The following is a 222,612-nucleotide window of genomic DNA, read 5'->3' as shown; positions in this document are numbered from 1 at the left end:
GACGGTGATGGCGACGGCGGTGGCGGCGGGCCTGGTGGGTCTGTTCGGGCAGCTGATCGCCCGGTACCACCACACGTCGTCCCTGCCCTATGTGACGGCGGCGATCGGGCCGCTGCTGCCGGGTTCGGCGACGTACTTCGGTGTGCTCGCGATCGCCCAGAACAACCTGGACCAGGGCTTCGCCTCCTTGGCGAAGGCGGCGGCCCTGGCCCTGGCGATCGCGATCGGCGTGAACCTGGGTGGCGAGCTGGCCCGGCTCTTCATGCAGGCCCCGGGCGCGGCGGCGGCCCGCCGCGCGGCGAAGCGGACCCGGGGCTTCTAGGGGGCGCCCCCTGGCGGGACTTTCCGGACACGGTCTAGCGCTTGGCGTGGCGGCCGCGCTCGGTGGGGGTGTCGGGGCTGTCGTGGTCGGCCTGGGCGCGGGCCTTCTTGGACTGGGAGCGGGCGCGGAGGTACTCGATCACGATCGGGACCACGGAGATCGCCACGATCAGGATGAGGATGGCCTCGATGTGCCGGTGCACGAAATCGATCTTGCCCAGGGAGGCGCCGAGCAGGGTCACGCCCGCGCCCCACAGCACGCCGCCGATGACGTTGAACGTGATGAACGAGCGGTAGTTCATCCGGCTCACGCCGGCGATGATCGGCGTGAACGTCCGGACGATCGGGACGAAGCGGGCCAGGATCAGCGACTTCGGGCCGTGCTTCTCGAAGAACTCGTGCGCCTTCTCCACGTTCTCCTGCTTGAACAGCTTGGAGTCGGGGCGCTTGAAGAGGGCCGGGCCGACCTTGCGGCCGAAGAGGTAGCCGACCTGGTCGCCGATGATCGCGGCGAGCACGATCAGGGTGCAGACGAGCCAGAGCGGGGTGTCCAGCTTGCCGGTGGTGACCAGCAGGCCGGTGGTGAAGAGCAGCGAGTCGCCGGGCAGGAAGAACCCGATGAGCAGGCCGGACTCGGCGAAGACGATGACGAGGACGCCGATCAGACCGAAGGTCTGGATCAGATAGTCCGGGTCGAGCCAGCTCGGTCCGAGGGCAAGCGTATTCACGGGTTCCGGGCTCCTGCGGTTGAGGGGGGCATGGGACGGCTGCCCCAAAGTATCAACGCTTTCTCGCGGCCCGGGGTTCCACCGGGGGCTCCCTCCGGACCCCTCCGGGATGCGGGCGGGGGCGGGCGGCCCGAGGCTGGGGGCCAGGAGGTGGATGCGTATGGGCATCGAAGAGTACGGAGGCGGTCAGGGACCGGAATCCGACGTGCTGGTCGTCACGACGAACGACATTCCCGGCTACGAGGTCCGGCAGGTGATCGGTGAGGTCTTCGGGCTGACGGTGCGCTCGCGGCATCTGGGCAGCCAGATCGGCGCGGGGCTGAAGTCGATGATCGGCGGGGAGCTGAAGGGTCTGACGAAGACCCTGGTGGAGACCCGCAACCAGGCGATGGAGCGGCTCGTGGAGCAGGCGCGGGCGCGGGGCGCGAACGCGGTCCTGATGTTCCGGTTCGACGTGACCGAGGCGGCGGACGTGGGGACGGAGGTCTGCGCGTACGGCACGGCGGCGGTGGTCGCTCGCCGGAGTTGAGCCCCCTCGGCGGCGGCGGGTGGTGCCGGATCCGGGTCCGTCCCGGGTGCGGGGGCGGTGGCCCGCCCCCCGGGGCCCGCATCCCCGCCCCGGGACCCGCATCCCCGTCGGCGGCGAGGCGCGCGTCGCCGGACCGTGGAGCGTTATGCGGCTTTTGTGCCCTTATGGTGAGGTCCGTGGCTCCTGATACGCCCTCAGCTCCGCCCGCCCCGCCCACATCCGTCCCGCCCACACCCGTCCACGTCCTGCTTCCCCAGGTCCTGCCCGCCCTCGCGATCGGCGTGGGGGCGAGCCTGCTCTACGTCGGGATCAGCAAGGCCGCCGACCAGCTCCGGGACGTGCTGTGGACGACCCTGCCGGACGCGCTCGGCGTCGGCCGGTACTCCTCGCTCTGGGTGATCCTGATGCTCACGGCGGCCGGCGTCGCCGTCGGGCTCGTGGTCTGGAAGGTGTACGGGCACGCCGGCCCGGATCCGGCCTCCATGGGGCTCGGCGGCTCCCCGCTCCCGCCCGGGGTGGTGCCCGGACTGCTGGTGGCGAGCATGCTCACGCTGGCCGGCGGGGTCAGCCTCGGCCCGGAGAACCCGATCATCGCCGCCAACATCGCGCTCGCCTACTGGCTCGGCCGCAAGGCCGCCCCCCAGGCGCCGGCGGCGGCCTGGGTGGCGCTCGCGTCCTCCGCCACCATCGGCGCCCTGTTCGGCACGCCCGTGGCCGCCGCCCTGGTCATCTCCGAGGCCCTGGTGCAGCGCCCGGGACAGGGCTCGCTGTGGGACCGGCTGTTCGCTCCGCTGACGGCCGCCGGGGCCGGGGCGCTGACCACCAGGCTGCTCGACCACCCGAGCTTCGACACGTCGCTGCCGCCGGTGACCCACCCGGGGTGGGGCGACCTCCTCGCCGCGCTGGTGATCGCCACCCTCGCCGCGCTCTTCGGCCTCCTCGGCTGCTACGCCTTCCCCCACGCCCACCGCGCCTTCGGCCGGCTGCGCCACCCGATGGTGATGCTCCCGCTGGGGGGCCTCGTCCTCGGTCTGCTCGGCGCCCTCGGGGGGCCGCTCACCCTCTTCAAGGGCCTGGAGGAGGTCAAGCAGCTCACCTCGAACGTCGGCGGCTGGTCCTCCGGCGACCTGGCGAAGATGGCCGCGGTCAAGCTGGTCGCGCTGGTTGTCGCCGCCTCGTGCGGTTTCCGGGGCGGCCGGATCTTCCCCGCCGTCTTCATCGGCGTCGCGTTCGGCCTGATGGCCCAGGCCCTGGTCCCCGAGATCCCCCCGGCGGTCGCCGTCTCGGCGGGCGTGCTCGGCATCCTGCTCGCGACCACCCGGCAGGGCTGGGTGAGCCTCTTCGTCGCCGCCGTCCTCGCCTCCTCGACGTCGATCATCGCCCTGCTCTGTCTCGCCTCCCTGCCCGCCTGGCTGGTCGTCACCGGCCGCCCCCAGCTCGAACTGGAGCCGTCCGGCGCCTCCCTGCGCTGAGACGACCCGCCCGGAAGGAGTCCCCATGCCGCTGCACAAGGGTCCCGACGACCCCGAGCCCGACCGGCGCCTCGCCCTCAACCCGTTCTACGGCGCGGCCGACCCCGTCGGCGGGATGGCGGAAGCACCGCCGCGCCACCGCCTGCCCGACGGACCGCTGCCGCCCATGAGCGCCTATCAGCTCGTCCACGACGAGCTGATGCTCGACGGAAACTCACGGCTGAACCTGGCCACGTTCGTCACCACGTGGATGGAGCCCCAGGCCCGCGTCCTGATGGCGGAGTGCCGCGACAAGAACATGATCGACAAGGACGAGTACCCGCGCACCGCCGAGCTGGAGCGGCGGTGCGTGGCGATGCTCGCCGACCTGTGGAACGCCCCGGACCCCTCGGCCGCCGTCGGGTGCTCCACCACCGGCTCCAGCGAGGCGTGCATGCTGGCCGGCATGGCCCTCAAGCGCCGCTGGGCCCGGCGGAACGCCGACCGGTACCCGGGCGGGGCGCGGCCGAACCTGGTGATGGGGGTCAACGTCCAGGTCTGCTGGGAGAAGTTCTGCAACTTCTGGGAGGTCGAGGCCCGGCTCGTGCCCATGGAGGGCGAGCGCTTCCACCTGGACCCGCAGGCGGCGGCCGACCTGTGCGACGAGAACACCATCGGCGTGGTCGCCGTCCTCGGCTCGACGTTCGACGGTTCCTACGAGCCCGTCGCCGAGGTCTGCGCCGCCCTCGACGCCCTGCAGGAGCGCACCGGCCTCGACATCCCGCTGCACGTGGACGGGGCCTCCGGCGCGATGGTCGCCCCCTTCGTGGACGAGGACCTGGTGTGGGACTTCCGGCTGCCCCGCGTCTCCTCGATCAACACCTCGGGCCACAAGTACGGGCTGGTCTACCCGGGGGTCGGCTGGGCCCTGTGGCGCTCACCCGCCGAGCTCCCCGAGGAGCTGGTCTTCCGGGTCAACTACCTGGGCGGCGACATGCCGACGTTCGCCCTCAACTTCTCCCGGCCCGGCGCCCAGGTCGTGGCGCAGTACTACACCTTCCTGCGGCTGGGCCGTGAGGGCTACCGGGCGGTCCAACAGACCGCCCGGGACGTCGCCCGCGGCATCGCCGAGCGGATCGAGGCGATGGGCGACTTCCGACTGATCACCCGCGGCGACCAGCTGCCCGTCTTCGCCTTCACCACCGCGCAGGACGTCACCCACTTCGACGTCTTCGACGTCTCGCGTCGGCTGCGCGAGCGGGGCTGGCTCGTCCCCGCCTACACCTTCCCCGCCAACCGGGAGGACCTCTCCGTGCTGCGGGTGGTCTGCCGCAACGGCTTCTCGGCCGATCTCGCGGACCTGCTGATCGAGGACCTGGGCCAGCTCCTTCCCGAACTGCGCCGCCAGTCCGCCCCGTCGACCCGTGACAAGGCGGCCGCCACCGCCTTCCACCACTGACCGGTGTGGGGCGCCCCGGCCGGGGCGCCCCACATCCTCAGGAGCTGAGGCGCCTGAACCTGCGCACCGCCAGGGGGAAGAAGACCGCGAGGAGCACCAGCGGCCACACCACCGCCGCCGTCACGTGACCCGGTTCGCCTCCCGGGTTGCCGAAGAGGTCCCGTACCGCCGTCGCCGTCGCCGACATCGGGTTCCACTCCACGACCGTGCCCAGCCACCCCGGCATGGAATCGGGCGAGGCGAACGCGTTGGAGAGGAAGCCGATCGGCCAGACCAGGATCTGTACGGCCTGCACCAGCTCCGCCCGGCCCGCGACGAGCGCCAGGAAGATGCCGATCCAGAGCATCGCGAAGCGCAGCAGGAGCAGCAGCCCCACGGCCCCGAGGAAGGCGCCGAAGCCGCCGTGCACCCGCCAGCCGATCGCGTACCCCACGCCGATCATCAGCAGCAGTCCGGCCGCGGACTGGAGCATGTCGGCGACCGAACGCCCCACGAGCACCGCGCCGTCGGCCATCGGCATCGAGCGGAAGCGGTCGATCACGCCCTTGTTGAGGTCCTGGGTGACGGCCGTCATGGTGCCTTCGAGGCCGAAGACCATCGTGAGCGTGAGCATGCCGGGTACGAGGAAGTCGACGTACGCGCCCTCGATGCCCCGGCCTCCGCCGACGAGGTAGCCGAACATCAGCAGCATCATGATCGGGAAGACGAGTCCGACGACCACCTGGACCGGCTGCCGTGCCCAGTGCGCCAGCTCCCGCCGGGTCATGGTCCAGCAGTCGCTCATCACGTACGCCGCGCTCATGCCGCCACCTCCTTCTCACGGTCGGTCAGGTGCAGGAACGCCTCGTCGAGGGTCGGGCGGCGCAGGGCGATGTCCTCCGCCTCGATCCCGGCCGCCTCCAGGGCCCGTACGGTCTCGGCGAGCGCCGCCATCCGGTCCGCCACGGGTGCGCTGATCCGCCGCCGGTCGCGGTCGACACTCACCTCGCTCCCGGGCAGCAGCTTCGTCGCCTCGTCCAGCCGCCGCCCGTCCCGCAGGACGACGTCGATGCGGTCCCCGCCGACCTTCGCCTTGAGTTCGTCGGCCGTGCCTTCGGCGACGACCCGGCCGCGGTCGACGACCGAGATCCGGTCGGCGAGCTGGTCGGCCTCCTCCAGGTACTGCGTGGTCAGCAGGACGGTCGTCCCGCCGCCGACCAGCGAGCGCACCGACTCCCACACCTCGCCCCGGCCACGCGGGTCGAGCCCGGTCGTGGGTTCGTCGAGGAACAGCACGTCCGGCTCGGTGACCAGCGAGGCCGCGAGGTCGAGCCGGCGTCGCATCCCGCCGCTGTACTGCTTGACGGGCTTGCGGCCGGTGTCCGCGAGCCCGAAGCGCTCCAGGAGTTCGTCCGCCCGCGCGCCGGCCCGCCGGGCGCCCAGGTGGTGGAGCCGGCCGAACATCTCCAGGTTCTGCCGGCCGCCGAGCTCCTCGTCGACGGCCGCGTGCTGACCGAGCAACCCGATCCTGCGCCGCACGTCGGCGGCCCGGGTGCGGACGTCGAAGCCCGCCACCCGCACCACGCCCTCGTCGTGCCGCAGCAGCGTGGCCAGGATCCGCACCGTCGTGGTCTTGCCCGCGCCGTTGGGGCCGAGCACCCCGTGCACCGTGCCGGCGGCGACGGCCAGGTCGAGACCGTCGAGCGCCGGTTTGTCCCCGTACCGCTTCCGCGCGCCTTCGACGACGATCGCGTCAGTCATCCCTCTCCTCCCGTCGGGCCCCGCAGGACGAAGCCCAGTAGTCAAATTTGACCACTGGGGAACGTATGCCCCTCGTCTCGATTAGTCAAACTTGATTAATCGCGGCCCTCGTCCGGCGTCCCCGTCGCGAAGGGGTTCTCCTCCCCCTCGGCGAGCACGCCCACGAAGGGCTCCCCGCCCTCACCCGCGAAGGAGTACGCCCCGGCCTCGATGCGCTCGACGAGACCGAGCGTCCACTCCTTGCCCGCGTCGGCCGAGTGCACCCAGAGATGCATGATCTCGCCGATGTGCCCGAGCTGCTGCGGGCCGCCCTCGGGGGTGTAGTACTCGGTGACGGACGTCCGCCACTCCTCCAGCGCCCGCACCCGTCGCCGCAGCAGCTCCACGACCTCCGCCCGCGGGAGGTCCACGATGAACCCGATCCCGGCCGACAGGACGTCCATCTTCTGGTCGTACGTGGTCAGCGCCTCGCGCAGCAGCGCGAAGTACTCCTCCGTACCCTTCCCGGTCAGTTCGTACTCGGTGCGCGGCGGGCCGCCGGCCGTGCTCGGCGCGATCTCGTACGCGCGCAGCAGACCTTGCTTGGCCATCTGCTTGAGCGCGTGGTAGATCGAGCCGGGCTTGGCGTTGGACCACTCGTGCGCGCCCCAGAACTCCAGGTCGTTGCGGACCTGGTAGCCGTGGGCGCGGCCGTGCTGCTTCACCGCGCCCAGGACGAGGAGCCGGATCGCCGACATCCCCACCACCTCCCTAATCAATTTTGACTAGGGTACGAGGCGCGCGGGGCACACGTGGCGCCCCGGGGTCAAGCCTGCTGCTCCTGGGCGATCAGCTCGAAGGAGGTCCGGCCGTCCAGGGACTCCCGGACGATGTCCGCGTGCCCGGCGTGCCGGCCCATCTCCTGGACGAGATGGAGCAGCATCCACCGCATCGAGACCCGGCCGTCCTTGGGGAACCAGGGCGCCGGCGGCAGCGGGAAGGTGTCGTCCAGGCTCGGCACCTCCCGTACGAACGCCTCGGTCTCCTTCTGGACGCTCTCCCAGAAGGACAGCACCTCCGGGATCGTCTCCTCCCCCGTCAGCCGGAACGCCTCGTCCCAGGTCTCCTGGGTGCGCTGCCGCTCGTTCGGCCGCTGCTGCGCCAGGCGCAGCCAGTTCAGTTCGACCTCGGCGACGTGCTTGATCAGACCGGACAGGCTGAGCTCGCTGGCGCTGGGGCGGCTCGCCGCCTGCTCCTCGGTCAGCCCGAGGGCCGCGCGCCGGAGCGCCGCCCGCTGGGCCTCGACGAAGTTGAGGAACGCTCCGCGCTCGTCACCCTGGGCCTCCGCGGGAACAAGAGCAACCATGGTCGTCCGCCTTTCATGCCTGAACGAGGGGATGGGTGCCGGAGGGTCCGCGCCCTTTCCGACACCCACCACGTTACGAACCCTTGAGGACAGGGACTGTCCTAAAAGGGGAAGCGGCTGCGGCCGTGCTGAATCGAGATCCACTTCTGGGTCGTGAAGGCGTCGATCATCGCGTCGCCGTTCAGCCGGCCGATGCCGGAGTGCTTCTCGCCGCCGAACGGCACGATCGGCTCGTCGGCCACCGTGCCGTCGTTGATGTGGATCATGCCGGTGTGGATGCGCTGGGCGACCCGTACACCGCGCTCGATGTCAGCGGTGTGGACGGCGCCGCTCAGGCCGTACGGCGTGTCGTTGGCGATCCGCACGGCCTCCTCCTCGCCGTCGAAGGGCACGATGAGCGCCACCGGGCCGAAGATCTCCTGGCTCAGCACGGGCGCGTCGGCCGCGAGGCCGGTCAGGACCGACGGGGAGACGACGTTGCCGTCCGCCGAGCCGTGCAGCAGGGCCGTCGCGCCCCCCGCCACCGCCTGCTCGACGACCGCCGACACCGACTCCGCCTGCTGGGAGTTGATGAGCGGACCGATGTGCGTGGCGGGGTCGGCCGGGTCGCCGACGCGCAGTGTCTTCACCTTGGCGACGAACTTCTCGGTGAACTCCGCCTCCAGCGTGCGGTCCACCAGGATCCTGTTGGCGGCCATGCACACCTGGCCCTGGTGCACGAAGCGGCTGAAGACGGCCGCGTCCACCGCGTAGTCGACGTCGGCGTCCTCGAGGACGATCAGCGCGCTGTTGCCGCCGAGTTCGAGGACGGCGTGCTTGAAGTTCTGCGCGCAGACCGTGGCCACGTGGCGGCCGACCTTGTCCGAGCCGGTGAAGGAGATCACCTTCGGGACCGGGTGGGTCAGCAGCGCGTCGCCGATCTCGGCGATGTCGGTGACGACGACGTTCAGGAGTCCGGCCGGCAGGCCGGCGTCCTCGAGCACCTTCGCGACGAGCGTGCCGCCGCAGATCGGAGTGTTCTGGTGCGGCTTGAGGACGACGGCGTTGCCCAGCGCGAGCGCCGGGGCGACCGACTTGATCGACAGGAGGAAGGGGAAGTTGAAGGGGGAGATGACGCCGACGACCCCGACCGGGAGGCGGTAGACCCGGTTCTCCTTGCCGTCGACCGGGGAGGGCAGGATCCGGCCCTCGGGGCGCAGCGCCAGCTGGATGGCCTCACGCAGGAACTCCTTGGCGAGGTGCAGCTCGAAGGCCGCCTTCAGGCGGGTGCCGCCGAGCTCCGCGACGATCGTGTCGCCGATCTCCTGCTCGCGCTCCTCGACGATCCGCAGCGCGCGCTCGAAGACGAGCCGGCGGGTGTACGGGTTGGTCTCGGCCCACGCGCGCTGGGCCCGCTCGGCGGACCGGTAGGCGCGGTCGACCTCGTCGGCGGTGGCGACCGTGATCGAGGCGAGCTTCTCCCCGGTGTAGGGGTTGAAGTCGATGATGTCCCACGAGCCGCTGCCGGGCTTCCACTCGCCGTCGATGTACTGGTGGGCCAGGTCGGTGAAGTAGGACATGTACGAGACCCCTTAACCCGCGGTGGCGGACTCTGTGGCGACGGTGACGAGGGTGACGCCTGGCGTTCCTGGCGCCTGATGCCACGTCATCGTACTGATGTCCTAGGAGAGTTGAAGGAGACCCCGGAGAAGATCGCGACTTTCGGCCGGATCGGGACTGTCCTCGCGCAGCCGCTCCATCACGCGTGCGTACTGGGCGACCTCCTCGCGCTTGTCGACGTAGAGAGCGCTGGTGAGCTGCTCCAGGTAGACGACGTCGGAGAGGTCGGACTCGGGGAAGCTCAGCATCGTGAAGGCGCCGCTCTCACCGGCGTGGCCGCCGAAGCTGAACGGCATGACCTGGAGCGTCACGTGGGGATGCTCGGAGATCTCGATCAGGTGGCGCAACTGCCCCCGCATCACGGCCCGGTCGCCGTACGGGCGGCGCAGGGCGGCCTCGTCCAGGACGGCGTGGAGCTGAGGGGAGCGCTCGGAGACGAGCACCTTCTGGCGCTCCAGGCGCAGCGCGACGCGGCGCTCGATCTCGGCGCGCGGGGCGTCGGGCATGCCGCGGGTGACGACGGCGTGCGCGTACGCCTCGGTCTGCAGCAGGCCGTGGACGAACTGGACCTCGTAGACGCGGATCAGGGAGGCGGCGCCCTCCAGGCCGATGTACGTCTGGAACCAGCCGGGCAGCACGTCGCCGAAACTGTGCCACCACCCGGCCACGTTGGCCTCGCGGGCGAGCCCGAGGAGCGAGCCGCGCTCGGTCTCGTCACTGACGCCGTAGAGCGTGAGCAGGTCCTCGACGTCCCTGGCCTTGAAGCTCACCCGTCCCAACTCCATGCGGCTGATCTTGGATTCGGAGGCGCGGATCGAGTAGCCGGCCGCCTCGCGGGTGATGCCGCGCGATTCGCGCAACCGCCTCAGCTGCGAACCCAGCAGGATGCGCCGCACCACGCTCCCGCTCGCTCCGCTCGATTCGACTGCGGTCACGGCTCCAGCCTCTCCTTCGCGGTCTCGGGCCCCCGGATTCTGCCACTAAACGCTTCAGCGCGTACACATTCGATTACGCAAAGGCGGCAAGTTCAGGGCGACTTGCTGATCAGAACGAAATCATTCGGCAGAAGATATGCACAGAATCGGCGCGGGGAGGGACAGGTCCGGCGCGTGCACGTGCATCTGCCCTTGCATCCCTTGGTCGCATTCGGAACCATGGACCCCGCGCAGCCGCGTACTCGTTCGTGTTGTCGCACCACAGTCGCGATTCCCGGGAGTGCCTCGCATGGGGACGAATGGATCGACCGTGCTCGAGCCGTTACGGCAGGGGCTTCCACCGATCGATCCCGCCGCCGTCTCCACCTCCGCCTCCTGCGCCCTGCCCCCGCGTCACGAAGCGGTGCGCGGCGCACGGAAGTTCACGCAGTCGACGCTCGCGCAGTGGGAGCTGAACGAACGCTTCGACGACGTGGCCCTGGTCGTCTCCGAACTCGTCACCAACGCTCTTCGGCACGCGCTGCCGTCGGGCGCCGCGCAGGAGGAGGACGGCCGGCACGCCTCCCCGGTCCGTCTGCACCTGATGCGCTGGACGGGCCGCCTGGTGTGCGCGGTGCGCGACCCGAGCCACCGGAGCCCGGAGGCGCGCGAGGGGAACGAGGACTTCGCCGCGGAGTCCGGTCGCGGGCTGTTCCTGGTCGACTCGTTCAGCGACGGCTGGGGATGGCACCCGCTGGCCGGGACGCTCCGGGGCAAGGTGGTCTGGGCGCTGTTCCGGCTCGGGCCGGAGTGAGACGGGGACGTACGAAGGGCCCCGGCGCCGATGCCGGGGCCCTTCGTGCGTCCCCGTCTCCCGGGTCCCGCCTCACACGAGGTGGTCGAACTCCCCGTCCTTGACCCCGAGCAGCAGCGCCTCTATCTCGGCGGGCGTGTAGACGAGAGCGGGGCCGTCGGGGTGGCGCGAGTTGCGCACGGCAACGTTGCCACCCGGCAGCTTGGCGAACTCGACGCAGGACCCCTGGGAGTTGCTGTGCCGACTCTTCTGCCACACGACACCGCGAAGCTCCGTGGCCGCCATGCCGTTGTACGCGTGATGCGCATGATGCACTGGTAGCTCCCCGAGATGCCTGGTGCAGGTGTCAACTTCCTCGGATCATAGCTGTGTTCATATGCCCATGCATGAGCAGATGCACGTGCACGCGGCGTGGCGTAGCGACTACGCGACTGCCTGCACTCAGCGCGCTACCGACGAGTAAGGCAAGAGTGCCATCTCCCGGGCGTTCTTGACGGCCCGGGCGATCTGGCGCTGCTGCCGCGCGCTCACCCGGGTCACCCTACGGCCGCGGATCTTCCCCCGGTCGGAGATGAACTTCCGCAGCAGATCGGTGTCCTTGTAGTCGATGTACGTGATGCCGTCGCGGTCCAGGGGGTTCGGGCGCGGCTTGGCGGGCTTGCGGGGGGACTTGGGGGGCACGGGTCAGACCTCCAGGAGGTTGTCGAAGGCGGGTGGGAGCCGTTTCCACGCCTCGCGCCCGGCGGCGTACTCGGCGTCGGTGAGCAGGCAGGAGTCGAGGACCTCGGCCAGGCCCTCGCGGTCCAGGCCGGGCGAGGTGAAGACAAGGTGCTGGCAGCGGTCGCCGTGCTCCGGGTGCCAGTCCAGGGCGGCGGCGGCCCGGCGGATCGGCGGGACCATGTCCCAGGCGGCGTCGGGCAGCGAGGCCAGCCACGGACCGGCGCTCTCGACGCAGAGCGCGCCGCCCGCCGCGTCCCAGTGGAGCAGGGTGTCGGGCTTGTCGGCGAGCCAGAACCGGCCGCGGCTGCGGGCCGCGGCGCAGGTCAGGTCTTCCAGGGCCGCGTAGAGCCGCTCGGGGTGGAAGGGGCGCGTGTGGTGCCAGACGTAGGTGGTGACCCCACTCTGGTCGGCCTCCTGGGGCAGCAGCGCGCAGGCGGGGTGCTGGGCGGCCGCGGCGGCCTCGACGTCGAAGCCGGCGAGCGCGGCGGAGGCCAGCTCCGTACCGGACCCGACGGGGACCTGGCGGGCGGTCGGGTGGAGCTGGGCGAGGAGCGCGCGGTCCTCGTCGTCGGCGTCGGGGCTGTCCACGACGGCCAGCACGGGCGCGTATTCGAGCTGGCGCGCCCAGGTGTCGGCGACGGTCCGCTGGTCGGTGGCCGCCGCGGCGAGCCCCGCGTCCGCGAGGTCGTCGCCGTTGCCCAGGTAGGGCAGGACGAGGGCCGGGTCGACGGCGGTCATCACGGCGGTGAGCCGGAGCCCGGCCGCGGCGACGACCTCGGCCATCGCCTTGGGTTCGACCGAGTCCCAGAGCTCGACGACGGCGAGCCGGGGCGGCCCTCCGGAGGCGCTGTCGGCGAGCCGTTCCAGCTCGGGGACGAGGTCCTCGCGCAGGGCGCAGCAGGCACAGTCGTTGACCAGCGGGGTCTCGTCGCGGGACAGGACACCGGTGGCGTCGCGGACGGTACGGGCGACCGTTCCGGTCGCCGGGGCCGTCGCGAGGTCGTGATGGAGCGCGACGCTGCCGGGGACGGTGGCGAGGAGCCGGTCCACGGCGGCGCGGCGGGCGTCGGAGTGGAGCCCTCCGACCAGGGCGACGGAGAGGCCTGCGGACATCAGCGAGCCTCGCGCCGTCCGTAACGCTTCTCGAAGCGCTCCACCCGGCCGGCGGTGTCGAGGACGCGCGCGGTGCCGGTGTAGAAGGGGTGGCTCGCGGAGGAGATCTCGACGTCGACGACGGGGTAGCTGTTGCCGTCCTCCCACTCGACCGTCTTCTCGCTGGTCAGCGTGGAGCGGGTGAGGAAGGCGAAGCCGCCGGCCTTGTCGCGGAAGACGATCGGGCCGTACGGGGGGTGGATGTCGTGCTGCATCGGGTGCTCAGCGCTCCTCTCGGAAGTCGACGTGACGGCCGGCGACCGGGTCGTACTTGCGCAGGGTGAGGCGGTCGGGGTCGTTCCGGCGGTTCTTGCGGGTGACGTAGGTGTAGCCGGTGCCGGCGGTGGACCTGAGTTTGATGATCGGGCGGAGTTCGTTGCGGGCCATGGTGTGTAGAGTAAATGAACATGGTTCCCATTACCAACAAGCGCTCGGAGAGGTAGATCACCCTTGTCCGCCCACTGCCAGCTGACCGGCACACAGCCCGGATTCGGCAACCGCGTCTCGCACTCGCACCGCCGAACGTCACGGCGCTTCGACCCGAACATCCAGAAGAAGCGCTACTGGCTGCCCGGCGAGGGCCGGTACGTCCGGCTGACGCTGAGCGCCCGCGCGATCAAGACCGTCGACACGATCGGGATCGAGGCCGCGGTGGCCCGGATCCGCGCGCGGGGGGTCAAGGTCTGATGGCGAAGAAGAGCAAGATCGCGCGCAACGAACGGCGGAAGAACGTCGTGGAGCGGTACGCCGAACGGCGGGCCGAGCTGAAGGAGATCATCCGCAGGCCCTCCACTCCGGACGCCGAACGCGAGGCGGCGATGCGGGAGTTGCGGCGTCAGCCGCGGGACGCGAGCGCCACGCGGGTACGCAACCGCGACGCGGTGGACGGCCGGCCGCGCGGGTACCTGCGCACGTTCGGCATCTCGCGCGTACGCCTGCGGGAGCAGGCGCACGCGGGGTTCCTGCCGGGGGTGCGCAAGGCGTCCTGGTAGCGGCCCCTCGCGTGAGGTTCAGCCCTTCCGCCGCGGGGGCTGGTCCACGGAGAGGGCCCGGGAGAAGGCGTCCAGGGCTTCCAGGAGGAGGGGCGCGCTGGTGCGCAGGAGAGGGTCCTGGGGCGGCTGCCAGGTGGCGAGCGTGGTCCGTACCTCGTCCCAGTCAGGCACCTTCCGCTCCCGTACCGCCTTCGCGCCCCGCTCCGTCGCCCGGCGCAGCGCCTCGGCGAGCGTCGCGGCGGCGGGCTCGCGCGGGGCGCCTCGCTCGGGGAGGTGCGCCTCCACGAGCATCGCGACCCTGCCGAACTGGGCGAGGGCGTGCCCGGCCTCGTCCGCCGCCTCCCGCGAGAGACCGCGGTGGCGCACCGGCTCGTGGGTCGCCCGGTCCAGCGCCTCCTGCCAGGCGATCCGTGCCTCGCGGGCCTCCAGGAGCGCCGCGCGGACATCGGGGCCGGCCGCGCCGGACGGGTTCGCGTGGCGCGCGACGGCGGAGGCGGCGTAGCGGCCGCCCGCCGCCAGCCAGTCGGCGAGCCGGCCTCGTAGCCGGGGCGTCTCCCAGGCCGGGTAGACGGCGTACGCGAGCATGGCGAGCATCCCGCCCAGGAGGGTCAGGACCACGCGCTCGAAGACGGTCTGCGTCCACTCCGAACCGCCCACGCCGAGCAGGAAGACGACGTACGCGGCGACGCAGACCTGGCTGACGGCGTATCCCGTGCGCATCAGCAGGTACATCCCGAAGGCGCACAGGACGGAGAGTGCCGCGGAGAAGTACATGTCCGGATGCGCGCCCTGGACGATGGCGGTGGCGAGGGCCACGCCGACGAGGGTGCCCCCGAAGCGGGCGACGGAACGCGCGTACGTCTGCGAGAAGTCCGGGCGCATGACCATCACGGAGGCCATCGGGGCCCAGTAGCCGTGGCCCAGGGGGAGCGCGGAGCCGAGGACGTACCCGGCGGTCGTGACCGTGGTGACGCGGACGGCGTGGCGCAGGATCGGCGAGTCGCGGCGCAGTGCGGCGCGCATGCGGGCCGCGACCTCGGGCGTGAGGCTGAGGAGGGTGGGGCGGGAGCGGGCGTCGGCGGCGGTCTCGGCGCGGGGCTCGGCGGTCTCCACGACGTCGCCGAGGAGCGCGGCGAGGCGGACGGCGGCGCGGCGGGGAGGACCGCTGAGGATCGCGCCGGTGTCGGGGGTGCGGAGGGCGGCGACGGCGGCGGGCGGCAGGTCGACGGGTTCACCGTGCCGGATGGCGTGGGCGGCGGCGTCGAGTACGGCTCCGGCGGCGGCGAGCAGCTCGCGGACCCGGTCGCGCTCGGGTCCCTCGGCGGAGGCGCCGACGGCCGGGTCGGCGAGGGAGGCCAGAACGGGACGGATCCGCTCGGCGAGACCGCGGGCGCCGTGCAGCTCGGCGGGGCGGCGGCGGGCCTGCCGGGCGGTGACGGCGGCGGCGCTGCGGGCGGTCATGAGCGGGACGGGGTCGAAGGCGGCGATCGGGTCCCGGCGCAGGCGCCGGGCGTAGTCCGCCTCGGCGGCGAGCGCGTCGGCGAGGGCGTCGCGCTGGGCACCCCAGCGGCGGACCGGGAGCAGGACGACGAGGGCGGCCTGGACGAGTCCGCCGACGGCGATCATGGCGGCGTGGCCGGCGGCTTCGGCGACGGAGGTGGGGAGGGTGACGGTGATCAGCATCATCGCGACGTTGGAGGACGCGATGATGCCGACGGTCGGGCCCGCGGCCCAGGCGAGGCCGGCGAGGAAGGTCCAGAGGGCGAGCAGACCGGTGAAGAGGGCGGGTTGGGCGCCGGCGTTCGTGACGTAGCCGAGGAAGGTGGAGACGGCGAGACTGGCGCCGGAGGCGAGGGCGAGGGTGGGACGGGGGCGCCAGGACCGCTGGAAGGTGGCGATGGCGGCCTGGAACGCGCCGAACGCGGAGGAGACGGCGACGCCGGGCCCGAAGAGTGCGAGGGCGGTGCCGACGACGAGGGCGAGGCCGAGGGCGGCGCGGGCGGCGACGAGGGGTTGGAGCCGCCGCCGCTCGACGGAGAGGCCCGCGCGGGCGGTGTCCTTCAGGGCGCGGAGCCAGCTCATGGCCCGAGCGTATCGACGGACTCGGACAAATCCACCGCAACCACACAGGCCGGCCCGGGGCGGCCGCGAGCAGGGGGGTGCGGTGGAGGGGCCGGGACGGAGGGGGCCGGGAGGGGGGTGGGGCCGGGGGCCGGGAGGGGGCGGGGGCCGGGAGGGGGCGGGGGCCGGGATGGAGCGGGCCGGGAGCGTTCGGGTGCCGCCCTCCGGCAACCGGGCACGTCTGCCCCTCTTTGCGGTGTGTTCAGCGAATTTGTCGCAGATCCTCCGGACATAGTGCGGGCATGAGACGCATCCTCTTCGCCACGCGCCCGCGCCCGCGCGGTCGTGCGGGCGCCCGCACGGCCCTCCTCTGCGCCGCCCTCCTCGCCGTCACGGCCCAGACCACCGCCTCCGCACCCGCTTTCGCCGGAGGCCCCGACGGCCCCGGCGGTCGTGGCGGACGCGACTGCGTGCGGACCGAGGGCCGCCTCGGCGACCAGGCCCGCCGGATCCTCGACATCACCCGCGAGGCCAAGGCCGACCTCCGTCTGAAGTCCGTGGAGCTGCGGGTCACCGTCGACGGGCAGGAGGTCGTCACCGACGCGCTCGGCGAGTCCATGACCAACGTCCCGGCCGAGCCGAACATGCACTTCCGCGCCGGCTCCGTGGCCTTCGCCCACATCGCCACCGCCCTCCTCCAGCTGGTCGAGGAGGGGAAGGTCCGCCTCGACGACACCGTCGAGCGCTGGCTGCCGCGCCTGCCCGACGCGGACAAGATCACCCTGCGGATGCTGGCCAACAACACCACCGGCCTCCACGACTACGTCACCGACCCCGCCTTCGGGGCGCAGCTGGAGGCGGACCCGTTCCGCCAGTGGACCCCGCGGGAGTTGGTCGCCTTCCCCCTGAGCCACCCCTTCTGGTACGCGCCGGGCACCAACTGGAGCTACTCGCACGCCAACTACGTGTTCCTGATCCAGGCGCTGGAGAAGATCACGGGCACGCGGATCGACGTCCTCCTGAAGCAGCGGGTCTGGGGTCCGCTGGGTCTCCACGACACCCGGAACAACTTCACTTCCGAGATCCCGCGTCCGGTCCTGCACGCCTTCACGTCCGAGCGCGGCCTGTACGAGGAGTCCACCTTCTGGAACCCGTCGTGGACCACCGCTCCCGGCGCGGTCATCACCACCCACATCTGTGACCTCGCCCGCTCGGCGCAGGCCATCGGCAGCGGTGAACTCCTCTCGCCCCGCTCCTACCGCACCCTGCTCGACCCGGGCACGGTCGGCCTCGGCGGCGCGACCGCCACCTGCCCCGCCTCGATCTGTCTGAAGCAGACCGAGGCCAAGCACTTCGGTCTCGGTGTCATCGTGATCAACGGGTGGGTGCTCCAGAACCCGTCGTTCTCGGGCTACGCGGCGATCCAGGCGTATCTCCCGTCCAAGCGCCTCGCGATCGCGGTCTCCGCCACCAAGACGGCGAACACACCCGAGGGCAACATGGCCCAGGAGGTCGCCGAGCGCATCGCGGCGAAGCTCGCACCGGAAGCCCCGCTGGCGATCGGCTGAACCTCACGACCGACCCGGGCGGCCGGCCCTTACGACCGACCAGACGTGACGGCCGGCCCTCGCGGCCCTGCCTCCCGCCGTTCGCGCCGCTCGGGAACGGGCGGGGGCGCGGGGGGCGCGGGCGGTCACCGCCTCGCGCCGCTCCGGGCGGGCGGGGGCGCGGGGGCCGCGTCGGCCGCCGCCCGGGTCGGCCGGTGCGGGCCGCCGCGTCACTGGCGGTCCTCCACCGCCCGGTGGGGGCCCGACAGGCCCGCCCGGTCGGCGGCTGTCGTGCCGTGGGTCCAGCCCGCCTCGTCCCACATCGCGCGGACGCGCGTGGTGCGCGTCCGAGGGAACAGTTCGTCCGTGCGCGACGTGACCGCGACCTCGCGCGAAGCCAGCGCCGGAAGCAGCGTCGGCGTCTCGGACGCCACCCGCCGGGAGGTCGAGGCCAGCCGGGCGCCCAGGCGGTTGGCGTAGGCCAGCAGGAACGACTGCCGGAAGGACTTCGTACGCTTCCGGCCGCCCGCCCGCTGTTCCGCCTCCGCCCGCGTCATCGCCGCCGTGCCCTGGACCAGGAGCGAGGTGTACAGCAGCTCCACCGGGTCCAGGTCCGCCTCGAAACCGACGACCGTCGAGAAGGCGTACGCCTCGTTCCACACGGCCCGGCAGTGGTTCGCCGCCGCCACCGCGTCCAGCAGGATCGCCTTGGCCTGCTCGTACGGCGGCTCCACCCCGATCCGGATCGCCCCCGGCGTGTCTCGCGTCTCCCCCCGTGCCGCGAGGGCCGCCTCGTCCAGGCTGTGGCGGGCCATCAGCTCCTGCGCCTTGGCCGTCAGCGCCTCCGCCTCCTCCGGATAACCCGTCGCCTCCGCCTTCGCCAGCAGGGCCCGCACCCGGGTCAGCATCCGGGGCTCCCCCGCCACCGCGGCGGGCAGCGCGTCGCCCGGGACCGCGCCCACGGGTTCCAGGGACGGCAGCCTGACCAGCAGGCGGTACAGCTCCAGGCAGGTCGTCGCCGAGGAGAAGCGGTCCGCGCGGACGGGGGTGGTGTCCAGGTCGGCGAGCTGCGCCGCCCAGCGCGACGGCAGGCGGGCGTAGCGCCGGGTCTCCGAGGTCATCAGAGCGCCCGCGAGCCTGACGTGCTCCTCCGCCAGATCCCGCCGCACCAGCCGTACGACATCGGCCGGCTGCCAGCCCCGCTCCCACGCCCGCCGCACGAACTCCTCGCCGCGGCGCGTCAGTTCCGCGTCCGCCGCCCGGTCCGAGGCGAGCAGGGACGCCGCCGTGTCCAGGGCCGTGTCGTCGTCCGTGTACAGGGCCTCGAAGGCCCTCTCGACCGTCGTGCTCACGACTGCCTCGCGTCCCATTCCTCACGCGCCCGACCGATCACCGCGCGGTGGTCGAGCGACCAGTCGATCAGCTGCTTGATCAGGTGGGTCATGCTGTGGCCGGTCGCCGTCAGCGCGTACTCCACCTGCGGCGGCGTCGTCGGGTGCACCGTCCGCGTCACCAGCCCGTCCCGCTCCAGGCGGCGCAGGGTGAGCGTCAGCATCCGCTGCGAGATGCCGGTGACGAGCCGCTGCAGCTCCCGGAAGCGACGCGGCCCCGCGGCCAGTTCGACCACCACATGGACCGTCCACTTGTCGCCGAGCCGGTCCTGCACGTCCCGTACTCCGCACTCCTCCGCGCAGCTCACCACCGGCTCGGTGGTTACCTCCGTGTGCCCCGCTGACATGAATGTGCCTCCTTACGGGATCCGCGCGCCCCGACCAGAATGATCCTCACCGCACACGATCACGAAATCAGGGGGAATCATGCTGCTCGTCACCGGTGTCTCGGGGGGTCTCGGCCGACTCGTCGCGGAACGCCTCACCGGCCGTGACGACGTCGTCCTCGGAACCCGTGCCGGGCTGCCCGGCACCCGCCTCGTCGACTTCGACGACCCGGCCACTCTGCCGGGGGCCTTCGCCGGGGTGGACACCCTGCTGCTGATCTCCGCCGGTTACGGGGAGGACGACACCGTCATCGCCCGTCACGAGGCCGCCATCTCCGCCGCCGAGCGGGCCGGGATCGGCCACATCGTCTACACCAGTCTCTCCGGCGACGGCGACCACCTCCCGTACGCCCTCGCCCACCGCTGGACCGAGCGGCGGCTCCAGCGGTCGTCCGTCGACTGGACCGTCCTGCGCAACGGCCTCTACGCCGAGTTCCTCACCTGGATCGCCACGCCCGACGCCGACAACCGCATCACCGGGCCCCTCGGCGAGGGCCGGCTCGCCGCCGTCGCCCGCGCGGATCTCGCCGCGACAGCGGTCACCGTCGCCACCGACCCGGCCCGGCACGTCGGCCGCACCTACGAACTCGTCGGCGAACGCCCCCTCGGCGGCCCCGACCTGGCGGCCGCGCTCGGAGCCGAGTACGCCCCGGGCACGCTTGCCGAGGCGCGCGCCGCGACGGCCGCCTCCGGGGCCGTGGCCTTCCAGGTGCCGATGCTGACGGGGACGTACTCGGCGATCGCGCACGGCTTCATGGACGGCACGGGGGTGAAGAGCGACCTGCGGGAACTGCTGGGACGCGAACCGCTGGACGCGCTCGAGGTGTTCGTGGCGGCCGTACGGCAGGGATAGCCGTACGGCGGGGGCGAGCGTACGGCGGGGGTGAGCGTACGACGGGGGCGGCCGGACTCCGGGCGGTGCCCTCCGAGGGGGCGGCCGTACGCCGGGGGTAGGGCCAGGCATACCGCCTGGACGCCCTCCAGTGGTCGTGAGACCCGGCCGCGGAAACGGTTCGCTTGAGCCATGACCTCAACCGCCGTACGCCTCACCGACCTTCGCCGTCACCATCGCGACGTCCGCGCCCTGGACGGCGTCGACCTCGACTTCCGTACCGGGACCTTCACCGCCGTCATGGGGCCCTCGGGTTCCGGCAAGTCCACGCTGCTGCGGTGCGCGGCGGGCCTCGACCGGCCGACCGGCGGGTCGGTCGAGGTGGGCGGGGTGGCCCTGGAGGGGCTGAGCGAGCGGCGGCTGACCCTGCTGCGGCGGGACCGGATCGGCTTCGTCTTCCAGTCGTTCAACCTGCTGCCCTCGCTCACCGCCGCGCAGAACGTGGCCCTGCCGTTGCGGCTCGCCGGGCGCCGCCCGTCGCGCGGCGAGGTGCGGGAGGCGCTGGAGCGGGTCGGGCTCGGCGGACGGGAGAAGCACCGCCCCGGGGAGCTGTCCGGCGGACAGCAGCAACGCGTGGCGATCGCCCGGGCGCTGATCACCCGGCCCGCGGTGCTCTTCGGGGACGAACCGACCGGTGCGCTGGACTCCACCACCAGCCGCGAGGTGCTGACGATGCTGCGGGAGCTGGTGGACCGGGACGGCCAGACGATCGTCATGGTGACGCACGATCCGGTGGCGGCGGCGCGGGCGGACCGGGTGGTCTTCCTGGTCGACGGACGGGTGGAGGGGGAGCTGTACGCGCCCACGGCGGAGGCGGTCGCGGCTCGGACGGCCGGACTGGAGACGTCCACGACCACGGTGGTGGCGGAAGGGACGGCGACGGCGGCGGCAGCGACGACGGCGGGAACGGCGGCATCGCCGGGGACGGGGGCCTTCGCGTGCTGACCGTCGTCCTCTCCGGGCTGCGCGCCCGCTGGGCCGCCTTCCTCGGCAGCTTCCTCGCCCTGGCCCTCGGCGTCGGGCTGCTCACCACCATGGGCCTCGGGCTCGCCTCGACCTTCGACGCCCCCGAGCGGGCTCCGCAGCGGTTCGCGTCCGTGCCGGTGGTCGTGAAGGGGAAGGACGCGGTCACCGTCGACGTCCGGCGGGGGCCGGACACCGCCTCCGTCTCCCGCCCGCTCGACCGTCCACAGCCTGTGGACACCGAACTCCTGGGTGAGCTGAGGGCCCGCTGGACCGTCACCGGCGCCGGCGGCCCCGACGCCGTCGGCGTCCACGGCCCCGCCGCCGAGATCCGTACCCTCGTCGGCGACCGCGCCCGGGTCCTCACCGGCGACGAACGACGGCTCGCCGACCCCGAACCCGAACGGGACGCCGAGGCGCTCGTCGCCCTCAACTCCCTCCTCGGCACCGCCGGGGGCGTCACCACCTTCGTCTCCGTCTTCGTCGTCGCCTCCACCTTCGCCTTCGCGGTCGCCCTCCGGAGAAGGGAGTTCGGCCTGCTGCGCACCGCCGGCGCCACCCCCGGGCAGGTGCGCCGGATGCTGCTCGCCGAGGCCGCGGGCGTCGGGGTCCTCGCCTCGGCCACCGGCTGCGCGCTCGGCGCGTGGGCTGCGCCTGGGCTGGCGCGGGTGCTCGTCGACGGCGCTCTCGCCCCCGACTGGTTCACGATCGGTGCCGCGACCTGGCCGCTGCACACCGCTTTCTGGACGGGGGTGGCCGTCGCCCTCGCCGGGGCCGCGGCCGCCTCCCGCCGGGCCGGGAAGGTCGGCCCGACGGCCGCGCTGCGCGAGGCGGACGTCGACACCGACGTCCTGCCGCTCGGCCGGGCCATGCTCGGCACGGGACTGCTCCTGACCGGCGCCGGTCTGCTCGTGTGGACGTGCGCCACCGAGCCCTCGGAACTGCTCAAGCGGAAGACGTACACGACCGTTCCGATGCTGCTGATCACCGGCGTCGCGCTGCTGGCCCCACTGCTGGTCCGGCCGGTGGCGCGCGCCCTGCGGCTGCCGGGAGCGACGGGGATGCTCGTACGGGAGAACAGCGCGGCGGCCGTGCGCCGTACCGCCGCCGTCGCCGCGCCCGTCCTCGTCACGGTCGCGCTGGCCGGTTCGCTGCTGGGCGCGGCGACGACGGTGACGAGCGCGAAGGCGGCGGAGGCGCGGGAACGGACGGCGGCCCGGTGGGTGGTGAGCGGTGCGGACCTGCGGCCGGTGCCCGGTGCGTCGGCGACGGGCGCCACGTCCGTCTTCGTACGCGACGGGGCCGAGGCGCTCGTGAAGTACGGGGCCCGGGCGGTCTCGGACCCGGCGGCGTTCGCCGACCTGGCCCGGCTGCCGGTGGTGGCGGGGGACGTACGGGACCTCGACGACCGCTCCATCGTGGTCGACGAGGAGTGGGAACGGCGGACGGTCGGCGAGCGGGTCGACGTCTGGCTCGCGGACGGCAGCGGGCCGGTACGGCTGCGGGTCGTGGCCGTCCTCGCGCGCGGGACGGGCGACAACGGGCCGTACGTGACCCGGGCGAACGCCCCGGGCGCTGCGGTGGACCGGATCGAGGCGGCCGACGCGGGGACCCTCGCGGCGGCGGGCGGCACGGTGCGCACGGTGGAGGAGTGGGCCGCCGCCACCCACCCCACGACCAGCCGCGAGACCCGTCTGGGGCTGCTCCTGGTCCTCGGCATCGCGCTCGTCTACACCGTGATCGCGCTCGCCAACACGCTGCTGATGGCGACGTCGGTACGGGGCGGGGAGCTGGCCTCGCTCCGGCTGGCCGGCGCCACGCGCGCGCAGATCCTGCGCGTCGTCACGGGCGAGGCGGCCCTGGCCGTGGCGATAGGGGCGGTCCTCGGCCTCGCGGTGACGGCGGTCGGTCTGGCGGTGCTGGGGGCGGGACTCGCGGCGCTGTCCGCGCCGGTGGCCCTGTCCGTGCCCTGGGCCGCGGTCGGGACCGCGGCGGGTACGTGCGCGGTGGTCGCCGTCGCGGCCTCGGCGCTCCCCGCGTGGCGCGCGACGCGCTGAGCGGGGAAGGTGGATGAACGGGGCGGTGACCGGGGTCGGAGCCGGGTCACCGCCCCGCCCCCGGCTCCGTGCTTCCGTGCCGGTCGGCTCTCGCCCCCCCACCTACGGCAGCAGGATCAGCTTGCCGCGCGCATGACCCGACTCGCTGAGTTCCTGGGCACGGGCCGCCTCCTTCAGAGGGAGGGTCTGCGCCAGGCGGATCGACAGGCGGCCCTCCGTCATGAGTCCGGCCTGCGCGGTCAGTCGCTCGCGGACCACGTCCGGGGCCGCGGAGAGCCCCGTGAAGACGATGCCGTGCTCCCCCGCGTCCATCGCCGCGATCGTGACGATGCGGTCCTTGCGCCCCGCCATCAGCTCGATCGAGACCGGCAGCGTGTCGTGGCCCGCCGCGTCGAAGACCGCGTCCACGCCCGCCGGCGCCGCCGCCCGGACCCGGTCCGCCAGGCCCTCGCCATACGTCACCGGTATCGCGCCCAGCTCGCGCAGGTAGGCGTGGTTGGCCTCCGACGCCGTGCCGATCACCGTGACGCCCGCCGCGACCGCCAGCTGGACGCCGACCGAGCCGACCACTCCCGCCGCCCCGTGCAGGAGCAGCGTCTCGCCCTCCTCGACCCCGAGCAGGTCCAGCACCCGCGCGGCGGTCTCGCCCGCCACCGGAAGGCTCGCCGCCTGCTCCCAGGACAGGCCGGCCGGCCTGGGCACGAACAGCTCCGCCAGGGCGTACTCGGCGTACGCGCCGGTCGTCGTCCAGCCGAGCACCTCGTCACCGACCTCGACACCGGTCACGTCCGGACCCAGCGCCTCCACCGTTCCCGCGAACTCCAGGCCGGGCACGGCCGGGAACGTCGTCGGGTAGAACTCCTCCACCCAGCCGTAACGGCGCTTGTGGTCCACGGGGTTGACGCCGGCCGCGGCCACCTTCACCCGGACCTGGCCGCGCCCCGGCTCGGGCACCGCGACGCCGGTCTCGTGGCGCAGCACGTCCGGGCCGCCGAACTCGTCGTGAACGATCGCTTCCATGACATCTCCTCAGGTCCTCGTCCGGCCTCCAGCTTCGGTCGACGACCCCCTCCTCCCGGCCCGCCGAACGGCCAGTCCCACCTGTCCGAAAGACCGGCCGCGGGCAGGGGCGGGATCACTACGCTGATCCGCATGGACGCGACGACGCTGACCACCGCGTACGAGATCATCCGGCAGCCGCTCGGCGGGATCCTGCCCCGGCTGTCGGCCGCGCTCGCGCCGCTGATCCCGCACCGGACGGCCGCCGAACTCTCCACGCACTGCGCGCACTCGCCCTTCAAGACGGTCGGCGAGACCGGGCTGCTCACCGCCGCCGAGCTCTCCCCGCTGCTGGCCTCCGGCGTCCCCGGCGAGCCCTGGCAGGGCCGGGCGACGATCGGCGGCGCGGAGCGCGAGGTCGTCGCCGTCACCAGTGACGCGACCGCGCGCCGCTCGGTCCTCGTGCTCGTACGGGAGGACGGCGCCGGACCGGTCACGGACGAGACCCTGGCCGTCGCACAGGCTCTCTGGGACCTGGTGACCAGCCACTTCGACCGGTTCGCGGTGGAAGCCCTGCCGGGCGCCCTGGCCCGTTCGCGGGCGGCGGCCGACACCCGGGCGCGGGTGATCGCGGAGCTGACGACGGAGCACGCGGCCGCCGTCTCCGGGATCCTCGGGGTGCTCCGCAGCAGAGCTCTGGAGGACGGAGCGGCCAGGGCGACCGCCACCGACCTCGCCGTCAGCGCGCTCATCGAGATGCGGGCGGAGTCGAAGCGGGACCGCGCGGTCGCAGAGGAGCCGGCCCGGGAGGCCTTCGACCGGCTCGCGGACGGGCTGCGGACGATGCTGCGGCACAGCACCGTACGGCTGGAACTCGGGCCGCCGGACAGCCCGCGCTCGCTGGCGGCGGACGTGGCGCACGGCGCGCGGGCGATCGTCCGCGCGCTGCTTCTCGTGGTCCTCGAGCAGGACTCGGTGAGCCGCGTCCGCGTCGGCTGGCAGATCACGGAGCAGGAGCTGCGGGCCACGCTGCGGGACGACGGCGCGGGCGCCCTGGACGCCTGCCCGCTCGGCGCGGGGAGCGTCACCGACCGGCTGGAGGTGCTGGGCGGCCGGCTGGAGATGGACGCCGTTCCCGGCTGGGGCACGACGATCACGGCGACCCTCCCGCTGGCCACCCCGGACGCCCCGGTGACGGCGGTGGACCCGCTCACCGGCCTCGGCGGGCGCGAGCTGGAGGTCCTGACGCGGCTCGCGCTCGGCCACCGCAACCGTCAGATCGCGCAGGAGCTGCACATCAGCGAGTCCACGGTGAAGTTCCACGTCGCCAACATCCTGACGAAGCTCGGCGTGGGCTCCAGGGGCGAGGCCGCGGCGCTGTTCCACAAGGCCGCGTGACCGGGCGGCCGGGCCGCCGATGCCGGGACCGGCCGAGGGTAGGACCGGCCGAGGGTGGGACCGGCCTTCGGCGCGACCGGCCCACGGTGGGACCAGCCCACGGCAGGACCGGCCCACGGTGGGACCAGCCGACGGTGGGACCGGCCCACGGTGGGACCAGCCGACGGTGGGACCGGCCGACCGGGCGGCCGGTGGCCGGCCGGGTGAGCGGCCGCCCGGGTGAGCGGCCGCCCGGCGGCGGGGCCGGACGGGCCTGTCCGCGAGGGCGTGGCGTCGGTGCGGTGACCGGGCGCTGTCAGTGGCAGGTGCCAGACTCGCGCCCATGAGCGAGAGGTGGGCGCTGGCCTGCGAGGCGGAGGGGGACGGAGCGCTGCTCGTCCCGCTCGGCCCCGACGGGCTGCCCGCCGGGCCCGTGGTCCGCGAGCCGGACCTCGTCGAGGCCGTCCGCTCCCGGCCCGGCGTCGCCCGCTGGGTATGGCGCTCGACCGCCGAGGTCCTTCCGCGGCTCCTCGCCGCCGGCGTGCGGGTCGAGCGGTGCTACGACATCGAGGTGGCCGAGCAGCTGCTCCTCGGCCACGAGGGGCGTCTCGGGGAGCCCCGGTCCGCGGCCGCCGCCCTCGCGCGCCTGCGGAACGCGCCCGTACCGCCCGATCCACCGCAGAGGGCCGCCGAGCCCGGCTCGCAGGACTCGCTCTTCGAGCCGGTGCCGTCGTCCGGCATCTCCTTCGCGGGCTTGTTGGAGGTGTACGCCGAGCAGCAGCGGCGGCACGAGCACGCCGAGCACCCGGGACGCATGCGACTGCTCACGGCGGCCGAATCGGCGGGAATGCTCGTGGCCGCCGAGATGCACCGGGCCGGGCTCCCCTGGCGGGCCGACGTGCACCGGGACCTGCTGCACGAGCTGCTGGGCGAGCGGTACGCGGGCGGCGGCGAGCCGCGCCGGCTGGCCGAGCTCGCCGACGAGGTCTCGGCCGCCTTCGGCCGCCGTGTCCGGCCCGATCTGCCCGCCGACGTGGTCAGGGCTTTCGCCCAGGCCGGTATCCGCGTGCGGTCCACCCGCCGCTGGGAGCTGGAGGGGCTCGACCACCCGGCGGTGAAGCCGCTCCTCGCCTACAAGAAGCTGTACCGGATCTGGACGGCCCACGGCTGGTCCTGGCTCCAGGACTGGGTGCGCGACGGGCGCTTCCGCCCCGAATACCTCCCCGGCGGAACGGTCAGCGGCCGCTGGACCACCAACGGCGGCGGGGCCCTGCAGATCCCCAAGGTCATCCGGCGGGCCGTCGTCGCCGACGAGGGCTGGCGGCTGGTCGTCGCCGACGCCGACCAGATGGAGCCGCGGGTGCTGGCGGCGATCTCGCGCGACCCCGGGCTGATGGAGGTCGCCGGGCACCCCGACGACCTGTACACCCGGCTCTCGGACCGCGCGTTCTCCGGCGACCGCGAGCACGCCAAGCTCGCACTGCTCGGCGCCGTCTACGGCCAGACCAGCGGCGACGGCCTGAAGAACCTGGCCGCGCTGCGCCGCCGCTTCCCCCGGGCCGTGGCCTATGTCGACGACGCGGCGAAGGCCGGCGAGGAGGGCCGGCTCGTACGGACCTGGCTCGGCCGGACCAGTCCGCGCGCGGTCGGCGCGGGTGAGGACGAGGAGGCGGGCATCCCGCAGGAGGGCGGCGACCCACCGGCGCCGGACGCCGAGTTCACCCCCGGCCACTCCTCCAGCAACGCGCGGGCGCGCGGCCGGTTCACCCGTAACTTCGTGGTGCAGGGCAGTGCCGCGGACTGGGCGCTCCTGATGCTCGCCGCGCTGCGCCGCGCCACCGCGGGGATGCGGGCCGAGCTGGTCTTCTTCCAGCACGACGAGGTGATCGTGCACTGCCCGGCCGAGGAGGCGGAGGCGGTCACGGAGGCGATCCGCGCGGCCGGGGACGAGGCCGGGCGGATCGCGTTCGGACAGACGCCGGTGCGTTTCCCGTTCACGGTGGCGACGGTGGAGCGGTACGCGGACGCGAAGTGACGCGCGAGGACGGAGAGTGACGGAGGTGAACGGCCACTCCTCCGGGGATGGCCCGCGCGACGATGTTTCACACGACTGCAGCAAGCAAAATGTCCCATACCCACCCAGAGTGGGTACCCGTAGGACATGAACGCTTTCCTCATCGATTCCGCAGGGGTCACCACGGCAGCCGGAATCTGGCAGTCGGGGCTGGCCCAGGTCCTCGGCGGCCTGGTCGTGGTCGCCGTACTGATCGGCGCGTTCGTGCTCGGCATGCGGGTCAGGGACAAGGAGTCCCCGACACCCAAACCCGAGGAGCATCCGCACCGGCCCGAGGGCGGGCTGCCCGGCGAGACGTCCGAATACCGCAGGCCCGCCGAGATGCCGCAGACCGACGGTGAGCACCGGCTCATGCCGTACCAGCTGAAGGACGGCGGCACGGCGGGCACCGAGACCTCGCCGGAGCCTCCGAGCGAGGAGAAGCGCAAGTGGGGTGGTATCTCCAGCGGCGGCTTCGGCAGCGGTGGAACAGGGCACGGCGACTGACCGCCGCCCCAGGGTGGTCGATCACACGGTGAACCGCTTCGACGAGCCCGGGCCCGAGCCGCGGGCGGTCGCGTACCGGATGCTCGGCTCGTTCGCCGAGGCGGACGAGGCCGTCCGCGAGGCGCGGCTACGGCTGAGCCGCTCCGGCTCCCTGGACCTCGGCGTCGGTCCGGCGGACCCGGCGATCACGGCGGTCGCCGAGGTCTGTCTGGACATGCTCCGCTCGGGCGAGGCACGGCCCGAGGACGAGCCCGGGCGGCCGCACCGGCCCGAGCACGTCACCGATGCCGGGGAGCGGGCGCTGCTCGCCGACCCCGCCGGAGCGGCGCCGCTCGCGGCCCTGGACACGCTGACGCCGGCCGAGCGGCTGGCCTACGTGCTCCACGACCTGTTCGCGATCCCCTTCGAGGAGATCGCGCCGCTCGTGGAGCGCACGCCCGCCGGCGCCCGGCAGCTGGCGACCCGGGCGAGGCGGCGCGTGGAGGGCACGGAGGAGATGCCGGAACCGGACCTGCCGCGCCAGCGCGAGGTCGTCGCCGCCTTCCTCGCCGCCGCGCGGAGCGGCGACATCGGCGCACTGCTCCCGCTCCTCGACACCGATGTGGTGCTGCGGGCGGACACGCAGACGGTACGGAACGGGTCGCGCACCGCGCACGGCGCACCGGCGGTGGCGGAGCACTTCGCCGGCCGGGCCGGCACGGCGCGGATGGCACTGGTGGACGGAGCGGCCGGCCTGGTGTGGGCGCCGGCGGGCACGCCCGGGTCGGTGGTCGCCTTCACGGTTCTCGACGGCCGCGTCACGTCTCTCGACCTCCTGACGGACCCGGCCCGCCTCGACCGCTTGGACGTCCGGATCCTGCCGGAGTGAGGCCGCCCCGCCCACCACGGGCGGCCCAGGTGGCCGAGGGCCGGTCAGGTGGCCGAGGGCCGGTCAGGAAGAGGCCGCGCCCGCGACCTTCACCTTCTCGTCCACCGGCGGCCGAGCGGCCGAGCCGCCGAGGAGACCGGGCCCGTCTTCACCGACGCTGAAGCAACACGACAACGACAGCCTCCGAATCACCGCGTCTCCGCGTCAGCGACCTCCAGCGCCTCGTCCAGGATCGCCAGCCCCTCCTTCGCCTCCGCCTCCGTCAGGTTGCAGGGCGGGGCGACATGGATGCGGTTCATGTGGACGAAGGGCCACAGGCCGCGCGCCTTGCACGCCGCGGCGACCCGGGCCATCGGCGCGGCCGCCTCGCCGGTGGCCGCGTAGGGGACGAGCGGCTCGCGCGTGGTGCGGTCGGCGACCAGCTCCAGGGCCCAGAAGGCGCCCAGCCCCCGGACCTCGCCCACGCTGCGGTGCCGGGCGGCGAGTTCGCGCAGCCCGGGGCCGAGAACCCGCGCCCCGAGGTCGGCGGCGTGCTCGACGACCCGCTCGGCGCGCATCGTCTCGATGGTGGCCACCGCCGCAGCGCAGGCCAGCGGATGCCCGGAGTAGGTGAGGCCGCCGGGGTACGGACGGTCGGCGAAGGTCGCGGCGATCTTCTCGCCGATCGCGACCCCACCCAGCGGTACGTAGCCGGAGTTGACCCCCTTGGCGAAGGTGAGGAGGTCCGGGACCACGCCCCAGTGGTCGGCCGCGAACCAGCGCCCCGTACGCCCGAAGCCGGCCATCACCTCGTCCAGGACGAAGACGATGCCGTACCGGTCGCACAGCTCCCTCACCCCGGCGAGATAGCCGTCGGGCGGCACGAGCACCCCCGCCGTACCGACCACCGACTCGAGCAGGACCGCCGCGATCGTGCCGGGCCCCTCGCCGACGATCGTCTCCTCCAGGTGGCGCAGGGCCCGCTCGCACTCCTGCCGCTCGTCCGCGGCGTGGAAGGAGGACCGGTAGGCGTACGGGCCCCAGAAGTGGACCACCCCGGCGGCCCCCGTGTCCGAGGGCCAGCGGCGCGGGTCACCGGTCAGATGCATCGCGGTGGAGGTGGCGCCGTGGTACGAGCGGTACGCGGAGAGGACCTTGGGGCGGCCGGTGTGCAGCCGGGCCATCCGTACCGCGTGCTCGATGGCCTCCGCGCCGCCCGTGGTGAAGAAGATCCGGTCCAGATCACCGGGCGTGTGCTCGGCGATCAGCCGGGCCGCCTCCGAGCGGACGTCGACGGCGAAGCTCGGGGCGACGGTGCACAACCGCCCCGCCTGCTCCTGGATCGCGGCGACGACGCGTGGGTGCTGGTGGCCGATGTTGGTGTAGACGAGCTGGGAGGAGAAGTCGAGGTAGCGGTTGCCCTCGTGGTCCCAGAAGTACGCGCCGGAGGCCCCGGCCACGGGCAGCGGATCGATCTGCGCCTGCGCGGACCACGAGTGGAAGACATGGGCACGGTCGGCGGCCCGGGCGGAGGCGTTGGTGCGCGCGCCGGCGCCGGCGCCCCCGGTCCCGCCGGTGCTCGCCGCGGCGTCGGTGGTACGCGTCATGCCCGCACCTGTTCCCCGGTCAGGACGCGGCCCGCGCGCGAGGTGATGTGCGCGGGCGGCTCGATCCCGGCCGGCAGAACGGGGTCGGCGACCGGCTCCCCGAACGTCGTGACGACCGGCAGCACCCCGGCCCACAGCCCCAGTTCCGCGTCCGGCCCGTCACCGTCGTCCGGCGGACCGACGGCGATCTTCACCGATGCCTCGACGAGGTCGAGCGCCACCACCGCGGTCGCCGCGAGCTCCTTGCGGCTGGGCTGCCGGGCGTACTCCCACTGCCCCGGCGCGCACTGCTCCGTGAGCGCCCGCAGCCCCCGCAGCTTCTCCTCCGGGTCGGTCACCGCACGCGGCACGCCGTAGATCATCGCGCACCGGTAGTTGACGCCGTGCTCGAAGACGGAGCGGGCGAGCACCAGGCCGTCGACGTGCGTGACCGTGACGCAGACGGTCGCGTCGGGAGCCTGGACCAGGCTGCGGCTGGCGACCGAGCCGTGCAGATAGAGCTGGTCGCCGTCGGTGCCGTACGCGGTGGGCACCACCATCGTGGTGCCGTCGACGGTGACACCGAGGTGGCAGAGGAAGCCGGCGGCGAGCACCGCCTCCAGATCGGCGCGCCGGTGGCTGCCCTTGTGGCGCATCCGGCGCAGCCGGGTGCGCTCGGTGGGGGCCAGTTCGTCCGGTGCGGGTACCTGTTCGGCGGCGGTGCTCATGGTGTCCTCTTCTGGGGGTCGTACGTACCGACGTGCTGCCGTGCTGCCGTGCTGCCGTGCTGCCGTGGGCTGCCGTGCTTCTGGGGTTCTACGGGCTTCAGCCGCGCGCCGCCACCGGTGCCCGCCTGTCGGAACGGCGACGGGCCGCCAGCGAGTCGCAGATCTCGCCCGCCCGCACGGCGGCCATCGACAGCAGGTTCGCCGTGATGCCGTGGCTGTGCTCGGTGCCGCCCATCAGGTAGACGGCGGCCTCCACTTCCGGTGCGGTGTGCACCCGGTAGTCGCGGTGCACCCGCAGCCGGCCGTCCTCGTCGCGCTCGCAGGCCGCGTCGAGTTCGCCGAGCAGGCGGGCCGGGTCGGGTTCGGTGTAACCGGTCGCGTAGACGACCGCGTCGGCGGTGAGCGCCTCGGTCTCACCGGTCGCCAGGTTGCGTACCCGCACCCGGACCTCGTCGGCGTCCGCCTCGACCGACGTGAGCTGCGAGGCGCCCATGATGCGCAGCCGCCGCTCGCCGCGGACCTTCTCCTGGTAGGAGCGGCGGTAGAGCTCCTCGATCAGGTCCATGTCCACCACGCCGTAGTTGGTGTTGCGGTGGTAGGCCATCAGCTTGCGGCGGACCTCCGGGTCGGCGCCGTGGTAGAGGTCGACGGCCTCCGGGTCGAAGATGCGGTTCGCGTACGGGCTGTCGTCGGCCGGGCTGTAGCCGTAGCGCGTGTGGATGGCGACGACCTCGGCGTTCTCGTACGTACGGTGCAGATGGTCGGCGATCTCGGCGGCGCTCTGGCCGGCGCCGGCGACGACGAAGCGGCGCGGGGTCCGCGTGGGCAGCGCGGCGAGCCGGTGCAGGAACTCGCTGCTGTGCCAGAGGCGTTCGGAGGACTCGACGCCCTCGGGCAGCCGGGGGACGAGGCCGGTGCCGAGGACGAGGTTACGGGCCCGGTAGGTGACCGCCTCGGCGTCCCCGAGCGCGGTGACGTCGACCTCGACGACCGGGCCGGCCTGGGCGGTGGAGCGGATGGCGGTGACCTCGAGGCCGTACCGGACCATGTGGTCCACGCCGTTGGCGGCCCACTGCAGATAGTCGTGGAACTCCTCGCGGGTCGGGAACAGCACCTTGTGGTTGATGAAGTCGACCAGTCGGCCGCGGTCGTGGAGGTACGGCACGAAGCCGAAGCGACTGCGCGGATTGCGCATCGTGGCCAGGTCCTTGAGGAACGAGACCTGCATGGTGGCGTCAGGGATCAGCATGCCGCGGTGCCAGCCGAAGGACGGCTGCTTCTCCAGGAAGACGGCGGTGAGCTTCTCGTCGGGCGCGGCCTGCTCGTTGTACTCCTCGATGGCGATGGCGAGGGCGAGGTTGGCGGGGCCGAAACCGACGCCGACGACGTCGTAGACGGGAGTGGTCTCGTTCATGGCAGAACCTTTCGGTCGGCGGGTCTGGTGGAGCGGGTCGGGCGGTACGTCAGACGGGGCGGGAGGCGGAACGGGTGGCGGTGACGGCGGCGCAGCCGGCGGCGAGGAGCAGGGCGAACAGCAGGCCGGTACCGGCGAAGGAGAGGAAGACGGCGGCGATCACCAGGGTCACGACGGCGGTGGTGCGCAGGGCGCGCCCGGTGCCGCGGGCCCGGAGGGCGGCGGCGGCAGCCGCCACGTACAGCAGCAGGAACGCGCTGCTGGTGACGATGAGGACGAGCTCCTCACCGGTGCCGGTGAGGGTCAGGCCGCCGAGGACGGCCGTGTAGGCGAGCGTCAGGACGACGGTGGCGGGCACCGGGCGGTCGGCCAGCGCGTGCGGCAGGATGCGGTCGCGGGCGGCGGCCCGGACGACGCGGGTGGCGCCGAGGACCCAGGCGTTCGTGGCGACGACCGCGAGGCCGAGGGCGAGCAGATCGCCGACGACGGCGCCGGTCTCGCCGAGGGAGGCGCCCAGCAGCGCGGTGATGACCACGGGTTCGTCGCCGGGCACGGCCAGGTAGGCGGCGGTGACGGCGGCGTAGAGCAGCCCCACGATGGGGACGGCCCAGCGGATGGCGCGACGGTAGCTGCGGGCCGGGTCGTCGACCTGCTCGGCGAGGGTGGAGACGTTCTCCCAGCCGAGGAAGGAGAAGAACGCGGTGACGACGGCGATGCCGACGCCGCCCCAGCCCTGGGTGAGGAAGGGGGTGTACTCCCCCGCGTCGAACCGCGGCGCGGCGAGCGCCACGGCCCCGCCGAGCCCGAGCAGCAGCACGACCAGGGAGGCTGCCTGGACCCGGGCGCCGGCGGTGAGGCCGAGCAGGGTGAACGCGGCGGAGAGGGCCATGAAGCCCATGGCGATCGGGTAGACGGGTCCGTCGGGCTGCCCGATCAGTCCGAGCAGGCAGCGGGCGGAGACGATGCCCATGACGGGGTTGCCGATGACGTACGTGGCGACGAGCAGCAGCGCGGCGGCCCGTCCGGGTCGCCGCCCGAGCCCGGCGGTCACCATCGCGGCGAGACCGGCGGCGTCGGGCCGCCAGGCGGACATCTCCGCGAAGAACCGGGCGAACGGGTAGGAGCAGACGGCGAGCGCCAGCCACGCCAGCACGGAGGCCGGACCGGCCTGCCGCTCGGTCAGCCCGGGCACCAGCAGGATGCCGGTCCCGACGAGACTGCTGACGTAGAACACGACCAGCGCCCGGACTCCGAGTCGTACGGGCACCTTCGCGTCGTCGGACGCGGGGCGGGACATGAGATCCGTCATGGGTGTCACCTCCGGTGGGGGTTGAGGGGGGCGGGTGGGGGCGGGGGGCGGGAGGGCTGGCGAGGGGCGGTGGCCCGACGAGCCGGCGGGGCCGGCGAGGGACCGGCGGGCCAAGCTGCCGACCCACAGGCCCAGCCGCCCAACAGGCCCAGCCCGCCCGGGCGAGAAGCGCCCGGGCGAGAGGCCGCCCGCCGCCCCCCGATGTCAGGCGCCCGTCAGGACGTCCAGGGCTTCCGCCGCCGCCAGTTCGGCGGCCGCCGGGGCCGTCTTGAAGCCGGCGCCCGACCAGCCGGTGGCGAGCACGATGCGGCTGCCGGACCGCTCCCTCCCGAGGTGGGGCAGGGAGTGCGGGGTGTACAGGTCCACTCCCTGCCGGCCGCCCAGAAAGCGGGTCGCCGGGTCAGCGAGCCAGGGCCAGCGCTCGGCCGCGCCTTGGCGGATGTACGCCACGTGCTCGTCGGTGAGCGTGTCGTCGCCGCCGGCGGGTACGTCCCACTCGTCGACCGGTCGCCCCGCCATGTAGCCGCCGGCCGCCTCCCCGGTGACCTGGGGCCGCCCCCAGACGCCGGTCACCATGTCGACGACGGTCGGCAGCCCGGCCGTGTCGGGATGGTGGAAGAAGCCGTACCGAATGCTCTTCGTCCGCCCGGCGTCCGCGCCGCTCAAGCGGTGTCCGGCGATCGCCCCGCTGCCACTGCCGGCCGCCAGGACGACGGCCAGGGCCTCCACGGGCCCGCCGGGCTCCAGCAGGACGCGCACCCGGTCCGCCCCGGGCGGCGCGACCAGCTCCCGCACCCGGGCGGGCAGCAGCCGGGCGCCGTGGGCCAGCGCCCGGTCACGGTAGACGCGGGCCGTGCGCGGCGGATCGGCGTAGCCGCCCTCCGGCTCCCACACGGCCGCGGTCACCCCGTCGACCGACAGCCCGGGGAACCGCTCCCGGATCACCCCCGGCGCCAGCAACTCCGCCGGCACCCCCGAGCCGTTGAGCTCGGCGACTCCCTTCTCGGCCTGCTCCAGGTCCGCGTCGCCGCACAGCACGAGCGACCCGGTCGGCACGAAGCCGTACGGTCCGGGCACATGGGCGGCGGGACCCCAGGCCAGTTGGTGGCTGCGGAGGGCGAGCCCCCGCAGATACGGGTCGGCCTCGAAGGCCCGTACGAGCCCACCGGACCAGGCGGTCGCGTGGTCCCGGCGTCCGTCCATCGGCGCGACGAGCGCCACCCGCGCGCCCTGCCGGGCGAGTACGGCGGCGGTCGCGGCCCCGACGACTCCGGCCCCGACGACGATCACGTCGTAGGCCCGCCCGCGGTGACCGCCGCCCGTCGACGGCGCGGCCGACGGAACCGGGGCGGCCGCAGGCGTCGGGACGGGCTCCGGTACGGGCTCCGGGACGGGCTCCGGGACGGGGACGAAGTCCCAGCCCACGCTGCCCTTCTCCGGCTCGCCGACCGCGGTGAACCCCCGGTCGGCATGGGCGCGTACGGCGGCGAGCAGGATCCGCCCCGTCCGCTCCGGGTCCTCCGTGAGGGCCTGGGTGGCCGCGGCGAAGGCGGCCGTGACGTGGGCCTCCGGCCCTCCGCGCATCCGGGCCACCCGGGCGGCGCCCCGGTGCGCGTCCCCGAGGAGCTCGGAGAACTCGTCCACCGCGCAGTCGTCGGTGAAGTACAACTCCCCGTCGAAGCCGGCCTTCCGCCATTCCCGCGCGGCCCGCGCCGCCCCGCCGTGCGTTCCGCACACGACGAGCGCGGTCAGGGACGCCAGGGCTGCGGCGTCGCTTCCCGGACCGGAGAGGATGTCCGGGCCGCTGCCCGCCGCCGAGGCTCTCTCGGGACCGCCCCCGGAGCGCAGGCCGGCCGACGGGCCCACGCCCGGCAGGGCGCCCGTCGCCGGACCGCTGCCGTCCGAGACCACCGGCCCGGCCGGCAACCGACCGCCGTGGGAAGCGGCAGGCGGACCGGCGGCGGGCCCCGGCTGACGCGCCACGGGCCAGGCGTCCCGTACGAGGCGGGCCAGGCCCTCCCCGTACACCGTCCCGTCGTGCGTGACGGCGATCCGGGTGTGGCCCGCCGCGCCGACGGCGGCGAGCAGGTCAGCCGCCTGGGCCCGGTCGTCCGGGCACCAGCGCAGCACCGTGCCCGCGCTGTCGGCGAGCAGGTCCGGTGTCGTGGCCAGCGGAAGCAGGACGGGGAGACCGCCCGCCCGGTAGACGGGGAGCGCGGCTCGCGCGCCGGCGCTGTTGAAGTGGCCGATCGCCAGCGTGTGCCGGCCCTCGGCGACGACGGCCTCGGCGATCTGCCGGGCCGTCTCCGCCTCCCCCCGGTCGTCGTACAGCTCCCAGTTGACGGCCCCGTGCAGGGCAGCGGCCCGTTCCAGGTGCTCGCCCCAGGCGGCCCGGGGCCCGGAGAAGGGCCCCACGACGGCACCACGCGGCAACTCGGCAACCTCGGCGTCCACGGACCCGACACGCACCGACTCGGGACTCACGGACCCGACATGCTCGGACTCGGCATCCACGGACCCGACACGCGCGGTCTCGGCAGGAACGGCCCTGGCGCCCGCGGTCTCGGCGCCCCTGTGCCTCTCGGCCGACGCGCCCACCGTGGTCCCGGCCGCCCCACCCCCCGTGGACTCAGCCACTGAAGACCGTCCCCGGCCAGGCGGCCATCGGCGCCCCCGGGACCAGCGGCGTCAGGGCCACCGCGTCCACCGGCCGTACCGGCGGAAGGCCGAGGAGTTCGGCCAGCCGGGCCGAGCCGTACGGCAGAACCGGCGCGGCCCATGCCGACAGCGCGGCGGCCACCGCGAGCTGCGCGGCGAGCGCGGCGCGGTACGCCGGGGCGCCGCCCGGGCGCTCCGCCTCGAAGCCGTGGACGTATCCGAAGTCCTCGGCGAGCGAGACGACTTCGTCGAGCAGCACGACCGCGCGCCGGGCGTCGTACCCCTCGACCCCGTACGCCTCCCGCAGCTGGCCGACGGTCTCCGTCAGCCGGGCGCGCAGCCGCTCCCAGGCCGCTCCCCGCGGCGCCTCCTCCGGGACCACGCCCCCGCCCTCGGCGACGGCGGTGAACAGCCGGCCGAGCCAGCCGTCCCACCGGTCGGCGAGGCGGGCGCGGGTGATCTCCAGGGCGGCCGGACTGAAGCTGGTCTGGCGGCCGTTGGGCCGGTCGGCCAGCACGTGGTAGCGCAGGACGTCCGCGCTCGTCCGGGCCAGTTCCTCGTGCGCCCAGATGGCGTGGCGCCGGCTGGTGGAGAACTTCAGCCCTTCGAGCCGGTAGAACTCGTTGACCACGAAGGCCCTCGGCAGCGCGATGCCGGCGTCGTACGCGCGGAACGCGGCGGGGAACAGCAGGGCGTGGAAGTAGCCGTTGTCGAAGCCGAAGAACTGCACGGGCGCGGGCGCGGGGCCGGTCTCCCCGGCGCCGGTCCACTCCAGCAGATAGCCGGGGGCCATCTCGAACCACACGTAGATCCGCTGGTCGGTGAAGCCCGCCACCGGTACCGGCACGCCCCACTCGGAGGGGTGGCTGACGGCGATCTCCGGCAGTCCCTCGGCCCGCATCCGCTCACAGAGCGCCCGCAGGTGCGGCGGCATGTCGACCTCCGCCCAGAAGGCGGTGAGCTGGTCCTCGAAGGGGGCGAGAGGGAAGTAGAGCCGTTCGCAGTCGCGGAGTTCGGGGGTGGCGCCGCAGGCGGTGCAGACCGGGTCGGTCAGGTCGGCGCAGTCGTTGGGGCGGCCGCATGGCTCGCAGGCGTTGCCGTTGGAGCCGGAGCCGCAGTGCGGGCAGTCGCCCTTGAGGTACGCCTCGTACAGCCAGCGCTCGCACCCGGTGCAGTACGGCAGCGGCCGCGTACGGGCGACGATGTGCCCGGCGTCGTACAGCCGCTGGAAGAACTCCTGCACGGCCACCGTGTATCCGACGTCACGGCGCGGGCGGACGATCGCGTCGAAGTCGGCGCCGGCCTGCCGCCAGACGGATTCGATGGAGGCGCCGTAGCCGTCGGCGACCTCCTCGCCCTTGCGCCCGCCGTCGTTGAGGCCGCGGACGGGGACGTAGCTCTGGTGGTCGTCGAGACCGGTGGTGTAGCGGACGGTGCCGGTCCCTTCGGCCACCAGGTAGCGCCGCAGGACGTCACCGGCGAGGTAGGGGCCGGCCAGGTGACCGATGTGCAGGTCGCCGTTGGGCGTGGGCGGGGTGGCGGTGATCCAGTGCGTCGCGCTCACGCGGCGACCTCCTCGTTCTCGGTTGCGGTACGGACGGCGGGCTCGCGCAGCGGCCAGTAGAGGGAGACCCAGCTGAGCTCCTCGTCGCCCGTGTTGTGGACGACGTGCTCCTGGTTGAGGGGCAGGACGACGATGTCGCCCGCCCGGAAGGGCGGTTCGAGCGTGCCGTCGAGGGTCACGCTGCCGGTCCCGGCGAGGATGATCATGACCTCGTCCTGGTTGTGGCAGTCGGGGTCGGAGTCACCGCCCGGCTTCAGGAAGCAGGCCATGGCGCCGACCGGCGGCTCCTTGTCCCCGCCGGGCCACGGGATCAGCCGCTGGCAGGCGAGACCGAACTCCTCCTCGGCGGAACTCCGGTCGATACGGAAGCGGTTCGGGCTGCGGTCTGCCATGGCCTCTCCTTGGCGGTGGACCCGCCGTGCCGGCGGGGTGGTGGGGGCGGCACTGCCGTACGGGGTGACGGCGGCGGCCGGCTCTCCCGGGGGCAGGATGGGTGCGGTGAAGGGCATACGGGGCTCCTGAGGCGGTCGGCGACGGCGGAGGGCGCACGGGACGAAGCGCGCGACGAAGCGCGCCACGGACGGACCACGTGACGGACTGCGGACAGGCCACGGACGGACCACGTGACGGACTGCGTGACGGACTGCGGACGGGCCTCGGACGGGCGGCGGAACGCCCGCCCGCGGGAAGGCCGAGGGAAGGACCGGGCGGGTACGGAAGCGCTCGGCAGGAGGGGCGCCGGACGGGAGCCGGCCGCTCGGGCGGCGGCCCCCTCTCCTCAGCCCGTGCCGAGCCCTCGTACCGCCGCCACCGGGATCCGGGCCAGGCCGGCCATGACCTGGCGCGGCCCGGCGTCCCAGCCGTACCGCCGCTTGAGGGGGGCGAAGTGGGTGGCGATCAGTTCGAGGAGCGGTCCGAGATCGCTGGGTGCGGCCCCGAGCAGGGCGAGCAGTTGCTCGGTGCGGGTGACTCCCGCTCCCGGACCGATCCCGTGCACGGCGGCGTCCTGCCAGGTGGCACCGGCGCTGCGGGCCACCACGGTGTTGTGCAGGGCGAAGCCCTGGTTGTCGTGGGCGTGGATGCCGACGGGCGCGGGCACGGCGGCACGAATGGACTGGACGAGTTCGATGACCCGCTCCGGGCGGAGCGAGCCGAGCGAGTCGACGAGGAAGACGGCGTCGAGCGGGCCGAGCGCCGCCGTCTCGGCGAGACAGCGGTCGAGCTCCGGGTAGGAGGCGAGGTCGATGTCGGTGAGGAGGAGACAGACGCCGAACCCGGCTTCCCGCAACCGGCCCAGCGGAGCGGCCGTGCGGGCCACCTCGTCGTAGCGGACGGCGACGCGCACCAGGCCGACGGGGACGGGGACGGCGGCGATCCGGTCGGTGATCCGGTCGACCGCCGCAGCGGCGGGACCGTCCCCCAGGGGCAGTTCCGCGGCGTCCAGCAGGACGGCGAACCGCGGCCCGTACCTCTGGGTGGGAGCGACGAGAAGGAGATCGGGAAAGTGATCGGGAGCGAGGCCGGGGGGGAGGGCTTCGAGCAGCGGACCTTCTGCCGGACCACCCGCCGGACCACCCGTCAGGCCACCCGCCGGACCACCTGCCGGGCGGCCCGTCGGACTCCCTGACCGGCGGGCCGGATCGTGCACGGACCCCAGCTCGACCACGTCGATGCCGATCCGCGCGCAGACCGCGAGGTAGTCGGCGACCAGCTGCGGGGACGGCGTACCGCCGGTGAGCTGCCCGCTGGTGCGCAGGGTGCAGTCGAGCAGCGTCATACGGTCATCCCCAGCCGGTGTCGTTGGTGCCCGGGCCGGGGGCCGGAGCGCCCCAGCCGGTGTCGTAGGTTCCGCTGACGACCGACGCACCCCACCCCGTGTCGTCGGTGCCGGCGCCGCTGCCGGCGAGCTGCGTTCCGGTGACGGTGGCCAGGCCCGCGAGGGCGGTGATCAGGGTGGCGTGGACGGTGGTGCGGATCCGCCGCTTCATGGCGTCTGCTCTCTCTTCCGATGAGTAAGTCCGGTGATTTTCAAGGGATGTGCGTGGCTCGCGTGCTTCACGAGCTCTGTGAGCTTTGACCTTGTGGGCGGTGAGATGAACGTATCCGGGATTGCATGACTATCGGGCGGACCGCATGGCTCATTAGGCTGCATGGCAGCAACAGGAAGCTGTCACAAGCGGGGGTAAAGGTGGCGATAGCAGACAGAAGCGAGCGGCCCGAGGGGCTCACGGGCGGCCCTGGAGGTGGCTTCGCGGTCGGACTCGGCGGTGCGTCCCCAGGGGAGGGTCTGCCGGACGGGCGCGCGCCGGACGATCCGACGACCCGGGTGTACGCGACGGTCCTGGGGCGCGATCCGGACGTCCCGGCACACCCCGCGGACCTGGCCGAGGAGCTGGAACTCCCGCTGGCCCGGGTGGAGTCCGCCGTGTCGGCCCTGCTCGACATGGGCCTGCTGCGCCGCACACCGGAGCGCGGCGTCCTGCCGGTGCCGCCGGACGAGGCGGTGCAGCGCACTCTGGGCCCGCTGGAGCGGGAGATGCGGGCCCGGCGCCTGCACATGGAGCGCACCCGCGAACAGTTGATGGCGTTCATGCCGCTGTACGAGACGCACCTGGCGCGGCTGACCCATCTGCGGCAGGCGGAGTACGTCGAGGTCCTCACCGACCTCCGGGCGGTCCGGGAGGCCATCACCGAACTGGGCCGCACGTGCGAGAGCGAGGTCATGACGGCCCAGCCGGGCGGCGGCCGGCGGGCCGAGGTCCTGGAGGAGGCGGTCGCCCGCGACGAGGAGCTCCTGCGCCGCGGCGTCCGGATGCGGATCCTCTACCAGCACACCGCCCGCTTCTCCTCGGGCACCTGCGCCTACGTCGAACGGGTCGGCAAGCTCGGCGCCCAGGTGCGCACCCTGGACGACGAGTTCATGCGGATGCTGGTCTTCGACCGCGCGACGGCGGTCATCCCCGTCCCGGACGACCCGAACGCGGCGGTCCTGATCCGCGAACCCCACGTGGTCTCGTTCATGGTCGGCGCGTACGAACGACTCTGGCTGGAGGCGCTCCCGTTCGAGACGGAATGGGACCGCCAGACGATCATGGACATCTCCGACGAACTGAAGCAGACGATCGTCCGCCTCCTCACGGAGGGCCTGACCGACGCCGCGATCGCACGCCGCCTCGGCCTCTCGGTCCGCAGCTGCCGCCGTCATGTCGCGGACGTGATGGCGGCCCTGGGCGCCGAAAGCCGCTTCCAGGCGGGCTACCTCCTGGCCCAGCAGGAACGCGACCAGCCGGCCACCTGACGCCGCGCCCGCGAACCGGCAGATGACGCCCTGGCAGCGGCGACCGCCCGCCGCCAGGGCACCCCGCCCACGGAGGCGTTGAGACCGAGGTCACACCGCACGGATGGGCACGCAAGGGGCACGCAAGGGGCACGCGGAACGGCGCGAAGATCGTCGCGCTCCGCCCGCGCCGCGTCCGGGCATGAAAAAGCCCCAGGTCACGGCGAGTGAGTCCTGGGGCTGATCCGAGCCGCCTTCGGGATTCGAACCCGAGACCTACGCATTACGAGTGCGTTGCTCTGGCCAACTGAGCTAAGGCGGCATGCCGTGCGTTCCCATGGTGGGTGCAGCGGCCTCGCCAAGTCTACACAGTTTCCGGGGGTGCTCCCGACCACCCTCCGCGTGGCCCGCGCCACCCCTCACGTGCAGCGCTTGCCGTCCTTCGGGACCGTGCCCTCCAGGAGGTACGCGTTGATCGCGGTGTCGACGCAGTCGCTGCCGCGGCCGTACGCCGTGTGGCCGTCGCCCTCGTAGGTCAGCAGGTTTCCGGAGGACAGCTGGTCCGCGAGGGACTCGGCCCACTTGTAGGGGGTCGCCGGGTCGCGGGTGGTGCCGACCACGACGATCGGGGCGGCGCCCTCGGCGGTGATGCGGTGCGGGCGGCCGGTCGCCGGGGTCGGCCAGTAGGTGCAGTTCAGGGCCGCCCACGCCAGGCCCTCGCCGAAGACGGGGGACGCCTTCTCGAAGGACGGCACCGCCTTCTCGGCGTCCGCCGGGCCGCCGAAGGCGGCCGGGAGGTCCAGGCAGTTCACGGCCGCGTTGGCGAACATCAGGTTCGCGTAGGAGCCGTCCGGCTCCCGCTCGTAGTAGCTGTCCGCCAGGGCGAGCAGGCCCGAGCCCTCGCCGCCGATCGCCCGGGTAAGCGCCTCGCGCAGCTGCGGCCAGGCCCCCTCGTCGTACATCGCGGCGATCACGCCGGTCGTCGCCAGGGACTCCCCCAGCGCACGGCTCTCGCCCGTCGGGACGGGCCGGGCGTCGACGTCACGGAAGAAGCGCTTCAGGTTGTCCCCGGCCGCGGCGACGGACTCGGTGCCGAGCGGGCAGTCCGGCTTCTCGACGCAGTCGGCGGCGAACGCCCGGAAGGCGGTCTCGAAGCCGGCGGTCTGGTCGCGGTTGAGGTCGATCGCGGGCAGCGACGGGTCCATCGCCCCGTCCAGGACCAGCCGGCCGACGCGGGAGGGGAACAGCTCGGCGTAGGTGGCGCCGAGGAAGGTGCCGTACGAGGCGCCGACGTAGTGCAGCTTCTCGTCGCCGAGCACCGCCCGCAGGATGTCCATGTCCCGGGCCGTCTCGACCGTGGAGACGTGCGGCAGGACCTTGCCGGAGCGCTGCTCGCACCCCGTCGCGAACCCCTTGAAGGACGCTTCCAGGCCGCGGATCTCGGTGGCGTCGTCGGGGGTCTGGTCGACCTGCGTGTGCGCGTCCATCTGCGGGCCCGTCAGGCACTGCACGGACTCGCTGCGGGCCACCCCGCGCGGGTCGACGGCGATCATGTCGTAGCGGGCGCGGACGGGTGCGGGGTAGCCGATGCCCGCGTACCCCTGGAGGTAGCCGACGGCGGAGCCGCCGGGGCCGCCCGGGTTGACCAGCAGCGAGCCGATGCGCCTGCCGGGGCCGGTGGCCGCGACCCGGGAGACGGCCAGTGAGATGTCCCCGGCCGCCGGGCGCGCGTAGTCGAGCGGTACGCGGAGGGTGGCGCACTGGAACTTCGGCACGCCGCAGTCGCGCCAGGCGAGCTTCTGCCCGTAGTGGCTTCGCAGGGCGGGATCGGGCGTCGCGGGCGAGTGCGCGGAGGACGGCCCGGCGGGGGCGGCGGCGTCGCTTCCGCCCGTGCAGCCGGAGAGGATCAGTCCGGCGGCCGCGAGGGCCGTGGCGGACATGCGGAGCAAACGCCTGGAATCCATTCCCGGAGCGTATCCGTACGAGTACGGACGGTGTCCAATCGGCCGTTCCTCTCGCACCCGCCGACCCGCCTCAGTCGCGCAGCGCCATCGTCATGGCCTCGACCGCCAGCAGCGGCGCCACGTTGCGGTCCAGCGCCTCCCGGCAGGCGAGCACCGCCTCTATCCGGCGCAGCGTCCGCTCCGGCGCGGTGTCGCGGGCGATCCGCTCCACGGCGTCCCGCACGTCCTCGTTGGCGATCGGCGTGCGCGCGCCGAGCTGGAGGGTCAGCACATCGCGGTAGAAGCCGGTGAGGTCGGTGAGTGCGAGGTCCAGGCTGTCGCGCTGCGTACGGGTCTTCCGGCGCTTCTGCCGCTCCTCCAGCTCCTTCATCGCCCCCGCCGTGCCGCGCGGCATCCGCCCGCCCTGGCCGCCGCCGAGCGCGGTCTTCAGCTCCTCGGTCTCCTTGGTGTCGACCTCCTCGGCGACCTGCTTGGCGTCCTCGCCGGCCGCGTCGACCAGCTCCTGGGCCGCCTTGAGGCAGCCGCCGATGTCCGCGACCCGCAGCGGGAGCTTCATGACGACGGCCCGGCGGGCCCTGGCCCGCTCGTCGGTCGCCAGCCGTCGGGCGTGGTCGATGTGTCCCTGGGTGGCCCGGGCGGCCGCCGCGGCCACCTGGGGCTCGATGCCGTCGCGGCGCACGAGCACGTCGGCGACCGCGTCCACCGAGGGCGTCCGCAGGGTGAGGTGGCGGCAGCGGGAGCGGATGGTGGGCAGCACGTCCTCCAGGGACGGCGCGCAGAGCAGCCACACCGTGCGCGGCGCGGGCTCCTCGACGGCCTTCAGGATCACGTTCCCCGCGCCCTCGGTGAGCCGGTCGGCGTCCTCCAGGACGATCACCTGCCAGCGTCCGCCGGCGGGCGAGAGCTGGGCCCGCCGGACGAGCTCGCGGGTCTCCTTCACACCGATGGAGAGCAGGTCCGTGCGGACGACCTCCACGTCGGCGTGCGTCCCGACCAGCGCCGTGTGGCAACCGTCGCAGAAGCCGCATCCCGGCGCCCCGCCCAGCGCCCGGTCCGGGCTCACGCACTGCAGCGCCGCCGCGAAGGCGCGCGCCGCGGTCGCCCGGCCGGATCCCGGGGGGCCGGTGAACAGCCAGGCGTGGGTCATCTTGGACGTGTCGGGGTCGGGCCCGCCGGCCGCGTGGGAGGTCACGAGCGCGTCGGCGTCCCGCGCCGCGGCGGCGAGCTGCTCCTCGACCCGCGCCTGTCCGACGAGGTCGTCCCATACGGCCATGTCTGCCCCTCCTCAGGTACGCCCTCCATTGTGGGGGGCACCTCCGACAACCGACGACAACGGGCCGCGGGCAGAGGCCCGCGACCCGTTGTCGTGGTGGTGAGGGATCAGCGCCGGCGGCGCCGGCCGTCGTCCTCGTCGTCGTGTGGGCCGAGCAGTTCGTCCGCCAGCGTCGGCAGGTCGTCGAGCGGGGTCTCCTCGGCCCAGTCGGATCGTCGCTTGGGACGGCCCTGCTCGTCGAGCTGGGGCAGCTCACGCGTGCGGTCGTTGGAGTTCGCGGCCTCGGCCCCGGTGCTGGGCCGCTCGTCCCGGAAGATGCCCGGCGGCACCCGGTCGGCCGGGCTGGCGTCCCGTACGGGCGGCAGCACCGCGGTCTCGTCGCCGGCCTGCACGCGGCGCAGCACCGTGGTCTCCTCGGCGTCGCGCACCGGGGGAAGGACCGAGGTCTCCTCCTCGGGACGGGCTCCCGGCCGCTCGTCCGGCTGATCGCCGGGCCGGACGATGGGGGTGGGGACCGTGACCTCGTTCGGCGACACGATCGGAACGACCTGCGTCACCTCGTCGGACGCCGCACCGGACTCCGAGCGAGACTCCGCGCCGGCGGCCGAACCGGACGTCGGCCCGGACGCCGAACCGGCCTGCGACCCGGACGTCGGCCCCGACGCCGGACCAGCCTGCGCACCCGACGCCGGACCAGCCTGCGCACCGGACGCCGAACCGGCCTCCGGCGCGGGCCTGACGATCGGCGTCGGGACGGTGATCTCGTTCGCCGCCATCTCCGTCGTGGCCGTCCTCGCGGCCCGGGCAGCCGCCTCGGCCTTCTCCGCCTCGGCGGCCCGCCTGGCCTCGGCGGCCTTCGCCGCGGCCGCGGCCTGCGCGGCGGCCTTCGCCTCCGCGGCCTCCCTGGCCGTCTTCTCCGCGGCTTCCGCCGCGGCCTTGCGCGCCGATTCCTCGGCGGCCCTCGCCGCGGCGGCCTCGGCCAGACGCCGGGCCTCCTCCGCCCGCAGCAGGGCCTCCTCGGCCTTGCGCTGCTTCTCGCGGCGGCGCTCTTCCGCCTCCGCGCGCAGCCGGGCCTCTTCCTCGGCCTGCTTGCGGAGCCGTTCCTGCTCCGCGCGGCGGGCCTTCTCCTCGGCCTCGCGCCGCTTGCGCTCCTCCTCGGCGGCCAGCCGGGCCTCCTCGGCCCGCCGGCGCGCCTCCTCCGCCTGCCGTTCGGCCTCGCGGCGCCGCGCCTCTTCCTCCTCCTGGCGCTTGCGCTCCTCCTCCTCGGCACGGAGCTTGGCGAGCTGCTCCTGGCGCTCGCGCTCCAGCCGCTCCTCCTCCGCCTTGCGGGCGGCCTCCTCCTCGGCCCGGCGCCTGGCCTCCTCCTCGGCCTTGCGGCGCGCCTCCTCCTGGGCCTTCACCTCGGCCTCGGACAGCGGCAGCATCCGGTCGAGCCGGTGGCGTACGACGGTGGTGACGGCCTCCGGCTCCTGGCCGGCGTCGACGACGAGGTAGCGGCCGGGGTCACCGGCGGCCAGGGCCAGGAAACCGGCCCGCACGCGCGCGTGGAACTCCGGCGGCTCCGACTCCAGCCGGTCCGGCGCCTCGGTGAAGCGTTCCCGCGCGGTCTCCGGCGCGACGTCGAGCAGCACGGTCAGATGCGGGACGAGCCCGCCCGTGGCCCAGCGGTTGATCCGGGCGATCTCGGTCGGCGAGAGGTCGCGTCCGGCGCCCTGGTAGGCCACGGACGAGTCGATGTACCGGTCGGAGATCACCACCGCGCCCCGCTCCAGAGCGGGCTTGACCAGCGAGTCCACGTGCTCGGCGCGGTCGGCGGCGTACAGCAGCGCCTCGGCGCGGTTCGACAGCCCGGCAGAGGAGACGTCGAGCAGGATCGAGCGCAGCCGCTTGCCGATCGGTGTCGCGCCCGGCTCGCGGGTGACGACGACCTCGTGGCCCTTGGCGCGGATCCACTCCGCGAGGGCTTCGGCCTGGGTGGACTTGCCGGCGCCGTCGCCGCCCTCCAGGGCGATGAAGAAGCCGGTCGGCGCGGGCGCCTGGGCGGGATCGGCGCCGCGCAGCGCGTCGCGCAGATCGCGGCGCAGCGGTACGCCGGCCCGGTCGTCGGTCTTGGCGAGGACGAGCGCGGCGACGGGCAGCAGCAGCGCGCCGACCAGCATGAGCGTGAAGGCGGCGCCGCCGTGCGCGAAGACGAAGCGGCCGGAGGCGAGGTGGTGCTCCCCGATGGCCGCGGCGAGCAGCGGGGCGCCGAGCGCGCCGACGGCCATCGCGACCCGGGCGACGGCCTGGAGGTGGGCGGTGACGCGGGGGCGCCGCGCCTCCTCGGTCTCCTGGTCGATGAGGGTGTGGCCGGTGTTGGCGGCGACACCTGCCGCGTACCCGGCGAGTACGGCGAGGAGGAGGACGGTGGCCGTGTCCGGCACGAGGCCCATCGCGAGCAGCGCGATACCGGTGACGGTGATCGCGAGGGCGAGGAGCCGGCGGCGGGAGAAGGCGGGAAGGACGGACCCGGCCGTCCGGATGCCGACCCCGGTGGCCCCGCTCAGGGCGAGGACCAGCAGCGCGAAGGCGACCGGGCCGCCGCCGAGGTCGTACGCGTGCAGGACGGCGACCGCCGCGGCGGCGGCGATGGCTCCGGCGACGGTGGCGCAGGCGAGGACGAGCAGCGGGACGGCGCCCGTGCGGCCCTTCTCCGCGGCCGGCCTGCGCAGGCCCTCCAGCGGCGAGCGGGGCCTGGGCGTCTGCCCGCCCGGCAGCTCGACGGCGTACAGCACGGAGAGCGAGGCGGCGAACAGTCCGGCGGCGACGTACGCGCCGAGGGCCGCCTGGTGCGCGGTGAACCAGTCGACGCCCGTGCCGAGCAGGTTGCCGACGAGGGTGGCGACGAGAAGCGCGGCGGCGGCGGCCGGGACCGCGAGGAATCCCGTCCGCAGCGACAGCCTGCGCAGCGCGTCGAGGTGGTCCGGCAGGGGCCGCACGGAGGCGCCCTCCGGCGGCGGGGCGGGCAGCAGCGCGGGGGCCGCGCCGTCCTTGGCGACGGTCCACAGCCGCTCGGCGGCGCCGGTGAGGAAGACGGTGCCGAGCAGGAATCCCAGGGCCTTGTTCGGCACCCAGTCGATCCACAGGGGCGCGATCACGAGGAGCGTGATCCGCAGCCCGTCGGCGCCGATCATGGTCCAGCGCCGGTCGAGCGCGCCGCCCGGCCCGGTCAGCGTGGTGAGGGGGCCGAGGAGGACGGCGCCGAAGAGCACCGAGGCGAGGAGCCGGACGCCGATCACGGCGGCGACGGCGAACGCGGCCCCCCGGTATCCGCCCCCGAGCGCTCCCTCGGAGACGGCCGCCTGCAGTCCGAGGAGCACGAGGACGAGCAGGGCGAGAGCGTCTCCCGTGCCGCCGACGACCTGCGCGCTCCACAGTCGTCGCAACGGTTGGTGGCGCAAAAGCGCCCGTACGGCACGCTCCTTGGAGTCTGCGACAAGCGCGACGTCGGAGTCTGGCTGCTCTGCTCGCGTCATCCGTCCACCCTATCCGGACCCTTTCACTCCCTGTGGCCTCGCCCGAACAAACGTCGGGGGCGGAGGCCATCGGCCTCCGCCCCGTCTGCCCTGGCTGCCAGGGACTACTCCCGCTACTCCGGCTTCGCCGCGGCGGCCTTCTTCGTGGCGGTCTTCTTCGCCGTGGCGGTCTTGGCCGTCGTCGTCTTCTTGGCGGCGGTCTTCTTGGCCGCCGTCTTCTTCGCCGGCGTCGCCTTCTTGGCGGCCGCCTTCTTCGCGGGCGCCTTCTTGGCCGTCTTCTTCGCCGGCGCCTTGGCCCGCTTCTCGGCGAGCAGCTCGAAGCCGCGCTCCGGCGTGATGTCCTCGACGCTGTCGCCGGTCCGCAGGGTCGCGTTCGTCTCGCCGTCGGTCACGTACGGGCCGAAGCGGCCGTCCTTGACGACCACCGGCTTCTCGCTGACCGGGTCGACGCCGAGCTCCTTCAGCGGCGGCTTGGCCGCCGCCCGGCCACGCTGCTTGGGCTGCGCGTAGATCGCGAGCGCCTCCTCCAGCGTGATCGTGAAGAGCTGCTCCTCGTCCGTCAGCGAGCGCGAGTCCGTGCCCTTCTTCAGGTACGGACCGTAGCGGCCGTTCTGCGCCGTGATCTCGACGCCCTCGGCGTCGGTGCCCACCACGCGCGGCAGGGACATCAGCTTGAGCGCGTCCTCCAGCGTCACCGTGTCCAGCGCCATGGACTTGAAGAGCGAGGCGGTCCGCGGCTTCACCGCGTTCTTGCCGGTCTTCGGGGTGTCCTCGGGCAGGATCTCGGTGACGTACGGGCCGTACCGGCCGTCCTTGGCGACGATCTGGTTGCCGCTGACCGGGTCGACGCCCAGCTCGAAGTCGCCGCTGGGCTTGGCCAGCAGCTCCTCGGCGTACGCGACGGTCAGCTCGTCCGGGGCGAGGTCCTCGGGGACGTCGGCGCGCTGGTGCCCCTCGGCGTCCTTCTCACCGCGCTCGACGTACGGGCCGTAGCGGCCGACGCGCAGCATGATGCCGTCGCCGACCGGGAAGGAGGAGATCTCCCGGGCGTCGATCGCGCCGAGGTCGGTCACCAGCTCCTTCAGACCGCCGAGGTGGTCGCCGTCGCCGTTCCCGGCGTCGGCGGCGCCGCCGGAGGTGCCCTCCGCGCCGCCCTCGCCGAAGTAGAACCGCTTCAGCCACGGCACGGCCTGGGCCTCGCCCCGCGCGATGCGGTCGAGGTCGTCCTCCATCTTGGCGGTGAAGGAGTAGTCGACGAGCCGGCCGAAGTGCTTCTCGAGCAGGTTGACCACGGCGAAGCTGAGGAACGACGGTACGAGCGCCGTCCCCTTCTTGAAGACGTAGCCGCGGTCCAGGATCGTGCCGATGATCGACGCGTACGTCGAGGGGCGGCCGATCTCGCGCTCTTCCAGCTCCTTGACGAGGCTGGCCTCGGTGTAGCGGGCCGGCGGCTTGGTGGCGTGGCCGTCGACCGTGATCTCCTCGGCGGACAGCGCGTCGCCCTCGGCGACCTGCGGCAGTCGGCGCTCACGGTCGTCCAGCTCGGCGTTCGGGTCGTCGGCCCCCTCCACGTACGCCTTCATGAAGCCGTGGAAGGTGATCGTCTTGCCGGAGGCGCTGAACTCGGCGTCCCGTCCGTCGGCCGCCCGGCCGCCGATCTTCACCGTGACCGAGTTCCCGGTCGCGTCCTTCATCTGGGAGGCGACGGTCCGCTTCCAGATCAGTTCGTAGAGCCGGAACTGGTCGCCGGTCAGACCGGTTTCCGCGGGGGTGCGGAAACGATCACCCGAGGGGCGAATCGCCTCGTGCGCCTCCTGCGCGTTCTTGACCTTGCCCGCGTAGACCCGCGGCTTCTCCGGCAGGTAGTCGGCGCCGTAGAGCTGCGTGACCTGGGCGCGGGCCGCCGAGACGGCGGTGTCGGAGAGGACCGTGGAGTCCGTACGCATGTAGGTGATGAAGCCGTTCTCGTACAGCTTCTGCGCGACCTGCATGGTCGCCTTCGCCCCGAAGCCGAGCTTGCGCGAGGCCTCCTGCTGGAGCGTGGTCGTACGGAACGGGGCGTACGGGGAACGGCGGTACGGCTTCGACTCGACCGACCGGACGCTGAACGAGGTGTCGGTGAGCGAGGCGGCCAGCGCCCGCGCCTTCTCCTCGTCGAGGTGGAGGATGTTCGCGGTCTTCAGCTGCCCGTCGGAGCCGAAGTCACGGCCCTGGGCGACGCGCTTGCCGTCGACCGTGTTCAGGCGGGCGACCAGCGCCGACGGGTCGGAGGGGTCCCCGGCCCGGCCGGTCGAGAAGGTGCCGGTCAGGTCCCAGTACTCGGCGGAGCGGAAGGCGATGCGCTCGCGCTCGCGCTCCACGACGAGGCGGGTGGCGACGGACTGGACGCGGCCCGCGGACAGGCCGCGCATGACCTTCTTCCACAGGACCGGCGAGACCTCGTAGCCGTACAGCCGGTCGAGGATGCGGCGCGTCTCCTGGGCGTCCACCATGCGCTTGTTCAGCTCGCGCGGGTTGCGCACGGCCTCCTGGATGGCGTCCTTGGTGATCTCGTGGAAGACCATCCGGTGGACCGGGACCTTGGGCTTCAGGACTTCGAGGAGGTGCCACGCGATGGCCTCGCCCTCGCGGTCCTCATCGGTGGCGAGGAAGAGTTCGTCGACTCCGGCCAGCTGCTCCTTGAGCTTCCTGACCTGCGCCTTCTTGTCGGCATTGACGACATAGATGGGCTGGAAGTCGTGCTCGACGTCGACGCCGAGGCGGCGCACCTCGCCGGTGTACTTCTCCGGCACCTCCGCGGCGCCGCTGGGAAGGTCGCGGATGTGTCCGACGCTCGCTTCGACGACGTAGCCGGGGCCGAGGTAGCCCTTGATCGTCTTCGCCTTGGCAGGCGACTCGACGATGACGAGTCGGCGGCCGCCCTGTGCGGTCTCGCTGGTCGGGGACAACTTCGCTCTTCTCTCCGGTCGACGCTCGGTGGCACGTACGGCGCTGGTACTCCATGGGTACGTACGGCGGCGGCACGTGCGGTGACGCTGCCGTCGCTGCGGAGTGTGACGGTACAACCCGCCCCCGTGTCAAACGGCAAAAGCCCGCAACGGCCACTCGAACGGTAACCCGAGTCCTGGCATTCCTGCCGCCCGGACTCCCGGTCCGGTGCGGCGGGGCCGCACGGATCGACCTCGTCACACTCGTCCGAAGCACCACACCCCGAGGAGCAGGAAGACGCATCCGAAGATCGTCGTCAGCGTGGCGGCCACCGGCGTGGCGACCCCCTGCGCGACCGGCTCGCCGTGCGCCACGCGCGTCCCCGTCCACAGCAGCAGCGCGGCTCCGAACAGCGCGAACGCCGTCCCCGCGAAGATCGCCGGCCCGCTCTCCATGTCCGTACCCCGTTCCGTCCCCAGAGGCCCCCGTGGTCCCCTGGAGGCCGAGGCTGGCACCTCCCGGCGTCCTCGGCGCGAATTCCGGGTGAACGACGCGGACGCTCCCGCACGGGTTCACGAATATGGCCGGTAGTGCCCCACTCCTCTCTTCCGGTTCGTCACCTCGCCTCGAGTGTGGCCCGTCGTCTGCCGCCCCGTTCGAAGAGCCCCGTTCGAAGAGGGCGAGCAACGTCACGGCCGGGACCGCGTGCCCGGCTCCCACCGCGAGGCTCGTCGCCGAGCGGCGCGGTGGTGGGGACCGGTGGCTCGTGCCGCCGTCCGCGCGGGAGGCGGAAGCCGGGGGACGGTGACACGAGCCTGGGGAAGCGGTCGCCGGCGCCCTCGGGTCCTTCGTCCGGGAGGACGGGGAGGAAGAGCTGGATCAGCGGTCCGACCAGCGGTGTTCCGAGGGGCATGGGCAGGGCCGTCCCCTCGAACAGGGCGCGGTGTACGAGGGATGGGCCGACGGCGACGAGCCGCGCCAGGCGGGGAAGCGGAACAGCGCACCGACGCCCTCGGGTCGTGCCCGACCTGGGAAGGGCCGCGGGAAGTCGTCGACCTCACACGACGGTTACCTCACACGGCTGAGGGGCCTGCGGCCGCCTCAAGCGCCGGGCCCGTCCATGCGATCCGCACTCAACCGCGCCGGTCCTCCGGGGCCGGGACGAGGAAACCCTCCTCGACCAGGAGCCGGATCGCCTGCGGGGTGCGGTCCCGCAGCAGTACCGGGTCCTCGCCCATGAGCTGTCCGATCGCGTCGAGGATCCGGCCGGCGCTGAGCGAGCCGTCGCACACGCCCGCGAAGCCGGCGCCGACGTGGTCCACCTTCGTGGCGCGCCGCATCCCGCGGTTCTGGCGCAGCACGACGTGTTCGGGGTCCTCGGCGCCCGGCAGCCCGACTTGCTCCTGCACGACCTCGGGGGCGAGGACGAAGTGTTCGGCGAGGAGGGCCGCGTCGTCGTGCGTGCGCAGATAGTCCTGGCGCTCGAAGTGGGCCCGCACGGTGTCGCCCAGCGGCTGCTCGACCGGATGCGGCCACTCCTCGATCACGATCGAGGGCTCGACGGCGCCGGAGGCCACGGCGGCGTTCTTGCGCAGGGTGATCCAGCCGAAGCCGACGGCCTTGGTCTTGCGGGCCTCGAACTCGTCCAGCCAGGCCGCGTACCGTCGCTCGTACTCCGCCGGGTCCTCGCGGTGGTCGCCGCTGTCGCGCAGCCACAGTTCGGCGTACTGGGTGATGTCCTGGATCTCGCGCTGCACGATCCAGGCGTCACAGCCGCGCGGCACCCAGGAGCGCAGCCGGTCCTGCCAGTCCTCGCCCTCGACGTGCTGCCAGTTGGCGAGGAACTGGGCGTAGCCGCCGTCGTTGAGCCGCTCGCCGGCCTCCCGTACGAGCGTGCGGCACAGGTCGTCGCCGCCCATTCCGCCGTCGCGGTAGGTGAGCCGGGCGCCGGGGGAGATGACGAACGGCGGGTTGGAGACGATCAGGTCGTACGTGTCGCCGTCGACGGGCTCGAAGAGGGAGCCCTGCAGCAACTCGGCCTCGCGCGCCCCGGAGAGCGCGAGGGTGAGCCGGGTGAAGTCCAGGGCGCGCGGGTTCAGGTCGGTGGCGGTGACGAGCGTGGCGTGCTGGGCGGCGTGCAGGGCCTGGATGCCGGAGCCGGTGCCGAGGTCGAGCGCGGAGGCCACGGGCGTACGGACGGTGATGCCGGCGAGCGTGGTGGAGGCGCCGCCTACGCCGAGGACGACGCCTTCGTCCTTCTTGCCGATACCGCCGGCCCCGCCGACGGCGCAGCCCAGGTCGGAGATGATGAACCAGTCCTGGCCCTCGAGGCCGCTGTAGGGCCGGATGTCGACGGCGGCGCGGATCTCGTCGCCGGCGCGCTCCACCCAGCCGTCCGTGAGGCACTCCTCCAGCGGGAGGGCGGCCTCGGCCCGCTCGGCGGGGACGGCGCCCTGGAGCAGGAAGAGCCGGACGAGGGTCTCCAGCGGGGAGTTGCCCCGGGTGGCCCGCAGCGCGGGCACGGTCTCACTGCGGGCGAGCGCGGCATAGGCGGGGGCGCCGAGCAGTTCGAGCAGGCCGTCGGCGGTGAAGTCGGCGGCGAGCAGCGCTTCGCGCAGCCGGGCGGCGTGCGCGGGCACGGGGAGGCGGGAGGTCAGGCTGGTCGTACTCACGCCACCATTGTGACGGCCACCACCGCCCTCGCGGCAGCTGCCCCGCCCGGGCGCCGGGATCCGGGCCGTGCGGACGGCCGCCGGGAGCGAGGGAACGCCGGTATCGGCGTCCGGGCGGCCTGCGGGGCAGCGGCGCCGGGCCCTGCGAGGGCCGCTCGTCGGGAGGGGGCTCGTACCTGGGGGGAGGGCGAGGTCGCTTCGGTCGCACGAGGGCACGAGCCGTCAAGTAGCGCGGCCGGTCGAGCTCGTCGCGGGCCGTCCGGCCAGGGCCGCCTGGCCGCCCGGGCCGGTCGCGCGGGCCGCGCCGGGAAGGGGCCGGCGGCGAGGCGTGGCGTCACCGGGCCCCTCCCGGGCGGGGGTCGTGTCTCCGCCCCCGCTACTCCGCCTTCTTGCTCGGCGCGCTCGACGGCGTGGCCGACGCGCTGCCCGAAGCCGTGGAGCCCGCCTTCGGCGAGGGTGTCGCCTTCTGGCAGCCCGGCTGCTTCGCCATCGCCGTGCCCAGCTCACCGGACTGCAGCTTCGCCAGCGCGTCCTGGTCCATCTTCTCGATCTTCTTCAGACCGTCGGCGACGTCCTGCAGACCGTCCGCGAACTTCTGCTGGTTGCTCGGGTCGAGCCCGTCGACCTGCTTCTTCAGCCCCTCGTACGCGACCGCCGTGGCGTTGAGCTCCTTGACCGCGTCCTGCTGGAGCTTCTCCCCGTTGTCCACCGGCGGCGCCCCGGCGCCCTCGATGGCCTTGGCGAGCGCCCGGTCGGCGTCGGCGATGTCCTGGAACGCCTTCGAGTCCGCCGCCTGGATGTCGGCCGGCTTTCCGTCCGCCGCCGTCGAGATGATGAGCTGCTGGGCGTCGGCCCGCTTCTGGATCTGGGGCTTCGCCTGGTCGCAGACCGTCTTGGCCCAGTCGTTGACCTTGTCGCCGTCGTCGCCGCAACCGGACAGTGCGAGCACCAGTACCGCGCCGCCGGACAACACGGCCGCAAGTTTCTTGTTCACCGGATCGGTCCCTTCCAAGGCTCTCGGCCCCGGAACATACACGCCGAGCGGGCACCATCCACCTTTCGTACGACCGATTCATCCCATATTGCAGCCGTTCGCACCAAGAGAGACACGCCTCACGTCCGCGGACGCGACGGGCGGACGGCACGTCAGCACGCGCCGCCCGCCCACTCTCTGACCTGGTGTTACGAAATCACCGGCGCGTCCGGCGCCTCCGGCGAGACCGCCACCGGCCGCGCGGCGTTGCCTTTGTCACCCGATCCACCGCCCGACGCACCTCCCGATCCGCCTCCCGACTCGTCGCCGACGGCCACCGAACGCCGCTTGGAGACATAGACGGCGCCGATGATGACGACGATCGCGAGGGTCGCGATCAGTGCCCGCAGTCCGCCGCTCGCGTCGGCTCCGAAGCTGAACTGCACGACCGCGGGCGCGATCAGCAGCGCGACCAGGTTCATCACCTTCAGCAGCGGGTTGATGGCCGGACCGGCGGTGTCCTTGAACGGGTCGCCGACGGTGTCGCCGATGACGGTCGCGGCATGGGCGTCGCTGCCCTTGCCGCCGTGATGGCCGTCCTCGACGAGTTTCTTGGCGTTGTCCCAGGCGCCGCCGGAGTTGGCGAGGAAGACCGCCATCAGAGCGCCCGTCCCGATCGCCCCGGCGAGGTACGAACCGAGCGCGCCCACGCCGAGCGCGAAGCCCACCGCGATCGGCGCCATCACGGCGAGCAGCCCGGGCGTGGCGAGTTCACGCAGCGCGTCCTTGGTGCAGATGTCGACCACGCGCCCGTACTCGGGCTTCTCGGTGTAGTCCATGATCCCGGGGTGCTCGCGGAACTGCCGCCGCACCTCGTAGACCACCGCGCCCGCCGAGCGGGAGACCGCGTTGATCGCGAGACCCGAGAACAGGAAGACCACGGCGGAGCCGAGGACCATGCCGAAGAGGTTGTTGGGCTGCGAGATGTCCAGCGAGAGGTTCATCTCGGTGGCCTTGGCCCCCACCTCGGCGACCGACGTGGCGATCGCGTCGCGGTACGAACCGAACAGTGCCGCCGCCGCCAGGACGGCGGTCGCGATGGCGATGCCCTTGGTGATGGCCTTGGTGGTGTTGCCGACGGCGTCGAGGTCGGTGAGGACCTGCGCGCCCGCGCCCTGGACGTCGCCGGACATCTCGGCGATGCCCTGGGCGTTGTCGGAGACGGGCCCGAAGGTGTCCATGGCGACGATCACGCCGACGGTGGTGAGCAGACCGGTGCCGGCGAGGGCGACCGCGAACAGCGCCAGCATGATCGACGTACCGCCGAGCAGGAACGCGCCGTACACCCCCAGGCCGATGAGCAGCGCCGTGTAGACGGCGGACTCCAGCCCGATGGAGATGCCGGCGAGGACGACGGTGGCGGCGCCGGTGAGCGAGGACTTGCCGATGTCCCTGACCGGACGCCGGCTCGTCTCGGTGAAGTAGCCGGTGAGCTGCTGGATCAGCGCCGCCAGGACGATGCCGATGGCGACGGCGACCAGGGCGAGGATCCGCGGGTCTCCGGGGTGGCCCTGGATGCCGGGCTCGGTGACGCCCTTGAGGTCGGCGTAGGAGGGCGGGAGGTAGACGAAGACGGCGACGGCGACCAGGGCGAGCGAGATCACGGCGGAGATGAAGAAGCCGCGGTTGATGGCGGTCATTCCGCTGCGGTCGGCGCGCCGCGGGGCGACCGCGAAGATGCCGATCATCGCGGTGACCACGCCGATCGCCGGGACGATCAGCGGAAAGGCGAGGCCGAGGTCGCCGAAGGCCGCCTTGCCCAGGATGAGCGCGGCGACGAGCGTGACGGCGTACGACTCGAAGAGGTCGGCGGCCATGCCCGCGCAGTCACCGACGTTGTCGCCCACGTTGTCGGCGATGGTGGCGGCGTTGCGCGGGTCGTCCTCGGGGATGCCCTGCTCGACCTTGCCGACCAGGTCGGCGCCGACGTCCGCGGCCTTGGTGAAGATGCCGCCGCCGACACGCATGAACATCGCGATGAGCGCGGCACCCAGGCCGAAGCCCTCCAGGACCTTGGGCGCGTCGGCCGCGTAGACGAGGACGACGCAGGCCGCCCCGAGCAGGCCGAGGCCGACGGTGGTCATGCCGACCACTCCGCCCGTACGGAAAGCGATCTTCATCGCCTTGTGCGCGACGGACGTCAGATCCTTTTCCGGTTCGCCCGGGGCGGGAGTGGCTTCGCGCGCAGCCGCGGCCACTCGCACATTCGCCCGAACGGCGAGCCTCATGCCGATGTATCCGGTGGCCGCCGAGAAAAGCGCACCCACCAGGAAGAACAGGGAACGCCCGGCGCGCTGCGACCAGTTGTCGGCGGGAAGGAGCAGGAGCAGGAAGAACACGACGACGGCGAAGATCGAGAGGGTCCTCAACTGCCGCGCCAGATAGGCGTTCGCGCCCTCCTGCACGGCGGCGGCGATCTCCTTCATCGATTCGGTGCCCTCACCGGCCGCGAGCACCTGACGCGTCAGCAGCTGGGCGACGACGAGCGCGGCCAGTGCGACGACCGCGATGACGATCACGATGGTTCGGTTCTCGTCGGTGAGTACCGCCGCGGCGAGAGAAGTGGGGTGTCCGGTCAGTTCTGGGTTGAAGAGCCCCGCCATTCGTCCTCCTTGACGTTGCGAGCTCAAGATGTGGACGGATTGTAGGGAGCGGAACCTGATCAAAACAGGGCGCCGCTGACGGAATTCCCCATTGCCTCGATCTTCCCACCGAAAGCGGTAATGGGGCAAAAGCATTTACACATGATCCATGATCTAGTCAAATGAAAAGAGGCCCTGCTCAGCAGGGCCTCTTTTCCTGATCTCGATGGATCGGCGTGCGCCATTCGGGGGAATGGTGTTTCAGAAGCGAATCGAGAAGCTGTCCGACGAACGCTCCGAAGAAGCGATCTCCGCGCACGGCCGTCCGGGCGGTCCCGGTGGTCCGATCCCGACGCTCGGCCGTCCGGGCGGTCCCGGCGCTCCGGTCCCGACACTCGGCCGTCCGGGCGGTCCCGGCGCTCCGGTCCCGACGCCACGCCCTGGGGAGGGCGTAACCGTGGGGAGGCTCAGGGAAGGGCGATCGCCGGCGTGGTCGGCCAGGTCATCCTGATGATCCCGCCCTCCTCGCCCGCCCGTACCTCGACGTCGTCGACGAGCCCGCGGATCACCGCGAGACCCATCTCGTCCTCGGGGTCGGCGTCGCCCGGCCCCTCGGCCGGAGCCTCGCCCCGCGCGCCGGGCACACCGGCGGCCTCGGCCGCCGCCCCGATGCCTGGGGCCCCGTCGCCGACCTCAATGGAGAACGTCTTCTCCTCCTCGGTCAGGACGACCTGGATGGGCGTGGTGACACCGCTGCTGCGGTGCAGCCCGACGGCACGGGAACACGCCTCGCCGACGGCGAGTCTGACCTCGTCGAGAACCGCCTCGTCGACTCCGGCCCGGCGCGCCACCGCGGCCGCCACGAGGCGAGCCGTGCGGACGTGCTCGGGCTGGGCGCTGAAGCGGAGTTCAACGGTGGCCATGCGGTCCCCCTAGGAACGTATGGGCGGGCAACTCGGAGGACCGGGCCTGTCGGCCCGGCTCTCCCTTCCTTCTTCCGACGCCCCGACGGCCGTCAGTCAGTGGCGTTGACGGCCTCGTCGACCGTGGTGTGAATGGGGAACACCTTGGTCAGGCTGGTGATCCGGAAAATCTTCAGAATGCGCTCCTGGTTGCAGACGAGGCGCAGCGAGCCCTCGTGCGCGCGCACGCGCTTCAGGCCACCCACCAGCACGCCGAGGCCGGTCGAGTCGAGGAAGTCCACGCCCTCCATGTCGACAACCAGGTGGTAGCTGCCGTCGTTCACCAACTCGACCAACTGCTCGCGCAGCTTGGGCGCGGTATACACATCAATCTCGCCACCGACCTCGACGACCGTACGGTCGCCACTCGGGCCGGACACATTGCGAGTCGACAGGGACAGGTCCACGGATCCTCCAGCACCTTGCTATCGAGCGGTCGCCCCTCGGGTCTCCCCGTCGGAGTCGGGGGACGGATCGCCAGCCGCGATGGCATTCAATCACTTACCAGCAGCCATGCACGACGCCTTGGGAGCATTGTCCGTCATGCCAGTGACACACTCGGTGCCGATGGCCAAGAATCAGCGCCCCAGTCGACCTGCCGGGGACATGGGCAGCCGCCCCTCTCCCGGCATGGTCCTCGACCGGCTCTCCTCGGGCGGGAGCCGGGCCGCGCGCATCACTCATACGGAGCACTTGCCCGCCCGGGAGGGTCGTCATGCGGTCTGGCCGCATCGCATCCGGCCGGAAGTGATCGGCGCGATCCAGGCGGCGGGAATCGAGCACCCCTGGGCCCATCAGGCGGAGGCCGCGGAGCACGCTCTGGACGGCGCGTCCGTGGTGATCGCGACCGGCACCGCCTCGGGCAAGTCGCTGGCCTATCTCGCCCCGGTCCTGTCCACCCTCCTGGACGGCTCGGAGGCCGCCAACGGCCGGGGCGCCACCGCCCTGTACCTTGCCCCCACCAAGGCCCTGGCCGCCGACCAGCGGCGCGCCGTGCGTGAGCTGGCCGCCCCGCTCGGCAACCGGGTCCGGCCGGCCGTCTACGACGGCGACACGCCGGTCGAGGAGCGCGAGTGGGTCCGCCAGTACGCGAACTACGTGCTCACCAACCCCGACATGCTCCACCGGGGCATACTGCCCGCCCACCCCAGGTGGTCCTCCTTCCTGCGCTCGCTGCGCTTCGTCGTGATCGACGAGTGCCACACCTACCGTGGCGTCTTCGGTTCCCACGTCGCCCAGGTGCTGCGTCGCCTGCGCCGCGTCTGCGCCCGGTACGGCGCGGATCCCGTCTTCCTGCTGGCCTCCGCCACCTCGGCCGAGCCCGCCCTCGCCGCCGGCCGGCTGACCGGCCTGCCGATCACGGAGGTCTCCGACGACGCCTCCCCGCGCGGCGAGCTGGTCTTCGCCCTCTGGGAGCCGCCGCTGACCGAGCTCCACGGCGAGCAGGGCGCCCCGGTGCGCCGCACGGCCACCGCCGAGACCGCCGATCTGCTGACCGACCTGACCGTCCAGGGCGTCCGCTCGGTCGCCTTCGTACGCTCCCGGCGCGGCGCCGAGCTGATCTCGGTCATCGCCCAGGAACGCCTCGCCGAGGTCGACCGCTCCCTCGCCCGGCGGGTCGCCGCCTACCGCGGCGGCTACCTTCCCGAGGAGCGCCGGGCCCTGGAGCGTGCCCTGCACTCGGGCGAGCTGCTCGGCCTGGCCGCCACGACCGCCCTGGAGCTGGGCGTGGACGTCTCGGGCCTGGACGCCGTGCTGATCGCCGGCTACCCGGGCACGCGGGCCTCCCTGTGGCAGCAGGCGGGCCGCGCGGGCCGCTCCGGCGAGGGCGCCCTGGCGATCCTGATCGCCCGCGACGACCCCCTGGACACCTTCCTCGTCCATCACCCCGAGGCGCTGTTCCAGCAGCCGGTCGAGTCGACCGTGCTGGATCCCGACAACCCGTACGTCCTCGCCCCCCACCTGTGCGCCGCCGCCGCGGAGCTTCCGCTCACCGAACCGGACCTGGCCCTCTTCGGCCCGGCCGTCCCCGAGCTGCTGCCCCAGCTGGAGGCCGCCGGCCTTCTGCGCAAGCGGTCCACCGGCTGGTACTGGACCCGCCGCGAGCGGGCCGCCGACCTGACCGACATCCGTGGCGGGGGCGGCAGCCCCGTCCAGATCGTGGAGGCCGCCACCGGCCGCCTCCTCGGCACGGTCGACGAGGCCGCCTCCCACACCGCCGTCCACGAGGGCGCCGTCCACCTGCACCAGGGCCGCACCTACCTGGTGAAGACCCTCGACCTGAAGGACTCCGTGGCCCTGGTCGAGGAGGCCGCCCCGCCGTACTCCACCACCGCCCGGGACACCACCTCCATCTCCGTCCTCGAGACCGACACCGAGATCCCCTGGGGAGCCGGCCGCCTCTGCTACGGCTCCGTCGAGGTCACCAACCAGGTCGTCTCCTTCCTGCGCCGCCGTCTGATCACCGGCGAGGTCCTCGGCGAGACCAAGCTCGACCTGCCGCCCCGCACCCTGCGCACCCGGGCCGTGTGGTGGACGGTCACCGAGGACCAGCTGGACGCCGCCCGGATCAACCCGGAGATCCTCGGAGGCGCCCTGCACGCCGCCGAACACGCCTCGATCGGCATGCTCCCGCTCTTCGCCACCTGCGACCGCTGGGACATCGGCGGGGTGTCGATCCCGCTCCACCCGGACACCCTGCTGCCCACCGTCTTCGTCTACGACGGCCACCCGGGCGGCGCGGGCTTCGCCGAGCGCGCCTTCCACACCGCCCGCGCGTGGCTGACGGCCACCCGCGAGGCGATCGCCTCGTGCGAGTGCGAGGCGGGCTGCCCCTCCTGCATCCAGTCGCCCAAGTGCGGCAACGGCAACGACCCGCTCCACAAGCGCGGCGCCGTGCGCCTCCTCACGGAACTGCTGCGGGAAGCCCCGGAAGAGCCTCAGCAGGCCCGGCCCGCGCCCTGACAGCGGGCGTGTAGGGCCCCTGCCGCACCGCCGCGGTCACGTCCGCGACGTCACCGCGCACCGAGCACCGCAGCACGGACGCCCCCTGCGCGCCCGCCACCCGGGTCGCCGCCGCGCAGGCGACCTCCTCACCCCACAGGGCCCGGTCGGCGGCGGCGAGCGCCGCCAGGTCCGCGGCGCCGCCCGCACGGTGCCGGGCCGCCACCGCCTGCCCCAGCGCGAGCACCGCCCCGAACACCACGCACAGGACACAGGCCGCGAACGCCGTCCACACCGTCGCCGCCCCGCGGTCTCCGCGCAGCCGGGCCACCACGGCCCTCTCGGCCGTCCCGTCCCTGGTCACGGTGCCGTCACCCCCACCGTGTCCTCGGCGAGCGCCGCCGCCCCGGCGCGCAGCGTGAGACCCATCCCGCCCGGCCCCGGCGCCGCCACCTCCACCGTCACCCGCCACAGCTCGCCCGACCGGGTGACGCCGACCCGAGCACCCTCGGGCGCGGCCGCCCGGGCGGCCGCCTCCGCCCCTGCCGCCGGCTCCGAACGGGCCACCGCCCGCGCCCCGGCGCGTGCCGCGTCCACGCACTGGATCTGCGCCGCCGCGGCGGCGAGCGCCCAGACCATGGCCATGGTGAACACCACCAGGGCCGGCAGGGCCATCGCGGCCTCCACGGTCACGGCGCCCCGGTCCTCAGAACGGCGCATCGAGCGCCTTCCCGACCAGGGATTCCAACGCTCCTGAGACCGAACCACCGGTCACGATCTTGTACAGCACGGTCGCGAAGGCCGCGGCCGCGATCGTTCCCATCGCGTACTCCGACGTGGTCATCCCGGCATCGCTCCGGGCCGCCCACCGGGCCCGCCACCACGCGTTCATCCGCTTCATGCCAACCCCCATGTGATGCCGTCCGCCTTGCGGCGTCGGCGTGTTCGTCCTCGGTGTTCCGTGTTCTGTGTTCTGTGTTCTGTGTTCTGTGTTCTGTGTTCTGTCTGCCGCGTCGCGCGTTCCGCCCGCCGCCGCGTGCCCCGCGCCCGTCAGTGCCGCAGCAGGCCGCTCGCGAGGCCGATCACCACCGGAGCGACCCCCACCGCCAGAAAAGCGGGCAGGAAGCAGAGCCCCACGGGCGCGGTGATCAGCACCTGCGCCCGCTGCGCCCGGGCCGCCGTCTTCCGCGCGTGGTCCGCCCGCAGGTCGGCCGCGTGCTTCGACACGGCCTCCGCGGCGGGCGCCCCGGAGGAGCCGGCCCGTTCCAGGCAGCGGGCCAAGCCCTCGGCGCCGGGTATCGCGCCGAACCTCCGCCAGACATCGGCCGGTTCACCGCCCAGGCGGAGCTCCGCCGCCGTCCGGGACAGCCGCTCGCCGACCGGGCCTCCCAGCGATCGGCCCACCGCCTCCGCCGCCTCTCCGGGCCCCGCCCCCGCCGACACACAGGCCGCCAGCAGATCGGCGGCGAGCGGGAGTTGCCGTACGGCCGCACCGTCGTCACCCGTCGCCGGGGCCCGGCGTTCACGGAAGCGGCGTGCGCCCCAACCCGCCGCGGCACCTGCCAGGAGGCCGGTCGCGCCACCGATCAGCGCCCACCCGGCGGCGGCTCCCGCGAGCGGCTCCGCCCAACTCCGCAGCCAGGACGGAAACTCCGGCCCGCGCCTCCCCCGGCGCTCGAACCCGGCACCCAGCAAGGCCGCCAGGCGCGTGCGCGTCCGCCGCTCACGCCGCCGGTCCACCAGGGTCCAACCGGCCCAGGCGAGCGCCCCGGCCGGCGCGAGCACCACCCCCAGCCGAGGGGTGAACTCGCCCAGGAGCCACATCGATCCGCTCACGCCCGCTCACCTCCCCGGACGATCCGCGCGGCCCACCACAGGCCGGCCGCTTCCAGGGCGCCGCCGACGGCGAGGCACCCCCACCCCACCGGCGTGTGCAACAGCACGTGCAACGGTCGTGCGCCCAACGCCGAACCGAGCACGAGCCCCACGGCCGGGAGCACAGCGAGCACGGTCACCGTCGCCCAGGCCCCGGCCAGTTGGGCCCTCAACCGCTCCCTCTGGTCCCGGTGCTCCCTGAGGGCGGCCTCCAACCGGTCGATCCCCGCGGCGAGCCCCGCGCCCCCGTCCACCGCGACCTGCCAGCAGGCCGCCAGGCCGGCCAGGCCGTCGGCACCGTCCTGCCGGGCAGCCCGCCGCAGCGCTCCCGGCACGTCCCCACCGAACCGGGCCGCCGCGAGCACCTCCGCCTCCTCCCGCGGGCCCAGCGCACCGGTCGCCCCGACCGCGAAGAGCAGCGCCTGTGCGGGCTGCCGGCCGGCTCTCAGCTCGCCCGCGACCGTGCCGCACAGGGCCACGACCGCGTCGGACCGCGCCTCCCGCTCCTTGCGGAGCGCCGCCGCGCGCAGCCTGCGCCCGGCCAGCGGTACCGCGAGGGCCCCCGCCGCCAGCGGGAGCGGCGACTCCCCGAGGAGGGCGAGCACTCCCGCCACCGGCAGGCACCACCAGGCGCGCCGTCCCCGCACCACACCCCACCACCGTTCGCCGGCCGCCCGCAGCGTCGGGCGGCCTCGTCCTGGGCCATTCGGGGCTCCCACGGCCCCCACCCCGGCCAGCACCACCCGCGCCCTGCGCAGTCCCCGCTCCCGCTCGGCCAGCCGCCAGATCGCCGCCCCGGCGCACACCACCGCCGCGCTCTGGGCCGGCGCCCACTGCTCCACCCTCACCACTCACCCCCGATCAGCGACCGCAGCCGCTCCCATCCCCGGTCCCGCACGAACCCGGCCGCTCCCCAGCGCAGCGCGGGCACGGTCACCACCAGCCCCTCACGGTCCCTTTCTAGGACGTGGATCTCGGCGATCCGCCGGCACCCCGCCCGGTCCCGTACGAGATGCAGCACCACCGAGAGTCCGGCCCCCAACTGGCTGTGCAGCGCCGCCCGGTCGAGACCGGCGGCCGTGCCGAGCGCTTCGAGCCGGGCCGGTACGTCCGCCGCCGTGTTGGCATGGACCGTTCCGGAGCCGCCCTCGTGGCCCGTATTGAGAGCGGCCAGCAGATCGACGGCCTCGCCGCCCCGGACCTCGCCGACCACCAGACGGTCGGGCCGCATCCGCAGTGCCTGCCGGACCAGGTCCCGCAGGGTCACCAGACCGGCACCCTCCTGGTTCGCCGGGCGCGCCTCCAGGCGCACCACGTGCGGATGGTCGGGCCGCAGTTCGGACGAGTCCTCGGCCAGGACGATCCGCTCCCGCTCGCCGACCAGACCGAGCAGGGTGGACAGCAGGGTCGTCTTTCCCGATCCCGTACCACCGGAGATCAGATAGGAGACCCGGGCGTCGATCAGTGCCCGCAGGATCCGCTCCCCGCCCGGCGGGACCGTACCCGCCGCGGTCAGCTCCCCCACGGAGAAGGCCCGCGGCCGCACCACCCGCAGCGACAGGCAGGTCGAGCCGACCGCCACGGGCGGCAGCACGGCGTGCATACGGGTCCCGTCCGGCAGCCGGGCGTCCACCCAGGGACGGGCGTCGTCCAGACGGCGGCCGGCCGCCGCCGCGAGCCGCTGCGCCAGCCGGCGTACGGCGGGCGCGTCCGCGAAGCGGACGTCGGTGAGTTCGAGACCGGCTCCCCGGTCGACCCAGACCCGATCGGGCGCGGAGACCAGTACGTCGGTGACGGCGGGATCGGCGAGGAGTGGTTCCAGCGGGCCCGTGCCGACCAGCTCGCACCGCAACGCCTCCGCCGCGCCCAGGACTTCCGTGTCCCCGAGCAGCCGTCCCTGCGCCCGCAGCGCCGCCGCGACCCGTGCCGGTGTGGGGTCGGCGCCGCTCTCCGCGAGCCGCTGCCGCACGGCCTCCAGCAGTCCCGCGCCTCCCCCGCCGTCACCGCCACCGACGCCGCCACCGACGCTGGTGAGGGTCACCGGGCTGCTCACGACGCCCCTTCCGGGGTCAGCGCGCGCTCCCAGAACTCCGCGCAGAACCGGCCGAGCGGTCCCCGCGCCTCACCACCCGGGGGCGCGCCGCTGTCGAGGGCGTCCAGGAGGCCGGGGTCGTGCGGCAGTTCTCCGGCGAGTGGCAGCCGCAGCGCGTTCGCCACCCACTGATCGTCGAGTCCCGGTGCGTACGGCCCGCGTACCACCGCACGCAGATCGCTCAGCACCAGGCCCACGAGGGAGGCGACACGGTGGGCCGCCGCGACGGCCCGCAGCTCCCCGGGGACGACGAGGAGTCCGAGGTCCAGCTGCGCCAGCGCCTCGGTCACCGCCGCGTCGATCCGGCGGGGCAGGTCCACGACGACGATCCCGCCCCGCCTGCGCGCCGCGGCGAGCACCGAGCGCATGGCCTGGGGCGGCACGAGAACCGAGTCGCCACGGTCCCAGCTGAGCACTCGCAGCCCGCGCAGCGAGGGCAGCGACTCCTCCAGGGCGCCGCCGGCGACCCTTCCCTTCGAGGCGGCGAAGTCCGGCCACCGTCTGCCTTCGGTCCGTTCCCCGCCGAGGAGGACGTCGAGTCCGCCGCCGAGCGGGTCGCCGTCCACCAGCAGGGTTCGCCGCCCCGTCCTCGCTCCGGCCAGCGCGAGGGCGCAGGCCAGCGTGGAGGCGCCGGCACCGCCGCGTCCGCCGATGACGCCGACCGTCAGCGCCTGCTTTCCGGCGCCCTCGACGGCGTCGGCGATCCGGTCGACGAGCCAGCTCTCGGCGTCGGGCAGCCGCAGTACGCAGTCGGCGCCGATCTCGACGGCCCGCCGCCACACGTCGGGGTCCTCCCGGCCCTCGGCGCCCCGGCCGACGAGGATCACCCCGGGCCGGCGTGCGGCCCCCCGGCACCGCGTCGCGGCGTCCTCGCCGACCAGGACGAGCGGGGCATCGGCCCAGCTCGCACGGTGTTCCGGCACCGTGTGGTGCACCTCCGGATCGGCTCCCGCGGCGGCGCACAGCCTCAGCAGGTCGTCGAGCAGGGCCAGGTCCTCGGTCAGGATCAGCGGCCCGGTCCGGCGTCCCCCGCCGGCCGTCTCCCCCTCGGGTGCTCCCGCGGAGCCGGCCGACCGCGAGGCCGCGCGGCCTCGCGACGCTCTGAATGTCATGGTTCCCGCCACAGCACACGCCCCCTGTCGGTGCGATCCCGCCGGCGCCCGTCGCGCCGCCGAGATCGGTGATTCCTTGCGTCCGCGGAGTTCGCGGCGGGAATCACCGTGCCGCCCTACAGAAAATCGTGGGGATCTTGCTCAAAAACTGTGGATAACTCGCCCCTTGTGAATATCTCCGTGCCCCATACCGGGGATGCCCGGAGAGCATCACTTCCGCTACGCTGAGTGACGAATCGAGGGCGGGGCGCCGCCTCGGCCACACAGCCGCGGGAAGGGGGAGCGATGGGGTTCAAGAGGACGAAAACGCGTCCGGACATGCGACGACCCCCGCCGGGGGGGAGAGCGGGGGTCGTCTCTCCGGCCGACTCGGGGGGGGAGGAGCCGGACCGGGTTAGCACGGTCGCGAACGATCCGTGACTTCCATGGTGTACCCGAGAGCCCTCTCAGGCAAACCCACACGCCCGAGCGTACGCCGAATGGCGGGCACCTATGCTCGGCTCGTGGAAAACCACTCGTTGCCGCGCACAGCCGCCTTCTTTGACCTGGACAAGACGGTCATTGCGAAGTCGTCGACGCTGACCTTCAGCAAGTCCTTCTACCAAGGCGGGCTGATCAACCGCCGCGCCGTCCTGCGGACGGCCTACATCCAGTTCGTCTACCTCGTGGGCGGCGCCGACCACGATCAGATGGAGCGGATGCGCGAATATCTTTCCGCGCTCTGCAAAGGCTGGAACGTCTCGCAGGTCAAGGAGCTCGTCGCCGAGACCCTGCACGATCTGATCGACCCGCTCATCTACGACGAGGCGGCCTCCCTCATCGAGGAGCACCACGCCGCCGGCCGCGACGTGGTGATCGTCTCGACCTCCGGCGCCGAGGTGGTGGAGCCGATCGGCGAGATGCTGGGCGCCGACCGGGTCGTCGCCACGCGGATGGTCGTCGGGGACGACGGCTGCTTCACCGGGGAGGTGGAGTACTACGCCTACGGGCCCACGAAGGCCGAGGCGATCCGCGAGCTCGCGGAGTCGGAGGGCTACGACCTCGCGCGCTGCTACGCGTACAGCGACTCGGCGACCGACGTGCCGATGCTGGAGGCCGTGGGCCACCCGTACGCCGTCAACCCCGACCGGACGCTCCGCCGCGAGGCGCTCGCCCGGGACTGGCCGATCCTGGCTTTCGAGCGGCCGGTCCGGCTCAAGCAGCGTCTGCCGGCCTTCCGCATGCCTCCGCGTCCCGCCCTCGTGGCCGTGGCCGCCGTGGGCGCCGCCGCCGCGACCGCCGGACTGGTCTGGTACGCCAACCGCCGGCGACAGAGCGCTCTTGCCGATCACTTTGCCCGGATTTGAGCTGAAAGCAAAGAAGTGTGGTCAGGACTTTCGCATCCCACTCGACAGGAGTAGAAAGGAATCAGGCCCGCGAGACCTAGGACATCCGAGAGGATCACCTGTTGAGCAAGAAGGCCCCACGGACCACGCACAGAAGCTGAGCACCCACGCGACGTCGACCCGTCGATTACGGGCCAGCCGCACCAGGCGACGGGCAAAGTTCCCCGCCTGATGGGCACATATCGAGGACGCTTGGTAACTCGGCAGACGTGCCAGCGGCGGTACCAGCACTGGTACCGCCGCAACCCTTTTCGGGCGACTCCCGCCGCGGCCCCCTGCGGCCCTCCGCGATGTTTTAGGCGGCGCCGCGCTGGAGCGCCTCGCAGACCGCCGTCGACTCCCGGACACCCAGCTCCACGGCCCGCCCGCAGTGGGCGATCCAGGCGGCCATGCCCTCCGGCGTCCCCGACAGGTACCCGTCGAACGCCGCGACGTACGCGGCACGCCCCTGCTCGGCGTGCCCGACCTCGGCCGGGCAGATCGACTTCGGGTCGAGCCCGCTGCCGATCAGCACGATCCGCTCGGCGGCCCGGGCGATCAACCCGTTGTACGAGGTGAACGGCCGCAGCGCGAGCAGTTCACCGTGCACCACGGCCGCGGTCACCAGCGCCGGAGCCGTACCGCCCGCGATGATCAGCTCCGAGAGCCCGTCGAGCCGACCCGCGACCTCGGCCGGGTCCGGCAGCGGCGCCTCGATCAGCGGCTCGTCGACCGCCTCACCGGCCTGCCGGGGCCTGCCGACGGAGTCCGCGAGGTCGCCGCTGTCGCCCACCGCGACCAGGTGCAGGCGGGCCAGCACGCGCAGCGGCGACTGGCGCCAGATGGAGAGCAGCTGACCGGCCTCGGCACCGAGCCGCAGGGCCGCGCCCACCGTGCGCGCCTCGGCGTCCCCGCCGAAGTCGGTCCGCCGGCGGACCTCCTCCAGCGCCCAGTCGGCGCCGGAGAGCGCGGCCGAACCGCGCGCCCCGCGCAGGGCCGCCTCGGAGGTGATCTCGTTGCTGCGGCGCCGCATCACGCGGTGTCCGTAGACCCGGTCGACGGCCTTGCGTACGGAGTCCACCGATTCGGCGACGCCCGGCAGGGAGCCGAGGGCGGCCAGGGGGTCAGAGGCGTGCGTACTCATAAGTAGGGAGGCTACGCGCCCCGGGGCCACCGCCCCACGTCGGAGTGGCGTTCTTCACGCACTTCGACCACGCCCAGCAGTCATGCCGCTACCCTAGGTGAACATGAAGATCGCTTTCGTAGGGAAGGGCGGCAGCGGGAAGACCACGCTGTCCTCGCTCTTCATCCGCCACCTCGCCGCCAACGAAGCCCACGTCGTCGCGGTGGACGCCGACATCAACCAGCATCTCGGGACCGCGCTGGGTCTCGACGAGACCGAGGCGGCGGCGCTGCCCGCGATGGGGGCGCACCTGCCACTGATCAAGGAGTATCTGCGGGGCTCGAACCCGCGGATCGCCTCCGCCGACACGATGATCAAGACGACCCCGCCCGGTGAGGGTTCACGGCTGCTGCGGGTCCGCGAGGACAACCCGGTGTACGAGGCGTGCGCGCGGACCGTGCGCCTCGACGACGGGGACATCCGGCTGATGGCGACGGGGCCGTTCACCGAGTCGGATCTCGGGGTGGCCTGCTACCACTCCAAGGTCGGCGCGGTGGAGCTGTGCCTGAACCACCTGGTCGACGGGGAGGACGAGTACGTCGTCGTCGACATGACGGCGGGCTCGGACTCGTTCGCGTCCGGGATGTTCACCCGCTTCGACATGACGTTCCTGGTCGCCGAGCCGACCCGCAAGGGCGTCTCGGTCTACCGCCAGTACAAGGAGTACGCGCGGGACTTCGGTGTCGCGCTCAAGGTCGTCGGCAACAAGGTGCAGGGCCAGGACGACATCGACTTCCTGCGCGCCGAGGTGGGCGACGACCTGCTGGTGACGGTCGGCCACTCGGACTGGGTGCGGTCGATGGAGAAGGGCCGACCGGCCCGCTTCGAACTTCTGGAGGCGGACAACCGCATGGCGCTCCAGGCCCTCCAGAACGCGGCGGACGACTCGTACGCGCACCGCGACTGGGAGCGGTACACGCGCCAGATGGTGCACTTCCATCTGAAGAACGCGGAGAGCTGGGGGAACGCGAAGACCGGGGCCGACCTGGCCGCGCAGGTCGACCCCGACTTCGTGCTCGACGAGGCGCGTGCGGTGCCCCAGCCCAGCTGACGTCGCCCGCGACCGGCGCGGGCCGCACACCGGATCCGAGGCCGGGGGTCGCCCCTGGCCGTACACCGCATGCGAGACCAGAGGTCGCCCCTGGCCGCACACCGGATCCGAGACCAGGGGCCGACCCGATCGCTCGGGCCGGCCCCGGCTTCGTGCCGAGCGAGGGCTCAGCGGCGCTCGTCCCGCGCTCCGGCGGGCTGCGCGCCGGCCTGCGCGGGCTGGGCGGGGGCCTGCGGGGCCAGGAAGGCCGCCCAGCCGCCCTTCGGAGCCTCGCCCACCTTGAGGGTCCGCATCTTCTCGATCACCGCGGGGTCCTGGGCGTCCAGCCAGTCCGCGAGCTGCCGGAAGGACACGCACTTCACGTCCTTCTGGACGCAGACCGTGGCGATGGTCTCCTCGATGGCGCGCATGTACGTGCCGCCGTTCCAGGACTCGAAGTGGTTGCCGATGATCAGCGGCGCGCGGTTGCCGTGGTACGACCGGTTGAAGGCCTGCACCAGGCCGTCGCGCATCTGGTTGCCCCAGAAGGTGTGCATGGCCGGGTCGCCCTTGGTCGTACCGGACTGGTTGACCAGGAAGTTGTAGTCCATGGCGAGGGTCTGGAAGGCGCGGCCCGGGACCGGGACGAGTTGCATCGACAGGTCCCAGAGACCGTGGTCCTTCTTGGGCCAGATCTGGTCGTTGACGCCACTGGTGTCGTAGCGGAAGCCCATCTGGGACGCCGCCTGGACGAAGTTCTTGCGCCCCTCGAGGCACGGGGTGCGGGCGCCGACGAGCTCCTTGTCGTAGTCGAACGGGAGGGGCTGCTCGGCGGTGAGACCGGAGTTCGTCTTCCAGTTCTTCACGAAGGACTTGGCCTGGAGGATCTCGCTCTTCCAGTCCTCGACCGACCAGTTGCCGACGCCGCTCTCCTTGCCGCAGAAGTGGCCGTTGAAGTGCGTGCCGACCTCGTTGCCCTCCTGCCAGGCCCCGCGGAGCTCGCGGACGGTGGCGCGGATGCCCTCGGTGTCGTTGAAGCCGATGTCCGAGCGGCCGGGCGCGTGCTGGGGCGGGTTGTAGAGCTTCCGCTTCTCCTCGGGGAGCAGATACACACCGCTGAGGAAGTACGTCATGGTCGCGTCGTACTTCTTGCCCACCTTGCGGAAGTGGGAGAAGAGCTTTTGGCTGTCCTCGCCCGCGCCGTCCCAGGAGAAGACCACGAACTGCGGCGGCTGTTCGCCCGGCTTCAGCTTCTGCCAGACCGGCTGGTGGGGCTGGGCGCCGGTGAAGGCGGTGGAGCCGTCGCCGATCAGCCGTACCGGGCTCTCCGGGGCCGCGGCCGGGTCCTTCTTCGTGCCCGGCGCGCCCTGGTCGCCACCCGGTCCGCCGGAGCCCGAGCAGCCGGCGAGGCCGGTGATCAGGGCGACGGCGAGAGCGCCGACGGCGAGCATCCTGGTGCGGGCAGTGGTCCTTCTCCCGGCGGTTGTCATCCGCCCACCTCTCCTCGGTTCCGTGCGAGCGGCGTCAACGTCGCACCACGGCGGCCGAAGAGATGAAACGACAAGCGGAACTCTGCACACCATTCACCGGAACCGGTGAATCATTGCCCTGTTTGCCCCGAAAATAATGCCGCAGACTTTACTCTGCATTACGATCCATTTACTGAGCGTTGATACTCGCGATGAGGATCCACGCTCGGAATCCCGCCGCTGCACGCCGTGACCCACGGCCGCGACCCCCACGTTCGTCCCGCACGAGCCGCGACCGCGCTGCCCCGGAGGAGACGGGAACCAATGACTGTCTGCATGCCCATCCGCCGTACCCCGACCCAGCGGCCCCACAGCCCGCCCGGCCGCCGCCCACGCCTCCGTATCGCGGGCGCCGACGTGTCCGCGTCGATCGCCGTCTTCCTGATCGCGCTGCCGCTCTCCCTCGGCATCGCACTCGCCACCGGAGCCCCGCTCCAGGCCGGCCTCGTGGCCGCCGCCGTCGGCGGCATCGTGGTCGGCCGGCTCGGCGGGGCGCCGCTCCAGGTCAGCGGCCCCGCCGCGGGACTCACGGTGGTCACCGCCGAGCTGATCCAGCGGTACGGCTGGCGCACCACCTGCGCCATCACCGTCCTCGCCGGACTCGCCCAACTCGGCCTGGCCGCCCTCCGGGTGGCCCGTTCCGCCCTCGCCGTCTCCCCCGCGATCGTGCACGGCATGGTCGCCGGAATCGGCGTGACCATCGCGTTCGCCCAGCTCCACATCGTCCTCGGCGGCACACCGCAGAGCTCCGTGGTCGCCAATGTCATCGCGCTTCCGGCCCAGTTGGGCGACCCGCACCTCACCGGACTGGCCGTCAGCGTGCTCACGATCGCCGTCCTGCTCCTGTGGCCGCGCCTGCCCGGCCGCGCTGGCCGGTTCGTACGGAAGGCACCGGCCGCCCTCGCCTCCGTGGCCCTGGCCACCCTCGTGGCCGTCGTCGCGGGGCTGCGCGTACCGCGCGTCGACCTCCCCTCCTGGAGCAGCCACGCCCTCGTCGGGCTGCCCGAGGGTCCGGCACTCGGCATCGCGGCGGGCGTGCTCACGATCACCCTCGTCACCAGCGTGCAGTCGCTGCTCTCCGCCGTCGCCGTCGACAAGCTGGTGTCCGCCCGGCCCGACCGCGGCGTCGGGGTCCCCCGCTCCCGGCTCGACCGCGAGCTGGCGGGCCAGGGCGCGGCGAACATGGTGTCCGGCGCGCTCGGCGGCCTGCCCGTCGCCGGTGTCGCGGTCCGCAGCGTCGCCAACGTCTCCGCGGGCGCCGTCAGCCGCAACTCCACGATGCTGCACGGCCTGTGGGTGATCCTGGCCGCGTTCCTGCTGGTGCCGGTCCTGGACCTGATCCCGCTGCCGGCCCTCGCCGCGCTCGTGATGGTCGTCGGCATCCAGATGGTGAGCATCACCCACATCCGTACGGTCACCCGGCACCGCGAAGCCCTCGTCTACGCGGCCACGGTCACCGGTGTGGTCCTGTTCGGGATCCTGGAGGGCGTCGCCCTCGGGATCGCGGTCGCCACCGCCGTCGCCCTGCACCGGCTCGCCCGCACCCGCATCACCCACGAGGAGAAGGACGGCCGCTGGCGGGTCCGGATCCGCGGCCAGCTGACCTTCCTCGCCGTGCCACGGCTGAGCCGGATCCTGCACACGATTCCCGACGCCTCCGAGGTCGTGATCGAGCTGGACGGGTCGTTCATGGACCACGCGGCGTACGAGGCGCTGCACGACTGGCAGGCGGCGCACGGGGCCACGGTCGAGATGACCGGCCCCACCGGCGCCCGGATCACCGAGCCGAACTCGGAGTCGGACGTCTGCTGCCGCCCCTGGACGCCCTGGCGCAACCACTGCGGCGAGCACCACCCGGCCGGCCGGGCGCGCCGCGCGACCGGGCACCAACTGGCCAGCGGCATCGGTACCTTCCAGCGCAATACGGCCCCGCTGGTGCGTGACGAGCTCGCCCGCCTCGCGCGCGAGGGCCAGAACCCGTCGCAGCTGTTCCTCACCTGCGCCGACTCCCGCCTCGTCACGAGCATGATCACCGCCAGCGGGCCCGGTGACCTCTTCACCGTACGGAACGTGGGCAATCTGGTCCCGCTGCCCGGCGAGGAGGCCGGGGACGACTCGGTGGCGGCGGCGATCGAGTACGCGGTGGAGGTGCTGGGCGTGCAGTCGATCACCGTCTGCGGACACTCGGGCTGCGGGGCGATGCAGGCCCTGCTCGGCAGCACGGCGGACGATCCGCCGACGCCGCTGCGGCGCTGGCTGCGGCACGGTCTGCCCAGCCTGGAGCGTATGAAGAGCCGCAGACACGCCTGGGCCCGGATCTCCGGGAGGCTGCCGGCCGACGCGGTCGAGCAGCTCTGCCTGACCAACGTGGTCCAGCAGCTCGACCACCTGCGGGCGTACGACGCGGTGGCCCGGCGGCTCGCCGACGGGACGCTCACGCTGCACGGGATGTACTTCCACGTCGGCGAGGCCCAGGCGTATCTGCTCGCGGAGTCCGACGAGCCGCACGGGTACGACGACGTCTTCGATCTGGTCCCGCCTTCGGCCCGACAGGAAGCCCGCGCGTCCTGAACCTTCGCGTCCGAGCGCCCGTGAGACTGTATGGCCCCTTCTTCCCACCGCTCGGGAGGGAGGGGCCACCGCACGCCCGCCACCCCATAGGTCTAAACCAATTTCCTGGAGACTCTTGTCACCCGGGCATCTGACTGATGAGCTATGACGCGGGACACATAGGCACATAGGACGCCCTGGGAAAGGGAGATGTCGTGAGCAACGAAAGCCTGGCCAACCTGCTCAAGGAAGAGCGGCGGTTCGCGCCGCCGGCCGAGCTGGCCGCGGGCGCCAACGTGACGGCGGAGGCGTACGAGCAGGCCGAGGCGGACAGGCTGGGCTTCTGGGCCGAGCAGGCCAAGCGGCTCGCCTGGGCCACCGAGCCCACCGAGACCCTCGACTGGTCGAACCCGCCCTTCGCCAAGTGGTTCGCCGACGGCGAACTCAACGTGGCGTACAACTGCGTCGACCGGCACGTCGAGGCCGGCAACGGCGAGCGCGTCGCCATCCACTTCGAGGGCGAGCCCGGCGACAGCCGCTCCCTCACCTACGCCGAGCTCAAGGACGAGGTCTCCCGGGCCGCCAACGCCCTGACCGAGCTGGGCGTCACCAAGGGCGACCGGGTGGCGATCTACCTCCCGATGATCCCCGAGGCCGTCGTCTCGATGCTGGCCTGCGCCCGCGTCGGCGCCGCGCACTCCGTGGTCTTCGGCGGCTTCTCCGCCGACGCCATCGCCACGCGCATCGAGGACGCCGACGCCAAGCTCGTCATCACGGCGGACGGCGGCTACCGCCGCGGCAAGCCGAGCGCCCTCAAGCCCGCCGTCGACGAGGCCCTCGGCCGGGTCGACAACATCCAGCACGTGCTCGTCGTGCGCCGCACCGGCCAGGACGTCGCGTGGACCGAGGGCCGGGACGTGTGGTGGCACGACATCGTCGCCCGCCAGTCCGCCGAGCACACCCCCGAGGCGTTCGAGGCCGAGCACCCGCTCTTCATCCTCTACACCTCCGGCACGACGGGTAAGCCGAAGGGCATCCTGCACACCTCCGGCGGGTACCTCACCCAGGCCGCGTACACCCACCACGCCGTCTTCGACCTCAAGCCGGAGACCGACGTCTACTGGTGCACCGCCGACATCGGCTGGGTGACCGGCCACTCGTACATCACGTACGGGCCGCTGGCCAACGGCGCGACGCAGGTCATGTACGAGGGCACTCCGGACACCCCGCACCAGGGCCGGTTCTGGGAGATCGTCCAGAAGTACGGGGTCACGATCCTCTACACCGCGCCGACCGCGATCCGTACGTTCATGAAGTGGGGCGACGACATCCCCGCGAAGTTCGACCTGTCGAGCCTGCGCGTTCTCGGCTCGGTCGGCGAGCCGATCAACCCCGAGGCGTGGATCTGGTACCGCGAGCACATCGGCGCCGGCAAGACCCCGATCGTGGACACCTGGTGGCAGACCGAGACCGGCGCGATGATGATCTCGCCGCTGCCGGGCGTCACCGAGACCAAGCCGGGCTCGGCCCAGCGCCCGCTCCCCGGCATCTCCGCCACCGTCGTCGACGACGAGGCCCACGAGGTGCCGAACGGAGGCGGCGGCTACCTGGTCCTCACCGAGCCGTGGCCGTCGATGCTCCGCACGATCTGGGGCGACGACCAGCGGTTCATCGACACCTACTGGTCGCGCTTCGAGGGCAAGTACTTCGCCGGCGACGGCGCGAAGAAGGACGAGGACGGCGACATCTGGCTGCTCGGCCGGGTCGACGACGTCATGCTCGTCTCCGGGCACAACATCTCCACCACCGAGGTCGAGTCCGCGCTCGTCTCGCACCCGTCCGTCGCCGAGGCGGCGGTGGTCGGCGCGGCCGACGAGACCACCGGGCAGGCGATCGTCGCCTTCGTCATCCTGCGCGGCACGGCGAGCGTGAACGACGGCCTCGTCGCTGAGCTGCGTAACCACGTGGGTGCGACCCTCGGCCCGATCGCGAAGCCGAAGCGGGTGCTGCCGGTGGCGGAGCTGCCGAAGACGCGCTCCGGGAAGATCATGCGGCGGCTGCTGCGGGACGTCGCCGAGAACCGGGAGCTGGGGGACGTCACGACCCTCACCGACTCCTCGGTCATGGCCCTCATCCAGACGCAGCTGCCGAGCGCGTCCTCGGAGGACTGACCGGCCCGAACGTCTCATGTGCGCCCGCCCCGGGACCCCCGGGGCGGGCGCCCTCGTTTCCCGAGCCCTCGTTTCCCCGAACCCGCGTCCCCCGCGCCGTCATGTCCGGACGCCTTCGTCTCCCGGACACTCCTTTCCGGACGCCCCGTTTCCGGGCGGCCGGCCGGGGCAGAACGGGCCGGAAGGCGGTTCTGTCCCTAAAGTGACGCTCACCGGACACATCCCCGGCTCGTTGGGTAACGTAATGATCGCGTCAGGGACGCGACAGAAACACCTAAGTGCGCCGGGAAGTCTGGTCGGCATGTGCTTCGCCTTGCCCAAACCGACCGGAGGTCGCCCACCGTGCCCGCGCCCACCCCCACCGATCGCACCTTCCTCGGCCGTCTGCCGTTGCCGGAACGGCGGTTCCTGGCCGACGCGCTGCGCGCCGAGACCGTCGGTGGCGTACTCCTCCTCGCGGCCGCCATCGCCGCACTCGTCTGGGCGAACACCCTCGGTGCCAGTTACGAGTCCGTACGGAGCTTCCACCTGGGCCCCGCGGCCCTCGGGCTCGACCTCTCCCTCCAGCACTGGGCGGCCGACGGCCTCCTCGCGATCTTCTTCTTCGTCGCCGGCATCGAGCTCAAGCGCGAGCTCGTCGCGGGCGAGCTGCGCGACCCGCGGGCCGCCGCGCTCCCCGTCGTCGCCGCCCTCTGCGGCATGATCGCACCCGCGCTCGTCTACGTCCTGACCAATGCCGTCGGCGGCGGCTCGATGGACGGCTGGGCCGTGCCCACCGCCACCGACATCGCCTTCGCGCTCGCCGTGCTCGCCGTCATCGGCACCTCTCTGCCGTCCGCGCTGCGCGCCTTCCTGCTGACCCTCGCCGTCGTCGACGACCTCTTCGCGATCCTGATCATCGCGGTCTTCTTCACCAGCGACCTGAACTTCGCCGCCCTCGGCGGCGCCATCGCCGCGCTCGGCGTCTTCTGGCTGCTGCTGCGCAAGGGCGTCCGCGGCTGGTACGTGTACGTCCCGCTCGCCCTGGTCGTCTGGGGCCTGATGTACAACAGCGGCGTCCACGCCACCATCGCAGGTGTCGCCATGGGCCTGATGCTGCGCTGCACGCGGCACGAGACGGAGGCGCACTCCCCCGGCGAGCACATCGAGCACCTGGTCCGCCCCCTTTCGGCCGGGCTCGCCGTCCCGCTCTTCGCGCTGCTCTCGGCCGGCGTCGCGGTCAACGGAAAGTCGCTGGCCGACGTCTTCACCCAGCCCGTCACCCTCGGTGTCGTCCTCGGCCTGGTGGTCGGCAAGACGGTCGGCATCTTCGGCGGCACCTGGCTGGCCGCGCGCTTCACCAGTGCGACGCTCAACCGGGATCTGGCCTGGGGCGACGTCTTCGCCGTGGCCTCCCTCGCCGGCATCGGCTTCACCGTCTCGCTGCTCATCGGCGAGCTGGCCTTCGAGGGCGACACGGCCCTGACCGAGGAGGTCAAGGCGGCCGTCCTGATCGGCTCGCTGATCGCGGCCGTGCTCGCCACGGTCCTGCTCAAGCTGCGGGTACGGAGGTACCAGGCGCTGTGCGCCGAGGAGGACCGCGACGACGACCAGGACGGCATCCCCGACATGTACGAGCAGGACGACCCGGCGTACCACCTGCGGATGGCCGAGATCTACGAGAAGAAGGCCGCCGAGCACCGCGAGCGCGCCCAACTGGCGGGGGCATCGCGCGATGACGGCGACAGTCCGGCATGATCTGAGGTCGGACCGTAGAGGAAAAGAGGGAGCAGCGATGAGCGACCCGATCAACGGAACCGAGCGCAGCCTCGGTCAGCTGGTCGCCTCGGCGACCGCCGAGATGTCCGCGCTGGTGCACGACGAGATCGCCCTGGCGAAGGCCGAGATCCGACAGGACGTCAAGCGCGGGGCCATCGGCGGCGCCGCCGGCGGAGCGGCCGCCACCGTGCTCCTGTTCTCGCTGCCGATGCTGAGCTTCGCCCTCGCGTACGGCATCAACGCCTGGACCGGCGGGCACAACGGCGAGGGCGGCTGGAACCTCGCCTGGTGCTTCCTGCTCTCCTTCGCGGCCAACGTCCTGCTCGCGGGGCTGCTCGGGCTGATCTCCTACGCCAAGTTCAAGAAGGTCAAGCCGCCGGAGAAGTCCATCAACTCGGCCAAGCAGACCGCCGCGATCCTGCAGAACGCCAAGCCGCACCCGCGCCCCGAGCGGGTGGCGCTGCCCGGCACGGTCCAGGACAAGGCCGTTGTTGTGGGACGCTCGTCTGCATGACCGTCCCCGAGAGCAGCAACGGCAGCGGCAGCCCCGTACGGATCGAAGGCCCCTGGACCCACCGTGACGTGGCCGCCAACGGTGCGCGCTTCCACATCGCCGAGATGGGCGATGGGCCGCTCGTGCTGCTGTTGCACGGCTTCCCGCAGTTCTGGTGGACCTGGCGCCACCAGCTGCCGGCTCTCGCCGACGCGGGCTTCCGGGCCGTGGCGATGGACCTGCGGGGCGTGGGCGGCAGCGACCGTACGCCCCGGGGCTACGACCCCGCCAACCTGGCGCTCGACATCACCGGCGTCGTCCGCTCCCTCGGCGAGCCGGACGCGGCGCTGGTCGGACACGACCTCGGCGGCTATCTGGCCTGGACCGCTGCCGTCATGCGGCCGAAGCTCGTCCGCCGGCTCGCGGTCTCCTCGATGCCGCACCCCCGCCGCTGGCGTTCGGCGATGCTCTCCGACTTCTCGCAGTCGCGTGCCGGTTCGTACGTATGGGGCTTCCAGCGCCCCTGGCTGCCGGAGCGTCAGCTCGTCGCGGACGAGGCGGCCCTGGTGGGGAAGCTGATCGAGGACTGGTCGGGACCTGGGCTGCCGGACGAGGAGGCGCTCGCGGTGTACCGGCGGGCGATGTGCATCCCGTCGACCGCGCACTGCTCGATCGAGCCGTACCGGTGGATGGTGCGGTCCCTGGCACGGCCGGACGGAATCCAGTTCAACCGGCGTATGAAGCGCCCTGTGCGGGTACCCACCCTGCACCTGCACGGCTCGATGGACCCGGCGATGCGCACGCGCAGCGCGGCCGGCTCGGGCGAGTACGTGGAGGCGCCGTACCGCTGGCGACTCTTCGACGGGCTGGGGCACTTCCCCCACGAGGAGGACCCGGTGGCGTTCTCCACGGAGCTCATCAACTGGCTCAAGGACCCCGAGCCCGACCGCTGACCGGACTCCCGTTCGACGAACGGCCATGTGCCCGGCGCATACTCCAATTGGCGGGCCCCGGGGCGGTTACGGACCATGGGCCCCGGGCAGACGTCGGGGTATGGGCTGGACGCACGACTACGGTGACACAGCACGCAACCGCCGCTCGACCGCTGGGCCGAGCTCCCACGAGAGAGGTGGTCCGCAGGAGCAGGGCCGCTCTCATCCCGCGGAGGGAATCGGCATTCCGCGCATTCTGCGCCGCCGGGCCCGCTGGGTCTCCGCGCGGCTCAGGCACACCCGTGACTGACCTCCGGGACTGACCGTACGCGTCCGTTCGGCCAAGCCGCACCCTCACTTACAACGCGCATCCCTGGCTGTCGACCTGCTGGTCGGCCGCACGGCCCAGGGCGATGTCCTCGCGGATCTCGTCGGCCGTGAGCGCGTAACCGGTGTTCGGGTCGTCGAGGGAGCGGGCGAAGATCACGCCGTAGACCTTGCCGTCGGCGGTGAGCAGCGGGCCGCCGGAGTTCCCCTGACGGACCGTCGTGAACAGGGAGTAGACGTCCCTGCGCACCTCGCCGCGGTGGTAGATGTCCGGACCGGGGGCGTTGATACGGCCCCGGACGCGCGCCGAGCGGACGTCGTACGCGCCGTTCTCGGGGAAGCCCGCGACGATCGCGTCGTCGCCGCTGCGGGCGTCCTCGTCGGTGAACTGCAGGGGCTCGGCGTCCAGGTTCGGCACGTCCAGGACGGCGATGTCGCGCCGCCAGTCGTAGAGGACGACCTTGGCGTCGTACAGCTTGCCCTCGCCGCCGATCTGGACGGTCGGCTCGTCGACGCCTCCAACGACATGGGCGTTGGTCATGACGCGGCGGTTCGAGAAGACGAAGCCGGTGCCTTCGAGGACCTTGCCGCAGCTCGGCGCCGTACCGACGACCTTGACGATGGAGCGCTGCGCCCGGGCGGCGACCGGGCTGCCGGCGAGCGCCGGGTCGGGGGGCCGGACCGCGGTGATGGGCTCGTTGGCGAACGGGCTGAAGACCTGCGGGAAGCCGTTCTGCGCGAGCGTCGAGGTGAAGTTCGAGAACCAGGCGGACGCCTGATCGGGCATCACCTGCTCGACACCGAGGAGCACCTTGGAGTTGCGGACCTCCTTGCCCAGGGTGGGCATGGAGGTGCGGGCGAGGGCGGAGCCGAGCAGCCAGGCGACCAGCAGCATCGCGACGACGTTGACCAGCGCGCCGCCGGTGGCGTCCAGGGCGCGCGCGGGTGACCAGGTGATGTGCCGGCGCAGCTTGTTCCCGAGGTGGGTGGTGAACGCCTGGCCGACCGAGGCGCAGACGATGACCACGATCACGAAGACGACCGTCGCCGTGGTGGAGACCTGCGAGTTGTTCGTCAGCCAGTCCCAGACGACCGGGAGCAGCAGGACGGCGACGAGGCCGCCGCCGAGGAAGCCGACGACCGACAGGATGCCGACCACGAAACCCTGGCGATACCCGATGATCGCGAACCACACGGCGGCGAGCAGCAACAAGATGTCCAGCACGTTCACCGTCAATAGCCTCGCAGATTCGTCTTCGGTCGCCCCGGCCTCGCAGGTCAGCCTGTCATGACCGCCAGTCCAGCGGGACCTGCCTGGCCCGGTCCCAGGGCTTCTCCCAGCCCGCGAAGTGGAGCAGTCGGTCGATCACGCCGGCCGTAAAACCCCAGACCAGAGCGGATGCGACGAGGAATGCCGGGCCCTTGTGACCGCTGGGGTGGACGGCGGTCGCTCGGTTCGCGGGGTCCGTGAGATCCGCCACGGGGACGGTGAAGACACGGGCGGTCTCGGCGGGGTCGACGACCCCGACCGGGGTGGGGGTGCGCCACCAGCCGAGGACGGGGGTGACGACGAACCCGCTGACCGGGATGTAGAGCTGGGGCAGCACGCCGAAGAGCTGGACGCCGGAGGGATCGAGGCCGGTCTCCTCCTCGGCCTCGCGCAGCGCGGCCCGCAGCAGGCCGCCGTCGGCCGGGGCGCCGTCCTCGGGGTCGAGGGCGCCGCCGGGGAACGAGGGCTGTCCGGCGTGCGAGCGCAGGGAGCCAGCGCGCTCCATGAGCAGCAGCTCGGGTCCGCGCTCGCCCTCGCCGAAGAGGATGAGGACGGCGGACTGGCGGCCGGCGCCGCTCGCGGGCGGCAGGAAGCGGCTGAGCTGCTCGGGCGCGACGACGCGGGCGGCACGGTCGACCGGGACGAGCCACTCGGGCAGGCCGTTCCGGCTCAGCAGGCCGCCGGTGCCGACGCCGTTCGTCGCGGCCCGGGTGTCCGTCTCGGTCTCTTCGGTCTCTTCAGTGCGCGTCATAGGCACCCCCGTGATGCACAACGCCGTCGGTGGCCGGGTTCGTTCCCTCTCGGAAGGCTCCCCGGCTCACGGGGCGGCCTCCCCGGCTCCGGGCGCCACACCGGGCGCGGGCGGGGCCGGACGGCCGGGATAGTCCGGGGGCGGGTTCAGGCGCTGGCCGGGGAAGCCGCCCTTCTCGTACTTCAGGAGCTTCTTCGCCTTCTCCGGGTCGGTCTCGCCCTCCCCGTACGCGGGGCAGAGCGGGGCGATCGGGCAGGCGCCGCAGGCGGGCTTGCGGGCATGGCAGATCCGGCGGCCGTGGAAGATCACCCGGTGCGAGAGCATCGTCCACTCCGCCTTCGGGAAGATCTCGGCGATCTCCGCCTCGATCTTGACCGGGTCGTCGCTCGCGGTCCACTTCCAGCGGCGGGCGAGGCGCATGAAGTGGGTGTCGACGGTGATGCCCGGCACGCCGAAGGCGTTGCCGAGGACGACGAACGCGGTCTTGCGGCCCACTCCGGGCAGTTTCACCAGATCGTCGAGGCGGCCGGGGACCTCGCCCCCGAATTCGTCCCGGAGGGCCGTCGCGAGCCCCATGATCGACTTGGTCTTGGCGCGGAAGAAGCCGGTGGGCCGGATCAGCTCCTCGACCTCCTCGGGGACGGCGGCGGCCAGGTCCTCGGGGGTCGGATACTTCGCGAAGAGCGCGGGGGTGGTCTGGTTGACCCGCAGGTCGGTGGTCTGGGCGGAGAGGACCGTGGCGACGAGCAGCTCGAAGGGGTTCCGGAAGTCCAGCTCGGGGTGGGCGTACGGATAGACCTCGGCCAGCTCGCGGTTGATCTTCCGGGCCCGGCGGACCATTCCGAGCCGGGATTCCGGCTTCCCGGACGCCGGAGCGGGCTTCGCGGTTTTGGCGGCCGGTTTCGCTGCTTTGGCGGCCGGTTTCGCGGTTCCGGCGGCAGGCGTCGCGGCTTTCGTGGCAGGCTTCGCGCTCTTCGCCTTCTTCACTGCGGGCTGCGAAGTCTTCGGCGCCTTCGGGGCCTCCGACGCCTCGGGCGCCGCCCCGGACGGAGCCTTCGAGGCAGCCTTCACCGGGCGTTTTGCGGCATTCGCCCGTTTCGGCGCACCCTGTTCGCCCACAGCGGAATAACCCTTGGCCGACACTCTTCCAGCCCCCTTGGCCTGCGCTCTCACCGGCGAGTTGGACACCCGGCCAGCCTAAGGGCCACCACCGACATCCGCCCCGGGCACGGCCGATCACGACCCAATCGGGCCCCTGACGTACGGAGGAGTGGTTCGGTACGTCAAACTTGTTGTGATTGATCGCACTGTTTTGTGCGTCCGGCATCATGGGATCAAGGTCCCCTGAGCAGGTCGACATAGGAGAGAACTCGTGGACGACGTTCTGCGGCGCGCCCCGCTCTTCGCGGCGCTCGATGACGAGCAGGCCGCGGAGCTGCGCGCCTCGATGAGTGAAGCGACGCTCGCCCGTGGCGACGCGCTCTTCCACGAGGGCGACCCCGGAGACCGCCTGTACGTGGTGACCGAGGGCAAGGTGAAGCTGCACCGCACCTCGCCCGACGGCCGGGAGAACATGCTGGCCGTCCTCGGCCCCGGTGAGCTCATCGGTGAGCTGTCGCTCTTCGACCCGGGCCCGCGCACCGCCACCGCGACCGCGCTGACCGAGGTCAAGCTGCTGGGCCTGGGCCACGGCGACCTCCAGCCCTGGCTGAACGCCCGCCCCGAGGTGGCCACCGCCCTGCTGCGCGCGGTCGCCCGCCGGCTGCGCAAGACCAACGACCAGATGTCCGACCTGGTCTTCTCGGACGTTCCGGGCCGTGTCGCCCGCGCGCTCCTCGACCTGTCGCGCCGCTTCGGCGTGCAGTCCGAGGAGGGCATCCACGTCGTCCACGACCTCACCCAGGAGGAGCTCGCCCAGCTGGTCGGCGCCTCCCGCGAGACGGTCAACAAGGCCCTGGCGGACTTCGCCCAGCGCGGCTGGCTGCGTCTGGAGGCCCGCGCCGTGATCCTGCTGGACGTGGAGCGCCTCGCGAAGCGCTCGCGGTAGCACGTAGGCGCCACAGGCACGCTCGTACGAGAAGGGCCGCCCCGGTCGAACCGGGGCGGCCCTTCTCGTACGTTCCGGCCGGACTAGCGCTTCGTGCCGTCCACGATCAGCGGGTTACCGCTGCCGCTGCCGCAGGGCACCGCGTACACCGGGTTCTTCGCCGCGGCCTCCTTGTACGCGTCGATGCACTGGTTCATCAGGACCTTGTCGGTCAGCGACTCGTTGAGGATCTTGTTGGCGCGGGCGATCCCCTCGGCCTCGATGCGGCGCCGGTCGGCCTCGGCCTTGGCCGTGCGGGACGCCTCGGTGGCACGCTCGGTCGCCTGCTGCTGCTGGATCTTGCGGTCGATCTGGTCCTGCAGGGCCGCCGAGGGCTTCACGTTGCGCAGGTTGACGGCGGTGACGTCGATCCCGCGCGGGGCCAGCCGCTCCTTGATGAGCGTGCCGATCTCGGCGTTGATCTTCTCGCGGTCCGTGGCGTAGCCCTGCTCGCTCGTGTAGCGCGCGAAGACGTTGCGGACGATCTCCCGGCTGTCCGGGTAGACCAGGCGCTGCTGGATGGCCTCCTCGCTGCCCGCGAGCCGGTACAGCTCGACCGACTTGGCCGGCGTGACCGCCCACTTCACGGTCACCTCGACCTCCATCACACCGCCCTGCGAGGAGCGGACCTCGACCACGTCCTTGTCGGAGAGGTTGAGGTCGACCGGGCGGGTGGAGAACGTCGTGACGTTCGTGAACGGCGACTTGACGTGCATGCCCGAGGTCATGGGCGAGCCGACCTTGCCGAAGGCGACCGGGACACCGACCTCGTACGCGCTGACCACGTAGAGGGTGGAGCCGAGCATCGCGAAGGCGCCGGCGATGAGCGCGCCGAGGGCACCGAGCTTCAGCCCGCGGGTGTCCTGGGCGCGACCGACGAAGAAGAGCACCGCCGCGGCGATGAGCAACAGGATGGATATGACGAACACAGGCGTTCCCCCCGAGAACTACGGCCAGAAGTAAACGGAGCGTAAAGCACAGAGGAGGCCCGAGGGGAGGCAGGGTCGGAGGCCGGCGGAAGGCGAGTCGGAGACGGGCCGGAGACGGGCCGGAGACGGGCCAAAGGCGAAGGGGAGACGGGCGGGGACGTCAGATCAGGCCGCGCTCCCGCAGGTACTCCAACTGCGCCCGCACCGACAGCTCGGCGGCCGGCCAGAGCGAGCGGTCCACGTCCGCGTACACGTGCGCGACGACCTCCGGGGCGGTCCGACGGCCGCTCTCGACGGCCGTCTCCACCTGGGCGAGCCGGTTCGCGCGATGGGCCAGGTAGAACTCCACGGCGCCCTGCGCGTCCTCCAGGACCGGGCCGTGACCCGGGAGCACCGTGTGGACCCCGTCGTCGACCGTGAGCGAGCGCAACCGCCGCAGCGAGTCCAGGTAGTCACCGAGCCGCCCGTCGGGGTGGGCGACGATCGTCGTCCCCCGCCCCAGGATCGTGTCGCCCGTCAGGACGGCCCGGTCGGCGGGGAGATGGAAGGAGAGCGAGTCCGAGGTGTGGCCGGGGGTCGGCACCACGCGCAGCTCCAGGCCGCCGACCGTGATGACGTCCCCGTCGGCGAGTCCCTCGTCCCCGAGCCGCAGGGCCGGGTCCAGGGCCCGTACGCGCGTCCCCGTCAGCGCGGCGAACCGGCCCGCGCCCTCGGCGTGGTCGGGATGTCCGTGCGTCAGCAGGGTGAGCGCGACCCGCTTGCCCAGCTCGGCCGCGGTCTCGACGACCCGCCTGAGATGGCCGTCGTCGAGGGGGCCCGGGTCGATGACGACGGCGAGGTCGGAGTCCGGCTCGGAGACGATCCAGGTGTTGGTGCCGTCGAGGGTCATCGCGGACGGGTTCGGCGCGAGGACGTTGACGGCGCGGTCGGTCGCGGGCCCCGAGAGCACCCCGCCCCGGGGCTGCCCGGGCAGCGCGGCGGCGTCGCTCATCGCGCCCCTCCGGCCGGCCCCGCCGGGATGTGCTTGGTGAACTCGTCGTGCCCCGGCCAGCTCAGGATGACCGCGTCACCGTCCAGCCGCGCCTGCGCGAGTACGGGAGTCAGGTCCTGCTCCCCCGCCGCGGCCAGCGCCTCGGCGGCCGTGCCGAAGCGTTCGATGCCCCGCAGCGTGGAGATCGTCGGCGGCATCATCAGCAGCTCGCCCCGGTCGTAGCCGGCCGCCGCCTCCGCCGGGCGGATCCAGACCGTGCGGTCCGCCTCGGTCGAGGCGTTACGGGTGCGCTGTCCGGCCGGAAGGACGGCCACGAAGAACCAGGTGTCGTACCGCCGGGGCTCGAACTCCGGCGTGATCCACCGCGCCCACGCGCCCAGCAGGTCCGAACGCAGCACCAGGCCGCGCCGGTCGAGGAAGTCCGCGAAGGACAGCTCGCGGGCGACCAGCGCCTCCCGGTCCTTCTCCCACGCGTCACCCGTCGTGTCACCGACCACGGAATCGGCGGTCTCCCCCGCGAGGAGGACGCCCGCCTCCTCGTACGTCTCCCGCACGGCCGCGCAGACGATCGCCTGTGCCTCCCGCGTGTCCGTGACGCCGAGGCGCTCGGCCCAGGTCTCCAGGGACGGGCCGGACCAGCGCACGAGGTGCTCGTCCCGCGGGTCGACCCCGCCGCCGGGATAGGCGTACGCACCGCCCGCGAAGGCCATGGAGGCGCGCCGGCGCAGCATGTGGACGCTCGGCCCCTCGGCGCCGTCCCGCAGCAGCAGGACGGTGGCCGCGCGCCTGGGTGTCGCGGCGGTGAGCTCGCCCGCGGCCAGAGCGCGGATGCGGTCGGGCCATTCCGGTGGGTACCACTGACCATTCGGCATGGCCGGATGGTATGCGCAACGACCCGCACGCACGAGAGCCGATTCCCCCTGGACGGGAGAACCGGCTCTGCGGACACGGAGTCGAACGATGTCGGAAGACGGGTACGGGACCTCAGTCCTGGACGAGCTCCACCTGGACCTCGACCTCGACCGGGGCGTCCAGCGGGAGCACCGTGACACCCACCGCGCTGCGCGCGTGCACGCCCTTGTCACCGAGGACGGCGCCGAGCAGCTCACTGGCGCCGTTGACGACGCCCGGCTGCCCGGTGAAGTCGGGGGCCGAGGCGACGAAGCCGACGACCTTCACCACCCGCTTGATCCGGTCCAGGTCACCGGCGACGGACTTCACGGCCGCGAGGGCGTTGAGCGCGCAGGTGGCCGCGAGCTCCTTGGCCTCCTCGGCGGTGACCTCGCCACCGACCTTGCCGGTCAGCTGCAGCTTGCCCGCCACCATCGGGAGCTGGCCCGAGGTGTAGACGTACGCGCCGGACCGCACGGCCGGCTGGTAGGCGGCCAGCGGGGGCACGACCTCCGGCAGGGTCAGGCCCAGCTCGGCCAGCTTGGCCTCGACGGCGCCGCTCATGGCTTCTCCCGCTTCAGGTAGGCCACGAGCTGCTCGGGGTTGTTCGGCCCGGGAACGACCTGGACGAGCTCCCACCCGTCCTCGCCCCAGGTGTCCAGAATCTGCTTCGTCGCGTGCACGAGAAGGGGCACGGTCGCGTATTCCCACTTGGTCATGGAGCCGACTGTATCCGCTACCACAGGCAGCCTCCTGCTTAGCCTTCGCCGCCAGTGGTTAGGCTCGAAGGCGTGAGCAGGCTCCAGGTCGTCAGCGGCAAGGGCGGTACCGGTAAGACGACGGTCGCCGCCGCCCTCGCGCTCGCCCTCGCGACGGAGGGCAAGCGGACCCTCCTCGTCGAGGTCGAAGGCAGACAGGGCATCGCACAACTCTTCGAGACGGAGACCCTTCCGTACGAGGAGCGCAAGATCGCCGTCGCGCCGGGCGGCGGGGAGGTGTTCGCGCTGGCCATCGACGCCGAGCGCGCGCTCCTCGACTACCTCCAGATGTTCTACAAGCTGGGGGGCGCCGGCCGGGCCCTGAAGAAGCTCGGCGCGATCGACTTCGCGACGACGATAGCGCCGGGCGTACGGGACGTGTTGCTGACCGGCAAGGCGTGCGAGGCGGTCCGCCGGCGCGAGAAGCACGGCGGCTACACCTACGACCACGTGGTCATGGACGCGCCCCCGACCGGCCGGATCACCCGCTTCCTCAACGTCAACGACGAGGTGGCGGGGCTCGCCCGGATCGGCCCGATACACAATCAGGCGCAGGCCGTGATGCGGGTGCTGAAGTCCCCGGAGACGGCGGTCCACCTGGTGACCCTCCTGGAGGAGATGCCGGTCCAGGAGACCGCGGACGGCATCGCGGAGCTGCGTGCGGCCGAACTCCCGGTGGGCGAGGTCATCGTGAACATGGTGCGGCCGCACGTCCTCGACGAGGCGGCGGTCCGCGCCGTCTCCGGCGACCACCGCGAGGCGGTCGCGAGGACGCTGGCCGCCGCGGGGATCACGGGCGGCGCGAAGCTGGTCGAGCCGCTCCTGGAGCAGGCGGGCGAGCACGCGCAGCGGGTGGAGCTGGAGCGCGAGCAGCGGGCGGTGCTCGGCGGACTCGGCGTACCGACGTACGAACTCCCGTTCCTCGGGGACGGGGCGGACATCGCGGGCCTGTACCGGCTGGCGAAGGACCTGCGGAAGCAAGGGGTGGGCGCGTGACGGAGAAGGATGCCGCGGTGGACGGTCTCGGCTCCGCACCGGCCGCGCACGGGCCGGACTCCCCGCTCGGCCCGGACGGCCCGGACGGCCACGACACCCCGGTCACCGCGAACGGGCTCGATTCCGCGCCCGTCCTGCACCTGGATCCGCTCATCGACGACCTGGGCACACGGATCGTCGTCTGCTGCGGCGCGGGCGGCGTCGGCAAGACGACGACCGCGGCGGCGCTCGGCGTACGGGCGGCCGAGCGCGGCCGCAGGGTCGTCGTGCTGACGATCGATCCGGCGCGCCGGCTGGCCCAGTCGATGGGGATCGACTCCCTCGACAACATCCCCCGGAAGGTGGAGGGCATCAAGGGGTCGGGCGGCGGTGAACTGCACGCCATGATGCTCGACATGAAGCGGACCTTCGACGAGATCGTCGAGGCGCACGCGGACCCCGAGCGGGCCCGGGCGATCCTGGAGAACCCCTTCTACCAGTCCCTGTCGGCCGGTTTCGCCGGTACGCAGGAGTACATGGCGATGGAGAAGCTCGGCCAGCTGCGGGCCCGCGAGGAGTGGGACCTGATCGTGGTCGACACTCCCCCGTCCCGTTCGGCGCTCGACTTCCTGGACGCGCCGAAGCGGCTCGGTTCCTTCCTGGACGGGAAGTTCATCAAGCTGCTGATGGCCCCGGCGAAGATGGGCGGCCGCGCGGGCATGAAGTTCCTCAACGTCGGCATGTCGATGATGACGGGGACGCTGGGAAAGCTGCTGGGGGGTCAGTTCCTCAAGGACGTGCAGACCTTCGTGGCCGCGATGGACACGATGTTCGGCGGCTTCAGGACCCGGGCGGACGCGACGTACAAGCTGCTCCAGGCGCCGGGCACGGCGTTCCTCGTGGTGGCCACCCCGGAGCGGGACGCGCTGCGGGAGGCCGCGTACTTCGTGGAGCGGCTGGCCGCCGAGGAGATGCCGCTGGCCGGTCTCGTCCTCAATCGCGTCCACGGCAGTGGCGCCGCAGGGCTGTCGGCCGAGCGGGCGCGGGCCGCCGCGGAAAATCTTGACGAGGGCCGCATTGTGGATCAGGCGGACGGGAAGACTGGTGTTCGTGGCCCTCGAGCCACACCCGCCGAGCCGTCAGACATCGCCACCGCCGCCGCACGTTCTTCGCACGACGAGGCTGCCCCCACAGCCGACGACGCACCGTACGACCCGTACGACATTCAGCAGGTGACCGCGGGACTGCTCCGTCTCCATGCCGAGCGGATGCAGGTGCTCGCGCGCGAACGGCACACGCGTGACCGCTTCACAGCACTCCAACCGGAGGTGGCGGTGGCCGAAGTGGCCGCCCTGCCCGGAGACGTACACGATCTCGCGGGGCTGCGGGCCATCGGCGATCGACTCACGGCCGGACGGATGCCGTCGGCCTGAGCAGCCGTGCGAACGCCGGCGGGGGCGTCACCCACCGCCGCGCAGGCCGGCCGCTCGCGCGTCGTACGCAGCCCGCGCCGCGTCCGACCCGCCTGTCGTACGGAGGTGGGTCAGCCCACCGCCGCGTACGCCTCGTACGTCGCGTCGTCCTCCATCGCCACGGGCAGCAGGCCCGCTCCCCGCTCGTACTCCGTGCGCGCGGTCTCGAGCAGTCGCCGCCACGAGGTGACGGTCGGCCGCCTGCGCAGCAGGGCACGGCGCTCGCGCTCCGTCATGCCGCCCCACACGCCGAACTCCACGCGGTTGTCGAGGGCGTCGGCCAGGCACTCGGTCCGCACCGGGCATCCGGTGCACACCGCCTTCGCCCTGTTCTGCGCCGCTCCCTGCACGAAAAGTTCATCCGGATCGGTAGTGCGGCAGGCCGCCTGCGCACTCCAGTCAGCTACCCAGCCCATACCGGCGCCGTCCTCTCCCGAATCGAGGCTCCCCCACGGCGGTAGCGGCATATTCACCGCTGCCAGTTGGTGACGTTACGGAAGGTGGGCACAGCGCAACACCCCCTTCGGGCCCAATCTTGAATGGCCCGAACGGACTATGCGTACGCGGCAGATCACCCAGGGGAGTGACCGGAGGACATGCGTGTCGAAACCGGCGAACCGGTACAGTTCGCCCGACTGTGACGCAGTCACTTGGGGCGTCGAGTGACGCATGGGGCGGAATCGGGCAGGGCTTCCCAGGCTTCGGGGACAAGGGAATTCATGCCGGTGTCACGCCCGGGCCGTGATGCGGAACCACACTGCCGTGACAGCTGGGAGCAGCTTAGGCCAAGGCATATCCGTGTGTCCGGCGATTGAGGACGTAGCCGCACCGCGTCGCGCGATGTCACGGTCTGGTACGCGAACGCTCCGAGAGGCCCCCGCTCCTACGGAACGCTCATCACTACGGATTAGGCTGCCCCCATGGCAAAGAAGCGCTCGGGCGGAGGTCTGACCGGGACCCAGCAGGCCGCCAAGTTCCTCGGTGTCAGTGTGCTCTCCGGAGCCGTGCTGGCGGGCATCGCCCTGCCCGCGGCCGGAGCACTGGGGCTGGCCGCCAAGGGAACGGTCGAGGGATTCGACGAAATCCCGTCCAATCTGAAGACACCGCCGTTGAGTCAGCGCACCACCATCCTCGACTCCGAGGGCGGCCACCTCGCCACCGTGTACTCGCGCGACCGGAAGGTCGTGCCGATCGAGAAGATCTCTCCGTACATGCAGAAGGCGATCGTCGCGATCGAGGACTCGCGCTTCTACGAGCACGGAGCGATCGACCTCAAGGGCGTGCTGCGCGCGATCAACCGCAACGCCCAGTCGGGCGGTGTCGCCCAGGGCGCCTCCACGCTCACCCAGCAGTACGTGAAGAACGTCTTCGTCGAGGAGGCCGGCGACGACCCCGAGAAGGTCGCCCAGGCCACCCAGCAGACCATCGGCCGCAAGGTGCGCGAACTGAAGTACGCGATCCAGGTCGAGGAGGAGCTGGGGAAGAAGAAGATCCTCGAGAACTACCTGAACATCACCTTCTTCGGCCAGCAGGCGTACGGCATCGAGGCGGCGTCCCAGCGCTACTTCTCCAAGCCCGCCGCCGACCTCAAGCTGGAGGAGGCCGCCTTGATGGCCGGCCTCGTCCAGTCGCCGAGTCGTTACGACCCGGTCAACGACCTTCAGGAAGCCACCAAGCGGCGCAACGTGGTGCTCCAGCGCATGGCCGACGTCAAGGACATCAGCCAGGCGGAGGCGGACCGGGCGAAGGCCACCCCGATCAAGCTGAAGGTGAAGAGCCCGAAGAACGGCTGCATCACCGCCGTCGACGGGGCCGGCTTCTTCTGCGACTACGTCCGCAAGACGATCCTCACCGACCCGGTCTTCGGCAAGACGGTCGAGGAGCGGCAGAAGCTGTGGAACCTGGGCGGCCTGACCATCCGGACCACGCTCGACCCCCGCGCGCAGGAGGCGGCCAACGAGGCGGCCGTCGCCAAGATCTACAAGAACGACAAGGTCGCCGCCTCGGTGGTCCAGGTCCAGCCCGGCAGCGGCAAGATCCTCTCGATGGGCCAGTCCCGCCCGTACGGCCTGGACCAGAAGAAGCACGAGACGACGCTGAACCTGGCCGTCGGCAGCAAGATGGGCGGCACGACGTACGGCTTCCAGGTCGGGTCGACCTTCAAGCCGATCACCGCCGCGGCCGCACTGGAGAAGGGTCTGAGCCCGGCGCAGAGCTTCTCCTCCGGATACGAGATCACGGTGCCGGAGGACTCCTTCACCCGCTGCGACGGCAAGCCGGCCGGGTACGCGGACTGGAAGGTCGGCAACGAGCTCAAATCCGAGACCGGCACCTGGGACATGACGAGCGCGCTCGGCAAGTCCATCAACACCTACTTCGCCAAGCTGGAGCAGATGGCCGGCCTCTGCGAGACGGTGCAGATGGCGAAGAAGGTCGGGTACGAGCGGGAGCTGGGCAAGCAGGTCAAGGAGAGCCCGTCCATCACGCTCGGCGCGATCGAGGCCACCCCGCTCGACATGGCGGCGGTGTACGCCACCTTCGCCAACCGCGGCACGTACTGCACCCCGGTCGCGATCGAGTCGATCAAGACGGCGAACGGCGAGCGGCTGAAGGTGCCCCGGACGGAGTGCTCGCGGGCGATGAGCGAGCGCACGGCGGACACCATCAACCAGATGCTGAAGGGCGTCGTCGAGGACGGCACCGGTACGAAGGCGGGTCTGAGCGACCGCGACAACGCCGGCAAGACGGGTACGACGAACGACCGCAAGGACGCCTGGTTCGTCGGCTACACCCCGAACCTGTCCACGGCGGTGTGGGTCGGTGACGACGTCGGCGAGAAGCAGTCGATGTACGACATCGTCATCGGCGGCGTGACCTACGACAAGGTCTGCGGTGGCTGCCTCCCCGGCCCCATCTGGAAGATCGCGATGACCGGGGCGCTGAGCGCCTCCGAGACGCCGTCCTTCGCTCCCATCTCCGTCCCGCGCGGCGAGAAGCCGGAGGACAAGGACAAGGACAAGGGCAAGCCCCGCGACGACAACAAGCCGGGTGGCGGGGACGACGACGACATCTTCCCGGGGATCACCCTCCCGCCGGACCTGATCGGCGGCACGGGCGGCCGCGGCAACGGCGGCGGCGGGAACGGCCGGTAGGGCAGAGGTCAGGACATGAGCGAGGGCGCCTCCCGCACGGCGGGAGGCGCCCTCGGTCGTCGTACGGGAGCTCAGCCCGCGAGCAGCTTCTTCACGACGGCCGCCACACGCCCGCCCTCGGCGCGTCCGGCGACCTTCGGGTTCACGATCTTCATGACGGCGCCCATCGCGCGCGGCCCCTCGGCGCCGGCGCCCGTGGCCTCCGCGACGGCCGCCGCGACGATCTGCTCCAGCTCCTCGTCGCTGAGCTGCTGCGGCAGGTACGCGTCGAGGATGACGCCCTCGGCCTTCTCGCGCTCGGCCGACTCGGCACGACCGCCCTGGGCGAAGGCGTCCGCGGCCTCGCGCCGCTTCTTCGCCTCCTTGGCGATCACCTTCTGCACCTCGTCGTCGGAGAGCTCGCGCTTGGTCTTGCCCGCGACCTCTTCCTTGGTGATCGCGGCGAGGGTGAGCCGCAGCGTCGAGGAGCGCAGCTCGTCGCGCTCCTTGATGGCGGCGTTGAGGTCGTCCTGAAGCTTGGCCTTGAGCGTGGTCATGCCCCAAGTGTGTCAGGTGCCCCTGCCGACCCGCCCGCGCATTTCCCTCCGCCGGGTCTGCGACGATGGGGGGATGCGCGCACGGTACGGGATCCCCCTGAAGATCACGGCAGGTCTTACGGCGACGGCGGCTGCCGGACTGATCTACGCCGCGGGCTTCGAAGCCCGCTCGTTCCGCCTCCGCCGGGTGACCGTCCCCGTACTCCCGCCAGGCATGCGGGATCTGCGGGTGCTTCAGGTCTCCGACATCCACATGGTCTGCGGTCAGCGCAAGAAGCGGGCCTGGCTGCAGTCGCTCGCGGGGCTGCGCCCGGACTTCGTCGTGAACACGGGCGACAACCTCTCGGACACGGACGCGGTCCCGGAGGTCCTGGACGCGCTCGGCCCGCTGATGGAGTTCCCGGGCGTGTACGTCTTCGGCTCCAACGACTACTACGGGCCGCGGCTGCGCAATCCCGCCCGCTACCTCAAGGAGAAGGCGCAGGGCCGCCACGGCCTCAACGGCAACCCTCCGGCGGTCGGCGCGGTGCACAACCCGTGGGAGGGCATGCGGGACGCCTTCGACGAGGCGGGCTGGGTGAACCTCACCAACACGCGCGGCCGGCTGAAGCTGCCCGACGTGGAGCTGGCCTTCACCGGCCTGGACGACCCGCACATCAAGCGGGACCGGTACGAGCGGGTGGCGGGCGGCCCCGAGCTGGCGGACTTCTCGATGGGCGTGGTCCACGCCCCGTATCTGCGCACCCTCGACGCGTTCACGGGGGACGGGTACGAGCTGATCCTGGCGGGCCACACGCACGGCGGCCAGCTGTGCGTCCCCTTCTACGGCGCCCTGGTGACCAACTGCGACCTGGACGCGGACCGGGTGAAGGGCCTCTCCACGCACACCGTCGAGGGCCGGACCTCGTTCCTGCACGTCTCGGCGGGCTGCGGCACGAACCGGTACACGCCGGTGCGCTTCGCCTGCCCGCCGGAGGCGACACTGCTGACGCTGACCGCGCGCGACTGAGCGGTTCCTCCCCCTACGGTGGGGGGATGATCACGCCCCGTACGGCGGCCGTGCCCGCCTCTGCCGTCATACCCGTCGCGCGCCGGCCGTTCGCCGCGGCCTTCCGCGCCCTGATCGCGTCGGCCGCGGTCACGGGCGTGGTGATCGAGTGCGTGTACGGGAGCGTGCCGGTCGTCCTCAGCTTCTTCACCATCTGGTCGAACATCCTGGTCGCGGTCGTCCTCACGCTGTCGGCCCGGCGGGCCTGGACCGGCCGCCCACCGCTGCCGGCGCTGTGGACGGGCGGGGCGCTGCTGTGCATCTCGGTGGTCGGGCTCGTCTTCCACTTCGTCCTGGCGAACGGTTCGAGCGAGTTCAACGTGGTGGACGAGCTGGCCCGGCTCTCGGGGGCCAAGGCGGTCGCCAATCAGCTGCTCCACACGGTCACCCCGATCGGCGCGGCCCTGGACTTCCTCCTGCTCACCCTCCCGGGCGCCCTGCGCTGGCACCACGCGGCCCTGTGGCTCGCCGCCCCGGCCACGTACCTGGCCTTCGCCCTGGTCAGGGGCGCCCTGCTCGCTCCGGACGTGCCGAGCCGCTACACGTACCCCTTCATCGACGTGACCGAGCTCGGCTACGGGGGCGTCACCGTGAACGCTCTGGTCCTGGGGGTGGCCTTTTTCGCGCTGGGCCTGGCGATCGTCGGCCTGGACCGCATCCGACCTGCGGTGCGAGGCCGCGAAAACCGGATTTCGTCTCCGGGCGTGGGTGGGCTAAAGTAATCGATGTCGCCGCGACGTGAACAACAGAGCAGTGACATCGGGGTGTAGCGCAGCTTGGCAGCGCGCTTCGTTCGGGACGAAGAGGTCGTGGGTTCAAATCCCGCCACCCCGACAGCTGAAGCACCAATGCAGGGGCCTGATCCGCGGAAGCGGGTCCGGCCCCTGACTGGTTTTCGAGGGTGTGCTCACGCAGCCGCCCGCGCCGTGCCGACCTGGCCCTTCCGCGTCCTCCGCCCGCCCCGGCCTGCCGAACGAGGCGTGCCCGAGCACGACAGGTTCTCTCCCCTTGCCTTCTGCCGATCCCACCGTGTCCCCGGCCGCGCCACGGGGCATGAAGCCCGACTGGCTGAGCGACCCGAAGGTCTGGCGCACCGAGGTGCTGGCCGGTCTGGTCGTCGCGCTCGCGCTGATCCCCGAGGCGATCTCGTTCTCGATCATCGCCGGGGTCGATCCGGCGATCGGCCTGTTCGCCTCGTTCACGATGGCCGTCGTCATCTCGGTCGTGGGCGGCCGGCGGGCCATGATCTCCGCCGCCACCGGCGCCGTCGCGCTCGTCATCGCGCCGCTGAACCGTGAGCACGGCCTCGGCCACCTGGTCGCCGCCGTCATCCTGGCCGGGGTGCTGCAGGTGATCCTGGGCGCGCTGGGCGTCGCGAGGCTGATGCGGTTCATTCCGCGGTCGGTGATGGTCGGCTTCGTCAACTCGCTCGCCATCCTGGTCTTCATGACCCAGATCCCGGAGATGCGGGACGTTCCCTGGGCCGTGTACCCGCTGGTCGCCGGCGGCCTGGCGCTCATGGTGTTCTTCCCGAAGCTCACCACCGTGGTGCCCGCGCCCCTGGTCTCCATCGTGATCCTCACCGCCATCACCGTCGGCGCGGCCATCGCGGTGCCGACGGTCGGGGACAAGGGCGATCTGCCCTCCGCCCTGCCCGTGCCGGGTCTGCCCGACGTACCGTTCACCCTGGACACCCTGGCCACCATCGCCCCGTACGCCTTCGCCATGGCGCTGGTCGGCCTGATGGAGTCGCTGATGACCGCCAAGCTCGTCGACGACATAACCGACACCCACTCGGACAAGACCCGCGAGTCCATCGGCCAGGGCATCGCCAACATCGTCACCGGCTTCTTCGGCGGCATGGGCGGCTGCGCGATGATCGGCCAGACGATGATCAACGTGAAGGTCTCCGGCGCCCGCACCCGCCTGTCCACGTTCCTGGCCGGCGCGTTCCTGATGGTGCTGTGCATCGTCTTCGGACCGGTCGTCTCCGACATCCCCATGGCCGCCCTGGTCGCCGTCATGATCATGGTGTCGATCGCGACCTTCGACTGGCACTCCCTCGCCCCGAAGACCCTGAAGCGGATGCCCGCCGGGGAGATCGCCGTCATGGTGATCACCGTCGTGTGCGTCATCACCACCCACAACCTCGCCGTCGGCGTCGTCGTCGGCTCGGTCACCGCGATGATCATCTTCGCCCGGCGCGTCGCCCGGTTCGCCGAGGTCACCGCCGTGACCGACCCCGACGGCACCACGGTCGTCTACCGCGTCACCGGCGAGCTGTTCTTCGCCTCCTCCAACGACCTCGTCGGACGGTTCCACTACGCCACCGACCCCGACCGGGTCGTCATCGACCTGTCCGCCGCCCACATCTGGGACGCCTCCTCCGTCGCCGTCCTCGACGCCATCGAGACCAAGTACGCCCAGCGCGGCAAGAGCGTCGAGATCACCGGCCTGAACGACCCCAGCGCCCAGCTGCACGACAGGCTCAGCGGCGAACTCGCGGCCGGTCACTGACCCCACACCCCGCCCAGGCCGGGCAGCAGCGCGCCCAGGGTCAGTGGCTCGTGGGGGATCACGCGCCGGTCGTCGGGGGCGTACGGGACGAGTTCGCTCCACCCCCGGGCGACCGGGTCGTAGCGGGCGTGCGCGAGAGTGCCGACGAGGGCGGGGTCGCGGGCCCGCAGGACGCGGAGTGCGAACGCGGGGCCGTCGGGCAGAGGGGCGATCCCCTCGATCGCGATCATGCCGAGTTCGGTGGACATGACCGGACCTCGGGCCGCCCCGGCCGGGCCGGAGACCTGGCGCACGGCGTCCGCGTACACCGTCAGGGCCCGGGACAGCGGAAGGCCGAAGTAGCGGCGCAGGCGCGTGTCCCGCTCCACGAACATGGAGCAGGGGACGACGCCCAGATCCACCCCCTCCCGCCACATCCGCGCCCAGACGTCGGGGTCGTCGTTGACGTGCCGAACGACCGGGGCCTGGCTGCGCAGGACCGCGCCGGTGTCCCGGAGCCGGCGCAGGGCGCGGCGCGCCGGCTCGGGGTGGAGCTCGCGCGGGTGCGAGACGTGCAGCATCAGGGCCAGCCGGCGGCCGGAGGTTACGACCCGTTCGAAGAGCCGGAGCAGGTCGTCGGCGTCGGGGGCGGTCAGGAAGCGGTCCGGCGAGAAGGAGACGGCCTGGGTGCCGATGCGTACCGTACGGAGGCGATCGCGCCGCTCCTCGGTGAGGAGCGGGGTGATGTACGCGTCGAGGAGCTCGGTACGCATCATCAGCGGGTCGCCGCCGGTCAGCAGGACCTCGGTGATCTCGGGGTGCCGGTCCAGGTGCGCGGTCATCGCTTCCGGGCCGCTGACGGCCGGTCGGTGCGCCGCCCGGCCGGTGAAGCGCGGCCGGCGCGAGCAGGAGGCGCAGGAGCCGTGGCAGGCCGGGCCCCGTCGGGGGTGGACGAGCAGCGTCTCGGCGTCCTCGTGCCGGAGCTCCTGGCCGTGCTCCGCCGTGTCGGACCGCGGGCGACCGGACGCGTGCGGGCCGATCCGGTCGCGTACACCGGTCACGGTCAGGCGCAACCGGTGCTCGCCCGCGTTCCGTGCCGCCTCGACGGCGGCGAAGTCGGTGGGGGCGAGCATGTCGCGGTGCGGCATGACGAGGCGGTAGAGGGGGTCGTCGGGAGCGCGGGACCAGTCGACGAGCTGGTCGGTCACATGCGCGCTGACATGGAAGGGCAGGACGTGGCCGACGACTTCGGCGTCATGGGCGAGTTCGGGACGGCCGGTGCGGTCGGCGATGAGCCGGGCGAGGCGGCGGCCGGTGTACACGCTCACGCGACGCTCCGATCGCGGAGGGCCGGCGGCGATGCTGGTGGTGCTGGTGCGGCTGGTGGTGCGGCTGGTGGTGCCGGTGGTGAAGCCGGTGCGGGTGGTGCCGGTGGTGAAGCCGGTGCCGGGGAGAGTCCTGGGGCTCTGTCACGAACCGCCGGGAAATCGATCGTCTCCATGTACGTGTCCTCACCGTCGATCGATCGTCGCGCCCGCCGACGATGATGGAGAGGGTGGATCGGGGTGCCAATGCCGCTAGCGGTGCCCGGAGTCGGTGGTAACGGGGAAGTCCGGACATTCCCCGCTGACCGCGAACAAGCCACGCGATCGGGACCGGCGCAGCGGAGGGCGGACGTCACCAGCGCGGCGGCTCGGGGGACAGGGGATCTTTGAGCCGTGCCACCGGCCCGGAGAGGGGTTCGGGGCGCCGTCAGGTTGGCCTGATCGCCACGGCCACCGGCGGGCCGTCGGCCGCCCGGGGCGTTTCCGGGCGCATGGCCGGCGGGCGAGAGGGCAGGCGCACAGGCGAGCCGAAGTCCTCCGACGGCAGGAGACGGGCATGACGCCGAGCGCCGGGGCGCTGACGAAGCACCTCCGATGGGATGCGCGATGAGCGCCGCGCACACGGTACGGGCCGGTCGGCACACCGTCGAGGTGCGACGACCGGAGAAGGTGCTCTTCGCCGAGGACGGCGTCACCAAGGCCGACCTCGCCGCGTACTACCGCACCGTCGCCCCTCGGATGCTGCCCCACCTGCGCGGACGCCCGTTGATGCTGGAGCGCCACCCGGACGGCATCGGTGATCCCGGCTTCATGCAGAAGGACATCCCGGAGCACTTCCCGGACTGGGTCCACCGGGCCGAACTGCCCAAGGAGGGCGGCAGCGTCACGTACGTCCTGTGCGAGGACACCGCCACCCTGGTCCTCCTCGCGGACCAGGGCTGCATCACCCTGCACCGATGGCTCTCCCGGGCCGACCGGCCCGACCATCCGGACCGGCTGGTCTTCGACCTCGACCCGTCCGACGACGATTTCGCCCGGGTCCGGGAGGCCGCACGGTGGCTCCACGAGCTGCTGGACGAGCTGGAGCTGCCGTCCCTGCTGATGACCACCGGCTCCCGGGGTCTGCACGTCATCGTTCCGCTGGACCGGCGCGCGCCCTTCGCCGACGTACGCGCCTTCGCCGGCGGCGTCGCGACCGTGCTCGCCGACCGCCATCCCGACCGGCTCACCACCGAGGCCCGCAAGAAGGCCAGGGCGGGGCGGCTCTACCTCGACATCCAGCGCAACGCCTACGGTCAGACCGCTGTCGCGCCGTACGCGGTCCGGGCCCGCCCCGGAGCGCCCGTGGCGGCTCCGCTCGCCTGGGCGGATCTGGAGGATCCGGAACTCGACGCGCGCCGGTGGGGCCTCGCCGACGCGGACCGGCTCCTGAAGGACGATCCCTGGAGCCCCGCCCCGCGGCCTCGCTCGCTCGCCGCGGCGGCCGACCGTCTGCGCCGCTCCGGCCTGCGCCCTCGACGGTGAGCCGGGCCGCCGGTCCCGTCCCGGGTCGGCCCTCGGGCACCGCGCGGGTCGGCCCTCGGACACCGCGCGGGTAGGGCTCGCCGCGGCGGGTCGGACGCGCCGCGGGGCCGGGAGGCGCGAGGCCGGGAGGCGCGGGAAGGAGCACGGCGATGGACACCTCCGAGGTGATCAGCCGACTGCTGCGTGAGCACGGACGGACCTATGCCGACGAAGCGGGTATCACCCTGCGCGACGAACCCGCTCCGCTGTACCAGCTCCTCGTCCTCACGGTCCTGTGCTCCGTCCGGATCAGGGCCGAGACGGCCACCGCCGCCGCCCGGGAGCTGTTCGCGGCGGGGCTGCGGACGCCCAGGGCCATGGCGGACTCCGGCCGGCAGGAGCGCGTGGACGCCCTCGGGCGGGCGCACTACATCCGCTACGACGAGAGCACCGCGACCGCGCTCGGCGAAGGGGCCGAGCTGCTGCTCGACCGCTTCCACGGCGACGCACGCACGCTCCGCGAGCAAGCCGGGGGCGAGACAGGCGCGTTGCGCGCGCTGTTGCGGGAGGTCCCCCGCATCGGGCCGGTGGGCGCGGACATCTTCTGCCGCGAAGTCCAGGCGGTGTGGCCCGAGTTCCGCCCCTTCTTCGACGAGCGTGCCCGCGCGACCGCCGCCGACCTTGGGCTTCCCCGTTCCGTGAGCGGTCTCGCGGACCTCGTGCCGCCGAAGGATCTGGCACGCCTGTCGGCCGCACTCGTGCGCGTCAGCCTGTCCAGGAACGCGGCGGAGAAGCTGAAGGCCGCGTAGGGCCCCGGACATGAGCCGGGAGGGGGCCAACGGGCCATCCCGGCGCGGGGTGTCGATCAAGCGGCTCTACTCTTGAACGGCATCGGACGCGCCGGACAGCGGGGTACGGCGACGCATGCTTCCTCTCAGGTGACTGACCGTCGAAAGGCTGGGTTCTCAGGTGCTGGTCGCGGACCGATATCGGCTCCACTCGTGTGTCGGACGTGGCGGTATGGGCGAGGTGTGGCAGGCCACCGACGAGGTGCTCGGGCGGGACGTGGCCGTGAAACTGATGCTCGGGCACGGGACCGATCCCTCGGCGGCCGACCGGTTCCGGCTGGAGGCGCAGACGGCGGCGCGGCTGAGTCATCCGCATGTCGTGGGCGTCTTCGACTTCGGGACCTGGGACGGAAAGCTGTACCTCGTCATGGAGTTGGTCGACGGGGAGAGCCTCGCCGGGGACGGCGGGACTCCGCGCGTGCTGTCCGCGGAACGGGTGGCGGTCGTCGCCGCCCATGCCGCCGCCGGGCTGGCCGCCGCGCACCGGGAAGGGGTCGTCCACCGGGACATCAAGCCCGGGAACCTGCTGGTCGACGGGGACGGGACGGTGAAGCTCGCCGACTTCGGCATCGCCCGCTTCGTCGACGATCCCTCCGCCGGGCTCACCACCACCGGACAGATCGTCGGCACCGGCCTCTACCTCGCCCCCGAGCGGGCGCTCGGCCGTCCGGCGTCGTCGGCCTCGGACGTGTACTCGCTCGGCTGCGTGCTCTACCAACTCCTCACCGGGCGCCCGCCGTTCCAGGGCGACACCGCGACCGCCCTGCTGTACCAGCACATCGACACGCCGCCCGCGCCACCCCGCCAGCTCGGCGTGGGGCTGCCGGCCGCGTTCGAGGCGTACCTCCTCACGCTGCTGGCCAAGGAGCCCGAGCAGAGACCCCCCGCCCAGGCGATCGCGGACTGGTTCGCCTCGGGCGCCTGGCGCGGTCACCCCCAGCCGCATCCACGGCGCCCGGCCCCGGTCCACTCTCAGGGCCACGCCCAGCCCCTCCATGCGGCACCGCACGGCCACGGGCACCGACAGCCGCAGCACCAGCCGCAGCACCAGCCCGCCCGTCACTCGGCACCGCGCACCCCGGCCCACCGTTCCGCGCCCCACCCGCAACCCCACCCGCAGCCCCACCCCCAACCACGTCCGCAGCCGCACCCGCGTCCCGTAGCGCACGCGATGCCCCGGCCGCAGACCGCCACCGCCGCGCACCGGCAGACGCGCCGCGGCGAGGGCGGTCTTGCCGCCCTGTCCCGGCGCCGCCCCAGGAAGACCGCCGCGGTCGCCGGTGGCATAGCCTTCGTCGTCTTCCTGCTCATCGGCATGGCCTGGCTGTCCTAGCCGCCCGCCGGCCGGGAACCAGCCCGCCGCAGGAGCCGATCCCCGCCCCCCACGCCCCGAACGGGGCCCGCCAAGTGGCCCGCGCCGCCCCGTTCCGGTCCCCTGGGGACATGCACCCCCTCCAGACAGCCGCCGAGGCGGCGGCCGCCGTCCCCGCCGAGGTCGTCTCCGACTCCGGTCCCTCCGCCCTCGCTCTGGGCCTCGGTGCCGCCGCGCTCGCCGGCGCCATCGGCACCGCCGTCGTCCGCAGCCGCATGTCGAAGACGATCAGCGCACCGCCCAGGCAAGCACCGCCATCAGAATCAGCGTCAGACAAATCCCAAGGTTGACCGCCTTGTACTGGAGGAAGACCGCGACGAACTCGCGGATGGTCGCGCTCGGCCAGTAGTACGCGGCGGTGGGCGAGCCGACCACCTGACCGTTCACCCCCTCCCGACGGGCCGTCAGCGCCGCCCGGAACGCGTGAAAGTTGTTCGTCACGATGACGCACTCCGCGCCCGGGGCGGCCTCCTCCATCAGCTCCCTGCTGAAGCGCATGTTCTCCTCCGTCGTCCGCGAGCGGTCCTCACGCAGGATCCGGCCCTCCGGGAAGCCGCGCTCCACGAGGTACTCCGCCATCGCGTGCGACTCGGGCACCTCCTCGTCCGGCCCCTGGCCCCCGGAGGTGATCAGCACGGGCGGCCGCTCTCCCCGCTCGGCGAGCGACGCGTACACCTCGCGCCCGCGCTCCAGCCGGCTCGCGAGCAGCGGCGGCACCCGCCGCCCGCCGCTCAGACCGGAGCCGAGGACGACCACGAAGTCGGCGTCGCGGCGCAGCCGCATCCGCCCGTAGAGGAACGCGTATCCGATGAAGCAGAGGAAGAGGAAGGAGACATAGCCGAGGACCAGCAGCAGGGTGCCGACGATCAGGCCCAGCGTCCATGAGCGGGTGATCGCCGCGGCGACCGCCAGACCCATCACCCCGAACATGCCGAGCCCGGCGAGGAGCGAGAGCAGATTGGCGGGGCGCCTGCCCTCCTTGCGGATCATCTCGACGCCGTTCGCGCACAGCAGGCCCGCGAGGACGACCGGGCCGAGGCCGAGCGCGAGCAGCATGATCACCATCATCGACTCGGCGACGCCCGGCGGGGCCTTGTCGATCTCCGCGAGCAGCCCGAGGCCGAGGAAGGTGATGGCGAGCCCCAGGTACACGGCGTTGCCGAAGCGCCGGCGGTCGCGCAGCACGCCGGCCCCGCAGAGCACCAGGAAGACGGCGGCCACGGCGAAGGCGATCATTTCGTCATCGTAGGTGCGTGCCGTGCGGGGCGGGCGGGCTCTTGCGAATCCGCGTGGGCAGGTCCTGGTGAGGCCGGGTCAGCGGGGGCGGGTCGCCTTGAGCGAGTACATCAGCGGGATGCGCGGCCGGTCCGCGGGGAAGCGGTAGTAGCCGTCCTCCTGCCGCTTGAGGGTCCCGTACCGGGGGAAGAGCGAGGCGTCGTGCTCGTGCAGGAACTCGATGCGCAGTCCCGCCCTGGCGATCGCCGTGACGACCTCCCCGACCGGATGCACCCACTCCACGCTCCGGTTGTGGACGGTGACGGCGTCCATGTCCGCGTACGTGCCCGAGCTGGTGTCGACCCAGGGTTCGCGCACGAAGTAGTCGTGGACGATCCTGCTGCCCGTCTCGTCGTCGAGGGAGTCGGTGAGCGGATGGAACTCGGCGACGTACAGGAATCCGCCGGGGGCGACGAGCGAGGCGGCGGTCTCGGCCCAGCGCTCGATGTCGGGCAGCCAGTTCAGCGCCCCGGTGCCGGTGTAGACGATGTCGTACGAGGAGTCTGGGACGGCCTCGGCGGCGTCGTACGCGTCGGCGGCGACGAACGCGGCCCGGTCCGTGGAGAACCCGAGGTCGGCGGCGAGGGAGCGGGCCGTCTCGACGGCGGGCTCGGAGAAGTCCAGGCCGACGACGTGCGAGGCGCCGTGCCGGGCCCAGGACAGCGTGTCCAGACCTATGTGGCACTGGAGGTGGAGGAGGGAGCGGCCGGTGACGTCGCCGACCTCCGCGAGCTCGAAGTCGCGCAGTGCCTCCTTCCCGGCCCGGAAGGCGTCGAGGTCGTAGAACGCGCCGGCCGCGTGGATCGGGACCCTCTCGTCCCAGCGGGCACGGTTGGCCTCGCGCCAGTCGTCGGGCGTCGGTGAGTACATGCCCGGGAGGTTATCCACAGGCCGCGGGCGATGCGAACGGATTGTCGGCGGATCGGAGCATCATGGGGGCCATGACTGAGACGAACGAGATCACGGACAGCCCGTCGGGGGACGACCCGTCGGGGGACAGCCCCGCCCGGGAGGCCGCCGCCCAGGAGATCCCTGTCTGGGAGCAGCGGTTCCGGGCGCCGCGGGTGTCGCTGCCCGAGTGGGCGGAGGAGGCGCCGGACCGTTCGCTGTTCGTGTCCAACGCGACGGGGACGTACGAGCTGTACGCGTGGGACCGGGCGACCGGTGAGCAGCGGCAGGTCACGGACCGGCCGAACGGCACGACGGACGGCACGCTGTCCCCGGACGGGCAGTGGATCTGGTGGTTCTCGGACAAGGACGGGGACGAGTTCGGGGTGTGGATGCGCCAGCCCTTCGGGGGTGGCGCGGACGAGCCGGCGGTGCCCGGGCTCGCGCCCTCGTACCCGGCGGGGCTGGCGATCGGCCGGGACGGCACGGTGGTCGTCGGCTGTTCGACGGACGAGGAGGGCTCGACGATCCATCTCGTGCGCGCCGGGGCGGAGCCGGTGGAGATCTACCGGCACCGGGAGTCGGCCGGGGTGGGCGACCTCTCCCACGACGGCTCGCTGATCGCGATCGAGCACACCGAGCACGGTGACGCCATGCACTCGGCGCTGCGGGTGCTGCGGGCCTCGGACTCCTCGGTGGTGGCCGAGCTGGACGACTCCAAGGGCGGCACGGAGGAGCTGGGTCTGGCGGTGCTGGGCTTCGCGCCGGTGGACGGTGACACCCGGCTGCTCGTCGGTCACCAGCGGCGGGGCCGCTGGGAGCCGCTGTTGTGGGACGTGGCGACGGGCAGGGAGACCGACCTGCGGCTGGACCTGCCGGGCGACGTGTCGGCGGAGTGGTACGCGGACGGCACGGGCCTGCTGGTAGTGCACAGCTTCGAGGCGCGCAGCGAGCTGTGGCGGTACGACATCGCGACCGGCGCGCTGGTGCGGGTGGAGACCCCGGCCGGTTCGGTCTCCGAGGCCACCGCCCGCCCGGACGGCAGCGTGGAGTACCTCTGGTCCTCGGCCGCGCGGCCGCCGGTGGTGCGCTCGACGGCCGGCGGGATCGTGCTGGAGCCGCCGGGCGCGCGGGCGCCCGAGTCGGTGCCGGTGGAGGACGTGTGGGTGGAGGGGCCCGGCGGCCGGATCCATGCCCTCGTGCAGCGGCCGGCGGAGGGCGAGGGTCCGTTCCCGACGATCTTCGAGGTGCACGGCGGCCCGGCCTGGCACGACAGCGACGCCTTCGCGTCCGGCCCGGCGGCCTGGCTCGACCACGGCTACGCGGTGGTCCGGGTCAACTACCGCGGCTCGACGGGCTACGGCCGGGAGTGGACGGACGCGCTCAAGCACCGGATCGGACTGATCGAGCTGGAGGACATCGCCGCGGTCCGCGAGTGGGCGGTCGCCTCGGGTCTCGCCGACCCGGCGAAGCTGGTCCTGTCGGGCGGCTCGTGGGGCGGGTATCTGACCCTGCTCGGGCTCGGCACGCAGCCGGGCGCCTGGTCGGTCGGGCTCGCCGCCGTCCCGGTCGCGGACTACGTGACGGCGTACGAGGACGAGATGGAGGCCCTGAAGGCGCTGGATCGCACGCTGTTCGGCGGCTCGCCCGAGGAGGTGCCGGACCGCTTCCGGGTCTCCTCGCCCCTGACGTACGTGGACCAGGTCACGGCCCCGGTCTACATCTCGGCGGGCGTGAACGATCCGCGCTGCCCGATCCGGCAGATCGACAACTACGTGGACCGGCTGGCCGCCCGGGGCGCGGTGCACGAGGTGTACCGGTACGACGCGGGGCACGGCTCCCTGGTGGTGGAGGAGCGGATCAAGCAGGTCCGCCTGGAGCTCGCCTTCGCGGCGCGCCACCTGGGGACCCGGCCGGTCGGGGGGTGAGGCGGCTGCGTACCGTGGAGGGGTGTACCGGTTCCTGAAAACGCCCCGCTGGTGGGGGATCAACGTCTTCGTCCTGCTGGCGATCCCGTTCTGCCTGTTCATGGGGACCTGGCAGATGGGCAAGTTCGAGGACCGCGTCGACTCCCACCGGGAGGCGGAGCGGGCCCCGGACCCGGGCACGCTGCGGACGGAGCCGCTGGACGCGCTGCTTCCGGTGGACAAGGAGACCTCGGGCCGGCACGCGGAGGCGAGCGGCCGGTACGGGGAGCAGTTCCTGGTGCCGGACCGTGAGCTGGACGGGCGCCCCGGCAGCTATGTGCTGACGATGCTGAAGACCGACGGCGGCAAGTCCCTGCCGGTCGTACGGGGCTGGCTGCCGGCCGGCGCGAAGGCGCCGGCGCCGCCGTCCGGCGAGGTCACGGTGGTGGGCGCCCTCCAGGCGTCGGAGAACGGCGGGACCAAGGGCGTCAACGCGGCGGGCGGGCTCCCGGAGGGCCAGCTCGGCATGATCAGCGCGAGCTCCCTGGTGAACCTGGTTCCCGACGAGGTCTACGACGCGTGGGTGACGGTCGTGGACTCCCCCGCCGGGCTGACACCGGTGCCGGCGGCCGCCGCGGCGGGTACGTCACTGGACCTGAAGGCGTTCCAGAACCTCGGGTACACGGCGGAGTGGTTCGTCTTCGCGGGCTTCGTGGTCTTCATGTGGTTCCGCCTCCTGCGCCGGGAGGCGGAGGCCCAGCAGGACGAGGCGCTGGGCCTCTAGGCCGTGTCCGGAAAGTCCCGCCTGGCCCGCGACGCCTGGCGCGCCCTCCCCCGTAGCCCTTCGGGCACGGGAGGTGCCCCCACGCTGCGTTGTCGGATCGCCCCAGTACGCCCAGTACGAGGGCGGCCTTCCGCCTTGCGATCGCACGCACCGGACGCCGCGGGCCCTGCCCTGCGGGCAGGCAGACGGCGCTACTTTCCGGACACGGCTAGGACACGCCGCGAAAGCGGCGCCGTCCGTCCGCGGGCCGGGCGCGACCTTCGCGGGGCGTCCTGGGCGCGCTGCGAAGGCGGGAGCCCGGCACGATCGGCGAGACGCCCTAGGAGGCGTCGAGCACGCCCGTGCGGTAGATCGTGCCCGCGCAGGCGTTCGGGATCGTCGTGGCCGCCTGCGGGGCGCCCGGCTCCGCGGTGTGGCTGACCGCGACGCTGCCGTCCGCCGGTGTCCCGTCCATGGCGTGCTGGGGGGACACGCCGTCGGTGGTCGTCTCGCCGCCGGTCGAGCCCGTGGTCCCGGTCGACGTACCGCCGCCGTCCGTCGGGGTGGTCGGGTCCGGGGACGGGGGTGTGGTCGGGCAGGTCTCCGTGGGGACCCAGGCGAACTTCACCTCGTAGGCGTTGTCCGGCTTGAGGACCAGTGTGGGCGACTCCTGCGAGGGGTCGGGCAGGCCGCTCGCCGCGTCGCCTGCCGTGTGCGTCACCACCGTGATCTTGGAGCTGTCGGCCGCGCCCATGGCCTGGAAGCCGACGCTGCCGCCTCCGTTGATCACGCAGTCCTCGCCGGAGACGTTGGCGATGCGGAAGGTGCCGTAGACCTTGCCCTCGGCGTCGGGTCCGCCCGCCTGTACCGAGCTGACGCCCAGCTGGGCGGCCTCGCACACCGGCGAGGAGTCCGGCGGGGAGTCCGTCGGCGGCGTCGCGTCGGTCCCCACGCCGCCCGCCTTGCCGGGCGCGGACTGCTCGGGCTTGCCGGCGGCCCCCTCGGCCGCGCCCTGGCTGGGGCTCGCGGTGCCGGGCGGCGTGCCCGCGCCCTGCTGGCCGCCCTCGACTCCGGTCTCGGAGCCGGTGCCGCCCTGCGCCTGCTCGCCGTGGCCGGCGTTCACGGCCTGGTCGGCGGTGATGCCGCCCGAGCCGGCGACGTGGACGAAGGCCGGGACGGCCGTGCCGATCAGTACGGCGGCCGCGGCGAAGCCGACGATGGCCTGGCGCTTGCGGGTGCGCCGTACGGGCACGGCGCGGCGCAGGTGGTCCAGTGCGTTGTCGGAGGGCTGGAGGTCCGCCACGGCGCCGTGGAGCAGGCGCCGCAGTGCCAGCTCGTCGCCGCCGAAGGGGTCGTTCGCCGTCTCGTGTCCCGTGTCGTCGTGCGCCTCGTGGCCCAGGCCGTCACGCCCGAGACCCTCACGGTCCGGGCCCTCGCGCTCCGGGCCCTTGCCGCCGGAGCTCATGCCGTCGGAGCTCATGCCGTCGCCTCCATCGCGACGCGCAGCGCCGCGATGCCACGCGAGCCGTACGCCTTCACCGAGCCCAGGGATATGCCGAGCGTCTCGGCGACCTGCGCCTCCGTCATGTCCGCGAAGTATCGCAGCACCAGCACCTCGCGCTGGCGCCGCTGCAGCCCGCGCATCGCCTTGATCAGCGCGTCCCGCTCCAGCTGGTCGTACGCGCCCTCCTCCGCGCTCGCCATGTCCGGCATCGGCTTGGACAGCAGCTTGAGCCCGAGGATGCGGCGGCGCAGCGCGGAACGGGACAGGTTGACGACCGTCTGCCGCAGGTAGGCCAGCGTCTTCTCGGGGTCCCGTACCCGCTTGCGGGCGGAGTGGACGCGGATGAACGCCTCCTGGACCACGTCCTCGCAGGAGGCGGTGTCGTCGAGGAGCAGTGCGGCGAGGCCGAGGAGCGAGCGGTAGTGCGCCCGGTAGGTCTCGGTCAGGTGATCGACGGTGGTGCCCGCGGCCACGATGCCTTCAGCGCTCTCGCGCGGCGAGGGGATGCCGATCACACCGGCCGTCCGGGTTCTGGTGGGCACGGGAGTGATCACCGGCATGCCGCCGGACGGACGCGGGCGCCGGAGCGGGCGCGCCATGGGGCCCCGTACGGGAACCGCGAGCGCGCCCCGCACGGGGACGACTGCCGTGCCACGGAGCGGGACGACCGCTGGAATGTCGAGTACCTCTGCCACGCCTGTTGGACACGCTTCCCCCCGTCAGGGTTGTACGAGTACGCCACCGTTTTTGACGGTGAACCATTTGTCATCATGCGTACCCGATCTCCCCCAGTGCCCCGTTTTGTCAGCACCTCACGCGATACACCACCAAGGCGCACGCAGAGACGCCTCCCACCCAACTACCGGTTGCAGCAAGAGGGAAGAGCATCGTCGAACATGGCGTCACCCCAGTTCAAGGGGCTTTCGTCGCCGACTTGCTCACAAGTCGTTCACAGATGCCGTGCGGCGGAGCGGTCGACCGTCGCCGATTTCCGGACGCTCAGGGACGCTCGGGGCGAATGACCGACTCCGCGATCTGTACGGCGTTGAGCGCCGCGCCCTTGCGCAGATTGTCGCCGCAGACGAAGAACTCGAGCGCGCGCTCGTCGTCCATCGAACGACGCACCCGCCCCACCCAGACCGGGTCCGTGCCCACGACATCGGCCGGCGTGGGGAAGTCACCCGCCGCCGGATCGTCGTACAGCACCACACCCGGCGAGGTCGCCAGGATCTCGTGCGCACGCGCGACGCTCACCGGTCGCTCGAAGCGCGCGTGGACCGAGACGGAGTGCGCGGTGACGACGGGGACGCGCACACAGGTGGCGGCGACCGGAAGCCCGGGAAGGCCGAGGATCTTGCGCGTCTCCGCGCGGATGCGCAGTTCCTCGGAGGACCAGCCGTCCTCCTCCAGGACGCCGGACCACGGCAGCACGTTGAGCGCGACCGGCCCGGCGAAGGGCCCGGTGTCGTCGCCGACGGTCCGCCGGACATCGCCGGGGTGGGTGCCGAGCTCGGTCCCGGCCACCAGCGACAGCTGCTCGCGCAGGGCGGCGACACCCGCCTGCCCGCCCCCGCTCGCGGCCTGCTGGGCGGTCACGACCAGCTCGGCGACCCCGAACTCCGCGTGGAGGGCGCCCACGGCGACGATCAGGGCCAGCGTGGAGCACCCGGGGCTCGCGACGATGCCCCGGGGCCGTACCCGTACGGCATGGGGGTTGATCTCCGGGACCACCAGCGGCACGTCCGGATCCGCCCGGAACGCCACGGAGGTGTCCACCACGACGGCGCCCTTGGCGGCCGCGATCGGCGCCCACCGCGCCGCGATGTCCTCGGGCGCGAGGAAGAGGGCGAGGTCGACGCCCTCCAGGACGTCCTCGCTCAGCGCGAGGACCTCGGTCTCCTCCCCGCGCACGGCCAGCTTGCGGCCGGCCGAGCGCGGAGAGGCCACGAGTCGGATCTCGCCCCAGACGTCGGCGTGCTGCGACAGGAGCTGGAGCATCACCGCGCCGACGGCCCCGGTCGCTCCCACGACCGCGAGCGTCGGCTTGTGGGTCATCGGCGCATCACTGGATCGTCACCGGCCGGTGCCGCCGTAGACGACGGCCTCGTCCGAGTCGCTGTCGAGACCGAAGGCGGTGTGGACGGCCGTCACGGCCTCGTTCACATCGTCCGCACGGGTGACCACCGAGATGCGGATCTCGGAGGTCGAGATCAGTTCGATGTTCACACCGGCGTCGGACAGCGCCTGGAAGAAGGACGCGGTGACGCCCGGGTTCGTCTTCATACCCGCGCCGACCAGGGAGATCTTGCCGATCTGGTCGTCGTAGCGCAGCGAGTCGAAGCCGATCGCGCCCTTCGCCTTGTCCAGGGCGTCCATGGCCTTGCGGCCCTCGGCCTTGGGAAGGGTGAAGGAGATGTCCGTCAGACCGGTGGAGGCGGCGGACACGTTCTGCACGATCATGTCGATGTTGATCTCGGCGTCCGCGACGGCCCGGAAGATGGCCGCGGCCTCGCCCGGCTTGTCCGGCACGCCGACGACGGTGATCTTCGCCTCGGAGGTGTCGTGGGCGACACCCGAGATGATGGCCTGCTCCACCTTCTGGGCTCCTTGCGGTTCGTTGCTGACCCAGGTGCCCTGCAGTCCCGAGAAGGACGAGCGGACGTGGATCGGGATGTTGTAACGGCGTGCGTACTCGACGCACCGGTGCAGCAGCACCTTGGAGCCCGAGGCGGCGAGCTCCAGCATGTCCTCGAAGGAGATCCAGTCGATCTTCTTCGCCTTCTTCACCACGCGCGGGTCGGCCGTGAACACACCGTCGACGTCGGTGTAGATCTCGCAGACCTCGGCGTCGAGCGCGGCGGCCAGCGCCACGGCCGTGGTGTCGGACCCGCCGCGCCCCAGCGTGGTGATGTCCTTCTTGTCCTGGGACACGCCCTGGAAGCCGGCCACGATCGCGATGTTGCCCTCGTCGAGGGCGGTACGGATCCGGCCCGGCGTGACATCGATGATGCGCGCTTTGTTGTGGACCGAGTCGGTGATGACACCGGCCTGGCTGCCCGTGAACGACTGGGCCTCGTGGCCCAGGTTTTTGATCGCCATGGCCAGCAGGGCCATGGAGATCCGCTCTCCGGCGGTCAGCAGCATGTCGAACTCACGCCCTGCAGGGATCGGGGATACCTGCTCGGCGAGATCGATCAACTCGTCCGTCGTGTCGCCCATCGCGGAAACCACGACGACCACCTGGTGGCCGTTCTTCTTGGCATCCACGATCCGCTTGGCGACGCGCTTGATGCCTTCGGCATCGGCAACGGAGGAGCCTCCGTACTTCTGCACGACAAGGCCCACGTGCGCTCCTCGCTCAGTCTCTGCCGCAGTCATTACTGCGGTCGGCTCAGTCTAACGAGCGGCCCGGAATCGCCGACCGTATATCACATCCTGAGATGTCCCGCTCACGACGTGATCTCGGCCGGAATCCCGGGCCGCCCGTGGGTGACACCCTGCCCGGGCGGAGCGGAGCTACGCCGATGTGTGCCCGGGCTCACATGCGAAGGGCTCTCCGGGTCGCGCGACGAGCCTGCCGCTCCCGGGCGCGGGTCACCCTGGGGCCCGTCGGGGCAGGTGGCCGCCGTCAGGGCCTCGGGTGGCGGCAGGATCGCCCGCTCCCCCTGGGACGTGGGCAGCCACCGAGCGTTTCCCCGAGGCGGCCGCCCCGACGCCAACGCTCGTCCACTGCACAGCTGTTCCGTCCCTGACCCGCCACGGACCAGGATGGCAGGAGAGCGCCGGGCACCGACGCTCCTCCTCGGGCGCTCTCAGGCGCTCCTTCTCGGGCGCTCTCAGGCGCTCCTTCTCGGGCGCTACTTCTTCAGCGTGCCCAGGCCCAGCGGACCCGCGATCTCCTCCGCCATGACCCGCCCCGCCTCCTCGGCGAGATCGTCCTCCGTCAGGTCCTCGTCCGTGTCGAGCCCGTCCAGCTCAGCGAGCGGCTGGTCGAGGCGGACGTGGGCGACGAGGGACTGCAGCGCCCGCAGGGTCGCGGAGGCCGTCGGACCCCAGTTGGAGAAGTAGGAGAACTGCCACCACCACAGCGCTTCGCTTGTGCGCCCGGCCCGGTAGTGCGCCAGACCGTGCCGCAGGTCGGCGACGATGTCGGCCAGGTTGTCGGAGATCCGGGCCGGAACCGGCGCCTTGCGGGGCTCGTACGGGTCGAAGACCTCCGAGAAGACGTCCACCGGGTCGAGCATCGCCGCGAAGCGCTCCCGCAGGTCGTCCATGTCCGGCTCCGGACCCGTGTCGGGCTCGTAGCGCTCGTCCGGCAGGAAGTCCCCGTGAGCGCCCAGCCGGCCACCGGCGAGCAGCAGCTGGGAGATCTCCAGGAGCAGGAAGGGCACCGCGCTGTCGGGCTCGTCCCCCTTGGCCACCTCCGTGGTGGCCACGATGAAGGACTCGATCGAGTCGGCGATCTGGACCGCGAAGTCGTCCGGATCCTGCGTGATCGCGTGGAGCGTGGCATCAGACATCGCGGGTGCCTCCTTCGGGCGCGGCCGGCGCGCAGACCCTGTCGTCATACATCTAGCAGTCGCCGCCCCTCGAAGGCACGCCCCAGGGTGACCTCGTCGGCGTACTCCAGATCGCCACCGACCGGCAGCCCGCTCGCCAGGCGCGTGACCTTGAGTCCCATGGGCTTGATCATCCGCGCCAGGTACGTCGCGGTGGCCTCGCCCTCCAGGTTCGGGTCGGTCGCCAGGATCAGCTCGGTGACCGACCCGTCCGCCAGCCGCGCCAGCAGCTCACGGATGCGCAGGTCGTCCGGGCCGACGCCCTCGATGGGGCTGATAGCGCCGCCGAGCACGTGGTAGCGACCGCGGAACTCGCGCGTCCGCTCGATCGCCACGACGTCCTTCGGCTCCTCGACCACGCAGATGACCGACAGGTCTCGGCGAGGGTCGCGGCAGATGTTGCACTGTTCCTGCTGCGCCACGTTGCCGCAGACCGCGCAGAACCGAACCTTCTCCTTGACCTCCAGGAGCGCGTGCGCGAGGCGACGGACATCGGTCGGCTCGGCCTGGAGGATGTGGAAGGCGATCCGCTGCGCGCTCTTGGGACCGACGCCGGGCAGCCTGCCCAGTTCGTCGATGAGGTCCTGAACCACGCCTTCGTACAACGGAACGCCCTTCTGAGAAGTGCTTGATTCTTACGGTAGTGGCTGCCGGGGCACCTTAGAAGCCCGGGCGCGGGAAGCGGCCCTGAAGCGGGCCGCGAGGCCACCGGCCGGACGCGTCGGCCGACGGCTCAGAAACCCAGGCCCGGCATGCCGCCCAGGCCCTGCGTCAGCGGGCCCAGCTTGGCCTGCTGGAGCTGCTGCGCGTTGTCGTTGGCGGCCTGGACCGCGGCGACGACCAGGTCGGCCAGCGTCTCGGTGTCCTCCGGGTCGACGGCCTTCGGGTCGATCACCAGGCCGCGCAGCTCGCCGGAGCCGGTGACCGTCGCCGTCACCAGGCCACCGCCCGCCTGACCCTCGACCTCGGTCGCGGCGAGCTCCTCCTGAGCGCGCGCGAGATCCTGCTGCATCTTCTGGGCCTGCTGGAGGAGCTGCTGCATGTTGGGCTGGCCACCACCGGGAATCACGGTCACTCCTGATGTTCGGTATGTCGGTACGCCGAGCCTACGTGGTCCATGCCCGGCCTGCCGCCACAACTCTTTCGAGTGAGAAACTGCTGGCTCCTCTACCTGATCAAGACCCTCTTGTGGGCGGAAATCCCGGCTTTCCGGGCCCACAGCCCACCATTCGGCGGTAGGAAGGGCAGGCACCACGTGCACCGCACGTCACAGAAGGCCACGAGCGCTGAGCTGAACAGAGGAGTGCCCCGGTGAGCCAGCAGCCGGAGATGCAGCCGCAACCGGGGAATCCCGCAGGTCCGGCCGCGAACCGTGACCTGACCGGGACGCCGTTCCCCCTCGGCGACTGGGGTGAGCCCGCCGAACGCCTCGACGAGCTCTATCGCTGGGTCGAGTCCCACGCCTTGCGCACGGTGGAGTGGTACCTCTCGGACCGGACCCGCAAGCGCCGCTGTGCCCGGGCCCTGCGGCTCGGCACGGCGCTGGGAGTCGTCGCGGGCGCGGCGCTGCCGCTGCTCGATCTCACGGGTGTCGCGCCGGACGGCGCGGCGGGGTGGGGGTATCTGTCACTGCTGCTCGGCGCCGCCTGCATGGCCTGCGACCGGTACTTCGGGCTGACGTCGGGCTGGATGAGGGACGTGGCGACGGCCCAGGCGGTGCAGCGCAGACTCCAGGCCCTCCAGTTCGACTGGGCGTCGGAGAGCGTCCGGGAGGTCCTGGGCCCGACGGAGGGGACCGCGAGCGAGGCGGCGGAGCGATGTCTCGGGGTGCTGCGGCGCTTCTCGGAGGACGTGACGGAGCTCGTACGGGCGGAGACGGCGGACTGGATGGTCGAGTTCCGCTCGGGCCCCACTCCGCTGGCCCTCCAGTCCGCCGGCGTCGGCGGCTGCGCACCCCGCCCGGAGGGCACGCAGCCCTCGACCCGTTTCCCGCTCCCGCCGGGAACCCGCCCCAACATGCCGCGGCAGCGACCGCCGGAGCCACGCTGAGGCGGGCGCCCCTCGGCCGAGGGGCGCCCATGGAGCGCGGCAGGGCGCCGGGGGTTTCCCGTCAGCTCAGGACGATCATCGAGCCCTGTCCGAGGCTCCGGGTCGCCGCCGCGTGCAGCCCCAGCCACACGTGGCGTTCGCGCGCGAACGGATTGTCGTCGTGCGCGGCGGGTGCCGCCGGCTCCTCCAGCGTGGTCGGCCGCTCCGGCGGGAGCGGGGCGGCCGGCGGATTGGCCGGGTCGATCCCGATCGCGGGGGCGACGAACTCCAGCTCCCGCAGCAGGCCCTGCGAGGACCCCAGCGGACCGCCGCCCTCCAGGAGCTCGTCGCTGGAGAGCGGGACCGGGAAGTCCACCGGGACGTACGCCCCGGCGTGGTCGTAGTGCCAGACGAGGTGGGACTGCTGCGCGGTCGCCTCGAACATCTCGAGGAGCTGCTCGTAGTCCCCGCCGAGCTCGTCGACCGGTTCGACGGCGAGCCCGCACATCAGCAGCAGGTAGGCGCGGCGGAGGAAGTGCAGGGCCTCGTAGTCGAATCCGGCGACGGGCGCCACGTCGCCGGAGAGCCCCGGCATGTAGGCGAAGACGGGAACGGCCGGCAGTCCGGCCGCGGTCAGAGCCTTGTCGTAGGCGGCGATCTCTTCGGCGAAGGGATTGTCGGGGCTGTGACACAGCACGTCGACAAGAGGGACCAGCCACAGGTCACAGGCCAAGGGAGGCTCTCTCTCCGTCAGTTGCAGGGACGGCCAGGGTAGTCGGCGCGGTCCGCGCCGCACACCCGCTGGGGACCTGCCCCGGGACGCCCCCGTCGACACCCCCGGCCGCCCGCCGTCCCTCCGGCGAGCCGCCGTCCCCCTCGGCCTCAGCCGGTGAGCCGCTCCAGACGGTCAGCCCAGGCCAGTGACTGGGTGTTGTACGCCTGGACCACCGCGACCGCCGCGTCCGCGTCGCCGAGCGTGAGGGCGTCGACGAGATCCACGTGACCGCTCCACAGCCAGCCGAGCAGGTCGCGGTCGGACCGCAGGTACGGCACGGAGAAGACCCAGGCCTGGACCCGTAGCCGGTGCAGGAAGTCGGCGATGTAGTCGTTGGCGGAGACGAGCCGCGCCAGCTCGCGCCAGTAGCGGATGTCGTACCCGATGAGGACGTCGAGGTCGCCCGCGCGGGCCGCCCGCGCCGCCGCCTCGCCCCGGCGCCGTACGGAGACGAGCGCCACCCCGCGCGAGACGTCCGGCTCGGCGGGCGGGACGGGCCCGGGCACGTGGCGGCGGAAGATGCCGTCCACGACGAGCATCCGGGCCTCGACCATGCCCCGGTAGTCGTCGATGGTGAACTCGTGCACGCGGAAGCCGCGGTGCTGGTCGGAGTCGAGGAGCCCCTGTGCGGAGAGGTCGACGAGCGCTTCGCGCACCGGCGTCGCCGACACTCCGTACTGTTCGGCGATCTGCTTGACGGTGAACTCCTCACCGGGCTGCAAACGCCCAGCGAGCACTTCGTCACGGAGCGCGTCCGCGATCTGCCGCCGCAGGGTGTTGCGGGTGACAGATCCGCTCGCGGGCATGATGTCGGCCCCCTCCGTCCGGCTTCGGACACCCTAGACCAGACGGACGGGAACCCTCCGTGACGCGGCTCGCGCGGCCACGCCCGTACGGGCACGCTCACGGGCGGCTCGCTCGTGCGCGGCTCGCTCGTGCGCGGCTCGCTGGTGCGGGCTTCGCGCGGGTGACGCGCGGGTGGCGCGCGGGTGACGCGCGGGTGGCGCGCTACGCGGTGTGCTCGTCGGCCACGCTCAGCGCCGCGTCGAGGGCGGCGAGGCCCTCCTTGGCCTCGGCCTCGGAGACGTTGCAGGCGGGGACGGCGTGGGTGCGGTTCATGTTGATGAAGGGCCACAGACCGTGCTTCTTGGCCGCCGCGCCGAAGGCCGCCATGGGGGCGTTCGCCTCGCCCGTCGCGTTGTACGGGACGAGAGGCTCGCGGGTCTCCTTGTTCTTGACCAGGTCGAGCGCCCAGAACGTACCCATGCCGCGCACCTCGCCGACCGACGGGTGACGCTCGGCGAGCTCGCGCAGGCCGGGGCCGAGGACGGTCTCGCCGATGCGGGCCGAGTGCTGGACGACCTGCTCGTCCTCCATGACCTGGATGGTGGCCACGGCGGCGGCGCAGGCCAGGGGGTGCCCGGAGTAGGTGAGGCCGCCCGGGTAGGGCCGCTTGTCGAAGGTCGCGGCGATCTCGGCGTTGATCGCGACGCCGCCCAGGGGTACGTAACCCGAGTTGACGCCCTTGGCGAAGGTCATCAGGTCCGGCACGACGTCGAAGTGCTCGGCGGCGAACCACGCGCCGGTCCGGCCGAAGCCGGCCATGACCTCGTCGAGGACGAAGACGATGCCGTACCTGTCGCAGATCTCGCGGACGCCGGCGAGGTAGCCGGGCGGCGGGGTCATGATGCCGGCGGTGCCGGGGACGGTCTCCAGGATGATCGCGGCGATGGTGGCCGGACCCTCGAAGGCGATGGTGTCCTCCAGGTGCGCGAGGGCGCGCTCGCACTCCTGCCGCTCGTTCTCGGCGTAGAACGGCGAGCGGTAGAGGAACGGCGCCCAGAAGCGCACGACGCCCGCGGAACCGGTGTCGGAGGCCCAGCGGCGGGGGTCACCGGTGAGGTTGATCGCGGTGGACGTGGCGCCGTGGTACGAGCGGAAGGCCGAGAGCACCTTGTGACGGCCGGTGTGCAGCCGGGCCATCCGTACGGCGTTCTCGACGGCCTCGGCGCCGCCGTTGGTGAAGAAGATCTTGTCCAGGTCGCCGGGGGTGCGCTCGGCGATGAGGCGTGCGGCCTCCGAGCGGACGTCGATGGCGAAGGCGGGCGCGAAGGTGGTGAGCTTCGCGGCCTGCTCCTGGATGGCGGCGACCACGCGCGGGTGCTGGTAGCCGATGTTGGTGTAGACGAGGCCGCTGGTGAAGTCGAGGTAGCGGTTGCCGTCGTAGTCCCAGAAGTACGAGCCCTCGGCACCGGCGACGGCGAGCGGGTCGATCAGTCCCTGGGCGGACCAGGAGTGGAACACGTGCGCGCGGTCGGCGGCCTTCACGGCGGCGCCGGCCTGAGGATCGGGTACGACATGAGGGGTCATACGGCCAGGGTATGGACGCGCAGGTCGGAGCGGCCATGGCCATCTTGTCCACCGAGACCGGCGACGACACGACAGGTTGTGGACCCCTTGTGCGGACCTCCTCCCGCTCCGGCGGGTACACCTCGACATGCATCTTGACAGTATCCTGTCATCATGACAGCCTTCTGTCATACGAGAGAACGGCACCCGACACAGGCTGGAGGCCCCGCCATGCCCCGCACCGTCCACCTCGCCGTCTACGACTCCCTCGCCGATTGGGAGACGGGCCACGCCACCGCCTGGCTCGCGCGCTCCGGCTTCACGGTCACGACCGTCGGCCCGGTCGCCGGCCGGCCCGTCACCTCCATCGGCGGACTGCGCGTCGTCCCCGACCTCTCCCTCGAAGACCTCCGCCCCGAGGACAGCGCGCTGCTGATCCTTCCGGGCGCCGACCTCTGGGACACCGGCGACGATCTCGCCCCCTTCGCCGTCGCGGCGCGCCGCTTCCTCGACGCGGGCGTCCCCGTCGCCGCCATCTGCGGCGCCACCGCGGGGCTCGCCCGCGAGGGCCTCCTCGACGACCGCGCGCACACCAGCGCCGTCTCGTTCTACCTGGCCGCGACCGGCTACAAGGGCGGCGAGCACTACGTCGACGCCGACGCCGTCACCGACGGCGACCTGATCACCGCCGGCCCCACCGAGCCGGTCGCCTTCGCCCGCGAGGTGCTCGGAAGGATGGGCGCCTTCGAGGGCGCCAAGCTGGACGCCTGGTACCGCCTCTTCCACGACTCGGACCCGGCGGCGTACGAAGAGCTCAACGCGTGAGCCGCGAGCAGCAGGACGCCCTCTCCCGTACGGCCCTCGGCGTCTTCCGCCTGAACGGCCAGTTCCTCGCCGTCTCGGAGGAACTGGCCCGCCCGGTCGGCCTCACCGCCGCCTGGTGGCAGGTCCTCGGAGCCGTACTCCGCACACCGCAACCCGTCGCGGGCATCGCCCGCACCATGGGCATCACCCGCCAGAGCGTCCAGCGGATCGCGGACCTCCTCGTGGAGCGGGGCCTCGCCGCGTACGAGCCCAACCCGGCCCACCGCCGCGCCAAGCTCCTGACGCCGACCGCCGAGGGCCGGGCGGCCGTCGAGCGGCTCGACCCCGGCCACGCGGACCTGGCGGCCCGCCTCGCGGACGCCCTCGGCGGCCTGGCGGAGTTCGAGGAGACGGCGCGGGTCCTGGAACGGCTCTCCCGGGCGCTGGAGACGGTCAGCGGGAGTGACCCCGCTCCCCCGGTCGGTCCATGGATCGCTGTACGTACTCCATCGCCCGAGTGAACACCGGGTCCGTCATCCTGCGACCCATCTCCGCCTCGTCGACGTCCTCGACGTGAGTCTGGATCCACCACAGGTTCCCGAACGGATCGCGGACCCGGCCGACCTTGTCGCCGAAGAAAAGGTGGGTCACCTCCGTGACCGACGTGCCGCCCGCCTCGACGGCCCGCCGGTGCACGGCCTCGGCGTCCTCCACGTACAGCCGGATGAACGCGGGCGTCGGCTCCCAGTCCGGCGGGCCGTCGAACGCCATGATCCGGCCGGTGCCGACCCGGAGTTCGGCATGCCCGATGCTGCCGTCCTCCATGACGAACCGGCCCAGGTCCTCGGCCCCGAAGGCGCGCTCCATGTAGTCGATGAGCCCGGCGGTGTCGTGGCCGATGATCCAGGGGGTGACGGTCGTGTACCCCTCGGGGACCGGCCGGACCCCCGTCTGCCCCTGACCGTGTCTGCTCTCACTCATGCTTCGACGGTAGGAGGCAAATAGGACGGATGCTGTCCTCTTGGCCGGTGCGTCCTCCGTCCTGGTCCGGCCGACTCCTGGTCCCCTGGGCGGCGACTCCCCGTCCGGGACGACCGGGACGAATCCGGGACGCGCCTGGGGCGGCCTGATCGCAGGGTTCACGGTTCCCGGGGCTCCGTCGAGAGCCCCGGGGACGCGCGCACCGTCAGCAGTACAGGTTCGCGCCCGTGGGCACGCCGAGGATCTGCGTGAACTGCTGGTACTTGTTGACCCGGCTCTGGACCTGCGCCGGGTTCTTGCCGTCGCACTCCAGCGCGCCGTTGATCGAGCGGATCGTCTGGCCGAAGCCCGCGCCGTTGACCATGGCGTTGTGACCGGTCATCGTGCCGGGTCCGTTCTGGGTGTTCCAGTACCAGAGGCCGGTCTTCCAGGCGATGGGCGCCTCGCGCTCGACGCGGTAAGGGTTGTTGAGGAGGTCGATGCCGAGGGCGTCGCCCGCGGCCTTGTAGTTGAAGTTCCAGGACAGCTGGATGGGGCCGCGGCCGTAGTAGGCCGCCTGGCCGGCAGGGCAGCCGTAGGGCTGGCCGCTGTCGCAGTAGTGCGGGTAGTTGGCGGTGTTCTGCTCCACGATGTGGACCAGGCCGCCGGTCTCGTGGCTGACGTTGGCGAGGAAGGCGGCGGCCTCCTGCTTCTTCACCGTGTCGCTGCCGGTGGTGGCGAAACCGGGGTAGGCGCTGAGGGCCGCCGTGAGGCCGCTGTAGGTGTAGAAGGAGTTCCGGCTCGGGAACATCTGGTTGAACTGGGCCTCCGAGACGACGAATCCGGAGGGGGTCGGCGGCGGCGTCGTGCCACCGCCACCGCAGGCGCCCTCGTCGCGCCAGACGTCGGCGGAGCCGGGGCGTTCGTTCTGGGTCCACCACTTGGCGTACCAGTTACGGCCGTTGTACGAGGCGGTCATGCCGCCCGTGTACACGCTTCCGGAGTTCCAGGCGGCCACGCAGGCGGGCGCCGCGCCGGCCGTGGTCGCCGGGAGGAACACGGCCAGCCCGACGGCCGTACAGAGTGCGGACATGAGAATGAGCAGACGTCGCAGCATGTGCTCGTCCTTCCGTGGGGGAAGGCAAGCGAAGCGTCTTTGGTCTGGACCTGTCAAGGTCTAGACCATGACTTGTGACAGTCGGCGGTCGTCCCCCCTCAGCGCTTGAGCATGCGCTCCAACAGGCTGGTGAGCAGCTCGCGTTCGAGCTTCGACAGGGGTTCCATCAGCTCGTCCTGGGCTTCGGCGAGCACCTCGTCCAGGCGTTCCAGATGCCGTGCGCCCTGCTCGGTCAGGGTGATGACGTTGCGTCGGCGATCCTCGGGGTCGGGGGCGCGCTCGACGTGTCCGCGTTCGGCCAGTTCGTTGATGACGGCGACGAGGTCGCTGCGGTAGATGCCGGTGCGACGACTCAGACCGGCCTGGCTGGCCGGGCCGTACTCGTCGAGGGTGGCGAGCACCGCGTAGTGCCACTTCCGGGCGTCCGCCCCGGCGAGGCCGGTGCTGACCAGGCGGTCCGCTCGGGCGGCGGTCATACCCAGGAGGCGGCTGGGCAGGGCGCGGAGACGGGCCGGGGTCTCGCCCTCGTCACGCTCGTCCATCGGGGAGGCGCCCGTCTCGGAGGCGTCGCCTCCGCTGTCCGTCGTCATGCCCGCAGATTACCTCTTGCGTTAGAGCTCCGAACGATGTAGCTTCGTTAGCGTCATAAACGTTAGGACAATAAACGATAGCGCAATGAACGTTAGAGGGGTGAACGGCTTCGCTGCCGTGCCCGTAGGGGGAACACCATGACCACGACCGCATCCACCGACGCGACCACCGCATCCGCTGACGCCACCGCATCCGTTGGCGCCATCACCGCGCCCCTTGCCGACGCCCGCGCTCTCGGGCTGGCCCACTACGCCGCGCGCGGCGTCCTGGAGCACGTCCTGGCGCGACACGGCATCACGTTCCAGCAGCAGGTCGCCCTGCGCGCCGCCGTCACCGCCGACGCCCCGCAGACGCGGGACGACCTCGTCGCCCAGGTCCGGGGCTCTCTCAAGGCCGATCCGGCCGACATCCACACCACGCTCGACGAGCTGCAGGCCAAGCAGCTGCTCGTGGCGGACGGCGCTCATCTCCGGCCCACGGACGCGGGGAGGGACCTGCTCCCCGCCGTCGGCGCGGAGACCGCCCCTGTCAGCGCCCGTATCTGGGGCGGGATACCCGTCGAGGTCCTGGCCGCCGCCGGCCGCGTCCTCGCCCTGGTCACCGAGCGCGCGGACGCGGAGTTCGCGTCGCTGACCGCCTGAGTGCCTGGAGGTCCGTCCGAGTCCGTGATCCGAGACCGAGCCGGAGCCCGAACCCGGCCGGGCCCGGTGTGAGGGTGTCCGGCCCCGGGCGTGAGGGTGTCAGGGGGCCCGGTCGTGAGGGTGTCAGGCCCCGGTCGTGAGGGTGTCAGGCCCCGGTCGTGAGGGTGTCGGGGGCTCGGCCCACCGGGCGGGGGCCGGAAGCCACCACCCGCCGGCCATGGGCCCGCGGCGTCAGATCATCAGCACGATGCGGCCCGGGCGGTGGCCCGCCTCCGCCCTGCGGTGCGCCTCCGCGACCGTTTCCAGGGGCATGACGTCGGCCACGCGGGTGATCAGCTCGCGGGCCGCCACCTTCTCCAGGGTCTCCTTCAGACGGGCGGCGTCCGGCCTTCCCCGGACGGTCTCCACCCGGACGCTGCGCTCGCCGACCGGCGTACGGTCGGCGGCGAGCGCGACGAAGGTGCCGTCGTCCTTCAACACCGGGAGGAGCGGGTCGGCGAGGAACGCTCCGTCGAAGACCCCGTCCACCCCGTCCGGGGCGAACTCCAGCGCCTTCCGGACCACCTCCGCCGGGGTGCCGCGGGTGACGGTGTGCTCAGCGCCGAGGAGCTTCAGATCGGTCTCGTCGCCCTCGTGGGCGACGGCCACCACACGCAGTCCGGCGGCAGAGGCGTACTGGACCGCGAGGCGGCCCACCACCCCGCTCGCACCGGTCACGAGCAGTGTCGACCCGGCCGGGAGACCGAGCCGGTCCAGGCCCTGCTGGGCGGTCGCCGAGGCCAGCGGGACGGAGGCGGCCACGGTGAAGTCCACGTCGTCCGGGATCGGGGCCAGCCACTCGGGGGCGACCCGTACGACCTCGGCGTACGTGCCCTCGCCCGTCAGCTCCTCGAACCAGGGCACGAAACCGGCCACACGGGTCCCGTCGGGCATGCCGGGCACGGGGTCGAGAAGCCTGCCGGCGAAGTCCGTCCCGAGCACGAAGGGGGGCTTGAGATCGCCGACCTCGTCGGCATACCTCCCGGAGCGGATCCGCAGATCCGCCTGGTTCACACCGGCGGCCTTCAGCCGCACCCGTACCCGACCAGGGACGTCTCCGGCCTCCGGCTCGGGCCGGCGGGCCATCCTCAGGACCTCAGGGCCACCGTAGGCGGTCACTTCGACGACACGCATGGGGTTCCTCTCCGACGGGCCCCCTCGTGGCCATTACACCCAGGGGAGCTCACCCCCGGCAACAGATGCTCCGCCAACCCGTGTCCCGCTGAACGAAGAGAGAACTCCAGGTGGCGACATGCGACCTCCCCCACAGAACCGCACATCCGTCCGTACCGTCTCGGTCGTGGACTGGGTCACCGCCGAGAACGTCATCGCCGTGGTCACCGCGCTCCTCGGTGTCCTCGTCTCCGCCGGCGTGGTCGCGTACGAGCGCATCCTGCAGCGGGGCAGGAGGCTCGGCTACCGCGTGCAGCTCAATACGCCCCTGCGGGAGGGGGACGAGACCGTCGGCGACCTGACCCTCCGGGTCGGCGACATCGGCGACAGCAACGGCTCCACCCTCGTCCTGATCCGGATCGAGAACGACGGCGCCCGCGACATCGGCCACGCGGACTACGAGCAGTCCGACGTGTTCGAGGGGCTGAAGGTCACCTTCGACGGCAGGACCGTACAGGCGGTCGTCGCCACCATCCCCCGGGAGTTCGACCGGGTGAAGCGGCATCTGGCGGCGCCTCCCGGGCTGCGCAAGGAGGCCGACGCGGTCCTGATGCCCAAGGTGTCGCTGGCACGCCGGCAGTACTTCAAGCTGCTCGTGCTGCTCTCGGCCAGGGTGTCCGAGGACGAGATCGAGTTCGACAGGACGCTCAAGGACACCGAGATCCACCGCAACCACAGCCGGAGCGTCGACGAGAAGACGCCGACCTTCAGCCCCGCCGCCCGGAACATCACCCTCGTCCTGGCCGCCTGCGTGATCGTCCTCGCCACGATCATCGTCCGGACGGAGACCCCGCCTCCCATCGGATGCGCGCGGGGCACCCTCACGGTCACCGGCTCCACCGCGTTCGCCCCGGCCGTGCGGGAGCTGGCGAAGAAGTACGAGCAGGACTGCGAGGGCTCCACCATCGTGGTGGACGCCCACGGCTCGACGGCGGGCATACGAGCCCTGGCGGCGGCCGGCGCCACGAGCGGCAAAGGCTCGCCCGGCGTCCTGGCCCTCTCCGACGGGCGCAAGCCCGGCGGCTTCCCGCAGCTGCGCGAGAGCATGGTCGCCGTCTCCCTCTTCACCCTGGTCCTCAACGACGAGATACCGGTCACGAACCTCACCCTCGACCAGGTCCGCCGCCTCTACCAGGGCAGGATCACCAACTGGAACCAGATACCCGGCGGGCCGGACCGCCCGGTCCTGCTCGTCAGCAGGGACGCCAACTCCGGTACCCGCGAGGTCTTCCAACGCCGGGTCCTCGGCCGCAACGAGCCCGCGAACTCCTCCCTCGACTGCGTGACGAAGGACGACCGGGAGGCGCCCGTCGTGCGCTGCGAACTCGACAGCACCGAACAGGTGCTGACGACGGTGGCCGAGCTCCCGGGCGCCATCGGCTACACCGAACTCCGTGCCGGCAGCGGGCTGAAGGGCGTGCACCGGGTGGCCATCGACGGCCGCATGGCGAACGTGGACGAGATCGGCGAGTCCACGTACCCGTACCGGGAGATCGAGTACGCCTACACCTGGGGCCAACCCCCGGCCGACTCGCTGACCTCCAGTTTCCTCGCCTACCTGAGCCGGGGCAGCGGCCAGGACGTCATCCGCACCCATGGCCACCTGCCCTGCGCGACGCCCAAGGGCCTGCGGATCTGCGGCGACGGGTGAACGTACGTCTGGCATCCTCTTGCGACGTGGATCCATTGAACGCGGAAGACCCGGTCAGCATCGGTCCGTTCCGTCTGCTCGGCCGGCTGGGCGTCGGCGGCATGGGACGCGTGTTCCTGGCGCGTTCGGCGGGCGGTCGGACGGTCGCGGTGAAGGTCGTGCACGCGGAACTGGCGGCGCAGGACGAGTTCCGGCGCCGGTTCGCCCGCGAGGTCGCCGCCCTGGAGCGGGTCGGGGGCACGGGGACGACGCCGGTCCTCGGGTCGGACACCGCGGCCGAGTCCCCGTGGGTGGCCATCGGCTACGTACCGGGCCCGTCGCTGCGCACCGTGGTGGGCGATGAGTTCGGGCCGCTGCCGCCCGCGACCGTACGCGCGCTCGCGGCCGGGCTCGCGCGGGCGCTGACCCATGTGCACGCCGCCGGGCTCGTCCACCGCGATCTGAAGCCGTCCAACGTGCTGCTCACCGTGGACGGACCGCAGATCATCGACTTCGGCATCGCCCGAGCCGTCGACACGATCACCGACGGAGGGCTGACCAGCACCGGCGCGGTCGTCGGCTCGCCCGGCTTCATGTCCCCGGAACAGGTGCGCGGCGAGAAGCTGACCCCTGCCTCGGACGTCTTCTGCCTCGGTTCGGTGCTCGTCTACGCGGCGACCGGCCGTTCCCCGTTCGGTACGGCCGACAGCGGCGTCCACGCCACGATGTTCCGCATCGCGCACGACGAGCCCGACCTGACGGACCTCGCGCCGGAGCTCGCCGGCCTGGTGCGGGCCTGCCTCGGCAAGGACCCGGCCGGCCGGCCCTCGGCCGCCGAGCTCGCCGAGACGATCACGGTCACCGACCCTTGGCTCCCGGCGGACGTGCTGGCCCGCCTCGGCCGTAGCGCCGCCCGGCTGCTGGAGACCGAGGCGGAGGCGACGTCCACGCGCGCCCCGGCCGACACGGCCACGGGCGCGGGGGCGACGGGTGACACGGCGGGGGATCCCACGCCCGCGCCGGCGCCGAAGCCGCCGCGCCGGCGCCGTACGGGGCTGATCGCCGCCGCCGCGGCGCTCGTCGTGGCCGCCGCGGCCGCCCTCACGTACACGTTCTGGCCGGACCCGGACACCGGCCTGGACGAGCAGAAGAACCGCGCGCGGGGCGAGACCGGCAGCGTGGCGGCCCGCCCGGCCGGGATCGTTCCGGCGGGCTTCCTCGGTGCCTGGGAGGGCGTGCTGCGCGGTTCGGCCGACCATCCCCGCGAGACCGTCCGAATCGAACTCACGCAGGGCGCCGCGAACGCGAAGGCGGCCGTCTACACCCAGGTGACCGACGAGCGCCTGTGCATGGGCCGCTCCCGGCTCGTCTCCGCCGACGAGGACAAGGTGGTCCTCGGCGAGTCCGACGTCACCACCAGCGTGCCCACCGGGCGCTGCACGGCCGCCTCCCACCAGACCCTCACCCTGCGCTCCCCGGACGTCCTGGAGTGGAGCTCGGGTGCGGCGAAGGCGACCTTCCGCAAGGCGAAGACGGGGACGGACATCGTTCCGGCGACGCTCGTCGGCACCTGGAAGATGAAGAACGACACGCTGATCTACGGCGAGAACGCCGACCGCTACACCGACGAGGTGACCATCACGCAGGGCCCCATCGGCGCCCCGGTCTACCGCAATGTGCAGGTGTATCCCCGCCAGGACGACGAGGGCAACCTCACGGGCGACTCGGTCAGCTGTACGTTCACGGCCCTGCTGGCGGGCTCCGGTACACCCCTGGTCATCGGCCCCGGAGTCCCCGACCCGGACTCCTCGGACGCCGACTGCACCCATGGCGGCCACTCCGGCTACATGACGGTCGTCCGCGCGGAGGGCAAGGAGCGCCTGCTCGTCTTCCCCATGCTCGACGGGGAGCCGGGCGAGTACCACCGGCGCTAGGACCCGCTCCCGGTCGTGTCCTGGCGGGCCACCGCGGCCCGGGCGTAGTCGCGGACGAGGGGGCGGGTGTCGTCCGCGCGCCAGGCCAGGGCGAAGCGGCTCGGGGACACTCCGCCGACGGGCCGGACCACGACCCCGCCCCGGGTGAGCAGGGGCGCGTTGCCCGCGGCCACGAGGCAGATGCCGAGGCCGTCGACGAGCGCCTCGTACGTCTCGTCGGTGCTGGCGATCTCCCCGCCCACGACCGGCGGGCGTCCGGCGCGGGCATCGAGGGCGAGCCAGAAGTCGCGCAGTTCGGGGCTGGTGGCGGGCAGGGCGAGGAAGGGCTCGTCGAGCAGCTCGGCGAAGTCGACGCTCTCGCGTCCGGCGAGCGGGTGGGTCTCGGGAAGGGCGACCAGGCGGGGTTCGGTGGCCACGACGACCCAGCGGTAGCGCTCGGCGTCCGCCAGGGGCAGCCAGACGAAGGCCACGTCGCTCGTGCCGTCCGCGAGCCCCGCCGTGGGGTCCTCCCACCCCACCTGCCGTAACTTCAGCCGGATCTCCGGGTGGGCCTCGGTGAAGCGGGAGCGGATCGCGGGCAGCAGCCCGCCCCGGCCGGGGCTGGTGGACATCCCGACGACGAGTGTGGCCTGTTCGGTCGCGCGCGCCCGCCGCACGGCGCCGTCCGCCTCCTCCCAGGCGGCGAGCACGGCGCGGGCGTGCGGGAGCAGCGCCGTGCCGACGGGGGTGAGGCGGACGCTCCGCCGGTCGCGGTCGAAGAGGGGGGCGCCGAGCTGCCGTTCCAGGGCCCTGATCTGCTTGCTGAGCGCGGGCTGGGAGACGTACAGCTTCTCGGCGGCGCGGGTGAAGTGCAGCTCCTCGGCGACGGCGACGAAGTATCTGAGGTCCCGCCCGTGCACGTCCATGGTCATGCCCATGAGCTATCACGACAGATCTTGGACCGGCAACGCCCTTGTGAAACAAGCTAGTTGTGTCACCGAGAGAGGGAGTCACGGACATGAGCAAGGTCTGGCTGATCACGGGCGCCAACAGCGGCTTCGGACGGGCGTTCGCGGAGGCCGCGATCGCGGCCGGCGACGTGGTGGTCGCCGCCGCCCGCCGGGTCGAGTCCCTGGACGACCTGGTCGCCGCCCATCCCGACCAGATCGACCCGGTCGCGCTCGACGTCACCGACACGGCCGCGATCGAGCGGGTCGTCCGCGACGTGGCCGAGCGCCACGGCCGTATCGACGTCCTGGTCAACAACGCGGGGCGTACGCACGTCGGTTCGGTCGAGGAGACCGGGGACGCCGAGCTGCGCTCGCTCTTCGACGTGCACGTCTTCGGCCCGGCGGCGCTGACCCGTGCGGTCCTCCCGTTCATGCGGGCCCGCCGCTCCGGCGCGATCGTGCAGCTGAGCAGCGTGGGCGGGCAGATGTCGATGGCCGGGTTCGGCGCGTACAGCGCGACGAAGTTCGCCCTGGAGGGCATGTCGGAGGCGCTGGCCGCGGAGGTCCGTCCGCTCGGTATCGACGTCCTGATCGTGGAGCCGGGCGCCTTCCGCACGAGCCTGTTCGGCAACCACAGCCTGAGTGGGGAGGGCATCGCCGACTACGCGGACACGGTGGGCGCGACCCGGGCGTACGTGGAGACGGGCGCCGGCACGCAGGCCGGCGACCCGGCGAAGGCCGCGGCGGCGGTGATCGCGGCGCTCGACGCGGAGGAGACGCCGCTGCGGCTCGCCCTCGGCGACGACTCGATCGACACGATCTACGCCCACCTGGACCAGGTCCGGGGCGACCTGGCTGCCTGGGAGAAGGTCGGCCGGGACACCAAGCTGGACGCGTAGGGCATGCGGGAGGGCCCGTACCCCGGACATCCGGGGTACGGGCCCTCCCGCGCGTGTTCCTCCGGGAACCCCTAGAGGAACGAGTTGATCTCGATCGTCTCGGTGCGGCCGGGGCCGACGCCGATCGCGGAGATCGGGGCGCCCGACATCTCCTCCAGCGCCTTCACGTACGCCTGCGCGTTCTTCGGCAGGTCGGCGAAGGTCTGGGCCTTGGTGATGTCCTCGGACCAGCCCGGCAGCATCTCGTAGATCGGCTTCGCGTGGTGGAAGTCGGTCTGCGAGTAGGGCAGCTCCTCGACGCGCTTGCCGTCGATCTCGTACGCGACACAGACCGGGATCTGCTCCCAGCCCGTCAGCACGTCGAGCTTGGTGAGGAAGAAGTCGGTCAGGCCGTTCACGCGAGTGGCGTAGCGGGCGATGACCGCGTCGAACCAGCCGCAGCGGCGGTCACGGCCGGTGGTGACACCACGCTCGCCACCGATGCGGCGCAGGTCCTCGCCGTCCTGGTCGAAGAGCTCGGTCGGGAACGGGCCGGCGCCGACACGGGTCGTGTACGCCTTGAGGATGCCGATGACCCGGCTGATCTTCGTCGGGCCGACACCCGTACCGGTGCAGGCGCCGCCCGCGGTCGGGTTCGAGGAGGTGACGAAGGGGTATGTGCCGTGGTCGACGTCCAGGAGCGTGCCCTGGCCGCCCTCGAAGAGCACGACCTTGTCCTCGTCCAGCGCGTTGTTGAGGATCAGGGTGGTGTCGGCGACGTAGGGCTTGATCTGCTCCGCGTACTGGAGCATCTCCTCGACGATCTGGGAGGCGTCGATGGCGCGGCGGTTGTAGAGCTTGGCGAGCAGCTGGTTCTTGCCCTCCAGCGCCGCCTCGACCTTCTGGTTCAGGATCGACTCGTCGTACAGGTCCTGGACCCGGATGCCGACGCGGTTGATCTTGTCGGCGTAGGTCGGGCCGATGCCGCGACCCGTCGTGCCGATCTTGCGCTTCCCGAGGAACCGTTCCGTCACCTTGTCGAGGGTGACGTTGTACGGCGTGATCAGATGCGCGTTACCGCTGATCAGGAGCTTGGACGTGTCGATTCCGCGCTCGTTGAGTCCGCTCAGCTCGGAGAGCAGGACCGCGGGGTCGACGACGACACCGTTTCCGATCACCGGGGTGCACCCCGGGGAGAGGATTCCGGAAGGGAGAAGATGCAGCGCGTACTTCTGGTCGCCTACGACGACCGTGTGGCCGGCATTGTTGCCGCCCTGGTAACGCACCACATAGTCAACGGATCCACCGAGGAGGTCGGTGGCCTTTCCCTTGCCCTCGTCACCCCACTGAGCACCGAGCAGCACAAGTGCGGGCACAGGCGTACACCCCTTCCGGGCGGGGCATGTCAAGGTCAGCGGGCGTCCGCCGCCTCACCGGTGTGCCCCGGAATAGACGAAGCCCCTGGCGCAATAGCGCAAGGGGCTCTTGCACAAAGATGCTACCCGAGGAAGGACCGAGGTGTCGGCTCACGACCAGCTGCTGGTGGTCATCGACCCGGTCGCCCGCCGAAGTGACGGCGAGTCCGTACGGATCGCGAAAGATGTGCTGTGCGCGGGAGCAGAGGCGAAGATCTGCCTTCCGAACAGTCTGGAGGAATTTTCCCGGGCCCTTGCCCGGCGGGGCTCCCGCCGCCCCGTGGTGGTCGGCGACGACCGTGCGCTGCTCCGGACGGTGCGGCTGCTGCACCGGGAGCGTGAGCTCTCGGAGGGGTCGCTCTCCCTGGTCCCGATCGGCGCCCCGGGCACGCTGGAAGTCGCGCACGCCCTCGGCGTGCCGCAGAACGCGGTGTCGGCGGCGCGGGCGGTGCTCGACGGGTCCGTACGCCGTCTGGACCTGCTGGTCGACGACAGCGACGGGGTCGTGCTCGGCGACCTGAGCATCCCGGCGCCACGGTCGGCGGCGGCCGCCCCGCCGACGGTCTGGGGCACCTGCCGCTCCCTGGTGCGCACCCTGGTCCGCCCGGTTCCGCCCCCGGTGGTGCTCCGCACGCACCGCCTGCGGGTGGAGGCGGACGGCATCCTGCTCAGCGACGTGAGCGCGCCGGTGGAGGGGGTGAGCGTCCGCTCCCTGGCCGGAGTGGCGGACATCACCATCCACCCTCCGTCCGCGCCCCCCTTCCACACGACGGCCCGCACGCTGACGATCTCGGGCCCGGACTTCCGCTACCGCGCGGACACGGTGGTGACGGGCCCGGTCCGCCGCAGGACGTGGACGGTGCGGGAAGGGGCGTGGGGGCTGACGCTGCCGAGGACGTAGAGAGGACGCGGAAGGGGCGGCCTCTAGGAGGCGTCGCGCGGGGACGCGCCCTCCGCCTTGTGGGCGCGCCAGCGGTCCAGGAGGTTCAGCATCTCCTTCTGCATGAACGCGAAGAACTCCGCCGTCTCCGCCGTCCGCCGGCCCGCCGCCGTGTCCGTGCCGAGGGTCTCCGAGCCGTCCCGGAGGACCTTCTCCCAGCGCGTCAGGATCTGGTCGCGGCGGGTGAGCGCCTCGTACCAGACCTCGTTGTGCAGGACGTAGCGGTCACGGCGTGAGCCCGGGTCGCGTTCGCGGCTGACCATGCCGACCTGGTTGAGGTAGCGGATCGCCCCTGAGACGGCGGCCGGGCTGATCCGCAGCTGGTCGGCGAGCTCGGCGGAGGTCATGGACGCCGATTCGGAGGCGAGCAGGGCCGCGAAGACGCGCGCGGCCATCCGCTGCATGCCGGCCTCGGTCATCTCGGCGGCGAACCGCTCCACGAACCGGGACACGGCCTCCTCGTTGCCCTCGCGGGCCGTCATCTCACTCATCCTCCGACTTTATACGCTTCCTTAACTTCACAAGTTTGTGAAAGTACCGTACGTTCTGAAGCATGACGAAGGCAATCACCATCGCCGGACTGCACAAGTCCTTCGGGCGGACACACGCGCTGGACGGCCTCGACCTGACCGTCGAGACCGGTGAGGTCCACGGCTTCCTCGGGCCCAACGGCGCCGGCAAGTCCACCGCCATCCGCGTCCTCCTCGGGCTGCTGCGGGCCGATTCCGGCGCCGCCCAGCTCCTGGGGCGCGACCCCTGGCACCACGCCGTCGAGCTGCACCGCCGGATCGCGTACGTCCCCGGAGACGTCACGCTGTGGCGCAACCTCTCCGGCGGCGAGGTCATCGACCTCTACGGAAGGCTCCGCGGGGGACTCGACAGGTCGCGGCGGGCGGAGCTGATCGAGCGGTTCGAGCTCGACCCGACGAAGAAGGGGCGGACGTACTCCAAGGGCAACCGCCAGAAGGTCGCCCTGGTCGCCGCCTTCGCCTCCGACGTCGACCTGCTCGTCCTCGACGAGCCCACCAGCGGTCTGGACCCGCTCATGGAGGAAGTCTTCCAGGGCTGCGTCGCCGAGGCGCGCGAGCGCGGGCGCACGGTCCTGCTGTCCTCGCACATCCTGAGCGAGGTCGAGACCCTCTGCGACCGCGTCAGCATCATCCGCAAGGGACGGACCGTGGAGAGCGGTTCGCTCGCGGAGCTGCGTCATCTCACCCGTACCAGCGTCACCGCCGAACTCGCCGGGCCGCCCGACGGGCTCGCGCACCTCCCCGGCGTCCACGACCTCGCCGTGCAGGGCCACAGGGTCCGGCTCCAGGTCGACACCGACAAGCTCGACGCCGTGCTGCGCTCCCTCACCGCATCCGGCGTACGGAGCCTGACCAGCACCCCGCCCACCCTGGAGGAGCTGTTCCTCCGCCACTACGCCACCGAGGGGGCGGACGCGCGATGAGCACCCTGAGCCTCGCGGGCACCAGGAGCCTCGCGGGCACCCGCCCGCTCACCCGGCTCGCCCTGCGTCGCGACCGGCTGATGCTGCCCGTCTGGGCCGTCGTGACCGGCGGCATGGTCGCCGGCGGCGTCGGCTCCCTGCGGGGTCTGTACGGCACCCCGGAGCAGCGCGCCGAGCTGGCCGCGTCGATGACCGCCAACAGCTCGATGCGCTCGCTGTACGGGCCGGTGTTCGGCGACTCCCTCGGCGGGCTCGTGGCCTGGCGGTTCGGCACCTTCGCCGCCGTCCTGGCCGCCGTGATGAGCCTGATCGTCGTCGTGCGGCACACCCGGGAGGAAGAGGAGACCGGACGTCAGGAGATGCTCTCGTCCGGCGTGGTGGGCCGCCGGGCCCCGCTGACCGCCGCCCTCCTCACGGCGCTCGTCGCCAACGCGGCCGTCGCGCTCGTCGTCACCGCCGGCCTCGCCGGCCAGGGCGCGGGCGGTGCGCTCGCACTCGGCCTCGCGGTCGGCGGCACGGGGATGCTCTTCGCCACGACGGCGGCCATCGTCGCGCAGCTGACGGAGAGCGCCCGGCTCGCCAAGGGCCTGACGGCGGCGGTGCTGGGGCTCGCCTTCGTCCTGCGGGCGGCCGGCGACGCGGGAAGAGCCGACGGCGGGTCGGTCCTGACCTGGCTCTCGCCCATCGGCTGGGCCGAGAACGTCCGCGCCTTCGCGGGCGAACGGTGGTGGGTGCTGCTCCTGATCGCGGCGGCCGTGCTGGTCCAGGCGGCGGTGGCGTACGAGCTGACCGGCCGGCGCGACGTGGGCATGAGCTTCCTGCCGAGCCGGCCGGGCCCGGCGGGAGGGCGGCTCGGGACGGCAGGCGCGCTCGCCTGGCGGCTGCAGCGGGGCAGCGTGCTCGGCTGGTCGATCGGATTTTTGCTCGGCGGCCTCGTCTTCGGCGGGATGGTCGCGGGCGCCGCCGACCTCGTGGGCGACAACGAGCAGGCCCGGGAGATCTTCGAGCGGATGGGCGGCCGGACCGGTCTGACCGACGCCTTCCTGGCGACGATGGTGAACCTGTTCGGAATGATCGCGGCGCTGTACGCGGTCGGGTCGGTCCTGCGCCTGAACGGCGAGGAGACCTCGCAGCGGGCCGAACCGGTCCTGGCGAACGCGGTGGGGCGGCTGCGCTGGGCGGCCGGGCACCTGCTGATCGCCTTCGGCGGCGCGGCGCTGATCATGGTGCTGAGCGGCCTCGGCCTGTACCTCTCGTACGGCGAGGACCTCGGCCCGATCCTGGGCGCGTCGCTGGCCCAGCTCCCGGCGATCTGGACTCTGGCGGGGCTCGCGGTCCTGCTGTGGGGCGCGTTCCCCGGGGCGGCGGTCGCCGGGTGGGGCGCCGCGGGCCTCGCCCTGGCTCTCGGCTGGATCGGCCCGGCGCTGGACCTGCCGCAGCCGGTCCTGAACCTGTCACCCTTCGCCCACCTGCCGAAACTGCCGGGCCAGGACATGACGTGGCCTCCGGCCCTGGCCCTGACGGCCTTGGCGGCGGCCCTGGTCGCGACGGGCCTCCTGCGCCTGCGCCGCCGGGACCTCACGACCTCCTGACGACCGGGACCGGGGGGGCCGGAGCACGGCCCCCGCGCCGGTGCGTCACACCTCCACGAGCAGCTCGTGCACCCCCCGGATCACGTATCCCGGCTTCCACCGCGGCTCCGCCGCGAGCCGCAGGGACGGGGCCTGCCGCAGCAGCTCTCCCAAGATCGCCGACAGTTCGAGGCGGGCCAGCGGCGCGCCCAGGCAGTAGTGGATGCCGGCGCCGAAGGTGATGTGCGGGTTGTCGGCCCGCGTGAGGTCGAGGGTGTCGGCGGTCGGGCCGAAGCGGGCCGGGTCGCGGTTGGCCGAGCCGAAGAGGAGGGCCACTTCCGAGCCGCGCGGGATCACGACGTCACCGACCTCGATGTCGTCGAGCACCCAGCGCTCGAACATCTGCAGCGGGGTGTCGTACCGCAGAATTTCTTCCACAGCTGTGGACAACTTTCCGGGATCCGGACGGACGCCCTCCCGCAGCAGCGTCCACCACCCGTTGACCGCCGTGTTCACCGTCGCCTCGTGCCCCGCGTTCAGCAGCAGCACGCACGTGGAGATCATCTCCTGCTCGGTCAGCTCCTCCACACCCACCAGCGCCGAGATCAGGTCCTCCCCCGGGTCCTTCCGCCGCCGCTCGATCAGCTCCCGCAGGTACGCGGAGAACTCGATCGACGCCTGGACCGCCCGGCGCGCCGTCTCCTCCGAGGGGTTCAGTTCGAACATGCCGCAGATGTCCGCCGACCAGGGCCGCAGCCGCGCCTGCTCCTCGTCCTCCGCCGGGACGCCCAGCATCTCCGCGATCACGGCGACCGGCAGCGGCTCCGCCACCTCCGCGAGCAGGTCCCCGCCGCCCCGTGCGACGAGACCGCCCACCAGCGCCCGGGCGAGCCGCTCCACCGTCGGCGCCAGGTTCTCCACCGTCCGCGGGGTGAACGCCTTCGACACCAGCCGCCGGATCCGTGTGTGGTCGGCCGCCTCCAGGTCGAGCAGACCGTGGTCGTTCAGGGTGTGGAACGGCTCGTGCGCCGCGGGAGGAGCCGTACGGCCGAACTCCTCGTGCGTGAACCGGTGCGTGTACGTCCGGCCGAGACGCCGGTCGCGCAGCAGCGCCGACACGTCCTCGTAGTGCGGGATCAGCCACTGCCGGGTCGGCGCGTACCAGTGCGCGCGGCCGCGGGCCCGCAGTTCGGCGTAGGCGGGGTACGGGTCCGCGACGAAGGCCGGCGACCAGGGCTCGAAAGGAACGTCCATGGGCGGACGCTACCCGCGCCGGGGCGCCCGCGGGAGGGCCAGGGCTCCGCCAGGTGCCCGCGGCCCGGCCGGGACCCCCAGGCAGCCCCTACCCGCCGACCTGCACCAGCCTCGCCTCGTACGCGAAGACCGCCGCCTGTGTCCGGTCCCGCAGCCCCAGCTTCACCAGGATCCGGCTGACATGGGTCTTGATCGTCGACTCGGCCACCACCAGATGGTCGGCGATCTCCGCGTTCGACAGGCCCTGCGCGATCAGCACGAGCACCTCGGTCTCCCGCTCCGTCAGGTCCCCCACCTGCGCCAGCGCCGGTGGCCTCGGCGACTCCGCCGCCTTCGCGAACTCCGTGATGAGCCGCTTCGTCACCGTCGGCGCGAGCAGCGCCTCGCCGGCCGCCACCACCCGTACGCCCTCCGCCAGCTGCCGCGCGGAGGCGTCCTTCAGGAGGAAGCCCGAGGCGCCGGCGCGCAGCGCCTGGTAGACGTACTCGTCGAGATCGAACGTGGTCAGGACCAGCACCTTCGCGTCCGCGTCGGCGGCCACGATCTCGCGGGTCGCCTCGATGCCGTTCAGCTCCGGCATGCGGATGTCCATCAGGACGACGTCCGGGCGCAACGCCGCCACCTGGGCGATCGCCTCTCGGCCGTTGACGGCCTCGCCGACGACCTCGATGTCCGGCATCGCGCCGAGCAGCACGGAGAACCCCTCGCGGACCATCATCTGGTCGTCGACGATCAGCACGCGGATCACTGCTCGGCCCCCTCGCGCGCCACCGGGATGAACGCGGCCACCTCGTAGCCGCCGTCCTCGGTCGGCTCGGCCGTCATCTCGCCGCTCAGCATGGACACCCGCTCCCGCATGCCGGTGATGCCATGGCCGGCGCCCGGCGATGCCTTGACCAGGCCGCGCGCCGGGCCGTTGACGATCCGCAGTCCGAGCCCGCCGAGCACGTAGCTGACCTCGACCCTCGCCCCCGCGCCGGGAGCGTGGCGCAGCACGTTGCTCAGCGCCTCCTGGATGATCCGGTACGCGGAGAGCTCCACGCCCTGCGGCAGCTCCCGCACCGCGCCGGTCACCGTCTTCTCGACGTCGAGACCGGCCTCGCGGACGTTCCCGATCAGCCCCTCCAGATCGGCGAGCGTGGGCTGGGGGGCGTCCGGAGCCTCGTAGTCCTCCGCCCGTACGACGCCGAGGACCCGGCGCAGCTCGGTCAGGGCGGCCACGGCGTTCTCGCGGATGGTGACGAACGCCTGCTCCAGCTCCGGCGGCGGGTTCTCCACCCGGTAGGGGGCGGCCTCCGCCTGAATGGCGACCACGGACATGTGGTGGGCGACGACGTCGTGCAGCTCGCGGGCGATGGTGGTCCGCTCCTCGAGGAGGGTCCGCTTGGAACGTTCCCGCTCGGTCACGGTCTGCTGGGCGGTGACGGTCTGTTGCGCCTCGCGACGGACCTGGAGGACGGTCACGACGAGCAGCGCCAGCGCGGAGGGGAAGAGGACCGACACGGCGTTGTCGCTGCCTCCCCGGAGGGACGTGGCGAAGAAGGCGTACACGAGGGTGACCACCCAGATCCAGGCGCCGGTCCGGGGCCGGGTGCGGGCGGCCACCACCGTCATCACCACCACCTGGGCGATGCCGGACGTCGGGCCCCACGGCCAGCCGTGGTGGTACGAGCCGAGGAAGGCGACGAAGGGGGCGAAGGCGAGCGACGCCCAGAACGCGAGCACGGGGCGGACCAGCGTCAGCAGCACGGCCACGGTCGGCATGCCGGCGAAGACCAGAACGAACACGCCGTTTCCGGATCCGAGGTCCATCCCCATCGCGAGGACGAGGAACGCGAAGGCGCCCACGACAGCGTGCGGCGTCCAGCGCGCCTTCCTGCGTATCCGCTCCGGAAGGCGCCGGGTCACCGGCCCGTCGACCGGCATCGGCCCCAGCGGCCGGTAGGCGAACGCGTTCTGGAAGAGGTCCTGGCGCAGCCCGCCGAGCGCGCCCTGGGCCAGGCGGAACTCGGGGCTGCGGCTCGATGCGCGGGTGTCTGTCACGTCAGCAACGGTACGGGCGCGGGCGAACGCGGGCGTCCCCATGAATAGGGATCCTCCGGCGTCCGTCCCAAGTACTACGCGGCACCGCGCGTGCCCCATTTGGCACCGCGCGAGCCCCATTTGGCACCGCGCGAGCCCCCCTACGCGCGGAACGCGTCCGCGTGCTCCAGCGCCCACTGGGCAAACGTGCGCGCCGGGCGGCCCGTGACCTTCTCCACGGTGTCGGCGACGGTGCGGCCGACCTCGGGGGTGTTCCCGTACGCCCCCAGCAGGAAGCCGATCACGTGCTCGGGCAGCCCGGCCCGCCGCCACCGCGCGACGGCCTGCTCCTCGGTCAGCTCGACCAGCCGGACCTCCCGCCCGCGGGCCGCGCCGAGGACCGAGACCTTGTCGTGGAGGGTGAGCACCTCGGGCCCGGTGACGACGTACGACTGTCCGCCGTGGCCCTCCTCGGTGAGCGCGACGGCGGCGACCGCGCCGATGTCGCCCTCGTGGACCATGGCGCTGAGGCGGTCCGCGAACGGCTCGCGGACCTCGTCGTCGGCCCGGATGCCCGGCGCCCACTCCAGGGCGTTGGACATGAACTCGACCGGCAGGACCACCGTCCAGTCCAGCCACGCGCTCTCCTTGACCGCGCGCTCCAGGGGCGTGTCCTCGCCCCCGTGCAGCACGGTCACCCGGCGCACGCCCGCCGTCCGGGCCAGCTCCAGGATGCGCGGGCCGCTCTCCAGCGGGGCGAAGGCCTCGCCGCCGAAGGTGATCAGGTGGAGGCCGGTGACGCCCTGGAGCGCGGGGGCGAGCGAGTCGGGGTCGGTGAGGTCACCGACGGCGATCTCGACGGATTCCGGGAGCACGGCACGGGCCTTGTCCGCGTCCCGGGTGAGGGCGCGGACGGCGTGGCCGCGGGCGAGGAGCTCGGCGACGACCTGGCGGCCGACGGTGCCGGTGGCTCCGGAGACGAGGACGGTCCGGACGGGGGTGCTGGTGCTGCTCGTGTGGTTCGTCATGCCTCGAAGCTACGAGGGCTTGCGGACAGGTTCGGTCCGCAAGCGGCGGCTCCCCCGGGCGCATCCTGCTGGGGAGCGTCAGAAGGCGAGCTGGGCGATCTCCTCCGCGACCACCGCGCAGGCGTCCGCCGCCGGGTCGATCAGCGGGAAGTGTCCGACGTCGGGGAGGAGCGTGAGGCCGACCATCTCCCCCGCCTTCGCCGCCGCCTCCACATAGGCGTCGGCCACGGCCTGCGGGACGACGACGTCGTCCCGTCCCTGGACGACCGCGGTGGCGATCCCGGTCGGCAGCAGCAGAGCGGGGTCGGCGTGCCGCGCCCGTACGTCGAACTCACCCTCACCGCCGAGCAGTTGCGTCACCGCACCGCCGCACACCCCGAGCTCCACCGCCCGGTCGAAGTGCGCGATGGGCGCCAGCGCCACCACCCCGCGCAGCGGGGGCGGGGCGGGCAGGTGCCAGGGCGCGTCCGGGGCGAGCACGTGCCGGGCGGCGGCCCACAGGGCGAGATGGCCGCCCGCGGAGTGGCCGGTGAGCACGATCCGGCGCGGATCGGCCTGCGGCAGATGCTCGGCCGCCAGTCGCGGAACGGCGTCCAGGGCGGCCGCCACGTCGTCGAAGGTCTCGGGCCAGCGCCCCGCGACGGGGGCGGTCCCGCCCTGCCGGGGGAGGGCGCCGCCGCGCCGGTACTCGACGTTGGCGACGGCGAAACCCCGGCGCGCCAGAAAGTCCACGAAAGGAGTCAGATGCTGCCGGTCGTACGGCGCCCGCCAGGCACCGCCGTGCAGCGCGACGACGAGCGGGGCCCGCTGCCTGCCGTCGCGGGGTGCGTAGAAGTCGACGACCTGGTCGGGGTGTCCGCCGTACGCGGCGGACACATCAGGGGCGACGGCCGGGTGCGAGAAGGCCGATGCTTCTTCGGCGGCGTCGCGCGCGGCGGGGTCCGGCATTCTGTTCCAACCTCTCGAGGACGGGGCCGAATTGGCCTGACCTGCGGGGACGGTATCAGGACTGACGCCCCCACAGATCAAGCGATCATCGGACCTACGGCCTAGGCCGGCAGGTCGGCCGGTACGTCTGCCAGCACCTCGGCCAGCACCCGCGCCGCCCGCTCGGCGTCGGCGAAACCGACGTACAGCGGGGTGAAGCCGAAGCGCAGCACGTCCGGCCTGCGCAGATCACCCACGACACCGCGCGCGATCAGCTCGGCCATCACCGCCGGCGCCTCGGCGCAGCGCAGCGCCACCTGGCTCCCGCGCTCGGCGTGCGCCCCCGGCGTGAGGGACTCGGCCCGGCCCGCCGGCAGGTACTCCCGTACGCACTCCAGGAAGAAGTCCGTCAGCGCGAGGGACTTGGCCCGCACGTCCTCGATGGCCACCCCGTCCCACACGTCCAGCGCCGACTCGAGCGCCAGCATGGAGAGGATGTCCGGGGTGCCGACGCGGCCGCGGAGCGCGCCGTCCGCCGCCCGGTAGCCGGAGGTCATCGCGAACGGGTCGGCGTGCGAGTTCCAGCCCGGCAGCGGCGAGTCGAAGGCGGCCTGGTGACGCTCGGCGACGTACAGGTACGCGGGCGAACCGGGGCCGCCGTTCAGGTACTTGTAGGTGCAGCCGACCGCCAGGTCGACCCCGTGCTCGTCGAGGCCCACCGGCAGCGCGCCCGCGCTGTGGCACAGGTCCCAGACGGCGAGCGCGCCCGCCGCGTGGAGGGCCGCCGTGATGCCGGGCAGGTCCTGGAGACGCCCGGTGCGGTAGTCGACGTGGTTGACGAGCGCGGCGGCGGTGCGCGGACCGGCCGCGTCCGGTATGTCGGCCGGGTCGAGGACCACCATCCGGTGGCCGGTCAACCGGGCCGCGGACTCCGCGATGTACCCGTCCGTGGGAAAGGTCGTGGCGTCGACGAGGATCTCGTCCCGGTCGTCCGCGCTCAGCCGGGCCGCTCCCACGACCGCCTTGAAGACGTTCACGCTGGTCGAGTCGCCGACCACGATCTGTCCCGCGGCGGCGCCGACGAGCGGGGCGATCCGGTCGCCGATCCGCTCGGGCGCGGTCCACCAGCCGCTCTCGTCCCAGGAGCGGATGCGCAGCTGCCCCCACTCGCGGCCGATGACGTCGGCCATCCGGGCGGGCACGTGCGCGGGCAGGGCGCCGAGCGAGTTCCCGTCGAGGTAGGTCACCTCGTCGAGAGCGAACTTCTCGCGCACCTTGCCCAGTTCGTCCTCGCCGTCCAGGCGCAGCGCCTTTTCGCGCAAGGTCTCAGACATGGCTGCGCGCCGTCCACAGCTCGGGGAACACGTTCTTCTGCGCCCGCTTCTCCAGCCAGGCCACGCCCGCCGAGCCGCCGGTGCCCGTCTTGGAGCCCATGGCGCGGCGGGTGGCGACCAGGTGGTCGTTGCGCCAGCGCCAGACCAGCTCGGCGACGTCGCTCAGCGCCTCGCCCAGGCGGACCAGCTCGGCGTTCTGGTCGGCGTCGGCGTAGATGCCGGCCCAGATCTCCTCGATCTCGGGCGACGGCTCGTACTTCTTCGCCAGATCGCGGCCGAGCACGGCCTGCGGCACGGGCAGCCCGCGCCGGGCGAGGAGCCGGAGCACCTCGTCGTACAGGCTCGGCTCCTGCAGCGCCTTCTCCAGCTCGGCGTGGACGCGGGGCGCCCCGCGGTGGGGCACCAGCATCGACGCGGACTTCTCGCCGAGCAGGAACTCCATCCGCCGGTACATCGCCGACTGGAAGCCGGAGCCCTCGCCGAGGGCACCGCGGTAGGCGTTGAACTGGGCCGGGGTGAGCTGGGCGAGCGGTCGCCAGGAGTGGTTCAGCGCCTCCAGCTCGCGCACGGAGCGCTTGAGCGCGTCCATCGCCACCGGGACGCGGTCCTCGCGCAGCGCACGGCTCGCGGTCTCCCACTCGTGGACGATGACGGTGAACCACAGCTCCATGACCTGGGTGGTGACCAGGAAGACCATCTCGCCCGGGTCGTCGGAGCGGAGGTGCTGGAGGTGGGTCAGGACGTCCGCCTGGACATAGTCCTCGTACGGCGTCGTGCCCGCGAAGTCGAGGTTCGGGTCTTCGACCGAACCGGCTTCGGAGGCATCGGGGAAGGTGGACATTTCTGTCTCCTCGATACGCAACTACCGGGTAGCGGTCCGCTCCTTCCGTTCGGCAAGTGGAGCCCCGGTCCCCTCGGGTCCGCACGCTTCGTCGCGCGCGGTCCCATGCGCATCATGGCACGATCGGACCCTCGATGTAGCTACCGTCTTCGTCATACGGAAATGCGTTCGAACGACAGCCCTTGAGGCCCTTGATCTGCTGCATCATCACCGGCGCGGGCTTGCCCGGGCCGGGACAGGTCATGTGCATCCGGATGCCGATCTCGTGCCCGACCTCGTGGTTGATGATCAGATGCCGGTACTCGGCCGGCGTGCCGGCGAAGGTCGGGGAGCCGAGCATCCACCGCTTGAGGTTCACCACGACGCCCTGGGCGGTCTCACAGTTCAGCTCGCCGCGGGTGTTGAGCCCCTGTGCGAGGCAGAGCTTGTCCGCGGTCGTCGGGGTGGCGATCCGGATGACGAAGTCGGCGTTCTCGGAGACGAGCTGGAAGCGGCCGCGGCCGTGGGCGGCCCAGCCGCGCGGATGGTTCAGGATCTGTTCGATCTCGGAGGCGACCTGGCGGGCGGAGAGGTCGACGCCGTCCTCGACCTGGACGCGGTACCGGCGCAGGGTCCCCCCGCTGCCGACGACGTCACCCGATGCCTGGGCCGTGGTGAAGGTACCCGCGCCGGAGGCCGGGACGGTCGTCTTCCTGGGCGTGAGCGACGGCTTCGGCTTGAGCGTGGTCTGCTTCGGCTTCGGCGCCGGCGTCGTGGCCGGCGGAGGCGGCGGTGTGGTCGTCCGCCCGGCGGCGGCCGCGGTGTCGGCGGGGCCCGGGACCGCCTCGCCGCTGTTGTAGTGCGCGAGTGCGACGCCGGCGCCCAGGGAGAGCGCGGTCAGCGCGAGTGTGGGCAGGAGGAACCGTCTTATGGGACCCCCGGGACGGCGTTTGGAGCGCCCCCGGCCACGGCGACGGCTCTGTGTGCGCCCGCGGCCAGCGGGTGCGGCGGCACGCTTGCCCAAGACAGACTTCTCCCCTGCGTCGGCCGGAGTGAGGGAAGAGGGCGGAGCCTCTGTGCCGGCGGCTCGGTACTACGGTCCGAAGGATCGTAACCGCCTCTCGAACGGCCTTCGAACGCCTTCAGGACTATGACCGGTTTTCCCCCCGCCCCTGGGGGCAGGGGGAACCGCGTACCGGAGAACGCGCGTCCTCAGGAGGTTGCACGCAGCCGGGTACGCGCGTCGGCCGGGTAGCCGGGCACGGGCGTCGGCCGGGTAGCCGGGTACGCGCGTCGGCCGAGCGGGTGTGCCGGCCAGGTGCGCGGGTCAGCCGAGCGTCGCGGCCGCCGTCTCGGAGGAGTCGCGCAGGAACGTCGAGCAGCGCTCGTACTCGTCCTTCTCACCGATCTCGCCGGCGGCCCGCGCCAGCGCGTGCAGCGCCCGCAGGAAGCCGCGGTTCGGCTCGTGCTCCCACGGCACCGGGCCGTGGCCCTTCCAGCCGCTGCGGCGCAGCGCGTCCAGGCCCCGGTGGTAGCCGGTGCGGGCGTACGCGTACGACTCGATGACGCGACCGCCCTCGTACGCCTCGTCGGCGAGCTGCGCCCACGCCAGCGAGGAGGTCGGGTACTTCGCGGCGACGTCCGCCGGCGCCGTGCCGTTCGCCAGCAGCTCGCGCGGCTCCGGGTCGTCGGGCAGGTGGGTGGGGGGCGGTCCCCCCAGGAGGTTCTCGTGGATGGCCATGGGGCCAGTCTGCCTCAGAGCCCGTCCCTTCCCTCCCCCTGGGCCGAACGCTCCCCCGGGTCCAGCGGAGGGGACGTCACCCCGCAGTGGACCTTGCACTCGGGGTGGCAGTCCGCCTCCCCGGCGGGCGTCCGCACCATCGCCCAGGCCAGGACCGCGCCCGCCACCATCAGACCGGCGCACATCGGCATCGCCCGCCGGAACGTCTCCCCGAACTCCTCCGCCGAGCGGTACGCCTCGGGGCCCATCCCCGCCAGCGCCGGCAGCGCCGCGACCGCGAGCAGCCCCGCCGCGCGGGCGGCCGCGTTGTTGATCCCGCTCGCCAGACCGGCGCGCGCCACCTCCACCGAGGCGAGGACGGTCGCGGTCAGCGGGGCCACCAGGACGGTCAGACCGATGCCGAGCACGAGCATCGCCGGCAGCACGTCCCGTACGTACGAGGCGTCCTCCCCCACCCGCAGCATCAGGACCATCCCGACGGCACACACCAGCGGCCCCGCGGTCAGCGGAATGCGCGGCCCGATCTTCTCGCCCAGCTCCCCCGCCTTCGCCGAGAGGAGCAGCATCAGCACGGTCGTCGGCAGCAGCGCCGTCCCCGCCGCGAGCGCCGAGTAGCCGGACACCACCTGGAGCTGGAGGGCGGCCAGGAAGAAGAAGCCGCCGAGCGCCGCGTACACGCACAGCGTGACCAGGTTGACCGAGGTGAACAGCCGGGACGCGAAGACCGACGGCGGCACCATCGCGGTCTCGGCCCGCCGCCGCTCCACGAGGACGAACGCCGCCCCGAACGCGAGCCCGAGCGCCGCCGCCCACCAGACCTCGGCGATCAGCGCGTAGGTGACGAAGGCGAGCGCCGCCGCGCCGAGGACGGCCCCGAGGACGTCGAACCGGCCGTGCGCGGACTCGTCCCTCGACTCGGGCACATGGCGCAGCGCCACGAGCACGCAGAGCGCGGCCAGGGGCACGTTCAGCAGGAACACCCACCGCCAGCCGGGCCCGTCGACGAGCCACCCGCCGACGAACGGCCCGATCGCCGCGCCGACCCCGCCGAACCCGGACCAGAGCCCGACGGCCTTCGCCCGGTCGTCCGGATGGAAGCTCGCCTGGATCAGGGCGAGCGAGCCGGGGGTGAGCAGCGCGCCGCCGATGCCCTGGAGGGCCCTGGCGGCGATCAGCACACCGGCGTTCGGCGCGAACCCGCACAGCAGGGAGGCAAGGGCGAACCAGACCACCCCGACCACGAAGACCCGCCGCCGCCCGTAGCGGTCGCCCAGCGCCCCGCCGAGCAGGATCAGACCGGCGAGCGTGAGCATGTAGGCGTTGACGGTCCACTGGAGCGCGGCCATGTCGGCGCCGAGGTCCGCGCCGATGTGGGGCAGGGCGACGTTGACGACGGTGGAGTCGAGCAGCGCCATCCCGGACCCGAGGACGGTGGTGAGCACGATCCACCGTCCCGTGCCGGAGGCGAGCCTGATGTCCATGCGTGCATGGTCCCGCGAACCACGGAGCCCCGCCCGCCGGATGGCGGACGGGGCTCGTCAGGTGGGTTCCGGAGCGCCTCAGCGGGTGAAGTTGAAGTAACTCCAGCCGCCGTAGACCGTGGTGTTCGCGCTGTCGCCGGACAGGCCGTCGATGTACGCCGAACGGACCCGGAAGCGGTAACCGGCCGCCCCGTCGCCGTCCACCGACACATACGCCATGCCGCTGGCGTTCAGCTGGAAGTAGTCCGTGGCGACGTGCTGCCACGCACCCCCGTACCAGATCTGGAGGTCCAGCCGGGTCCTGCGGTTCGGGTAGGAGTTGTGCCACGCGTGGATCAGCGGGTCGGCCGTCTGGTGGTAGGTCCGGTGCCAGGTGGTGCCGATCTTCGTCCACTTGTAGTGGCGCGACAGCGTGGTCGTCAGCCCCGCCCGCGTGTAGACGGCCGAACGGGCCTCGGCCGGGGCGGTACGGGTGTCACCCGCGAAGTTCACGGACACCCACGTGTCGCGGGTCATCTTGAGCTGCGCCGCGAACTTGCCCTCGGAGTTGACCGGGCCGCGCCTGAGCAGCCGCTTGGGCTCGGGGCCGTACGGGTCGGCCCAGATCTCCACCTCGCGGTTCTTGTACGTCGGGCCGAGCGTGGCCGTGAACCAGACGGGGGTGTTGAAGTTGACGTTGAGCCCGTGGCGGTCCAGCGTCAGCGCGGGCTTGTTGCGCAGGACCTCGACCTGGGCCTTCGCGCCGGCGGCGTCGTGCGTGGCATCGCCGGCGTACTCGACCTTGTAGGCCACGGCGCCGCCCGCGGTGGGCGTGTCCGTGAACGAGAAGGTTCCGTTCGCCCCGAGCGCCTTGGTCCCGAGCGCCTTGCCCTGCGGGGCCTCGACGTCGTACCGCGTGACGGTGAGCGGCGTACCGGCCGGGAGGGGCAGGGACGCCGTGACCGTACCGGAGACGGTGAGCGGCTTGAGCACGGGCGCGGTGGCCGGAACCTTGACGGTGACGACCGGTGCCGACAGGGTCGGCGTCTCCAGGACGTGCAGGCGGGCGCTCGCCCCATGGGCGGTGGTGACCGCGAAGAGACGGCTGCCGCCCGGCTCCCAGGCCAGGCCGCCGTCGGCGAGGTTGTCCCCGCCGCTGGAGGTGCCCGTGCCGGGGAAGTCGTACTGCCGGACGGAGGCCGTCTCGCCGGGCCGGTAGACGAAGACGTCCTTGCCGTACACCGAGTCGGAGCCCGCGGCGACCGTGCCGTCGGGTGCGACGGCCACGGCGGCGCCGTGGTAGTCGCTGGCGTAGCCGCCGGCCTCGGCGAGGTCCGTGGTCTGCCACACGAAGTGCTGGTTTCCGGCGCCGGCCGTGATGAGACGGCTGCCGTCCGGGGTGTACGCGAGATCGTTGATCATGCTGCGATTGCTCACGCTGTCGGCGGTCCGCGCGGTACGGCTCGCCGTGCCGGCGGTCACGTCGTACACGCCCACCGTGAAGCGGTGGTGGTAGGACGACGCGGCGGCGATGCTGTTCGGGTTCGTCGGCGAGGCGGCGAGCCTCGGGGCGCCCGAGTAGTTCGTCTCGGCGTCCTGCGCCAGGGTCACGACGGGCTCGGCGCCGGACGCGTCGATCGAGCCGATGTCGCCGTGGTCGCCGTTGCCGTAGCCGAACCAGATCTTGCCGCCCGCGAGGGCGATGTGCTGCGGGTCGGTGCCCTCACCCGTCGCGTACCGGGCGGTCTCGGTGACCGTCTGCGTCTCCAGGGAGACGACGGCGTCGGCGCCGGGAACCGCGGCGTACAGGCTCCCCGCGTCCGCGGAGAGCGCCAGGCCGGTGACGCCCGGCAGGCCGGTGGCCGTGGCCAGGACATTGCCGACGTAGTCGGTCGCGACGACCTTCCCGAGGTACGGGTCGCTGATGAAGACCCTCTGGTGAACGCCGTCCACCACCATGTCGCCCACGGACGTCACGGGCAGAACGATGCTGCTGTCGGCGGCCGCCTGGCCGGCCGAACCCGCGACGAGCGCCGCGGAGCTGAAGAGGACCGCGAGCGATGTCGCGGCCGAGAGAGTGCGCTTGCGCACGATGAAAGAGACCCCCCAATTGAGTCTCCGGCCTCTCACGAACGGAGGCACGGTGAGCGCAGACTAGATCACGCCACCGACAGCGCGCCTCCCGGTATCCCCGCGCCGCCCTCAGGCCGTCCGCAGTCTGCTCGCCGCCCGTACCAGCGCGTCCACGCCCCGCTCGGCCTTCTTCCGGGGGCAGCCGACGTTCAGCCGGACGAAACCGGGCGCCCCGTAGACCCCGCCCGGCATGATCGCGACCTTCTCGGTCTCCACCAGTTCCCGCTGCAGCGCGCCCTCGTCGATGCCGAGCGGCCGCAGATCGATCCAGGCCAGATAGCCCGCCTGCGGAGGCGTCCAGGTCACCCCCGGCAGCCCCTCCGCGAGCCGCTGCTCGATCAGCCGCATCGTGCCCGCCACATAGGCCCGCAGCTCGTCCAGCCAGGGCCCGCCCCACCGGTACGCGGCGATGTGGGCCGTCAGAGAGAGCACGGCCGGTGAGGCGAGCCCCTCACCGGTCTCCATGCGGCGGACGAACTCCGCGCGCTCCTCGGGGTCGCCGATGATCCCGTACGAGCCGGTGAGGGCCGGGAAGTTGAAGGACTTGGTGCCCGAGGTGATCAGGGCCCACCGGCCGCGCCCCGTCTCGACGAAGCGGCTGAACGGCAGATGGCGATGGCCGTCCGCCACCAGGTCCGCGTGGATCTCGTCGCTGACGACCGCGACGCCATGGCGCTCGGCGAGGCGCGCGAACTCCGTCAGCTCGTCCTCCCGCCAGACCCGGCCGGTCGGATTGTGCGGCGAGCAGAGCAGCAGCATCCGGCTGTCCGGCCGCGCCAGTTCCGCCTCCAGGGCCTCCGTGTCCCCGAGCGGTACGCCGCGCAGCTCGCGCCCCAGCCCGGTGACGGCCTTGCGGAAGCCGTCGTACGTCGGGGTGTGCACGACCACCCCGTCGCCGGGCTCCGTCCACATCTGGAGCAGCTGCGAGAGCTGGTTCAGCACGGAGGGGGCGTAGACGAGCGCGGACATGTCGAGCGCGGTGTCGTGGCGGGTCGCGTACCAGTCGCGAATCGCCTCCCGGAACGCGCCGATCCGCCAGTCCGTGTAGCCGAACACCCCGTGCTCGACCCGCTCGCGCAGGGCGCTCAGCACTTCCGGCGGGGAGGCGAAGTCCATGTCGGAGATGGTGAAGGGCAGCAGGTCGGAGACCCCGAAGCGGTCAGCGATGCCGTCCCACTGGACCGACGCGGTGTCCCGCCGGTCTATCTCACGGTCGAAGTCGTACGTCGTCACTCACGCCTCCCGGAGATGCGGGGGGCCCGGCACCACTGTGGTGCCGGGCCCCTCGTCCTACGAACGCCTACTTCAGCTTCGTGCCGGTCGAGCGCAGCGCGGCGCACGCCTCGGCCACGCGCGTGGCCATGCCCGCCTCGGCCAGCTTGCCCCAGGTGCGAGGGTCGTAGGTCGACTTCTTGCCGACCTCGCCGTCGACCTTCAGGACGCCGTCGTAGTTCTTGAACATGTGGTCCGCCACCGGACGCGTGAAGGCGTACTGGGTGTCGGTGTCCAGGTTCATCTTCACGACGCCGTTCTCCAGCGCGGTGGCGATCTCCTCGGCCGTGGAGCCGGAGCCGCCGTGGAAGACGAAGTCGAACGGGGACGCCTTGCCGAACTTCTCCGCGACACCGGCCTGGAGGTCCTTGAGCAGCTCGGGGCGGAGCACGACGTTGCCCGGCTTGTAGACGCCGTGCACGTTGCCGAAGGAGGCGGCCAGCAGGTAGCGGCCCTTCTCGCCCAGGCCCAGGGCCTCGGCGGTACGGATCGCGTCGTCGACGGTCGTGTAGAGCTCGTCGTTGATCTCGTGGGTGACGCCGTCCTCCTCGCCACCGGTCGGGGTGATCTCGACCTCGAGGATGATCTTGGCGGCGACGGCCTTCGCCAGCAGCTCCTGGCCGATGGCCAGGTTGTCGGCGAGGGTCTCGGCGGAGCCGTCCCACATGTGCGACTGGAACAGCGGGTTCCGACCGGCCTTGACGCGCTCGGCGGAGATGTCGAGCAGCGGGCGGACGTAGCCGTCCAGCTTGTCCTTCGGGCAGTGGTCGGTGTGCAGGGCGACCGTGATGTCGTACTTGGCGGCGACGATGTGCGCGAACTCGGCCAGGGCGACGGCGCCCGTGACCATGTCCTTGTTGTACTGGCCGCCCAGGAATTCGGCGCCACCGGTCGAAATCTGGATGATGCCGTCGCTCTCGGCCTCCGCGAAGCCGCGCAGTGCGGCGTGGAGGGTCTGGGACGAGGTCACGTTGATGGCCGGGTAGGCGAACTTGCCTGCCTTCGCCCGGTCGAGCATCTCGTTGTAGACCTCGGGGGTTGCGATGGGCATTCGTCCGCTCCTTGTGATGTGCGGGTGTGTGCGTTGCTTGGCCCTGACCTGGGGCGACGTCATCGTCGGGGCCCATCTTTCCAGACTCCCGCGCGGACACCATGACGAAGGGGCGAAGCGTTTCACGTGAAACACTCCGCCCCTTGCCGAAACCGCAGGTCAGAGCCGTCACAGGGGTGGCCCCGCACCTAAGTCACGACTTCGCGTCGGTCATGCGGTCGCGCATACGGCCGGTCAGGCGCATGGGCCTGCGCGTCCGTCAGGCGCATGAGCCAGGCGAGACCCTCAGGCGCGTCCGTCAGGCGAGACCGAGCTCGTCCAGCGCGTAGGCGTACAGGTACGGCACGCCCGCCGTGGTGCTGATCTTCTCGCCCGCCCCCGTCGCCCGGTCCACGATCGTGGCGACCGCGACGACCTCGGCGCCGGCCGCGCGGGCCGCCTCGACGGCGGTCAGCGGGGAGCCACCGGTGGTGGAGGTGTCCTCGACGATCAGGACCCGCCGGCCCGTGATGTCCGGGCCCTCGACCTGACGCTGCATTCCGTGCGCCTTGGCGGCCTTGCGGACGACGAAGGCGTCCAGGCGCTTCCCCTGCGCGGCGGAGGCGTGCAGCATCGCGGTCGCCACCGGGTCGGCACCGAGGGTCAGACCGCCCACGGCGTCGAACTCGAGGTCGGCGGTCAGATCGAGCATGACCTGACCGACCAGCGGGGAGGCGGCGCCGTCCAGCGTGATCCGGCGCAGATCGACGTAGTAGTCGGCCTCGAGCCCCGAGGAGAGGGTCACCTTGCCGTGCACCACGGCCTTGTCCTTGATCTGCTGGAGCAGGTCAGCGCGTACGTCAGTCATGCTCACGAGCTTAGAGCCGACCGCGCTCACAGCCGCCGCCAGGCCCACGTGGCGGCGATCTCCAGCGGCTCGATGGGGGTCACGTACCGCGGGTGGGTGTTGAGCCCGTTCGGCGGACCGGTCTGCGGCTCCACGCAGACGGCCTCCTGCTGCTCGTCGTAGACGACCACCCACTCCGTGCGGCTGGTCACCTTCAGCTCCAGCCGCTCCGGCCAGGTGAGGGTGACGTCCACGCCGTCGGGCATGCCGAAGCAGTCGTCCCAGGGGCCCGGGGTGGGGCCGATCCGGCGGCCGGTGGGGAGATGGTCGGCGCCGCGCTCCTCCTGCCAGCCGGGGGTGAAGTCGATCCGGACGGGCGCGCCGCCGTCGAGGCTCCGGTTGAACCAGGGGTGCCAGCCGGCCTGGGCCGGGAAGGAGTCCTGGGACGTCTCCACGCCGAGGGTGAGCGTGAGCCCGTCCTCGGTCAGCTCGACGAGCTGGGTGACCCGTCCGGCGTACGGCCAGGGGTCCCCCAGCTCGTACGTGAAGGCCGCCTCGCGCTCGTCGGCGCGGACCGTCTTCCACGCCGTGTCCCGGCCGGTGCCGTGGATCGCGTGCGGCGGCGAGTTGAGCGGGAGCTGATGACTCACCGCGCCGTCCTGGAAGCGCCCGTACGCCGTGCGCCCGCACCAGGGCACCATCGGGAAACACCCGTAGCGCTCGCCCTGGCGCAGCAGTTCCGTTCCCCCGACGCGCAGGCTCTCGATCCGGCAGCCGTTCTCGGGGTTGATGGTCAACTCGGCGTCGCCCGCCGTCAGTCGTGTCAGCTCGCTCACGCCTCCGACAGTAGACGGGGATCAGCGACGGCGGCGCAGCGCCCGGCCGACGACGACCGCGGAGGCGATGGCGAGCGCGGCGGCAGGGGCGATCCAGCGCAGGGTGGCGCCCGCGGTGGTCGAGTCGGGCGCCGGCACGGGCGCGTACCGGCCGCGCGGCGGGGCGTGGTCGACCTCCTCGGCGCTCCTCCCGATCATGGTCCGCCGGGCGTGGGCGGCCTCGGCGGCGGGAGGCTCGGCGGGGTACTCGACCGGCGCGTCGTCGAAGTCACCGCCCACGAAGGGGTCGAGGGAGGGGGGCGGGACGGGTGTCTCGAAAACCGACGGGCGGTGGGGCTCCTCGACGCCGTCGTCGACGCCGTCGCTGTCACTGTCGGCCTCGTCGTCGCCCTCGCCGTCCACCACCTCGGCATTCACCACCTCGGCGGCACGCACGTCAGCGGCACGGAGCTCAGCGGCCGCCGCGGCCTGGGGGGCCCCGTCGTCGGCCTTCTCGGGGTCCCCGTCGTCGGCCTTCTCGCGGTCCCCGTCGTCGGCCTTCTCGCGGTCCCCGTCCGCGACGGCGGTCAGGCCCTCGGCGAACTTCTCGAGCAGCCGCAGCGCCGCCGACTCACGCGCCTGCTCGGAGAGGTCCGCGAGCCGGCCGGCCTGCTTCACGGTGCCGACGAAGGTGAGCGTGGTCCCGTCCGCCACCGGGGTGAGCGCGATCGTCAGGGACAGTTCCACCGTGCCCTTGCCGCGCACCTCGCTGCCCTCGCCCTCGACGGCGACCACGCCGTCCCGCTCGGTCAGCCGCAGCGCGCCCCGGTAGGTGATGGTGTTGCCACCGGCACGGATTCTCAGCCGGCCCGCCAGCGGTCCCGCCTCGGCGTCGGCGTCCTGCTGGAGACCGGGGACGCAGCGCGCCACCCGGGCGGGGTCCGTGAGCGTTTCGCGCAGGACGTCGGCCGGTACCGGAACGAACACCTCATGCTCCATGGAAGCCGAGCCTACTCAGACCGGGCGTCGGCGTCGCCTGTTTGTCCGGGTGTGCTTACGGGCGGCGCTCAACCGCCGTAGCGCGGGTGCACCAGTGTGGAGGGCGGCGGCCCGGCCCCCTCGGGGTCGCGGCTCAGCTCCGCGTCGCGTGCTCCCGCCGCCAGGGCGTCCGCCGTCAGGGACCGCAGCCGGGGCGCGTCGGGGGCGAGGGCCAGGTCGGGCGGGTAGGTGCCGGCGACCGCCAGGACGTACCCCCAGTCCCCCGTCCTGCCGGCCTTCCCGGCGCCCGGACCGGCCTCCGTCCCCGCCTTCGGACCGGGCTCCGTCCCCGGGTTCGGCCGCCCGGCCTCCGTCCCCGGGTCCGCGGCACCGGACGAGCGGTGGGCCCGCTCGGCCCGGTCGGGCCCCGCGGCGAGGCTCGCGCCCCGGCCCCGCGCGCCGTAGGGCCGGGTCGCGAAGCCGGCCGCGCGCAGGGTGGAGTCCACCGTCCAGAAGGTGCGGGGGCTGGCGGAGACCGAGCCCGCGTGGACGACGAGACGTCCGCCGTCGGCGAGGATCCGGGACGTGAGCCCGTAGAACTCCTCCGAGTACAGCTTGGTGCCGGCGGTGATCCCCGGATCGGGCAGGTCCGAGATCACCACGTCGTACCGCCGGCCCTCCGGCGCCCCGCGCAGCCAGCGGAACGCGTCCGCGATCGCCACCTCGACCCGCGGGTCCCGGTACGCGTGGCCGTTGAGCGCGGCCAGCTCGGGGTTGGTCCGGGCGAGTCGTACGACCCCGGGGTCGGGTTCGACGACCGTGACCGAGCGGACCCCGGGGTAGCGCAGCACCTCACGCGCGGCGAGACCGTCGCCGCCCCCGATGATCAGCACGCGTGCGTGGGGCCCGTTCATCGCGGGGTGCACCAGCGACTCGTGGTAGCGGTGCTCGTCCTGCCCCGCGACCCGCAGCCGCCCGTCCACGAACAGATCCGGCGGTCGGCCGCGCTCCCCCGCCACGACCACCTCCTGAAGGTCGGTCCGGACGGCGACCCGCACGCTGTCCCCGTACACCGCGCGCCGGGCCGCCCTCTCGAAGTCGTCGACGAGGACGGTGGCGGTGGCGAGGACGGCGAGCACCGTCACGTTCGTGGCGATCAGCAGCGCCCGGGACCGGGGGGTCAGGTCGCGGGCGAACAGCCAGAGCACCAGGCCGCCGCCCGCCACCGCGTTCACCGCGCCGGTCACGAGCGCGCCGGTGAGCTGCCCGAGCCAGGGCAGCAGCAGGAACGGGAAGGCCAGACCGCCGACCAGCGCGCCGACGTAGTCGGCGGCGAACAGGTCGGCGACCGTCCCCGCGGGATCGGCGGGCGCGGCGGGATCGGCGCGGCCCCCCTTCTCCCGTGCGCCCGCGGCGCGCGCCGACTCCGCCCGCTGGATCAGCGACATCAGGAGCGGGATCTCCGCCCCGATGAGCACCCCGATGGCGAGCGAGAACCCGACCAGGACGTACCGGGCCTCTCCCACCCACGCGAAGGCGGCGTGCAGCACCAGGGCGGAACACCCGCCGATCAGCGCCAGTCCGCCCTCGACCAGGCCGAAGCCGACGGCGGCACGGCAGCGCAGCCGTTTGGCGAGCAGCGAGCCGACGCCCATCGCGAAGACCATCACGGACAGCACGACGGACGCCTGCGTGACCGAGTCCCCCATCAAGTAGGAGCCGAGCGCCACCAGTTCCAGCTCGTAGACGAGTCCGCAGGCGGCGCAGACGAAGACCACGGCGAGAACCGGATACCGCACCGCGCTCGGCCGCACGGGCAGCCGCGTCACCCTCTTGGGTGGCATGGTCACGGGCGGATCGATCATGTTCGTAACGCTACGTCACACCCGTATCGCTGATTGTCACCCACACGAGTGCACCTGAGGCGCTGGGGTAGCGCGTTACAGCGTTGCGGGCATACGAACGCCGATCCGCGTCCTGGTGACCACCAACTGCCCTTCCTGCGGGTACGCGTGCCAGGTGCGCCACCGCACCTGGCCCTCGTGGCGCTGCGCCAGCATCGCCGTGAAGGCGTGCGGGGAGCCGGGGAAGGTCCCCGCGAGGCCGTGGGGATGGTCGGCGACGAGCGCGAGCAACTCCTGCGCGCGCCCCGCGAACGAGCCGTGGGACAACGTTTCGACGCGCGCCGCGAATTCGTACTCCCATGCGCCGACGCGCTTGGAGACGCCCAGCGGCAGCGGCGTACTGCTGCCGCGCATACAGGCGACGGTCTCCGAACAGCTGTGCTTCTCTTCCTCCAGAAGCACCTGATGGGAGGCGCCGAGCAGCCGCAACTGCAGCCTCGCGCCGGACAGTTCGAGGTCGAGAACGGCGAGCGCGGGCAGCGGCTCGCGCCCCAGCGCCCAGGCCAGGTCGGCCGCACGCGTGTCGGTATAGGTGGTCTTCAGGGTCGTGAGCATGGGTCGGCTCCGCAAACACGGTTTGACGGGTGGGCCGGGGGCGCCCCGGAGAAAGGGTTCAACGGGAGTGGGGGATCGCCGCTCGGGTCCACACACGGTCCGAGGGCTGTCTTGAACAACTGCGAGGGAATCATGGACTTCGAGCGACTCGCAGCGTTTTTACCCAACTTGCATTGGTTTCCATCCCCTACGGGGACCCCACAGTTCACTTGTTCACTCGGGCCCGGGAACGGGCCGCAACACGACGGTGCCCGGCGGCGTTTGGACCGGCCGGGCACCTGGTGATCGCGAGGTCGACTGCCCCGTGTCAGTCGCCCCCGCCACCCCCGCCGCCGCAGCCGCCGCCACCGCCGCAGCCGCCACCGCAGGAGGAGGAACCGCCCCCACCGCTCGACCAGCCGCCGCGCCCGCCCCGGCCACCGCGACGGCCACCGCCCCGGCCGGCCAGCAGGCCGATCACGACGACGAGAACGACGAATCCGATGATCAGTACTGCCATTCGTGTCACCCCCCGTAAGTCTGTGTGAGGGTGGGATGCCCCTCGGGGCTCACGCCCAAAGCGCACTTGAGGAACTCCAGAGCTTCGGCCCAGGATGGCCGTCATGACACGACCGCTGCTCAACCGCCGGCTCGCCGCGTTCGGGACGACGATCTTCGCCGAGATGTCCGCGCTCGCCCTCCGGACCGGGGCGATCAACCTCGGGCAGGGCTTTCCCGACACCGACGGCCCGGAGCAGATCCGGGAGGCGGCGGTCCGCGCCCTGCGCGACGGGCGCGGCAACCAGTACCCGCCGGGGCCGGGCGTCCCCGAACTGCGCACGGCCGTCGCCGAGCACCAGCTGCGGCGCTACGGCCTCACCTACGACCCCGACACGGAGGTCCTGGTCACGGTCGGCGCGACGGAGGCCATCGCCGCCTCGCTCCTCGCCCTCGTGGAGCCGGGCGACGAGGTCATCGCCCTGGAGCCGTACTACGACTCGTACGCCGCCTGCATCGCGATGGCGGGCGGCACCCGCGTGCCGGTCACCCTGCGCCCCCACGACGGTGCCTTCCGCCTCGACCTGGACGAGCTGCGGGCGGCGGTCACCGACCGGACCCGGCTGATCCTCCTGAACACCCCGCACAACCCCACCGGCGCGGTCCTCAGCCGCGCCGAACTGACCGCGATCGCCGAGCTGGCGCGGGAGCGGGACCTGCTCGTCGTCACCGACGAGGTGTACGAGCACCTGGTCTTCGACGACGCCGAGCACCTGCCGATCGCGAGCCTGCCGGGGATGCGGGAGCGCACGGTCACCATCGGCTCGGCCGGCAAGACCTTCTCCTTCACCGGCTGGAAGGTCGGCTGGATCACCGCCGGCCCGGAGCTGACCGCCGCCGTCCGGTCCGCCAAGCAGTTCCTGACGTACGTGGGATCGGGGCCGTTCCAGTACGCCGTCGCGGAGGCGCTGCGCCTGCCCGACCCGTTCTTCGACGACCTGCGCGCCGATCTGCTCGCCAAGCGCGACCTGCTGAGCGACGGCCTCGCCGGAGCGGGCTTCACGGTCTACCGGCCGGCCGGCACCTACTTCGTCACCGCCGACATCCGCTCCCTCGGCGCGTCCGACGGCATCGCGTTCTGCCGCGCCCTGCCCGAGCGCGCCGGTGTCGTCGCCATCCCCAACGCGGTCTTCTACGACCACCGTGAGGCCGGCGCGCCCTTCGTGCGCTTCGCGTTCTGCAAGCAGCGCCACGTCCTGGAGGAGGCGGTGGCGCGGCTGAAGGCCCTGGCGCCCTGAGGGGCGTCCGGCGGTGGCCCCGGGCGGTCCCGGGGCAGCCGCCGGGCCGCGCCGGCCCGGGTGGTTTTCACCCGTGTGGACCCACCCCTCGCGCGCGCCCCCTCCGTGCCGCGCCGATGGTCGGGTAGACCGATTTGTCGGGCCGACCTGATTCCCGTGCGCACGGAGGTGCACCCTGTCCGCCGAGACTCTCGACCGCCCGGCCTCACCCGCCGGTGTCCGGAGCGTCCCCCGCTGGCGGGCCTCGCTGCACCGCGCCGCGCCCGCCCTCGGTCTCTTCGCCGCCGCGCGGCTGACCGGGATGCTCGTCCTCGCGGGCTGGGCCTGGCACATCGGACGCTCGCCGCGCGCGCTGCTCGCGAGGTCCTGGGACTCCGACTGGTACACCCGGATCGCCGCCCACGGCTACGGCCGCACCCTCCACTGGCCCGACGGCGTCGTCCAGTCCGACCTGGCCTTCTTCCCGCTCTACCCGGCGCTCGTCCGGGGCCTCACCACCGTCCTGCCGGTCACCGGCGGGACGGCCGGGCTGCTGCTGTCCTGGCTGTCGGCGGGCGTCGCGGCCTGGGGGATCTTCCTGATCGGCGAGCGGCTGCGCGGTCGGCGCACCGCCGTCGTCCTGGTGCTGCTGTGGGGCCTGCTGCCGCACTCGATCGTGCTGTCGATGGCGTACACCGAGCCGCTGATGACCGCCTTCGCCGCCTGGTCGCTGTACGCGCTGCTCACCCGGCAGTGGCTGTGGGCGGGCACGCTGGCCGCCCTGGCCGGACTCTCCCGCCCCAACGGGATCGCCGTCGCCGCGGCGGTCCTGGCGGCGGTGGCGTGCGCGCTGTGGCGCCGGGAGGGGAACCGGCGGCTGTGGGCCGCGGCCGCGCTGGCTCCGGCCGGCTGGCTCTCGTACGTGCTCTGGGTCGGTGTGCGGCGCGGCGACCCGCTCGGCGGCTACTTCGCCGTGCAGGACGGCTGGACCTCGCGCTTCGACTTCGGGGTGGGCACGCTCGTCTTCGTCCGGGACATGCTGCGGGGGCCGACCCAGTTCGGCTTCGCGATGGCGCTGCTGATCACGGGCGCGGGCGTGCTGCTCTTCGCGCTGCTCGCCCTGGTGGAGCGGCCGCCGCTGCCCGTCCTGGTCTACACGGGCGTCCTGGTGCTCATCACGGTCTGCGGCTCGGGCTTCTTCGAGTCCAAGCCGCGCTTCCTGCTGCCCGCGTTCCCGCTGCTGCTGCCGGTGGCCCACGCACTGACGAGAGCCCGGCCGCGAGCCGCGATCGTGGTGATCACGGCCCTGGCCGGGCTCTCGTTCTGCTACGGGGTGTACGCGCTGACGCTCGCGCGCATGGCCCTGTGAGGAGCCGAGGGACTACTCGCCCTCGCCCTCCTTGTCCGCGGGGGACTCCAGGCCGAACTGCTCCACGAGCCACTTGTCGAACTCGATGGAGGCGCGGACCCAGCTGACGGTGGAGGACACGAAGTGCTCCAGCGCGACGCCGGTGCCGATCAGCATCTGGGCCTCGCCGATGAGCCGGAGGGTGGCGGAGCCGTCCTCCTCCTCGTGCAGGTGCGTGTACACCTTGGGCCACAGGGTGCGGCGGTTCCAGTCGTCGATCGCGTCGAGGACCTTGGCGCGGTCGTCGGCGGAGTGCGGGCGGTCGTAGAACGTCCGCACCGAGAAGACGCGCTGGTCCTCCTCGCCGCGGAACATGAAGTACGTCCGGAACTCCTCCCACGGCGCCGCGAGGTCACCCTCGTCGTCGACGACGTACTTCAGCTCCATCTGGTCCAGGAGCTGCTTGACGAGATCCTGGTCGGGAACGACGGGGCCCGCCGGTCCTGCGGCCTGAGGCTGGGGCTGGCCCCCGAAATTCGGAATCGAGGACGGGTCGATGCTCACCGTGAATATCCCTTCGTACGGTTGCCGCCATCCTCTCCCATGCCGGGCGGTACGGCGCAAGCCCCACCAGCCGCGATCCGCTGCGAGCTGACAAGATCTGGCTCCCCTGGCGGACAGCGCGGCCGGTGGGGCGGCCGGTCACTGCGCCGCGCCGACGATCAGGCCGTCCTCGAAACGGTCCACCCGGACGGTGTCGCCGTCCTTCACCTCGCCGGCGAGGATCTCCTTCGCCAGCCGGTCGCCGATCGCCGTCTGGATCAGGCGGCGCAGCGGGCGGGCGCCGTAGGCGGGGTCCATGCCCTCGGCGGCGAGCCACTCCAGCGCGGCGGGCGTGACGTCGAGCGTGAGCCGGCGTTCGGCCAGGCGCTTGGCGAGCCGGTCGATCTGGAGCTCGGCGATGCGTCCCAGCTCGGACTTGGCGAGGGCCGAGAAGACCACCAGGTCGTCGAGCCGGTTGAGGAACTCCGGCTTGAAGGAGGCCCTCACCACCTCCAGGACCTGCTGCTTCTTCGTCTCCGCCGAGGAGAGCGGATCCATCAGGTACTGGCTGCCGAGGTTCGACGTCAGGATCAGGATGGTGTTGCGGAAGTCCACCGTCCGGCCCTGTCCGTCGGTCAGCCGGCCGTCGTCGAGGACCTGGAGCAGGATGTCGAAGACCTCCGGGTGGGCCTTCTCCACCTCGTCGAGCAGGACCACGCTGTACGGGCGGCGGCGGACCGCCTCCGTGAGCTGGCCGCCCTCCTCGTAGCCGACGTAGCCGGGAGGCGCGCCGACGAGCCGGGCGACGGAGTGCTTCTCGCCGTACTCCGACATGTCGATGCGGACCATCGCCCGCTCGTCGTCGAAGAGGAAGTCCGCGAGCGCCTTCGCCAGCTCGGTCTTGCCGACACCCGTCGGGCCGAGGAAGAGGAAGGAGCCGGTGGGCCGGTCGGGGTCGGCGATCCCGGCGCGCGTACGGCGCACGGCGTCGGAGACGGCCCGTACGGCCTCGGTCTGGCCGATGAGCCGCTTGCCGAGCTCGTCCTCCATCCGGAGCAGCTTCTGCGTCTCGCCCTCCAGCAGGCGGCCGGCGGGGATGCCGGTCCAGGAGCCGACCACGTCCGCGATGTCGTCGGGGCCGACCTCCTCCTTGACCATCGTGTCCTTGGAGACCTCCTGCTCGGCCTCGGACGCCTCCTCCAGCTCCCGCTCGAGCGCGGGGATCTCGCCGTAGAGCAGCTTGGACGCGGTGTCGAAGTCGCCGTCGCGCTGCGCCCGCTCGGCGCGGCCGCGCAGCTCGTCGAGCCGCTCCTTGAGCTCACCGACCCGGTTGAGGGACTGCTTCTCCTTCTCCCAGCGGGCGGTCAGGCCCCGCAGCTCCTCCTCGCGGTCGGCGAGGTCGCGGCGCAGCTTCTCCAGCCGCTGCCTGCTCGCGTCGTCGCTCTCGTTCTTGAGCGCCAGCTCCTCCATGCGCAGCCGGTCCACGGCGCGCTGGAGCTCGTCGATCTCGACGGGCGAGGAGTCGATCTCCATCCGGAGCCGGGACGCGGCCTCGTCGACGAGGTCGATGGCCTTGTCGGGGAGGAAGCGGGAGGTGATGTACCGGTCGGAGAGGGTGGCCGCGGCCACCAGCGCCGAGTCGGCGATCTGGACCTTGTGGTGGGCCTCGTACCGTCCCTTGAGGCCGCGCAGGATCGCGATCGTGTCCTCGACGCTCGGCTCGGCGACCAGGACCTGCTGGAAGCGGCGCTCCAGGGCGGGGTCCTTCTCGATCCGCTCGCGGTACTCGTCGAGGGTCGTCGCGCCGACCATGCGCAGCTCGCCGCGGGCCAGCATCGGCTTGAGCATGTTGCCGGCGTCCATCGCGGAGTCACCGCCGGCGCCGGCGCCGACGACGGTGTGCAGCTCGTCGATGAAGGTGATGATCTGGCCGTCGCTCGCCTTGATCTCGGACAGGACGGTCTTCAGGCGCTCCTCGAATTCGCCGCGGTACTTGGCGCCCGCGACCATCGCGCCGAGGTCGAGCGCGACCAGGCGCTTGTTCCGGAGCGACTCGGGCACGTCGCCCTTCACGATCCGCTGGGCCAGCCCCTCGACAACGGCGGTCTTGCCGACGCCGGGCTCGCCGATGAGGACGGGGTTGTTCTTGGTGCGGCGGGAGAGCACCTGGACGACGCGCCGGATCTCCTGGTCGCGCCCGATGACGGGGTCCAGCTTGCCTTCCCGCGCGGCGGCCGTGAAGTCCGTGCCGAACTTCTCCAGTGCCTTGTACTGACCCTCCGGGTCGGGTGTGGTCACCCGGCGTCCTCCCCTTGCCTTTTCGAACGCGTCGAGCAGTTTCGCGGCGCTCGCCCCCTGCCGGGCCAGCACCTCGCCGGCCTGTCCGCCCTTCGCCGCGATCCCGATGAGCAGGTGCTCGGTCGACAGATAGTCGTCCCCGAGCTCCTTCGCGCGCTTGTCGGCGTCGGCGATGACGGCGAGCAGGTCGCGGTTGGGCTGCGGCGGCGCGACCGTGGAGCCGGTCACGCTGGGCTGGGCGGCCAGCAGCCGCTCCGCACCGGACCGTACAGCGGCCTGGTCGGCGTCGACGGCGGCGAGCAGGTCGACGATGTTCTCGTTGTCCTGGCCGGCGAGGAGCGCCAGGAGAAGGTGCGCGGGGGTGAGGTCGGGATGTCCCTCGGACACGGCACGGCTGGTGGCCGTGGTGAGGGCGTCCCGGCTCTTGTTGGTCAGCTCGGCGTCCACGTGCGGTCTCTCCTCCTGTCACAGCGTGCCTGCTGGGCGTACGACTCCCGTTCGTTTGACTCATATAGCGTACACAAAGTTGAGTCCATTCCGCTCAAGGATAGGCTTCGCGGCATGGCGACTGACCCCAGGAATCCGGACGACGCGTACCTCAGCTTCTGGCGCGAGTACCACATGTGCACCCTGACCACCCCGCGCCCGGACGGCAGTCCGCACGTCGTGGCGGTGGGCGTGACGTACGACCCCGAGGGTGGCGAGAAGGGCATCGCCCGGGTGATCACCAACAAGCACAGCCGCAAGGTCGCCAACGTGCTGGCCGCGGGCCCGGACGGCGCGCGCGTCGCGGTCTGCCAGGTGGACAAGGGGCGCTGGGCGACGCTGGAGGGCGTGGCGCGCATCCGTACGGAGCCGGAGGTCGTCGCGGACGCGGTGGACCGTTACGCGGCGCGCTACGGCCGGACCCCGGCGCCGAACCCGGACCGGGTGGTCATCGAGATCGCGCTGACGCGGGCCATGGGCCGGGCGTGACGGAGCCGCACCCGGGCAGCACAGCGGCGCCATCGCGTTTCAGGTCCGCGATGGCGCCGCTGTGTGGGGGAAGTACCTGAGCGATCTACAACGACGGGGGAACCGCTCAGGCACTGCGGGGGGTGGCGGTGAGGGTCTCGGGCTCGACCAGCTGGTGGTCCCGCTGGTCGAGATTGACGAAAATCATGCCGTACCGGATGGCACAGCGAACGGGCTGCGGGGCACCGCGGGGCCGGCGCAGGCACCGGTAGGCGCGAACGTCCTCGTCCTGCTCACGAGCGACGACGATCGGCTCTCCGAAGAGGGTGACCATCAACGAATCACCACGGTGGGGGATGGCCGTGACGAGATCGATGAAATGCCACCCGGATCGATAGGCCGAAGCCATCTCTCGCCGGAAGACCCGGTCGTCCGGCGGCACGGTCATGCGTCCGCGCCGGCCGGGGCAGAGTCCCACACCGGGTCGGCCTGGGCCGCCGGGGACGCATCCCACACCGGGTCGATCTGGGCCGCCGGGGCGACGTCCCACACCGGGTCGCGTTCGCCGGCCGGGACGAGGTCCCACACCGGGTCACTGGGAGCGGCGACAACGCCCGCAGGAGCGCTGTCCCATACCGGGTCGCTGGTGGCCAGCGCTCCTACCGCCGCCGCCCCTATGAAGACGGAAGCAAGTACCGAGCGAAGCAGTTTTCTGGACATGAGCGGCTTCGACCTCACTTGATGGTTTCCTCTCCCCCGCGTACAAGACGATGGCTCAGTCTTTGCGCTTCCACCACCAGGGCAATGCATCATGTTCCTGAAATACAGGATCCTGGGGGGTGTTCAAATGCCGCAGAACGAACTAGAAGCGACACATCCCCACGGTCATGTCGATCTCTGTGCAGCCGGATCGGACTTGTACGCCAGTGCGTTGCGTACCGGGCGAATAACCAGGAGCGAGGCAGAAGCGGCACCCTGCCTCATGGACCTGGCACTTCTCCATCCCGACGCCGACGACCCCGCGTGGCTGCGGCCCGTCCCACCCTCGGCGGCACTGGCCCGGCTCGTCCACCCCCTGGAGCGGGAAATCCAGGAGCGGCGCACCCTGGCCATGGGCCTCTCCAGCGTTTTCGAGCCGTTCATGGCCATCAGCGCGCAGGATCCCTCGACGACCCACGCGATCACCGTCCTCGAGGGCATCAACCGCATCGACGCCGTCCTCGGCCGCGCCACCGCCGAGTGCTCGCAGGAGCTGCTGACCATCCAGCCCGGCGGCGGACGCAGCGAACACACCCTCAACACCGCGCTCCACCGCATCCAGCCGCTCCTCGAGCGCGGGGTGCGCGTCCGCACCCTGTACCAGCACACGGCGCGGCACAGCCACGGCATGCAGGTCTACCTCGAACAGGCGGGCATGGACCGGCTCCAGGTGCGGACCCTGGAGGAGAGCATCGAGCGGCTCATCATCATCGACCGCTCGGTCGCCCTGATCCCCGCCCGCCAGGACCGCCAGGTCGCCCTGGAACTGCGCCACCCCGGTCTGGTCGAGTACCTGGCGACCGTCTTCGAACAGTCCTGGGCCCGGGCCACCCCCTTCGGCGAGCAGGTGCCGTACGCCCAGACCCACGACGGCATCAGCGGCATCCAGCGCTCCATCGCCAAACTCCTCGTCGAGGGCCATGTCGACGAGGCCATCGCCCGCCGGCTCGGCATGAACGTCCGCACCTGCCGCGCCCACATCGCCAAGCTCGCCGCCGCCCTCGGCAGCGGCAGCCGCGCCCAACTGGGCTATCTCATCGCCCAGTCGGGAATCCTGGACCGGGACCACTGACCCTCATGTACGTACAGATCGACCTGGACGGCCCGGCCGGCACCCTGCGGGTCTCCGGGCACGGGACGCCCACCGTGGAGCTCGTCCGGGCCCCGGGGGCCCCGGTGAACGAGCACGTCCCCATCGGGACCCGCAAGGCCGCCTTCCTGACCCTCACCGTCGACGGGCGGCCCGCCAGGCTCCGGCCGGCCCGCGGGCGGCTGCTGCGCCGGTCGTACCGGGTCGACGCCCGCGTCGACGGGACCCGTTACCGCCTGGTGCCCAGCTCCTGGCACGAGAGCCGGCTGGTCCGCGACGGGCGGCGGATCGGCGTCCTGGAGTCCTCCGGCGACGGCCGGGTCGAGACGGAGTGGCGGCCGGGCGCCGCCGTCGATCCCCACGACCGCGCCGTCGGCACCGCGCTGGCCGCCGCGTTCGGGACCGGGGCCGCGCCGTGGTGGGAGACGGTGGGCGACATCCTCGGTGAGCTCATCCCCTGACTCCGCCACCGGCGTGAACACGACGAGGCCCCCTCCACCCGGGAGGGGGCCTCGTCACTTACGTCGTACGCGACCGGCCGGCTACTCGACGCCGGGCCGCTTCGGGCGCCAGACCACCAGCGCGCTCGCCTGCTGCACGTCCTGGTACGGCACCAGATCACGCCGGTACGAGGCGTGGACCTGCGCCTCGCGCTGACGCATCGTCGCCGCCGCGCCCTCGACGGCCGCCGACAGCTCGGCGACCCGCTGCTGCAGCGCCGCGACCTGGTTCTCCAGCTCGATGATGCGCTTGATGCCCGCCAGGTTGATGCCCTCGTCCTGCGACAACGCCTGCACCGTGCGCAGCAGTTCGATGTCACGCGCCGAGTAGCGCCGGCCCCGGCCCGCTGTGCGGTCGGGCGAGACCAGACCGAGGCGGTCGTACTGCCGGAGGGTCTGCGGGTGCAGGCCCGAGAGCTGGGCCGCCACCGAGATGACGTACACCGGCGTCTCGTCGGTCAGTTCGTACGGGTTGCGGCTGCGTCCCGGTCGGCTGTCCATCGGGTCAAGCTCCCTTCGCGGCCTGGAACAACTCTGCCCTGGGGTCCTCGCCCGCCGTCGCCTGACGGTAGGTCTCGAGGGCCTCGCGGGCCTTGTCGTCGAGCTCCTTGGGCACCGCGACCTCCACCGTCACCAGCAGGTCGCCGCGTGTGCCGTCCTTGCGGACCGCGCCCTTGCCACGGGCGCGCATGGTCCGGCCGTTGGGGGTGCCGGGGGGCAGCTTCAGCGTGACCGCCGGACCGCCCAGGGTCGGCACCTTGATCTCGCCGCCGAGCGCCGCCTCGTCGAACGTGACGGGCACGGTGACGGTCAGGTTGTCGTCCTTGCGGCCGAACACCGGGTGGGCGTCGACGTGGACGACGACGTAGAGGTCGCCGGCCGGGCCGCCGCGCTCGCCGGGGGTCCCCTTGCCGCGCAGCCGGATCCGCTGCCCGTTCGAGACACCGGCGGGGATGCGGACCTGCATGGTGCGGGAGGACTTGGCCCGCCCGCTGCCCTTGCAGACGTCGCAGGGGGTCTCCGCGATCAGACCGCGGCCCTTGCAGTCCACGCACGGGTCGGTGAGCGAGAAGGAGCCGCTGCCGCCGCGCGAGACCTGACCGGTGCCGACACAGGTCGGGCACACACGGGGCGTGCCGTTCTTGTCGCCGGTGCCCGAACAGGCCTTGCAGGGCGCCTGGGAGGACATCCGCAGGGGCACCGTGGCGCCCTCGATGGCCTCGGTGAAGCTGAGCGTGACCTCGGACTCGATGTCCTGGCCGCGGCGCGGCTGCGTCCGCGTGCCCGGACCGCCGCCCGCGCCCCGGTTGAACAGTCCGCCGAAGACGTCGCCGAGGCCGCCGCCGAAGCCGCCCGCCCCGCCCGCGCCGCCGGGACCCTGGGCGCCTCCGAAGAGGTCGCCCAGGTCGAAGTTGAACGTGCCGGCGCCCGGTCCCCCGGGGCGGAAGCCGCCGTTGCCGAAGAGCGCGCGGGCGTCGTCGTACTCCTTGCGCTTCTTGGGGTCACCGAGGATGTCGTTCGCCTCGGAGATCTCCTTGAAGCGCGCCTCGGCGCTCGCGTCGCCCTTGTTGGCGTCCGGATGGTTCTCGCGGGCGAGCTTCCGGTACGCCTTCTTGATCTCGGCGTCGGTGGCGTCCTTGGGGACGCCGAGAACCTTGTAGTAGTCCTTCTCGACGAAGTCCTTCGTGCTCATCGACGTCCCTCCTCCCGGACGATCATTGCGTCACCCCTCCTCGGGGGCACCGCTCTCCTCGTCGGCCGACTTCTCTTCCTTCGCGGCCGGCGTCGCCCCGGGCTGAGGCTCGGCCACGGCCACGCGGGCGGGCCTGATGGTCCGCTCGCCGATGCGATACCCCGGCTGCAGGATCGCCACGCAGGTCGTCTCGGTGACGTCCGGCGCGTACGAGTGCATCAGGGCCTCGTGGATCGTCGGGTCGAAGGGCTCGCCCTCCTTGCCGAACTGCTGCAGACCCATCTTGGCGACGACGGTCTCCAGCGATTCGGCCACCGACTTGAACCCGCCCACGAGCTCACCGTGGTCCCGGGCCCTGCCGACGTCGTCGAGCACGGGCAGGAGCTCGGTCAGGAGGGTCGCGACGGCGATCTCCTTGACCGTGACCCGGTCCCGCTCCACGCGGCGGCGGTAGTTCTGGTACTCGGCCTGGAGCCTCTGGAGGTCCGCGGTGCGCTCGGAGAGCGCGCTGCGTGCCTGGTCCAGCTGGGCCGTCAGACCGGCGGTCTGGCTCACGTCCCCGGCCGGGGCCGCCGGGACCTCCTCCGTGGAGGGGGTCTCGGCGGCTTCGGCGGCGTCGTCGGATCCGGCGCCGGAGGGGACGTCGGGCTTCTCCTCGAAGCCCGGGGTCTCCTCCGTCATCAGGCAGCGCCACCCTTCGGCTTCTCGTCATCGACGATCTCGGCGTCGACGACATCGTCATCGGCCTTGGTGTCGGCGCCGGGGGTCTCGCCGCCCGCGGCCTGGGCGGCCTGGGCGTCGGCGTACATCGCCTGGCCGAGCTTCTGGGAGACGGCCGCGACCTTCTCGGTGGCGGTACGGATCTCCGCGGTGTCGTCGCCCTTGAGCTTCTCCTTCAGCTCCGCGACAGCGGTCTCGACCTCGGTCCTGACCTCGCCCGGGACCTTGTCCTCGTTGTCCTTGAGGAACTTCTCCGTCTGGTAGACCAGCTGCTCACCCTGGTTACGGGTCTCGGCGGCCTCGCGACGACGGTGGTCCTCGTCCGCGTACTGCTCGGCCTCCTGGCGCATCCGGTCGACCTCGTCCTTCGGCAGCGAGGAGCCACCGGTGACGGTCATCTTCTGCTCCTTGCCCGTGCCCAGGTCCTTCGCGGTCACGTGCATGATGCCGTTGGCGTCGATGTCGAACGCGACCTCGATCTGCGGGACACCACGCGGCGCCGGCGGCAGACCGGTCAGCTCGAACATGCCGAGCTTCTTGTTGTACGCCGCGATCTCGCGCTCGCCCTGGTAGACCTGGATCTGTACCGACGGCTGGTTGTCCTCGGCCGTCGTGAAGATCTCCGAACGCTTCGTCGGGATCGTCGTGTTGCGCTCGATCAGCTTGGTCATGATGCCGCCCTTGGTCTCGATACCCAGGGACAGCGGGGTCACGTCGAGGAGCAGAACGTCCTTGACCTCACCCTTCAGGACACCGGCCTGCAGCGCCGCGCCGATGGCGACGACCTCGTCCGGGTTCACACCCTTGTTGGCCTCCTGGCCACCGGTCAGCTCCTTGACGAGCTCGGCGACGGCCGGCATACGGGTGGAGCCACCGACGAGAACGACGTGGTCGATCTCGGACAGGTTGATGCCCGCGTCCTTGATGACGTTGTGGAACGGCGTCTTGCAGCGCTCCAGGAGGTCCGCGGTCAGCTGCTGGAACTGAGCCCGGGTGAGCTTCTCCTCCAGGTGCAGCGGGCCCTCGGCGGAGGCCGTGATGTACGGCAGGTTGATCGACGTCTCGGTGGAGGACGACAGCTCGATCTTCGCCTTCTCCGCGGCCTCGCGGAGACGCTGGAGAGCCATCTTGTCCTTGGCCAGGTCGACGCCGTGGCCGTTCTGGAACTGCTTCACCAGGTAGTCGACGACACGCTGGTCCCAGTCGTCACCACCGAGGTGGTTGTCACCGTTGGTGGCCTTCACCTCGACGACGCCGTCACCGATCTCCAGGAGCGACACGTCGAAGGTGCCGCCACCGAGGTCGAAGACGAGGATCGTCTGGTCGTCCTTGTCCAGGCCGTACGCCAGGGCGGCCGCGGTCGGCTCGTTGACGATGCGCAGGACGTTGAGGCCCGCGATCTCACCGGCCTCCTTCGTCGCCTGACGCTCGGAGTCGTTGAAGTACGCGGGCACGGTGATGACCGCGTCCACGACCTTCTCGCCCAGGTACGCCTCGGCGTCGCGCTTCAGCTTCTGCAGGATGAAGGCGCTCATCTGCTGCGGGTTGAAGCTCTTGCCGTCGATGTCGATCTTCCAGTCGGTGCCCATGTGGCGCTTGACCGACCGGATGGTCCTGTCGACGTTGGTGACCGCCTGACGCTTGGCCACCTCGCCGACGAGCACCTCGCCGTTCTTCGCGAAAGCGACGACGGACGGCGTGGTCCTGGCGCCCTCGGCGTTGGTGATGACGGTGGGCTCGCCGCCTTCCAGAACGCTGACGACGGAGTTAGTCGTGCCCAGGTCGATGCCGACCGCACGTGCCATTTCGATTCCTCCAGCTGACCGACTTGAGTGGAACTGACTCAAGGATGCATGACGGATCCCGACCCGTCAACAGACCTGAGTCTGGGTGACTCAACTCTTCGCCCTGCCGGTCACTCAAAGAGGCGCGGAGGGCGCGTCATTCCCCGGCCGGACGCCGCTCCTCATGAGAGAGTCCGGGGTGCCCCTGCCGGGGCATAGCGGGCATATCCCACGAATATCCCATGATTGTCCCTCGAAAGGGTGTGGGGAATGACGGCCAAGCGCGCACTCGACCTCCTCGGAGGACTCCTCCTGCTGGCCGTCCTGTCCCCGCTGATCTCGGCCTTCGCCCTGTCCCTGGCGCTCTCCACCGCCGGCACCGGCGGGGTGACACGCCGCCGGACCGTCGCCGGCCGGGGCGGCCGGACCTTCACGATGTTCACCTTCCGCACGAAGAGTCCGCTGGCCGGACTGCCGCTTCTGCTCCATGTCGTACGGGGGCAGATGTCGCTGGTCGGCCCGTGTCCCCTCACCCCCGGACACCGCGAGTGCACCGGCGAGGCGCGCCGCCGGCTCTCGGTACGGCCGGGGATCACGGGCCTGTGGCAGATCAGCGGGCGCTCGGAGCTGCCCTGGGAGGAGCGTGAGCTGCTCGATCTCCACTATGTGGACCATCACTGGCTGGGGATGGATCTCGCCATCCTGGCGCGTACCCTTCCAGCAGTCCGAAGACGTCGCGCGGCGGCGGGGAACACCCGGCCGGCAAGGCTTGCCTGAGCGACACAGATCACCGCAAGCGCCGCTACAGCGGGGCACCGCGAGGCGGTAATCTCAGCACGGACTGAATAAGTTACCGCTTAGTAGTGCCACACTCGGCAGTGTCGGTACTCCGCCTCGCAGGCCCGCCCGAGGAGCCCTTCATGCAACTCGCCGCGATCATCGTGTCGATCGTCATCACGGTGGTAGCCGTCGCGCTGTTCGGCCGCGCCATCGCGCAGATCTACCGCTTCGTGAAGCTCGGCCAGCCCGTGCCCGCGGGCACGCGCACCGGCGACCCCACACAGCGCACCATCACGCTGGTCAAGGAGTTCCTCGGCCACACCCGGATGAACCGCTGGGGCGTCGTCGGCGTGGCGCACTGGTTCGTGGCCGTGGGCTTCTTCTCGCTGCTGCTCACGATCGTCAACGCCTTCGGCCAGCTCTTCCAGGCCGACTGGCTCATCCCGATCATCGGCGACTGGCTGCCGTACGAGATCTTCACCGAGTTCCTCGGCCTGATGACCGTGCTCGGCATCGTCACCCTGATCGTGATCCGGCAGCTGAACCGGCCGGGCGGGGCGGGCCGCAAGTCCCGCTTCGCGGGCTCCAAGACCGGTCAGGCGTACTTCGTCGAGGCCGTCATCCTGATCGTCGGCGTCTGCATCATGACGCTGCGCGCACTGGAGGGCGTCCAGCACCACGTGACCGGCTGGGAGCCGGGCTTCTTCGCCTCGTACCCGCTGATCGCGCTGCTCGACGGGCTGGACCTGAGCACGATCCAGCACCTCACCTACTTCTTCGCGGCGCTCAAGATCGTCACGTCCTTCACCTGGATGATCACGGTCTCGCTGAACACCAACATGGGCGTCGCCTGGCACCGCTTCCTCGGCTTCCCGAACATCTGGTTCAAGCGCAACGCCGACGGCTCCACCGCCCTGGGCCCGCTGCAGCCGATGACGACCGCCGGCAAGGAGATCGACTGGGAGGATCCGGCCGAGGACGCCGTCTTCGGTGTCTCCCAGGTCGAGCAGTTCTCCTGGAAGGGCATCCTCGACTTCTCCACCTGCACCGAGTGCGGTCGCTGCCAGTCGCAGTGCCCCGCCTGGAACACCGGCAAGCCGCTCTCCCCCAAGCTCCTGATCATGTCGCTGCGCGACCACGCGCACGCCAAGGCGCCGTACCTGCTCGCCGGCGGCGGCAAGGACATGGAGGGCAACGAGAAGGCTTCGGCCGAGGCCCTGAAGGACGTGCCCGCCTCCGCGCTCGCCGAGGCCGAGCGCCCGCTGATCGGCACGCTGGAGGAGAACGGCGTCATCGACCCGGACGTCCTGTGGTCCTGCACCACCTGCGGCGCCTGCGTCGAGCAGTGCCCGGTCGACATCGAGCACATCGACCACATCGTCGACATGCGCCGCTACCAGGTGATGATCGAGTCCGCCTTCCCCTCGGAGGCCGGCACGATGCTCAAGAACCTGGAGAAGAAGGGCAACCCCTGGGGTCTGGCCAAGAAGCAGCGCGTCGAGTGGACCAAGGAGGTCGACTTCGAGGTCCCGATCGTCGGCAAGGACGTCGAGGACCTCACCGAGGTCGACTACCTCTACTGGGTCGGCTGTGCAGGCGCCCTGGAGGACCGCGCCAAGAAGACCACCAAGGCCTTCGCGGAGCTGCTGCACATGGCGGGCGTCAAGTTCGCGATCATGGGCGGCGAGGAGAAGTGCACGGGTGACTCGCCCCGCCGCCTCGGCAACGAGCCGCTGTTCCAGCAGCTCGGCCAGGAGAACGTGGCGATGCTGAACATGGCGTTCGGCGAGGACGACGAGGACGAGTCGACCAGGAAGCCGAAGTCGGCGAAGAAGATCGTCGCCACCTGCCCGCACTGCTTCAACACGATCGCGAACGAGTACCCGCAGCTGGGCGGCGAGTTCGAGGTCATCCACCACACGCAGCTGCTCCAGCACCTCATCGACGAGGGCAAGCTGATCCCGGTGACCCCGGTCGACGGTCTGATCACGTACCACGACCCCTGCTACCTGGGCCGCCACAACAAGGTCTACACGCCCCCGCGCGAGATCATGTCCGCCGTCCCGGGCCTGCGCCAGCAGGAGATGCACCGCCACAAGGAGCGCGGCTTCTGCTGCGGCGCCGGCGGCGCGCGGATGTGGATGGAGGAGCGGATCGGCAAGCGCATCAACAACGAGCGCGTCGACGAGGCCCTGTCCCTCAACCCGGACATCGTCTCCACCGCCTGCCCGTTCTGCCTGGTCATGCTGACCGACTCGGTCAACGGCAAGAAGAACGAGGGCAAGGCCAAGGTGTCCGTGCAGGTCGTCGACGTGGCGCAGCTGCTGCTCGACTCGGTGAAGGCGAAGCCGGAGCCGGAGGAGTCCGTGGCGGAGCCGGTGTCGGCCGAGTAGTCCGGTCGCGTCCGTACGACACGAGAAGGGCCGTCCCGCGAGCATCGCGGGGCGGCCCTTTCCCGTGGTCCGGGGGCGTGCGGGGGGGCGGCGGGGGGCGGGGCTCGTGTCCGGCCCCCTGCCAGGCCCCTGCCCGGGCCCTGCTCGCGGCCCCTCCGCGCGGGCCCTGCTCGCCGGCCCTGCCCGGGCCCTGCTCGCGAGCCCTGTCCGGGCCCCGGAGACCCCCTAGGGGATGTCACAGCTCAGCGGCAAGCTCGGTGGCGATTGAGCCCCTCACGGCGGGAGCGGGTACGTTCGATGACGTGGCTGGATTCAGGAACGGACGCGGCCGGGACAACCGCCCCCCGCAACATCGACCGCAGCAGGCGCCGTACGGGTACAACGCGGCCCCGCCGCCCCACCCGCAGCAGCAGTGGCCCCCGCAGGCCCCTCAGGGCAGCGGCGGCGGGTACGGGGAGCCGGAGTACTTCGGTGACCCGCACGGGCCGCAGCAGCAACAGCAGCAGCACTACGCGGCGAACACCCCGGGCCACACGCAGATGTTCAGCGTGAACGAGGACCCCTACGTCGGCGGCGCGAGCTACCAGGCCGCCCCCGTCCCCACGGGCCCCCGCCTGCCCTGGAAGGCCCTCCTGAGCGGCATCGTGCTGCGCCCGGCCCCGACGTTCCTGCAGATGCGGGACCACGCCGTCTGGGGCCCGGCGCTGGTCGTCACCTTCCTCTACGGTCTGCTGGCGATCTTCGGCTTCGACAAGGCGCGCGACGAGGCGATCAACGCGACGCTGTCGACGGCGATCCCGTACGTCCTGATGACGGGCGTCGGCTTCGTGATCGCCGGCCTGATCCTGGGCGCGGTCACCCACACGCTGGCCCGCCAGCTCGGCGGCGACGGCTCCTGGCAGCCGACCGTGGGCCTGTCGATGCTGATCATGTCGATCACGGACGCGCCCCGGCTGGTCTTCGCGCTCTTCCTGGGCGGCGAGAACGGCCTGGTGCAGGTCCTCGGCTGGATCACCTGGCTGGCGGCGGCCGCGCTCTTCACGACGATGGTGAGCCGCTCGCACGACCTGCCGTGGCCGAAGGCACTGGGCGCGTCGGCGATCCAGCTGGTCGCGCTGCTCTCCCTCATCAAGCTGGGCACGCTGTAACGCCGTACGTACGAGAGAGGCCCCCGCCGGATGCCGGCGGGGGCCTTTTCCGTAGGTTCCGACGTGCCCCGGCGCGTTCCGGCCTGTCGCGCCGTAACGGGGGTCACGTGCGGCACTCCGCTCCCGGTCGTCATGTGCGCATGCAACGTTGTTATGGTCGACGGCAGCTCCAGCGAAGCGAGTTGAGGGAATTTCAGAGGAAGGCGGCACAGTGGGGAACGCCGATCTCGACGTCTCGGACGACGATCTGACCAGGCTCGCCGGAGACCTCGACGCGATGCAGCGCCACCTGGACGGCCAGGTCCGGCGGATGGACGCGGTCGTCGACCGCATCGAGGCCGGCTGGAAGAGCGACGCGGCCAGGGGATACCGGGCGCTGCACCGCGGGGTGGCCGAGGACGCGGTCCGTATCCGGGAGATCCTGGTCGTCCTGGAGGAGGCCCTGCGGTTGAGCCGCGACGGGTTCACCCAGCAGGAACTGGACACCCTCCGCCGGATGCGGTCGGCCCAGTCCCAGGTCGACGTCTCCCGCGAGGCCGAGGCACTGTCCGAGGGACCCGCGGCCACGGCGCCCACCAGCCGCATTCTCGACGTCTGATGACGTCGGACGTGGGGTGTCGGACGTCCGACGCCCACACGTCCGACGTCCACTCACCTACCGAACTCACGGGGACACGGGGACGAACATGGCCGACGACTACATAGGCGTCAGCTTCAGCACGCTGCGCGAGGCGGCAGGCGAACTGGAGGACATACTCCGCCAGCTCAACCAGCGTCTGGAGACGCTGTACGGGCGCACGGAGAAGGTCGTCCTGGCCTGGCGGGGCGAGGCCCGCGAGGCATTCGTCGAGGAACTCGACCAGTGGGACAAGCAGATGCAGGACCTCCAGGCCGCCCAGGCGTGGCTGCACGAGGTCGTCACCACCGGACACGCGAACTACGCCGAGGCCCATCGCGCCGTCCTGCGCGGCTGGGGGGCGGGCTGAGATGGGCACCCCTCCCTCCCCTCCGCCGCAGAACGGCACCATCGACGTCAAGCCCTCGGACCTGTTCCGGGTGTCGGGTCTGTTCGCCAAGGAACAGACGGACATGAACAAGGGGGCCACCACCCTCCTCCAGGAGCTCGGGGAGTACCAGGACGCGGGTGGCTACGGCAGGGCGGCCCAGGCGTTCTCCGCCGCGTACATGAAGGTCGGCAACCGCTTCCTCGAGGTGTGGGCGAGGAGTGTGGTGAGCATCGGCGGCGCGGCCGTCGGATTCACCACCACGGCCAACAACTACGTGAAGGCGGACGCCGCTTCGGACCCCAGCGGCACCAAGCAGGCCGTCACCATGCCTCCGCCGCAGGTCATCGACAAGGCGCCCGTCTACCCGCGCGTCATCGACCTGAAGTGGGGCGACGACGACGGCGGCGACCGGATCTGGGTGCGCATCCTGGAGTGGGTGCCGGACGTGGTCATGGACGCCATCCGGGCCGCGATCAAGCACGCGTACCGCATGGGCCGGGTCCCGGACGTCTACCCCTTCCCCGACCAGCACCATCTGAACTCCCTCTCCGGGGCGTGGGGCCACGCGAACCGCTCGCTCTCCCTCGTCCTCGGCAACCTCACCGGCCACATGGCCCCCGTCACCAACCAGGCCAACAGTGAGTGGCACGACGCGATGCGGACGTTCCTGAGCTCGCTGTGGGGCACGACCGCCTGGGGCAAGAGCACGGCGGGCTACGAGTGGAAGCACGACACGGCGAGCTCGTCGTCCGGCGCCACCAACCCGGTGTTCGCGGTGCTGGCCGATACCAGCCGGAAGATCAGTGACCTGCTGCGAGAGTTCGCCGAGGCCGCGGTCGAACTGAACGACAAGGTCTACGACGAGTACCTGGACGCGGTCAAGAAGGCCCTCCTCGACATCGACCTGAAGGACGGCCTCGACGTCAAGGACGTCAAGGGGCTCGTCAAGGGCCTGGTGAAGGGGGCGGCCACGCTCGGCCTCAGCATCACGCTGAAGATGGACACCAGCGCCATGAACGCCATCGTCAACCGCTACGAGTCCACGGTGGACGCGCTCACCCAGCGGTTCGACGCCCTGATGGCCCCCTTGGACGAGGCGTACATGAGCGCCCCGAGCTTCCACGCCGAGGAGGCACGCGCCCAGTCCTTCGGCGCCCGGGCGCTCCACGACTTCAAGCCGGTCCATACCTACTCCGTCCCGAACGAGGACCCGAAGAACCACTTCTTCCCGATCGACCTGGCCGCCCAGGAGGGGATGGAGGGAAGTCACCCCGTCGACAAGCACGTCGGCAAGACGGACGAGCAGCTGGCCCAGCGTCTGCGGGACCAGCAGACCGTACGACCCGACGGGACCGTCGCCCCGAGGGCCATCTCCACCTTCACGGACCACGCCTCCGCCCAGCGCCTCACCCAGACGGTCCTGGACGACATCCGCAACGCGGAGCTGATCGAGCGGTGGATCGAGAAGCAGAAGGACCCCAACACGTACAACCCCAACTCCAAGCCGAGCTACAGCCTGCCCTTCAACGAGGTCACCGGGCGCTCGCTCAGCAGGGCCGACTACGACGCGGACGGCTTCAACGCGCAGGCGAAGGACGTGCACAGCGTCAAGGTGACGCTCAAGTACGTCGGCGAGCACACCGATCCGCCGTTCATCGTTCTGACCTCCATGCCGGAGGCGCCCTAGCATGCACAGCGTGACGACACACACCGGAGCGGTGTTCCACAACGGCGCGATCTCCCGGCTCATGGAGCTGGCCGTCGCCTGCCGGCGCGACCGCTCCAAGACGCTCGAGGACGAACTGGCCCGGTTCTGCCGGACGATCAGGGACACGCCGCAGGCCGAGTGGGCCATGCCCCTCGCCACCGTCGCCGCGCTGCTCGACCTCGTCTCGGACCAGGTGGCGGACACGGACCCGGCGACGCTGTCGGCGGGGTTCGCCGAGCAGCTCGCCGAGGCCACCGGGGACACGCCCGCGCCCGAGTTCCTGCGGTTCCTGTCCGGGATGATCCGCCTCCAGGACCGGGAAGCGATCCCGGACTTCGACCGGCTTCCGATGGCCGCCTGGGAGGCCGAGCTGAAGTTCGGCAGGATCCGCCAGTTCTGGTGGTGGGTCGATTCGGGCGAGTACGAGGACTTCGACGAGGGTGTACGGGCGGGAGTCGCCTCGGAGCACCCCGCCGGCTGCCGGTCCGCGCTGTCCGCGCTCGCGGCGGAGCTGCAGGAGGCGCTCCTGCTCTTCCCCGCGCCGACCGCTCCGGCCGAGCCGGTCGCCGCACTCGCCGAGACGGCCCCCTGGGCCTCACGGCCGGTGCTGCGGGCGATCCTCCAGGCCGTTCACGCCCATTTCGACGAAGAGCACTGAGGACAGTTCCGTGCCGAGCCCCAACGTTTCCGCCACCTATCCCGACCGGGAGACCGCCCAGTGGGCCACGCAGCAGGTGGTCACCGCCAACGAGCAGGCCATCCACCGCTGGCTCGCGCAGTCGACCCGGCAGCGCCTCACCATCGAGGCCGCCTGGCTCTCCCGGCCCGAGCCGGTCGGTCGGGTGCTGCGCCAGGCGATGATGCTCGCCGGCCTTGAACCCGTCGACGTGCGCGCCGCCCGGGTGATCCTCCGGCGCAGCACCGACAACCCGCACGGCTTCACCGTGCACGCCACCTTCCCGATCTACCTCTAGAGGCTGTTTCCCGTGCCCCTGACCCCGCGCGAACACGACCGGAAGTACGGCGAGCTGGATCACGTCGTCCGCGCCCACACGGGGCGCCGTGCCGACGACCAGGAGCCGCTCACCGCGTACCTGCGGCACACCTGGCGCACGCGTCCCTGGGCGATCCCGGTCGCCGAGCAGCAGCTGCGCGAGTACGCCGAGAACCCGCCGGGCCGGCTGCGGCTGCGGCTCGGCGAGTTCTACCCCGTGCCGGACGTCGGTCTGGAGGACGCGGAGATCCAGCCGTGGCTGGTGAGCCTCGCGGACCGGCTGAAGGAGAGCGTCGAGACGGGTCAGGCACCACCGCCCGCCACGCCGCAGACCCGGTGGGAGTGGCACGCCCGTTTCCCCGAGCTCGCCCAGTTCCTCGGCGGCTGGTTCTCGCAGGACATGCCGGACGAGTTCGAGGACCACGACGCCGCCGTCCAGGACTATCTGGACACGACCGACAGCGGGCTGATCGCGCAGCTGACGGGCGAGCTCCATGACCTGCTCACCCTGCCGCTGGACGAGCCGGACTACGCGCTCGCCCTGGAGGAGCTCGGCATGGAGGTCGACCCGCCGGCCCCGTACGCCCCCGGCGGCTGGCTCATGGCCCTCGCCGAGCGCCTGCGAAGGCCCTGACGTTCCGCGCCTGACGTCCAACGCCTGGCGCTCTCCGCCTGGCGCGACGTTCCGCGCCTGACGCTCTCCGCCTGGCGCTCTCCGCCTGACGTTCCGCGCCTGCGTCGCCTGACGGTCCTCGCGGGCGTCAGGCGTCGAGGACCTGTCCCTCACGCTTGACGACGGGCGGCTCGACCGACCAGGGGAAGTTGATCCACTCGTCGGTCTTCTTCCACACGTACTCGCACTTCACGAGGGAGTGGGACTTCTCGTAGACGACGGCGGAGCGGACCTCGGCGACGTGGTCGACGCAGAAGTCGTGGACGAGCTTGAGGGTCTTGCCGGTGTCGGCGACGTCGTCGGCGATCAGGACCTTCTTGTCGGAGAAGTCGATCGCGTTGGGGACGGGCGCGAGCATGACCGGCATCTCCAGCGTCGTACCGACGCCGGTGTAGAACTCCACGTTCACGAGGTGGATGTTCTTGCAGTCGAGGGCGTAGGCCAGACCGCCGGCGACGAAGACGCCGCCGCGGGCGATGGAGAGCACGATGTCGGGCTCGTAGCCGTCGTCGGCGATGGTCTGCGCGAGCTCGCGGATCGCGCGCCCGAAGCCCTCGTACGTCAGGTTCTCGCGTACTTCACTCATGACGACTGCCGCCTCACACCTGGGTCCGATGGAAGTTCAGGAACGAGCGGGAGGCCGTCGGACCCCGCTGGCCCTGGTAGCGCGAGCCGTACCGCTCGCTGCCGTACGGGAACTCGGCGGGCGAGCTCAGCCGGAACATGCACAGCTGCCCGATCTTCATCCCCGGCCACAGCTTGATCGGCAGGGTGGCGAGGTTCGACAGCTCGAGGGTCACGTGCCCGGAGAAACCGGGGTCGATGAACCCGGCGGTGGAGTGCGTGACGAGCCCGAGCCGCCCGAGAGAGCTCTTGCCCTCCAGGCGCGACGCGATGTCGTCGGGCAGCGTGATGACCTCGTAGGTCGAGGCGAGCACGAACTCGCCGGGGTGCAGGATGAACGCCTCGTCACCCTCCGGCTCGACCTCACGGGTCAGGTCGAGCTGCTCGACCGCGGGGTCGATGTGGGGGTAGCGGTGGTTCTCGAACACCCGGAAGAAGCGGTCAAGCCTCACGTCGATGCTCGAGGGCTGCACCATGGATTCGTCGTACGGGTCGATGCGCACCCGTCCGGCATCGATCTCGGCCCGGATGTCCTTGTCTGAGAGAAGCACGCCCCCACGATACGCAGAGGGCGCGGACCTCCCCCAATCGGGAAGACCCGCGCCCCCGACGCCATCAGCGCCGCTCGAGCTCCACGGGCACCGCGTGCCGCAACCGCGCACACCGTGGACACCGAATGAGCCGCCCTGGCCCGATCCGCCCGGCACCGAGCTGCTGCAACGGGAACGAAGCGGTACTGAACACATGCCCTTCGGCACAGCGGACGACGGTGCGCTCCATCGAACCCATCAAGTCCCTTCCCCGACAAGTGGTGGACGAGACAGCCACATTAAGGGGTCAACGGGACACCACTCCAGGCGCCGCTCCGTCGGGGGCCGGTACGTCTGGACCCCGGTATGCGGTACAGTGTCGGAGTCTGCGGTACCGATCTTCGGCCGCTGCGCGGATGTAGTTTAATGGTAGAACATGAGCTTCCCAAGCTTATAGCGCGGGTTCGATTCCCGTCATCCGCTCTTGAACGAAGCCCCAGGTCAGCGACCTGGGGCTTCGTCGTTGTCCAGACCTGTCGGGGCACCTTGCGCCACCACCGCACCACGGTCCGGCCGCAACCGTTGGTAGCCTCGTTGGTCACTCGTACAGCAGACCGACAACCGCGGGGGGACGCGTGTCGTTCGATGACGAATGGGCCCGGGCGAAAGCCGATGTGTCCTTGGACAGCCCGACCGCCATGCAGCTCAATCAGCTACCCGCGGATCGGGCCGGTGGTACCACGGGCGGAACGCTCGACTACAACACGGACTCCATCAACGGAAACGCGAACCTGCTGATCGAGATCGCGGGACTGCTCCACGAAGGCAGGCCCGACGGTGATCTAGGAACCATGGCGCGCGTACCGCGCTCTCCTGCCGAAGTCGCCGCCGAGGTCGAACGCTTCGGACGGTTCGCCCACGATCAGTTCCTGGACATGGTCGCGCTCCTCGCGGCGCTCGCCACCCGCCTCAAGACCACCGGGACCGACTTCGTCGCCGTGGACGACGCCAACACCCGTCGCTTCCTCGACAACGTCCTGAGCGATGGCCAGTACGTGGCACCGGAGGCGAAGTGACTGGCCTGAGCTACCGCAAGGACGTCGAGTTCCTCGAAGGCTGCAACCCCGCCCTCGTCGAGCGGAACGCCGACGAGTTCAAGCGCCTCCACGACATGTTGGTCGAGGTCGACACACCGGCCGAGCGCGCGGAGAAGCGGACCCACTGGCACAGCGAAGGGAGCCAGCACTACGTGTCTCGGCTCGCCGAAGCACGCAAGCTCATGCAACACATCGCCGAGGGCTACGGGCACGCTGCCAGCGCCCTGCGAAGCTATGCGTGGGCGCTGGAGACTGCGAAGAGTCACTACTCGAACGGCAAGGCCAACGAGCGCAGCCTTGCCGCCCTCATCGGCACCAAGGGCACCGCGATCACCCGTGAAGCGCAGGACGCCGAACCCATGCGCCAGTGGGAGGACATGCGAGCCACCACGGGTGTCCTCGACTTCTTCGCCGAACTCACCATGGATGTCGACGACATCCGGGAAGAGGCGAACAAGCTCCACGGTGCGGCGGGAGGTGCGTTCCACCTGGCCGGGACGACCGAGAAGGAAGCCCGTGACCTGTGTGTGCACGGGCTGAAGCAGGCATACGAGCTGCTGCCCGAATTCCGCATGGGCTCTGTCCAGCGAGTGGACATCGTGGCGGCCATCGCGTCCCTGAGGAGCGAGGCCGCGGAAGCAGGCGGCAATCCCCTCACTCACCTGCCCGGCAGCCCGCCCAAGCAGGACTACGCCGGAGGAGTCGGCACCAACCCGGTCTCACCGACGCTCCACGACATCCGCACACGGCTGTCCGCCCTACCGGGGGCGGAGGACAGCTACTGGAGTCCGCCTTCGTCGAGCCAGGACCGGAAGGACTGGATCGCCGCGAACAAGGAGATCATTCAGGCCGCCGCGAAGAACTCGGGACTGCCGGCGGACATGGTCGCCGGCATCGCCTGGCAGGAGATCGGTGGACAGCCCGGCATCCTCGACGACCTCACGGACACAATCCGCGAGCAGGCCGACGCACCCTGGGGGCTGAGCCCGGTCTCCCCGGAGAACCTCCCGTGGCGCCTCGGCGGAACCCCGGACGAGACATCCTTCGGCCCCATCGCCATCCAAGTGCGCCGCGGAGCCGAAGTACTCGGTTACGACCCTCAGAACATGACCGAACAGCAGCGAGCAGTCGTAGAGGAGTCCCTCCAGGACCCGGGGCAGAACATCTTCATCGCGGCGGAGTACCTGGCTCAGCTCAAGGCCGAGAGTGAGTTCGCCGGCGTTCCCCCCGAGCAGATGACGCCCGAGCAGCGCCAGGAACTGGCGGCACGGTACAACGGTGGGCCGTACTGGCAGGGCGATGACGCCCAAGGCTACGGACGGGCCTTCACCAAGAACCTCGACGAAGCGAAGGGAGCTCTCCAGTGATGTCCGATCGGCCCGACGTCGCCGGGACTGCCAGTGACGACGGCTGTCTGCGGTGGGTCATGGCGGTCCCGCTGGTGCTCCTCCACACGATCGCTGCATGGTTCGTGTACATGGCCCTCACGATCCGGCCCGCAGGCAGCTGGGACGACGAAGCACAGGCCGGGATCGAGCTGTCCTGCGTCCTCGCCATCGCCGCGAGCGGACTCGCCCTGCTGATCACTCTGCTTCCGTCGATCCGTCGCGCCATGGGCCCCTGGTGGCTCACCCCACCGCTCCTCCTGGGAGCGGTCGCAGCCGCCCGGTGGGCAGTCGGGGTCTGAGGACAGACGTCCCGCACCTCGTGCCCCAACCGTGCCCTTCAGGACGGACACCAGCGGTCGACACGGGTGTCCAAGAGCTTGCGGTATGAGTGCCACCAGAGCATGTTTCCGCAGGTCAGAAGCGGGGTGATCGAGCTCGGCGTCGGTGATTCCCAAGCTTATGGCGCGGGTTCGATTCCCGTCATCCGCTCTTGAACGAAGCCCCAGGTCAGCGACCTGGGGCTTCGTCGTTGCCCGGTTCAGCTGGGCCGTCCGGGGACCGGAGTTCGCGGATCGTCGGTGTCGACGGCAATCTCGAAGCCCGAAGTCGAGCGGAAGGTGGCGACGTTTCCCGACAGTTGAATCCGATCAAATGGATTGGATTCCATGAAGAACATCGCCCACATCAGCGCACGGTCAACAGTCAAACGTGCGACGAACCCCTCCGATCCGTGCGAACCCTCTCCGCCCCAGAGCAGCCCCTTCTCTCCCAGGTCCACAGCGGCGAGCCCATCGACCGAAGACACCCAGGACGGATCGCCTTCCGGCATCTCAGCGAGGCCGAAGGGGGCGAGCACGGTGAAACCACTCGGCGCGGCCGGGTCGAGGGCGACGTCATAGGAGTGCCCGTCGGCGTAGTGGAGTGCGTCCTTCACGGGAAGCTCAAAGTCGGCCCACAGGCGTTCGATCGTGGTCATTTCAGGGCCCCTTCGTAGCGGACGGCACGGCTGTCGGGCTCGGGTCGGCCTCACCGGCGGACGCCTGCCGGTTCAGCCGCCTTTCCGTCTGCCGGGGACGCGGCGCCCGAGCCGGGGCCGAATCCTCTGACGATCAGCCAGCCCGCCAGCGCGAGCTCCCACGCGAACACCGGGAGCGCGGCGGCCGCCCCCGCCGGCGAGAGCTGGGAGTAGGCACCGAACATCACCGCGACGGCCGAGGCGCAGATCAGCGGTCCGCCGACCAGGCCGAGCACGGCGATGAAACGCGGTACGAGCCGGGCGCGGTACGCCAGGTACGCGAGAAGGACAGTGTTCAGGCCGAGGGCGATGTTGGGGCCGAGCAGGAACGTCCAGTCGTGCACGGCCACCAGCGCGGCATCGGCGCCGTCCGCCGCCCCCGCGCCCCGCCGCAGGGTGACGAGCGCCAGGACGGCGGCGATCCCGAAGGCGATGACGGCCGCCTCGAGCAGCCGCCCGAAGGCGTATCCGAGCGCGAGCCCCTCGCCGTGGCGCCGCAGGACGGGGAACAGCGCCGCCCCGGTGCCGGCCACCGCCACCACCAGGACCACCTCGCAGAGCACCCCGAGCAGTGCCCGCGTGTCGGCGCCCGGCGCGAGCCCGCCGTCCGCCGCGCCCAGCAAGGGCCGGTACAGGACCGCACCGGCTATCGCGGCGACCTCGGTCAGCAGGAACAGCGACCCGACGGCCACCGCGGTTCTCCGGTCCGGACTCATCTTCGACACCTCTCAGCCGTTGGAGGTGTACGCCGTACACCTGACGGTCACCATAGGTGTACGTCGTACACTCGTCAAGGAGAGGGCAGTCGAAGACGGAAGGGGCCGGACCCGGAATGACCCGGCAGGAAGCCACGCACACACAACGGATCCCCCTGAACCGGGACCGCGTCCTGCGCGCCGCCGTCGCGCTCGCCGACGTCACCGGCATCGACGCGCTCAGCATGCGCAGGCTCGCGCAGGAGCTGGACGTCGTACCGATGGCCCTCTACAAGCACGTGGCCAACAAGGAGGAGCTGCTCGACGGCATGGCCGACACCGTCGTCGGCGAGATCGACCCGCCGGCCGAGGGACCCGACTGGCGGCACGTGGTCCGCGAGCGGATCCTCTCGGCCCGCCGGGTCCTGCTGCGTCACCCCTGGGCGGCCCGGGTCATCGAGTCGCGGACCGCCCCCACCCCGGCCGTGCTGGCGTACCTGGACTCGATGGCCGGGTGCTTCCGGGACGGCGGCCTCTCCGCCGACCTCACGCACCACGTGATGCACGCGACGGGCAGCCGCCTGCTCGGCTTCAGCCAGGAGCTGTTCGACACGTCGGGCCCCTCGGGCTCGCCGGACCCCGGCCTGGCGGCCCGCTACCCGCACATCGCGGAACTGGCCGCGACGGCCGCGCACGACGGGGCCTCCACGATCGGTGGCGGCTGCGACGACCAGTTCGAGTTCGAATTCGCCCTGGACCTCCTCCTGGACGGCTTCGAGAACCTTCGCCGCCAGGGCTGGACGTCCGCGCGGAAGACGTAGTGGGGGCGGGGAGCGGGGGTGATCCGGTATCGGAGGGGGAAACCCAGCGGACAACTCCCCCACTCCGCGGGCTCGGCGCTTGGCCGACGCCCTTGCCGCCGTGGCTCAGCCGCGGCTCGGACGGATGTGCCCCTGGCGACGACCGCGCAGAGTCTCCACGAGCGCTCCCAGGGCGAACGACTGGACCAGGGCGCTGATGACGACCCCGCCGACCAGGTACCCGATGGGGGCGTCCATGCCCCCCACCGCTTCCACGCCCCCTGCGGCCAGCAAGGAGGTGGGGGCGGTGAGAAGGAAAGGCCAGATCCCGACGATGCCGGGCTCCGCGAACAGCGCGGCAGCCACCTCGAACACGACGGACGCACCGACGAGTCCCAGATAGACGGCAGAAGCGGCGTTGGCGAACGTCAGGCGGAACGGGGTGCGAGCGTTCATCGATTCCCCCAGAGATGTGGTGCTCCCCATGCTCCTGGCGGACCATGACTCCGGCGTGAGTATCCGTACTCAACCCCACTCGCCTCGCACCCAGGCCGCAGTCACACCACGACTCACGAGGTGCGTGCCGCGCGCGTGCCCGGTTCACCGGGGAACCGCGCTGAACGACGGCCCCCTACAACCTTTCGCCGAGGTGACGAGTCTTCGCGGCGCAAAGACCGTTCCCTCTGGGGGTATTTTCTGTGAAGTTGTCCCGGATCGCCGCAGCTGTGACCACCGCTGCTCTGGCTCCGGCCGTCCTCCTCGCGTCGCCGGCGTTCGCCGACACGAACGAGGCCGCCGCGTCCACCAAGCCGCCGGCTCCGACCGCACCCGATCACGAGGCCGCGGACGTCTCCGGCGAGGACCAGGCGGAGCAGGACCGTAAGACGATCCTCGCGATCATCGCTGAGCCGATGGCCAGCGCGTACATGAAGGAAGCCGGCCACAAGGCCATCGCGGGCGGTCCCGCGGCCATGCGCACGTTCATCGAGACCGACCAGCACCGCATCCGTCGTGACGACTACATGGTCGCCATCGTGAGGCTCCTGCACCATGCGGGCCCCGGTCTGAAGGAGGGAATCACCAATTTCATCCGGACCGACGGGCTGACCCTGACCGAGCTCCGTCACTTCTACGAGGTCACCCAGCACGAGCTCCGTGACGACGACAACAGGGTCGAGATCGCCCGCCTGACCAACACCGCCGGTCCTGCGGTGAAGGAGGCCGCCAAGAAGGCCCTCCTGGGGACTCCGGCGGACCGTGTCGCCTTCCTGGAGACGGGCCGCCACCTCGCACAAGCCTCGGACGACCGGGTCGAGCTCGCCCGCATCGACGAGAGCTGGGACGGCCCCATCCTCAGCGAAGCGATCAGCAAGCTCCTGAACGGCTCCCCGACCCCGGCCGAGCTGCGCCACTTCCTGGAGGTGACGCAGCACGAGCTGCGGGACCAGGACAACCGCGTCGCGATCGCCCAGATCATCGACGGGGGCGGCCGCGAGCTGGTCAAGGCCGGCCGCGCCGCGCTGGCGGGCACGCCGGCGGACCGTGCCGCGTTCCTGAGCACCGGTCAGCACCAGGCCCGGGAGAAGGACAAGAAGGCCCAGCAGGAGAACGACGGCAACGACGGCGAGAACGACGGCAAGGGCGAGGGCAAGGGCGACGACACGAGCGACGGCCGGCAGGGTCAGGACGACGACTCCGCCACCGGTGGTGACACCGGAACGCGCGCCAGCGGCACCCCCGTCACCGGAAACGCGGCCGTGACCGCGCAGGGCAGCAGCGGCTCCGCGCTGGCCTCCACCGGCGCGGGTGACACGGCCCTCGTCGCCGGAGGCGCGGGCACGGCGCTCGTCGCCGGCGCGGGCCTCCTGTTCGCCGCACGGATACGCCGCCAGGGCGCCGGCGGCTGACCGCTCCCCACACGCCGATGGCGGTGGGTACGGGCGCTCTTGAACGAAGCCTCAGGTCAGCGACCTGGGGCTTCGTCAGTGGCTGGTGCGGGATGCGTGGCGACAAGGATCTCGGCCGCCTGGGTGACGTTGCCGGCGTCGACCGCGCGGGCCATGGCCTCGCGTGCCGCGTCAGGTGTCGTGTCCGGGGGCACCACCATGAGGGCGAAGTGGTCGTTGTCGCCACGGGTGATGAGCACGGTGTCGTCGCCGACGGGGAACGAGTCGAGGTGTACGACACGGTCGTCGACGACCACACGGGTCGGGACCTCCTCCCAGGCGTCCGTGTCCAGGCCGACGCGCGTGACGGGGCCCAGGTGCGTGGTGAGCGCCCGGATCAGGTCGGGCAGCTCGGTCGCGACGTCCCGGGAGCGGGGCCACCACGCGCCGTCGAGGACGCCTTCGCGGGAGTGCGTCGTCTGCAGCCGGAGCAGGGCCGCACCGGGTTTGACCGCTCGGTGGATCTCGTCCGGAAGGAGCTTCTGGGGAGAGGGGCGTTCGGGTTCGGCCATGATGGTCCGCCTGCCTGCGCGGGGCCGCCGACACCTCATGGCCGACGAGATACCACCGTGACCTCACGGTACTCCGCACTCCGCGCGCGCCCCGCGATCAGGCCCGCGGCCGAGGGCCGGGCGGCGTTCCCGTGCGCCGTCACCTGGCCGGGTACTTCGCCTGGTCGGGGACAGCACCTGGCTGGGACATCACCTGGTCGGGGAGAGCACCAGGACGGGGACGGCACCTGGCTGGGACATCACCGGGTCGGGCACAGCGCCGGGCCGGGGAGAGCACCAGGACGGGGGGCATCCGGTCGGAACGGCTCGTCCGACCAAGCGGCGGAGTACGCTGAAGGCACCGGGAGTACCTCGAGCACCCGCTCCCACGCGGACGTCGTTTCCGGCGATCAAGACACTGGGCCGCCCCGCGGTGCGGCGGCCCGGAGACGGGTCCGCGATCATGACGACCACTCTCGCACCCCCTCTTCCGGCGCGCCTGTCGCTGACCCCGAAGACGCTCGCCGGCCTCCTGGACGGCGCCTGGTGGCCTCGGTCGCACGACCTCGCCGCCGAACTCCCGTCCCTCGTCGGGGCACTCGAAGGGCGCTACGGACGTATCACCCGCGTCACGGTGGGCCCCACCCGCTGGCCCGTCGTCCCGCACAAAGTCGCCGTCACCGGGCACACCGTGCACGTGGGCTGGTTCACCGAACAGGATCCCGACAAGATGATCCTGCTCTCCTACACCGTCGGCCGCTGCGACCTGCTGGTGATCCCGCCGGAGACCGGACCCGCCGCGGCCGCCCGTCTCATGGCCGCCGCAGCCCTCCCCGGCGGCGCCCTCACCGCCGCAGTCCTGTTGTCCGACGAAGCCGCGACCGGCCGCCGTCTGCGGGACGCCCGAAGCGGCGAGGACGCCTGGGAGACCGACGGCGGAGCCGGCCTGCCGCCCCTCCGGCACCCGGTCGTCGGCGCGCGAATGATCCCCCTGCCGGGAAACATGCGGAGATGACGACATGGAGATCCTGATCACGCTCGCGGCAGGCGCCCTCCTGATCGCGCTCGGCGCCCGCCTGATCCACCGGCTCAACGCCCAGCACGACGCGCGGATAGCGGCCCACCACTTCAGCGACCCGTTCCCGGCCGTTTTCCGGCCACCCGGTCAGAGCCACCACACGCCGACGGCGCGCGCCTCCAGCCGTCGCCGGACCGGCACCTGGCCCTGACCGTCTCTGACCACTCCTCCGGCCGAAGGCGGCGGGTGGGGCACCCGACACCCGGGACAACCCACCCGCCGGCCTCCGTTCGCTCCTGAAGGGAACCAGGCCCCTTGTACTCCGCCGACACCGCGATCCTGCCCTCGGCCGGACACGCCGAGATCCGCATCGTCGCCGCCACCCCCGAAGCCGCCCGGGCGGTCGCCGAGGTGATCCGCCACTCCTTCGCCGGGACGGAGCAGCGCAGCTACCCCGTCCTCGAAGGCGGCACCCGGCTCCACCTCACCGTCGACACCGAAACCGCCGCGGAGCCCGCCCACTCCTGGCTCACCACCAGCAGGGCGTCCGCTCTCACCGGCACCCACATCGACGAAGTCTGAGAGCCACCGGACGACGGCCGACCGCCCCTCGCCGGACCGACCGGTTGCCGCTCCCTTCGACACGACCGGGTGTCACCCCCGCCGCCTGTCCTGCCCGCCCCGTGTCCCGGCCCCGGGACCCCGGTAACGGAACCGCCGTACGGGTGATTCCGAATCTGTGCCGGCGAGCAGAGGATTTAAAAGGCCGCGCGGTGAGGGTTTTTACCGCACAAAAAGAGCTGGGGTATTCAGCCGGTTCCGGCCAGTCAGGCGTGCTACTGTCGATCTCAGTTGCAGTTGTGGTTCCCGAAACTTCAAGTGCCCCCATCCGGCCCCAGGGCCAGTGGGAGCACTTTTTTTCATCACCGGTCTCTTTCCGGCGGGGTAATCATCTCGGCGACATGGTGTCCGCGCAGTGCGGATTCCTGTGCCCCAAAGGAGATATGACATGGCTACTGGCACCGTGAAGTGGTTCAACGCGGAAAAGGGCTTCGGCTTCATCGAGCAGGACGGTGGCGGCCCCGACGTGTTCGCCCACTACTCGAACATCGCCGCCCAGGGCTTCCGTGAGCTGCAGGAGGGCCAGAAGGTGAACTTCGACATCGCTCAGGGCCAGAAGGGCCCGACGGCGGAGAACATCGTTCCCGCCTGACGCTGACGCGCGCGATACACAGCTGGGTCCGCATCCTTCGGGGTGCGGGCCCCGCTGCCTTTTCCGGACGTCATCGCCGCCGGCGGATTCCGCAGGGCGTCCGGCTTCCCGGCGCCTTTTCCGGATACGGAAGAGGTGTCGGAGCGATCAGATTTCATGCTGAATTCACCCCGTCACGTAATTCGGGTGAAGAGAACGAGGGCCCGACCGGCATGCGCCGGTCGGGCCCTCTTCGTATGTCCTTCCGACTCAGTGGTCGGAGTAGCTGAAGTCACCCACCGTCCAGGCGTTGACGTCCTCGATCGACACGCGGTACATCCCACCCGTCTCCGGGATGCCCACCGTGCCCTGGATGATCCGGGCCACATGGAAGTGCAGATGGGTGGGTGGGCCGTCATGTCCGGCCGGCTTCTTGAAGGTGTCGGCGAACTCGCGCAGGTGAGCCGAGTCCGAGAGGACCTCCGTCACGCGCTGGCGCCACACCGCTTCGGGCGCCAAGCGCCCCGTGATGACAGCCCCGCCCGTGATCACGGTCAGGGACATCTGATTGCTCTGCCCGGACTCGACCTTGGCGGCGATGTCAACGAGCAACTCGTCAGGCTTCGACATGAGAGCCGATTCTATTCGCCGGGCCGTCCGCCCGTCACGGGCGTGTGCGGCGGCGGGCGAGATCCCCGGGCCGTCAAGATCGCAACCGTCGCCCCGAGGACGGCGTCCACATGATCGCCGGGGGTGGCGGCGTCGAGCCTCCGGGCCGCAGACCGCAGAGGCGCCCCCTACCGCGCACCGCGGACCGCACACGGCGCACCGCAGACCGCAGGCGGGCCCCTTACCGCGCACCGCAGACCGCAGACGGGCCCCTTACCGCGCACCGCACACCGCAGACCGCAGACCGCAGACCGCAGACCGCAGACCGACCCAGGAGTCACCGTGAACGTCTCGACCTCCACCCTCTCCCTGACCGTTGCCGATGTCGACGCCTCCCAGGCGTTCCTCTGCACCCACCTCGGCTACCAGGTGGCCATGGCCGACGACGGCTTCGCCTCCCTGACCCGCGACGACGCCGCCGTCGACATCGTCCTGCTCCGCAAAGGCACCGAGGTCCTCCCGGCCGAGCAGCGGGACCGGGAGGCGACCGGCATGATCCTCGCGTTCACGGTCACCGACCTCGACGCCGAGGAGGCAAGGCTGCGCGCGGCGGGCGCCCCGATCACGATGCCGCTGCGCGAGGAGCCCTGGGGCGAGCGCCTCTTCCAGATGACCGACCCCAACGGGATAGTCGTCCAGCTCGTCGAGTGGGCCGCCGTGCCCGAGGATTCCACCGCCCCGAACGAGAACCAGGAGTAGGCCGTCCGGGCGAGGCCGGGCGAGGCCGGGCGAGGCCGGGCGGGCAGCGGGCCGAGATGTCGGTCCGGCCCGGCCGGTCTCAGCCGGCGGCCTTCTTGACGAGCGCGGCGATCAGCTCCTCGTCGGCGGGGGTCAGCCGCGTCAGGGCGAAGGCCGTCGGCCACATGGTGCCCTCGTCGAGGCGCGCCTGGTCGTTGAAGCCGAGCGTGGCGTACCGCGCCTTGAACTTCTGCGCGCTCTGGAAGAAGCAGACGACCTTGCCGTCCCGGGCGTACGCCGGCATCCCGTACCAGAGCTTGGGCATGAGGTCCGGCGCGCAGTCCTTGACGATGGCGTGGATCCGCTCGGCGAGGGCGCGGTCCTCCCCGTCCATCTCGGCGATCTTCGCGAGCACCTCGCCCTCGGTGTCCGCCTTGGCGGCGCGCGAGCCACGGCGCGTGGACGCCTTCAGCTCCTTGGCGCGCTCCTTCATGGCGTCCCGCTCCTCGGCCGTGAATCCGTCGTAGCTCTTGTCGGACGCCTTGGTGTCGCTCATCGCTGATTCCCCTCGTGGAATGTTCAGGACGTGATGTGCAGGACGTGATGTGCCGACGTGATGTCGGGCCCGGACGCTCGGCCCTGATCGGGACCACTTCAGGCTAGGGAAGCCGCCGGGCCGCCGCTTCTCCGAAACTGACCGGATGGCGCCGTCGGCGGCGGTGGTCAGCCGAGCCAGCGGCCGTCGCGCATCAGGGTGCGGCCCGGCAGCTCGTTCGCCTCGCGCCATGCCTGGATGCGCCGCGGCCGGATCAGGAAATACTGATACGGCTCGTCGAGCGCGCGCGGGTCGAATCCGGTCTTGGCGGCGAACGCGTCGCCCGTCGCCGGGTCCAGCTCGGCAAGGTCCACCGGCTCGGCGGTTCCGTCGACCACGACGACGTCACGCGTCGGGCCCAGCCCGAGTCGTACGCGTCCGTCCGCCAGCAGGTTGCGGCCGGTCACCGAGGCACGCGGCGTCGAGATGAGGAACGCCGTCCCGTCCCAGAGGTACGAGAGCGGGATGAGGTGCACGCCCGGGGAGCCGGACGTCGAGACCCAGAGATCGACGTCGTTCTCCAGGCGGGCGCGGGTGTCCCGCAGCCTCTCGTCGAGCCCACGTGGCGGCGCGGTGGTCATGGTTCCTCCAGTCGTGTCGGGCAGGTCAGTGGGCCCTGGGCGGCCCGGTCACACGGGTTGCGGCGCGGCGATCGGATCGTGGATCGGCTCGGCGACCGGCTCGGCCGTGGGTGCCGGCACCCGGTCCACCGGGCCGCGCCGCCAGGCGCTGGGCGGCATGCCGACCAGGTCGGTGAAGCGGGTGCGGAAGACGCTCGGTGACGAGCAGCCGACCGCGGCGCCGACCTCGGCCTCGCTGAGTTCGCCGCGGTGCAGCAACAGCACCGTCGCGCGCTCCATACGACGCGCCATCAGATAGGCGTAGGGCGAGGCGCCGTACGCCTGCCGGAACTGGCGGCTGAGGTGCCCGGGCGCCATGTCCGCGTCGCGGGCGAGGGCCTCGACGTCCAGCGGCCGCGCGTACTCCCGGTCGATCCGGTCGCGGACACGGCGAAGTCGTGCGAAGTCGATCAGGCGCTGCGCCGCGATCCGTGCGCGCGCCCACGCGGGGTGACACATCGGCGAACCTCCCTCTCAGCGAATCTCAGGGACTAGCAAGGCATCTCAGGGGCTCTCAGGGAATCTCAGCGAATCTCCTGGATGCGGATCAGGTTGCCCGCGGGGTCGCGGAAGGCGCAGTCGCGGATGCCGTACGGCTGCTCGGTCGGCTCCTGCACGACTTCGGCGTCGGCGGCCTGCACCTTGTCGAAGGTGCCGTCGAGGTCCGGGGTGGCCAGCAGGATCCACCCGTACGTGCCCTTGGCCATCATCTCGGCGATGGTGCGGCGCTCGGCGTCGGTGATGCCGGGGTCGGTGGCCGGCGGCGCCAGCAGGATCGACGTGCCGGGCTGCCCGGCGGGGCCGACCGTGATCCAGCGCATCGTGCCCTGGCCGACGTCGCTGCGGACCTCGAAGCCGAGGGCGTCGCGGTAGAAGGCCAGGGACGCGTCCGGGTCGGTGTGAGGCAGCGCGGTGGTGTGAATGCTGATGTCCATGACCGACACGCTAACTGCCGCTCCCCGGACGGTGCTTCTTCATTCCTGACCGGTCTCGGCCCCACCCTCCGCACCGTGTGGAAGGCTGCGGGCACCACCGGATCGAGAAACGGGACACCGGGCGCATGACCGACGAGAACGGTGACCGGAACGACCACGCCACCGAGGTACGGGACCGGTGGCAGCGGCCGGAGAACGCCCCCGTCCTCGCCGCGGTCCGTGACGCCCTGACCGGCGGTGGCGACTGGCGCGGCCTCGTCCGCGCGTGGACCCGGCCGTAGGGCACCGACAGCGACCTGGCCGGTATCCCCCTGGCGGGGGCCGGCCTCAGGGGCGCCCGGCCGGCGGGTGTTCATCTCGGTTACGCCGACCTGCGGCACTGCGACCTGAGCGGCTGTGACCTCAGGGACGCGTCGCTGACGGGCGCGGACCTGAGCGGGGGCCACTCTGGTGGGCGCGACGCTGCCCCGGGTGAACGCGGGTGAACGCCGGCCTCTGCGACCTCGCCGGCGACGACCTGACCGGCGCCCGCGCCGACGACGCGCTCCTCTCCCGCGCTCGCCTGGCCGGGGCCACCCTGCGCGGCGCGTCCCTGCGGGGCGCGTCCGTGCGGGGCGCGTCCGTGCGGGGCGCGTCCGTGCGGGGCGCGTCCGTGCGGGGCGCGAAGTTCGTCGGCGCCGACCTCACGGACGTGGACCTGCCGCACGCGGACCTGTCGGACGCCGTGCTGATCGCGGCGAGGACCGAGGGCGCGCTCCTGACCGGCGCACGCCTGGACGGCGTCCGCCGCGGCCGGCTGAACGGTTGAGGAGGCCGGCACGGCCCGGCCCCACATCCCGGGCACCGCTTCCCGCCTCCGCCCGGGGTATGGGGCCGTCAGGTCGTACGGTCAGGCGTACTGGCCGACCTGGTAGTCGCCGCCGGGCTGCTGGGTGATCACGTTCCCCCGGTTGAAGGCGTTGATGACGGCGATCAGGGCGACGAGGGCGGCGAGTTGGTCCTCGTCGTAGTGCTTGGCGGCGTTGGCCCACACCTCGTCCGAGACGCCGCCGGCCGCGTCCGCGATGCGCGTGCCCTCCTCGGCCAGTTCAAGAGCGGCCCGCTCGGCGTCGGTGAAGACCTTCGCCTCGCGCCAGGCCGCGACCAGGTGGAGCCGCTGGGCGGACTCCCCGGCCGCGGTGGCCTCCTTGGTGTGGATGTCGATGCATCCGGCGCAGCCGTTGATCTGGCTGGCGCGGAGCATCACCAGTTCGCGCGTCGCGTCCGGCAGCGTCGAGTCCGCGAGCGCCCTGCCCGCGGCGACCATGTGCTTGAAGGCCTGGGCAGCGACGGGGCTGGCCATGAGGTTCAACCGAGCTTCCATGGTGCACTCCTGTGTCGTCGTCGGTGATGACACCTCTTGGACACCGTGGCGCGGCGGGCTGTGACAGGGCGGGTGTGTGACGTGCGTCTCCCGGGCGGTCGGGAGGGCACGCCCTCGGCCGACGGTGGGTCGGGGCTAAGCCAGCCGCTTGTAGAAGAAGCTGCAGTCCTGGAGGACGCCCGACGGGTCGGTGGCGTACGCCGGGACTCTGCCGTAGCGGGTCCAGCCCGTGGTGGCGTAGAGGCGGTCTGCCGTTCCGTCGGCCTCGGTGTCGAGCAGCAGCAGCGTGACGCCCGCCTCGTGGGCGGCCTGTTCGGCCGTGGTCAGCAGGCGGCGGGCCAGGCCGCGGCCCCGGGCCGTTCGGTGGACCATCAGCTTCACGATCTCGGCGCGGTGGCGGCCGTTGGCCTTGGGTTCCAGAGCCAGGCTCACGGTGCCGACGATGCCCTCGGGGGTCTCGGCGGCCCAGACCCCGAGGGTGCCGGCGTCGACCGCGGGCTGCCGGCTCTGCCACCAGGCGACCGCGGCCTGGTGGTCGAAGGGCTGGAGGAAGCCCAGCGACGCGCCGTCCGCGACGGCGTCCGTCAGGACGTCCGCGAGGCCCTTGACGGCGGCGCCGAAGGCTTCGGGGGAGAGGTGCGTGATGGTGGGCATGTCCTCGGTTTCCTCGGGTGGGCACGGCGGTCGCGGGGGGCGGGCTCCTGGCCTGGGGGTCAGGCGGCCAGGCGGTCCGGCGAGGCGAACGCCTGGCGGTCGGGCGGTCGCGCGGGGCGGGGGCCCGGCGGTCGGGCGGTCAGGCGGTCAGGCGGTCGGGTGAGACATCCGGGACCGTCAGGGCAGGACGATCAGCAGCGCGTAACGGACGGGATCCGGGCCCGGGCAGCGGAAGCGGGAGCGTCCCCAGAGCCGGAACCGTAGGCAGTCCCCCGCCCCCAGTTCGTGCGTGCGGCCGCCCTCGGTCACCTCCAGGGCGCCCTCCAGCACCCAGATGTGCTGCTCCATGCCGTCGACCGGAGGCCCGTCGTACGCGATGTCCGCGCCCGGGCGCAGCACTCCCTCGACGACCTCGCCCCGTAGGCCCGGATGCGGGGGCGACACCGAGCGGCGGGTGAACCCCACGGACTCGTCGCGCCACACCGCCTGCCGCTCGGCGCGCATCACCAGCGGCGGCTCGGGCTCCACCTCCGCGAGGAGCTGGGACATCGTCCGTCCGTACACCGCGCACAGCCGGCCCAGCAGGACCGCCGTCGGGCTCAGTTCCACCCGCTCCAGGCGGGACAGCGTCGACCGGCTCACACCCGTACGGCCCGCCAGCTCCTCCAGCGACCAGCCGCGCTCGGTCCGCAGCTCGGCGAGGCGGCCCGCCAGGCGGGCGTCCAGCTCGTGCGGCTCGTGCGGCTCATTCGGCTCATTCGGCTCGTGCGGCTCGTGCGGCTCGTGCGGCTCGTGCGGCTCGTGCGCCTTCGCGTCGTCTCCCATATCCGAGAAACCATCTCAGATATGGGATTCCTCTCCAGGTCCCGGCCTTCTCTACGGTGCCAGCCTGCCGAAGGCCACTTCGAAGTGCTCGACCCTGATCACCCGCTGCCCCTCCCGCTGCGCCGACTCCTCCCGTACCGCCGCCGCCGGTTCCTCGCTGGCCACCATCGACGCCTCGTCCTCCCACAGGGTCAGCGACCTCGCCTTCCCCGTCTCCCGGTCGACGAGGTAGTACGCGCCCCGGAACCCCGGAAGCGTCTCCACCCGCCGGACGACGGCCTCCGACTTGGCGGTCAGATCGCCCTCCGCCGGGACCGGTGATCCCTGGTACGTGCTCAGCCTCGCGAACATCGACGGACGTCCTTTCCTCCGCGGACAGGCAGCTCAGGAACAGCGTGCGTCGGCGGGCCGCACCCCGCATGCCGGGTGATCCGCGAGGACGAGGACGTACGCGCCCCGCCAGCCGCGCGATCATGGGGCCATGAACGGGTCACTGGTCACGAAGCCGCGCTGCGCCGTACTCGACGACTACCAGGGCGTCGCCCTCTCCTCCGCCGACTGGAGCCCGCTCGCCGGCCGGGTCGACGTGCGGGTGCTGCGCGAGCACCTGGCCGACCGGGACGCGCTCGTCGCCGCGATCGAGGACTGCGAGATCGTCGTCGTCATGCGGGAGCGGACGCCGATGGACGCGGCGGTGCTGAACCGGCTGCCACGCCTGCGGCTGATCGTCACGTCCGGGATGCGCAACGCCTCGATCGACCTGGCCGCCGCGGCCGGACTCGGGATCACCGTCTGCGGTACGGCCAGCAGTTCCGAGCCGCCCGCCGAACTGACCTGGGCGCTGATCCTGGGCCTCGCCCGGCACGTGCGGACCGAGGCGCAGGCACTGCGTGAGGGCGGGCCCTGGCAGTCGACCGTCGGAACGGATCTGGCCGGGCGGACGCTGGGCCTGGTGGGCCTGGGCAAGATCGGCGGCCGGGTCGCCCGTGTGGGTCTCGCCTTCGGCATGGACGTCCTCGCCTGGAGCCCGAACCTGACGGAGGCGCGGGCCGCCGAGCACGGGGTCACCCTCGCGCGCGGCAAGCGGGAGCTGATGGAGCGCGGTGACATCGTCTCGCTGCACATGGTGCTGTCGGACCGCACCCGGGGGCTGATCGGGGAGGCCGAGCTCCGGGCGATGCGCCCGTCGGCGTACCTGGTCAACACCTCCCGCGCGGGGCTGGTCGACGGCGACGCGCTGCTGCGGGCGCTGCGCGAGGGCTGGATCGCCGGGGCCGGGCTCGATGTCTTCGCCACGGAACCGCTCGCACCGGACGACCCGCTGCGCTCGCTGCCGAACGTGCTGGCGCTGCCCCACCTGGGGTACGTGACGGAGGGCAATTACCACCGCTACTTCGGCCAGGCGGTCGAGGACATCGAGGCGTTCCTCGCGGGGGCGCCGGTCCGGACGCTGGGAGGAGAGCAGCGGTAGGGCGCCTCGCGGTGAAGCCGTGGGCAACGCACCGGTGGGGCGTCCTGGGAGTGGGGACGGCGACACGACGGAACGGGGACGAGTGACGCCCGGGCGGGCGTGTGGGACGGTGGACCTATGCCGGTACCCGTGATCCTCGACTGCGATCCCGGTCATGACGACGCCTTCAACATCCTGCTGGCCGCGGCGCATCCGGCCGTCGACCTGCTGGCCATCACCACCGTGGCGGGCAACCAGTCGGTGGAGAAGACCACCCTCAACGCCCGCCGCGTCTGCGCCGCCGCCGGAATCCGTGACGTACCGATCGCGGCGGGCCGGGACCGGCCCCTGCACGGTGAGCCGCTCGTGGCCGAGAACATCCACGGCGGATCCGGCCTCGACGGGCCCGGCTTCGGCGACGGGGAGCCCGACGTCCCGCAGGACCCGCGCGACGCCCTCACCCTGATCCGGGACACCCTGCTCACCCAGCCCGCGCCCGTGACCCTCGTCCCGACGGGGCCGCTGACCAACATCGCGACCCTGCTGCTCGCTCATCCGGAGCTGACCCACCGGATCGAGCGGATCGTGCTGATGGGCGGGTCGACCGCACGCGGGAACACCACGCCGGCCGCGGAGTTCAACATCCTGTGCGACCCGGAGGCGGCGGACATCGTCTTCAGCAGCGGGCTGCCGGTCACGATGTTCGGGCTCAACGCCACCCACCAGGCCCGGGCGACCCCGGACGTGGTCTCCCGCATCGCGGCGCTCGACACCCCGCTCGCCAGGCTCTGCGTCGAGCTGCTGACCTACTTCGCCACCACCTACCGCGAGGTCTTCGGCTTCGACGCGCCGCCGCTGCACGACCCGCTGACCGTGGCGCATCTGATCGACCCGTCGCTGATCAGCCTGGTACGGGCGGCGGTGACGGTCGAGCTGACGGGTACGTACACCCGGGGCGCGACGGTCGTCGACCTGGACGGCGTGACGGGCCTCCCGGCCACGGTGGAGGTGGGGATGGAGGTCGACGTGCCCGGCTTCTGGAACCTGATCGTCGAGGCGGTACGGGTCCTGGGCGAGCGCGCCTGACGTCGTCGGGAGGCGGCGCGCCAAGGGCGGCGGCGGCCGACGTCGGCGCCGCGTATGGGTCTCGCGCGTCGACCGCCGGCCTCGCGCGGCCGAGCCGGCCTCGCGCGGAGCGCCCGAGGCTACTCGCCCGCGCAGTCGTGGGCGCTCTGGTCCACGCTGACCCGGTCCAACAGCCGGCGCAGGACCGCCTGTTCGGCCTGTGAGAGATCGGCGAAGAGCTCGCGCTCCGCCGCGCTCACCGCCGCGTCGACTCGTTCGAGCGCGTCCGCACCGGCCTGGGTGATCTCCACGATGTGCCGACGACGGTCGGCGGGGTCCCGGCGCCGCTCGGCGAGGCCGGAGCTCTCCAGTTCATTGAGGATCGCGACCAGTTGACTCGGGTCGACCTCCATCGCGGCGGCCAGCTCGCGCTGGCTCATCGCCCCGGGGGCGAGCTGCATCAGCGTCATCGCCTGGCGCGGACGCAACCCGGCGACACCGAGCGCGGCCCGGATGCGCGCACCCGTGAGCTCGCCGCGGAAGGAGAGGAGAAAGCCGAGGCTGTCGGACGGTGAGGCTGCCATACCACTCACCGTAACAGCGACTCCATTGTGGATCGCGAGGAATCGTTGTTATTGTTCAACGATTCCTCTGTGCCCACCATTGGAGCGCCACCATGTTCGTCGCCTATGCCGTCGTCGCCGCGATCCTCGCCCTCGCGATCTCCGCATCCGCCTTCCTGACCCTCACGCGCAGCGCCGACGTCGTCGAGAGCATGACCAAGCTCGGCGTCCCCGACGGCTGGCTCCCGTGGCTGGGTGCCGCGAAGGCGGCGGGCGCGGCTGGTCTGCTGGTGGGGCTGACGGTCGCGCCCCTCGGCGCGGCGGCGGCGATCGGGGTGGCGCTCTACTTCGCCGGAGCGGTGGTCACGCACATACGGGCCAAGGACTACGCGATGGCGCCGGCGGTGGTGCTGATGCTGATCGCGGTGGCGGCCGGCGTGCTGCGGATCGCTTCCGCGTGAGGCGCCGCAGGGCGACATGGCGAGACGAAACGTCTTGCGTAGCCGCCCACGAGGGTTTACCTTCATCGAGACGAGACGAGACGAGACGCATCGTCTCGCCTCGTCTCGTACAGCCGACCTGAAGGATCTCGCCCTTGTTCCGTGTCCACCTCACCGACGTCACCCAGCGCTACGACGACCGGCTCGTCCTCGACCGGGTCTCCCTCACCGTCCGCCCCGGCGAGCGCGTCGGCGTGGTCGGCGACAACGGCTCCGGAAAGTCCACCCTCCTCCGGCTCCTCGCCGGCCAGGAGACCCCCGCCAACGGCACGGTCGCCGTCGACTCCCCCGGCGGCGTCGGGTACCTCGCCCAGACCCTCGACCTGCCGGGAACGGCGACCGTCGGAGCCGCGATCGACCTCGCCCTCGCCGACGTACGGAAGCTGGAACGGGCGGTCCGCACGGCCGAGGCGAGCCTCCGGGAGACCGGAGACCTCGACGGGTACGCGGCCCTCCTCGCCGCGTACGAGGCGCGCGGCGGCCGGGACGCCGACCGGAGGGTCGAGACGACCCTGCGGCAGCTCGGCGAGGGCGGACCGGGGCCGCTCGACCGCGACCGCCCGCTCGGCACGCTCTCCGGCGGGCAGCGGTCCCGGCTCGCACTCGCCGCGACCCTGGCCGCCGACCCCGAACTGCTGCTGCTCGACGAGCCGACGAACCACCTCTCCCCGGGCCTCGTGGAGGAGCTGGAGGCCGCCCTGGCGGTTTTCCAGGGCGCGCTGGTGATCGTCACCCACGACCGCCGCCTCCGGCAGGGGTTCCGGGGGAGGCGGCTCGAGCTCACGCCGTGGACCGGCGCACGGTGTCCGGCGTGAGCTCCGCACGTGAGCGCGGGCGCCGAGGTCAGCCCTCGGAGCCGTCGTCCTCCAGGTCGCCCTCGGTCTCCAGGAAGACCTGGCGCAGGGCCGCCAGCGTCTGCGGGTCCGGCTTCTCCCACATGCCGCGGGACTCGGCCTCGAGGAGACGCTCCGCGATGCCGTGCAGGGCCCAGGGATTGGCCTCCTTCAGGAAGGCCTGGTTCTCCGGGTCCAGGACGTAGGTCTCCGTCAGCTTGTCGTACATCCAGTCGGCGACCACGCCGGTCGTCGCGTCGTAGCCGAAGAGGTAGTCGACCGTCGCCGCGAGTTCGAACGCGCCCTTGTAGCCGTGGCGGCGCATCGCCTCGATCCACTTCGGGTTGACCACCCGGGCCCGGAAGACCCGCGAGGTCTCCTCGACCAGCGTCCGGGTGCGGACCGTCTCCGGCCGGGTGGAATCGCCGATGTACGCCTCCGGGGCCGTGCCCGTCAGCGCGCGGACGGTCGCCACCATGCCGCCGTGGTACTGGAAGTAGTCGTCGGAGTCGGCGATGTCGTGCTCGCGCGTGTCCGTGTTCTTCGCGGCGACCGCGATCCGCTTGTACGCCGTCTCCATCTCGGACCGGGCCGGGCGGCCTTCGAGCCCGCGGCCGTACGCGTACCCGCCCCACACCGTGTACACCTCGGCGAGGTCCGCGTCCGTGCGCCAGTCGCGCGAGTCGATCAGCTGCAGGATCCCGGCGCCGTACGTGCCGGGCCGTGAGCCGAAGATACGGGTGGTGGCCCGCCGCTCGTCGCCGTGCTCGGCCAGGTCGGCCTGCGCGTGGGCCCGTACGTAGTTCTCCGAGGCCGGCTCGTCCAGCGACGCCGCCAACCGTACGGCGTCGTCCAGGAGCCCGATGACGTGCGGGAACGCGTCCCGGAAGAAGCCCGAGATGCGCAGCGTGACGTCGATGCGCGGGCGGCCCAGCTCCGCCAGGGGGATGGGCTCCAGACCGTTCACCCGGCGCGAGGCGTCGTCCCAGGTGGGGCGGATGCCCAGGAGGGCCAGGGCCTCGGCGACGTCGTCGCCCGCCGTGCGCATCGCGCTCGTGCCCCACAGCGACAGACCCACCGACGTCGGCCAGTCGCCGTTGTCCGTGCGGTAGCGCTCCAGGAGCGAGTCGGCGAGCGCCTGGCCGGTCTCCCACGCCAGGCGGGACGGCACGGCCTTGGGGTCGACGGAGTAGAAGTTACGGCCGGTCGGCAGCACGTTGACCAGACCGCGCAGCGGAGATCCAGAAGGCCCGGCCGGTACGAAGCCGCCGTCCAACGCGTGCACGGCGTGCGTGAGTTCGTCGGTGGTGGCGGCGAGGCGGGGCACGACCTGCTCACAGGCGAACCGCAGCACGGCGGCCACGTCGGGGCCGTGGGCCTCGGCGACCGCCGGGACCGCGTCCACGGACCAGTCCGCGGCCTCCATCGCCTCGACCAGCGCGCGCGCCGTCGCCTCCGCCTCGTCGGCGGTCGTACGGGTCGCGGCCGACTCGTCCAGGCCCAGGGCCTCGCGCAGACCCGGCAGGGCCTGCGTACCGCCCCAGATCTGCCGGGCACGCAGGATCGACAGGACCAGGTTGACCCGGGCCTCGCCGGTCGGCGCTCCGCCCAGCACGTGCAGACCGTCCCTGATCTGCGCGTCCTTGACCTCGCACAGCCAGCCGTCGACGTGCAGCAGGAAGTCGTCGAAGCCGTCGTCCTCCGGGCGGCCCTCCAGGCCCAGGTCGTGGTCGAGCTTCGCGGCCTGGATCAGCGTCCAGATCTGCGCGCGGATCGCGGGCAGCTTGGACGGGTCCATGGAGGAGATCTGCGCGTACTCGTCGAGCAGCTGCTCCAGGCGCGCGATGTCGCCGTAGGAGTCGGCGCGCGCCATCGGCGGCACCAGGTGGTCGACGAGGGTCGCGTGCACGCGCCGCTTGGCCTGCGTGCCCTCACCCGGGTCGTTGACCAGGAAGGGGTAGATCAGCGGGATGTCGCCGAGCGCCGCGTCCGGGCCGCACGCGGCGGACAGGCCCGCGTTCTTGCCCGGCAGCCACTCCAGGTTGCCGTGCTTGCCGAGGTGGACCATGGCGTCCGCGCCGAAGCCGCCGTCCTCGGCGCGCGCCGCGATCCAGCGGTAGGCGGCCAGGTAGTGGTGGGAGGGCGGGAGATCGGGGTCGTGGTAGATCGCGATCGGGTTCTCGCCGAAGCCGCGCGGCGGCTGGATGAGGATCAGCAGGTTTCCGCGCCGCAGGGCGGCGAGGACGATGTCGCCCTCGGGGTTGCGGGAGCGGTCCAGGAACATCTCGCCGGGCGGAGGGCCCCAGTGCTCCTCGACGTGCGTGCGCAGTTCCTCGGGCAGGGTCGCGTACCAGCGCTTGTAGTCGGCGGCCGGGATACGGACCGGGTTGCGGCTGAGCTGTTCCTCGGTCAGCCAGTCCTGGTCGTGGCCGCCGGCCTCGATCAGGGCGTAGATCAGCTCGTCGCCGTCGCCGGAGACCAGGCCGGGGATCTCCTCGACCGGACCGAAGTCGTACCCCTCGTCCCGAAGGCGTCGCAGCAGGGCGACGGCGGAGGCCGGGGTGTCGAGGCCGACCGCGTTGCCGATCCGCGAGTGCTTCGTCGGGTACGCGGAGAGGACCAGCGCCAGCCTCTTCTCGGCGTTCGGGATGTGCCGCAGGCGTGCGTGGCGGACGGCGATCCCGGCGACGCGGGCCGCGCGCTCGGTGTCGGCGACGTACGCCGGGAGGCCGTCCTCGTCGATCTCCTTGAAGGAGAACGGGACGGTGATGAGCCGGCCGTCGAACTCGGGGACGGCGACCTGGCTGGCGGCGTCCAGCGGGGAGAGCCCCTCGTCGTTCTCCTCCCAGGCCGAGCGCGAGCCGGTGAGGCAGAGCGCCTGCAGGATCGGTACGTCGAGGGCGGCGAGCGCGCCCGCGTCCCAGGCTTCCTCGTCGCCGCCCGCCTGCGCCTCGGCGGGCTTGGTGCCGCCGGCGGCGAGGACGGTGGTGATGATCGCGTCGGCGCCGCGCAGGCGGTCGAGCAGCTCCGGCTCGGGGGCGCGCAGGGAGGCGACGTAGAGGGGCAGGGCGCGGGCGCCGGCGTCCTCGATCGCCTCGCAGAGGGAGCCGATGAAGGCGGTGTTCCCGCTCATGTGGTGGGCGCGGTAGTAGAGCACGGCGACCGTCGGGCCGTCGGTCCGCCGCGGCTCGCGCTCCAGCGGACCCCAGGTCGGCGCGGCGGCCGGGGCCTCGAAGCCGTGGCCGGTCAGCAGCACGGTGTCGGAGAGGAAGCGCGCCAGCTGCTCCAGGTTCCCCGGGCCGCCGTGCGCGAGGTAGGCGTGCGCCTCGGTGGCGACGCCGATGGGGACGGTGGAGGTCTCCATGAGCTGGGCGTCGGGAGCCTGTTCGCCGGAGAGCACGACCAGCGGCAGGCCCGTCGCGCGCAGCGCGTCCAGGCCGTCCTCCCAGGACCGCAGACCGCCGAGGAGCCGTACGAGGACGAGGTCGACGCCGTCGAGGAGGCCGGGGAGCTCTCCCCCGGAAGTGCCCCCGAGGGCGAGGCGGGAGGGGTTGGCGAACCGGTACGTGACCGGACCGCCGGCCGCGCGGGCGCTGAGCAGGTCGGTGTCGGAGTGCGACAGCAACAGAATTCGCATGCGAGCGCAGGCCTTCCTCGGGGTTGTCCGCGCCCCGGGTGGTCGTGTGGACGGCGGGAGTTCCTGACTCACCGGGACGCGGGTGCGACCTGGCTCACAGTGGCGGGACCGCGCCGGATTCTCACCGGGCTTCCTCCCCGGGGCCCTGGGACCCCATGCCGTTCTGCATAGTAGATCCTGCCCCCGCCGGGCTGGGGGGTTGGCCGGATCACACCCGGTGGTCACGCGGATTCACGTGGGTATGCTCGCCGCCATGCCGCCCACCCCACCCACCACGCCCAACCCGGGCGAACCCCTCATACGGGACCGTGGCGACGCCTGCCCCGGGGCGCTCCGACTGCACCCCGCCGACGACGGCCGCCTGGCCCGACTCCGCCTGCCCGCAGGCTTGTTGACGTCACGTCAGGTCGAGGTGCTGGCCACCGCGGCGGAGGTTCTTGGCGACGGCCGGGTCAGTGTCACCTCCCGGGGGAACGTGGAACTGCGGGGCCTCGGGGAGGGCTGCGGCGCGGAGCTGGCGGAGCTGCTGGCACCGGCCGGGCTCCTGCCGTCCCCGACCCACGAACGCGTCCGGAACGTGGTGGCCTCACCGGCCGCGGGACTGGACGGACTCGGCGGCGGTGACGTGCAGTTGTGGGCGCGTGAGCTGGACGCGCTGCTGTGCGCGCGGGAGGGGACGGCAGCCCTTTCCGGCCGTTTCCTCTTCGTCCTGGACGACGGCCGGGGGGACGTGGCCGGACTCGGCGGAGATGTGACCTTGATCGCAGCGCGGGCCTGTGCGCCCGGCAACGAGGGCACGGACGGGGTCCGAACCCCGTACGGAACGGGCGGATCGGACGGATCGGACGGGCCGGTCGGGCTCGGCGAATCGGTCGGACCCGGCGGACCGGACGGACCCGGCGGACCGGTCGGGCCGTTCCGACCTGGATCCTCGGCGTCCGACGGTGGCGACGGCGCCCCGGGCGCGGACGCCTCGCGCGCGGACACGCCCCCACGCCCCGAAGCGCGCCCCGGCCCCGGCGCGTACCTCCGCGTGGGCGCCCAGGTCCTCCGGATCGACGCCACCGACGCGCCCCGTGCCGCGCTCGCCGCCGCGGAAGCCTTCCTGGCCGCCGCCCGGGCGGCGGGGAACGGCGCCTGGCGCGTCCGCGAACTGCCCGAGGGGCACGAGCCGGATCTGGCCGGCGCGCTCGCCCGGGCCGGGATCGCGGCCGAGCCCGTCGCCGCGCGGGAACTCCCGCACGGTGAACCGCCCGCGCCCGGAGTGCTCGGCGAGAGCGCCGTCTCGGTCCTCGCGCCCCTCGGCCGGCTGACGGCCGAACAGCTGCGCGCCCTGGCCGCCGGCGGCGGCGAGGTACGGCTCACGCCCTGGCGGGGCGCCGTCGTCACCGGTTTCCCCGACCGGACGGCCGCCGCGCGACGGCTGCGCGAACTCGACGCGTACGGCCTGATCACCGACCCCCACTCCCCCTGGGCCGGCGTCGGCGCCTGCACCGGACGCCCCGGCTGTGCCAAGTCCCTGGCCGACGTCCGCGCCGATGCCGTACCGGGTCGCTCCGCCGGCCTCCCCGTCCACTTCTCCGGGTGCGCGCGCCGTTGCGGCCACCCCCAGGGCCCGCCCGGCAGCTGGGTGGACGTCGTCGCCACCGCCGAGGACGCCTACCTGGTCGACGGCGTCCCCACGTCCCGTACACGCCTCACCGCGGCCGTCGCGACGGCCCGCGCCACCGCCCGCACAACGAGATGAGCGAGAACGACACGATGTTCGCCTACGAGAAGGACGGCGCGGAGATCTACCGCCAGTCCTTTGCCACGATCCGCGCCGAGGCGGACCTCACGGATCTGCCCGCCGATGTCGCCCAGGTCGCGGTACGGATGATCCACGCCTGCGGCATGACCGACCTCGTACGCGACATCGCCTACTCGCCGCAGGTCGTCTCCCGCGCCCGCGCCGCCCTGCGCGCCGGGGCCCCGATCCTCTGCGACGCGCAGATGGTGGCGAGCGGTGTCACCCGCAGGCGGCTGCCCGCCGACAACGAGGTGATCTGCACCCTCTCCGACCCCTCGGTGCCCACGCTCGCCGCCGAGCTCGGCACCACGCGCAGCGCCGCCGCCCTCGAACTCTGGCGCGACCGCCTCGAGGGCTCCGTCGTCGCCATCGGCAACGCGCCCACCGCGCTCTTCCACCTCCTGGAGATGATCGCGAAGGGCGCGCCGCGTCCCGCGGCCGTCCTCGGCATACCGGTCGGCTTCATCGGCGCCGCCGAGTCCAAGGACGCCCTCGCCGCCCAGGACCTCGGCCTCGACTACCTCGTCGTGCGGGGCCGGCGCGGCGGCAGTGCGATGACGGCAGCCGCGATCAACGCGATCGCTCACGAAGCGGAGATCCAGGCATGACCGTGGTGACCGGAAAGCTGTACGGCGTGGGCCTCGGCCCCGGCGACCCGAACCTGATGACGGTGGCCGCGGTGAAGGCCATCGCCGCCGCCGACGTGATCGCCTACCACTCGGCCCGTCACGGCCGGTCCATCGCGCGCTCGATCGCCGCCGAGCACCTCCGCGAGGACCACATCGAGGAGCGGCTGATGTACCCGCTCACGGTGGAGACCACCGACCACCCCGGCGGGTACCGGGGCGCGCTCGACGACTTCTACGAGGAGGCGGCGGCCCGCCTCGCCGCCCACCTGGACGCCGGCCGCACGGTCGCCGTGCTCGCCGAGGGCGACCCGCTCTTCTACGGCTCGTACCAGCACATGCACAAGCGGCTCGCGCACCGCTACGACACCACGGTCATCCCCGGCGTCACCTCCGTCAGCGCCGCCGCCGCCCGGCTCGGCGAGCCGCTGTGCGAGGCCGAGGAGGTGCTGACGATCATCCCCGGCACCCTGCCGGAGGACGAGCTGACGGCCCGCCTCGCGGGCACCGACTCGGCGGTCGTGATGAAGCTGGGCCGGACGTTCCCGACCGTGCGCCGCGCCCTGGAGCGGGCGGGCCGCCTGGAGGACGCCCGGTACGTGGAGCGGGCGTTCATGGCGGGCGAGCGGACGGAGACCCTGTCCGAGGTGGACCCGGAGAGCGTCCCGTACTTCTCGGTGGCCGTGCTGCCCTCCCGTATCGACGCCGTTCCCGCCGTACGGGAGCGGGGCGAGGTCGTCGTCGTCGGTACCGGTCCGGCGGGCGCGCCCTGGCTGACGCCGGAGTCGCGCGGCGCGCTGATCAACGCCGACGACCTCGTCGGCTACACCACCTACCTCGACCGGGTCCCGGTGCTGCGGCCGGGTCAGCGCCGGCACGGCTCGGACAACAAGGTCGAGTCCGAGCGCGCCGAGTTCGCCCTCGACCTGGCCCGCCGCGGGCACCGGGTCGCGGTCGTCTCGGGCGGTGACCCGGGCGTCTTCGCCATGGCGACGGCGGTCCTGGAGGTGGCGAGCGAGCCCGCGTACGCGGACGTTCCGGTACGGGTCCTGCCGGGTGTGACCGCGGCGAACGCGGCGGCGGCCGCGGCGGGCGCCCCGCTGGGCCACGACTACGCCACGATCTCGCTCTCCGACCGCCTCAAGCCCTGGGACGTCATCGCCGGGCGCCTGCGCGCGGCGGCGGAGGCGGACCTGGTCCTCGCGCTCTACAACCCGGGCTCGAAGTCCCGTACCCACCAGGTGGCGGCGGCCCGCGATCTGCTGCTCGAACTGCGCTCGCCCGAGACGCCGGTGGTGGTGGCGCGGGACGTGGGCGGCCCGGAGCAGTCGGTGCGGGTGGTGACGCTCAAGACGCTGGAGCCGAGCGAGGTGGACATGCGCACCCTGCTGCTGATCGGCTCGTCGCAGACCCGGGCGGTGGAACGCGCCGACGGCCGGACGATCACCTGGACGCCGAGGCGGTACGGGTGAGCAGGGGGAGCGTCGCGGGGTTCACCGGCTGAAGGTGCCCAGGCCGTTCACGTCCAGGTACTCGACCCGGACGGTCTTGCCGTCCGGGGAGAAGGTGACCCCGGTGCGGCCGACGGCGTTCTCACCGCGCGTCTCGAAGCTGAAGGTGTCGCCGCTGTAGTGCGTCAGTCGGTACGTCTGGGGCTTCGGCCCCAGGGACAGCGTCAGCTCTCCGCCGTCGCCCTCGGTGACCTTCAACGGGCCGTAGTAGTCGCTGGTGTACGTGCCGGTGTAGGTGGACGCGTCCTTCGCGGGGGAGGCGTCGGCCGGCGGGCGGGTGTAGTCGGTCTTCGACCGGCCCTCCTCCGCCTGCTGCTCGTAGATCGCGTCGACGAGCGGGATCCAGTCGCGGCTGGGCTCGCCGTCCTGCGCGATGTCGAAGAAGTCGAGGGCGACGGCGTCCGCCACACCGGCGGGCGCGCCGTTGGTGAGGACGACGATGCCGAGCCGCTCGCCGGGCAGCATCGTGACGTTGGTGTGCGCGCCGAGTGCGAACGCGCCGGTGTGGGAGAGCCGGAGGCGGCCCTCGTCGTCGTAACTCACGTTCCAGCCGAGGCCGTAGAAGCCGGTGCGGCCGGCCGGGGCGTGGGGCGGGTTGGCGACCGACTGCGGCCAGTGGGTGCGCTCCAGGCTCTCGGCGTCGATGATCTGCCGACCGTCGAGCTTGCCGTTCGCGAGCTGGAGACGCATCCAGGCGCCCATGTCCCGCGCGGTGGAGCTGACTCCGCCGGCGGGTGACTGCGCGTCCGGGTCGCGTACGAAGGCGGCCTTCCACGTGCCGTCGGCCTCCTTGACGTGGCCGACCGCCCGGTTGGACGCCTTCTCGAAGTCCTGGAAGCGCGAACTGGTGGCGTCCATGCCGGCCGGCTTGTAGAGGGTGTCGGCGGCGAGCTTGTCCCAGGGGACGCCCTTCTCGTCGGCGACGGCCTCGGCCGCGGCGGTGAGACCGAAGTTGGTGTACGCGTAGCTCGCGCGGAACGGGGCGAGGGGCTCGTACCGCAGGTGGGACAGGATGTACTCCTGGTCGTAGCCGAGGTCTTCGAGCAGGTCACCGGCGTGATCGGGGAGTCCGCTGCGGTGCGAGAAGAGGTCGGCGACGGTGACGTGGGAGGTCACCCACGGGTCCTTCAACCGGAAGTCCGGCAGGTGCGGGGCGACGGGCTTCTCCCAGCCCTCCACGCCCACGGCCTGCGCGACGACGGTGGACGCCACCGGCTTGGAGACGGACGCCAGCTGGAAGACGGTGTCGGCGTCGACACGGGCGTCCTGGCCCGCCTTCCGTACGCCGTACCCCTTGATGTGGACCACCCGGTCGTCGTGGACGACCGCGACCGAGACGCCCGGAACACCGGTCCGCTTCATGGCCTGTTGGACGACCCCGTCGAGGCGGTCGACGGCCCGGTCCACTTCGGCGTCGTCGAGCTGCGCGGGCGGCTGGGGCGGCGGCGGTGAGGGCCCGGGGGCGGCGACCGCGGGAACGGTCGCGCCCAGCAGGGCCGTCAGCGCGGCCGTTGCCAGCCATCGGGCGGTACGCACCTCTCCATTGAACGCCCGGGGTCGGGGTTTGTCCTCCGCAGCGGGACCGGCCCGCGGCACCGCTGCCGGCACGCCCTCTGCGTCCTGGGGCCGACGCCCATCGTCCCTGGTCGGGGACGGGTCGAGGCGGTAGAGTCCGCCTCCGGCGGATCATCGGCCCCCACCCGCACCGCCTTTCCCCCACTCCTCTTCCCTCTCGTGTTGGTCCGGAAAGGCCCCTTCTCTCTGTGATGACTCGTACTCGGCTGAGTGCGTCGGCCGTCCCGGCCGTCCTCGCCGCCGTCGGCGGTCTGCTGACCGCCACCCCGGCCTCCGCGGCCGTGGCCTGCGCGTCCCCGGTCTGGACGGCGCAGTACTACGCCAACGCCACGTTCAGCGGCACGCCCAAGCTGACCGCCTGCGATACCGCCGTCGCCGAGAACTACGGCCTCGGCGACCCGGCGGGTGTCACCCTGCCCGCGGACAACTTCTCCGTCCGCTGGTCCGTCACCCGCGACTTCGGCTCCGGCGGACCGTTCTCCTTCTCCGCCGCGACGCAGGACGGCATCCGCGTGTACGTCGACGGGGTGCGCAAGATCGACCTGTGGCGGAACGTCTCCACAACGCAGTACAAGACCGTCGACCTCACCGTCCCGGCCGGACGCCACACCATCCGCGTGGACTACGTGGCCTGGACGGGCAATGCCAACGTCACGTTCACGTACACGCCCCGGACCTCGGCGACCGTCGACACGGTCAACCCGCTCGCGCCGACCGGCCTCTACGCCGGATACGACGGGACGACAGCCACCCTGCGCTGGACCGCCAACAAAGAGATGGACCTCGCCGGGTACCGCGTGTACCGCCGCCTGAGCGCCACCAGTTGGGCGAAGGTAAGCGGCACGTCGCTGCTCACCTCCCCATACTTCGTCGATGCGCCGCCCTTCACGGGCCAGACCTTCCTGTACGAGGTCCGCGCCGTCGACAAGGCCGGCCGTGAGTCCACCGGCAGCCTCGACGTGACCACCACCACCGTGGACCGCACCGGGCCCGCCGCCCCGACCGGCGTGACGATCGTCAGCGACGCGTGGGACGCCAGGGTCGGCTGGCAGCCCGTCGCCGACGCCGCGAAGTACGAGGTGTACGCGGCCTCCGCATCCACCGGCCCGTTCGAACTGCTCGGCACGACGATCACGACGTCTTACTGGACCACCGCGCCCGTGAACACGCTTCGGTACTACCGCGTCCGTGCTCTCGACGCCTTCGGCAACCCGTCGGCGTACTCCGCCGTGATCACCGGCGACGGCGTGGACCGGACGCCGCCGAAGTCCCCCACGAACCTGGGAGCCGTCGTCCGCGTCGGCTCGACCGAGGTGTACTGGCAGGAGCCCGACAGCTTCGGCCAGGACTTCGCCAACGGCGGGCAATACCACGTGTACCGCTCGCCCGGCACCACACTTGACCCCGCCGCGCTCACCCGCGTGACCTGCTCCGAGGGCAGCGACATCACCAGCACCGACAGCCTGTGCCGCGACCTGGACGTGGCCCCGGGTGTGTACTACACCTACGGCGTCGCGGCGGTGGACCCGGCCGGCAACGAGTCTCCGCTCTCCGCCCCGCTCGTCGTGCGCACCGGCGACCGAGTCGCGCCCGCTCCGGTCACCGGCCTGACCGCCACGCCGCGCACCGACGGCATCCTGCTGACCTGGGCCGCGTCGACCGAGGACGACGTCGAGCGCTACGCGGCCTGGACGGGCGTACGGCAGGCGGACGGAACGGTCAAGTGGCTCGGCACCGGGTGCGGGGACGGCACGGCCGATCCGCTCGCAATCCTCTGCGGCAACCTTCCGGACGGCGAGACGTATGTGTACGCCGTGACGGCCAGGGACCGCTGGGGCAACTCTCTGTACCCTGCGACCAGCGCGGCCGTCCCTACGGTCACGGCCACCGAGCTGGACCTCCGGCCGTCCGTGACCGTCCCGCGCGAGGGGCGGCTCACCAGCTTCAGCCCGGACACCATGGTCACCGGTGCGCGCACACCCACCGTCACCTGGCAGTGCACCGAGGCCGCGCTGTGCGACCCGATCGCCGGCTACCGGGTCAGCCGCTGGAACCCGGCGACGAAGGCGTACGAGCCGCTGCACAGCGATCTGCTTCCGGCGACGGATAGGAGCTGGTCGGACATCACGGCCACGCCGGGGGACACGTACTTCTACACGTTCCAGGCCCTGCGGGCCGACGGCGGCGTGGTCGCGACGTACGCGTGGGGCACCGTCTACCAGAACCGCGTCTGACCGTCACCGGGCCCGGCCCGGCCGACCCAGCGCCCAGGCCGCCGCCTCCGCGGGGGTGGTGGCCTGGTCCACGCCCTCCGGGACCGGCGGGCGGCGGACGATCACCACCGGGATGCCGGCCTCCCGCGCCGCGCCGAGCTTGGGGGCCGTCGCCGCGCCGCCGCTGTCCTTCGTGACCACGACGTCGATGCCGTACCGGTGGAGCACGTCGCGTTCGCCGTCGAGGGTGAAGGGTCCGCGGTCCAGGAGGACTTCGGTGCGGGCCGGCATCGGGGGCTCCGGGGCGTCCACGGAGCGGACCAGGAACCACTGCGGGCAGTCGGCGAAGGCCGCCAGGCCCATCCGGCCCGTCGTCAGGAACACCCTCTCCCCCAGACCGTCGAGGAAGGCCGCCGCCTCCTCCAGGGAGGCGACGGAGTGCCACCGGTCCCCCTCGACGGGGACCCAGCCGGGGCGGCGCAGGGCGAGCAGGGGAACATGGGCGGTGGCGGCCGCCCGGGCCGCGTTGAAGCTGATGTTCTCCGCGAAGGGATGCGTGGCGTCGATGACCGCGTCCACGTGGTGCTCGCGCACCCACGCCGCCAGGCCGTCCGCGCCGCCGAAACCGCCGATCCGCACCTCGCCCACGGGCAGCCGGGGCTTGGCGACCCGCCCCGCGAGCGAGCTGGTCACCCGCATGACGGGGTGCAGCAGCCCGGCGAGAGCGCGGGCCTCGGTGGTCCCGCCGAGAATGAGTACGTGCACGGGAGCCATGGGAGTCCCTTCATGAGTTCGGGCGGCGGGCGCGACGCCCAACTCAAGCACACGGGTCTGCGCCCGGGGTGGACGACCGGCGCGTGTGCGACGGCGGCGACGACGGCCGCGTACACGGCGCTGCTCACGGGCGACTTCCCGGACCCCGTGACGATCACCCTGCCGAAGGGCGGGCGCCCGTCGTTCGCGCTGGCGGCCGAGGAGCTGACGGCGGACCACGCCATGGCGGCGATCGTGAAGGACGCCGGTGACGACCCGGACGTCACGCACGGCGCGCTGGTCCGCTCGACGGTACGGATCCTTCCGCCCGGCTCCGGCGTCGTCTTCCGGGCCGGCCCGGGCGTCGGCACGGTGACGCTGCCCGGCCTGCCCCTGGAGGTGGGCGAGCCGGCGATCAACCCGGTACCGCGGCAGATGATGCGCGCGCACGTGGCGGAGGTGGCCGCGGCCCACGGCGGGACGGGCGACGTGGAGATCACGGTCTCCGTCGATCACGGCGAGGAGATCGCCCGCTCCACCTGGAACCCCCGGATCGGGATCCTCGGCGGGCTGTCCATCCTGGGGACCACCGGCATCGTCGTGCCGTACTCCTGCTCGGCCTGGATCGACTCCATCCGCCGCGGTGTGGACGTGGCCCGCGCGGCCGGCCTGACCCATGTGGCGGGGTGCACCGGCTCCACCTCGGAGAAGACGGTGGCGACGCTCTACGACCTGCCGGAGATCGCCCTGCTCGACATGGGCGACTTCGCGGGCGCGGTCCTGAAGTACGTCCGCCGCCACCCCGTCGACCGCCTCACCATCTGCGGCGGTTTCGCGAAGCTGTCGAAGCTGGCGGCGGGCCATCTGGACCTCCACTCGGCCCGCTCCCAGGTGGACAAGCCGTTCCTCGCGGACCTGGCCCGCACGGGCGGCGCCTCGGAGGCCCTCGCCACGGAGATCGCGGAGGCGAACACGGGCCTGGCGGCCCTCCGCCTCTGCGAGGCGGCGGGCGTCCCCCTCGGCGACCTGGTGGCCGCCCGCGCCCGTGACGAGGCCCTCGCGGTCCTGCGCGGCGCCCCGGTCGCGGTGGACGTCGTCTGCATCGACCGCGCGGGCACGGTGGTGGGCCGCTCGGCGGCGTGACGGCCCGTTCAGCGGATGCGGCCGTGGCCTCGCGTCCCTAGGCTTGTCGCGGCACAACTCCGATCGGATCGAGAGGGAGTCCCATGGCGAAGCGCGGCAACAAGAAGCGGGCCCGTAAGAAGAAGAAGGCCAACCACGGCAAGCGGCCGAACGCCTGAGGCCTGCCGACCAGCCGGAACGGAACGGGCCGGGCGCGCTTCTCGCGCCCGGCCCGTCCGCGTCCCGTGTCGGCGCCGCGCGCGCCCGCCGCCGACGTGCGGCGTCCGCGTCAGCAGACGTGGCGCTCCCGCGCCGGGTCGTACAGGTGGCTGTCGCGGAACTGCGAGGCCGCCAGCGTCCGGCCGACCAGGATCACCGCCGTCTTCGTGATCCCGGCCTCCTTCATCTGGGCCGCGATGTCCTCCAGCGTGCCCCGCAGCACGATCTCGTCCGGGCGGCTCGCCATCGCCACGACCGCGGCCGGGCAGTCGGCGCCGTAGTGGGGCAGCAGCTCGGAGACGACCCGGTCGACGTACCGGGCCGCCAGGTGCAGGACGAGGAGGGCGCCGCTGCGGCCGAGGGTCGCGAGGTCCTCGCCCTCCGGCATGGGCGTGGCCTGCTGGGCGATGCGCGTGAGGATGACCGTCTGGCCCACCGTCGGGACGGTCAGCTCCCGCTTGAGCGCCGCGGCCGCCGCCGCGAACGCCGGGACGCCCGGCACGACCTCGTACGGGATGTCCAGCGCGTCCAGCCGGCGCATCTGCTCCGCCACCGCGCTGAAGACGGACGGGTCGCCCGAGTGGAGGCGGGCCACGTCCTGGCCGGCCTCGTGGGCGCGGACGATCTCCTCCACGATCCGGTCCAGGTCCAGGTCCGCCGTGTCGACCAGGCGCGCGTCCGGCGGGCACTCGGCGAGCAGCTCGCGCGGGACCAGGGAGCCCGCGTAGAGGCAGACGCCGCAGGAGGCGAGGGTGCGGGCGCCCCGCAGGGTGATCAGGTCGGCCGCGCCCGGGCCCGCGCCGATGAAGTAGACGGTCATGCTCCAACTCCTGATTTCGTTACGGACCACTGCGTGACCGGCATCGCCTGGCGCCAGCCGGTGAAGCCGCCCACCGGGACGGCCTGGGCGACGGCGAGCCGGACCAGCTCCCCGCCGTGGGCTCGGTACCACTCCGCCAGCAGCCCCTCGGACTCCAGCGTCACCGTGTTGGCGACCAGCCGCCCACCCGCCGGCAGCGCTGCCCAGCAGGCGTCCAGCAGGCCGGGAGCGGTCAGGCCGCCGCCGATGAACACGGCGTCGGGGACGGGCAGCCCGGCGAGGCCGTCGGGGGCGGCCGCGGTGACGACCCGCAGCCCCGGGACACCGAGGGCGGCGGCGTTGCGTGCGATGCGGGCGGCCCGCTCGGGGTCCTTCTCCACGGCGACCGCGGTGCAGGACCGGTGGGCCCGCATCCACTCGATGCCGATGGAGCCGGAGCCGCCGCCGATGTCCCACAGCAGCTCCCCGGGGGCGGGTGCCAGCGCGGCGAGCGTCGCCGCGCGCACGTACCGCTTGGTGAGCTGGCCGTCGCTCTCGTACGCCTCGTCCGGCAGGCCGGGTACGGCGCCGAGGCGCAGCGCGTCGGGGGAGCGCACGCAGTCGAGGGCGAGGACGTTCAGGGGGTCGAGCCGGTCGTCGTCCGGCCAGGTGTCGGCGGTGCCGTCGACGATCCGCTCGCGGTCCGAGCCGAGCTGTTCCAGGACCCGCATCCGGGTGGCGCCGTAGCCCTTCTCGCGCAGCAGCGCCGCGACCGCGCCGGGCGTCCCGGCCCCCTCGCTGAGGACGAGGAGCCGCCGTCCGTCGTGGAGCGCGGCGGAGAGCGCGGCGAGCGGCCTGGCGACCAGCGAGAGCGTCTCGACGGACTCCAGGGGCCAGCCGAGGCGGGCGCAGGCGTACGAGGCGGAGGAGGGGTGCGGGAGGACGTGGAGCCGGTCGGCGCCGACGGTCTCGGCGAGGGTGCGGCCGATGCCGTAGAAGGTCGGGTCGCCGCTGGCCAGGACGGCCACGGAGCGGCCCGCGTGCGCGGCGAGCAGGCCGGGGACGGCGGGGCGCAGGGGCGAGGGCCAGGCGACCCGCTCGCCGGGGCAGTCGGGCGCGGGCAGCAGATCGAGCTGGCGGGGGCCGCCGATGAGGACCTCGGCGGCGCGCAGGACCCGGCGGGCCTTCTCGGGGAGGCCGTCCCAGCCGTCCGCGCCGATTCCGACGACCGATATCTCAGCTGGAGGAACGGTGCTCACGTCGGCGAACTCTACGTGAGCCCGTTCGGGGCCTTCCCGCCTGGGCGTTCCGGCAGGCCGGAGGGCGCGGGAACAGATGGCGGGGGTGCGCCGTTGAAGCGGATAGTTTACGATTCAACCAAACAGCCCCCGAGGCGAGAGGTGAGCACGATGCAGTTCGGGATCTTCACCGTCGGCGACGTCACGGCCGACCCCACCACCGGCCGCACCCCGACCGAGCACGAGCGGATCAAGAACACGGTCGCCATCGCGCTCAAGGCGGAGGAGGTCGGGCTCGACGTCTTCGCGACCGGCGAGCACCACAACCCGCCGTTCGTGCCGTCCTCCCCGACGACCCTGCTCGGGCACATCGCCGCGCGGACCGAGAACCTGATCCTGTCCACGTCCACGACGCTGATCACCACCAACGACCCGGTGAAGATCGCCGAGGACTACGCCACCCTCCAGCACCTCGCCGACGGCCGCGTGGACCTGATGATGGGCCGCGGCAACACCGGCCCGGTCTATCCGTGGTTCGGCCAGGACATCCGGCAGGGCATCCCGCTCGCCATCGAGAACTACGCGCTCCTCCACAGGCTGTGGAGAGAGGACGTCGTCGACTGGGAAGGCACGTTCCGCTCCGCGCTCCAAAGCTTCACCTCGACGCCCCGCCCGCTGGACGGCGTCCCGCCGTTCGTCTGGCACGGCTCCATCCGCTCCCCCGAGATCGCCGAGCAGGCCGCGTACTACGGCGACGGGTTCTTCGCCAACCACATCTTCTGGCCCAAGCAGCACACGGAGAAGATGGTCCGCCTCTACCGGCAGCGGTACGCCCACTACGGCCACGGCACCCCCGAGCAGGCCATCGTCGGCCTCGGCGGCCAGGTCTTCCTGCGCAAGAACTCGCAGGACGCGGTACGCGAGTTCCGCCCCTACTTCGACAACGCGCCCGTCTACGGCCACGGTCCGTCCCTGGAGGAGTTCAGCCGGGAGACGCCGCTGACCGTCGGCTCGCCGCAGGAGGTCATCGAACGGACGCTGTCCTTCCGGGAATACGCCGGCGACTACCAGCGTCAGCTCTTCCTGGTGGACCACGCGGGTCTGCCCCTGAAGACGGTCCTGGAACAGCTCGACCTGCTCGGCGAGGAGGTCGTGCCGGTGCTGCGCAAGGAGTTCGCCAACCTGCGGCCCGCCGGTGTCCCGGAGACCGCCCCGCTCCACCCCGCCGTACGTACGCAGGAGGCGTAAGTCATGCAGACCCTCAAGCTGGTCGCCGTGTCCGCCGGGCTGAGCTCCCCGTCCTCGACGAGGCTGCTCGCCGACCGGCTCGCCGAAGCGGCGCGGGAGCGGCTCACCGAGCAGGAGTACGCGGTCGAGGTCCAGGTCGTCGAGTTGCGCGACCACGCCGTCGACATCGCGAAGAACTTCGTGACGGGCTTCCCCTCGGCGGAGCTCCGGCGGACGATCGACGCGGTGACCCGGGCGGACGGACTCATCGGGGTGACCCCCGTCTTCACCGCCTCGTACAGCGGTCTGTTCAAGTCCTTCTTCGACCTGATCGACCCGGACGCGCTGACCGGCACGCCGGTGCTGATCGGCGCGACCGGCGGGACCGCCCGCCACTCCCTCGTCCTCGACCACGCCCTGCGGCCGCTCTTCTCCTACCTGCGGGCGCTCGTCGTCCCGACCGCCGTCTACGCGGCCTCGGAGGACTGGGGTTCGGGCGGCGACGAGTACACGGACGGCCTGCCGTCCCGGATCACCCGCGCCGGACACGACCTCGCCGACCTGGTCGCGGCCCGGGGCCCGGCCCGAGAGGCGGACGAGGACGAGGTCGTGCCGTTCGAGCGGCAGCTCGCCGACCTGCGCCTGGACTGACCGGCCGCCGCGGCGGGGCTACTTGCGGTTGTAGATCCGCATCGTGATCGGCCCGAAGACCAGCACGAGCAGCGCCGACCATCCCAGCGTCCAGGCGATGTCCGCCGTCGGCCAGTTCCCGGCCATCAGCTCGCGCGCCCCGTTCGCCAGGTGCGTCACCGGGTTGTTGTTCACGAAGGCCTGGAGCCAGCCGGGCATGGTCACCGGGAGGACGAAGACGCTGGACAGGAAGGTCAGCGGGAAGATCACCATCATGCTGACGCCCGTGACCGCCTTCTCGGTGCGCAGCAACAGGCCGAACATGGTCCAGATCCACGAGAAGGCGAACGAGAACACGAGCAGCAGTGCCACCCCGAGCAGGACGCCGATCACCCCGCCCTCCGGCCGGTATCCGATGATCATGCCGACGGTGAGCATGACCGCGGAGGCGATCAGGTACCGCACGACGTCACCGAGCAGATAGCCGACCATCGGCGCGGGCCGCCAGATCGGCAGGGTCCGGAAGCGGTCGAAGACACCCTTCTCGATGTCCGTGTTCACCGACATGCCGGTGTACATCGTGATCATCACGACGCTCAGCACCAGGATGCCGGGCAGCAGGAACTGGATGTACTCCGAGACCGAGCCGGCCAGGGCGCCCCCGAAGAGGTACGCGAACATCAGCACCATCATGATCGGGAACGCCGTCACGTCGAACAGCTGCTCCGGCACGTGCTTGATCTTGAGCATGGCCCGCCAGCCGAAGGTCAGCGACGCGGCGAGCGCGCTGGGGCGCGGCGGGCGCTCCTGACCGACGAGCAGGGCGGCCAGATCCTCGGCGCGCGGTGCCTCGAAGGCGAGGGCGTCGGTCTGGCGGCTGTCCTTGCCGGTGGCGACGGTGCTCATGCCGTCGTTCCCTTCCGGTCGGTGAGGGCGAGGAAGACCTCGTCGAGGCTGGGCTGGCCGAGCGCGAAGTTGTCGACGGTGATCCCCGCCCCGGCGAGCTCCGACAGGGCGCGCGCGGCCTGCTCGGCGGCGCCCAGGTCCGTGCCGTGGCCGTCGACGGTGGCGGTGAGCGCCACCGGGTCCGGGTCGAGCTGAACGGTGGCCTTCAGCGCGGCCGCGAGGACCCGCTCGGCGGCCGGGCGCTGCTCGGCGTGGCGCAGCCGCACCTGCACCGACCCCGAACCCACCGAGGACTTCAGCTCGCCCTTGGTGCCCTCCGCGATGACCTTCCCGTGGTCGATGACGGCGATACGGGAGGCCAGCTGGTCCGCCTCGTCCAGGTACTGGGTGGTCAGCAGGACGGTGGTGCCCTGGGCGACCACCGCCCGGACGATGTCCCAGACCTGGTTGCGGCTGCGCGGATCGAGGCCGGTCGTCGGCTCGTCGAGGAACAGCAGGTCGGGCGTGTTGAGGATGGACGCGGCGATGTCGATACGGCGCCGCATGCCGCCCGAGTAGTTCTTGACCTGCTTGTCGGCGGCCTCGGACAGGCCGAACGCGGCCAGGAGCTGCGCGGAGCGATCCCGGGCGCCGGACCGGGAGTGGCCGAGGAGCCGGCCGAGCAGGACCAGGTTCTCGGTGCCGGTCAGGTCCTCGTCGACGGAGGCGTACTGCCCGGTGAGGCTGACCCGGCCTCGCACGGTGTCGGCGTCCTTGACGACGTCCTTGCCGAAGACGCTGGCCCGGCCCCCGTCGGGGCGCAGGAGGGTGGCGAGCATCTTGACGGCGGTGGTCTTGCCGGCGCCGTTGGGTCCGAGGACGCCGTAGACAATGCCCGCGGGGACGCGCAGGTCGATGCCGTCGACGGCACGGTTCTTCCCGAAGACCTTGACCAGGCCCTCGGTCTCGATGGCGAGGTCGGTCATGCGCTGTCCTCCCGGCGGGCGGGGGTCGGGTCCGCTCCGACCAGTCTCCGACGGAGCGGGGCGGGACGCCAGGGGACGGTGGGCCGGGGGTCCGGAGGCGCCGCCCGGGAGGAGGCCCGTCTCCGCCGCGTGGCGGAGGGGAGCGGGACGTCGGGACGACGCGCGGCGGAGCGCCCCGGCGGCACGCTGAGGCACATGACGAAGATCAAGGCCCTGCCCGCCGTGCCCCGTTGGGCCGCCCTCGCCGCGCACGCCGTCCCGCTGATCGTGCTGCCCTCGGGGCTCTGGCGGCTGGCGCTGACGATGGGGCTGCCCGTCGCCCGGGCCGACGACCCGGGCCTGTGGCAGAACGTGTACCAGGTCGTCCTGACCGTCGTCGCCGAGCTGCTCGCCTTCCTGACGCTCGGCCTGGTCCGCTCCTGGGGCGAGGTGTTCCCGCGCCGGCTGCCGTTCCTCGGCGGGCGGCCCGTCCCCGCGCGCGGTGCGACCGCCGCCGCGCTGGGCGGGGCGGCCGGGCTCACCGCGCTGGTGGCCTGGTTCACGTACGCGGCGCTCGCCGGGATCGGCTCGACCGCCGTCGGCACGCACACCCAGGGCCCGGTACAGGAGGCGCTGCTCTACGCCTGCTACCTCCCGCTGATCGCCTGGGCCCCGCTGCTCGCCGCCGTCGCGCTCGCCTACTACCGCCGCCGCACGACGGCGGCGGTACCCTCCGTGCCCGTGGTGTGAGGACGGGCCGCACCCGTGGTGGGAGCGGGTTCCGTCCCCGTGGCGTCCTCGTGCGTGTAGAAGACGTAGAACGCGACGAGGAACGTGCCGCCGGCGATCACCAGGCCGAGCACGGTGGCGGACAGCACGCTCGCGTCGGACACGCTGAAGAGGAAACCGATCGCGCCGCCGGCGAGCACCGCCCAGGCCGCCGCCCGCAGCTCGCGCGGCAGGACGCGGCCGCGCTGCCGCAGCGCGTACACCGCTCCGGCGAGCACGACGCCGGAGACCAGACCGAGCAGGACCTGGCCCCAGGTGATGACGCCACCGTCGCGCTGGATCGCCGCCGCGTAGATGCCGTAGGCGAGGCCGAGCGTGACGGGCAGAGCCCAGCCGTGCAGACTCCGGCCGTGCAGACCCTGGCCGGTCCTCTGGTGCCTGCGGTTCGGCACCGCTGCGTGTGCGGCCATGGCAGGAGCTCCTTCCCTCTCGCCCCCCTGCACCCTCCAGGGCACACCCGGAACCCCCGCCCCCGCAACCTGACCGGGCCGGGGGCACCGGGGCGCCCGTTCACGCCGGGACTCAGGCAGCCAGAGGGCACCGGGGTGCCCGTCACGCCGGGACTCAGGCCGCCGGCCGCACCGCGACCGCGTCGACCTCGAAGAGCATCCCGGGCAGCGCCAGGGACGCGACCCCGCTGAGCGTCTGCGCGGGCAGCCGGTCGCCGAAGGCTCTGTGCAGCGCCTTGCCCAGCACCTCCAGCTTCCCGAGGTCGTGGTCGACGACGTACGAGCCGAGGCGCACGACGTGCTCGAAGCCGAGCCCCACGCCCTCGAGCGCGCGCCGCAGGTTGGTGAAGGACAGCTCGACCTGGGCGGAGAAGTCCCCGGGGACGGGCGCGCCGGTCGCGTCGGAGGCGTACTGGCCGCCGATGAAGACGAGTTCGCCGGGGGCGGAGGCGGCGTGGCTGTAGCCGAAGGGGGACGGGTCGTGGAGCGTGTCGGGGTTGGTGATCGTGCGCTGGTCGCCGTGGGTCATGACAGGGGTGTCCTTCCGTGACGTACGGCCGCCGTGCAGGCGGCCAGGGTGAGCGCGGCGCCCGTGCAGAGCACCGCGACGAGCGTGGTCGCGTCGACGAGCAGCCCGCCGAGGAGGGCGCCGAGCGCGATCGAGAGGCAGAAGACGCTGACGTAGAGGCCGGTCGCCGTCTCCACGTCGTCGGGCGCGGCGGCCATGAACCACGACTGAAGCCCGACGGAGACCCCGCCGTAGGCGAGCCCCCACAGGAGCAGCAGTCCGGCACCGGCAGGGGTCGCACCGCGGGCGAGGGCGAACGCCAGGAGCACGGCGGTCAGGCCGGCGGAGATGACGGCGAGAGTACGGCGGGGGGAGCGGCCGGCCGCGGGCGCGGCGAGGAAGTTCCCGGCCACGCCCGCGACTCCGTACCCGAGGAGCAGCACGCCGACGAGGTTCTCGGCGACACCGGAGTGCTCGGCGAGCACGGGCCGCACGAAGGAGTACGCGAGGAAGTGCCCGGTCACCAGGAGGAGGGTGAGGAGCAGACCGGTGCGGACGCGGGTGTTCTCGCGCGGCAGCCGCGACAGCGCGGTGAGGCCGGAGCGGACGCCGGTACGGCCCCCGGGACGGGCGCCCCGGCGGAGTCCCGGAGCGCGTCGTTCGCCCGGCAGGCGCGGCAGCAGCGCCGCCAGACCGGCCGTCGCCGCCACCGCCACGACCCCCACAGCCGCGAACGCCCCGCGCCAGCCGGTCCATTCCGCCGCCACGGTGGCCGCGGGGACGCCGAGCACGGAGGCGGCCGAGACCCCGCCGAAGATCACGGCGGTGGCGCGTCCCACGTCGCCGGCCGGGACGAGCCGGGGCGCCAGACCGCCCGCGAGAGCCCAGAAGCCGCCGATGGCGACCCCGAGCAGGACCCGGGCGGCGAGAACCACCGCGAAGTGACCGGCGGCCGCGGTGGCCAGGCCGGCGACGGCGACGAGCGCCATGAGGCCGACGAGGACCGTGCGTCGGTCGGCCCCGGCCGCCCGCAGGGCGATCAGCGGGGCGGAGACGGCGGCCACCAGCCCCGGGACGGTGATCATGAGGCCCGCCGTACCGGCGGACACCTTCAGCTCGGCCGCGACCGGGGTGAGCAGACCGACCGGCAGCAGCTCCGCCGTCATCACGGTGAAGATGCCGAGCGTGACCGCCCCGACCCGGGCCCACGCGCCACGTTCAATCTGGATATCTAACATCCAGAATCCCTTCCATGAAAAGCCCTCCCGGCCGGGAGGGCGCGTCGAACGAAGAACTCAGGCGCTCACGAAGGCGTTCACGCGAGACCTAGGCACGGGCGAACCAGCGGCGGATGCGCTCCGGGGCCGCGGGCGCCTGACGCTCCGCCTGTTCCCGTACGTCGTCCAGGGTCCGGGCCGCCAGCTCCCGCCTCCAGGCGAGCTCCGCGGCTCCCATCGCGCCCGCGATGGCGCACTCGGCGGCGTAACTCCCGGCGGGGCCAGCACCGGGCCCCTGCTGCCGGATCTCCGAGCAGCGGAACGCCTCCTCCGGGCCCTCGATCGCCGTGACGACGTCCATGAGGGTGATCCGGTCGAGCGGACGTGCCAGCCGGAAGCCTCCCTTGGGGCCGGAGACCGAGCTGACGATGCCCGCGCGGGAGAGGGCTTGGAGCTGCTTGTTGAGGTAGGCGGCGGGGAGTTCGTGGTACGCCGCGAGCCGGGCCGCCGTCACCGCCCGCTCCGGCCCGATCCAGGCCAGGTTGAGGCAGCTGTGCAGCGCCCATTCGACGCCCTCGTTCATCCTCATATCCTGGATGCTAGATGTCCAGGATCATCGGGGCAAGCCGTTTCCGTCCGGTCCGGCCTCCGCCGGCTCCACGAGCTCGCGCTCCTGGACCACCTCGGGATCGAGGAGTTCGTCCTCGGCGGGCTCTCCATGGGCGGCCAGATCGCCATGGAGTGCCACCGCCTCTTCCCCGCCCGGATCCGGGGCCTCTTCCTCGCCGACACCTTCCCCGCCGCCGAGACCGAGGAGGGGAAGGCCGGCCGCCGCGCCCTCGCGGACCGGATCGTCCGCGAGGGCATGAAGGGGTACGCCGACGAGGTGCTCGACCGGATGGTCGCGCCCCACAACACCCACGCGGCGGCCGCCGTCCACCGGATGATGTGCGCCACCCACCCCGAGGGCGCGGCGGCGGCCCTGCGCGGCCGGGCCGAGCGCCCCGACTACACGTATGTGCTCACCACCGTCTCCGTGCCCGCCCTGGTGGTCGTCGGCCGCGACGACACGTACACCCCCGTCGCGGACGCGGAGGCGATGCACGCGCTGCTGCCCCACTCCACGCTCGTGGTCGTCGAACGGGCCGCGCACCTGCCGAACCTGGAGCGGCCGGAGGAGTTCGACGCGGCGCTCGGCGCGTTCCTCGCCTCACTCGTACGGCCCAGCTGAACGCTCCGTCCGGGCTCGGCGGCCGGACGATGAGCCCATGAGCCAGAACACCGCACCCCACAAGCAGTCCACCGGTTCCAGCGCCGCCTGGGCCTCCGGAGGCACGATGTTCGCCGGTGTCCTGATGCTGGTCATCGGCATCATGGACGTCCTCCAGGGCATCGCCGCCATCGCCGAGGACGACGTCTACAGCCGCGTCGGCGACTACGTCTTCAAGTTCGACCTGACCAGCTGGGGATGGATCCATCTGATTCTCGGCATCCTCGTCGCCGCCGCCGGCGCCGGGATCCTCAAGGGCTCCGAGTGGGGGCGCATGGGAGGCATCGCCCTGGCCTCGCTGAACGTCATCGCCCAGTTCCTCTTCCTGCCGTACCACCCGTGGTGGGCGCTGTTCTCGATGGCCGTCTCGATCTTCGTGATCTGGGCGCTGGCCACCGACGACACGTCCTTCCGTAAGGCCGCGGTGTGATCCGCACCCGCGCTCGCGTCGCCACCCCGCTCCTCGTCCTGACGACGGCCCTGACCCTGGCCGCCACCCTCACCGGCTGCACCGAGGAGGACCGGCAGAAGGCCGGGGACATCGTCAACTCCGCCACCGCCGCCGCGGCCTCGGCCGCCCAGGAGCGGATGGACCAGGTCAAGGACGGGGTGAACGCCACCGGTGACGTGAAGGCGGGCCCGACGAAGGCGGACGGGGACCGGACCACCGCGGAGATCACGGCCACGAACCCCCAGACCAAGAGCGCCGACTACACGATCATGGTCAACTTCCGTGACAGCGGCGGCGGTCTGCTCGACTCCGTGGTCCTGACCATCGGCGGCGTCGAGCCGGGGAAGTCCAAGGCCGGGACCGCCCGCAGCAATCGCACCCTCTCCGGGGAGACGAAGGCGGAGATCGGCCAGGCACTGCGGCACTGACGCTCCGGACCCGACCGGATCCCCCAGTTCCGTGGCCGAGACCACCGCGCCCCGGCGGCCCGGACGGCGACCCGCCGCCGGGGCCGCCGGGCTGCTGGTCGCCGTACCGAGCGTGGTCACCGGCTGCCGGCTCCTGGACACCGACGCGGTCACCCCCGTACCCCAGCTGCTGTCCTTCCTGCCCTGGCTGACCGTCCCGGCCGCCCTGGCGCTGCTGCTCGCTCTGGCCGCCCGGCGGTGGCCGCTCGCCGCATGGGCGGCGCTCGTGGTCGCGGTGACCGTCTGGTTCGCCCTGCCGTACGGCG

The 222,612-nt window shown here is 72.2% G+C and carries 218 protein-coding genes, 3 tRNA genes, 1 pseudogene and 1 riboswitch (2 of these 223 cut by a window edge); of the genes and pseudogenes, 93 read left to right on the top strand and 129 right to left on the bottom strand.

Translation table 11 applies throughout. The features are described from left to right. Positions 1-322 carry the end of a threonine/serine exporter family protein gene (locus tag ACZ4VW_RS13695; RefSeq protein ID WP_467961900.1) on the top strand. It extends 1,325 nt beyond the left edge of the window, so the window shows 322 of its 1,647 coding nt (coding positions 1,326-1,647); its start codon lies off the left edge, out of view; its stop codon occupies positions 320-322. A 34-nt stretch (positions 323-356) separates the two neighbouring features. Here the strand turns inward: ACZ4VW_RS13695 and ACZ4VW_RS13690 are convergent, their stop codons facing one another. Next, entirely contained in the window at positions 357-1,049 is a 693-nt protein-coding gene (locus tag ACZ4VW_RS13690; RefSeq protein ID WP_467961730.1) for a DedA family protein, read from the bottom strand. Between the two features lie 160 nt (positions 1,050-1,209). Here ACZ4VW_RS13690 and ACZ4VW_RS13685 point away from each other — a divergent pair, with 160 nt between their 5' ends. The 3 genes from ACZ4VW_RS13685 (at position 1,210) to ACZ4VW_RS13675 (ending at position 4,488) form a co-directional block, all read left to right on the top strand. After that, positions 1,210-1,578: a YbjQ family protein gene (locus ACZ4VW_RS13685; RefSeq protein ID WP_467961728.1), complete on the top strand. Its 369-nt coding sequence runs from the start codon at positions 1,210-1,212 to the stop codon at positions 1,576-1,578. A 176-nt stretch (positions 1,579-1,754) separates the two neighbouring features. Further along, positions 1,755-3,050 (top strand): ion channel protein, encoded by a 1,296-nt coding sequence (locus tag ACZ4VW_RS13680; protein ID WP_467961726.1) that lies wholly within the window; start codon positions 1,755-1,757, stop codon positions 3,048-3,050. Positions 3,051-3,075: 25 nt separating this feature from the next. Further along, on the top strand, positions 3,076-4,488 hold the full coding sequence (locus ACZ4VW_RS13675; protein ID WP_467961724.1) for a glutamate decarboxylase: 1,413 nt from the start codon (positions 3,076-3,078) through the stop codon (positions 4,486-4,488). A gap of 37 nt (positions 4,489-4,525) precedes the next feature. Here ACZ4VW_RS13675 and ACZ4VW_RS13670 read toward each other — a convergent pair whose 3' ends face one another. From ACZ4VW_RS13670 to ACZ4VW_RS13645, 6 genes are all read right to left on the bottom strand, one after another. Then, positions 4,526-5,290, bottom strand: coding sequence for an ABC transporter permease (locus tag ACZ4VW_RS13670; protein WP_467961722.1), 765 nt, complete (start codon positions 5,288-5,290; stop codon positions 4,526-4,528). After that, the gene (locus tag ACZ4VW_RS13665; protein ID WP_467961720.1) at positions 5,287-6,228 is read right to left on the bottom strand and encodes an ATP-binding cassette domain-containing protein; all 942 of its coding nucleotides are present in this window, start codon (positions 6,226-6,228) and stop codon (positions 5,287-5,289) included. Before ACZ4VW_RS13665 ends, ACZ4VW_RS13670 begins: the two co-directional genes overlap by 4 nt. Positions 6,229-6,323: 95 nt before the next feature. Further along, positions 6,324-6,965: a PadR family transcriptional regulator gene (locus ACZ4VW_RS13660; protein ID WP_467961718.1), complete on the bottom strand. Its 642-nt coding sequence runs from the start codon at positions 6,963-6,965 to the stop codon at positions 6,324-6,326. 68 nt (positions 6,966-7,033) lie between these two features. Next, the gene (locus ACZ4VW_RS13655) at positions 7,034-7,573 is read right to left on the bottom strand and encodes a DinB family protein (protein ID WP_467961716.1); all 540 of its coding nucleotides are present in this window, start codon (positions 7,571-7,573) and stop codon (positions 7,034-7,036) included. Positions 7,574-7,674: 101 nt separating this feature from the next. Further along, entirely contained in the window at positions 7,675-9,132 is a 1,458-nt protein-coding gene (locus ACZ4VW_RS13650) for an aldehyde dehydrogenase family protein (RefSeq protein ID WP_467961715.1), read from the bottom strand. 102 nt (positions 9,133-9,234) lie between these two features. Further along, on the bottom strand, positions 9,235-10,107 hold the full coding sequence (locus ACZ4VW_RS13645; RefSeq protein WP_467961713.1) for a helix-turn-helix domain-containing protein: 873 nt from the start codon (positions 10,105-10,107) through the stop codon (positions 9,235-9,237). A 289-nt stretch (positions 10,108-10,396) separates the two neighbouring features. Here ACZ4VW_RS13645 and ACZ4VW_RS13640 point away from each other — a divergent pair, with 289 nt between their 5' ends. Then, the gene (locus ACZ4VW_RS13640) at positions 10,397-10,900 is read left to right on the top strand and encodes an ATP-binding protein (RefSeq protein ID WP_467961711.1); all 504 of its coding nucleotides are present in this window, start codon (positions 10,397-10,399) and stop codon (positions 10,898-10,900) included. Positions 10,901-10,972: 72 nt separating this feature from the next. Here ACZ4VW_RS13640 and ACZ4VW_RS13635 read toward each other — a convergent pair whose 3' ends face one another. From ACZ4VW_RS13635 to rpmG, 5 genes are all read right to left on the bottom strand, one after another. Further along, entirely contained in the window at positions 10,973-11,185 is a 213-nt protein-coding gene (locus tag ACZ4VW_RS13635) for a DUF397 domain-containing protein (RefSeq protein WP_030219358.1), read from the bottom strand. Positions 11,186-11,341: 156 nt separating this feature from the next. Further along, the gene (gene rpsR / locus ACZ4VW_RS13630) at positions 11,342-11,581 is read right to left on the bottom strand and encodes a 30S ribosomal protein S18 (RefSeq protein WP_467961709.1); all 240 of its coding nucleotides are present in this window, start codon (positions 11,579-11,581) and stop codon (positions 11,342-11,344) included. Positions 11,582-11,584: 3 nt separating this feature from the next. After that, on the bottom strand, positions 11,585-12,733 hold the full coding sequence (locus ACZ4VW_RS13625) for a CobW family GTP-binding protein (protein WP_467961707.1): 1,149 nt from the start codon (positions 12,731-12,733) through the stop codon (positions 11,585-11,587). Continuing rightward, positions 12,733-12,987: a type B 50S ribosomal protein L31 gene (locus ACZ4VW_RS13620; protein WP_467961705.1), complete on the bottom strand. Its 255-nt coding sequence runs from the start codon at positions 12,985-12,987 to the stop codon at positions 12,733-12,735. The genes ACZ4VW_RS13625 and ACZ4VW_RS13620 overlap by 1 nt, the downstream gene beginning before the upstream one ends. A 7-nt stretch (positions 12,988-12,994) precedes the next feature. Then, positions 12,995-13,159, bottom strand: coding sequence for a 50S ribosomal protein L33 (gene rpmG / locus ACZ4VW_RS13615; RefSeq protein WP_017949758.1), 165 nt, complete (start codon positions 13,157-13,159; stop codon positions 12,995-12,997). 63 nt (positions 13,160-13,222) lie between these two features. Between rpmG and rpmB the strand changes: the two genes are divergently transcribed. Together rpmB and rpsN are read left to right on the top strand one after the other, a co-directional pair. Further along, positions 13,223-13,459, top strand: coding sequence for a 50S ribosomal protein L28 (gene rpmB, locus ACZ4VW_RS13610; RefSeq protein ID WP_467961703.1), 237 nt, complete (start codon positions 13,223-13,225; stop codon positions 13,457-13,459). Beyond that, positions 13,459-13,764 (top strand): 30S ribosomal protein S14, encoded by a 306-nt coding sequence (gene rpsN, locus ACZ4VW_RS13605; protein WP_467961701.1) that lies wholly within the window; start codon positions 13,459-13,461, stop codon positions 13,762-13,764. The genes rpmB and rpsN overlap by 1 nt, the downstream gene beginning before the upstream one ends. A gap of 18 nt (positions 13,765-13,782) precedes the next feature. On the opposite strand, the gene ACZ4VW_RS13600 is transcribed toward rpsN, so the two are convergent. Further along, entirely contained in the window at positions 13,783-15,846 is a 2,064-nt protein-coding gene (locus ACZ4VW_RS13600; RefSeq protein ID WP_467961699.1) for an FUSC family protein, read from the bottom strand. A gap of 281 nt (positions 15,847-16,127) precedes the next feature. On the opposite strand from ACZ4VW_RS13600, the gene ACZ4VW_RS13595 reads away from it, so the two are divergent. Further along, positions 16,128-17,393, top strand: a complete 1,266-nt coding sequence (locus ACZ4VW_RS13595) for a serine hydrolase domain-containing protein (RefSeq protein WP_467961697.1) — start codon at positions 16,128-16,130, stop codon at positions 17,391-17,393. A 209-nt stretch (positions 17,394-17,602) separates the two neighbouring features. On the opposite strand, the gene ACZ4VW_RS13590 is transcribed toward ACZ4VW_RS13595, so the two are convergent. Further along, entirely contained in the window at positions 17,603-18,724 is a 1,122-nt protein-coding gene (locus ACZ4VW_RS13590; RefSeq protein WP_467961695.1) for a DUF2786 domain-containing protein, read from the bottom strand. Continuing rightward, positions 18,721-19,110 (bottom strand): winged helix-turn-helix transcriptional regulator, encoded by a 390-nt coding sequence (locus ACZ4VW_RS13585; RefSeq protein ID WP_467961693.1) that lies wholly within the window; start codon positions 19,108-19,110, stop codon positions 18,721-18,723. The genes ACZ4VW_RS13590 and ACZ4VW_RS13585 overlap by 4 nt, the downstream gene beginning before the upstream one ends. A 79-nt stretch (positions 19,111-19,189) precedes the next feature. Here ACZ4VW_RS13585 and ACZ4VW_RS13580 point away from each other — a divergent pair, with 79 nt between their 5' ends. The 3 genes from ACZ4VW_RS13580 (at position 19,190) to ACZ4VW_RS13570 (ending at position 23,061) form a co-directional block, all read left to right on the top strand. Beyond that, a complete protein-coding gene (locus tag ACZ4VW_RS13580) occupies positions 19,190-20,002 on the top strand; it encodes an NAD(P)H-binding protein (RefSeq protein ID WP_467961691.1) in 813 nt (270 codons plus the stop codon). A 171-nt stretch (positions 20,003-20,173) separates the two neighbouring features. After that, positions 20,174-20,986: an ABC transporter ATP-binding protein gene (locus tag ACZ4VW_RS13575; protein ID WP_467961689.1), complete on the top strand. Its 813-nt coding sequence runs from the start codon at positions 20,174-20,176 to the stop codon at positions 20,984-20,986. Further along, a complete protein-coding gene (locus ACZ4VW_RS13570; protein ID WP_467961687.1) occupies positions 20,980-23,061 on the top strand; it encodes an ABC transporter permease in 2,082 nt (693 codons plus the stop codon). Before ACZ4VW_RS13575 ends, ACZ4VW_RS13570 begins: the two co-directional genes overlap by 7 nt. 102 nt (positions 23,062-23,163) lie before the next feature. Here ACZ4VW_RS13570 and ACZ4VW_RS13565 read toward each other — a convergent pair whose 3' ends face one another. Next, positions 23,164-24,081, bottom strand: a complete 918-nt coding sequence (locus ACZ4VW_RS13565; RefSeq protein ID WP_467961685.1) for an NADP-dependent oxidoreductase — start codon at positions 24,079-24,081, stop codon at positions 23,164-23,166. Positions 24,082-24,213: 132 nt separating this feature from the next. Between ACZ4VW_RS13565 and ACZ4VW_RS13560 the strand changes: the two genes are divergently transcribed. The 4 genes from ACZ4VW_RS13560 to ACZ4VW_RS13545 all read left to right on the top strand — a co-directional run bounded on the left by ACZ4VW_RS13560 (position 24,214) and on the right by ACZ4VW_RS13545 (position 28,865). Next, a complete protein-coding gene (locus ACZ4VW_RS13560; protein ID WP_467961684.1) occupies positions 24,214-25,458 on the top strand; it encodes a LuxR C-terminal-related transcriptional regulator in 1,245 nt (414 codons plus the stop codon). A 322-nt stretch (positions 25,459-25,780) separates the two neighbouring features. Further along, the gene (locus tag ACZ4VW_RS13555) at positions 25,781-27,472 is read left to right on the top strand and encodes a bifunctional 3'-5' exonuclease/DNA polymerase (RefSeq protein WP_467961682.1); all 1,692 of its coding nucleotides are present in this window, start codon (positions 25,781-25,783) and stop codon (positions 27,470-27,472) included. 126 nt (positions 27,473-27,598) lie between these two features. Continuing rightward, positions 27,599-27,997: a DUF6479 family protein gene (locus ACZ4VW_RS13550; protein ID WP_467961680.1), complete on the top strand. Its 399-nt coding sequence runs from the start codon at positions 27,599-27,601 to the stop codon at positions 27,995-27,997. Positions 27,998-28,025: 28 nt separating this feature from the next. Then, on the top strand, positions 28,026-28,865 hold the full coding sequence (locus ACZ4VW_RS13545; RefSeq protein ID WP_467961678.1) for a sigma factor-like helix-turn-helix DNA-binding protein: 840 nt from the start codon (positions 28,026-28,028) through the stop codon (positions 28,863-28,865). Positions 28,866-29,053: 188 nt separating this feature from the next. On the opposite strand, the gene ACZ4VW_RS13540 is transcribed toward ACZ4VW_RS13545, so the two are convergent. The 9 genes from ACZ4VW_RS13540 to ACZ4VW_RS13500 form a co-directional block, all read right to left on the bottom strand. Continuing rightward, positions 29,054-30,451 (bottom strand): aminotransferase class III-fold pyridoxal phosphate-dependent enzyme, encoded by a 1,398-nt coding sequence (locus ACZ4VW_RS13540; RefSeq protein WP_467961676.1) that lies wholly within the window; start codon positions 30,449-30,451, stop codon positions 29,054-29,056. Then, complete coding sequence (locus ACZ4VW_RS13535; protein WP_467961674.1) at positions 30,448-31,158, bottom strand: pyridoxamine 5'-phosphate oxidase family protein; 711 nt, start codon at positions 31,156-31,158, stop codon at positions 30,448-30,450. The genes ACZ4VW_RS13540 and ACZ4VW_RS13535 overlap by 4 nt, the downstream gene beginning before the upstream one ends. A gap of 97 nt (positions 31,159-31,255) precedes the next feature. Next, on the bottom strand, positions 31,256-32,572 hold the full coding sequence (locus ACZ4VW_RS13530; protein WP_467961672.1) for a lysine N(6)-hydroxylase/L-ornithine N(5)-oxygenase family protein: 1,317 nt from the start codon (positions 32,570-32,572) through the stop codon (positions 31,256-31,258). Positions 32,573-32,621: 49 nt separating this feature from the next. Then, a complete protein-coding gene (locus ACZ4VW_RS13525) occupies positions 32,622-33,881 on the bottom strand; it encodes an APC family permease (RefSeq protein WP_467961670.1) in 1,260 nt (419 codons plus the stop codon). Between the two features lie 204 nt (positions 33,882-34,085). Further along, positions 34,086-36,335 (bottom strand): FAD-dependent oxidoreductase, encoded by a 2,250-nt coding sequence (locus tag ACZ4VW_RS13520; RefSeq protein WP_467961668.1) that lies wholly within the window; start codon positions 36,333-36,335, stop codon positions 34,086-34,088. A gap of 175 nt (positions 36,336-36,510) precedes the next feature. Further along, positions 36,511-38,103 carry a methionine--tRNA ligase gene (locus tag ACZ4VW_RS13515; protein WP_467961666.1) on the bottom strand — a complete coding sequence of 531 codons (1,593 nt, stop codon included), beginning with the start codon at positions 38,101-38,103 and terminating at the stop codon, positions 36,511-36,513. Continuing rightward, positions 38,100-38,612, bottom strand: coding sequence for a cupin domain-containing protein (locus ACZ4VW_RS13510; protein WP_467961665.1), 513 nt, complete (start codon positions 38,610-38,612; stop codon positions 38,100-38,102). Before ACZ4VW_RS13510 ends, ACZ4VW_RS13515 begins: the two co-directional genes overlap by 4 nt. Positions 38,613-38,881: 269 nt before the next feature. Continuing rightward, positions 38,882-39,880, bottom strand: a complete 999-nt coding sequence (locus ACZ4VW_RS13505) for a beta/alpha barrel domain-containing protein (RefSeq protein ID WP_467961663.1) — start codon at positions 39,878-39,880, stop codon at positions 38,882-38,884. Between the two features lie 4 nt (positions 39,881-39,884). After that, a complete protein-coding gene (locus tag ACZ4VW_RS13500; protein WP_467961661.1) occupies positions 39,885-40,091 on the bottom strand; it encodes a hypothetical protein in 207 nt (68 codons plus the stop codon). Positions 40,092-40,291: 200 nt separating this feature from the next. Between ACZ4VW_RS13500 and ACZ4VW_RS13495 the strand changes: the two genes are divergently transcribed. Continuing rightward, positions 40,292-41,401 carry a LuxR C-terminal-related transcriptional regulator gene (locus ACZ4VW_RS13495; protein WP_467961659.1) on the top strand — a complete coding sequence of 370 codons (1,110 nt, stop codon included), beginning with the start codon at positions 40,292-40,294 and terminating at the stop codon, positions 41,399-41,401. A gap of 227 nt (positions 41,402-41,628) precedes the next feature. Here ACZ4VW_RS13495 and ACZ4VW_RS13490 read toward each other — a convergent pair. The 11 genes from ACZ4VW_RS13490 to ACZ4VW_RS13440 form a co-directional block, all read right to left on the bottom strand. Beyond that, positions 41,629-41,702, bottom strand: a tRNA-Thr gene (locus tag ACZ4VW_RS13490). 97 nt (positions 41,703-41,799) lie between these two features. After that, a complete protein-coding gene (locus ACZ4VW_RS13485) occupies positions 41,800-43,344 on the bottom strand; it encodes an alpha/beta hydrolase (RefSeq protein WP_467961657.1) in 1,545 nt (514 codons plus the stop codon). 70 nt (positions 43,345-43,414) lie between these two features. Then, entirely contained in the window at positions 43,415-44,617 is a 1,203-nt protein-coding gene (locus ACZ4VW_RS13480; RefSeq protein ID WP_467961655.1) for a DNA polymerase III subunit delta', read from the bottom strand. Positions 44,618-44,724: 107 nt separating this feature from the next. Further along, positions 44,725-48,132 (bottom strand): dTMP kinase, encoded by a 3,408-nt coding sequence (tmk, locus tag ACZ4VW_RS13475; RefSeq protein ID WP_467961654.1) that lies wholly within the window; start codon positions 48,130-48,132, stop codon positions 44,725-44,727. A gap of 113 nt (positions 48,133-48,245) precedes the next feature. After that, positions 48,246-51,080, bottom strand: a complete 2,835-nt coding sequence (topA, locus tag ACZ4VW_RS13470; protein WP_467961652.1) for a type I DNA topoisomerase — start codon at positions 51,078-51,080, stop codon at positions 48,246-48,248. A gap of 237 nt (positions 51,081-51,317) precedes the next feature. Further along, positions 51,318-51,515 carry a hypothetical protein gene (locus ACZ4VW_RS13465; protein WP_467961650.1) on the bottom strand — a complete coding sequence of 66 codons (198 nt, stop codon included), beginning with the start codon at positions 51,513-51,515 and terminating at the stop codon, positions 51,318-51,320. Between the two features lie 678 nt (positions 51,516-52,193). Continuing rightward, positions 52,194-53,732 (bottom strand): DUF7059 domain-containing protein, encoded by a 1,539-nt coding sequence (locus ACZ4VW_RS13460; protein ID WP_467961648.1) that lies wholly within the window; start codon positions 53,730-53,732, stop codon positions 52,194-52,196. 376 nt (positions 53,733-54,108) lie between these two features. Further along, entirely contained in the window at positions 54,109-54,726 is a 618-nt protein-coding gene (locus tag ACZ4VW_RS13455) for a small secreted protein (RefSeq protein WP_467961646.1), read from the bottom strand. A gap of 188 nt (positions 54,727-54,914) precedes the next feature. Continuing rightward, positions 54,915-57,368 carry a sodium-translocating pyrophosphatase gene (locus ACZ4VW_RS13450; protein WP_467961644.1) on the bottom strand — a complete coding sequence of 818 codons (2,454 nt, stop codon included), beginning with the start codon at positions 57,366-57,368 and terminating at the stop codon, positions 54,915-54,917. Positions 57,369-57,814: 446 nt separating this feature from the next. Continuing rightward, on the bottom strand, positions 57,815-58,270 hold the full coding sequence (locus ACZ4VW_RS13445; RefSeq protein WP_467961642.1) for an ATP-binding protein: 456 nt from the start codon (positions 58,268-58,270) through the stop codon (positions 57,815-57,817). Positions 58,271-58,362: 92 nt separating this feature from the next. Continuing rightward, positions 58,363-58,716 carry an STAS domain-containing protein gene (locus ACZ4VW_RS13440; protein WP_467961640.1) on the bottom strand — a complete coding sequence of 118 codons (354 nt, stop codon included), beginning with the start codon at positions 58,714-58,716 and terminating at the stop codon, positions 58,363-58,365. Positions 58,717-58,795: 79 nt separating this feature from the next. Here ACZ4VW_RS13440 and ACZ4VW_RS13435 point away from each other — a divergent pair, with 79 nt between their 5' ends. Then, positions 58,796-61,273: a DEAD/DEAH box helicase gene (locus ACZ4VW_RS13435; protein ID WP_467961638.1), complete on the top strand. Its 2,478-nt coding sequence runs from the start codon at positions 58,796-58,798 to the stop codon at positions 61,271-61,273. Here the strand turns inward: ACZ4VW_RS13435 and ACZ4VW_RS13430 are convergent. The 7 genes from ACZ4VW_RS13430 to ssd form a co-directional block, all read right to left on the bottom strand. After that, positions 61,215-61,616, bottom strand: a complete 402-nt coding sequence (locus ACZ4VW_RS13430) for an Rv3654c family TadE-like protein (protein ID WP_467961636.1) — start codon at positions 61,614-61,616, stop codon at positions 61,215-61,217. The genes ACZ4VW_RS13435 and ACZ4VW_RS13430 overlap by 59 nt on opposite strands. Next, positions 61,613-61,972: a TadE family type IV pilus minor pilin gene (locus ACZ4VW_RS13425; protein ID WP_467961634.1), complete on the bottom strand. Its 360-nt coding sequence runs from the start codon at positions 61,970-61,972 to the stop codon at positions 61,613-61,615. Before ACZ4VW_RS13425 ends, ACZ4VW_RS13430 begins: the two co-directional genes overlap by 4 nt. Beyond that, positions 61,959-62,165: a DUF4244 domain-containing protein gene (locus ACZ4VW_RS13420; protein WP_467961632.1), complete on the bottom strand. Its 207-nt coding sequence runs from the start codon at positions 62,163-62,165 to the stop codon at positions 61,959-61,961. The genes ACZ4VW_RS13425 and ACZ4VW_RS13420 overlap by 14 nt, the downstream gene beginning before the upstream one ends. A 137-nt stretch (positions 62,166-62,302) precedes the next feature. Then, complete coding sequence (locus ACZ4VW_RS13415; protein WP_467961898.1) at positions 62,303-63,076, bottom strand: type II secretion system F family protein; 774 nt, start codon at positions 63,074-63,076, stop codon at positions 62,303-62,305. Between the two features lie 8 nt (positions 63,077-63,084). After that, on the bottom strand, positions 63,085-63,969 hold the full coding sequence (locus ACZ4VW_RS13410; RefSeq protein ID WP_467961630.1) for a type II secretion system F family protein: 885 nt from the start codon (positions 63,967-63,969) through the stop codon (positions 63,085-63,087). A 2-nt stretch (positions 63,970-63,971) separates the two neighbouring features. Then, entirely contained in the window at positions 63,972-65,168 is a 1,197-nt protein-coding gene (locus tag ACZ4VW_RS13405; RefSeq protein ID WP_467961896.1) for a TadA family conjugal transfer-associated ATPase, read from the bottom strand. Between the two features lie 8 nt (positions 65,169-65,176). Further along, complete coding sequence (gene ssd, locus ACZ4VW_RS13400; protein WP_467961628.1) at positions 65,177-66,331, bottom strand: septum site-determining protein Ssd; 1,155 nt, start codon at positions 66,329-66,331, stop codon at positions 65,177-65,179. A gap of 479 nt (positions 66,332-66,810) precedes the next feature. Here ssd and ACZ4VW_RS13395 point away from each other — a divergent pair, with 479 nt between their 5' ends. Then, entirely contained in the window at positions 66,811-67,677 is an 867-nt protein-coding gene (locus ACZ4VW_RS13395) for an HAD family hydrolase (protein WP_467961626.1), read from the top strand. Between the two features lie 334 nt (positions 67,678-68,011). Here ACZ4VW_RS13395 and ACZ4VW_RS13390 read toward each other — a convergent pair whose 3' ends face one another. Further along, the gene (locus ACZ4VW_RS13390) at positions 68,012-68,839 is read right to left on the bottom strand and encodes a Fic family protein (RefSeq protein WP_467961624.1); all 828 of its coding nucleotides are present in this window, start codon (positions 68,837-68,839) and stop codon (positions 68,012-68,014) included. 103 nt (positions 68,840-68,942) lie between these two features. On the opposite strand from ACZ4VW_RS13390, the gene ACZ4VW_RS13385 reads away from it, so the two are divergent. Next, the gene (locus tag ACZ4VW_RS13385) at positions 68,943-69,929 is read left to right on the top strand and encodes an ATP-binding protein (protein ID WP_467961623.1); all 987 of its coding nucleotides are present in this window, start codon (positions 68,943-68,945) and stop codon (positions 69,927-69,929) included. 167 nt (positions 69,930-70,096) lie between these two features. Here the strand turns inward: ACZ4VW_RS13385 and ACZ4VW_RS13380 are convergent, their stop codons facing one another. Further along, positions 70,097-71,398, bottom strand: a complete 1,302-nt coding sequence (locus tag ACZ4VW_RS13380; protein ID WP_467961621.1) for a polysaccharide deacetylase family protein — start codon at positions 71,396-71,398, stop codon at positions 70,097-70,099. Between the two features lie 303 nt (positions 71,399-71,701). Between ACZ4VW_RS13380 and ACZ4VW_RS13375 the strand changes: the two genes are divergently transcribed. From ACZ4VW_RS13375 to ACZ4VW_RS13350, 6 genes are all read left to right on the top strand, one after another. Continuing rightward, the gene (locus tag ACZ4VW_RS13375; RefSeq protein ID WP_467961619.1) at positions 71,702-74,008 is read left to right on the top strand and encodes a SulP family inorganic anion transporter; all 2,307 of its coding nucleotides are present in this window, start codon (positions 71,702-71,704) and stop codon (positions 74,006-74,008) included. Positions 74,009-74,202: 194 nt separating this feature from the next. Further along, positions 74,203-76,158 carry an acetate--CoA ligase gene (gene acs / locus ACZ4VW_RS13370; protein ID WP_467961617.1) on the top strand — a complete coding sequence of 652 codons (1,956 nt, stop codon included), beginning with the start codon at positions 74,203-74,205 and terminating at the stop codon, positions 76,156-76,158. A gap of 342 nt (positions 76,159-76,500) precedes the next feature. After that, complete coding sequence (nhaA, locus tag ACZ4VW_RS13365) at positions 76,501-77,895, top strand: Na+/H+ antiporter NhaA (RefSeq protein WP_467961615.1); 1,395 nt, start codon at positions 76,501-76,503, stop codon at positions 77,893-77,895. A 37-nt stretch (positions 77,896-77,932) separates the two neighbouring features. Beyond that, entirely contained in the window at positions 77,933-78,430 is a 498-nt protein-coding gene (locus tag ACZ4VW_RS13360; RefSeq protein WP_467961613.1) for a phage holin family protein, read from the top strand. Then, positions 78,427-79,362, top strand: a complete 936-nt coding sequence (locus tag ACZ4VW_RS13355; RefSeq protein ID WP_355113250.1) for an alpha/beta fold hydrolase — start codon at positions 78,427-78,429, stop codon at positions 79,360-79,362. Before ACZ4VW_RS13360 ends, ACZ4VW_RS13355 begins: the two co-directional genes overlap by 4 nt. Positions 79,363-79,462: 100 nt before the next feature. Further along, positions 79,463-79,651 carry a hypothetical protein gene (locus tag ACZ4VW_RS13350; protein ID WP_467961611.1) on the top strand — a complete coding sequence of 63 codons (189 nt, stop codon included), beginning with the start codon at positions 79,463-79,465 and terminating at the stop codon, positions 79,649-79,651. Positions 79,652-79,699: 48 nt separating this feature from the next. Here ACZ4VW_RS13350 and ACZ4VW_RS13345 read toward each other — a convergent pair whose 3' ends face one another. The 3 genes from ACZ4VW_RS13345 to nth all read right to left on the bottom strand — a co-directional run bounded on the left by ACZ4VW_RS13345 (position 79,700) and on the right by nth (position 82,832). After that, entirely contained in the window at positions 79,700-80,899 is a 1,200-nt protein-coding gene (locus ACZ4VW_RS13345) for a MarP family serine protease (protein WP_467961609.1), read from the bottom strand. Between the two features lie 55 nt (positions 80,900-80,954). Next, positions 80,955-81,689, bottom strand: a complete 735-nt coding sequence (locus ACZ4VW_RS13340; RefSeq protein WP_467961607.1) for an NUDIX hydrolase — start codon at positions 81,687-81,689, stop codon at positions 80,955-80,957. Between the two features lie 66 nt (positions 81,690-81,755). Then, entirely contained in the window at positions 81,756-82,832 is a 1,077-nt protein-coding gene (gene nth / locus ACZ4VW_RS13335; RefSeq protein WP_467961605.1) for an endonuclease III, read from the bottom strand. A 229-nt stretch (positions 82,833-83,061) separates the two neighbouring features. Between nth and ACZ4VW_RS13330 the strand changes: the two genes are divergently transcribed. Next, on the top strand, positions 83,062-83,736 hold the full coding sequence (locus ACZ4VW_RS13330; protein WP_015034542.1) for a Crp/Fnr family transcriptional regulator: 675 nt from the start codon (positions 83,062-83,064) through the stop codon (positions 83,734-83,736). 83 nt (positions 83,737-83,819) lie between these two features. Here the strand turns inward: ACZ4VW_RS13330 and ACZ4VW_RS13325 are convergent, their stop codons facing one another. From ACZ4VW_RS13325 to ACZ4VW_RS13305, 5 genes are all read right to left on the bottom strand, one after another. Further along, entirely contained in the window at positions 83,820-84,704 is an 885-nt protein-coding gene (locus tag ACZ4VW_RS13325) for a prohibitin family protein (RefSeq protein ID WP_467961603.1), read from the bottom strand. A 160-nt stretch (positions 84,705-84,864) separates the two neighbouring features. Then, a complete protein-coding gene (locus tag ACZ4VW_RS13320; protein WP_467961601.1) occupies positions 84,865-85,695 on the bottom strand; it encodes an MBL fold metallo-hydrolase in 831 nt (276 codons plus the stop codon). Beyond that, complete coding sequence (locus tag ACZ4VW_RS13315) at positions 85,692-86,567, bottom strand: NUDIX hydrolase (protein ID WP_467961599.1); 876 nt, start codon at positions 86,565-86,567, stop codon at positions 85,692-85,694. Before ACZ4VW_RS13315 ends, ACZ4VW_RS13320 begins: the two co-directional genes overlap by 4 nt. Positions 86,568-86,679: 112 nt before the next feature. Beyond that, entirely contained in the window at positions 86,680-87,150 is a 471-nt protein-coding gene (locus tag ACZ4VW_RS13310; RefSeq protein WP_467961597.1) for a RidA family protein, read from the bottom strand. Further along, entirely contained in the window at positions 87,147-87,305 is a 159-nt protein-coding gene (locus tag ACZ4VW_RS13305) for a DUF4177 domain-containing protein (protein WP_019992579.1), read from the bottom strand. Before ACZ4VW_RS13305 ends, ACZ4VW_RS13310 begins: the two co-directional genes overlap by 4 nt. Positions 87,306-87,377: 72 nt before the next feature. Here ACZ4VW_RS13305 and bagA point away from each other — a divergent pair, with 72 nt between their 5' ends. Both bagA and bagB read left to right on the top strand, forming a co-directional pair. After that, on the top strand, positions 87,378-88,340 hold the full coding sequence (bagA, locus tag ACZ4VW_RS13300) for an ATPase BagA (protein WP_467961595.1): 963 nt from the start codon (positions 87,378-87,380) through the stop codon (positions 88,338-88,340). Positions 88,341-88,474: 134 nt separating this feature from the next. After that, the gene (bagB, locus tag ACZ4VW_RS13295; protein ID WP_467961894.1) at positions 88,475-89,752 is read left to right on the top strand and encodes an ATPase BagB; all 1,278 of its coding nucleotides are present in this window, start codon (positions 88,475-88,477) and stop codon (positions 89,750-89,752) included. Between the two features lie 110 nt (positions 89,753-89,862). Here the strand turns inward: bagB and ACZ4VW_RS13290 are convergent, their stop codons facing one another. Beyond that, entirely contained in the window at positions 89,863-90,207 is a 345-nt protein-coding gene (locus ACZ4VW_RS13290; protein ID WP_026058363.1) for a WhiB family transcriptional regulator, read from the bottom strand. A gap of 504 nt (positions 90,208-90,711) precedes the next feature. On the opposite strand from ACZ4VW_RS13290, the gene ACZ4VW_RS13285 reads away from it, so the two are divergent. Next, on the top strand, positions 90,712-92,943 hold the full coding sequence (locus tag ACZ4VW_RS13285; protein WP_467961593.1) for a transglycosylase domain-containing protein: 2,232 nt from the start codon (positions 90,712-90,714) through the stop codon (positions 92,941-92,943). 71 nt (positions 92,944-93,014) lie between these two features. Here the strand turns inward: ACZ4VW_RS13285 and ACZ4VW_RS13280 are convergent, their stop codons facing one another. Further along, on the bottom strand, positions 93,015-93,479 hold the full coding sequence (locus tag ACZ4VW_RS13280) for a GatB/YqeY domain-containing protein (protein WP_355113274.1): 465 nt from the start codon (positions 93,477-93,479) through the stop codon (positions 93,015-93,017). Positions 93,480-93,552: 73 nt separating this feature from the next. Between ACZ4VW_RS13280 and ACZ4VW_RS13275 the strand changes: the two genes are divergently transcribed. From ACZ4VW_RS13275 to ACZ4VW_RS13260, 4 genes are all read left to right on the top strand, one after another. Beyond that, on the top strand, positions 93,553-94,488 hold the full coding sequence (locus ACZ4VW_RS13275) for a metallophosphoesterase (RefSeq protein WP_467961591.1): 936 nt from the start codon (positions 93,553-93,555) through the stop codon (positions 94,486-94,488). A 26-nt stretch (positions 94,489-94,514) separates the two neighbouring features. Beyond that, positions 94,515-95,249, top strand: a complete 735-nt coding sequence (locus tag ACZ4VW_RS13270) for a Pr6Pr family membrane protein (protein WP_467961588.1) — start codon at positions 94,515-94,517, stop codon at positions 95,247-95,249. A gap of 38 nt (positions 95,250-95,287) precedes the next feature. Beyond that, positions 95,288-95,361, top strand: a tRNA-Pro gene (locus ACZ4VW_RS13265). A gap of 219 nt (positions 95,362-95,580) precedes the next feature. Further along, positions 95,581-97,044, top strand: a complete 1,464-nt coding sequence (locus ACZ4VW_RS13260) for a SulP family inorganic anion transporter (RefSeq protein ID WP_467961892.1) — start codon at positions 95,581-95,583, stop codon at positions 97,042-97,044. Here the strand turns inward: ACZ4VW_RS13260 and ACZ4VW_RS13255 are convergent. Continuing rightward, entirely contained in the window at positions 97,038-98,351 is a 1,314-nt protein-coding gene (locus ACZ4VW_RS13255) for a lysine 2,3-aminomutase (RefSeq protein WP_467961586.1), read from the bottom strand. The two genes, ACZ4VW_RS13260 and ACZ4VW_RS13255, sit on opposite strands and share 7 nt — an antisense overlap. 603 nt (positions 98,352-98,954) lie before the next feature. Here ACZ4VW_RS13255 and ligD point away from each other — a divergent pair. The 3 genes from ligD (at position 98,955) to ACZ4VW_RS13240 (ending at position 102,032) form a co-directional block, all read left to right on the top strand. Further along, entirely contained in the window at positions 98,955-99,872 is a 918-nt protein-coding gene (gene ligD / locus ACZ4VW_RS13250) for a non-homologous end-joining DNA ligase (protein WP_467961584.1), read from the top strand. Positions 99,873-100,021: 149 nt separating this feature from the next. After that, complete coding sequence (locus ACZ4VW_RS13245) at positions 100,022-100,660, top strand: endonuclease (RefSeq protein ID WP_467961582.1); 639 nt, start codon at positions 100,022-100,024, stop codon at positions 100,658-100,660. 211 nt (positions 100,661-100,871) lie between these two features. Beyond that, positions 100,872-102,032, top strand: a complete 1,161-nt coding sequence (locus ACZ4VW_RS13240; protein WP_467961580.1) for a serine/threonine-protein kinase — start codon at positions 100,872-100,874, stop codon at positions 102,030-102,032. A gap of 267 nt (positions 102,033-102,299) precedes the next feature. Here ACZ4VW_RS13240 and ACZ4VW_RS13235 read toward each other — a convergent pair whose 3' ends face one another. Beyond that, positions 102,300-103,307, bottom strand: coding sequence for a YdcF family protein (locus tag ACZ4VW_RS13235; protein WP_467961578.1), 1,008 nt, complete (start codon positions 103,305-103,307; stop codon positions 102,300-102,302). Positions 103,308-103,385: 78 nt separating this feature from the next. Further along, positions 103,386-104,216: a class I SAM-dependent methyltransferase gene (locus ACZ4VW_RS13230; RefSeq protein WP_467961576.1), complete on the bottom strand. Its 831-nt coding sequence runs from the start codon at positions 104,214-104,216 to the stop codon at positions 103,386-103,388. 62 nt (positions 104,217-104,278) lie between these two features. Here ACZ4VW_RS13230 and ACZ4VW_RS13225 point away from each other — a divergent pair, with 62 nt between their 5' ends. Then, the gene (locus ACZ4VW_RS13225) at positions 104,279-106,162 is read left to right on the top strand and encodes a S9 family peptidase (protein ID WP_467961574.1); all 1,884 of its coding nucleotides are present in this window, start codon (positions 104,279-104,281) and stop codon (positions 106,160-106,162) included. A 22-nt stretch (positions 106,163-106,184) separates the two neighbouring features. Next, the gene (locus ACZ4VW_RS13220) at positions 106,185-106,925 is read left to right on the top strand and encodes an SURF1 family protein (RefSeq protein ID WP_467961572.1); all 741 of its coding nucleotides are present in this window, start codon (positions 106,185-106,187) and stop codon (positions 106,923-106,925) included. Positions 106,926-107,244: 319 nt separating this feature from the next. Here ACZ4VW_RS13220 and ACZ4VW_RS13215 read toward each other — a convergent pair whose 3' ends face one another. The 7 genes from ACZ4VW_RS13215 to ACZ4VW_RS13185 form a co-directional block, all read right to left on the bottom strand. After that, on the bottom strand, positions 107,245-108,384 hold the full coding sequence (locus ACZ4VW_RS13215) for a hypothetical protein (protein WP_467961570.1): 1,140 nt from the start codon (positions 108,382-108,384) through the stop codon (positions 107,245-107,247). Next, positions 108,381-109,103 (bottom strand): SigE family RNA polymerase sigma factor, encoded by a 723-nt coding sequence (locus tag ACZ4VW_RS13210; protein ID WP_467961568.1) that lies wholly within the window; start codon positions 109,101-109,103, stop codon positions 108,381-108,383. The genes ACZ4VW_RS13215 and ACZ4VW_RS13210 overlap by 4 nt, the downstream gene beginning before the upstream one ends. Positions 109,104-109,407: 304 nt before the next feature. After that, positions 109,408-110,463, bottom strand: coding sequence for an aspartate-semialdehyde dehydrogenase (locus tag ACZ4VW_RS13205; protein ID WP_467961566.1), 1,056 nt, complete (start codon positions 110,461-110,463; stop codon positions 109,408-109,410). An 18-nt stretch (positions 110,464-110,481) separates the two neighbouring features. After that, on the bottom strand, positions 110,482-111,753 hold the full coding sequence (locus ACZ4VW_RS13200; RefSeq protein ID WP_467961564.1) for an aspartate kinase: 1,272 nt from the start codon (positions 111,751-111,753) through the stop codon (positions 110,482-110,484). A 512-nt stretch (positions 111,754-112,265) separates the two neighbouring features. Further along, entirely contained in the window at positions 112,266-112,928 is a 663-nt protein-coding gene (locus tag ACZ4VW_RS13195; RefSeq protein ID WP_467961562.1) for a DUF5063 domain-containing protein, read from the bottom strand. Between the two features lie 44 nt (positions 112,929-112,972). After that, complete coding sequence (gene recR / locus ACZ4VW_RS13190; protein ID WP_361677170.1) at positions 112,973-113,572, bottom strand: recombination mediator RecR; 600 nt, start codon at positions 113,570-113,572, stop codon at positions 112,973-112,975. A gap of 128 nt (positions 113,573-113,700) precedes the next feature. Beyond that, the gene (locus ACZ4VW_RS13185; protein ID WP_215068248.1) at positions 113,701-114,036 is read right to left on the bottom strand and encodes a YbaB/EbfC family nucleoid-associated protein; all 336 of its coding nucleotides are present in this window, start codon (positions 114,034-114,036) and stop codon (positions 113,701-113,703) included. A gap of 260 nt (positions 114,037-114,296) precedes the next feature. Between ACZ4VW_RS13185 and ACZ4VW_RS13180 the strand changes: the two genes are divergently transcribed. Beyond that, on the top strand, positions 114,297-115,016 hold the full coding sequence (locus tag ACZ4VW_RS13180) for an SLATT domain-containing protein (RefSeq protein ID WP_467961890.1): 720 nt from the start codon (positions 114,297-114,299) through the stop codon (positions 115,014-115,016). Positions 115,017-115,077: 61 nt separating this feature from the next. On the opposite strand, the gene ACZ4VW_RS13175 is transcribed toward ACZ4VW_RS13180, so the two are convergent. The 3 genes from ACZ4VW_RS13175 to ACZ4VW_RS13165 form a co-directional block, all read right to left on the bottom strand. Further along, complete coding sequence (locus tag ACZ4VW_RS13175; protein ID WP_467961560.1) at positions 115,078-115,728, bottom strand: hypothetical protein; 651 nt, start codon at positions 115,726-115,728, stop codon at positions 115,078-115,080. A gap of 149 nt (positions 115,729-115,877) precedes the next feature. Beyond that, complete coding sequence (locus ACZ4VW_RS13170; RefSeq protein WP_467961558.1) at positions 115,878-116,576, bottom strand: GntR family transcriptional regulator; 699 nt, start codon at positions 116,574-116,576, stop codon at positions 115,878-115,880. Between the two features lie 202 nt (positions 116,577-116,778). Beyond that, positions 116,779-118,140 (bottom strand): aminotransferase class III-fold pyridoxal phosphate-dependent enzyme, encoded by a 1,362-nt coding sequence (locus ACZ4VW_RS13165; protein ID WP_467961556.1) that lies wholly within the window; start codon positions 118,138-118,140, stop codon positions 116,779-116,781. Positions 118,141-118,350: 210 nt separating this feature from the next. On the opposite strand from ACZ4VW_RS13165, the gene ACZ4VW_RS13160 reads away from it, so the two are divergent. Together ACZ4VW_RS13160 and ACZ4VW_RS13155 are read left to right on the top strand one after the other, a co-directional pair. Further along, positions 118,351-118,944: a DJ-1/PfpI family protein gene (locus ACZ4VW_RS13160; protein WP_467961553.1), complete on the top strand. Its 594-nt coding sequence runs from the start codon at positions 118,351-118,353 to the stop codon at positions 118,942-118,944. Continuing rightward, entirely contained in the window at positions 118,941-119,444 is a 504-nt protein-coding gene (locus ACZ4VW_RS13155; RefSeq protein WP_467961551.1) for a MarR family winged helix-turn-helix transcriptional regulator, read from the top strand. The genes ACZ4VW_RS13160 and ACZ4VW_RS13155 overlap by 4 nt, the downstream gene beginning before the upstream one ends. On the opposite strand, the gene ACZ4VW_RS13150 is transcribed toward ACZ4VW_RS13155, so the two are convergent. From ACZ4VW_RS13150 to ACZ4VW_RS13140, 3 genes are all read right to left on the bottom strand, one after another. Next, positions 119,377-119,904 carry a VOC family protein gene (locus ACZ4VW_RS13150; RefSeq protein ID WP_467961549.1) on the bottom strand — a complete coding sequence of 176 codons (528 nt, stop codon included), beginning with the start codon at positions 119,902-119,904 and terminating at the stop codon, positions 119,377-119,379. The genes ACZ4VW_RS13155 and ACZ4VW_RS13150 overlap by 68 nt on opposite strands. A gap of 205 nt (positions 119,905-120,109) precedes the next feature. Then, positions 120,110-121,000 carry a glycoside hydrolase family 19 protein gene (locus tag ACZ4VW_RS13145; protein ID WP_467961547.1) on the bottom strand — a complete coding sequence of 297 codons (891 nt, stop codon included), beginning with the start codon at positions 120,998-121,000 and terminating at the stop codon, positions 120,110-120,112. A 98-nt stretch (positions 121,001-121,098) separates the two neighbouring features. Then, positions 121,099-121,590, bottom strand: coding sequence for a MarR family winged helix-turn-helix transcriptional regulator (locus tag ACZ4VW_RS13140; RefSeq protein WP_467961545.1), 492 nt, complete (start codon positions 121,588-121,590; stop codon positions 121,099-121,101). 138 nt (positions 121,591-121,728) lie between these two features. Here ACZ4VW_RS13140 and ACZ4VW_RS13135 point away from each other — a divergent pair, with 138 nt between their 5' ends. Then, on the top strand, positions 121,729-122,232 hold the full coding sequence (locus ACZ4VW_RS13135) for a MarR family transcriptional regulator (RefSeq protein ID WP_467961543.1): 504 nt from the start codon (positions 121,729-121,731) through the stop codon (positions 122,230-122,232). 231 nt (positions 122,233-122,463) lie between these two features. Here the strand turns inward: ACZ4VW_RS13135 and ACZ4VW_RS13130 are convergent, their stop codons facing one another. After that, on the bottom strand, positions 122,464-123,405 hold the full coding sequence (locus ACZ4VW_RS13130; protein WP_467961541.1) for an NADP-dependent oxidoreductase: 942 nt from the start codon (positions 123,403-123,405) through the stop codon (positions 122,464-122,466). Between the two features lie 118 nt (positions 123,406-123,523). Between ACZ4VW_RS13130 and ACZ4VW_RS13125 the strand changes: the two genes are divergently transcribed. Both ACZ4VW_RS13125 and ACZ4VW_RS13120 read left to right on the top strand, forming a co-directional pair. Further along, positions 123,524-125,095, top strand: a complete 1,572-nt coding sequence (locus ACZ4VW_RS13125) for a substrate-binding domain-containing protein (RefSeq protein WP_467961539.1) — start codon at positions 123,524-123,526, stop codon at positions 125,093-125,095. 26 nt (positions 125,096-125,121) lie between these two features. Further along, positions 125,122-127,008: a serine/threonine-protein kinase gene (locus tag ACZ4VW_RS13120; protein WP_467961537.1), complete on the top strand. Its 1,887-nt coding sequence runs from the start codon at positions 125,122-125,124 to the stop codon at positions 127,006-127,008. Here ACZ4VW_RS13120 and ACZ4VW_RS13115 read toward each other — a convergent pair. Next, entirely contained in the window at positions 127,005-127,919 is a 915-nt protein-coding gene (locus tag ACZ4VW_RS13115; RefSeq protein ID WP_467961534.1) for a LysR family transcriptional regulator, read from the bottom strand. The two genes, ACZ4VW_RS13120 and ACZ4VW_RS13115, sit on opposite strands and share 4 nt — an antisense overlap. 86 nt (positions 127,920-128,005) lie before the next feature. Between ACZ4VW_RS13115 and ACZ4VW_RS13110 the strand changes: the two genes are divergently transcribed. Then, a complete protein-coding gene (locus ACZ4VW_RS13110; protein WP_467961532.1) occupies positions 128,006-128,836 on the top strand; it encodes an oxidoreductase in 831 nt (276 codons plus the stop codon). A gap of 71 nt (positions 128,837-128,907) precedes the next feature. Here the strand turns inward: ACZ4VW_RS13110 and ACZ4VW_RS13105 are convergent, their stop codons facing one another. Beyond that, on the bottom strand, positions 128,908-130,191 hold the full coding sequence (locus ACZ4VW_RS13105; RefSeq protein ID WP_467961530.1) for an adenylosuccinate synthase: 1,284 nt from the start codon (positions 130,189-130,191) through the stop codon (positions 128,908-128,910). Positions 130,192-130,333: 142 nt separating this feature from the next. On the opposite strand from ACZ4VW_RS13105, the gene ACZ4VW_RS13100 reads away from it, so the two are divergent. Then, positions 130,334-131,131 (top strand): diacylglycerol kinase family protein, encoded by a 798-nt coding sequence (locus ACZ4VW_RS13100; protein ID WP_467961528.1) that lies wholly within the window; start codon positions 130,334-130,336, stop codon positions 131,129-131,131. Between the two features lie 23 nt (positions 131,132-131,154). Here the strand turns inward: ACZ4VW_RS13100 and ACZ4VW_RS13095 are convergent, their stop codons facing one another. Beyond that, entirely contained in the window at positions 131,155-131,661 is a 507-nt protein-coding gene (locus ACZ4VW_RS13095) for a GbsR/MarR family transcriptional regulator (RefSeq protein WP_467961526.1), read from the bottom strand. Between the two features lie 62 nt (positions 131,662-131,723). On the opposite strand from ACZ4VW_RS13095, the gene ACZ4VW_RS13090 reads away from it, so the two are divergent. After that, the gene (locus ACZ4VW_RS13090; RefSeq protein WP_467961523.1) at positions 131,724-132,623 is read left to right on the top strand and encodes an ABC transporter ATP-binding protein; all 900 of its coding nucleotides are present in this window, start codon (positions 131,724-131,726) and stop codon (positions 132,621-132,623) included. Continuing rightward, the gene (locus ACZ4VW_RS13085) at positions 132,620-134,215 is read left to right on the top strand and encodes an ABC transporter permease (protein WP_467961521.1); all 1,596 of its coding nucleotides are present in this window, start codon (positions 132,620-132,622) and stop codon (positions 134,213-134,215) included. The genes ACZ4VW_RS13090 and ACZ4VW_RS13085 overlap by 4 nt, the downstream gene beginning before the upstream one ends. Positions 134,216-134,260: 45 nt before the next feature. Here ACZ4VW_RS13085 and ACZ4VW_RS13080 read toward each other — a convergent pair whose 3' ends face one another. From ACZ4VW_RS13080 to ACZ4VW_RS12990, 19 genes are all read right to left on the bottom strand, one after another. Continuing rightward, positions 134,261-135,448, bottom strand: coding sequence for a cytochrome P450 (locus tag ACZ4VW_RS13080; RefSeq protein WP_467961519.1), 1,188 nt, complete (start codon positions 135,446-135,448; stop codon positions 134,261-134,263). A gap of 88 nt (positions 135,449-135,536) precedes the next feature. Continuing rightward, positions 135,537-136,196 carry a response regulator transcription factor gene (locus tag ACZ4VW_RS13075; protein ID WP_361864682.1) on the bottom strand — a complete coding sequence of 220 codons (660 nt, stop codon included), beginning with the start codon at positions 136,194-136,196 and terminating at the stop codon, positions 135,537-135,539. Beyond that, positions 136,193-137,533, bottom strand: a complete 1,341-nt coding sequence (locus tag ACZ4VW_RS13070) for a sensor histidine kinase (protein ID WP_467961517.1) — start codon at positions 137,531-137,533, stop codon at positions 136,193-136,195. The genes ACZ4VW_RS13075 and ACZ4VW_RS13070 overlap by 4 nt, the downstream gene beginning before the upstream one ends. A gap of 98 nt (positions 137,534-137,631) precedes the next feature. Continuing rightward, positions 137,632-138,498 (bottom strand): NmrA family NAD(P)-binding protein, encoded by an 867-nt coding sequence (locus tag ACZ4VW_RS13065; RefSeq protein WP_467961515.1) that lies wholly within the window; start codon positions 138,496-138,498, stop codon positions 137,632-137,634. Positions 138,499-138,576: 78 nt separating this feature from the next. Then, positions 138,577-139,446: an alpha/beta hydrolase family protein gene (locus ACZ4VW_RS13060; protein ID WP_467961513.1), complete on the bottom strand. Its 870-nt coding sequence runs from the start codon at positions 139,444-139,446 to the stop codon at positions 138,577-138,579. 101 nt (positions 139,447-139,547) lie between these two features. Beyond that, complete coding sequence (gene kynU / locus ACZ4VW_RS13055; protein ID WP_467961511.1) at positions 139,548-140,759, bottom strand: kynureninase; 1,212 nt, start codon at positions 140,757-140,759, stop codon at positions 139,548-139,550. After that, positions 140,752-141,600, bottom strand: coding sequence for a tryptophan 2,3-dioxygenase family protein (locus ACZ4VW_RS13050; protein WP_467961509.1), 849 nt, complete (start codon positions 141,598-141,600; stop codon positions 140,752-140,754). The genes kynU and ACZ4VW_RS13050 overlap by 8 nt, the downstream gene beginning before the upstream one ends. Before the next feature lie 112 nt (positions 141,601-141,712). After that, positions 141,713-142,603, bottom strand: a complete 891-nt coding sequence (locus tag ACZ4VW_RS13045; protein ID WP_467961507.1) for a DUF3152 domain-containing protein — start codon at positions 142,601-142,603, stop codon at positions 141,713-141,715. 303 nt (positions 142,604-142,906) lie between these two features. Beyond that, a complete protein-coding gene (locus tag ACZ4VW_RS13040; protein ID WP_467961505.1) occupies positions 142,907-143,320 on the bottom strand; it encodes a DUF3151 domain-containing protein in 414 nt (137 codons plus the stop codon). 14 nt (positions 143,321-143,334) lie between these two features. Then, entirely contained in the window at positions 143,335-144,801 is a 1,467-nt protein-coding gene (locus tag ACZ4VW_RS13035) for an MFS transporter (protein WP_467961503.1), read from the bottom strand. Positions 144,802-144,879: 78 nt separating this feature from the next. Beyond that, positions 144,880-146,871, bottom strand: a complete 1,992-nt coding sequence (locus ACZ4VW_RS13030) for a YncE family protein (protein WP_467961501.1) — start codon at positions 146,869-146,871, stop codon at positions 144,880-144,882. A 111-nt stretch (positions 146,872-146,982) separates the two neighbouring features. After that, positions 146,983-148,146, bottom strand: a complete 1,164-nt coding sequence (locus ACZ4VW_RS13025; protein ID WP_467961499.1) for a MalY/PatB family protein — start codon at positions 148,144-148,146, stop codon at positions 146,983-146,985. Positions 148,147-148,213: 67 nt separating this feature from the next. After that, positions 148,214-149,236 (bottom strand): class II fructose-bisphosphate aldolase, encoded by a 1,023-nt coding sequence (fbaA, locus tag ACZ4VW_RS13020; RefSeq protein WP_467961497.1) that lies wholly within the window; start codon positions 149,234-149,236, stop codon positions 148,214-148,216. Positions 149,237-149,534: 298 nt separating this feature from the next. Further along, positions 149,535-150,083: an orotate phosphoribosyltransferase gene (gene pyrE, locus ACZ4VW_RS13015; RefSeq protein ID WP_467961495.1), complete on the bottom strand. Its 549-nt coding sequence runs from the start codon at positions 150,081-150,083 to the stop codon at positions 149,535-149,537. A gap of 26 nt (positions 150,084-150,109) precedes the next feature. Next, positions 150,110-150,898, bottom strand: coding sequence for an aldose epimerase family protein (locus ACZ4VW_RS13010; RefSeq protein WP_467961493.1), 789 nt, complete (start codon positions 150,896-150,898; stop codon positions 150,110-150,112). Between the two features lie 21 nt (positions 150,899-150,919). After that, on the bottom strand, positions 150,920-151,876 hold the full coding sequence (locus ACZ4VW_RS13005) for an SRPBCC domain-containing protein (RefSeq protein ID WP_467961491.1): 957 nt from the start codon (positions 151,874-151,876) through the stop codon (positions 150,920-150,922). Positions 151,877-151,944: 68 nt separating this feature from the next. Then, entirely contained in the window at positions 151,945-153,720 is a 1,776-nt protein-coding gene (locus tag ACZ4VW_RS13000) for a polyamine aminopropyltransferase (protein WP_467961489.1), read from the bottom strand. 75 nt (positions 153,721-153,795) lie between these two features. Beyond that, the gene (locus tag ACZ4VW_RS12995; protein ID WP_467961487.1) at positions 153,796-154,314 is read right to left on the bottom strand and encodes a DUF2617 family protein; all 519 of its coding nucleotides are present in this window, start codon (positions 154,312-154,314) and stop codon (positions 153,796-153,798) included. 307 nt (positions 154,315-154,621) lie between these two features. Next, positions 154,622-154,813, bottom strand: a complete 192-nt coding sequence (locus tag ACZ4VW_RS12990) for a hypothetical protein (RefSeq protein WP_467961485.1) — start codon at positions 154,811-154,813, stop codon at positions 154,622-154,624. A 94-nt stretch (positions 154,814-154,907) separates the two neighbouring features. On the opposite strand from ACZ4VW_RS12990, the gene ACZ4VW_RS12985 reads away from it, so the two are divergent. Then, the gene (locus ACZ4VW_RS12985) at positions 154,908-156,089 is read left to right on the top strand and encodes a pyridoxal phosphate-dependent aminotransferase (protein WP_467961483.1); all 1,182 of its coding nucleotides are present in this window, start codon (positions 154,908-154,910) and stop codon (positions 156,087-156,089) included. Positions 156,090-156,390: 301 nt separating this feature from the next. After that, positions 156,391-157,437 (top strand): glycosyltransferase family 39 protein, encoded by a 1,047-nt coding sequence (locus ACZ4VW_RS12980; RefSeq protein ID WP_467961481.1) that lies wholly within the window; start codon positions 156,391-156,393, stop codon positions 157,435-157,437. 12 nt (positions 157,438-157,449) lie between these two features. Here the strand turns inward: ACZ4VW_RS12980 and ACZ4VW_RS12975 are convergent, their stop codons facing one another. Together ACZ4VW_RS12975 and clpB are read right to left on the bottom strand one after the other, a co-directional pair. Further along, positions 157,450-157,980 carry a type III secretion system chaperone family protein gene (locus tag ACZ4VW_RS12975; RefSeq protein ID WP_467961479.1) on the bottom strand — a complete coding sequence of 177 codons (531 nt, stop codon included), beginning with the start codon at positions 157,978-157,980 and terminating at the stop codon, positions 157,450-157,452. A 138-nt stretch (positions 157,981-158,118) separates the two neighbouring features. Beyond that, a complete protein-coding gene (gene clpB / locus ACZ4VW_RS12970) occupies positions 158,119-160,704 on the bottom strand; it encodes an ATP-dependent chaperone ClpB (protein WP_467961477.1) in 2,586 nt (861 codons plus the stop codon). A 114-nt stretch (positions 160,705-160,818) separates the two neighbouring features. On the opposite strand from clpB, the gene ACZ4VW_RS12965 reads away from it, so the two are divergent. Continuing rightward, entirely contained in the window at positions 160,819-161,232 is a 414-nt protein-coding gene (locus ACZ4VW_RS12965) for a pyridoxamine 5'-phosphate oxidase family protein (protein ID WP_467961475.1), read from the top strand. A 106-nt stretch (positions 161,233-161,338) separates the two neighbouring features. On the opposite strand, the gene ACZ4VW_RS12960 is transcribed toward ACZ4VW_RS12965, so the two are convergent. Then, positions 161,339-161,659 (bottom strand): (2Fe-2S)-binding protein, encoded by a 321-nt coding sequence (locus ACZ4VW_RS12960; protein WP_355113395.1) that lies wholly within the window; start codon positions 161,657-161,659, stop codon positions 161,339-161,341. Beyond that, positions 161,656-161,931 carry a 5'-nucleotidase gene (locus tag ACZ4VW_RS12955; RefSeq protein ID WP_467961472.1) on the bottom strand — a complete coding sequence of 92 codons (276 nt, stop codon included), beginning with the start codon at positions 161,929-161,931 and terminating at the stop codon, positions 161,656-161,658. Before ACZ4VW_RS12955 ends, ACZ4VW_RS12960 begins: the two co-directional genes overlap by 4 nt. Before the next feature lie 127 nt (positions 161,932-162,058). Here ACZ4VW_RS12955 and ACZ4VW_RS12950 point away from each other — a divergent pair, with 127 nt between their 5' ends. Next, on the top strand, positions 162,059-163,042 hold the full coding sequence (locus ACZ4VW_RS12950; RefSeq protein WP_467961471.1) for a helix-turn-helix transcriptional regulator: 984 nt from the start codon (positions 162,059-162,061) through the stop codon (positions 163,040-163,042). 5 nt (positions 163,043-163,047) lie between these two features. Next, positions 163,048-163,521 carry a hypothetical protein gene (locus ACZ4VW_RS12945; RefSeq protein WP_467961469.1) on the top strand — a complete coding sequence of 158 codons (474 nt, stop codon included), beginning with the start codon at positions 163,048-163,050 and terminating at the stop codon, positions 163,519-163,521. 81 nt (positions 163,522-163,602) lie between these two features. Here ACZ4VW_RS12945 and ACZ4VW_RS12940 read toward each other — a convergent pair whose 3' ends face one another. The 4 genes from ACZ4VW_RS12940 to dnaK are packed head-to-tail and all read right to left on the bottom strand — an operon-like array spanning position 163,603 to position 167,778. Further along, positions 163,603-164,061 carry a heat shock protein transcriptional repressor HspR gene (locus ACZ4VW_RS12940; protein ID WP_467961467.1) on the bottom strand — a complete coding sequence of 153 codons (459 nt, stop codon included), beginning with the start codon at positions 164,059-164,061 and terminating at the stop codon, positions 163,603-163,605. Positions 164,062-164,065: 4 nt separating this feature from the next. Then, positions 164,066-165,253 carry a molecular chaperone DnaJ gene (gene dnaJ, locus ACZ4VW_RS12935; RefSeq protein WP_467961465.1) on the bottom strand — a complete coding sequence of 396 codons (1,188 nt, stop codon included), beginning with the start codon at positions 165,251-165,253 and terminating at the stop codon, positions 164,066-164,068. 30 nt (positions 165,254-165,283) lie between these two features. Next, positions 165,284-165,934, bottom strand: a complete 651-nt coding sequence (gene grpE, locus ACZ4VW_RS12930; RefSeq protein ID WP_467961463.1) for a nucleotide exchange factor GrpE — start codon at positions 165,932-165,934, stop codon at positions 165,284-165,286. Beyond that, entirely contained in the window at positions 165,934-167,778 is a 1,845-nt protein-coding gene (dnaK, locus tag ACZ4VW_RS12925) for a molecular chaperone DnaK (protein WP_467961461.1), read from the bottom strand. Before dnaK ends, grpE begins: the two co-directional genes overlap by 1 nt. A gap of 249 nt (positions 167,779-168,027) precedes the next feature. Between dnaK and ACZ4VW_RS12920 the strand changes: the two genes are divergently transcribed. The 9 genes from ACZ4VW_RS12920 to ACZ4VW_RS12880 all read left to right on the top strand — a co-directional run bounded on the left by ACZ4VW_RS12920 (position 168,028) and on the right by ACZ4VW_RS12880 (position 176,421). Further along, positions 168,028-168,534, top strand: a complete 507-nt coding sequence (locus ACZ4VW_RS12920) for a sugar transferase (protein ID WP_467961459.1) — start codon at positions 168,028-168,030, stop codon at positions 168,532-168,534. A gap of 143 nt (positions 168,535-168,677) precedes the next feature. Then, complete coding sequence (locus ACZ4VW_RS12915) at positions 168,678-170,930, top strand: (Fe-S)-binding protein (RefSeq protein ID WP_467961457.1); 2,253 nt, start codon at positions 168,678-168,680, stop codon at positions 170,928-170,930. Between the two features lie 302 nt (positions 170,931-171,232). Next, positions 171,233-172,078 carry a Yip1 family protein gene (locus ACZ4VW_RS12910; RefSeq protein WP_467961455.1) on the top strand — a complete coding sequence of 282 codons (846 nt, stop codon included), beginning with the start codon at positions 171,233-171,235 and terminating at the stop codon, positions 172,076-172,078. 211 nt (positions 172,079-172,289) lie between these two features. Continuing rightward, complete coding sequence (locus ACZ4VW_RS12905) at positions 172,290-172,676, top strand: WXG100 family type VII secretion target (protein WP_467961453.1); 387 nt, start codon at positions 172,290-172,292, stop codon at positions 172,674-172,676. 88 nt (positions 172,677-172,764) lie between these two features. Continuing rightward, on the top strand, positions 172,765-173,064 hold the full coding sequence (locus ACZ4VW_RS12900) for a WXG100 family type VII secretion target (RefSeq protein WP_467961451.1): 300 nt from the start codon (positions 172,765-172,767) through the stop codon (positions 173,062-173,064). Position 173,065: 1 nt separating this feature from the next. Next, the gene (locus ACZ4VW_RS12895) at positions 173,066-174,772 is read left to right on the top strand and encodes an RNase A-like domain-containing protein (RefSeq protein ID WP_467961449.1); all 1,707 of its coding nucleotides are present in this window, start codon (positions 173,066-173,068) and stop codon (positions 174,770-174,772) included. A gap of 10 nt (positions 174,773-174,782) precedes the next feature. Next, positions 174,783-175,451 (top strand): hypothetical protein, encoded by a 669-nt coding sequence (locus ACZ4VW_RS12890; protein WP_467961447.1) that lies wholly within the window; start codon positions 174,783-174,785, stop codon positions 175,449-175,451. Between the two features lie 10 nt (positions 175,452-175,461). After that, positions 175,462-175,767 carry an RNase A-like domain-containing protein gene (locus tag ACZ4VW_RS12885; protein WP_467961445.1) on the top strand — a complete coding sequence of 102 codons (306 nt, stop codon included), beginning with the start codon at positions 175,462-175,464 and terminating at the stop codon, positions 175,765-175,767. A gap of 12 nt (positions 175,768-175,779) precedes the next feature. Further along, positions 175,780-176,421, top strand: a complete 642-nt coding sequence (locus tag ACZ4VW_RS12880) for a contact-dependent growth inhibition system immunity protein (RefSeq protein WP_467961443.1) — start codon at positions 175,780-175,782, stop codon at positions 176,419-176,421. Positions 176,422-176,548: 127 nt separating this feature from the next. Here the strand turns inward: ACZ4VW_RS12880 and ACZ4VW_RS12875 are convergent, their stop codons facing one another. After that, positions 176,549-177,046: a phosphoribosyltransferase gene (locus ACZ4VW_RS12875; protein WP_355110546.1), complete on the bottom strand. Its 498-nt coding sequence runs from the start codon at positions 177,044-177,046 to the stop codon at positions 176,549-176,551. Positions 177,047-177,059: 13 nt separating this feature from the next. Further along, positions 177,060-177,635 (bottom strand): dCTP deaminase, encoded by a 576-nt coding sequence (gene dcd / locus ACZ4VW_RS12870; RefSeq protein ID WP_073811299.1) that lies wholly within the window; start codon positions 177,633-177,635, stop codon positions 177,060-177,062. 391 nt (positions 177,636-178,026) lie between these two features. Between dcd and ACZ4VW_RS12865 the strand changes: the two genes are divergently transcribed. The 4 genes from ACZ4VW_RS12865 (at position 178,027) to ACZ4VW_RS12850 (ending at position 180,398) form a co-directional block, all read left to right on the top strand. Further along, positions 178,027-178,097 (top strand) — tRNA-Gly (locus tag ACZ4VW_RS12865). A gap of 197 nt (positions 178,098-178,294) precedes the next feature. Then, a complete protein-coding gene (locus tag ACZ4VW_RS12860; RefSeq protein ID WP_467961441.1) occupies positions 178,295-178,690 on the top strand; it encodes a hypothetical protein in 396 nt (131 codons plus the stop codon). Beyond that, positions 178,687-180,078 (top strand): hypothetical protein, encoded by a 1,392-nt coding sequence (locus ACZ4VW_RS12855; RefSeq protein WP_467961439.1) that lies wholly within the window; start codon positions 178,687-178,689, stop codon positions 180,076-180,078. The genes ACZ4VW_RS12860 and ACZ4VW_RS12855 overlap by 4 nt, the downstream gene beginning before the upstream one ends. After that, positions 180,078-180,398 (top strand): hypothetical protein, encoded by a 321-nt coding sequence (locus ACZ4VW_RS12850; RefSeq protein WP_467961437.1) that lies wholly within the window; start codon positions 180,078-180,080, stop codon positions 180,396-180,398. Before ACZ4VW_RS12855 ends, ACZ4VW_RS12850 begins: the two co-directional genes overlap by 1 nt. Positions 180,399-180,637: 239 nt before the next feature. Here the strand turns inward: ACZ4VW_RS12850 and ACZ4VW_RS12845 are convergent, their stop codons facing one another. Together ACZ4VW_RS12845 and ACZ4VW_RS12840 are read right to left on the bottom strand one after the other, a co-directional pair. Then, on the bottom strand, positions 180,638-181,075 hold the full coding sequence (locus ACZ4VW_RS12845) for a hypothetical protein (protein WP_467961435.1): 438 nt from the start codon (positions 181,073-181,075) through the stop codon (positions 180,638-180,640). Between the two features lie 50 nt (positions 181,076-181,125). Next, positions 181,126-181,830, bottom strand: coding sequence for a DUF4386 domain-containing protein (locus ACZ4VW_RS12840; protein ID WP_467961433.1), 705 nt, complete (start codon positions 181,828-181,830; stop codon positions 181,126-181,128). Between the two features lie 116 nt (positions 181,831-181,946). Between ACZ4VW_RS12840 and ACZ4VW_RS12835 the strand changes: the two genes are divergently transcribed. Continuing rightward, positions 181,947-182,630 carry a TetR/AcrR family transcriptional regulator C-terminal domain-containing protein gene (locus ACZ4VW_RS12835; RefSeq protein WP_467961431.1) on the top strand — a complete coding sequence of 228 codons (684 nt, stop codon included), beginning with the start codon at positions 181,947-181,949 and terminating at the stop codon, positions 182,628-182,630. A gap of 105 nt (positions 182,631-182,735) precedes the next feature. On the opposite strand, the gene ACZ4VW_RS12830 is transcribed toward ACZ4VW_RS12835, so the two are convergent. Further along, on the bottom strand, positions 182,736-183,065 hold the full coding sequence (locus ACZ4VW_RS12830; protein WP_467961429.1) for an SCO4225 family membrane protein: 330 nt from the start codon (positions 183,063-183,065) through the stop codon (positions 182,736-182,738). A gap of 269 nt (positions 183,066-183,334) precedes the next feature. On the opposite strand from ACZ4VW_RS12830, the gene ACZ4VW_RS12825 reads away from it, so the two are divergent. Further along, positions 183,335-184,516, top strand: coding sequence for an ALF repeat-containing protein (locus tag ACZ4VW_RS12825; RefSeq protein WP_467961427.1), 1,182 nt, complete (start codon positions 183,335-183,337; stop codon positions 184,514-184,516). 56 nt (positions 184,517-184,572) lie between these two features. Here the strand turns inward: ACZ4VW_RS12825 and ACZ4VW_RS12820 are convergent, their stop codons facing one another. Then, positions 184,573-185,067, bottom strand: a complete 495-nt coding sequence (locus ACZ4VW_RS12820; protein WP_467961425.1) for a DUF5994 family protein — start codon at positions 185,065-185,067, stop codon at positions 184,573-184,575. A 442-nt stretch (positions 185,068-185,509) separates the two neighbouring features. Here ACZ4VW_RS12820 and ACZ4VW_RS12815 point away from each other — a divergent pair, with 442 nt between their 5' ends. The 4 genes from ACZ4VW_RS12815 to ACZ4VW_RS12800 all read left to right on the top strand — a co-directional run bounded on the left by ACZ4VW_RS12815 (position 185,510) and on the right by ACZ4VW_RS12800 (position 187,277). Beyond that, on the top strand, positions 185,510-186,061 hold the full coding sequence (locus ACZ4VW_RS12815; protein WP_467961423.1) for a DUF5994 family protein: 552 nt from the start codon (positions 185,510-185,512) through the stop codon (positions 186,059-186,061). Between the two features lie 4 nt (positions 186,062-186,065). After that, positions 186,066-186,275: a hypothetical protein gene (locus ACZ4VW_RS12810; protein WP_467961421.1), complete on the top strand. Its 210-nt coding sequence runs from the start codon at positions 186,066-186,068 to the stop codon at positions 186,273-186,275. Between the two features lie 104 nt (positions 186,276-186,379). Then, a complete protein-coding gene (locus ACZ4VW_RS12805) occupies positions 186,380-186,646 on the top strand; it encodes a hypothetical protein (protein WP_467961419.1) in 267 nt (88 codons plus the stop codon). 427 nt (positions 186,647-187,073) lie between these two features. Next, positions 187,074-187,277, top strand: coding sequence for a cold-shock protein (locus ACZ4VW_RS12800; RefSeq protein WP_010985582.1), 204 nt, complete (start codon positions 187,074-187,076; stop codon positions 187,275-187,277). 249 nt (positions 187,278-187,526) lie between these two features. On the opposite strand, the gene ACZ4VW_RS12795 is transcribed toward ACZ4VW_RS12800, so the two are convergent. Next, on the bottom strand, positions 187,527-187,886 hold the full coding sequence (locus ACZ4VW_RS12795; RefSeq protein ID WP_467961416.1) for a hypothetical protein: 360 nt from the start codon (positions 187,884-187,886) through the stop codon (positions 187,527-187,529). A gap of 321 nt (positions 187,887-188,207) precedes the next feature. Here ACZ4VW_RS12795 and ACZ4VW_RS12790 point away from each other — a divergent pair, with 321 nt between their 5' ends. Then, the gene (locus tag ACZ4VW_RS12790) at positions 188,208-188,624 is read left to right on the top strand and encodes a VOC family protein (RefSeq protein ID WP_467961414.1); all 417 of its coding nucleotides are present in this window, start codon (positions 188,208-188,210) and stop codon (positions 188,622-188,624) included. Between the two features lie 79 nt (positions 188,625-188,703). On the opposite strand, the gene ACZ4VW_RS12785 is transcribed toward ACZ4VW_RS12790, so the two are convergent. The 4 genes from ACZ4VW_RS12785 to ACZ4VW_RS12770 all read right to left on the bottom strand — a co-directional run bounded on the left by ACZ4VW_RS12785 (position 188,704) and on the right by ACZ4VW_RS12770 (position 190,753). After that, the gene (locus tag ACZ4VW_RS12785; RefSeq protein ID WP_467961412.1) at positions 188,704-189,159 is read right to left on the bottom strand and encodes an iron chaperone; all 456 of its coding nucleotides are present in this window, start codon (positions 189,157-189,159) and stop codon (positions 188,704-188,706) included. Between the two features lie 167 nt (positions 189,160-189,326). Further along, the gene (locus ACZ4VW_RS12780) at positions 189,327-189,779 is read right to left on the bottom strand and encodes a pyridoxamine 5'-phosphate oxidase family protein (RefSeq protein ID WP_467961410.1); all 453 of its coding nucleotides are present in this window, start codon (positions 189,777-189,779) and stop codon (positions 189,327-189,329) included. A 48-nt stretch (positions 189,780-189,827) separates the two neighbouring features. Next, positions 189,828-190,277 carry a helix-turn-helix transcriptional regulator gene (locus ACZ4VW_RS12775; RefSeq protein WP_467961408.1) on the bottom strand — a complete coding sequence of 150 codons (450 nt, stop codon included), beginning with the start codon at positions 190,275-190,277 and terminating at the stop codon, positions 189,828-189,830. A 65-nt stretch (positions 190,278-190,342) separates the two neighbouring features. Further along, a complete protein-coding gene (locus ACZ4VW_RS12770; protein WP_467961406.1) occupies positions 190,343-190,753 on the bottom strand; it encodes a VOC family protein in 411 nt (136 codons plus the stop codon). Between the two features lie 125 nt (positions 190,754-190,878). Here ACZ4VW_RS12770 and ACZ4VW_RS12765 point away from each other — a divergent pair, with 125 nt between their 5' ends. Genes ACZ4VW_RS12765 through ACZ4VW_RS12755 form a run of 3 tightly spaced genes read left to right on the top strand, consistent with a single transcriptional unit; the run spans position 190,879 to position 191,561 of the window. Continuing rightward, positions 190,879-191,034 (top strand): hypothetical protein, encoded by a 156-nt coding sequence (locus ACZ4VW_RS12765; protein WP_467961404.1) that lies wholly within the window; start codon positions 190,879-190,881, stop codon positions 191,032-191,034. 15 nt (positions 191,035-191,049) lie between these two features. Next, complete coding sequence (locus ACZ4VW_RS12760; RefSeq protein ID WP_467961888.1) at positions 191,050-191,238, top strand: pentapeptide repeat-containing protein; 189 nt, start codon at positions 191,050-191,052, stop codon at positions 191,236-191,238. Next, on the top strand, positions 191,235-191,561 hold the full coding sequence (locus ACZ4VW_RS12755; protein WP_467961402.1) for a pentapeptide repeat-containing protein: 327 nt from the start codon (positions 191,235-191,237) through the stop codon (positions 191,559-191,561). The genes ACZ4VW_RS12760 and ACZ4VW_RS12755 overlap by 4 nt, the downstream gene beginning before the upstream one ends. Positions 191,562-191,642: 81 nt before the next feature. On the opposite strand, the gene ACZ4VW_RS12750 is transcribed toward ACZ4VW_RS12755, so the two are convergent. From ACZ4VW_RS12750 to ACZ4VW_RS12735, 4 genes are all read right to left on the bottom strand, one after another. After that, a complete protein-coding gene (locus ACZ4VW_RS12750; RefSeq protein ID WP_467961400.1) occupies positions 191,643-192,116 on the bottom strand; it encodes a carboxymuconolactone decarboxylase family protein in 474 nt (157 codons plus the stop codon). 135 nt (positions 192,117-192,251) lie between these two features. Further along, entirely contained in the window at positions 192,252-192,770 is a 519-nt protein-coding gene (locus ACZ4VW_RS12745; RefSeq protein ID WP_467961398.1) for a GNAT family N-acetyltransferase, read from the bottom strand. A gap of 177 nt (positions 192,771-192,947) precedes the next feature. Continuing rightward, complete coding sequence (locus ACZ4VW_RS12740; RefSeq protein WP_467961396.1) at positions 192,948-193,595, bottom strand: helix-turn-helix domain-containing protein; 648 nt, start codon at positions 193,593-193,595, stop codon at positions 192,948-192,950. 51 nt (positions 193,596-193,646) lie between these two features. After that, entirely contained in the window at positions 193,647-193,946 is a 300-nt protein-coding gene (locus ACZ4VW_RS12735) for a hypothetical protein (protein ID WP_467961394.1), read from the bottom strand. Between the two features lie 130 nt (positions 193,947-194,076). On the opposite strand from ACZ4VW_RS12735, the gene ACZ4VW_RS12730 reads away from it, so the two are divergent. Both ACZ4VW_RS12730 and ACZ4VW_RS12725 read left to right on the top strand, forming a co-directional pair. Next, a complete protein-coding gene (locus ACZ4VW_RS12730) occupies positions 194,077-195,066 on the top strand; it encodes a D-2-hydroxyacid dehydrogenase family protein (RefSeq protein ID WP_467961392.1) in 990 nt (329 codons plus the stop codon). A 117-nt stretch (positions 195,067-195,183) separates the two neighbouring features. Further along, positions 195,184-196,131, top strand: coding sequence for a nucleoside hydrolase (locus ACZ4VW_RS12725; RefSeq protein WP_467961390.1), 948 nt, complete (start codon positions 195,184-195,186; stop codon positions 196,129-196,131). A 119-nt stretch (positions 196,132-196,250) separates the two neighbouring features. Here ACZ4VW_RS12725 and ACZ4VW_RS12720 read toward each other — a convergent pair whose 3' ends face one another. Continuing rightward, a complete protein-coding gene (locus ACZ4VW_RS12720; protein WP_467961388.1) occupies positions 196,251-196,694 on the bottom strand; it encodes a MarR family winged helix-turn-helix transcriptional regulator in 444 nt (147 codons plus the stop codon). A 92-nt stretch (positions 196,695-196,786) separates the two neighbouring features. Between ACZ4VW_RS12720 and ACZ4VW_RS12715 the strand changes: the two genes are divergently transcribed. Both ACZ4VW_RS12715 and ACZ4VW_RS12710 read left to right on the top strand, forming a co-directional pair. Next, positions 196,787-197,134, top strand: coding sequence for a DoxX family protein (locus tag ACZ4VW_RS12715; protein ID WP_467961386.1), 348 nt, complete (start codon positions 196,787-196,789; stop codon positions 197,132-197,134). Between the two features lie 134 nt (positions 197,135-197,268). Beyond that, positions 197,269-197,916, top strand: a pseudogene (locus ACZ4VW_RS12710) (ATP-binding cassette domain-containing protein); the annotation flags it as partial. Positions 197,917-198,016: 100 nt separating this feature from the next. Here the strand turns inward: ACZ4VW_RS12710 and cobN are convergent. Next, complete coding sequence (cobN, locus tag ACZ4VW_RS12705; RefSeq protein ID WP_467961384.1) at positions 198,017-201,643, bottom strand: cobaltochelatase subunit CobN; 3,627 nt, start codon at positions 201,641-201,643, stop codon at positions 198,017-198,019. 38 nt (positions 201,644-201,681) lie between these two features. Continuing rightward, positions 201,682-201,818, bottom strand: a riboswitch (cobalamin riboswitch). 66 nt (positions 201,819-201,884) lie between these two features. On the opposite strand from cobN, the gene ACZ4VW_RS12700 reads away from it, so the two are divergent. The 3 genes from ACZ4VW_RS12700 to ACZ4VW_RS12690 are packed head-to-tail and all read left to right on the top strand — an operon-like array spanning position 201,885 to position 205,530. Further along, positions 201,885-203,390, top strand: a complete 1,506-nt coding sequence (locus tag ACZ4VW_RS12700) for a cobalamin biosynthesis protein CobG (protein WP_467961887.1) — start codon at positions 201,885-201,887, stop codon at positions 203,388-203,390. A 14-nt stretch (positions 203,391-203,404) separates the two neighbouring features. Next, on the top strand, positions 203,405-204,040 hold the full coding sequence (locus ACZ4VW_RS12695; protein WP_467961885.1) for a precorrin-8X methylmutase: 636 nt from the start codon (positions 203,405-203,407) through the stop codon (positions 204,038-204,040). Beyond that, entirely contained in the window at positions 204,037-205,530 is a 1,494-nt protein-coding gene (locus tag ACZ4VW_RS12690) for a precorrin-2 C(20)-methyltransferase (RefSeq protein ID WP_467961382.1), read from the top strand. The genes ACZ4VW_RS12695 and ACZ4VW_RS12690 overlap by 4 nt, the downstream gene beginning before the upstream one ends. A 21-nt stretch (positions 205,531-205,551) precedes the next feature. Here ACZ4VW_RS12690 and ACZ4VW_RS12685 read toward each other — a convergent pair whose 3' ends face one another. Continuing rightward, positions 205,552-207,105 (bottom strand): serine hydrolase, encoded by a 1,554-nt coding sequence (locus ACZ4VW_RS12685; protein ID WP_467961380.1) that lies wholly within the window; start codon positions 207,103-207,105, stop codon positions 205,552-205,554. A gap of 230 nt (positions 207,106-207,335) precedes the next feature. Here ACZ4VW_RS12685 and ACZ4VW_RS12680 point away from each other — a divergent pair, with 230 nt between their 5' ends. Continuing rightward, positions 207,336-209,378, top strand: coding sequence for a PA14 domain-containing protein (locus ACZ4VW_RS12680; protein ID WP_467961378.1), 2,043 nt, complete (start codon positions 207,336-207,338; stop codon positions 209,376-209,378). Between the two features lie 3 nt (positions 209,379-209,381). Here ACZ4VW_RS12680 and ACZ4VW_RS12675 read toward each other — a convergent pair whose 3' ends face one another. Beyond that, positions 209,382-210,122, bottom strand: coding sequence for a cobalt-precorrin-6A reductase (locus ACZ4VW_RS12675; protein ID WP_467961376.1), 741 nt, complete (start codon positions 210,120-210,122; stop codon positions 209,382-209,384). A 21-nt stretch (positions 210,123-210,143) separates the two neighbouring features. Between ACZ4VW_RS12675 and ACZ4VW_RS12670 the strand changes: the two genes are divergently transcribed. Together ACZ4VW_RS12670 and ACZ4VW_RS12665 are read left to right on the top strand one after the other, a co-directional pair. Further along, positions 210,144-211,253 (top strand): cobalt-precorrin-5B (C(1))-methyltransferase, encoded by a 1,110-nt coding sequence (locus ACZ4VW_RS12670; RefSeq protein ID WP_467961374.1) that lies wholly within the window; start codon positions 210,144-210,146, stop codon positions 211,251-211,253. 83 nt (positions 211,254-211,336) lie between these two features. Beyond that, a complete protein-coding gene (locus ACZ4VW_RS12665) occupies positions 211,337-211,411 on the top strand; it encodes a 50S ribosomal protein bL37 (protein WP_099895366.1) in 75 nt (24 codons plus the stop codon). A 110-nt stretch (positions 211,412-211,521) separates the two neighbouring features. Here the strand turns inward: ACZ4VW_RS12665 and cobM are convergent, their stop codons facing one another. Continuing rightward, positions 211,522-212,271 carry a precorrin-4 C(11)-methyltransferase gene (gene cobM / locus ACZ4VW_RS12660; RefSeq protein WP_467961372.1) on the bottom strand — a complete coding sequence of 250 codons (750 nt, stop codon included), beginning with the start codon at positions 212,269-212,271 and terminating at the stop codon, positions 211,522-211,524. Next, positions 212,268-213,509 carry a precorrin-6y C5,15-methyltransferase (decarboxylating) subunit CbiE gene (gene cbiE, locus ACZ4VW_RS12655; protein WP_467961371.1) on the bottom strand — a complete coding sequence of 414 codons (1,242 nt, stop codon included), beginning with the start codon at positions 213,507-213,509 and terminating at the stop codon, positions 212,268-212,270. Before cbiE ends, cobM begins: the two co-directional genes overlap by 4 nt. A gap of 150 nt (positions 213,510-213,659) precedes the next feature. Here cbiE and ACZ4VW_RS12650 point away from each other — a divergent pair, with 150 nt between their 5' ends. Further along, a complete protein-coding gene (locus ACZ4VW_RS12650) occupies positions 213,660-214,736 on the top strand; it encodes an LLM class flavin-dependent oxidoreductase (protein WP_467961369.1) in 1,077 nt (358 codons plus the stop codon). Between the two features lie 3 nt (positions 214,737-214,739). Further along, the gene (locus tag ACZ4VW_RS12645) at positions 214,740-215,366 is read left to right on the top strand and encodes an FMN reductase (RefSeq protein ID WP_467961367.1); all 627 of its coding nucleotides are present in this window, start codon (positions 214,740-214,742) and stop codon (positions 215,364-215,366) included. A gap of 18 nt (positions 215,367-215,384) precedes the next feature. Here ACZ4VW_RS12645 and ACZ4VW_RS12640 read toward each other — a convergent pair whose 3' ends face one another. Continuing rightward, positions 215,385-216,251: an ABC transporter permease gene (locus ACZ4VW_RS12640; protein WP_467961365.1), complete on the bottom strand. Its 867-nt coding sequence runs from the start codon at positions 216,249-216,251 to the stop codon at positions 215,385-215,387. Continuing rightward, positions 216,248-217,216: an ATP-binding cassette domain-containing protein gene (locus tag ACZ4VW_RS12635; protein WP_467961362.1), complete on the bottom strand. Its 969-nt coding sequence runs from the start codon at positions 217,214-217,216 to the stop codon at positions 216,248-216,250. Before ACZ4VW_RS12635 ends, ACZ4VW_RS12640 begins: the two co-directional genes overlap by 4 nt. A gap of 195 nt (positions 217,217-217,411) precedes the next feature. Between ACZ4VW_RS12635 and ACZ4VW_RS12630 the strand changes: the two genes are divergently transcribed. After that, positions 217,412-217,945, top strand: coding sequence for a hypothetical protein (locus tag ACZ4VW_RS12630; protein WP_467961361.1), 534 nt, complete (start codon positions 217,412-217,414; stop codon positions 217,943-217,945). On the opposite strand, the gene ACZ4VW_RS12625 is transcribed toward ACZ4VW_RS12630, so the two are convergent. The 4 genes from ACZ4VW_RS12625 to ACZ4VW_RS12610 all read right to left on the bottom strand — a co-directional run bounded on the left by ACZ4VW_RS12625 (position 217,897) and on the right by ACZ4VW_RS12610 (position 220,741). Continuing rightward, a complete protein-coding gene (locus ACZ4VW_RS12625; RefSeq protein ID WP_467961359.1) occupies positions 217,897-218,394 on the bottom strand; it encodes a hypothetical protein in 498 nt (165 codons plus the stop codon). The two genes, ACZ4VW_RS12630 and ACZ4VW_RS12625, sit on opposite strands and share 49 nt — an antisense overlap. Positions 218,395-218,548: 154 nt before the next feature. After that, positions 218,549-218,962 (bottom strand): RidA family protein, encoded by a 414-nt coding sequence (locus tag ACZ4VW_RS12620; RefSeq protein WP_467961357.1) that lies wholly within the window; start codon positions 218,960-218,962, stop codon positions 218,549-218,551. Then, positions 218,959-220,179 carry an MFS transporter gene (locus tag ACZ4VW_RS12615; protein WP_467961355.1) on the bottom strand — a complete coding sequence of 407 codons (1,221 nt, stop codon included), beginning with the start codon at positions 220,177-220,179 and terminating at the stop codon, positions 218,959-218,961. The genes ACZ4VW_RS12620 and ACZ4VW_RS12615 overlap by 4 nt, the downstream gene beginning before the upstream one ends. An 88-nt stretch (positions 220,180-220,267) precedes the next feature. After that, a complete protein-coding gene (locus tag ACZ4VW_RS12610) occupies positions 220,268-220,741 on the bottom strand; it encodes an RrF2 family transcriptional regulator (RefSeq protein WP_467961353.1) in 474 nt (157 codons plus the stop codon). On the opposite strand from ACZ4VW_RS12610, the gene ACZ4VW_RS12605 reads away from it, so the two are divergent. The 4 genes in view from ACZ4VW_RS12605 to ACZ4VW_RS12590 are tightly spaced (at most 37 nt apart) and all read left to right on the top strand, a layout consistent with a single transcriptional unit that may run on beyond the window. Next, positions 220,643-221,389 (top strand): alpha/beta fold hydrolase, encoded by a 747-nt coding sequence (locus ACZ4VW_RS12605; RefSeq protein ID WP_467961349.1) that lies wholly within the window; start codon positions 220,643-220,645, stop codon positions 221,387-221,389. The two genes, ACZ4VW_RS12610 and ACZ4VW_RS12605, sit on opposite strands and share 99 nt — an antisense overlap. A 37-nt stretch (positions 221,390-221,426) precedes the next feature. Further along, positions 221,427-221,858, top strand: coding sequence for a DUF7144 family membrane protein (locus ACZ4VW_RS12600; RefSeq protein ID WP_467961347.1), 432 nt, complete (start codon positions 221,427-221,429; stop codon positions 221,856-221,858). Further along, a complete protein-coding gene (locus ACZ4VW_RS12595) occupies positions 221,855-222,307 on the top strand; it encodes a hypothetical protein (protein ID WP_467961345.1) in 453 nt (150 codons plus the stop codon). Before ACZ4VW_RS12600 ends, ACZ4VW_RS12595 begins: the two co-directional genes overlap by 4 nt. A gap of 31 nt (positions 222,308-222,338) precedes the next feature. Further along, positions 222,339-222,612 carry the beginning of an endonuclease/exonuclease/phosphatase family protein gene (locus ACZ4VW_RS12590; RefSeq protein ID WP_467961343.1) on the top strand. 707 nt of this gene lie beyond the right edge of the window, so 274 of the gene's 981 nt are visible here — the first part of the coding sequence; the start codon lies at positions 222,339-222,341; the stop codon falls past the right edge of the window.

The organism is Streptomyces sp. NPDC029139 (assembly GCF_055564335.1).
The sequence above is the reverse complement of the archived record's forward strand: the minus strand, read 5'-3'. Positions and strand labels throughout refer to the sequence as shown.

Excerpts from the sequence above, each read along its gene's own strand:
- ACZ4VW_RS13685 (WP_467961728.1), top strand. The coding sequence starts at position 1,210 with ATGGGCATCGAAGAGTACGGAGGCGGTCAGGGACCGGAATCCGACGTG.
- ACZ4VW_RS13675 (WP_467961724.1), top strand. The coding sequence starts at position 3,076 with ATGCCGCTGCACAAGGGTCCCGACGACCCCGAGCCCGACCGGCGCCTC.
- ACZ4VW_RS13670 (WP_467961722.1), bottom strand. The coding sequence starts at position 5,290 with ATGAGCGCGGCGTACGTGATGAGCGACTGCTGGACCATGACCCGGCGG.
- ACZ4VW_RS13665 (WP_467961720.1), bottom strand. The coding sequence starts at position 6,228 with ATGACTGACGCGATCGTCGTCGAAGGCGCGCGGAAGCGGTACGGGGAC.
- ACZ4VW_RS13660 (WP_467961718.1), bottom strand. The coding sequence starts at position 6,965 with ATGTCGGCGATCCGGCTCCTCGTCCTGGGCGCGGTGAAGCAGCACGGC.
- ACZ4VW_RS13655 (WP_467961716.1), bottom strand. The coding sequence starts at position 7,573 with ATGGTTGCTCTTGTTCCCGCGGAGGCCCAGGGTGACGAGCGCGGAGCG.
- ACZ4VW_RS13650 (WP_467961715.1), bottom strand. The coding sequence starts at position 9,132 with ATGTCCTACTTCACCGACCTGGCCCACCAGTACATCGACGGCGAGTGG.
- ACZ4VW_RS13640 (WP_467961711.1), top strand. The coding sequence starts at position 10,397 with ATGGGGACGAATGGATCGACCGTGCTCGAGCCGTTACGGCAGGGGCTT.
- ACZ4VW_RS13635 (WP_030219358.1), bottom strand. The coding sequence starts at position 11,185 with ATGGCGGCCACGGAGCTTCGCGGTGTCGTGTGGCAGAAGAGTCGGCAC.
- ACZ4VW_RS13625 (WP_467961707.1), bottom strand. The coding sequence starts at position 12,733 with ATGTCCGCAGGCCTCTCCGTCGCCCTGGTCGGAGGGCTCCACTCCGAC.
- ACZ4VW_RS13620 (WP_467961705.1), bottom strand. The coding sequence starts at position 12,987 with ATGCAGCACGACATCCACCCCCCGTACGGCCCGATCGTCTTCCGCGAC.
- rpmG (WP_017949758.1), bottom strand. The coding sequence starts at position 13,159 with ATGGCCCGCAACGAACTCCGCCCGATCATCAAACTCAGGTCCACCGCC.
- rpsN (WP_467961701.1), top strand. The coding sequence starts at position 13,459 with ATGGCGAAGAAGAGCAAGATCGCGCGCAACGAACGGCGGAAGAACGTC.
- ACZ4VW_RS13600 (WP_467961699.1), bottom strand. The coding sequence starts at position 15,846 with ATGAGCTGGCTCCGCGCCCTGAAGGACACCGCCCGCGCGGGCCTCTCC.
- ACZ4VW_RS13595 (WP_467961697.1), top strand. The coding sequence starts at position 16,128 with ATGAGACGCATCCTCTTCGCCACGCGCCCGCGCCCGCGCGGTCGTGCG.
- ACZ4VW_RS13585 (WP_467961693.1), bottom strand. The coding sequence starts at position 19,110 with ATGTCAGCGGGGCACACGGAGGTAACCACCGAGCCGGTGGTGAGCTGC.
- ACZ4VW_RS13580 (WP_467961691.1), top strand. The coding sequence starts at position 19,190 with ATGCTGCTCGTCACCGGTGTCTCGGGGGGTCTCGGCCGACTCGTCGCG.
- ACZ4VW_RS13575 (WP_467961689.1), top strand. The coding sequence starts at position 20,174 with ATGACCTCAACCGCCGTACGCCTCACCGACCTTCGCCGTCACCATCGC.
- ACZ4VW_RS13565 (WP_467961685.1), bottom strand. The coding sequence starts at position 24,081 with ATGGAAGCGATCGTTCACGACGAGTTCGGCGGCCCGGACGTGCTGCGC.
- ACZ4VW_RS13560 (WP_467961684.1), top strand. The coding sequence starts at position 24,214 with ATGGACGCGACGACGCTGACCACCGCGTACGAGATCATCCGGCAGCCG.
- ACZ4VW_RS13555 (WP_467961682.1), top strand. The coding sequence starts at position 25,781 with ATGAGCGAGAGGTGGGCGCTGGCCTGCGAGGCGGAGGGGGACGGAGCG.
- ACZ4VW_RS13550 (WP_467961680.1), top strand. The coding sequence starts at position 27,599 with ATGAACGCTTTCCTCATCGATTCCGCAGGGGTCACCACGGCAGCCGGA.
- ACZ4VW_RS13540 (WP_467961676.1), bottom strand. The coding sequence starts at position 30,451 with ATGACGCGTACCACCGACGCCGCGGCGAGCACCGGCGGGACCGGGGGC.
- ACZ4VW_RS13535 (WP_467961674.1), bottom strand. The coding sequence starts at position 31,158 with ATGAGCACCGCCGCCGAACAGGTACCCGCACCGGACGAACTGGCCCCC.
- ACZ4VW_RS13530 (WP_467961672.1), bottom strand. The coding sequence starts at position 32,572 with ATGAACGAGACCACTCCCGTCTACGACGTCGTCGGCGTCGGTTTCGGC.
- ACZ4VW_RS13525 (WP_467961670.1), bottom strand. The coding sequence starts at position 33,881 with ATGACGGATCTCATGTCCCGCCCCGCGTCCGACGACGCGAAGGTGCCC.
- ACZ4VW_RS13510 (WP_467961665.1), bottom strand. The coding sequence starts at position 38,612 with ATGCCCTTCACCGCACCCATCCTGCCCCCGGGAGAGCCGGCCGCCGCC.
- ACZ4VW_RS13505 (WP_467961663.1), bottom strand. The coding sequence starts at position 39,880 with ATGACGCTGCTCGACTGCACCCTGCGCACCAGCGGGCAGCTCACCGGC.
- ACZ4VW_RS13500 (WP_467961661.1), bottom strand. The coding sequence starts at position 40,091 with ATGAAGCGGCGGATCCGCACCACCGTCCACGCCACCCTGATCACCGCC.
- ACZ4VW_RS13485 (WP_467961657.1), bottom strand. The coding sequence starts at position 43,344 with ATGGATTCCAGGCGTTTGCTCCGCATGTCCGCCACGGCCCTCGCGGCC.
- ACZ4VW_RS13480 (WP_467961655.1), bottom strand. The coding sequence starts at position 44,617 with ATGGCCGTATGGGACGACCTCGTCGGACAGGCGCGGGTCGAGGAGCAG.
- tmk (WP_467961654.1), bottom strand. The coding sequence starts at position 48,132 with ATGACGCGAGCAGAGCAGCCAGACTCCGACGTCGCGCTTGTCGCAGAC.
- ACZ4VW_RS13465 (WP_467961650.1), bottom strand. The coding sequence starts at position 51,515 with ATGGAGAGCGGGCCGGCGATCTTCGCGGGGACGGCGTTCGCGCTGTTC.
- ACZ4VW_RS13450 (WP_467961644.1), bottom strand. The coding sequence starts at position 57,368 with ATGGCGGGGCTCTTCAACCCAGAACTGACCGGACACCCCACTTCTCTC.
- ACZ4VW_RS13445 (WP_467961642.1), bottom strand. The coding sequence starts at position 58,270 with ATGGCCACCGTTGAACTCCGCTTCAGCGCCCAGCCCGAGCACGTCCGC.
- ACZ4VW_RS13435 (WP_467961638.1), top strand. The coding sequence starts at position 58,796 with ATGGCATTCAATCACTTACCAGCAGCCATGCACGACGCCTTGGGAGCA.
- ACZ4VW_RS13425 (WP_467961634.1), bottom strand. The coding sequence starts at position 61,972 with ATGCGCCGTTCTGAGGACCGGGGCGCCGTGACCGTGGAGGCCGCGATG.
- ACZ4VW_RS13420 (WP_467961632.1), bottom strand. The coding sequence starts at position 62,165 with ATGGGGGTTGGCATGAAGCGGATGAACGCGTGGTGGCGGGCCCGGTGG.
- ACZ4VW_RS13415 (WP_467961898.1), bottom strand. The coding sequence starts at position 63,076 with ATGTGGCTCCTGGGCGAGTTCACCCCTCGGCTGGGGGTGGTGCTCGCG.
- ssd (WP_467961628.1), bottom strand. The coding sequence starts at position 66,331 with ATGACATTCAGAGCGTCGCGAGGCCGCGCGGCCTCGCGGTCGGCCGGC.
- ACZ4VW_RS13395 (WP_467961626.1), top strand. The coding sequence starts at position 66,811 with ATGGCGGGCACCTATGCTCGGCTCGTGGAAAACCACTCGTTGCCGCGC.
- ACZ4VW_RS13390 (WP_467961624.1), bottom strand. The coding sequence starts at position 68,839 with ATGAGTACGCACGCCTCTGACCCCCTGGCCGCCCTCGGCTCCCTGCCG.
- ACZ4VW_RS13385 (WP_467961623.1), top strand. The coding sequence starts at position 68,943 with ATGAAGATCGCTTTCGTAGGGAAGGGCGGCAGCGGGAAGACCACGCTG.
- ACZ4VW_RS13380 (WP_467961621.1), bottom strand. The coding sequence starts at position 71,398 with ATGACAACCGCCGGGAGAAGGACCACTGCCCGCACCAGGATGCTCGCC.
- ACZ4VW_RS13375 (WP_467961619.1), top strand. The coding sequence starts at position 71,702 with ATGACTGTCTGCATGCCCATCCGCCGTACCCCGACCCAGCGGCCCCAC.
- ACZ4VW_RS13360 (WP_467961613.1), top strand. The coding sequence starts at position 77,933 with ATGAGCGACCCGATCAACGGAACCGAGCGCAGCCTCGGTCAGCTGGTC.
- ACZ4VW_RS13355 (WP_355113250.1), top strand. The coding sequence starts at position 78,427 with ATGACCGTCCCCGAGAGCAGCAACGGCAGCGGCAGCCCCGTACGGATC.
- ACZ4VW_RS13350 (WP_467961611.1), top strand. The coding sequence starts at position 79,463 with ATGGGCTGGACGCACGACTACGGTGACACAGCACGCAACCGCCGCTCG.
- ACZ4VW_RS13340 (WP_467961607.1), bottom strand. The coding sequence starts at position 81,689 with ATGACGCGCACTGAAGAGACCGAAGAGACCGAGACGGACACCCGGGCC.
- ACZ4VW_RS13320 (WP_467961601.1), bottom strand. The coding sequence starts at position 85,695 with ATGAGCGACGCCGCCGCGCTGCCCGGGCAGCCCCGGGGCGGGGTGCTC.
- ACZ4VW_RS13315 (WP_467961599.1), bottom strand. The coding sequence starts at position 86,567 with ATGCCGAATGGTCAGTGGTACCCACCGGAATGGCCCGACCGCATCCGC.
- ACZ4VW_RS13310 (WP_467961597.1), bottom strand. The coding sequence starts at position 87,150 with ATGAGCGGCGCCGTCGAGGCCAAGCTGGCCGAGCTGGGCCTGACCCTG.
- ACZ4VW_RS13305 (WP_019992579.1), bottom strand. The coding sequence starts at position 87,305 with ATGACCAAGTGGGAATACGCGACCGTGCCCCTTCTCGTGCACGCGACG.
- ACZ4VW_RS13290 (WP_026058363.1), bottom strand. The coding sequence starts at position 90,207 with ATGGGCTGGGTAGCTGACTGGAGTGCGCAGGCGGCCTGCCGCACTACC.
- ACZ4VW_RS13285 (WP_467961593.1), top strand. The coding sequence starts at position 90,712 with ATGGCAAAGAAGCGCTCGGGCGGAGGTCTGACCGGGACCCAGCAGGCC.
- ACZ4VW_RS13280 (WP_355113274.1), bottom strand. The coding sequence starts at position 93,479 with ATGACCACGCTCAAGGCCAAGCTTCAGGACGACCTCAACGCCGCCATC.
- ACZ4VW_RS13275 (WP_467961591.1), top strand. The coding sequence starts at position 93,553 with ATGCGCGCACGGTACGGGATCCCCCTGAAGATCACGGCAGGTCTTACG.
- ACZ4VW_RS13270 (WP_467961588.1), top strand. The coding sequence starts at position 94,515 with ATGATCACGCCCCGTACGGCGGCCGTGCCCGCCTCTGCCGTCATACCC.
- ACZ4VW_RS13260 (WP_467961892.1), top strand. The coding sequence starts at position 95,581 with ATGAAGCCCGACTGGCTGAGCGACCCGAAGGTCTGGCGCACCGAGGTG.
- ligD (WP_467961584.1), top strand. The coding sequence starts at position 98,955 with ATGAGCGCCGCGCACACGGTACGGGCCGGTCGGCACACCGTCGAGGTG.
- ACZ4VW_RS13245 (WP_467961582.1), top strand. The coding sequence starts at position 100,022 with ATGGACACCTCCGAGGTGATCAGCCGACTGCTGCGTGAGCACGGACGG.
- ACZ4VW_RS13240 (WP_467961580.1), top strand. The coding sequence starts at position 100,872 with ATGGGCGAGGTGTGGCAGGCCACCGACGAGGTGCTCGGGCGGGACGTG.
- ACZ4VW_RS13235 (WP_467961578.1), bottom strand. The coding sequence starts at position 103,307 with ATGATCGCCTTCGCCGTGGCCGCCGTCTTCCTGGTGCTCTGCGGGGCC.
- ACZ4VW_RS13230 (WP_467961576.1), bottom strand. The coding sequence starts at position 104,216 with ATGTACTCACCGACGCCCGACGACTGGCGCGAGGCCAACCGTGCCCGC.
- ACZ4VW_RS13225 (WP_467961574.1), top strand. The coding sequence starts at position 104,279 with ATGGGGGCCATGACTGAGACGAACGAGATCACGGACAGCCCGTCGGGG.
- ACZ4VW_RS13215 (WP_467961570.1), bottom strand. The coding sequence starts at position 108,384 with ATGAGCTCCGACGGCATGAGCTCCGGCGGCAAGGGCCCGGAGCGCGAG.
- ACZ4VW_RS13205 (WP_467961566.1), bottom strand. The coding sequence starts at position 110,463 with ATGACCCACAAGCCGACGCTCGCGGTCGTGGGAGCGACCGGGGCCGTC.
- ACZ4VW_RS13195 (WP_467961562.1), bottom strand. The coding sequence starts at position 112,928 with ATGTCTGATGCCACGCTCCACGCGATCACGCAGGATCCGGACGACTTC.
- ACZ4VW_RS13180 (WP_467961890.1), top strand. The coding sequence starts at position 114,297 with ATGCAGCCGCAACCGGGGAATCCCGCAGGTCCGGCCGCGAACCGTGAC.
- ACZ4VW_RS13170 (WP_467961558.1), bottom strand. The coding sequence starts at position 116,576 with ATGCCCGCGAGCGGATCTGTCACCCGCAACACCCTGCGGCGGCAGATC.
- ACZ4VW_RS13165 (WP_467961556.1), bottom strand. The coding sequence starts at position 118,140 with ATGACCCCTCATGTCGTACCCGATCCTCAGGCCGGCGCCGCCGTGAAG.
- ACZ4VW_RS13160 (WP_467961553.1), top strand. The coding sequence starts at position 118,351 with ATGCCCCGCACCGTCCACCTCGCCGTCTACGACTCCCTCGCCGATTGG.
- ACZ4VW_RS13150 (WP_467961549.1), bottom strand. The coding sequence starts at position 119,904 with ATGAGTGAGAGCAGACACGGTCAGGGGCAGACGGGGGTCCGGCCGGTC.
- ACZ4VW_RS13145 (WP_467961547.1), bottom strand. The coding sequence starts at position 121,000 with ATGCTGCGACGTCTGCTCATTCTCATGTCCGCACTCTGTACGGCCGTC.
- ACZ4VW_RS13140 (WP_467961545.1), bottom strand. The coding sequence starts at position 121,590 with ATGACGACGGACAGCGGAGGCGACGCCTCCGAGACGGGCGCCTCCCCG.
- ACZ4VW_RS13135 (WP_467961543.1), top strand. The coding sequence starts at position 121,729 with ATGACCACGACCGCATCCACCGACGCGACCACCGCATCCGCTGACGCC.
- ACZ4VW_RS13130 (WP_467961541.1), bottom strand. The coding sequence starts at position 123,405 with ATGCGTGTCGTCGAAGTGACCGCCTACGGTGGCCCTGAGGTCCTGAGG.
- ACZ4VW_RS13125 (WP_467961539.1), top strand. The coding sequence starts at position 123,524 with ATGCGACCTCCCCCACAGAACCGCACATCCGTCCGTACCGTCTCGGTC.
- ACZ4VW_RS13115 (WP_467961534.1), bottom strand. The coding sequence starts at position 127,919 with ATGACCATGGACGTGCACGGGCGGGACCTCAGATACTTCGTCGCCGTC.
- ACZ4VW_RS13110 (WP_467961532.1), top strand. The coding sequence starts at position 128,006 with ATGAGCAAGGTCTGGCTGATCACGGGCGCCAACAGCGGCTTCGGACGG.
- ACZ4VW_RS13095 (WP_467961526.1), bottom strand. The coding sequence starts at position 131,661 with ATGAGTGAGATGACGGCCCGCGAGGGCAACGAGGAGGCCGTGTCCCGG.
- ACZ4VW_RS13090 (WP_467961523.1), top strand. The coding sequence starts at position 131,724 with ATGACGAAGGCAATCACCATCGCCGGACTGCACAAGTCCTTCGGGCGG.
- ACZ4VW_RS13085 (WP_467961521.1), top strand. The coding sequence starts at position 132,620 with ATGAGCACCCTGAGCCTCGCGGGCACCAGGAGCCTCGCGGGCACCCGC.
- ACZ4VW_RS13080 (WP_467961519.1), bottom strand. The coding sequence starts at position 135,448 with ATGGACGTTCCTTTCGAGCCCTGGTCGCCGGCCTTCGTCGCGGACCCG.
- ACZ4VW_RS13070 (WP_467961517.1), bottom strand. The coding sequence starts at position 137,533 with ATGGGGACGCCCGCGTTCGCCCGCGCCCGTACCGTTGCTGACGTGACA.
- ACZ4VW_RS13065 (WP_467961515.1), bottom strand. The coding sequence starts at position 138,498 with ATGACGAACCACACGAGCAGCACCAGCACCCCCGTCCGGACCGTCCTC.
- ACZ4VW_RS13060 (WP_467961513.1), bottom strand. The coding sequence starts at position 139,446 with ATGCCGGACCCCGCCGCGCGCGACGCCGCCGAAGAAGCATCGGCCTTC.
- kynU (WP_467961511.1), bottom strand. The coding sequence starts at position 140,759 with ATGTCTGAGACCTTGCGCGAAAAGGCGCTGCGCCTGGACGGCGAGGAC.
- ACZ4VW_RS13050 (WP_467961509.1), bottom strand. The coding sequence starts at position 141,600 with ATGTCCACCTTCCCCGATGCCTCCGAAGCCGGTTCGGTCGAAGACCCG.
- ACZ4VW_RS13040 (WP_467961505.1), bottom strand. The coding sequence starts at position 143,320 with ATGGCCATCCACGAGAACCTCCTGGGGGGACCGCCCCCCACCCACCTG.
- ACZ4VW_RS13035 (WP_467961503.1), bottom strand. The coding sequence starts at position 144,801 with ATGGACATCAGGCTCGCCTCCGGCACGGGACGGTGGATCGTGCTCACC.
- fbaA (WP_467961497.1), bottom strand. The coding sequence starts at position 149,236 with ATGCCCATCGCAACCCCCGAGGTCTACAACGAGATGCTCGACCGGGCG.
- pyrE (WP_467961495.1), bottom strand. The coding sequence starts at position 150,083 with ATGACTGACGTACGCGCTGACCTGCTCCAGCAGATCAAGGACAAGGCC.
- ACZ4VW_RS13005 (WP_467961491.1), bottom strand. The coding sequence starts at position 151,876 with ATGGAGCATGAGGTGTTCGTTCCGGTACCGGCCGACGTCCTGCGCGAA.
- ACZ4VW_RS13000 (WP_467961489.1), bottom strand. The coding sequence starts at position 153,720 with ATGATCGATCCGCCCGTGACCATGCCACCCAAGAGGGTGACGCGGCTG.
- ACZ4VW_RS12995 (WP_467961487.1), bottom strand. The coding sequence starts at position 154,314 with ATGCTCACGACCCTGAAGACCACCTATACCGACACGCGTGCGGCCGAC.
- ACZ4VW_RS12990 (WP_467961485.1), bottom strand. The coding sequence starts at position 154,813 with ATGGCAGTACTGATCATCGGATTCGTCGTTCTCGTCGTCGTGATCGGC.
- ACZ4VW_RS12985 (WP_467961483.1), top strand. The coding sequence starts at position 154,908 with ATGGCCGTCATGACACGACCGCTGCTCAACCGCCGGCTCGCCGCGTTC.
- ACZ4VW_RS12980 (WP_467961481.1), top strand. The coding sequence starts at position 156,391 with ATGCTCGTCCTCGCGGGCTGGGCCTGGCACATCGGACGCTCGCCGCGC.
- ACZ4VW_RS12965 (WP_467961475.1), top strand. The coding sequence starts at position 160,819 with ATGGCGACTGACCCCAGGAATCCGGACGACGCGTACCTCAGCTTCTGG.
- ACZ4VW_RS12960 (WP_355113395.1), bottom strand. The coding sequence starts at position 161,659 with ATGACCGTGCCGCCGGACGACCGGGTCTTCCGGCGAGAGATGGCTTCG.
- ACZ4VW_RS12955 (WP_467961472.1), bottom strand. The coding sequence starts at position 161,931 with ATGTCCAGAAAACTGCTTCGCTCGGTACTTGCTTCCGTCTTCATAGGG.
- ACZ4VW_RS12950 (WP_467961471.1), top strand. The coding sequence starts at position 162,059 with ATGCCGCAGAACGAACTAGAAGCGACACATCCCCACGGTCATGTCGAT.
- ACZ4VW_RS12945 (WP_467961469.1), top strand. The coding sequence starts at position 163,048 with ATGTACGTACAGATCGACCTGGACGGCCCGGCCGGCACCCTGCGGGTC.
- ACZ4VW_RS12940 (WP_467961467.1), bottom strand. The coding sequence starts at position 164,061 with ATGGACAGCCGACCGGGACGCAGCCGCAACCCGTACGAACTGACCGAC.
- dnaJ (WP_467961465.1), bottom strand. The coding sequence starts at position 165,253 with ATGAGCACGAAGGACTTCGTCGAGAAGGACTACTACAAGGTTCTCGGC.
- grpE (WP_467961463.1), bottom strand. The coding sequence starts at position 165,934 with ATGACGGAGGAGACCCCGGGCTTCGAGGAGAAGCCCGACGTCCCCTCC.
- dnaK (WP_467961461.1), bottom strand. The coding sequence starts at position 167,778 with ATGGCACGTGCGGTCGGCATCGACCTGGGCACGACTAACTCCGTCGTC.
- ACZ4VW_RS12920 (WP_467961459.1), top strand. The coding sequence starts at position 168,028 with ATGACGGCCAAGCGCGCACTCGACCTCCTCGGAGGACTCCTCCTGCTG.
- ACZ4VW_RS12915 (WP_467961457.1), top strand. The coding sequence starts at position 168,678 with ATGCAACTCGCCGCGATCATCGTGTCGATCGTCATCACGGTGGTAGCC.
- ACZ4VW_RS12900 (WP_467961451.1), top strand. The coding sequence starts at position 172,765 with ATGGCCGACGACTACATAGGCGTCAGCTTCAGCACGCTGCGCGAGGCG.
- ACZ4VW_RS12895 (WP_467961449.1), top strand. The coding sequence starts at position 173,066 with ATGGGCACCCCTCCCTCCCCTCCGCCGCAGAACGGCACCATCGACGTC.
- ACZ4VW_RS12875 (WP_355110546.1), bottom strand. The coding sequence starts at position 177,046 with ATGAGTGAAGTACGCGAGAACCTGACGTACGAGGGCTTCGGGCGCGCG.
- ACZ4VW_RS12850 (WP_467961437.1), top strand. The coding sequence starts at position 180,078 with ATGTCCGATCGGCCCGACGTCGCCGGGACTGCCAGTGACGACGGCTGT.
- ACZ4VW_RS12845 (WP_467961435.1), bottom strand. The coding sequence starts at position 181,075 with ATGACCACGATCGAACGCCTGTGGGCCGACTTTGAGCTTCCCGTGAAG.
- ACZ4VW_RS12840 (WP_467961433.1), bottom strand. The coding sequence starts at position 181,830 with ATGAGTCCGGACCGGAGAACCGCGGTGGCCGTCGGGTCGCTGTTCCTG.
- ACZ4VW_RS12835 (WP_467961431.1), top strand. The coding sequence starts at position 181,947 with ATGACCCGGCAGGAAGCCACGCACACACAACGGATCCCCCTGAACCGG.
- ACZ4VW_RS12830 (WP_467961429.1), bottom strand. The coding sequence starts at position 183,065 with ATGAACGCTCGCACCCCGTTCCGCCTGACGTTCGCCAACGCCGCTTCT.
- ACZ4VW_RS12820 (WP_467961425.1), bottom strand. The coding sequence starts at position 185,067 with ATGGCCGAACCCGAACGCCCCTCTCCCCAGAAGCTCCTTCCGGACGAG.
- ACZ4VW_RS12815 (WP_467961423.1), top strand. The coding sequence starts at position 185,510 with ATGACGACCACTCTCGCACCCCCTCTTCCGGCGCGCCTGTCGCTGACC.
- ACZ4VW_RS12810 (WP_467961421.1), top strand. The coding sequence starts at position 186,066 with ATGGAGATCCTGATCACGCTCGCGGCAGGCGCCCTCCTGATCGCGCTC.
- ACZ4VW_RS12800 (WP_010985582.1), top strand. The coding sequence starts at position 187,074 with ATGGCTACTGGCACCGTGAAGTGGTTCAACGCGGAAAAGGGCTTCGGC.
- ACZ4VW_RS12795 (WP_467961416.1), bottom strand. The coding sequence starts at position 187,886 with ATGTCGAAGCCTGACGAGTTGCTCGTTGACATCGCCGCCAAGGTCGAG.
- ACZ4VW_RS12785 (WP_467961412.1), bottom strand. The coding sequence starts at position 189,159 with ATGAGCGACACCAAGGCGTCCGACAAGAGCTACGACGGATTCACGGCC.
- ACZ4VW_RS12780 (WP_467961410.1), bottom strand. The coding sequence starts at position 189,779 with ATGACCACCGCGCCGCCACGTGGGCTCGACGAGAGGCTGCGGGACACC.
- ACZ4VW_RS12775 (WP_467961408.1), bottom strand. The coding sequence starts at position 190,277 with ATGTGTCACCCCGCGTGGGCGCGCGCACGGATCGCGGCGCAGCGCCTG.
- ACZ4VW_RS12770 (WP_467961406.1), bottom strand. The coding sequence starts at position 190,753 with ATGGACATCAGCATTCACACCACCGCGCTGCCTCACACCGACCCGGAC.
- ACZ4VW_RS12765 (WP_467961404.1), top strand. The coding sequence starts at position 190,879 with ATGACCGACGAGAACGGTGACCGGAACGACCACGCCACCGAGGTACGG.
- ACZ4VW_RS12750 (WP_467961400.1), bottom strand. The coding sequence starts at position 192,116 with ATGGAAGCTCGGTTGAACCTCATGGCCAGCCCCGTCGCTGCCCAGGCC.
- ACZ4VW_RS12745 (WP_467961398.1), bottom strand. The coding sequence starts at position 192,770 with ATGCCCACCATCACGCACCTCTCCCCCGAAGCCTTCGGCGCCGCCGTC.
- ACZ4VW_RS12740 (WP_467961396.1), bottom strand. The coding sequence starts at position 193,595 with ATGGGAGACGACGCGAAGGCGCACGAGCCGCACGAGCCGCACGAGCCG.
- ACZ4VW_RS12735 (WP_467961394.1), bottom strand. The coding sequence starts at position 193,946 with ATGTTCGCGAGGCTGAGCACGTACCAGGGATCACCGGTCCCGGCGGAG.
- ACZ4VW_RS12730 (WP_467961392.1), top strand. The coding sequence starts at position 194,077 with ATGAACGGGTCACTGGTCACGAAGCCGCGCTGCGCCGTACTCGACGAC.
- ACZ4VW_RS12725 (WP_467961390.1), top strand. The coding sequence starts at position 195,184 with ATGCCGGTACCCGTGATCCTCGACTGCGATCCCGGTCATGACGACGCC.
- ACZ4VW_RS12720 (WP_467961388.1), bottom strand. The coding sequence starts at position 196,694 with ATGGCAGCCTCACCGTCCGACAGCCTCGGCTTTCTCCTCTCCTTCCGC.
- ACZ4VW_RS12715 (WP_467961386.1), top strand. The coding sequence starts at position 196,787 with ATGTTCGTCGCCTATGCCGTCGTCGCCGCGATCCTCGCCCTCGCGATC.
- cobN (WP_467961384.1), bottom strand. The coding sequence starts at position 201,643 with ATGCGAATTCTGTTGCTGTCGCACTCCGACACCGACCTGCTCAGCGCC.
- ACZ4VW_RS12700 (WP_467961887.1), top strand. The coding sequence starts at position 201,885 with ATGCTCGCCGCCATGCCGCCCACCCCACCCACCACGCCCAACCCGGGC.
- ACZ4VW_RS12695 (WP_467961885.1), top strand. The coding sequence starts at position 203,405 with ATGTTCGCCTACGAGAAGGACGGCGCGGAGATCTACCGCCAGTCCTTT.
- ACZ4VW_RS12690 (WP_467961382.1), top strand. The coding sequence starts at position 204,037 with ATGACCGTGGTGACCGGAAAGCTGTACGGCGTGGGCCTCGGCCCCGGC.
- ACZ4VW_RS12680 (WP_467961378.1), top strand. The coding sequence starts at position 207,336 with ATGACTCGTACTCGGCTGAGTGCGTCGGCCGTCCCGGCCGTCCTCGCC.
- ACZ4VW_RS12670 (WP_467961374.1), top strand. The coding sequence starts at position 210,144 with ATGAGTTCGGGCGGCGGGCGCGACGCCCAACTCAAGCACACGGGTCTG.
- cobM (WP_467961372.1), bottom strand. The coding sequence starts at position 212,271 with ATGACCGTCTACTTCATCGGCGCGGGCCCGGGCGCGGCCGACCTGATC.
- ACZ4VW_RS12650 (WP_467961369.1), top strand. The coding sequence starts at position 213,660 with ATGCAGTTCGGGATCTTCACCGTCGGCGACGTCACGGCCGACCCCACC.
- ACZ4VW_RS12645 (WP_467961367.1), top strand. The coding sequence starts at position 214,740 with ATGCAGACCCTCAAGCTGGTCGCCGTGTCCGCCGGGCTGAGCTCCCCG.
- ACZ4VW_RS12640 (WP_467961365.1), bottom strand. The coding sequence starts at position 216,251 with ATGAGCACCGTCGCCACCGGCAAGGACAGCCGCCAGACCGACGCCCTC.
- ACZ4VW_RS12635 (WP_467961362.1), bottom strand. The coding sequence starts at position 217,216 with ATGACCGACCTCGCCATCGAGACCGAGGGCCTGGTCAAGGTCTTCGGG.
- ACZ4VW_RS12630 (WP_467961361.1), top strand. The coding sequence starts at position 217,412 with ATGACGAAGATCAAGGCCCTGCCCGCCGTGCCCCGTTGGGCCGCCCTC.
- ACZ4VW_RS12625 (WP_467961359.1), bottom strand. The coding sequence starts at position 218,394 with ATGGCCGCACACGCAGCGGTGCCGAACCGCAGGCACCAGAGGACCGGC.
- ACZ4VW_RS12620 (WP_467961357.1), bottom strand. The coding sequence starts at position 218,962 with ATGACCCACGGCGACCAGCGCACGATCACCAACCCCGACACGCTCCAC.
- ACZ4VW_RS12615 (WP_467961355.1), bottom strand. The coding sequence starts at position 220,179 with ATGTTAGATATCCAGATTGAACGTGGCGCGTGGGCCCGGGTCGGGGCG.
- ACZ4VW_RS12610 (WP_467961353.1), bottom strand. The coding sequence starts at position 220,741 with ATGAACGAGGGCGTCGAATGGGCGCTGCACAGCTGCCTCAACCTGGCC.
- ACZ4VW_RS12600 (WP_467961347.1), top strand. The coding sequence starts at position 221,427 with ATGAGCCAGAACACCGCACCCCACAAGCAGTCCACCGGTTCCAGCGCC.